This is a genomic window from Nonomuraea sp. KM88 (assembly GCF_052245635.1).
Classification (GTDB): domain Bacteria; phylum Actinomycetota; class Actinomycetes; order Streptosporangiales; family Streptosporangiaceae; genus Nonomuraea.
On the sequence record NZ_JBQQCC010000012.1, the window covers coordinates 53674 to 271663 of the forward strand.

Annotated in this window: 233 protein-coding genes, 2 tRNA genes and 1 pseudogene (2 of these 236 running past the window's edge); 123 read left to right on the plus strand and 113 right to left on the minus strand. The window is 70.5% G+C overall.

Annotated elements, in window-relative coordinates; all coding sequences use genetic code 11:
- On the plus strand, window positions 1-369 hold the end of the coding sequence (locus ACTWPV_RS31210) for a threonine synthase (RefSeq protein WP_347649217.1). The gene continues 810 nt to the left of window position 1, outside the view; the window shows 369 of its 1179 coding nt (coding positions 811-1179); the start codon falls outside the window, past its left edge; the stop codon is at window positions 367-369.
- Window positions 370-466: 97 nt separating this feature from the next.
- Here the strand turns inward: ACTWPV_RS31210 and ACTWPV_RS31215 are convergent, their stop codons facing one another.
- The 6 genes and pseudogenes from ACTWPV_RS31215 to ACTWPV_RS31240 all read right to left on the minus strand — a co-directional run bounded on the left by ACTWPV_RS31215 (window position 467) and on the right by ACTWPV_RS31240 (window position 7164).
- Window positions 467-934 carry an ABC transporter ATP-binding protein gene (locus tag ACTWPV_RS31215; RefSeq protein WP_443154717.1) on the minus strand — a complete coding sequence of 156 codons (468 nt, stop codon included), beginning with the start codon at window positions 932-934 and terminating at the stop codon, window positions 467-469.
- Window positions 915-2699 (minus strand): annotated as a pseudogene (locus ACTWPV_RS31220) (FtsX-like permease family protein); the annotation flags it as partial. The pseudogene ACTWPV_RS31220 and the gene ACTWPV_RS31215, both read right to left, overlap by 20 nt.
- A gap of 333 nt (window positions 2700-3032) precedes the next feature.
- Complete coding sequence (locus tag ACTWPV_RS31225) at window positions 3033-3398, minus strand: hypothetical protein (protein ID WP_443154531.1); 366 nt, start codon at window positions 3396-3398, stop codon at window positions 3033-3035.
- Window positions 3399-3580: 182 nt separating this feature from the next.
- Complete coding sequence (locus tag ACTWPV_RS31230; protein WP_443154532.1) at window positions 3581-4270, minus strand: hypothetical protein; 690 nt, start codon at window positions 4268-4270, stop codon at window positions 3581-3583.
- On the minus strand, window positions 4267-6777 hold the full coding sequence (locus tag ACTWPV_RS31235; protein ID WP_443154533.1) for an ATP-dependent RNA helicase: 2511 nt from the start codon (window positions 6775-6777) through the stop codon (window positions 4267-4269). The genes ACTWPV_RS31230 and ACTWPV_RS31235 overlap by 4 nt, the downstream gene beginning before the upstream one ends.
- Before the next feature lie 9 nt (window positions 6778-6786).
- Window positions 6787-7164 carry an ArsR/SmtB family transcription factor gene (locus ACTWPV_RS31240; protein WP_443154534.1) on the minus strand — a complete coding sequence of 126 codons (378 nt, stop codon included), beginning with the start codon at window positions 7162-7164 and terminating at the stop codon, window positions 6787-6789.
- A gap of 90 nt (window positions 7165-7254) precedes the next feature.
- On the opposite strand from ACTWPV_RS31240, the gene ACTWPV_RS31245 reads away from it, so the two are divergent.
- Window positions 7255-7650 carry a hypothetical protein gene (locus ACTWPV_RS31245; RefSeq protein WP_443154535.1) on the plus strand — a complete coding sequence of 132 codons (396 nt, stop codon included), beginning with the start codon at window positions 7255-7257 and terminating at the stop codon, window positions 7648-7650.
- A 48-nt stretch (window positions 7651-7698) separates the two neighbouring features.
- On the opposite strand, the gene ACTWPV_RS31250 is transcribed toward ACTWPV_RS31245, so the two are convergent.
- Window positions 7699-7959 carry a peptidase inhibitor family I36 protein gene (locus ACTWPV_RS31250; protein ID WP_443154536.1) on the minus strand — a complete coding sequence of 87 codons (261 nt, stop codon included), beginning with the start codon at window positions 7957-7959 and terminating at the stop codon, window positions 7699-7701.
- A 547-nt stretch (window positions 7960-8506) separates the two neighbouring features.
- Here ACTWPV_RS31250 and ACTWPV_RS31255 point away from each other — a divergent pair.
- Together ACTWPV_RS31255 and ACTWPV_RS31260 are read left to right on the plus strand one after the other, a co-directional pair.
- Window positions 8507-11056, plus strand: coding sequence for an ATP-binding protein (locus tag ACTWPV_RS31255; RefSeq protein WP_443154537.1), 2550 nt, complete (start codon window positions 8507-8509; stop codon window positions 11054-11056).
- Between the two features lie 72 nt (window positions 11057-11128).
- Window positions 11129-11593: a hypothetical protein gene (locus ACTWPV_RS31260; RefSeq protein ID WP_443154538.1), complete on the plus strand. Its 465-nt coding sequence runs from the start codon at window positions 11129-11131 to the stop codon at window positions 11591-11593.
- Here the strand turns inward: ACTWPV_RS31260 and ACTWPV_RS31265 are convergent.
- Both ACTWPV_RS31265 and ACTWPV_RS31270 read right to left on the minus strand, forming a co-directional pair.
- Window positions 11562-12392: an undecaprenyl-diphosphate phosphatase gene (locus tag ACTWPV_RS31265; protein WP_347649207.1), complete on the minus strand. Its 831-nt coding sequence runs from the start codon at window positions 12390-12392 to the stop codon at window positions 11562-11564. The genes ACTWPV_RS31260 and ACTWPV_RS31265 overlap by 32 nt on opposite strands.
- A 39-nt stretch (window positions 12393-12431) precedes the next feature.
- On the minus strand, window positions 12432-13313 hold the full coding sequence (locus tag ACTWPV_RS31270; protein WP_347649206.1) for a MurR/RpiR family transcriptional regulator: 882 nt from the start codon (window positions 13311-13313) through the stop codon (window positions 12432-12434).
- Between the two features lie 111 nt (window positions 13314-13424).
- Between ACTWPV_RS31270 and ACTWPV_RS31275 the strand changes: the two genes are divergently transcribed.
- From ACTWPV_RS31275 to ACTWPV_RS31315, 9 genes are all read left to right on the plus strand, one after another.
- Window positions 13425-14558 carry a C45 family autoproteolytic acyltransferase/hydolase gene (locus ACTWPV_RS31275; RefSeq protein ID WP_443154539.1) on the plus strand — a complete coding sequence of 378 codons (1134 nt, stop codon included), beginning with the start codon at window positions 13425-13427 and terminating at the stop codon, window positions 14556-14558.
- The gene (locus tag ACTWPV_RS31280; RefSeq protein ID WP_443154540.1) at window positions 14555-16162 is read left to right on the plus strand and encodes an ABC transporter substrate-binding protein; all 1608 of its coding nucleotides are present in this window, start codon (window positions 14555-14557) and stop codon (window positions 16160-16162) included. Before ACTWPV_RS31275 ends, ACTWPV_RS31280 begins: the two co-directional genes overlap by 4 nt.
- A gap of 3 nt (window positions 16163-16165) precedes the next feature.
- Complete coding sequence (locus ACTWPV_RS31285) at window positions 16166-17083, plus strand: ABC transporter permease (RefSeq protein ID WP_443154541.1); 918 nt, start codon at window positions 16166-16168, stop codon at window positions 17081-17083.
- The gene (locus tag ACTWPV_RS31290; RefSeq protein WP_347649202.1) at window positions 17080-17922 is read left to right on the plus strand and encodes an ABC transporter permease; all 843 of its coding nucleotides are present in this window, start codon (window positions 17080-17082) and stop codon (window positions 17920-17922) included. Before ACTWPV_RS31285 ends, ACTWPV_RS31290 begins: the two co-directional genes overlap by 4 nt.
- Window positions 17922-18863: an ABC transporter ATP-binding protein gene (locus tag ACTWPV_RS31295; protein WP_443154542.1), complete on the plus strand. Its 942-nt coding sequence runs from the start codon at window positions 17922-17924 to the stop codon at window positions 18861-18863. The genes ACTWPV_RS31290 and ACTWPV_RS31295 overlap by 1 nt, the downstream gene beginning before the upstream one ends.
- A 1-nt stretch (window position 18864) precedes the next feature.
- Window positions 18865-19626, plus strand: a complete 762-nt coding sequence (locus tag ACTWPV_RS31300) for an ABC transporter ATP-binding protein (protein WP_347649200.1) — start codon at window positions 18865-18867, stop codon at window positions 19624-19626.
- 60 nt (window positions 19627-19686) lie between these two features.
- On the plus strand, window positions 19687-20607 hold the full coding sequence (locus ACTWPV_RS31305) for an AraC family transcriptional regulator (RefSeq protein WP_443154543.1): 921 nt from the start codon (window positions 19687-19689) through the stop codon (window positions 20605-20607).
- Window positions 20604-21110 (plus strand): HAD domain-containing protein, encoded by a 507-nt coding sequence (locus ACTWPV_RS31310; protein ID WP_347649198.1) that lies wholly within the window; start codon window positions 20604-20606, stop codon window positions 21108-21110. Before ACTWPV_RS31305 ends, ACTWPV_RS31310 begins: the two co-directional genes overlap by 4 nt.
- A 62-nt stretch (window positions 21111-21172) precedes the next feature.
- On the plus strand, window positions 21173-21364 hold the full coding sequence (locus ACTWPV_RS31315) for a PspC domain-containing protein (RefSeq protein ID WP_106243857.1): 192 nt from the start codon (window positions 21173-21175) through the stop codon (window positions 21362-21364).
- Here ACTWPV_RS31315 and ACTWPV_RS31320 read toward each other — a convergent pair.
- The 3 genes from ACTWPV_RS31320 to ACTWPV_RS31330 all read right to left on the minus strand — a co-directional run bounded on the left by ACTWPV_RS31320 (window position 21349) and on the right by ACTWPV_RS31330 (window position 23614).
- Complete coding sequence (locus tag ACTWPV_RS31320; RefSeq protein WP_443154544.1) at window positions 21349-22224, minus strand: CPBP family intramembrane glutamic endopeptidase; 876 nt, start codon at window positions 22222-22224, stop codon at window positions 21349-21351. The genes ACTWPV_RS31315 and ACTWPV_RS31320 overlap by 16 nt on opposite strands.
- Before the next feature lie 275 nt (window positions 22225-22499).
- Entirely contained in the window at window positions 22500-23069 is a 570-nt protein-coding gene (locus ACTWPV_RS31325) for a hypothetical protein (RefSeq protein WP_443154545.1), read from the minus strand.
- A complete protein-coding gene (locus tag ACTWPV_RS31330; protein ID WP_443154546.1) occupies window positions 23066-23614 on the minus strand; it encodes an RNA polymerase sigma factor in 549 nt (182 codons plus the stop codon). The genes ACTWPV_RS31325 and ACTWPV_RS31330 overlap by 4 nt, the downstream gene beginning before the upstream one ends.
- Window positions 23615-23733: 119 nt before the next feature.
- Between ACTWPV_RS31330 and lipB the strand changes: the two genes are divergently transcribed.
- On the plus strand, window positions 23734-24369 hold the full coding sequence (lipB, locus tag ACTWPV_RS31335; protein WP_347649194.1) for a lipoyl(octanoyl) transferase LipB: 636 nt from the start codon (window positions 23734-23736) through the stop codon (window positions 24367-24369).
- Window positions 24370-24375: 6 nt separating this feature from the next.
- Here the strand turns inward: lipB and ACTWPV_RS31340 are convergent, their stop codons facing one another.
- Both ACTWPV_RS31340 and ACTWPV_RS31345 read right to left on the minus strand, forming a co-directional pair.
- On the minus strand, window positions 24376-24891 hold the full coding sequence (locus tag ACTWPV_RS31340; RefSeq protein WP_443154547.1) for a type II toxin-antitoxin system VapC family toxin: 516 nt from the start codon (window positions 24889-24891) through the stop codon (window positions 24376-24378).
- Window positions 24888-25976, minus strand: coding sequence for a GNAT family N-acetyltransferase (locus ACTWPV_RS31345; protein ID WP_443154548.1), 1089 nt, complete (start codon window positions 25974-25976; stop codon window positions 24888-24890). Before ACTWPV_RS31345 ends, ACTWPV_RS31340 begins: the two co-directional genes overlap by 4 nt.
- Window positions 25977-26006: 30 nt before the next feature.
- On the opposite strand from ACTWPV_RS31345, the gene ACTWPV_RS31350 reads away from it, so the two are divergent.
- Entirely contained in the window at window positions 26007-26471 is a 465-nt protein-coding gene (locus tag ACTWPV_RS31350; RefSeq protein ID WP_443154549.1) for a MarR family winged helix-turn-helix transcriptional regulator, read from the plus strand.
- A 78-nt stretch (window positions 26472-26549) separates the two neighbouring features.
- Here ACTWPV_RS31350 and ACTWPV_RS31355 read toward each other — a convergent pair whose 3' ends face one another.
- Complete coding sequence (locus ACTWPV_RS31355) at window positions 26550-28076, minus strand: amino acid permease (protein WP_347649190.1); 1527 nt, start codon at window positions 28074-28076, stop codon at window positions 26550-26552.
- A 156-nt stretch (window positions 28077-28232) separates the two neighbouring features.
- Window positions 28233-28775 carry a type 1 glutamine amidotransferase domain-containing protein gene (locus tag ACTWPV_RS31360; protein WP_347649189.1) on the minus strand — a complete coding sequence of 181 codons (543 nt, stop codon included), beginning with the start codon at window positions 28773-28775 and terminating at the stop codon, window positions 28233-28235.
- 246 nt (window positions 28776-29021) lie between these two features.
- On the opposite strand from ACTWPV_RS31360, the gene ACTWPV_RS31365 reads away from it, so the two are divergent.
- Genes ACTWPV_RS31365 through ACTWPV_RS31385 form a run of 5 tightly spaced genes read left to right on the plus strand, consistent with a single transcriptional unit; the run spans window position 29022 to window position 34806 of the window.
- Window positions 29022-30842: an ABC transporter substrate-binding protein gene (locus tag ACTWPV_RS31365; protein WP_347649188.1), complete on the plus strand. Its 1821-nt coding sequence runs from the start codon at window positions 29022-29024 to the stop codon at window positions 30840-30842.
- Window positions 30839-31894, plus strand: coding sequence for an ABC transporter permease (locus ACTWPV_RS31370; protein WP_347649187.1), 1056 nt, complete (start codon window positions 30839-30841; stop codon window positions 31892-31894). The genes ACTWPV_RS31365 and ACTWPV_RS31370 overlap by 4 nt, the downstream gene beginning before the upstream one ends.
- Window positions 31891-32772, plus strand: a complete 882-nt coding sequence (locus ACTWPV_RS31375) for an ABC transporter permease (protein WP_443154550.1) — start codon at window positions 31891-31893, stop codon at window positions 32770-32772. Before ACTWPV_RS31370 ends, ACTWPV_RS31375 begins: the two co-directional genes overlap by 4 nt.
- A 58-nt stretch (window positions 32773-32830) precedes the next feature.
- Complete coding sequence (locus ACTWPV_RS31380; protein WP_443154551.1) at window positions 32831-33805, plus strand: ABC transporter ATP-binding protein; 975 nt, start codon at window positions 32831-32833, stop codon at window positions 33803-33805.
- Window positions 33802-34806 (plus strand): ABC transporter ATP-binding protein, encoded by a 1005-nt coding sequence (locus tag ACTWPV_RS31385; RefSeq protein ID WP_443154552.1) that lies wholly within the window; start codon window positions 33802-33804, stop codon window positions 34804-34806. The genes ACTWPV_RS31380 and ACTWPV_RS31385 overlap by 4 nt, the downstream gene beginning before the upstream one ends.
- Before the next feature lie 34 nt (window positions 34807-34840).
- On the opposite strand, the gene ACTWPV_RS31390 is transcribed toward ACTWPV_RS31385, so the two are convergent.
- The 5 genes from ACTWPV_RS31390 to ACTWPV_RS31410 form a co-directional block, all read right to left on the minus strand.
- Window positions 34841-35488, minus strand: a complete 648-nt coding sequence (locus ACTWPV_RS31390; protein ID WP_443154553.1) for a response regulator — start codon at window positions 35486-35488, stop codon at window positions 34841-34843.
- A gap of 22 nt (window positions 35489-35510) precedes the next feature.
- Window positions 35511-36644 (minus strand): sensor histidine kinase, encoded by a 1134-nt coding sequence (locus ACTWPV_RS31395; protein ID WP_443154554.1) that lies wholly within the window; start codon window positions 36642-36644, stop codon window positions 35511-35513.
- A gap of 84 nt (window positions 36645-36728) precedes the next feature.
- Window positions 36729-37553, minus strand: a complete 825-nt coding sequence (locus ACTWPV_RS31400) for an NmrA family NAD(P)-binding protein (protein ID WP_443154555.1) — start codon at window positions 37551-37553, stop codon at window positions 36729-36731.
- A gap of 206 nt (window positions 37554-37759) precedes the next feature.
- The gene (locus ACTWPV_RS31405) at window positions 37760-38398 is read right to left on the minus strand and encodes a maleylpyruvate isomerase N-terminal domain-containing protein (RefSeq protein ID WP_443154556.1); all 639 of its coding nucleotides are present in this window, start codon (window positions 38396-38398) and stop codon (window positions 37760-37762) included.
- A gap of 73 nt (window positions 38399-38471) precedes the next feature.
- Window positions 38472-39200, minus strand: coding sequence for a nucleotidyltransferase domain-containing protein (locus tag ACTWPV_RS31410; protein ID WP_443154557.1), 729 nt, complete (start codon window positions 39198-39200; stop codon window positions 38472-38474).
- A 10-nt stretch (window positions 39201-39210) separates the two neighbouring features.
- Here ACTWPV_RS31410 and ACTWPV_RS31415 point away from each other — a divergent pair, with 10 nt between their 5' ends.
- Window positions 39211-39978 carry an SDR family oxidoreductase gene (locus ACTWPV_RS31415; RefSeq protein WP_443154558.1) on the plus strand — a complete coding sequence of 256 codons (768 nt, stop codon included), beginning with the start codon at window positions 39211-39213 and terminating at the stop codon, window positions 39976-39978.
- Window positions 39979-40105: 127 nt separating this feature from the next.
- Window positions 40106-40921 (plus strand): SDR family NAD(P)-dependent oxidoreductase, encoded by an 816-nt coding sequence (locus tag ACTWPV_RS31420; protein ID WP_443154559.1) that lies wholly within the window; start codon window positions 40106-40108, stop codon window positions 40919-40921.
- Between the two features lie 239 nt (window positions 40922-41160).
- Here ACTWPV_RS31420 and ACTWPV_RS31425 read toward each other — a convergent pair whose 3' ends face one another.
- Together ACTWPV_RS31425 and ACTWPV_RS31430 are read right to left on the minus strand one after the other, a co-directional pair.
- Complete coding sequence (locus tag ACTWPV_RS31425) at window positions 41161-42102, minus strand: ribose-phosphate diphosphokinase (RefSeq protein ID WP_347649175.1); 942 nt, start codon at window positions 42100-42102, stop codon at window positions 41161-41163.
- A 33-nt stretch (window positions 42103-42135) separates the two neighbouring features.
- Complete coding sequence (locus ACTWPV_RS31430; RefSeq protein WP_443154560.1) at window positions 42136-42774, minus strand: HAD family hydrolase; 639 nt, start codon at window positions 42772-42774, stop codon at window positions 42136-42138.
- A 126-nt stretch (window positions 42775-42900) separates the two neighbouring features.
- Between ACTWPV_RS31430 and ACTWPV_RS31435 the strand changes: the two genes are divergently transcribed.
- Window positions 42901-44700 carry an alkyl/aryl-sulfatase gene (locus ACTWPV_RS31435; RefSeq protein WP_443154561.1) on the plus strand — a complete coding sequence of 600 codons (1800 nt, stop codon included), beginning with the start codon at window positions 42901-42903 and terminating at the stop codon, window positions 44698-44700.
- Window positions 44701-44830: 130 nt separating this feature from the next.
- On the opposite strand, the gene ACTWPV_RS31440 is transcribed toward ACTWPV_RS31435, so the two are convergent.
- On the minus strand, window positions 44831-47635 hold the full coding sequence (locus ACTWPV_RS31440) for an ATP-binding protein (protein WP_443154562.1): 2805 nt from the start codon (window positions 47633-47635) through the stop codon (window positions 44831-44833).
- Between the two features lie 133 nt (window positions 47636-47768).
- Between ACTWPV_RS31440 and ACTWPV_RS31445 the strand changes: the two genes are divergently transcribed.
- From ACTWPV_RS31445 to ACTWPV_RS31455, 3 genes are all read left to right on the plus strand, one after another.
- Window positions 47769-48242 (plus strand): SAM-dependent methyltransferase, encoded by a 474-nt coding sequence (locus tag ACTWPV_RS31445; protein WP_347649171.1) that lies wholly within the window; start codon window positions 47769-47771, stop codon window positions 48240-48242.
- Between the two features lie 74 nt (window positions 48243-48316).
- A complete protein-coding gene (locus ACTWPV_RS31450; protein WP_443154718.1) occupies window positions 48317-48442 on the plus strand; it encodes a hypothetical protein in 126 nt (41 codons plus the stop codon).
- A gap of 133 nt (window positions 48443-48575) precedes the next feature.
- A complete protein-coding gene (locus tag ACTWPV_RS31455) occupies window positions 48576-49163 on the plus strand; it encodes a pyridoxamine 5'-phosphate oxidase family protein (RefSeq protein WP_443154563.1) in 588 nt (195 codons plus the stop codon).
- A gap of 3 nt (window positions 49164-49166) precedes the next feature.
- Here the strand turns inward: ACTWPV_RS31455 and ACTWPV_RS31460 are convergent, their stop codons facing one another.
- A complete protein-coding gene (locus ACTWPV_RS31460) occupies window positions 49167-50144 on the minus strand; it encodes a proline dehydrogenase family protein (protein ID WP_443154564.1) in 978 nt (325 codons plus the stop codon).
- Between the two features lie 85 nt (window positions 50145-50229).
- On the minus strand, window positions 50230-51408 hold the full coding sequence (locus ACTWPV_RS31465; protein WP_443154565.1) for a cytochrome P450: 1179 nt from the start codon (window positions 51406-51408) through the stop codon (window positions 50230-50232).
- Window positions 51409-51453: 45 nt separating this feature from the next.
- Between ACTWPV_RS31465 and ACTWPV_RS31470 the strand changes: the two genes are divergently transcribed.
- Window positions 51454-51972: a GbsR/MarR family transcriptional regulator gene (locus ACTWPV_RS31470; protein WP_443154566.1), complete on the plus strand. Its 519-nt coding sequence runs from the start codon at window positions 51454-51456 to the stop codon at window positions 51970-51972.
- Here the strand turns inward: ACTWPV_RS31470 and ACTWPV_RS31475 are convergent.
- From ACTWPV_RS31475 to ACTWPV_RS31485, 3 genes are all read right to left on the minus strand, one after another.
- Entirely contained in the window at window positions 51901-53490 is a 1590-nt protein-coding gene (locus ACTWPV_RS31475) for an ABC transporter permease (protein WP_443154567.1), read from the minus strand. The genes ACTWPV_RS31470 and ACTWPV_RS31475 overlap by 72 nt on opposite strands.
- Window positions 53487-54407 (minus strand): ABC transporter ATP-binding protein, encoded by a 921-nt coding sequence (locus tag ACTWPV_RS31480; RefSeq protein WP_443154568.1) that lies wholly within the window; start codon window positions 54405-54407, stop codon window positions 53487-53489. The genes ACTWPV_RS31475 and ACTWPV_RS31480 overlap by 4 nt, the downstream gene beginning before the upstream one ends.
- A 126-nt stretch (window positions 54408-54533) precedes the next feature.
- Window positions 54534-54980 (minus strand): SgcJ/EcaC family oxidoreductase, encoded by a 447-nt coding sequence (locus ACTWPV_RS31485; protein ID WP_347649291.1) that lies wholly within the window; start codon window positions 54978-54980, stop codon window positions 54534-54536.
- 298 nt (window positions 54981-55278) lie between these two features.
- On the opposite strand from ACTWPV_RS31485, the gene ACTWPV_RS31490 reads away from it, so the two are divergent.
- A complete protein-coding gene (locus ACTWPV_RS31490; protein ID WP_443154719.1) occupies window positions 55279-55659 on the plus strand; it encodes a hypothetical protein in 381 nt (126 codons plus the stop codon).
- 24 nt (window positions 55660-55683) lie between these two features.
- Here the strand turns inward: ACTWPV_RS31490 and ACTWPV_RS31495 are convergent, their stop codons facing one another.
- A complete protein-coding gene (locus ACTWPV_RS31495) occupies window positions 55684-56151 on the minus strand; it encodes a hypothetical protein (RefSeq protein WP_347649164.1) in 468 nt (155 codons plus the stop codon).
- Between the two features lie 73 nt (window positions 56152-56224).
- On the minus strand, window positions 56225-57673 hold the full coding sequence (locus ACTWPV_RS31500) for a purine-cytosine permease family protein (RefSeq protein ID WP_443154569.1): 1449 nt from the start codon (window positions 57671-57673) through the stop codon (window positions 56225-56227).
- Window positions 57674-57766: 93 nt separating this feature from the next.
- On the opposite strand from ACTWPV_RS31500, the gene ACTWPV_RS31505 reads away from it, so the two are divergent.
- On the plus strand, window positions 57767-59167 hold the full coding sequence (locus ACTWPV_RS31505; RefSeq protein WP_347649162.1) for an MFS transporter: 1401 nt from the start codon (window positions 57767-57769) through the stop codon (window positions 59165-59167).
- A 10-nt stretch (window positions 59168-59177) separates the two neighbouring features.
- On the opposite strand, the gene ACTWPV_RS31510 is transcribed toward ACTWPV_RS31505, so the two are convergent.
- Window positions 59178-60158 (minus strand): NAD-dependent epimerase/dehydratase family protein, encoded by a 981-nt coding sequence (locus tag ACTWPV_RS31510; protein ID WP_443154570.1) that lies wholly within the window; start codon window positions 60156-60158, stop codon window positions 59178-59180.
- Window positions 60159-60367: 209 nt separating this feature from the next.
- Here ACTWPV_RS31510 and ACTWPV_RS31515 point away from each other — a divergent pair, with 209 nt between their 5' ends.
- Complete coding sequence (locus tag ACTWPV_RS31515) at window positions 60368-61732, plus strand: sensor histidine kinase (protein WP_443154571.1); 1365 nt, start codon at window positions 60368-60370, stop codon at window positions 61730-61732.
- An 18-nt stretch (window positions 61733-61750) separates the two neighbouring features.
- Complete coding sequence (locus tag ACTWPV_RS31520) at window positions 61751-62056, plus strand: pyrophosphatase (RefSeq protein WP_443154572.1); 306 nt, start codon at window positions 61751-61753, stop codon at window positions 62054-62056.
- A 303-nt stretch (window positions 62057-62359) separates the two neighbouring features.
- Here the strand turns inward: ACTWPV_RS31520 and ACTWPV_RS31525 are convergent, their stop codons facing one another.
- Complete coding sequence (locus ACTWPV_RS31525) at window positions 62360-64147, minus strand: bifunctional metallophosphatase/5'-nucleotidase (RefSeq protein WP_443154573.1); 1788 nt, start codon at window positions 64145-64147, stop codon at window positions 62360-62362.
- Window positions 64148-64255: 108 nt separating this feature from the next.
- On the opposite strand from ACTWPV_RS31525, the gene mshD reads away from it, so the two are divergent.
- Window positions 64256-65182, plus strand: coding sequence for a mycothiol synthase (gene mshD, locus ACTWPV_RS31530; protein WP_443154574.1), 927 nt, complete (start codon window positions 64256-64258; stop codon window positions 65180-65182).
- A gap of 6 nt (window positions 65183-65188) precedes the next feature.
- On the opposite strand, the gene ACTWPV_RS31535 is transcribed toward mshD, so the two are convergent.
- From ACTWPV_RS31535 to dcd, 3 genes are all read right to left on the minus strand, one after another.
- Window positions 65189-66193 (minus strand): inorganic phosphate transporter, encoded by a 1005-nt coding sequence (locus ACTWPV_RS31535; protein WP_443154575.1) that lies wholly within the window; start codon window positions 66191-66193, stop codon window positions 65189-65191.
- A 5-nt stretch (window positions 66194-66198) separates the two neighbouring features.
- Window positions 66199-66816 carry a DUF47 domain-containing protein gene (locus tag ACTWPV_RS31540; RefSeq protein WP_106243913.1) on the minus strand — a complete coding sequence of 206 codons (618 nt, stop codon included), beginning with the start codon at window positions 66814-66816 and terminating at the stop codon, window positions 66199-66201.
- 251 nt (window positions 66817-67067) lie between these two features.
- On the minus strand, window positions 67068-67643 hold the full coding sequence (dcd, locus tag ACTWPV_RS31545) for a dCTP deaminase (RefSeq protein WP_347649155.1): 576 nt from the start codon (window positions 67641-67643) through the stop codon (window positions 67068-67070).
- Between the two features lie 99 nt (window positions 67644-67742).
- Here dcd and ACTWPV_RS31550 point away from each other — a divergent pair.
- Window positions 67743-67813 (plus strand) — tRNA-Gly (locus tag ACTWPV_RS31550).
- A gap of 123 nt (window positions 67814-67936) precedes the next feature.
- On the opposite strand, the gene ACTWPV_RS31555 is transcribed toward ACTWPV_RS31550, so the two are convergent.
- From ACTWPV_RS31555 to ACTWPV_RS31590, 8 genes are all read right to left on the minus strand, one after another.
- On the minus strand, window positions 67937-68350 hold the full coding sequence (locus tag ACTWPV_RS31555) for a DNA-binding protein (protein WP_443154576.1): 414 nt from the start codon (window positions 68348-68350) through the stop codon (window positions 67937-67939).
- Window positions 68347-68607 (minus strand): CopG family transcriptional regulator, encoded by a 261-nt coding sequence (locus ACTWPV_RS31560; protein WP_443154577.1) that lies wholly within the window; start codon window positions 68605-68607, stop codon window positions 68347-68349. The genes ACTWPV_RS31555 and ACTWPV_RS31560 overlap by 4 nt, the downstream gene beginning before the upstream one ends.
- Before the next feature lie 178 nt (window positions 68608-68785).
- Window positions 68786-69301, minus strand: coding sequence for a hypothetical protein (locus ACTWPV_RS31565; protein ID WP_443154578.1), 516 nt, complete (start codon window positions 69299-69301; stop codon window positions 68786-68788).
- A 110-nt stretch (window positions 69302-69411) separates the two neighbouring features.
- Window positions 69412-70590: a glycoside hydrolase family 99-like domain-containing protein gene (locus tag ACTWPV_RS31570; protein WP_443154579.1), complete on the minus strand. Its 1179-nt coding sequence runs from the start codon at window positions 70588-70590 to the stop codon at window positions 69412-69414.
- Complete coding sequence (locus ACTWPV_RS31575) at window positions 70587-71375, minus strand: carbohydrate ABC transporter permease (protein ID WP_443154580.1); 789 nt, start codon at window positions 71373-71375, stop codon at window positions 70587-70589. The genes ACTWPV_RS31570 and ACTWPV_RS31575 overlap by 4 nt, the downstream gene beginning before the upstream one ends.
- Window positions 71376-72224, minus strand: a complete 849-nt coding sequence (locus tag ACTWPV_RS31580; RefSeq protein ID WP_347649775.1) for a carbohydrate ABC transporter permease — start codon at window positions 72222-72224, stop codon at window positions 71376-71378.
- On the minus strand, window positions 72221-73531 hold the full coding sequence (locus tag ACTWPV_RS31585; RefSeq protein WP_443154581.1) for an ABC transporter substrate-binding protein: 1311 nt from the start codon (window positions 73529-73531) through the stop codon (window positions 72221-72223). Before ACTWPV_RS31585 ends, ACTWPV_RS31580 begins: the two co-directional genes overlap by 4 nt.
- Before the next feature lie 33 nt (window positions 73532-73564).
- The gene (locus ACTWPV_RS31590) at window positions 73565-77581 is read right to left on the minus strand and encodes a discoidin domain-containing protein (protein ID WP_443154582.1); all 4017 of its coding nucleotides are present in this window, start codon (window positions 77579-77581) and stop codon (window positions 73565-73567) included.
- 202 nt (window positions 77582-77783) lie between these two features.
- Between ACTWPV_RS31590 and ACTWPV_RS31595 the strand changes: the two genes are divergently transcribed.
- The gene (locus ACTWPV_RS31595; RefSeq protein ID WP_443154583.1) at window positions 77784-78596 is read left to right on the plus strand and encodes an AraC family transcriptional regulator; all 813 of its coding nucleotides are present in this window, start codon (window positions 77784-77786) and stop codon (window positions 78594-78596) included.
- Between the two features lie 227 nt (window positions 78597-78823).
- On the opposite strand, the gene ACTWPV_RS31600 is transcribed toward ACTWPV_RS31595, so the two are convergent.
- The gene (locus ACTWPV_RS31600) at window positions 78824-79444 is read right to left on the minus strand and encodes a hypothetical protein (protein ID WP_443154584.1); all 621 of its coding nucleotides are present in this window, start codon (window positions 79442-79444) and stop codon (window positions 78824-78826) included.
- Window position 79445: 1 nt separating this feature from the next.
- Between ACTWPV_RS31600 and ACTWPV_RS31605 the strand changes: the two genes are divergently transcribed.
- Window positions 79446-80042: a hypothetical protein gene (locus tag ACTWPV_RS31605; protein ID WP_443154585.1), complete on the plus strand. Its 597-nt coding sequence runs from the start codon at window positions 79446-79448 to the stop codon at window positions 80040-80042.
- A 226-nt stretch (window positions 80043-80268) separates the two neighbouring features.
- Here the strand turns inward: ACTWPV_RS31605 and ACTWPV_RS31610 are convergent, their stop codons facing one another.
- Both ACTWPV_RS31610 and ACTWPV_RS31615 read right to left on the minus strand, forming a co-directional pair.
- A complete protein-coding gene (locus tag ACTWPV_RS31610) occupies window positions 80269-81081 on the minus strand; it encodes a hypothetical protein (RefSeq protein WP_443154586.1) in 813 nt (270 codons plus the stop codon).
- A complete protein-coding gene (locus tag ACTWPV_RS31615) occupies window positions 81078-81578 on the minus strand; it encodes a SigE family RNA polymerase sigma factor (protein WP_443154587.1) in 501 nt (166 codons plus the stop codon). The genes ACTWPV_RS31610 and ACTWPV_RS31615 overlap by 4 nt, the downstream gene beginning before the upstream one ends.
- Window positions 81579-81922: 344 nt before the next feature.
- On the opposite strand from ACTWPV_RS31615, the gene ACTWPV_RS31620 reads away from it, so the two are divergent.
- Complete coding sequence (locus ACTWPV_RS31620; protein WP_347649767.1) at window positions 81923-82552, plus strand: DJ-1/PfpI family protein; 630 nt, start codon at window positions 81923-81925, stop codon at window positions 82550-82552.
- 98 nt (window positions 82553-82650) lie between these two features.
- Here ACTWPV_RS31620 and ACTWPV_RS31625 read toward each other — a convergent pair whose 3' ends face one another.
- From ACTWPV_RS31625 to ACTWPV_RS31640, 4 genes are all read right to left on the minus strand, one after another.
- The gene (locus ACTWPV_RS31625) at window positions 82651-83223 is read right to left on the minus strand and encodes a TIGR03086 family metal-binding protein (RefSeq protein ID WP_443154588.1); all 573 of its coding nucleotides are present in this window, start codon (window positions 83221-83223) and stop codon (window positions 82651-82653) included.
- Window positions 83210-83692 (minus strand): SRPBCC family protein, encoded by a 483-nt coding sequence (locus ACTWPV_RS31630; RefSeq protein ID WP_347649765.1) that lies wholly within the window; start codon window positions 83690-83692, stop codon window positions 83210-83212. Before ACTWPV_RS31630 ends, ACTWPV_RS31625 begins: the two co-directional genes overlap by 14 nt.
- The gene (locus tag ACTWPV_RS31635) at window positions 83625-84023 is read right to left on the minus strand and encodes an ArsR/SmtB family transcription factor (protein ID WP_443154589.1); all 399 of its coding nucleotides are present in this window, start codon (window positions 84021-84023) and stop codon (window positions 83625-83627) included. Before ACTWPV_RS31635 ends, ACTWPV_RS31630 begins: the two co-directional genes overlap by 68 nt.
- Window positions 84024-84191: 168 nt before the next feature.
- Entirely contained in the window at window positions 84192-85088 is an 897-nt protein-coding gene (locus ACTWPV_RS31640) for a hypothetical protein (RefSeq protein WP_443154590.1), read from the minus strand.
- Window positions 85089-85230: 142 nt separating this feature from the next.
- On the opposite strand from ACTWPV_RS31640, the gene ACTWPV_RS31645 reads away from it, so the two are divergent.
- Both ACTWPV_RS31645 and ACTWPV_RS31650 read left to right on the plus strand, forming a co-directional pair.
- Entirely contained in the window at window positions 85231-85743 is a 513-nt protein-coding gene (locus ACTWPV_RS31645) for a SigE family RNA polymerase sigma factor (RefSeq protein ID WP_443154591.1), read from the plus strand.
- A complete protein-coding gene (locus ACTWPV_RS31650) occupies window positions 85730-86488 on the plus strand; it encodes a hypothetical protein (RefSeq protein ID WP_443154592.1) in 759 nt (252 codons plus the stop codon). Before ACTWPV_RS31645 ends, ACTWPV_RS31650 begins: the two co-directional genes overlap by 14 nt.
- Window positions 86489-86536: 48 nt before the next feature.
- Here the strand turns inward: ACTWPV_RS31650 and ACTWPV_RS31655 are convergent, their stop codons facing one another.
- From ACTWPV_RS31655 to ACTWPV_RS31675, 5 genes are all read right to left on the minus strand, one after another.
- Window positions 86537-87253 carry a class I SAM-dependent methyltransferase gene (locus ACTWPV_RS31655; protein WP_443154593.1) on the minus strand — a complete coding sequence of 239 codons (717 nt, stop codon included), beginning with the start codon at window positions 87251-87253 and terminating at the stop codon, window positions 86537-86539.
- A 48-nt stretch (window positions 87254-87301) separates the two neighbouring features.
- Window positions 87302-88399: a hypothetical protein gene (locus ACTWPV_RS31660; RefSeq protein WP_443154594.1), complete on the minus strand. Its 1098-nt coding sequence runs from the start codon at window positions 88397-88399 to the stop codon at window positions 87302-87304.
- Between the two features lie 184 nt (window positions 88400-88583).
- Window positions 88584-89312 carry a Type 1 glutamine amidotransferase-like domain-containing protein gene (locus ACTWPV_RS31665; protein WP_443154595.1) on the minus strand — a complete coding sequence of 243 codons (729 nt, stop codon included), beginning with the start codon at window positions 89310-89312 and terminating at the stop codon, window positions 88584-88586.
- Between the two features lie 64 nt (window positions 89313-89376).
- Window positions 89377-90060 carry a DNA alkylation repair protein gene (locus ACTWPV_RS31670; protein WP_443154596.1) on the minus strand — a complete coding sequence of 228 codons (684 nt, stop codon included), beginning with the start codon at window positions 90058-90060 and terminating at the stop codon, window positions 89377-89379.
- A gap of 34 nt (window positions 90061-90094) precedes the next feature.
- On the minus strand, window positions 90095-91138 hold the full coding sequence (locus ACTWPV_RS31675) for a BtrH N-terminal domain-containing protein (RefSeq protein WP_347649755.1): 1044 nt from the start codon (window positions 91136-91138) through the stop codon (window positions 90095-90097).
- Between the two features lie 195 nt (window positions 91139-91333).
- Between ACTWPV_RS31675 and ACTWPV_RS31680 the strand changes: the two genes are divergently transcribed.
- Window positions 91334-92554, plus strand: coding sequence for a family 16 glycosylhydrolase (locus tag ACTWPV_RS31680; RefSeq protein WP_347649754.1), 1221 nt, complete (start codon window positions 91334-91336; stop codon window positions 92552-92554).
- A 50-nt stretch (window positions 92555-92604) separates the two neighbouring features.
- Here ACTWPV_RS31680 and ACTWPV_RS31685 read toward each other — a convergent pair whose 3' ends face one another.
- A complete protein-coding gene (locus tag ACTWPV_RS31685) occupies window positions 92605-93195 on the minus strand; it encodes a TetR/AcrR family transcriptional regulator (protein WP_347649753.1) in 591 nt (196 codons plus the stop codon).
- 39 nt (window positions 93196-93234) lie between these two features.
- On the opposite strand from ACTWPV_RS31685, the gene ACTWPV_RS31690 reads away from it, so the two are divergent.
- A complete protein-coding gene (locus tag ACTWPV_RS31690; RefSeq protein WP_347649752.1) occupies window positions 93235-93705 on the plus strand; it encodes a hypothetical protein in 471 nt (156 codons plus the stop codon).
- Window positions 93706-93720: 15 nt separating this feature from the next.
- On the opposite strand, the gene ACTWPV_RS31695 is transcribed toward ACTWPV_RS31690, so the two are convergent.
- Window positions 93721-94185 (minus strand): GNAT family N-acetyltransferase, encoded by a 465-nt coding sequence (locus ACTWPV_RS31695; RefSeq protein ID WP_443154597.1) that lies wholly within the window; start codon window positions 94183-94185, stop codon window positions 93721-93723.
- Between the two features lie 331 nt (window positions 94186-94516).
- Here ACTWPV_RS31695 and ACTWPV_RS31700 point away from each other — a divergent pair, with 331 nt between their 5' ends.
- On the plus strand, window positions 94517-95398 hold the full coding sequence (locus ACTWPV_RS31700; protein WP_443154598.1) for a helix-turn-helix domain-containing protein: 882 nt from the start codon (window positions 94517-94519) through the stop codon (window positions 95396-95398).
- On the opposite strand, the gene ACTWPV_RS31705 is transcribed toward ACTWPV_RS31700, so the two are convergent.
- The 4 genes from ACTWPV_RS31705 to ACTWPV_RS31720 all read right to left on the minus strand — a co-directional run bounded on the left by ACTWPV_RS31705 (window position 95364) and on the right by ACTWPV_RS31720 (window position 103362).
- Window positions 95364-96584, minus strand: a complete 1221-nt coding sequence (locus tag ACTWPV_RS31705; RefSeq protein WP_443154599.1) for an MFS transporter — start codon at window positions 96582-96584, stop codon at window positions 95364-95366. The genes ACTWPV_RS31700 and ACTWPV_RS31705 overlap by 35 nt on opposite strands.
- A gap of 357 nt (window positions 96585-96941) precedes the next feature.
- Window positions 96942-99065, minus strand: a complete 2124-nt coding sequence (locus ACTWPV_RS31710) for a carbon starvation CstA family protein (RefSeq protein ID WP_347649748.1) — start codon at window positions 99063-99065, stop codon at window positions 96942-96944.
- A gap of 26 nt (window positions 99066-99091) precedes the next feature.
- The gene (locus ACTWPV_RS31715; RefSeq protein ID WP_443154600.1) at window positions 99092-99418 is read right to left on the minus strand and encodes a hypothetical protein; all 327 of its coding nucleotides are present in this window, start codon (window positions 99416-99418) and stop codon (window positions 99092-99094) included.
- Between the two features lie 137 nt (window positions 99419-99555).
- Window positions 99556-103362, minus strand: a complete 3807-nt coding sequence (locus tag ACTWPV_RS31720) for a S8 family serine peptidase (RefSeq protein WP_443154601.1) — start codon at window positions 103360-103362, stop codon at window positions 99556-99558.
- Between the two features lie 163 nt (window positions 103363-103525).
- Between ACTWPV_RS31720 and ACTWPV_RS31725 the strand changes: the two genes are divergently transcribed.
- Window positions 103526-106447, plus strand: a complete 2922-nt coding sequence (locus ACTWPV_RS31725; RefSeq protein WP_443154602.1) for a helix-turn-helix transcriptional regulator — start codon at window positions 103526-103528, stop codon at window positions 106445-106447.
- 178 nt (window positions 106448-106625) lie between these two features.
- The gene (locus tag ACTWPV_RS31730) at window positions 106626-108635 is read left to right on the plus strand and encodes a GxGYxYP domain-containing protein (RefSeq protein ID WP_443154603.1); all 2010 of its coding nucleotides are present in this window, start codon (window positions 106626-106628) and stop codon (window positions 108633-108635) included.
- On the opposite strand, the gene ACTWPV_RS31735 is transcribed toward ACTWPV_RS31730, so the two are convergent.
- The gene (locus ACTWPV_RS31735; protein ID WP_443154604.1) at window positions 108636-109238 is read right to left on the minus strand and encodes a histidine phosphatase family protein; all 603 of its coding nucleotides are present in this window, start codon (window positions 109236-109238) and stop codon (window positions 108636-108638) included. It abuts the gene before it with no gap.
- A 55-nt stretch (window positions 109239-109293) separates the two neighbouring features.
- On the opposite strand from ACTWPV_RS31735, the gene ACTWPV_RS31740 reads away from it, so the two are divergent.
- Together ACTWPV_RS31740 and ACTWPV_RS31745 are read left to right on the plus strand one after the other, a co-directional pair.
- Entirely contained in the window at window positions 109294-110241 is a 948-nt protein-coding gene (locus ACTWPV_RS31740; protein ID WP_443154605.1) for a DNA polymerase domain-containing protein, read from the plus strand.
- Window positions 110242-110369: 128 nt separating this feature from the next.
- Window positions 110370-111854: a M28 family metallopeptidase gene (locus ACTWPV_RS31745; RefSeq protein WP_443154606.1), complete on the plus strand. Its 1485-nt coding sequence runs from the start codon at window positions 110370-110372 to the stop codon at window positions 111852-111854.
- Between the two features lie 34 nt (window positions 111855-111888).
- Here ACTWPV_RS31745 and ACTWPV_RS31750 read toward each other — a convergent pair whose 3' ends face one another.
- Window positions 111889-112497, minus strand: coding sequence for a hypothetical protein (locus tag ACTWPV_RS31750; protein WP_443154607.1), 609 nt, complete (start codon window positions 112495-112497; stop codon window positions 111889-111891).
- A gap of 190 nt (window positions 112498-112687) precedes the next feature.
- Between ACTWPV_RS31750 and ACTWPV_RS31755 the strand changes: the two genes are divergently transcribed.
- Window positions 112688-113023 carry a hypothetical protein gene (locus ACTWPV_RS31755; RefSeq protein WP_443154608.1) on the plus strand — a complete coding sequence of 112 codons (336 nt, stop codon included), beginning with the start codon at window positions 112688-112690 and terminating at the stop codon, window positions 113021-113023.
- A gap of 18 nt (window positions 113024-113041) precedes the next feature.
- Here the strand turns inward: ACTWPV_RS31755 and ACTWPV_RS31760 are convergent, their stop codons facing one another.
- Genes ACTWPV_RS31760 through ACTWPV_RS31770 form a run of 3 tightly spaced genes read right to left on the minus strand, consistent with a single transcriptional unit; the run spans window position 113042 to window position 115273 of the window.
- Window positions 113042-113641, minus strand: a complete 600-nt coding sequence (locus ACTWPV_RS31760) for a TetR/AcrR family transcriptional regulator (RefSeq protein ID WP_443154609.1) — start codon at window positions 113639-113641, stop codon at window positions 113042-113044.
- 33 nt (window positions 113642-113674) lie between these two features.
- Window positions 113675-113938 (minus strand): hypothetical protein, encoded by a 264-nt coding sequence (locus ACTWPV_RS31765; RefSeq protein WP_443154610.1) that lies wholly within the window; start codon window positions 113936-113938, stop codon window positions 113675-113677.
- Window positions 113939-113998: 60 nt separating this feature from the next.
- A complete protein-coding gene (locus ACTWPV_RS31770) occupies window positions 113999-115273 on the minus strand; it encodes an MFS transporter (RefSeq protein ID WP_443154611.1) in 1275 nt (424 codons plus the stop codon).
- A 70-nt stretch (window positions 115274-115343) separates the two neighbouring features.
- On the opposite strand from ACTWPV_RS31770, the gene ACTWPV_RS31775 reads away from it, so the two are divergent.
- Window positions 115344-116348, plus strand: a complete 1005-nt coding sequence (locus ACTWPV_RS31775; protein WP_443154612.1) for a GlxA family transcriptional regulator — start codon at window positions 115344-115346, stop codon at window positions 116346-116348.
- A gap of 21 nt (window positions 116349-116369) precedes the next feature.
- Here the strand turns inward: ACTWPV_RS31775 and ACTWPV_RS31780 are convergent, their stop codons facing one another.
- Together ACTWPV_RS31780 and ACTWPV_RS31785 are read right to left on the minus strand one after the other, a co-directional pair.
- Entirely contained in the window at window positions 116370-117401 is a 1032-nt protein-coding gene (locus ACTWPV_RS31780; protein ID WP_347649734.1) for an alpha/beta fold hydrolase, read from the minus strand.
- On the minus strand, window positions 117398-117655 hold the full coding sequence (locus ACTWPV_RS31785) for an AbrB/MazE/SpoVT family DNA-binding domain-containing protein (RefSeq protein WP_347649733.1): 258 nt from the start codon (window positions 117653-117655) through the stop codon (window positions 117398-117400). Before ACTWPV_RS31785 ends, ACTWPV_RS31780 begins: the two co-directional genes overlap by 4 nt.
- Before the next feature lie 213 nt (window positions 117656-117868).
- Here ACTWPV_RS31785 and ACTWPV_RS31790 point away from each other — a divergent pair, with 213 nt between their 5' ends.
- The 3 genes from ACTWPV_RS31790 to ACTWPV_RS31800 all read left to right on the plus strand — a co-directional run bounded on the left by ACTWPV_RS31790 (window position 117869) and on the right by ACTWPV_RS31800 (window position 119899).
- Entirely contained in the window at window positions 117869-118426 is a 558-nt protein-coding gene (locus ACTWPV_RS31790; RefSeq protein WP_443154613.1) for a hypothetical protein, read from the plus strand.
- Window positions 118427-118600: 174 nt separating this feature from the next.
- Window positions 118601-119125, plus strand: a complete 525-nt coding sequence (locus ACTWPV_RS31795) for a sigma-70 family RNA polymerase sigma factor (protein WP_443154614.1) — start codon at window positions 118601-118603, stop codon at window positions 119123-119125.
- Between the two features lie 78 nt (window positions 119126-119203).
- Window positions 119204-119899: an anti-sigma factor family protein gene (locus ACTWPV_RS31800; RefSeq protein WP_443154615.1), complete on the plus strand. Its 696-nt coding sequence runs from the start codon at window positions 119204-119206 to the stop codon at window positions 119897-119899.
- Here ACTWPV_RS31800 and ACTWPV_RS31805 read toward each other — a convergent pair.
- Entirely contained in the window at window positions 119889-120491 is a 603-nt protein-coding gene (locus ACTWPV_RS31805) for a dienelactone hydrolase family protein (RefSeq protein ID WP_443154616.1), read from the minus strand. The two genes, ACTWPV_RS31800 and ACTWPV_RS31805, sit on opposite strands and share 11 nt — an antisense overlap.
- Before the next feature lie 84 nt (window positions 120492-120575).
- On the opposite strand from ACTWPV_RS31805, the gene ACTWPV_RS31810 reads away from it, so the two are divergent.
- From ACTWPV_RS31810 to ACTWPV_RS31820, 3 genes are all read left to right on the plus strand, one after another.
- Window positions 120576-121790 (plus strand): FUSC family protein, encoded by a 1215-nt coding sequence (locus tag ACTWPV_RS31810; protein WP_443154617.1) that lies wholly within the window; start codon window positions 120576-120578, stop codon window positions 121788-121790.
- 16 nt (window positions 121791-121806) lie between these two features.
- Entirely contained in the window at window positions 121807-122340 is a 534-nt protein-coding gene (locus tag ACTWPV_RS31815) for an SET domain-containing protein (RefSeq protein WP_443154618.1), read from the plus strand.
- A gap of 115 nt (window positions 122341-122455) precedes the next feature.
- Entirely contained in the window at window positions 122456-123118 is a 663-nt protein-coding gene (locus tag ACTWPV_RS31820; RefSeq protein ID WP_443154619.1) for a hypothetical protein, read from the plus strand.
- Between the two features lie 356 nt (window positions 123119-123474).
- Here ACTWPV_RS31820 and ACTWPV_RS31825 read toward each other — a convergent pair whose 3' ends face one another.
- Window positions 123475-124167 (minus strand): response regulator transcription factor, encoded by a 693-nt coding sequence (locus ACTWPV_RS31825; protein WP_347649726.1) that lies wholly within the window; start codon window positions 124165-124167, stop codon window positions 123475-123477.
- 175 nt (window positions 124168-124342) lie between these two features.
- On the opposite strand from ACTWPV_RS31825, the gene ACTWPV_RS31830 reads away from it, so the two are divergent.
- From ACTWPV_RS31830 to ACTWPV_RS31875, 10 genes are all read left to right on the plus strand, one after another.
- Window positions 124343-124594 carry a MoaD/ThiS family protein gene (locus tag ACTWPV_RS31830; protein WP_347649725.1) on the plus strand — a complete coding sequence of 84 codons (252 nt, stop codon included), beginning with the start codon at window positions 124343-124345 and terminating at the stop codon, window positions 124592-124594.
- A 63-nt stretch (window positions 124595-124657) separates the two neighbouring features.
- Window positions 124658-125323 carry an LmeA family phospholipid-binding protein gene (locus tag ACTWPV_RS31835; RefSeq protein ID WP_347649724.1) on the plus strand — a complete coding sequence of 222 codons (666 nt, stop codon included), beginning with the start codon at window positions 124658-124660 and terminating at the stop codon, window positions 125321-125323.
- A gap of 91 nt (window positions 125324-125414) precedes the next feature.
- Window positions 125415-125927, plus strand: coding sequence for a sigma-70 family RNA polymerase sigma factor (locus ACTWPV_RS31840; RefSeq protein ID WP_347616946.1), 513 nt, complete (start codon window positions 125415-125417; stop codon window positions 125925-125927).
- Window positions 125924-126703, plus strand: coding sequence for an anti-sigma factor family protein (locus ACTWPV_RS31845; RefSeq protein WP_443154620.1), 780 nt, complete (start codon window positions 125924-125926; stop codon window positions 126701-126703). The genes ACTWPV_RS31840 and ACTWPV_RS31845 overlap by 4 nt, the downstream gene beginning before the upstream one ends.
- A gap of 211 nt (window positions 126704-126914) precedes the next feature.
- The gene (locus ACTWPV_RS31850; RefSeq protein ID WP_443154720.1) at window positions 126915-127223 is read left to right on the plus strand and encodes a thioredoxin family protein; all 309 of its coding nucleotides are present in this window, start codon (window positions 126915-126917) and stop codon (window positions 127221-127223) included.
- Window positions 127224-127314: 91 nt separating this feature from the next.
- Window positions 127315-127398: a putative leader peptide gene (locus ACTWPV_RS31855; RefSeq protein WP_350668905.1), complete on the plus strand. Its 84-nt coding sequence runs from the start codon at window positions 127315-127317 to the stop codon at window positions 127396-127398.
- 57 nt (window positions 127399-127455) lie between these two features.
- Entirely contained in the window at window positions 127456-127869 is a 414-nt protein-coding gene (locus tag ACTWPV_RS31860; RefSeq protein WP_443154621.1) for a DUF4395 domain-containing protein, read from the plus strand.
- On the plus strand, window positions 127866-128705 hold the full coding sequence (locus tag ACTWPV_RS31865; protein ID WP_347649720.1) for a sulfurtransferase: 840 nt from the start codon (window positions 127866-127868) through the stop codon (window positions 128703-128705). Before ACTWPV_RS31860 ends, ACTWPV_RS31865 begins: the two co-directional genes overlap by 4 nt.
- Window positions 128705-129010, plus strand: coding sequence for a DUF1416 domain-containing protein (locus ACTWPV_RS31870; RefSeq protein WP_132337667.1), 306 nt, complete (start codon window positions 128705-128707; stop codon window positions 129008-129010). Before ACTWPV_RS31865 ends, ACTWPV_RS31870 begins: the two co-directional genes overlap by 1 nt.
- 204 nt (window positions 129011-129214) lie before the next feature.
- Entirely contained in the window at window positions 129215-130456 is a 1242-nt protein-coding gene (locus ACTWPV_RS31875; protein ID WP_443154622.1) for a hypothetical protein, read from the plus strand.
- 27 nt (window positions 130457-130483) lie between these two features.
- On the opposite strand, the gene ACTWPV_RS31880 is transcribed toward ACTWPV_RS31875, so the two are convergent.
- Genes ACTWPV_RS31880 through ACTWPV_RS31890 form a run of 3 tightly spaced genes read right to left on the minus strand, consistent with a single transcriptional unit; the run spans window position 130484 to window position 133552 of the window.
- On the minus strand, window positions 130484-132238 hold the full coding sequence (locus ACTWPV_RS31880) for a hypothetical protein (protein WP_443154623.1): 1755 nt from the start codon (window positions 132236-132238) through the stop codon (window positions 130484-130486).
- A 7-nt stretch (window positions 132239-132245) separates the two neighbouring features.
- Complete coding sequence (locus ACTWPV_RS31885; RefSeq protein ID WP_443154624.1) at window positions 132246-132893, minus strand: hypothetical protein; 648 nt, start codon at window positions 132891-132893, stop codon at window positions 132246-132248.
- Window positions 132890-133552 (minus strand): hypothetical protein, encoded by a 663-nt coding sequence (locus tag ACTWPV_RS31890; RefSeq protein WP_443154625.1) that lies wholly within the window; start codon window positions 133550-133552, stop codon window positions 132890-132892. Before ACTWPV_RS31890 ends, ACTWPV_RS31885 begins: the two co-directional genes overlap by 4 nt.
- 170 nt (window positions 133553-133722) lie before the next feature.
- On the opposite strand from ACTWPV_RS31890, the gene ACTWPV_RS31895 reads away from it, so the two are divergent.
- The 5 genes from ACTWPV_RS31895 (at window position 133723) to ACTWPV_RS31915 (ending at window position 141644) form a co-directional block, all read left to right on the plus strand.
- Window positions 133723-135666 (plus strand): hypothetical protein, encoded by a 1944-nt coding sequence (locus ACTWPV_RS31895; RefSeq protein ID WP_347649715.1) that lies wholly within the window; start codon window positions 133723-133725, stop codon window positions 135664-135666.
- 167 nt (window positions 135667-135833) lie between these two features.
- Complete coding sequence (locus ACTWPV_RS31900) at window positions 135834-138731, plus strand: ATP-binding protein (RefSeq protein WP_443154626.1); 2898 nt, start codon at window positions 135834-135836, stop codon at window positions 138729-138731.
- 72 nt (window positions 138732-138803) lie between these two features.
- Window positions 138804-140033, plus strand: coding sequence for a MurT ligase domain-containing protein (locus ACTWPV_RS31905; RefSeq protein WP_443154627.1), 1230 nt, complete (start codon window positions 138804-138806; stop codon window positions 140031-140033).
- Window positions 140023-140736, plus strand: a complete 714-nt coding sequence (locus ACTWPV_RS31910; RefSeq protein ID WP_347649712.1) for a type 1 glutamine amidotransferase — start codon at window positions 140023-140025, stop codon at window positions 140734-140736. The genes ACTWPV_RS31905 and ACTWPV_RS31910 overlap by 11 nt, the downstream gene beginning before the upstream one ends.
- 110 nt (window positions 140737-140846) lie before the next feature.
- The gene (locus ACTWPV_RS31915) at window positions 140847-141644 is read left to right on the plus strand and encodes an ArsR/SmtB family transcription factor (RefSeq protein ID WP_443154628.1); all 798 of its coding nucleotides are present in this window, start codon (window positions 140847-140849) and stop codon (window positions 141642-141644) included.
- Here the strand turns inward: ACTWPV_RS31915 and ACTWPV_RS31920 are convergent.
- The gene (locus tag ACTWPV_RS31920) at window positions 141638-142000 is read right to left on the minus strand and encodes a DsrE family protein (RefSeq protein ID WP_347616931.1); all 363 of its coding nucleotides are present in this window, start codon (window positions 141998-142000) and stop codon (window positions 141638-141640) included. The two genes, ACTWPV_RS31915 and ACTWPV_RS31920, sit on opposite strands and share 7 nt — an antisense overlap.
- A gap of 24 nt (window positions 142001-142024) precedes the next feature.
- Between ACTWPV_RS31920 and ACTWPV_RS31925 the strand changes: the two genes are divergently transcribed.
- From ACTWPV_RS31925 to ygfZ, 4 genes are all read left to right on the plus strand, one after another.
- Window positions 142025-142513, plus strand: coding sequence for an FABP family protein (locus ACTWPV_RS31925; RefSeq protein WP_347616930.1), 489 nt, complete (start codon window positions 142025-142027; stop codon window positions 142511-142513).
- Between the two features lie 4 nt (window positions 142514-142517).
- Entirely contained in the window at window positions 142518-142814 is a 297-nt protein-coding gene (locus ACTWPV_RS31930; protein WP_347649710.1) for a DUF2470 domain-containing protein, read from the plus strand.
- Between the two features lie 343 nt (window positions 142815-143157).
- Window positions 143158-143571 carry a Fur family transcriptional regulator gene (locus tag ACTWPV_RS31935; RefSeq protein WP_347649709.1) on the plus strand — a complete coding sequence of 138 codons (414 nt, stop codon included), beginning with the start codon at window positions 143158-143160 and terminating at the stop codon, window positions 143569-143571.
- A gap of 10 nt (window positions 143572-143581) precedes the next feature.
- Complete coding sequence (gene ygfZ, locus ACTWPV_RS31940) at window positions 143582-144520, plus strand: CAF17-like 4Fe-4S cluster assembly/insertion protein YgfZ (protein WP_443154629.1); 939 nt, start codon at window positions 143582-143584, stop codon at window positions 144518-144520.
- Window positions 144521-144563: 43 nt separating this feature from the next.
- Here ygfZ and dtd read toward each other — a convergent pair whose 3' ends face one another.
- Window positions 144564-144989: a D-aminoacyl-tRNA deacylase gene (gene dtd / locus ACTWPV_RS31945; protein WP_443154630.1), complete on the minus strand. Its 426-nt coding sequence runs from the start codon at window positions 144987-144989 to the stop codon at window positions 144564-144566.
- A gap of 60 nt (window positions 144990-145049) precedes the next feature.
- Between dtd and ACTWPV_RS31950 the strand changes: the two genes are divergently transcribed.
- Window positions 145050-145964, plus strand: coding sequence for an asparaginase (locus tag ACTWPV_RS31950; RefSeq protein ID WP_347649706.1), 915 nt, complete (start codon window positions 145050-145052; stop codon window positions 145962-145964).
- A 50-nt stretch (window positions 145965-146014) separates the two neighbouring features.
- Here ACTWPV_RS31950 and ACTWPV_RS31955 read toward each other — a convergent pair whose 3' ends face one another.
- Entirely contained in the window at window positions 146015-147622 is a 1608-nt protein-coding gene (locus ACTWPV_RS31955) for a DUF2207 domain-containing protein (RefSeq protein WP_443154631.1), read from the minus strand.
- Between the two features lie 28 nt (window positions 147623-147650).
- Window positions 147651-148739: an FAD-dependent monooxygenase gene (locus tag ACTWPV_RS31960; protein ID WP_443154632.1), complete on the minus strand. Its 1089-nt coding sequence runs from the start codon at window positions 148737-148739 to the stop codon at window positions 147651-147653.
- 109 nt (window positions 148740-148848) lie between these two features.
- Between ACTWPV_RS31960 and ACTWPV_RS31965 the strand changes: the two genes are divergently transcribed.
- A complete protein-coding gene (locus ACTWPV_RS31965) occupies window positions 148849-149799 on the plus strand; it encodes a TetR/AcrR family transcriptional regulator C-terminal domain-containing protein (RefSeq protein ID WP_443154633.1) in 951 nt (316 codons plus the stop codon).
- Window positions 149800-149810: 11 nt separating this feature from the next.
- Here the strand turns inward: ACTWPV_RS31965 and ACTWPV_RS31970 are convergent, their stop codons facing one another.
- Entirely contained in the window at window positions 149811-150545 is a 735-nt protein-coding gene (locus ACTWPV_RS31970) for an alanyl-tRNA editing protein (RefSeq protein WP_443154634.1), read from the minus strand.
- Window positions 150546-150573: 28 nt separating this feature from the next.
- Here ACTWPV_RS31970 and ACTWPV_RS31975 point away from each other — a divergent pair, with 28 nt between their 5' ends.
- Entirely contained in the window at window positions 150574-151254 is a 681-nt protein-coding gene (locus ACTWPV_RS31975) for an SGNH/GDSL hydrolase family protein (RefSeq protein ID WP_347649701.1), read from the plus strand.
- On the opposite strand, the gene ACTWPV_RS31980 is transcribed toward ACTWPV_RS31975, so the two are convergent.
- The 6 genes from ACTWPV_RS31980 to ACTWPV_RS32005 form a co-directional block, all read right to left on the minus strand.
- Window positions 151255-151623, minus strand: a complete 369-nt coding sequence (locus ACTWPV_RS31980) for a DUF2516 family protein (RefSeq protein WP_443154635.1) — start codon at window positions 151621-151623, stop codon at window positions 151255-151257.
- 120 nt (window positions 151624-151743) lie between these two features.
- The gene (locus tag ACTWPV_RS31985; RefSeq protein WP_443154636.1) at window positions 151744-152193 is read right to left on the minus strand and encodes a hypothetical protein; all 450 of its coding nucleotides are present in this window, start codon (window positions 152191-152193) and stop codon (window positions 151744-151746) included.
- Window positions 152194-152196: 3 nt separating this feature from the next.
- The gene (locus ACTWPV_RS31990) at window positions 152197-152688 is read right to left on the minus strand and encodes a helix-turn-helix domain-containing protein (protein ID WP_443154637.1); all 492 of its coding nucleotides are present in this window, start codon (window positions 152686-152688) and stop codon (window positions 152197-152199) included.
- 60 nt (window positions 152689-152748) lie between these two features.
- Window positions 152749-153654 carry a M56 family metallopeptidase gene (locus ACTWPV_RS31995; RefSeq protein ID WP_443154638.1) on the minus strand — a complete coding sequence of 302 codons (906 nt, stop codon included), beginning with the start codon at window positions 153652-153654 and terminating at the stop codon, window positions 152749-152751.
- Complete coding sequence (locus tag ACTWPV_RS32000) at window positions 153651-154007, minus strand: BlaI/MecI/CopY family transcriptional regulator (protein WP_132337141.1); 357 nt, start codon at window positions 154005-154007, stop codon at window positions 153651-153653. Before ACTWPV_RS32000 ends, ACTWPV_RS31995 begins: the two co-directional genes overlap by 4 nt.
- Before the next feature lie 78 nt (window positions 154008-154085).
- A complete protein-coding gene (locus ACTWPV_RS32005) occupies window positions 154086-154418 on the minus strand; it encodes a YnfA family protein (RefSeq protein ID WP_347649696.1) in 333 nt (110 codons plus the stop codon).
- Between the two features lie 71 nt (window positions 154419-154489).
- On the opposite strand from ACTWPV_RS32005, the gene ACTWPV_RS32010 reads away from it, so the two are divergent.
- Complete coding sequence (locus ACTWPV_RS32010; protein ID WP_443154639.1) at window positions 154490-154993, plus strand: O-acetyl-ADP-ribose deacetylase; 504 nt, start codon at window positions 154490-154492, stop codon at window positions 154991-154993.
- 4 nt (window positions 154994-154997) lie between these two features.
- Here ACTWPV_RS32010 and ACTWPV_RS32015 read toward each other — a convergent pair whose 3' ends face one another.
- Both ACTWPV_RS32015 and ACTWPV_RS32020 read right to left on the minus strand, forming a co-directional pair.
- Window positions 154998-155804: a class I SAM-dependent methyltransferase gene (locus ACTWPV_RS32015; protein ID WP_443154640.1), complete on the minus strand. Its 807-nt coding sequence runs from the start codon at window positions 155802-155804 to the stop codon at window positions 154998-155000.
- A gap of 24 nt (window positions 155805-155828) precedes the next feature.
- On the minus strand, window positions 155829-156572 hold the full coding sequence (locus ACTWPV_RS32020; protein WP_443154641.1) for an SDR family NAD(P)-dependent oxidoreductase: 744 nt from the start codon (window positions 156570-156572) through the stop codon (window positions 155829-155831).
- 132 nt (window positions 156573-156704) lie between these two features.
- Between ACTWPV_RS32020 and mshA the strand changes: the two genes are divergently transcribed.
- The 3 genes from mshA to ACTWPV_RS32035 are packed head-to-tail and all read left to right on the plus strand — an operon-like array spanning window position 156705 to window position 159266.
- Complete coding sequence (gene mshA / locus ACTWPV_RS32025) at window positions 156705-157982, plus strand: D-inositol-3-phosphate glycosyltransferase (RefSeq protein ID WP_443154642.1); 1278 nt, start codon at window positions 156705-156707, stop codon at window positions 157980-157982.
- A gap of 38 nt (window positions 157983-158020) precedes the next feature.
- Window positions 158021-158512 carry a YbjN domain-containing protein gene (locus tag ACTWPV_RS32030; protein WP_132516897.1) on the plus strand — a complete coding sequence of 164 codons (492 nt, stop codon included), beginning with the start codon at window positions 158021-158023 and terminating at the stop codon, window positions 158510-158512.
- A 10-nt stretch (window positions 158513-158522) separates the two neighbouring features.
- Window positions 158523-159266, plus strand: a complete 744-nt coding sequence (locus ACTWPV_RS32035; RefSeq protein WP_347649691.1) for a phosphoglyceromutase — start codon at window positions 158523-158525, stop codon at window positions 159264-159266.
- Between the two features lie 49 nt (window positions 159267-159315).
- On the opposite strand, the gene phoU is transcribed toward ACTWPV_RS32035, so the two are convergent.
- Window positions 159316-159960, minus strand: coding sequence for a phosphate signaling complex protein PhoU (gene phoU / locus ACTWPV_RS32040; protein ID WP_347780247.1), 645 nt, complete (start codon window positions 159958-159960; stop codon window positions 159316-159318).
- 133 nt (window positions 159961-160093) lie between these two features.
- Here phoU and ACTWPV_RS32045 point away from each other — a divergent pair, with 133 nt between their 5' ends.
- Both ACTWPV_RS32045 and ACTWPV_RS32050 read left to right on the plus strand, forming a co-directional pair.
- A complete protein-coding gene (locus ACTWPV_RS32045) occupies window positions 160094-161266 on the plus strand; it encodes a sensor histidine kinase (protein WP_347649784.1) in 1173 nt (390 codons plus the stop codon).
- Window positions 161263-161955, plus strand: coding sequence for a response regulator transcription factor (locus tag ACTWPV_RS32050; RefSeq protein WP_132516891.1), 693 nt, complete (start codon window positions 161263-161265; stop codon window positions 161953-161955). The genes ACTWPV_RS32045 and ACTWPV_RS32050 overlap by 4 nt, the downstream gene beginning before the upstream one ends.
- Window positions 161956-162006: 51 nt before the next feature.
- Here the strand turns inward: ACTWPV_RS32050 and ACTWPV_RS32055 are convergent, their stop codons facing one another.
- Entirely contained in the window at window positions 162007-162585 is a 579-nt protein-coding gene (locus ACTWPV_RS32055; protein ID WP_443154643.1) for a copper chaperone PCu(A)C, read from the minus strand.
- A gap of 273 nt (window positions 162586-162858) precedes the next feature.
- Between ACTWPV_RS32055 and ACTWPV_RS32060 the strand changes: the two genes are divergently transcribed.
- The 4 genes from ACTWPV_RS32060 (at window position 162859) to ACTWPV_RS32075 (ending at window position 164661) form a co-directional block, all read left to right on the plus strand.
- Window positions 162859-163341 carry a CarD family transcriptional regulator gene (locus tag ACTWPV_RS32060; RefSeq protein WP_020544658.1) on the plus strand — a complete coding sequence of 161 codons (483 nt, stop codon included), beginning with the start codon at window positions 162859-162861 and terminating at the stop codon, window positions 163339-163341.
- Between the two features lie 17 nt (window positions 163342-163358).
- Window positions 163359-163820, plus strand: coding sequence for a 2-C-methyl-D-erythritol 2,4-cyclodiphosphate synthase (gene ispF, locus ACTWPV_RS32065; protein ID WP_443154644.1), 462 nt, complete (start codon window positions 163359-163361; stop codon window positions 163818-163820).
- 187 nt (window positions 163821-164007) lie between these two features.
- Window positions 164008-164289: a GlsB/YeaQ/YmgE family stress response membrane protein gene (locus tag ACTWPV_RS32070; RefSeq protein ID WP_443154645.1), complete on the plus strand. Its 282-nt coding sequence runs from the start codon at window positions 164008-164010 to the stop codon at window positions 164287-164289.
- 102 nt (window positions 164290-164391) lie between these two features.
- The gene (locus tag ACTWPV_RS32075) at window positions 164392-164661 is read left to right on the plus strand and encodes a GlsB/YeaQ/YmgE family stress response membrane protein (protein ID WP_347649687.1); all 270 of its coding nucleotides are present in this window, start codon (window positions 164392-164394) and stop codon (window positions 164659-164661) included.
- Between the two features lie 88 nt (window positions 164662-164749).
- On the opposite strand, the gene ACTWPV_RS32080 is transcribed toward ACTWPV_RS32075, so the two are convergent.
- A complete protein-coding gene (locus ACTWPV_RS32080) occupies window positions 164750-165904 on the minus strand; it encodes a DUF2637 domain-containing protein (protein ID WP_443154646.1) in 1155 nt (384 codons plus the stop codon).
- A 23-nt stretch (window positions 165905-165927) separates the two neighbouring features.
- Between ACTWPV_RS32080 and ACTWPV_RS32085 the strand changes: the two genes are divergently transcribed.
- The 8 genes from ACTWPV_RS32085 to ACTWPV_RS32120 all read left to right on the plus strand — a co-directional run bounded on the left by ACTWPV_RS32085 (window position 165928) and on the right by ACTWPV_RS32120 (window position 170867).
- Window positions 165928-166344 (plus strand): PPOX class F420-dependent oxidoreductase, encoded by a 417-nt coding sequence (locus ACTWPV_RS32085; RefSeq protein ID WP_443154647.1) that lies wholly within the window; start codon window positions 165928-165930, stop codon window positions 166342-166344.
- Between the two features lie 43 nt (window positions 166345-166387).
- Window positions 166388-167779: a cysteine--tRNA ligase gene (gene cysS / locus ACTWPV_RS32090; protein ID WP_347649684.1), complete on the plus strand. Its 1392-nt coding sequence runs from the start codon at window positions 166388-166390 to the stop codon at window positions 167777-167779.
- Between the two features lie 74 nt (window positions 167780-167853).
- Window positions 167854-168816: a 23S rRNA (guanosine(2251)-2'-O)-methyltransferase RlmB gene (rlmB, locus tag ACTWPV_RS32095; RefSeq protein ID WP_347649683.1), complete on the plus strand. Its 963-nt coding sequence runs from the start codon at window positions 167854-167856 to the stop codon at window positions 168814-168816.
- Window positions 168817-168836: 20 nt separating this feature from the next.
- A tRNA-Thr gene (locus tag ACTWPV_RS32100) sits at window positions 168837-168909 on the plus strand.
- 280 nt (window positions 168910-169189) lie between these two features.
- On the plus strand, window positions 169190-169765 hold the full coding sequence (locus tag ACTWPV_RS32105) for a GNAT family N-acetyltransferase (protein WP_443154648.1): 576 nt from the start codon (window positions 169190-169192) through the stop codon (window positions 169763-169765).
- 75 nt (window positions 169766-169840) lie between these two features.
- The gene (locus tag ACTWPV_RS32110; protein ID WP_443154649.1) at window positions 169841-170170 is read left to right on the plus strand and encodes an IS3 family transposase; all 330 of its coding nucleotides are present in this window, start codon (window positions 169841-169843) and stop codon (window positions 170168-170170) included.
- 12 nt (window positions 170171-170182) lie between these two features.
- Window positions 170183-170326, plus strand: coding sequence for a zinc ribbon domain-containing protein (locus tag ACTWPV_RS32115; RefSeq protein WP_443154650.1), 144 nt, complete (start codon window positions 170183-170185; stop codon window positions 170324-170326).
- A 118-nt stretch (window positions 170327-170444) separates the two neighbouring features.
- Window positions 170445-170867: a hypothetical protein gene (locus ACTWPV_RS32120; RefSeq protein ID WP_443154651.1), complete on the plus strand. Its 423-nt coding sequence runs from the start codon at window positions 170445-170447 to the stop codon at window positions 170865-170867.
- A gap of 216 nt (window positions 170868-171083) precedes the next feature.
- Here ACTWPV_RS32120 and ACTWPV_RS32125 read toward each other — a convergent pair whose 3' ends face one another.
- Window positions 171084-171779, minus strand: a complete 696-nt coding sequence (locus ACTWPV_RS32125) for a TetR/AcrR family transcriptional regulator (protein ID WP_443154652.1) — start codon at window positions 171777-171779, stop codon at window positions 171084-171086.
- A gap of 115 nt (window positions 171780-171894) precedes the next feature.
- Here ACTWPV_RS32125 and ACTWPV_RS32130 point away from each other — a divergent pair, with 115 nt between their 5' ends.
- The 3 genes from ACTWPV_RS32130 (at window position 171895) to ACTWPV_RS32140 (ending at window position 174541) form a co-directional block, all read left to right on the plus strand.
- Window positions 171895-172815, plus strand: a complete 921-nt coding sequence (locus ACTWPV_RS32130) for a zinc-binding dehydrogenase (RefSeq protein WP_443154721.1) — start codon at window positions 171895-171897, stop codon at window positions 172813-172815.
- 64 nt (window positions 172816-172879) lie between these two features.
- Window positions 172880-173458, plus strand: a complete 579-nt coding sequence (locus ACTWPV_RS32135; RefSeq protein WP_443154653.1) for a TetR/AcrR family transcriptional regulator — start codon at window positions 172880-172882, stop codon at window positions 173456-173458.
- A gap of 126 nt (window positions 173459-173584) precedes the next feature.
- Complete coding sequence (locus tag ACTWPV_RS32140) at window positions 173585-174541, plus strand: hypothetical protein (RefSeq protein WP_443154654.1); 957 nt, start codon at window positions 173585-173587, stop codon at window positions 174539-174541.
- A 99-nt stretch (window positions 174542-174640) separates the two neighbouring features.
- On the opposite strand, the gene ACTWPV_RS32145 is transcribed toward ACTWPV_RS32140, so the two are convergent.
- Window positions 174641-177343: an ATP-binding protein gene (locus ACTWPV_RS32145; protein WP_443154722.1), complete on the minus strand. Its 2703-nt coding sequence runs from the start codon at window positions 177341-177343 to the stop codon at window positions 174641-174643.
- Window positions 177344-177442: 99 nt separating this feature from the next.
- Here ACTWPV_RS32145 and ACTWPV_RS32150 point away from each other — a divergent pair, with 99 nt between their 5' ends.
- Together ACTWPV_RS32150 and ACTWPV_RS32155 are read left to right on the plus strand one after the other, a co-directional pair.
- Complete coding sequence (locus ACTWPV_RS32150; RefSeq protein WP_443154655.1) at window positions 177443-178531, plus strand: alkene reductase; 1089 nt, start codon at window positions 177443-177445, stop codon at window positions 178529-178531.
- Window positions 178528-179742: an MFS transporter gene (locus tag ACTWPV_RS32155; RefSeq protein ID WP_443154656.1), complete on the plus strand. Its 1215-nt coding sequence runs from the start codon at window positions 178528-178530 to the stop codon at window positions 179740-179742. Before ACTWPV_RS32150 ends, ACTWPV_RS32155 begins: the two co-directional genes overlap by 4 nt.
- 33 nt (window positions 179743-179775) lie before the next feature.
- Here ACTWPV_RS32155 and ACTWPV_RS32160 read toward each other — a convergent pair whose 3' ends face one another.
- From ACTWPV_RS32160 to ACTWPV_RS32170, 3 genes are all read right to left on the minus strand, one after another.
- Entirely contained in the window at window positions 179776-180207 is a 432-nt protein-coding gene (locus ACTWPV_RS32160) for a hypothetical protein (RefSeq protein ID WP_443154657.1), read from the minus strand.
- 242 nt (window positions 180208-180449) lie between these two features.
- Window positions 180450-180971, minus strand: a complete 522-nt coding sequence (locus ACTWPV_RS32165) for a histidine phosphatase family protein (protein WP_443154658.1) — start codon at window positions 180969-180971, stop codon at window positions 180450-180452.
- A 16-nt stretch (window positions 180972-180987) separates the two neighbouring features.
- A complete protein-coding gene (locus ACTWPV_RS32170) occupies window positions 180988-181416 on the minus strand; it encodes a pyridoxamine 5'-phosphate oxidase family protein (RefSeq protein ID WP_443154659.1) in 429 nt (142 codons plus the stop codon).
- A 164-nt stretch (window positions 181417-181580) separates the two neighbouring features.
- On the opposite strand from ACTWPV_RS32170, the gene ACTWPV_RS32175 reads away from it, so the two are divergent.
- Entirely contained in the window at window positions 181581-182111 is a 531-nt protein-coding gene (locus ACTWPV_RS32175; protein WP_443154660.1) for a SigE family RNA polymerase sigma factor, read from the plus strand.
- The gene (locus ACTWPV_RS32180; protein WP_443154661.1) at window positions 182108-183160 is read left to right on the plus strand and encodes an ABC transporter substrate-binding protein; all 1053 of its coding nucleotides are present in this window, start codon (window positions 182108-182110) and stop codon (window positions 183158-183160) included. The genes ACTWPV_RS32175 and ACTWPV_RS32180 overlap by 4 nt, the downstream gene beginning before the upstream one ends.
- A 19-nt stretch (window positions 183161-183179) precedes the next feature.
- Here ACTWPV_RS32180 and ACTWPV_RS32185 read toward each other — a convergent pair whose 3' ends face one another.
- Both ACTWPV_RS32185 and ACTWPV_RS32190 read right to left on the minus strand, forming a co-directional pair.
- Complete coding sequence (locus ACTWPV_RS32185) at window positions 183180-184025, minus strand: PHP domain-containing protein (RefSeq protein WP_443154662.1); 846 nt, start codon at window positions 184023-184025, stop codon at window positions 183180-183182.
- Window positions 184026-184068: 43 nt separating this feature from the next.
- Window positions 184069-184572 carry a MarR family winged helix-turn-helix transcriptional regulator gene (locus tag ACTWPV_RS32190; RefSeq protein ID WP_443154663.1) on the minus strand — a complete coding sequence of 168 codons (504 nt, stop codon included), beginning with the start codon at window positions 184570-184572 and terminating at the stop codon, window positions 184069-184071.
- A gap of 117 nt (window positions 184573-184689) precedes the next feature.
- On the opposite strand from ACTWPV_RS32190, the gene ACTWPV_RS32195 reads away from it, so the two are divergent.
- Window positions 184690-185562: an SDR family oxidoreductase gene (locus tag ACTWPV_RS32195; RefSeq protein ID WP_347650682.1), complete on the plus strand. Its 873-nt coding sequence runs from the start codon at window positions 184690-184692 to the stop codon at window positions 185560-185562.
- Window positions 185563-185602: 40 nt separating this feature from the next.
- On the opposite strand, the gene ACTWPV_RS32200 is transcribed toward ACTWPV_RS32195, so the two are convergent.
- A complete protein-coding gene (locus ACTWPV_RS32200; RefSeq protein ID WP_443154664.1) occupies window positions 185603-186589 on the minus strand; it encodes a phosphotransferase family protein in 987 nt (328 codons plus the stop codon).
- A 216-nt stretch (window positions 186590-186805) separates the two neighbouring features.
- Between ACTWPV_RS32200 and ACTWPV_RS32205 the strand changes: the two genes are divergently transcribed.
- The gene (locus ACTWPV_RS32205) at window positions 186806-188374 is read left to right on the plus strand and encodes an MDR family MFS transporter (protein ID WP_443154665.1); all 1569 of its coding nucleotides are present in this window, start codon (window positions 186806-186808) and stop codon (window positions 188372-188374) included.
- Between the two features lie 87 nt (window positions 188375-188461).
- Window positions 188462-189121, plus strand: coding sequence for a class I SAM-dependent methyltransferase (locus tag ACTWPV_RS32210; RefSeq protein WP_443154666.1), 660 nt, complete (start codon window positions 188462-188464; stop codon window positions 189119-189121).
- A gap of 57 nt (window positions 189122-189178) precedes the next feature.
- On the opposite strand, the gene ACTWPV_RS32215 is transcribed toward ACTWPV_RS32210, so the two are convergent.
- Both ACTWPV_RS32215 and ACTWPV_RS32220 read right to left on the minus strand, forming a co-directional pair.
- Window positions 189179-189727 (minus strand): hypothetical protein, encoded by a 549-nt coding sequence (locus ACTWPV_RS32215; RefSeq protein ID WP_347650678.1) that lies wholly within the window; start codon window positions 189725-189727, stop codon window positions 189179-189181.
- A 123-nt stretch (window positions 189728-189850) separates the two neighbouring features.
- Window positions 189851-190726 (minus strand): LysR family transcriptional regulator, encoded by an 876-nt coding sequence (locus tag ACTWPV_RS32220; RefSeq protein ID WP_443154667.1) that lies wholly within the window; start codon window positions 190724-190726, stop codon window positions 189851-189853.
- Window positions 190727-190836: 110 nt separating this feature from the next.
- Between ACTWPV_RS32220 and ACTWPV_RS32225 the strand changes: the two genes are divergently transcribed.
- The 10 genes from ACTWPV_RS32225 to ACTWPV_RS32270 all read left to right on the plus strand — a co-directional run bounded on the left by ACTWPV_RS32225 (window position 190837) and on the right by ACTWPV_RS32270 (window position 200246).
- Window positions 190837-192405: an amidohydrolase gene (locus tag ACTWPV_RS32225; RefSeq protein WP_443154668.1), complete on the plus strand. Its 1569-nt coding sequence runs from the start codon at window positions 190837-190839 to the stop codon at window positions 192403-192405.
- A gap of 15 nt (window positions 192406-192420) precedes the next feature.
- Entirely contained in the window at window positions 192421-193371 is a 951-nt protein-coding gene (locus ACTWPV_RS32230) for an ABC transporter substrate-binding protein (RefSeq protein WP_347650675.1), read from the plus strand.
- Window positions 193368-194282, plus strand: coding sequence for an amino acid ABC transporter permease (locus ACTWPV_RS32235; protein WP_347650674.1), 915 nt, complete (start codon window positions 193368-193370; stop codon window positions 194280-194282). The genes ACTWPV_RS32230 and ACTWPV_RS32235 overlap by 4 nt, the downstream gene beginning before the upstream one ends.
- A gap of 41 nt (window positions 194283-194323) precedes the next feature.
- Window positions 194324-195088 (plus strand): amino acid ABC transporter ATP-binding protein, encoded by a 765-nt coding sequence (locus ACTWPV_RS32240; RefSeq protein ID WP_347650703.1) that lies wholly within the window; start codon window positions 194324-194326, stop codon window positions 195086-195088.
- Between the two features lie 114 nt (window positions 195089-195202).
- Window positions 195203-196159 (plus strand): class A beta-lactamase, encoded by a 957-nt coding sequence (gene bla, locus ACTWPV_RS32245; protein WP_443154669.1) that lies wholly within the window; start codon window positions 195203-195205, stop codon window positions 196157-196159.
- 228 nt (window positions 196160-196387) lie between these two features.
- Window positions 196388-196666 (plus strand): FmdB family zinc ribbon protein, encoded by a 279-nt coding sequence (locus ACTWPV_RS32250; RefSeq protein WP_443154670.1) that lies wholly within the window; start codon window positions 196388-196390, stop codon window positions 196664-196666.
- A gap of 83 nt (window positions 196667-196749) precedes the next feature.
- Window positions 196750-197418 carry an AmiS/UreI family transporter gene (locus ACTWPV_RS32255; RefSeq protein ID WP_443154671.1) on the plus strand — a complete coding sequence of 223 codons (669 nt, stop codon included), beginning with the start codon at window positions 196750-196752 and terminating at the stop codon, window positions 197416-197418.
- A gap of 80 nt (window positions 197419-197498) precedes the next feature.
- A complete protein-coding gene (gene fmdA / locus ACTWPV_RS32260; protein WP_347650671.1) occupies window positions 197499-198746 on the plus strand; it encodes a formamidase in 1248 nt (415 codons plus the stop codon).
- Between the two features lie 284 nt (window positions 198747-199030).
- The gene (locus ACTWPV_RS32265; protein ID WP_443154672.1) at window positions 199031-199459 is read left to right on the plus strand and encodes a hypothetical protein; all 429 of its coding nucleotides are present in this window, start codon (window positions 199031-199033) and stop codon (window positions 199457-199459) included.
- Window positions 199460-199592: 133 nt separating this feature from the next.
- The gene (locus ACTWPV_RS32270; RefSeq protein WP_443154673.1) at window positions 199593-200246 is read left to right on the plus strand and encodes a GmrSD restriction endonuclease domain-containing protein; all 654 of its coding nucleotides are present in this window, start codon (window positions 199593-199595) and stop codon (window positions 200244-200246) included.
- A 412-nt stretch (window positions 200247-200658) separates the two neighbouring features.
- On the opposite strand, the gene ACTWPV_RS32275 is transcribed toward ACTWPV_RS32270, so the two are convergent.
- The 9 genes from ACTWPV_RS32275 to ACTWPV_RS32315 all read right to left on the minus strand — a co-directional run bounded on the left by ACTWPV_RS32275 (window position 200659) and on the right by ACTWPV_RS32315 (window position 207512).
- On the minus strand, window positions 200659-201105 hold the full coding sequence (locus ACTWPV_RS32275) for a helicase HerA domain-containing protein (protein WP_443154723.1): 447 nt from the start codon (window positions 201103-201105) through the stop codon (window positions 200659-200661).
- Window positions 201096-201359: a hypothetical protein gene (locus ACTWPV_RS32280; RefSeq protein WP_443154724.1), complete on the minus strand. Its 264-nt coding sequence runs from the start codon at window positions 201357-201359 to the stop codon at window positions 201096-201098. Before ACTWPV_RS32280 ends, ACTWPV_RS32275 begins: the two co-directional genes overlap by 10 nt.
- On the minus strand, window positions 201356-201853 hold the full coding sequence (locus ACTWPV_RS32285; protein WP_443154674.1) for a DUF4365 domain-containing protein: 498 nt from the start codon (window positions 201851-201853) through the stop codon (window positions 201356-201358). Before ACTWPV_RS32285 ends, ACTWPV_RS32280 begins: the two co-directional genes overlap by 4 nt.
- 176 nt (window positions 201854-202029) lie before the next feature.
- On the minus strand, window positions 202030-202701 hold the full coding sequence (locus tag ACTWPV_RS32290) for a hypothetical protein (RefSeq protein ID WP_443154675.1): 672 nt from the start codon (window positions 202699-202701) through the stop codon (window positions 202030-202032).
- 161 nt (window positions 202702-202862) lie between these two features.
- Window positions 202863-204482 (minus strand): GMC oxidoreductase, encoded by a 1620-nt coding sequence (locus ACTWPV_RS32295; protein ID WP_347650667.1) that lies wholly within the window; start codon window positions 204480-204482, stop codon window positions 202863-202865.
- Window positions 204483-204632: 150 nt separating this feature from the next.
- On the minus strand, window positions 204633-205127 hold the full coding sequence (locus ACTWPV_RS32300) for a carboxymuconolactone decarboxylase family protein (protein ID WP_443154676.1): 495 nt from the start codon (window positions 205125-205127) through the stop codon (window positions 204633-204635).
- Window positions 205124-206206 carry an NAD(P)H-dependent amine dehydrogenase family protein gene (locus ACTWPV_RS32305; protein ID WP_443154677.1) on the minus strand — a complete coding sequence of 361 codons (1083 nt, stop codon included), beginning with the start codon at window positions 206204-206206 and terminating at the stop codon, window positions 205124-205126. The genes ACTWPV_RS32300 and ACTWPV_RS32305 overlap by 4 nt, the downstream gene beginning before the upstream one ends.
- A gap of 39 nt (window positions 206207-206245) precedes the next feature.
- Window positions 206246-206968, minus strand: coding sequence for a class I SAM-dependent methyltransferase (locus ACTWPV_RS32310; RefSeq protein WP_443154678.1), 723 nt, complete (start codon window positions 206966-206968; stop codon window positions 206246-206248).
- Window positions 206969-207038: 70 nt separating this feature from the next.
- Window positions 207039-207512 carry a hypothetical protein gene (locus tag ACTWPV_RS32315; RefSeq protein WP_443154679.1) on the minus strand — a complete coding sequence of 158 codons (474 nt, stop codon included), beginning with the start codon at window positions 207510-207512 and terminating at the stop codon, window positions 207039-207041.
- A gap of 274 nt (window positions 207513-207786) precedes the next feature.
- On the opposite strand from ACTWPV_RS32315, the gene ACTWPV_RS32320 reads away from it, so the two are divergent.
- Complete coding sequence (locus ACTWPV_RS32320) at window positions 207787-207987, plus strand: hypothetical protein (protein WP_347650564.1); 201 nt, start codon at window positions 207787-207789, stop codon at window positions 207985-207987.
- Here the strand turns inward: ACTWPV_RS32320 and ACTWPV_RS32325 are convergent.
- Window positions 207984-208739, minus strand: a complete 756-nt coding sequence (locus ACTWPV_RS32325) for a class I SAM-dependent methyltransferase (RefSeq protein WP_443154680.1) — start codon at window positions 208737-208739, stop codon at window positions 207984-207986. The genes ACTWPV_RS32320 and ACTWPV_RS32325 overlap by 4 nt on opposite strands.
- A gap of 72 nt (window positions 208740-208811) precedes the next feature.
- On the opposite strand from ACTWPV_RS32325, the gene ACTWPV_RS32330 reads away from it, so the two are divergent.
- Window positions 208812-209381, plus strand: coding sequence for a CGNR zinc finger domain-containing protein (locus ACTWPV_RS32330; protein WP_443154681.1), 570 nt, complete (start codon window positions 208812-208814; stop codon window positions 209379-209381).
- A 178-nt stretch (window positions 209382-209559) separates the two neighbouring features.
- Here ACTWPV_RS32330 and ACTWPV_RS32335 read toward each other — a convergent pair whose 3' ends face one another.
- A complete protein-coding gene (locus ACTWPV_RS32335) occupies window positions 209560-209925 on the minus strand; it encodes a ClpX C4-type zinc finger protein (protein ID WP_347650561.1) in 366 nt (121 codons plus the stop codon).
- A 17-nt stretch (window positions 209926-209942) separates the two neighbouring features.
- Entirely contained in the window at window positions 209943-210302 is a 360-nt protein-coding gene (locus tag ACTWPV_RS32340) for a hypothetical protein (RefSeq protein ID WP_347650560.1), read from the minus strand.
- Between the two features lie 320 nt (window positions 210303-210622).
- Here ACTWPV_RS32340 and ACTWPV_RS32345 point away from each other — a divergent pair, with 320 nt between their 5' ends.
- The 8 genes from ACTWPV_RS32345 to ACTWPV_RS32380 all read left to right on the plus strand — a co-directional run bounded on the left by ACTWPV_RS32345 (window position 210623) and on the right by ACTWPV_RS32380 (window position 217784).
- Entirely contained in the window at window positions 210623-212431 is a 1809-nt protein-coding gene (locus tag ACTWPV_RS32345; protein WP_443154682.1) for a glycosyltransferase family 2 protein, read from the plus strand.
- A 43-nt stretch (window positions 212432-212474) separates the two neighbouring features.
- Window positions 212475-213515 (plus strand): energy-coupling factor ABC transporter permease, encoded by a 1041-nt coding sequence (locus ACTWPV_RS32350; protein ID WP_443154683.1) that lies wholly within the window; start codon window positions 212475-212477, stop codon window positions 213513-213515.
- Window positions 213516-213518: 3 nt separating this feature from the next.
- Window positions 213519-214274 carry a cobalt ECF transporter T component CbiQ gene (gene cbiQ, locus ACTWPV_RS32355; protein ID WP_443154684.1) on the plus strand — a complete coding sequence of 252 codons (756 nt, stop codon included), beginning with the start codon at window positions 213519-213521 and terminating at the stop codon, window positions 214272-214274.
- Window positions 214271-215005, plus strand: a complete 735-nt coding sequence (locus ACTWPV_RS32360) for an energy-coupling factor ABC transporter ATP-binding protein (protein ID WP_347650556.1) — start codon at window positions 214271-214273, stop codon at window positions 215003-215005. Before cbiQ ends, ACTWPV_RS32360 begins: the two co-directional genes overlap by 4 nt.
- A 104-nt stretch (window positions 215006-215109) precedes the next feature.
- Window positions 215110-215448, plus strand: coding sequence for an STAS domain-containing protein (locus ACTWPV_RS32365; protein ID WP_347616849.1), 339 nt, complete (start codon window positions 215110-215112; stop codon window positions 215446-215448).
- Between the two features lie 47 nt (window positions 215449-215495).
- Window positions 215496-216269, plus strand: a complete 774-nt coding sequence (locus ACTWPV_RS32370) for an SDR family NAD(P)-dependent oxidoreductase (RefSeq protein ID WP_347650555.1) — start codon at window positions 215496-215498, stop codon at window positions 216267-216269.
- A 19-nt stretch (window positions 216270-216288) separates the two neighbouring features.
- Window positions 216289-217053, plus strand: coding sequence for a crotonase/enoyl-CoA hydratase family protein (locus ACTWPV_RS32375; RefSeq protein ID WP_443154685.1), 765 nt, complete (start codon window positions 216289-216291; stop codon window positions 217051-217053).
- Between the two features lie 107 nt (window positions 217054-217160).
- The gene (locus ACTWPV_RS32380; protein WP_443154686.1) at window positions 217161-217784 is read left to right on the plus strand and encodes a rhomboid family intramembrane serine protease; all 624 of its coding nucleotides are present in this window, start codon (window positions 217161-217163) and stop codon (window positions 217782-217784) included.
- A gap of 52 nt (window positions 217785-217836) precedes the next feature.
- On the opposite strand, the gene serC is transcribed toward ACTWPV_RS32380, so the two are convergent.
- Window positions 217837-217990, minus strand: partial view of a phosphoserine transaminase gene (gene serC / locus ACTWPV_RS32385; protein ID WP_347650552.1) — the end only. The gene runs 956 nt beyond the window's last position; 154 of the gene's 1110 nt are visible here — the last part of the coding sequence; the start codon falls outside the window, past its right edge — the gene reads right to left on this strand; the stop codon is at window positions 217837-217839.

The following is a 217990-nucleotide window of genomic DNA, read 5'->3' on the forward strand; positions in this document are numbered from 1 at the left end:
GGCCCCCACGCCAGGGCGCTGGCCACCGGTGCGCCCGCCGCGATCGTCGAGCTCGGGCGGAGCGACGCGTACGGCATCGCCGGGCCGGTCGGCGGGCACCGCGGGGTGCTGGCCGTGCGGGACAGCGGCGGTGAGGCGGTGCTGCTGACCGACGAGGAGCTGCGCGCCGCGCAGCGCGACCTGGCCGGGCAGGGGATGTGGCAGGAGCTGTCGGGAGCGGCGGGCGTGGCCGGTCACCGGCGGCTCGGGCGTGACTTCGACGGGCCCGTGGTGTGCATCGCCACGTCGAGCGGGTTCAAGGACGTGGGGGTGGGGTCCGAGAGTTTCCCCGCCGTTCCCGACCCGACCCTGGACGACCTCATGGACTGACGGCTTGGGCTGCGGGATCGGGCCCAGGCGGTGATCGTCGCGTACGAGGCAGGGCTCGTACCCCTGGCGACCACCCACGCTGGACCCGTGCGACGCGTCAACTTCGGTGCGCGACGGCGGCGGCGACCATCTCGGTCGTCGGCGACTCCATGACGTCGACGAGCCGCCCGTCGCTGAGGACGAGAACCCGGTCGGCGCGGGAGGCCGCGGCGGGGTCGTGGGTGACCATGATGACGGTCTGCCCCAGGGCGTCGACCAGGAGACGCAGCAGGTCCAGGAGCTCCCGTCCGGACCTGGTGTCGAGGTTGCCCGTCGGCTCGTCGGCGAAGACCACCTCCGGGTTCGCCACCAGCGCGCGGCAGACCGCCACCCGTTGTTGTTGCCCGCCGGACAACTCGTGCGGTCGGCGATGGACGTGATCGGCGATACCGGTCCGGTTCACCAGCTCCTCCACCCAGCCTGGCCGCGCCTTCGTCCTGGCCAGCCGCAGCGGCAGCTCGATGTTCTCCTTCGCGGTGAGCGCGGGCAGCGGCCACGCGGATGACCAGCAGCGATCCCGCCACAGCGGCCAGGAGCGCGCCGCCGCCGAGTGCGGCCAGCCAGCCGAAGGGAATGAACGACGATGTCGCGGCCGGCCCGCCGGGCTCGCCCGCGGCGTGCACGAGGGTCATCCAGGCGGTCGTGACCAGGGCGAGGACGAGGACGGGGACGATCGCGAGCGTGCTCTCCCAGCAGGCCATCCGCATCACCTGGCTCCGCCGCATGCCGAGGTGCCGCATGCCGGCGAACTCCCGCCTGCGGTCCACGAGCGCCAGGCACAGGTTGTTGACCGCGGCCACCAGGCAGAACAGCGCGACCAGGACGGACACGGACGGCATGAGGCGATTCTTCGCGGCGTTCGCCTCGCTCTTGCGCCACATGTACTCCTGCCTGGTGAGGGACTCGACGGCCGAGCGGGCGTCCACGACCCTTTCCGGGTCGGCCCCGCGCACGTAGATCCGCTCGTGCAGCTCCGACGACAGGTGGGTGCCGGCGAGGGCTCCGGCGGGCAGGAGCATCTCGCTGATCTCGGGAGCGTCGGTGTAGACCGTCCTCACCGTGAAGGAGGAGTCCACGGCCGCTCCGGGGAAGCGGACGCGCAGCCGCGACCCGAGCCCGGCCCCGTGACGAGCGGCCAGCGAGTCGCTGATGGCGACCTCGCGCGTGCCCAGGTCGCGCGGCGGCCGACCGCGTACGGACAGGTCAAGGACCTGGGCGATGTCGCCGGTGACCATGGTCGCGAAGAGGGGCGGCGGGCTCTGGTCCGGCGGCCGGCGCTCCGCAGGCCCGGCCGCGGACACGGCCGCCGGTACCGAGCCGACGCCGACCGCAGCGGACGTGCCGTCTCGTGCCAGGACGCGGCGCCGTAGGTCTTCCGACAGCGCGCCGGCTCCGGCGACGGGCTGCAGCACGTGGTCGGCACGGATGTCCTTGACGGCCGCCGCGGCCACTTTCCAGTTGTAGAAGAGTTGCGTGCTCATGACCACGCCCACCAGCGTCACGCCGAGCGCCAGCGACGCCACCGCACCGCCGTACCTGCGGTGGTTGAAGACCACGCCGGAGACCGCGAGGTAACCGCTCACCCGTGACGCGCGGGCGACGCCGGGCCGTACCAGCCTTCCCGCGACCAGCACGCCCCACGGCGCGAGCAGCCCGACCGCGGCGACGGACAGGCCCAACGTGGCGAACTGGAGGAGCATCAGGCCGGGCCCGTCCAGCGCGAACAGGTCCCACAGAAGGGCCACGGACAGGCCGCCGGCGCCTGCCAGCAGCGTCAGTCCGGTCACCAGCCGGCCCGTGCCGAGCCGCCGGCCCTCCGCGGGAGCCTCACCCAGCGCGTCGCCAGGACGGACGCGCAGCGCATGGCGTACCGAGATCAGGCTCCCCGCCAGGGCCATGGCCAGGGTGAGCGCGAGCATCCACACCATGGGCTCCGGGCGGTAGCCGACCTCGAACGCCACGCTGAGCGCACCGGAGTCGCGGAAGCGCGCCGCGACGGCGGGAGCGACGAGCATGCCGAGCGGGACCGCCACGGCGGTGGCCACGACCGAGAGCAGCACTCCTTCGGCGATGAGCATGCGGCTGATCTGCCAGGGCCGGGCACCGATGGCCCGCAGGACGGCGATCTCCGTGCCGCGGCGCCGGATCGACACTCCGATGGCGGTGGCGATCATGCCGGTCGAGACCAGGGCCGTGATCCACACCGTGAACCACAGGGTGTTGAACCCGCCGGCGGGGGACACGAGGTTGTTCTCCTGCCCGCCGCGGTCCGCGCCGACGGCGACGGTCATGACCCGCGGGCCGTTCGCGTTGTACGGCTCGACCGCCCGCGCCACGGCCGCTCGCAGCGCCTCCGTTCCGACACCGGTCCGGGGGAGGACCCCGAGCGTGTCGGCGCCGCGCCGGCCCCCGAGCAGCTCCGCGACGCTGTCGTCGGAGAAGAACAGCGCCGACTGGAAACGCAGGGCCGGGCGGGCCGCGGCCACGCCGACCACTTCGTGGGAACGGACGGTTCCCGCCACCGTGATCTCAACCCGGTCCCCGGCTCCGACCCGTGCGGCGGCGGCCACCCGCGTGTCGACCACCACCTCGCCTGGGGCCAGGGGCGGCCGGCCGTGCCGCAGCTAGAACGGCGTCAGCCGGGCACTCGACCAGCCATGTCCCCACGGCCACGGGTTCTGGTCTCCGGGCACCCGTACCGGAGTCCCGAGAACGGACAGCCCGGCGGGGAAGCTGTGCTCGGGAACCGTCGCCGCCACCTCCGGGAGCGCCTGCACCGCTGCGACCAGTCCGGGCGAAATCGCCCCTCCGGCCGTGCCGACCACCAGCGGGACGTCCGCGTACCGCTCCACCGGGGCCTTCTGCCGGTCCGTGGTGTCGACGACGAACCACAGAGCTCCGACAGCGGTGGCCGCGACGACCAGCGTGATCAGCGTGCCGACCAGACTCCCCGGATGCCATCTCAGCGTCCGCCACGCAAGCCACGTCATCCCGCGCCACCTCGCGCTCGTCGATCCACGCGTCCAGCGTCTCGCTCTCCCTGGCGTGGTTCTTCGTCTGCGGGGAGGATCGCCGTGTCAGACCCGGGTCACTCCGGACAGGCCGGAGAGGACCGTGGTACCGCTTCGGGGGATCAGACGGTCTGACGCCGCGGTTCGGCGGGCGGCCGTGTTCACCTCCTGAGCCACACCCGGAGGGGGCCGATCGGGGTGAAGCCGTGGCTCAGGGCGGCCTCCGGGTCGCTCTCGTAGCCGACCAGGGGGCGGCCGGGGAACAGGGAGGCCGCCATCGCGACCGTGCCCGCCCACGCGGTGTCCAGGTCGCAGCCGGAGGCGAACACGTTGGAGACGCCCGCCACCGCACCGCTCGCGGTGAGCACCGAGCCGCAGACGATCTCACCGTCGATCCGGCCGCACAGGATCTCCACGTGGTCGAGGAGCGAGGCCGGGAAGAGGCCGTTTACCTCGCCGAAGGCCGTCCGCTCCCAGTCGGCGAGCGTGGCCGCGTCGCCGACGACCTCCCACCCGATTCCCGCATCCGGGCGCTGCCGGGCCGCCGGGCCGGTCCGGGCGGGAGCGGAACGCCACAACCACTGGGCTTCGAACAGCACGTCGAAGCCGGGCAGGTCGAGGGTGGCGAAACTGTCCTTGACCGAGGCGCCGGGGCCGGAGTCGATGCGGTCGAGCACGTCGGCCGCCGTCGCGGCGGGAGAGAGGGTGACGGCGTCCGGATAGAAGAGCGGGGCCCTGACGGCGTTCGTCCAGGCCCTGCCCGTGAACGTGCCGGGAGAACCGTGGACGCGGCACATCAGGTCGCACCACTCGGCGTTGTCGCGAACCGCCTCCGCCAGCCGGTCGATCACGCTCTGCTCCTCTTCGTGCGTCTGGTCGGTGGCGCGGTGAGCGGGTCCTCGGGCCACGGGTGCTTCGGGTAGCGGCCGCGGAGTTCGGCGCGTACGGACCGGTAGCCGTCCCGCCAGAACGACGCCAGGTCCGCCGTGACCGCCACCGGCCGGCCCGCCGGGGAGAGCAGGTGCACCAGGACCGGCACACCGGATATTTCCGGTGTCTCCTGCTGGCCGAACAACTCCTGCAGCTTCACCGCCAGCACCGGCTGCTCCCCCGAGTAGTCCACGCGGATGCGGGAACCGCTCGGGACCTCGACGCGTTCGGGAGCGGCTGCCTCCAGCCGCTCGCTCCACGGGATCAGGCGCCGCAGCGCCGAGGCCACGTCGATGCGTTCGAGGTCGGCGCGGCAGCGGGACCTGGACAGCTCGGGTTCGAGCCACTGATCTGACAGGTCGAAGAGCGCGTCCATCGAGGGCCAGGGCAGGCCGATCGCGCGGTGGCAGAAGGCCAGGCGGTCTCTGAGATCCCTGGCCTGCTTCGTCCAGGTCAGTACGTCTTCCGTGCGCAGGCCGTACAGGATGGCCTCGCGGACGTCGGCGTCCTTGAGCGGCGTGGAGGAGAGCTCGATGGCTCCCAGGCGCTCCACCCGGCGGGCGGACACGTCACCGCGGCGCTCGCCCGGCGGGACCCGCCAGGCCACCTCGTCCTCCGTGGTGACGGGATGGACCAGCCTGGCGGTGGCCTCGTCGATGACGACCGCCTGCCTGATGCGGGCCGAGGCCGACCCGGCCGGGCGGTCGGCCACGGCGATGGCCAGCCAGGGGGCGTTGGCCAGCTTCGAACCCTCGGCGAGCTGGGCCCGCGTGCCTGACGCCATGAGATACCCGCCGCCCCGCCTGCGCGCCACCCGCTCGGGAAACGCCAGCGCCACGGCCACCCCCGCCAGCGCGTCATCCGCCCCCGAGGCTCGCGCGTGCGCGGACGGCCCCGCGGGTCGTGCGTGATCGGCCGGTCCTGCGGTTGGTGCGTGTTCGGCCGGTCCTGTGGTTCCGTCGCGGGCAGACGGCCCCGCGGGTTCGTCGTGGGTGGGCGGGCCGGACGTGGCGGCGGTGCGCCGGAGGCGGGCGGACTCCTGGCGCCAGCGGGCCGCGTACTGGGTGCCGCCGCGCCGGGCCGTACGCCAGAGCTCCACCAGGTCGTCGCCCGCGTCGCGCGGCGGCTGCTCCGACATCAGGGCCACCACCTCGGCCGCGCGCGGCCCGAGGTCGAGCAGGGCGCGGGCCAGGCGCGGGTGCACGCCGGCGAGCGCCATCCGCCGCCCCCGGCCGGTCACCCGCCGCCCTTCCACGGCACCGAGAGCCTCCAGGACCCGGGTGGCGGCGGACATCGCGGCGGCCGGCGGCGGGTCGAGGAGCGCCAGGCCGGAGGCGTCCGGCGTGCCCCAGCAGGCCGCCTGCAGCGCGAACCCGGTCAGGTCGGCCAGCACGATCTCCGGCCGCGGGTGGTCGGCGAGGCGCTCGTGGTCGGCGGCCGGCCAGCAGCGGTAGACCGCGCCGGGCGCCTCCCGGCCCGCTCGCCCGGCCCGCTGGTCGGCCGACGCCTTCGAGACCCTGACCGTGGTGAGCGAGCCGAGGCCGCGGGCGTGGTCGGTGCGCGGCTCGCGGGCCAGCCCCGAGTCGACCACCACCCGCACGCCGGGGACGGTCAGGCTCGACTCGGCGACCGACGTGGCCAGCACCACCCTGCGGGCCGTGCCGGGCGACAGCACGGCGTCCTGGACGCGGGCCGGAGCCTGGCCGTGCACCTGCATGACCTCCACCCCGGCACCCGCGAGCAGCCCCGCGACCTTCGCGATCTCGCCCACGCCGGGCAGGAAGCACAGCACGTCGCCGTCCCGCTCCGCGAGCGCCACGCGCACCGTCGCGGCGACGTGGGAGAGCAGGGCGGGATCGACGCGCAGGCCGTGCGGCGGGGTGATCGGGCGCGGCGGCGGCGCCCACACGGTCTCGACCGGGTGCGTGGCGCCGGTGGCCGCGACGACGGGCCCGCCGAGCAGCAGCGACCACGGGCCCGCGTCAGCGGTGGCGGACGTGGCCAGCAGCCGCAGGTCGGGCCGGAGCGTGTCGCGTACGTCGAGGAGGAACGCCAGCGCGGTGTCGGCGTCGAGGTGGCGCTCGTGGCACTCGTCGAGCATGACCGCGTCGACCCCGGCCAGCTCCTGGTCCCGCTGGAGGCGCTGGAGGAGCACGCCGGTGGTGACGACCTCGACCCTGGGGTCGGCGCCGGTGTGGCGCTCGCCGCGGATCGTGTAGCTCACGCCCATGCGCCGGGCCGCCGCGCGCACGGCCAGGCGCCGCGGCTCGGCCACCAGCACCCGCATCCCGGTCTCGGCCAGGGCCAGCGGGACGACCGTCGTCTTGCCGGTGCCGGGCGGGGCGGTGAGCACGGTGGCGCCGTGCCGGTCGAGCGTGCCGAGCAGCTCGGGCAGGACGTGGCGGATGGGCAGGTCGGGGCCGGTCATGCGGTCGGGTCAGCGCCGGCCGCGCTCGCCGGACGCGGTGAGGGCCGGGTCGTCACCGGACGCTGCGGGGGCCGGCGCGTCGCGGGACGCGGTGAGGATCGAGTCGAGCAGGCCGGGGAAGCGGGCGTCGAGGTCGTCGCGGCGCACGCTGATGTATTTCAGCCGGCCTTCCTGCTCGGTGCAGACGACGCCGGCCTCCCTGAGGGTGCGGTGGTGGTGTGAGGCCGTCGACTTGTGCACGCCGAGGTGGTCGCCGGCCTCTCCGCAGGTCATCCTGCCGGCCGTGGCCAGCCGGGCGACGATCTTCAGCCGGATGGGGTCGGACAGCGCCCGCAGGACCTCGGTGAGCTCGATGTCCTCCGTCGCCGGGTGCGGGAGCAGGCGCATGGATCCCATCCTATCTCCGTCGCATTGTTTGACGACCGTAAAACAATGCGACAGTTGGATGTGCGTCCAACTGTACAGACGGAGGCTCCCTTGAGCACACGGCTCTACCCGCTGGCCGCCGGAAATTTCGCGATCGGTACGGGCATGTTCGTCACCGCCGGCCTCTTGCCGCCCATCTCGGCGGACCTCGGCATCTCCACGGCGGCGGCCGGCCAGCTCATGACCGTGGCCGGCACCGTGTTCCTGGCCCTCGTGCCCGTCGCGAACCTGGCGTTGCCCGTCGCGCTGGTGTGGGCGTTCCTGTGGAGCGCGCTCGGCTGGCTGCTCGCGCCCGCTCAGCAGTTCAGGACCGTCGCCGCGGTGCCGGACAACGTCTCAGTCGGGCTGGGCCTGCTGTCTTCGGCTCAGTATCTCGGGTTGTTCGATGGCTGGGCTGGCCGGCGGCGCGGCACGATCGCCGCCAAGGAGAGCTCGCCCGTCAGGTAGCGCTGGACGCCTGGTACGAAGCTCTGCGCGGTGCGGTTGCGATGCCGGTCATCCCCCCACCGACTTGAAGCCGCCCACCTGATCGATCGCGGATCCGCTGGGCAGGTAGCGGTTGGCCCCGGTGCAGTCGGTGTTCTGCCAGAGACGCTGCAAAGCACCGGTGCGGTTGTAGGCCGACTGGTAGGGGACGGCGGTCCACCTGCAACTCCCCGGTGCGGTCTCCGGTGCGACCATCTTAAGGCCGGTGAAGTTCGCCCCCTGCCACAGGCAGATACGGCCGACAGGACAGTCGAGGGCCTGTGCTTCCACGGGGGACACCGGCCTCGGTGCCGGATCGGCGTATGCCGCCTGCGAAGCTCCCACGGATGTCAGCGTGGCGACGATGGAGATCGTGGCCAGAGTCCTCATCGTGAGTTTCGGCGTTCTCAATGATCTGCTCCTTCTAGGTGAGTTGTTCGGCGGATTGACCCGCTGAAGCAGATCCTGCGTTGTTTCACCCTGGGCGCCCCAGGGCGATCGCCGGACATCCTCCGGACAGATTTCCGCTTACGCCCTGATGGCTCTCCGCCTCGCCCGCGAATCCATACCCGAGCCGGCGAAACACCTGACCACAGAGGGGTCCGTTCCCGCATGGGAGGGTGGGCGGCGTGGCTCGTGCCCGGGCCGGTTCGTCCGGTTGCTGAACCGGATCGGCGCGGGCGGCGCGGGCGGGAGGCGGGCAGTACTCGCGCACGGCGTCGCCCGGCCCGTACGGTGTCCGTGATGGAGTGAACTTTCCGCCGTGCCGCCAAGCGTACGGTTGTCATATTTTGTTCTTCCGAGGACGCAGGTGTGGCCGACCGCAGGAGAGGTGCGCATGCCGCCGGCACCACGTGAGGATGGCGAAGAAGCGGCCGCCCTGCTGCGGGCCTGGCGCGAGCGGGCGTTGCTGACTCAGGAGCAGCTGGCGGAGCTGGCCGGGCTCAACGAGCGCACCGTGCGCCGGCTGGAGGCGGGCGAGCTGCGACGCCCGCGCAGCACGTCGATGCGGCTGATCGCCGAGGCATTGGAGCTGTCCGAGCAGGAGAGGGCGGCCCTCATCCGGGCCACGACGGGGGCGCCGGGCAAGCCCGGCCTCGGCCGGGTGCGACCGCAGCAGTTGCCGGCCGACGTGGCGATGTTCATCGGCAGGACACGGGAGCTGGCCGTGCTCGACGACGTGGACGGCGCGGCCACCGTCGTGATCACGGCCATCGACGGCATGGCCGGGGTCGGCAAGACCGCCCTCGCGGTCCGTGCCGCTCACCAGCTCGCCCCCCGCTTTCCCGACGGCGATCTCTTCATCGACCTGCACGGCCACACCCGTGACGTGGCTCCGGCAGATCCGGCCGACACGCTGGCGCGCATGCTCGGCGCGCTGGGGGTTCCGGGGGAGTCGGTGCCGCGCGATCTCGACGACCGGGCGGCGCTCTTCCGCACGGTGCTGGCCGGCAGGAAGATGCTGATCGTGCTGGACAACGCCGCCGACGAGGCGCAGGTGTGGCCGCTGCTGCCGGGCGCGGGCGAGTCCCTGGTCCTGGTGACGAGCCGGCGGCGGCTGGTCGGCCTCGACGGCGCGCGTACGGTGTCGGTGGACGTGCTGCCGCTCCCCGACGCGGTCGCCCTGTTCGTCCGGACGGCCGGGGCCGATCGGGTGGCGGGCGTGCCGGGCGAGGCGCTGGCCGAGGTGGTGCGGCGGTGCGGGCTGCTGCCGCTGGCCATCCGGCTGGCCGCCGCCCGGCTGAAGGCCCATCCGTCCTGGCAGGTCGATCACTTGCTCGCCCGCCTCGAGGAGCAGCGGCGCCGGCTGAGCGAGCTGCATGCCGGGCAGCGCAGCGTCACGGCCGCGCTGGAGCTGTCCTACCGGGAGTTGCCCGGCGACGTGCGCTGGGCGTACCGGTTGCTGGGCCTCGACGCCGGCACGGACATCACGGCCGACGCGGCCGCGGCCCTGCTGGACACGCCGGTCACGCGTGTCGGGCGGCTCCTCGACCAGTTGCAGGAGGTGCATCTCCTGCAGGAGCCGGTGCCCGGCCGCTACCGGTTCCACGACCTGGTCCGCGCGCACGCCGCGGCCACGGCCGAGGCGGAGGAGCCGGCGGACGACCGGCGCGAGGCGCTGACCCGGCTGCTCGACCACTATTGCCGGGCCGCCACGGCGGCGATGGACCACCTCTACCCCTACCACGCCGACCTGCGGCCAAGCCTCCCGACCGCCGCCGCCTCGGACACCGCACCAGCACCCGGCACCGTGTCGATGCCCGACGCGGGCGCGTGGCTGGACGCGGAGCTGGCCAACCTGCTCGCGCTCGCTCAGCAGGCCGCCAGGCATGGGCTGCACCGGCATGTCCGGCACCTGTCGGACACCCTGCACCGGGGGCTGCGCACGCGCGCCCGGTTCGCCGACGCCGAGCACCTCCACACGGGCGCTCTGGAGGCCTGCCGCGCCGCCGGAGACCGCGTGGGCGAGATGGAGGCGCTCATCGGGCTGGGCGACATCGGCCGCCTGCGGACCCGTTACGACCAGGCCACTGAGGACATCACGCGTGCCCTCGACATCGCGCGGGCCGTGGGGCATCGGGTGGGCGAACTGCGCGCGCTGAACGGGCTCGGCATGCTCTGCGCCAGCCGGGGACACTACGAACCCGCCATCGGCTACTGCGCGCGGGCTCTGGAGATCGCCGGCGCGATCGGCCACCGCAGCGGTGAGCTGGACGCGCTGATCGGCTCCGGCAACGTCCACCGGCTGATGGGGCAGCACGAGCAGGGCGCCGCCAACCTGGCCGGAGCCCTCGGCATCGCCCGCTCGATCGGCAATCGTACGAGCGAGTCGGCGGCGTTGATCGGGCTCGGCCACATCAACCTCGTCCGCGGCGCGTACGGATCGGCCACCGACTACCTCACCCAGGCCCTGACGCTGACCCGCCGCACCGGCCACCGGCTGAGCGAGATCAACTGTCTTACCGGCCTGGGCCACCTCTATCGCGTCCGCGGCCGGTACGAGCAGGCCCGCGACTGCTACCAGCAGGCCCTCGACCTCGCACGCGAGTTCGGCAACCGCAACTGGCAGTTCGAGGCCGTGCACGCCATGGGCCGGCTGGAGCACGACGGCGGCCAGGCGGACCGGGCGCTCGATCACCACCGCCGGGCGCTCGACCTGGCGACGGAGCTGGGCCAGCCGAGCGACCAGGCACGCGCGCACGACGGCATCGCCCGCGCCCACGGCACGCTGGGCCGGCCCGACCTGGCCCGCCGTCACTGGTCGGCCGCGCTGGCCATCCTCACCTCGCTCGGCACCGACCGGACGGAGGAGAGCGGCGTCGACGTCGGGTCCATCCGCGCCCGCCTGGACGGGATGGCGGCCGGGGGCGAGATCGCGGACGGGTGAAGCGGCGCTGCTGTTCGCGCCGCCCGCCTTCCGGGGCGCCGCCGCTCGGGGACGTCGGCCAGAATGGTTGCCGTGCCCGACGACAACGACCCCCGTGACGAGTCCGTGCCCGCCGGCGCCCCGGAGTCCGAAGGCGCCCCCTTACCGCCCGAGACCGACCCGCGTGACGAGCCCGCGCCCTTCGGGGCCGTCGTCCTGCTGACGGCCGGCTCCGCGGTGGCGGTCATGGTGATCTCCGCGTTCATGTCGGACCCGCCGGGGATGAGGTTCCTCCTCGGCGGCCCGATCGCCCTCGTGGTCTTCGAGGTGGTCGCCAACGAGGTCTGGTGGCGGCGCTGGTGGGGCGCGATCCCGGGCGCGATCGGCGGCCTGGCCTGCTATTTCGAGGGCCGCGCCGCGCTGTCCGACCTCGTCGGCGACGCCTGGAGCCACCCCGTCGCGTACGTCGCCGCCTGGACGTTGTTCGCCGCCGTCTTCGCCCTGTGCAGCCGCTATCCCCGCACCCTCAGCCGTTGGCCGGGATCCACCCCAACGTGACCGCCAGGATGACGAAGAACCCGAGGATGATCCGGTAGATCACGAACGGGGTGAAGCGGTGGGTGCTGATGTATCTCAGGAACCAGGCCACGGCCAGGTAGCCGACGGCGAACGAGATGACCGTGGCCAGGATGGTGGGCCCCCACGCGGGGGAGGGGCCTTCGCCGATCTCGCGGAGTTCGTACACGCCTGAGGCCAGGACGGCGGGGATCGCCAGCAGGAACGAGTATTTCGCGGCGTCCTCGCGGCGGTAGTCGAGGAGCAGGCCGGCGGTGACCGTGCCGCCCGAGCGGGACACGCCGGGGATCAGGGCGAGTGCCTGGGCGCACCCGTAGACGAGGGCGTGGGGCAGGCTCAGGTGCTTTTCCAGCGTGAGCTTGTTGCGGGCGGTGCGGTCGGCGAGCCACAGGATGCAGGCGAAGACGATCAGCGTGGTGCCTACCAGCCGCAGGTCGCGGAAGACGGTCTCGATCTGGTCTTTCAGCAGCACGCCGAGGATGCCGATGGGCAGCGACCCGGCGATGATGTACCACCCCATGCGGGCCGCCCAGTGGCCGCGCAGCTCCTTGACGAACAGGGAGCGGGTCCAGGTGGAGATGATGTCCCAGATCTCCTTGCGGAAGTAGATGAGCACGGCCGTCTCCGTGCCGAGCTGGATGACCGCGGTGAACGCCGCGCCCGGATCCTGCCAGCCGGCGAAAGCGGAGACCACACGGATGTGGGCGCTGGAGGAGATCGGCAGGAACTCCGTGAGCCCCTGGATCAGCCCCAGCACCACCGCTTCTAGCCAGCCGATCACGACGAAACCTTCCGAGAAAGCGGGACTGACGAGGTGAGGTTAGCGGAAACGGGGGCCGAGAAGTTGCTGGCGTAGCGCGCTCAGCTGGTGGGAGTGCTCGACCGAGCGGGTCTGGTCGAGGGAGTCGAGCGCCAGCAGCAGCGCGTCGGCCACGATGATGCCGGTCAGGGGCTCGCCGGTGATGCCCGTGGGCGTGTGCGGCGCCGCGAGTGCCGCGTCCACGCGGTCGGCGAACTCGCCGCCGAGCTCGTCGGAGATCAGCACGATGCCCGCCCCCACCGCGTGGGCCCGGTCGATGAGCACCGTGATCTCCTTCAGCCGGCGGCCCGGCTGGAAGATGACCAGCACGTCGCCGTGGCCCAAAGCGAGCAGGTCGTCGGCCAGCGCGAAGCCGGTCGCCGCGGTGGCGCGGGCGCGGTGGCCGCGGCGGCCCAGCTTGAGCGCCAGGTGGCGGGCGGCGGGGTCGGAGGCCCCGGTGCCGAAGACGAGCACGCCCGGCGCGTTGACCAGCAGCTCGACCGCCTTCCTGAACGGCTCCTCGTCGAACAGGCGCCGGCAGTGGTCGATGCGTTCGCGGGCCTCGTCGAAGACCCGCTCCCAGATGCCCGACAGGTCCTGCCCGACGTGGCTGATGCGCTGCTTGAGGCGTATGTCGGGGGCCACCGCCGAGGTGAACTCGGCCGCCAGCGCGCGCTTCAGCCCGGGCAGCCCGCCGAAGCCGAGCCGCTGCATCGTGCGCACGACGGTGGCGTTGCTGGTGCCGGTCGCGGCGCCGAGCTCCTGGGCGCTGGCGAACAGGATCTGCTCGGGCGAGGCGGACACGAGGAACTGGCACACCGCCCGCTCGGCCGGTGACAGCTCGTCCCACAACTGCCTGACCTTGGCTCTGAGCTGCTCGACCGGACCGTGTGTATTTTCCATTACGGCTATTGACTCCTCTGTAGCGATCATTACCCTGTCTTGGAAACGACCGCTACAGACTCGCCGCTTCCTGAAATGAACGTTACAGGCCGGTCGGTCCAAGGAGCACCATTGAGCCTCACATCCCTGCCTCTCGTCGAGATCTCCGGCGCTCCGCGCGAGCGGGGACGCCAGTACGGCGAGCAGGCCCGTGATCGCGTCCGGCGTGCGATGGCCTACTACGCCGAGGCGTTCGGGCACTCCAGCGGCCTGACCTGGGATCAGGTCGTGCAGCGCGCGGCCCGCTGGGTGGAGCCGAGCAGGGCGTTCGCGCCCGACCTGGTCGAGGAGATGGAGGGCATCGCCGAGGGCGCGGGAGTCGGCTTCCTCGACGTCCTGGCGCTCAACGCGCGCGGCGAGATCATCTACGACACCACGTTCAGCTCCATGGAGCCCGACGGGTGCACGTCGTTCGCGCTGATGGGCGAGGCCGCCGGCGACGGCCACGTCTACGCGGGCCAGAACTGGGACTGGCGTGACGGGGTGTCCGGCACGCTGATGGTGCTCAGGGTGGTCCAGCCGGGCAAGCCGACGGTGATCATGCATGTGGAGGCGGGGCAGGTCGGGCGGCAGGGGGCCAACTCGGCGGGCATCGCGCTCAACGCCAACGGGCTCGGCGGGCGCTTCGACGACTCGGTGGGCGTGCCGCAGACGCTCATCAGGCGCAGGGTGCTCGACAGCGACAACCTCAACGCCGCGCTGGAGGCGCTGACCAAACCGCGGGCCCACATCGCGAGCAACGCGCTCGTCACCCACCGCGAGGGCTTCGCGATCGACCTGGAGACCACCCCGGGAGCGGTCGGCTGGATGTACCCGACCGACGGGCTGCTCGTCCACGGCAACCACTACCAGGCGTTCGTGCCGCCGCAACTGGCCGCCTCCTACCGGCCCGGCTCGGCCGACTCGCTGTTCCGGGTGCCGAGAGCCGAAGGCGGGCTGCGGGCCGTGGCCGAGGCGTCCGGCACCGACGAGGCGCGCAAGCGCATCAGGCTCGCCATGTCCGACCACCTCGGCTACCCCGAGTCCCTCTGCACCCACCCCGACCCTGCCCAGCCCGCCGTCAAGCGGTGGGCGACCCTGCTGTCGAGCTGTGTCGACCTCACCACCGGCGACTACCTGATCGCGGCGGGCACGCCCTGCGACCACGAGTACGAGCGCGTGCCCTGGAACCTCTACGACGGACCGCATGGAGAAGTGACCCCGTGAAGAAGACGCTCGCCCTCCTAGGGCTCATCGGTCTCACCGCGGCCTGCGGCGGCCCCGCCGCGACCACCAAGCCGGCCGACCCGGCCAAGCTCACCCTGGTCGACCGCACGGCCAAGGCGGCGGGCCCACTCGACTCCGCCGTCTGGCTGATCGACGAGGAGCCGGGCACCCTCGACCTCGACACCGACGGCGGCACCAGCAACCGCACGATCATGGCCAACGTCTGCGAGCGCCTCATGCAGACCCAGCCCGACATGACGGTCGAGCCCTGGCTGGCGGAGAAGGCCGAGCGGCCCGACCCCAGGACCATGGTGCTCACACTGCGCCAGGACGCCACGTTCCACGACGGCTCGCCGGTCACCGCCGACGACGTCGTGTGGAGCCTCGAACGGCACGCCGGCGAGGGCATGGACGAGTCCGACGAGTTCGAGGACGTCGAATCCGTCACCAAGACCGGCGACCACGAGGTCACGATCGCGTTCAAGAAGCCCAACTCGCTGTTCGACCAGGCCATCGCGGGCGGCGCCGGGATCGTGCTGAACAAGGAGGCCGTCGAGAAGCAGGGCAAGGAGTTCGGCACGCCGGGCCACGACGACGCCTGTAGCGGGCCGTACGAGGTGGCGGAGTGGAAGTCGGGCAGCCACCTCACGATCACCCGCCACGACGCGTACTGGAACAAGGACGTCAAGCCGCTCACCAGGAGCGTCACCTTCAAGTGGGCCGAGGACACGGCGCTGGTCAACAGCCTGGTCACCGGCGAGGCGCAGGGGGCCTACCTGTCCGACACGGGGCCCGCGGTCGCGTTGCAGGACAACCAGGCGGTCAGCGTCGCCTACGGGGCCACCACGCGCGTGTACGTGCTGCTGCCCACCGACCGCGGCGTGATGAAGGACCCGAAGATCCGCCGGGCGCTGTCGCTGGCCGTCGACCGCGCGGGCATCGCGAAGTCGGGCTTCGCCGGGCTGGCCAGGCCGTGGAAGGTGCCGGTCGGGGCCGGCGCCTGGTCGTACGAGAAGGAGGCGTTCCAGGCGGCCTACGACCAGCTCCAGGGCGCCCCCGACACGCCAGACCTCGATGCGGCCAGGAAGCTCGTGCAGGAGGCCGGCGCGCCTAAGGAGCCGATCATCGTGGCCACCAACGGCGAGCAGTCCCGCACGGTCATCGCCAACGCGGTGGTCGACGCGGCCAAGAAGATCGGGCTCACCGCCCAGATCAAGACCGTGCCCGCGTCCGAGTTCGGCAGCTTCTACACCGACAAGTCGCTGCGCGCCCAGGTCGACCTGGTGCCCGACGACTGGTACATCACCAAGTCCGACCCGATCGGCTTCTACGACAACGGGCTGACCGGCTCGGCGAACAACTGGGTCAAGTTCAGCTCCCCCGAGTACGACGAGCTCGTCGCCAGGGCGCTGGAGACCACCGACGACGCGGCCCGCGCCAAGGACGTCATCGAGCTGCAGCGCCGCTTCACCGCCGACATGGTGTGGATCTCGCTGGTCGAGGTGCCCAACGCGGTCGTGCTCGGCGGCAAGGTCACCGGACCGCCCGCCTCGCAGGTCCACATGAGCTATCCGTGGGCGGCCGACCTCGGGGCCAAGGGCTGAGCCGTGGCGGTCCGCAAGCTGGCCGGGCTGGTCGCCACGCTGCTCGCCACCTCGTTCGTGATCTTCGGGGCGTCGTACGCGGCGCCCGGCGACCCGGTCACGTTCCTGGCGGGCGGCAAGGAGAACCTCACCCCCGAATACCTGGCCGCCATCCGCGCCCAGTACCACCTGGACGACCCGTTCCTGGTGCAGTACGCGCGGTGGCTGGGCGACGCCGTGACCGGCGACCTCGGGCGCTCGATGCAGTACAACGACCAGGTCTTCGACCTGATGCTGGCCCGGCTGCCGAGCACGCTCGGGCTGGTGGCGTACGCGTCGGTGCTGTTCGTGGTGTTCGGCGTCGCCCTCGGGGTGCTGGCGGCGGTCCGCGGTGGCCGCACCGACTCCGCCGTCGTCGCCGGCACCACGCTGGCCACCTCGGTGCCGTCGTTCGTCACCGCCGCCGTGCTGATCTCGCTGTTCGGCGTGCAGCTCGGCTGGTTCCCCGTCATGGGCGGCGGGTCGCTGTGGCACCTGACGCTGCCCGCCGTGACGCTCGCGCTGGGCGCCCTCGCGATCATCAGCCGGGTGACCAGGCAGGCCATGGTCGAGCAGCGCGAGCTCGACCACGTGACCGTGGCCCGCGCGTCGGGGCTGGCCGAACGGCTGATCGTCACCAGGCACGTCCTGCGCGGCGCGCTCGGCCCGATCGTGACCATGTGCGGGCTGGTCACCGCCGGCATGCTGGCGGGCACCGTGGTCGTCGAGACCGCGTTCAGCCTCAACGGGATCGGCTCGCTGCTGGTCAAGGCGATCAACACGCACGACTTCCCCGTGACCCAGGCGGTGATGCTGTTCATGGTGGCCGCGTACATCGTGGTGACCACGCTCGTCGAGCTGCTGCAGCCGCTCATCGACCCCAGGGTGAGGAGGCGGGCGTGACCACCGTCGTCTCCGCGCTCTCGCCCGGGCCCGCGCGGCCCCTCGGCTACTGGCTGGCCGGCGGTTTCCTCGGGCTGGTCGTTGCGGCGGCACTGCTGGCGCCGGTGGTGGCGCCGTACGAGCCCGACGCGGTCGACTTCGCCGCCACGCTCGCGCCCATGTCGCCCGGGCATCCGCTGGGCGCCGACCAGTCGGGCCGCGACCTGCTCACCCGGGTCCTGTACGGCGCCCGCACCTCGCTCGTCGGCCCGCTGCTGCTCCTCGCCATCGCCTCCGTCCTCGGCGTCGCGCTCGGCACGCTGGCCGCCTGGCACCGCGGCTGGGTCGACACCGTCGTGGCCCGGCTGACCGACGTCATGTACGCCTTCCCCGGCCTGCTGTTCGTCGTGCTGATCGTGGCCGTCTTCGGCAACGGGATGACCACGGCCGTCGTCGCGCTCGGCCTGGCCTACACGCCGACGATCGCCCGCTACACGAGGAGCGTCGCGCTGGGCGAGTGCGCCAAGCCGTACATAGACGCCTACCGGGTGCAGGGCATGGGCGGCTTCACCATCTGCGTGCGGCACCTGGTGCCCAACATGGCGCGCTCGATCGTCGGCTACCTGGTCGTGCTGTTCGGGGAGGGGCTGATGAGCCTGGCCACGCTGAGCTTCCTCGGGTTCGGGGCGCAACCGCCGTCCTCCGACTGGGGGCTGATGGTCAAGGAGGGGCAGCCGGCGATCGTGCAGGGGGCGTTCCTGCCGGTGCTGGTGCCGGGCGCGGCCATCGCGCTCGTGGTCGTGTCGTTCAACGTGATCGGCGTGCGCCTGGCCGACCGCATGGGCGTGAGGGGGACGTGATGGTGTTGTCCGTCGAAGGGCTGACGATCGGGGCGGGCGGGCGGCGGCCGATCCTCGGCGACGTCTCGCTCACCGTCGGCCGGGGCGAGATCGTCGGCCTGGTCGGCGAGTCCGGCTCCGGCAAGTCCACCCTCGCCCGCTCGGTGCTGCGCCTGCTGCCCCAGCACGCGACGGTGTCGGGGCGGGTGCTGGTCGCGGGCGACGACGTGCTCACGATGGACCCGGGTACGCTGCGCGACCTGCGCGCCACGCAGGTGTCGATGATCTACCAGGACCCGCGCTCGTCGCTCAACCCGGTCCGCAGGATCGGCGACTTCCTCACCGAGCGCATGGTGCACACGCTGGGCCGACCCAAGGCCGAGGCCCGCGCGCGGGCGCTGGAGCTGCTGGCCGCGGTCGGCCTGCGCGAGCCGGAACGGCACCTGCGGCAGTACCCGCACGAACTGTCGGGCGGCATGTTGCAGCGCGTGGTCATCGCCGCCGCGCTGGCCGCCGACCCGGCGCTGCTCCTCGCCGACGAGGCGACCAGCGCGCTCGACGTCACCACCCAGGCCGAGACGCTCGCGCTGCTGCGCCGGGTGCAGGCCGAACGCGAGCTCGGCATGTTGTTCATCACCCACGACCTGCACCTGGCCGCCGCCTTCTGCGACCGGGTGCACGTGTTGTACGCGGGCACGGTCGTCGAGTCGCGGCCGGCCAAGGAACTGTTCGAGGACCCGCGCCACCCGTACACCGCGGGGCTGCTGGCCTGCACGCCCGAGCTCGACGACCCCCGCCCGATCCGCCCGATCCCCGGCAGGCCGCCCTCGCTGGACGACGTGTTCACCGGCTGCCCCTTCGCGGCCCGGTGCACGCACGCCACCGGCGCCTGCGAGGAGTGGCGGCCGGAGCCCGTGACCGTGCCAGGCGGCTGGGCCGCCTGCCGCCTGGTGGAGGCCTGACATGCTCGCCGTACACGCCCTGTGCAAGTCGTACGACGGCGCGGTGGCCGCCGCCGACGTCTCCTTCGAGCTGGCCGCGGGCGGCTCGCTCGGCCTGGTGGGGGAGTCGGGGTCGGGCAAGACCACGATCGCCCGCATGCTCGTCGGTCTGGTCGCCCCCGACTCGGGCACGATCACCGTGGACGGCAGGGCCCGCACCCTCAAGGAGCGCGGCAGGGCCGCCAGGCTGCGCAGGGCCCGCGAGATCCAGATGGTGTTCCAGGACCCGTACGTCTCGCTCGACCCCCGGCTCACCGCGGCCGAGTGCCTGCGCACGGCGCTCGGGCTGCACGGCAGGGACCGCGCACGCGCCGGCGAGCTGCTCGACCAGGTCGGGCTCGGCGCCCGCGAGGCCGGGGCGCGGCCCCACCAGCTCAGCGGCGGCCAGCGCCAGCGCCTGGCCATCGCCAGAGCCCTGGCGGTCGAGCCGTCGGTGCTGGTGCTGGACGAGGCGGTGGCCGCGCTGGACGTGTCGATCCAGGCCCAGATCCTCGAACTCCTCGCCCAGGTGCGCCGCGACTCGGGCGTCGCCCTGCTGTTCGTCAGCCACGACCTGGCCGTGGTGCGCCACCTCTGCGACGACACGCTCGTCCTGCACAGGGGAGTGGTGGTCGAGCAGGGGCCGGTCGCGCGGGTGCTGGCCGAGCCCGAGCACCCCTACACCAGGCTGCTGCTCGACTCGGTGCCCCGGCCCGGATGGGACCCGGCCAGGGTCGTCCGCTGACGATATCCGTACGGCTGCCCGTGGTTGAGATGCGCAATCCGCTATGCGATCGTCTGACCCATGGACCAGCTCGCGGCGCTTCTCGACGGCCCGTGTGCCCGCGGCGCCTTCCTGCTCCGCTCGGTCCTCGCCCCGCCCTGGTCGCTGCGCATCCAGGACGAGGCCCCGCTGTCGGTGATCGCCCAGGTGTCGGGCGAGTCGTGGATCGTGCTCGACGCGGGCGCACCCGCACGCCTGCGGCCGGGTGAGGTCGCGGTCGTCCGGGGGCCGGAGCCGTACACCGTGGCCGACTGCCCCGGCACCGAGCCGCAGGTCGTCATCCACCCCGGCCAGCACTGCGCGACGCCCGACGGGCGGCCGCTCGCCGGGACGATGGACCTGGGCGTGCGCACGTGGGGCAACGACCCCGACGGCGGCACCGTCATGCTGACCGGCACCTACAACCTGGAGGGCGCGGTCAGCAGGAGGCTGCTCGAAGCGCTGCCCCGGCTGATCGTGCAGCCCGGCGGCCCGATCATCGCGCTGCTCACCGACGAGATCGTCAAGGACGAGCCCGGTCAGGAGGCTGTGCTCGACCGGCTGCTCGACGTGCTGCTCATCGCGGTGTTGCGGGCCTGGTTCGCCACCCACGAGGCGCCCGGCTGGTTCCGTGCCATGGGTGACCCGGTGGTGGGCCGGGTCATGCGGATGATGCACAACGACCCCGCCCACCCCTGGACGGTGGCCGGGCTGGCCGCCGAGGTGGGTGTGTCCAGGGCGTCGCTGGCCAGGCGCTTCACCGAGCTGGTCGGCGAGCCGCCGATGGCCTTCCTCACCGGCTGGCGGCTGGCCCTGGCCGCCGACCTGCTGCGCGAGCCCGACACCACGATCGGTTCGGTCGCCAGGAAGGTCGGCTACGGCAGCCCGTTCGCGCTGAGCGCGGCGTTCAAGCGGGTCCACGGCGTCAGCCCGCAGGAACATCGGGCGGGAGCCCCGCTGTGAAGCCGCTGCTGCTGCTCGACGTCGACGGCGTGCTCAACCCCATGGGCCGGCCGACGCCCGACTACCGGCGCTACCGGTGCACGATCGGGGGCGAGGTCTACACCGTGCACCTCAACCCCAGGCACGGTCGCAGGCTGCTCGACCTGGCCATCGCCACCGGGTCCGAGCTGGTCTGGGCGACCACGTGGGAGCAGCACGCCAACGACTGGATCGCGCCCAGGATCGGCCTGCCCTCGCTCCCCGTCATCCCGCTGACCACCGACCCCCCGAGCGAGCACGGCGAGATGTTCAAGACCCCGCACGTGGCCGCCTACGCCGGGCGGCGGCCGTTCGTGTGGTTCGACGACCAGGTGTGGGCAGAGGACGAGGACTATCTCAGGGTGCGTCAGGGGCTGACCGACTTCCTGCTCATCCACGTGGACCCGATGCGGGGCCTGACCAGCCGACATCTGGGCATGGCCCGTGAGTGGCTGACCCTTACAGGGTTTTCTCAGGGTTCCTGACGGGAGTCCGTCGGGCTCCTCGTCCGTTGTACGGGTAGGTCGTAACCACACGGAGGCATAGCATGTACCGCTCAAGAGAGCACAGGATTCTGGCCGGCGTCTGCGGCGGTCTCGCCGACAAGATGGGCCTTCCTCCCACCCTCGTCCGGATCCTCTGGCTGCTGCTCTCGCTCATCCCGGGGCCGCTCTGGGTGGTCTACGTGGCGATGTGGATCCTCGTCCCCGAGGAGCCGAAGGGCTACCGGGCGGCGTAACCCTCGGGGCGCCGGTCGTCGGTTCCGGGGGCGCCGATCTCGCGCCGGTGGCGTTCGTGACCGAGGCGTCCCCGAGTGGCCGCGATGACGACCAGGGCCAGGGCGATCTGCAAGGGCGCGCGGACCTGGCCCAGAGCGCCGAGTACATCCGCGCCGGCGAAGAAGCCCTGCACCACGAAACCCACGCAGTTGGCGGTCGCGTGGTGCAGCATCGCTATGAGCAGGCTGCCGCGCGTGTTGTTGAACAGCCACGTGAAGGTCACCGCTCCTGCGGTGACGCCGGCCGTGAACCACGCGAACACGACGAGCATGCCCGGCAGGTCCGGCGGGCTGCCGTTGTAGCCGGGAACCAGCAGGAAGACCGGCAGGTGCCAGATGGCGTGCAACGCCCCGAGCAGCAGCGATCCGGGCAGGGGTCCGAGGCGCTCCTGAAGGCCCGGCAGAGCGAAGCCGCGCCACCCCGGTTCCTCGCCGAGAGGGCCGCCGAGCACGAGGATGTGCGCGAAGGCGCCCAGGTACGTCAGGCCGAACCCCAGGGTGGGAGCTCGCAGGACGTCGAGCGTGCCGGCATGGGCCAGAACGGCGGCCACGACGAGCAGGGGCCAGCCCACGAGGACCGCGACGTACCACAGCGGGGAGACCCGCCACAGGACGAACCGCCTCAGGAGGCGGAGCACGCCCGCCCTGCCCTGCGTGACCGCCGTCATGACGAAGGCGGACAGGCACGGCCCGATCAGCGGTCCCAGGGTTCCGCCGACTCCCATCATGGGGAGCCGCAGAACGCCGAACGCCAGGCCCATCCAGCACCAGGACAGGGTGAAGGTCATGAGGAAATAGCCGGTGAGGGGATGATCCCTCATGAGCCGGGCCACTCGGTGCCAGGCTCCTCGTCCGCTGTGACGGACTTCAGCGTCTTCAGCGCTGGGCGGGTGTTCCATCTGGCTGCTCCTTCCGTCCGGCTCCCTTCCGAGGGGCCGGTGTCGAGGAGGCAGTCTTCTGAGGTCGCGCTAACAGCGGCGTAACAGCCGGGCGTTCACGGCGTGGTGGCCCGGCTCCGATTCCGGAGCCGGGCCACGGCTGCGCCGGGCCGGAACCCGCGGCCCTCCCTTTTGACGCAGTTCCCTTGACGAGCCCGTTACGGCGTGACGTTCCAGTCGACGAGGGTGCAGGGCTTGACCGGACCGGCGATCACCTGAGCCTTGAAGCGCGCGGTGATGTTCGGCTCACCGGAGCCCTCCTTGTTCTCGGAGAACTCCATCACGAGGGTCTGGCCCTTGGCGACGTACCGGGGGTCGATGTCGACGCCTCCGGTCCGGACGCGGGCGGCCTTGTAACTCACGGACTTGCGGAACTCCTCGATGCCGCCCGGTTCCCCGCTGACGACCGCTCCGCGCCCCGGCTCGCACTGCTTGCCGATCGGCACATAGCTGACGTCGGCCTGGACGCCGGCCTCGTGGAGGTCGGCCTCCAGCTTGTCGGCGTCCCTGAACTCGTTGATCTCGACGCTGATCGTGCCGTCGGTGTTCGTGCTCACGGCGTACGCGGGTGTCCCGGTGCCGGTCAGCAGGGGTACGGCGATGGCGGCCGCGGCGGCCATTCCGGCCACTGCCAGTACGGACTGCGTGCGGGTGAGGCGACGACGCCGGTCGGCGCGGGCGGCGATCTCGGTCTTCAGATCCATCAGCAACTGCTCCTCGAAGTTCATCGTGCTCCATCCATGACGAAGGACAGGTTGCGTAGCGTCCGGCGGGCGCGATGCAGGCGTACCTTGGCGGCGCCCTGACGGATGCCGAGGGCGTGCGCCGCCTCCGTGACCGTGAGCTGGTCGATGGCGACCAGCTCCAGCATGGCTCGCTCGCCCTCCGGCAGTTCCTCCATGGCCGCGAAGGCCTTCCTGGCGTCCCGCTCCGCGTCTATGCGCTCTTCGAGCCTGGCGACGTCGTCGGCGGCCAGTTGCCGGCGGCCGTTCATCCGGTCCGTCAACTGGTGCTGCCGGTAGACCCGCCGTCGCTCGGCTGAGATCGTGTTGCGGGCCACGCCGTACAACCAGGCGATCTCCGTGCCCAGGTCGGCCCGGTAGGTGTGGGCCGAGTCGAGCACCGCGACGAACACCTCGGCCACCAGGTCCGCGACCGTGTGCGGGTCGTCGACGCGGCGGGCGAGGAAGCGGGTGACGGCATCGACATGTCGCCGGTAGAAGGCCTCGAAAGCCGCAGGGTCCGTGGCGATCTTCGGCTGTTTGCGACGCACCGGCCATGCTCCCTTCGTCGATTGACACCCCTGCTTGGTGAGAAGTGGCCGAAGGGTTACAAGAGTGGTCGTTCGGGGCGCGTGCTGTGTGGCTTCGGCGGCGGCTTATCCTCGAAGTCATGAGGGCTAGGCCGCTGACGCTCATCGAGGATGAGCTCGTCGACTACGACAAAGCTATGGAGCGCATGACCGACCTGGTCGGGCAGCGCCAGCGGGACGAACGACCGGACACACTCTGGCTGCTGAGCCACCCCTCCGTCTACACGGTCGGCCGCCGCACCCCGCTCGACCACCTGCCCGACCCGGCGCGCGGCATCCCCGTGGTCGAGACCGGGCGCGGCGGGCAGCTCACCTACCACGGGCCCGGGCAGCTGGTCGGCTACCTGATCGTCAAGCTCGACGACGACCAGGGCATCGTCGACTACGTCCGCGAGGTGGAGCTGCGGATGGTGGAGGCGCTGGGCAAGCTGGGCCTGCCGGCCGAGCGCCGCGACACTCCGCCCGGCTCCGAGCTGCTCACCGGCGTCTGGACGGCCGGGACCGGCCGCAAGGTCGTCTCCATCGGGATGCGGCAGAGCCGGGGCGTCACGAGCCACGGGTTCGCGCTCAACGTCGACGGCGACCTCACGCCGTGGGACTGGGCGGTCGCCTGCGGGATGCCCGACGTCGACATGACCTCGCTCAGGCGCGAGCTGGGCGCGGCTTCGATGGCGGACGTCCGCGCGGCCGTGGCCGCCGCTTTCGAGGCCTCCTGAACGGGGTCAGGCGCGCGGAAACACCTGCACGTCGGCGTTGAGCCCGCTTCCGACCAGCTTGCCGTCACAGGTGAGGAGGGGAGCCTCGAGTGCCTCGGCCAGCGCGAGATAAGAGGCGTCGTACGCGGTGTAGTTGTGCCGCAGTTCCCAAACCCGATCCGAGATGCCCCTGGTTTCGTAACGCGAGATGCTGAGGGCGAGATAGTCGGCCCGTGCCTGCTCTGCCGCGATCGTGGTCAACTTGCCGCCCAGTGCCAGTCCCCGGAGAGCCGAAAGCACCTCCACATCGAGCAGGTGTGGAGCGTGGACGCTTGCCTGAAGGGCGTCAAGCAGCTCCGCGCTCGCCTCGCGACCGGTCAGTGCCTCGACCGCCGACAGCACCCACCACAGCGCGATGCCGATCAGCGCCACGCCCACCGCGATCGGCGCGTAGTTGACCGACGTCCAGGTGAAGCCCGGGTTGCCGGGCACGCCCTCCGGCGAGAACGGCATGACAAAGTTGCCGGGCGGCGGTTCCGTCACCTCGTTCCGGCCGGCTCGCGGACGGCGCCGTCCGCGGTGGCGGGCTTGGCGAGGAAGGCCGTGGCGCCGTCGGAGGACTCCGTGCGGTATCCCTGAGCATGGTAGAGGTTGAGGTTGCGCCGGCTCCGGGCGCCGGTGGCCAGCACGATGCGGCGGCAGGAGGCGTCGGCCGCGGCTTCGGCCTCGCGGAGCAGCCAGCGCCCCACACCCTGGCCGCGCAGATCGGGGACGACGCCGAGGCGGCTCACGTGCCAGTCGTCGTCCACGCGGCGCGTGCGCACCATGCCCAGGAGGCGGCTGTCCCGCCACAGGCCCGTGGCCTGCCAGGTGGCCAGCCACGCGCGGACCTGGTCCAGCGACTCCCCCAGGGCGGGGATGGCCAGGGTGTCGTTGGCCAGCGCCTCCTCCAGCCAGCAGCAACGCTGGAGCACCAGGACCTCCGGGGCGTCGTCCGGGGTCAGCGCTCTCACGTACGACCCCGGCACCGGCCCAGGATCTGAGCGGGTCCGCTCGCGCATCGGGCGCAGCGCGTGGGCGAGGCGGGCGAGCTCGTCCAGGACGCCGATGGCGGCCCGGTCGCGGCCGGCGTCCGGGCGCACCCGTCCGTCGTCGAGGGCGTCGGCGATGCGCAGGGCGACCGTGGCGCCCAGCGGTACCAGCCGCAGCGTGGTCACCACCTGCTTGGCGTGCTGGACCGACCGGGTGCCCGCCGAGGTGTTGCCGTAACTGACGAACCCCATCGGTTTCCACGCCCACTCCCGGCCCAGGTAGTCGAGGGCGTTCTTGAAGGCCGCCGGCATGCCGTAGTTGTACTCGGGGCTGACCGCGATGAAGCCGTCCGCCGCGTCCACCATCGCGCTCCACCTCTTGGTGTGCTCGTGCCGGTAGAGGCCGGACGCCGGCTCTTCCTCCTCGTCCAGGAACGGCAGGGCGAGGTCGCCGAGGGCCACCGGCAGCAGCTCCACGCCCAGCTCCGTCGCCCGTGGCGTGATGGCGTCGATCAGCCACTGGCCGACCGCCGGGCCGAGGGCGCCGGGACGAGTGCTGCACATGAGGACGAGGACCCGCAGAGGTTTCGTTGACATGGAAATGAACCTAGCTGGTAACTTGTTTACATGTCAAAGAAAAGCTCGGGAGAGACCGTGCGCTGGCTCGACGCGGACGAGGAACGCGCCTGGCGCGCCCTGCGCCGCATGATGATCGCGATCCAGTCGCGCACCATGCACGACCTGGCCGCGATCGGCCTGTCAGAGCCCGACTACGAGGTGCTCAGCACGCTTTCCGAGCGCCCGGGCCGCACCAGCACGCTGCACGAGCAGGCCGCCAAAATGGGCTGGTCGCGCAGCCGCCTGTCGCGGCACGCCACCCGCATGGAGACCCGCGGTCTCGTACGGCGCGAGCCCGACCCGGACGACGGCCGGGGCTGTTATCTGGTCCTCACCGAGCACGGCATGGAAACGCTCGAGGAGGCCGCCCCGGCCCACCTGGAATCGGTCCGCCGCCACGTCATCGACCGGCTCTCGCCCGCGGACCTGTCCGCGCTGGAAGGCATCGCCCGCAAGCTGGAGGAACCCGCGTGAGCAGCGCCGGAGAGAGCGGGCCGCGCCGCTGCGCCGAGCCGTGGGTGCGGCCCGCGCGAGCCGTACCCACGGTGAGCGTCAGGGGACGGGGACCTCGTCGATCGTGCGGCGGGGGCCCGTGAACCAGTGGCGGGCCGACAGCACCCACCACAGCGCGATGCCGATCAGCACCACGCCCACCGCGATCGGCGCGTAGTTGACCGACGTCCACGTGAAGTCCGGGTTGCCGGGAACGCCCTCCGGAGAGAACGGCATGACGAAGTAGATCGAGACGATCACGATCTCGACGCAGGCGATCCAGCACAGCGCCTTGTACTTCCTGCCGAGCGTCCACGGGCCGGGGGTGAAGGCGTCGCCCATGCGCAGGCGGAGCCAGATCGGGATGAGGAACGCCAGGTAGAGCCCGATGACGGCGATCGACACGACCGCGTAGAACGCGACCGGCGTGGTCAGGCCGGGAGGGGCGTAGAGGGCGGGCAGGGTGATCAGCGCGGCGGTGACGCAGCCGCCGAGGATGGCGTTGACCGGGGTGCGGTTGCGGTCGACCCGTGACCACAGCCGCCAGCCGGGGATCGCGCCGTCACGAGCGAACGCGTACGTCATCCGCGACATCGACGTCACGCAGCTCATCCCGCAGAAGAACTGGCCGACCGTGGAGATCGCGAAGATCGCGGTGGCCAGCGGTGACGACAGCGCCGTCTCGAAGATGGCGCCGACGAAGCCGCCCTGCTCGTTGAGCGCGTCCACGTTCGTCGCGGCGAACAGGAACGACAGCAGCAGGATCCATCCGCCGATGGCCGAGTAGAAGATCGACTGCCACAGCCCGCGAGCGGCGCTCTTGGCCGCGCCCTGCGTCTCCTCCGACACGTGCGCGCAGGCGTCGAAGCCGGTGATCGTGTACTGGGTGAGCAGGAAGCCGAGCGGCAGCACGTACAGCCAGAAGGGCAGCCCTTCTGAGCCGGTGCCGAAGGAGCTGTCGTTGGTGCCGCCGAAGACGAAGCCGAGCGACTGGTGGTCGTCCGGCGCGAAGATCAGGATGGCGACGATGATCGCGGCGCCCGCCACGTGCCACCAGACGGAGACGTTCTGCAGCAGCGAGATGAGCCGGTGGCTGTAGATGTTGATGAGGGCGTGCAGCGCGAGGACGATCACGAACAGCAGGAACGCCTGCGGGAGCGTGCCCTCCCATGCTCCGCCGGTCAGCCGGTTGATGGTGATGTTGAGGAACGTCGCGCAGCCGTAGTCGACGGACGCGGTGACGGCGATGAGGCCGATCAGGTTGAGCCACCCGGTGAACCAGCCGTGGATCGGCTTGCCCAGCTTGGCGGCCCACCAGTAGATGCCGCCCGCCGTCGGGTACGCCGACACCAGCTCCGACATGCAGAAGCCGATGATCAGGATGAACACGGAGATCAGCGGCCAGCCCCAGGAGATGGCGATGGGGCCGCCGTTGTTCCAGGCCTGTCCGAAGGTGGTGAAACAGCCGGCGAGGATGGAGATGATCGAGAAGGAGATGGCGAAGTTCGAGAATCCGCTCCAGGTGCGGGCAAGCTCCTGCTTGTAGCCGAGTTCGGCGAGTCGCCTGGAATCCTCTTCAGTGGTCACTGAGGTCTCCCTGGGGGGCATGGAGGACGCTCCATTTGGTCTACATCTAGACCATTTCTCTCCAGGGGACAAGGCGTTGACGCCGGTTCGACGACGCTTCGACGACGCGGGAGGGCGCCAGGTGCGGCGCCCTCCCTCTCCGTCGGTTCCGCGCTCCTATCCGAACGCGTCGGTCGCGGCCTGGCAGAAGGCCTTCAGATCGTCCGGCTTGCGGCTGGTGACCAGCATGTTGGGCCCGGCGGTGCACACCGCGACCTCCTGGTCCACCCAGGTGGCGCCGGCGTTGCGCAGGTCCGTCTGCAGGCTCGGCCAGGACGTCAGCGTGCGGCCGCGTACGACGTCCGCCTCGACCAGAGTCCACGGCGCGTGGCAGATCGACGCCACCGGCTTGCCCGCGTCGAAGAACGAGCGCGCGAACTGCACGGCCCGCGGCACCGTACGCAGGAAGTCGGGGTTCGCCACGCCGCCGGGGAGCACGAGCCCGTCGAAGGATCCCACGTCGGCGTTGTCCACCGTGTCGTCCACGGCGAACGTGTCGGCCTTGTCCAGGTGGTTGAACGCCTGGATCTGGCCGGGCGCGGTGGAGATCAGCCTGGGCGTGCCGCCCGCCTGCTTGACCGCCTTCCACGGCTCGGTGAGCTCGACCTGCTCGACCCCCTCAGGAGCGACGAGGAACGCGATGGTCTTGCCCTGCATCATGCGATCTCCCCCTTGGTTTCGGCTGTTTCCCGCCCCCTATCCGGTGGGTTCGGGAGTATGCGGTCGCGTGCCAGGAAGGGCCGCCGTAGGGTGGGAGGCCAGGTCACGGGTGTGCAAAGCCGGTTGAAAATTTACACCGCTGAAAGAAACGAAGATGAAACAATTTTCCGCCACGCGTTGACACACGGTCTCCGTATGGTGTGCCTTTCTCTACACAGGAACCCCCCGCCTGAAGGTGAGGCACGTATGAGGAAATGGGTCGCACGCCTGGCTGCGCTGGGCGTCGCGCTATTAGTAGCAGGCCAGGGCACGACAACGGCCCTTGCCCAGGAACCGACGGCGGGGAAGAAGATCGTTCGCGTCGGCGCCACGCAGTCCATGGACTCCATGAACCCGTTCCTGGCGGTCCGCCTGGTCTCCACATCGATCCACCGCTGGATGTACGGCTTCCTCACGGTCCCCGACTCCAAGACGCTCCAGCCCAGCGCCGACCTGGCCGAGTCGTGGGAGGCCTCGGAGGACGGGCTCACGTGGACGTTCAAGATCCGTGAGGCCAAGTGGTCCGACGGCAAGCCGATCACGGCCGAGGACGCCGCCTGGACGTTCAACAAGATCATGACGGACGAGGCGGCCAAGACCGCCAACGGCCCGGCCGTGGAGAACTTCGAGAGCGTCACGGCCAACGGCCAGGAGCTGACGATCAAGCTCAAGTCGCCGCAGGCGTCCATGCTGGAGAACCCCGTCCCGATCGTGCCCAAGCACGTCTGGGAGTCGGTCACCGACATGGCCAACCACGACGCCGAGACGTACCCCACGGTGAGCAGCGGCCCGTACTTCGCGACCGAGCACAAGAAGGACCAGTACGTCAAGCTGCAGGCCAACCCCAACTACTGGCGGGGCAAGGCCAAGGTCGACGAGCTGCAGGTCATCTTCTACGACAACCCGCAGGCCGCGATCGCCGCGCTGCAGAAGGGCGAGATCGACCTGATCGGCCGGCTGGACCCGCCGGAGTTCAAGGCCATCCAGAACGACCCCAACATCGAGGCGTGGAACACCGACGGCCGGCGGGCCAGCTACCTGCAGATCAACCACGGCGCCACCACCACCGACGACAAGCCCCTCGGCGACGGCCACCCCGCGCTGAAGGACGTCAAGGTGCGCCAGGCGCTGCACTACGCCATCGACAAGCAGAAGCTGGTCGACGAGGTGTGGGACGGCCTGGCCAAGCCCGCCGACGGCTCGATCGTGCCGCCGATGTACAAGGACTTCTTCTGGGAGGCCACCGGCGACACCAAGGTCACCTACGACCCGGCCAAGGCCAACCAGATCCTCGACGACGCCGGCTACAAGAAGGGCTCCGACGGCGTCCGCACGATGCCCGACGGTGACCGCAAGCTGGAGTTCCGCTTCAGCATCCACACCGACACCCCGCTCGAGGACAAGCTCGCCGAATACCTGACCGGCTTCTTCAAGGAGATCGGCATCACGCTGACCACCAAGAAGCTCGAATCCAGCAAGTTCACGGAGGAGACGGGCTACACCGGCCTGTTCGACATCGCGATCAGCGGCTGGTCGGTCAACCCCGACCCCGAGGAGGTCCTGGCCACGCACCTGTGCTCGCGCCGGCCCACCAAGGACGGCGAGGGCGGAGGCACCGAGTCGTTCTACTGTGACGAGACCTTCGAGAAGCTCTACAAGGAGCAGCTGACGGAGCTCGACCGGCCCAAGCGGGCCGAGATCATCAAGCAGATGCAGGAGCGCCTCTACACCGACGCCCCGGTCATCGCCATCTACTACACGAACGACCTCGAGGGCTACCGCAAGGACCGGATCACCAGCATCACCCCCATCCCCGAGGACAAGGGCCTGCTCTACGGCGGCAGCGGCTACTGGCCGTTCTACACCGTCGACGTCAAGGCCACGGGGGCGGGCGCCGCCGCCGGCGACGGCGGCGGCGGATCGAACACCGGCATCATCGCCGGTGTCGTCGGCGCCGTGGTGGTCATCGGAGTGGGCGGCTTCCTCCTGAGCCGGCGGCGCAAGAGCGTCGCAGACGAGCGCGAATGACCGCTCCGCTCGAAGCGGCAGAGCCCGCCGCCGCGCAGGCGGCGGGCCCTGGTGACGAGCGCCCCACCCGCGGCGGCACGCTGCGCTACGCGCTGTCGAAGGCCGGTGGGGCGCTGTTCAGCATCGCCATGGTGATCGTCGGCACGTTCTTCCTGTTCCGGATGTTGCCCGGAGACCCCGTACGCAGCCTGGCGCAGGGCCGCAACATGACCCCGGCGCAGCTCGACCTCGAACGCAGCCGCCTCGGCCTGGACAAGCCGCTGATCGAGCAGTTCTTCAAGTTCGTCGGCGACACCCTCCGCCTCGACCTCGGCATGTCGTACGAGTACAAGCGGCCCGTCCTCGACCTGATCGGCGAGCGGCTCGGCCCGACCCTGCTGCTCGCGGGAACGGGCCTGGTCATCGCGGTCAGCCTCGGCATCTGGCAGGGCACGCGGGCCGGCTGGCGCAGCGGCAGCACGTTCGACCGCTTCTCCACCGGCACGTCCCTGTTGCTGTGGTCGGTGCCGACGTTCTGGCTCGGGCTGCTGCTCATGATGGTCTTCGGGGTGGGCATCGGGCCGATCCCCGGCATCTTCCCGTTCCGCGGCATCGAGAGCGTGGACGCGCCCGACGGGTTCGCCTACGTGCTCGACGTGGCCTCCCACATGGTGCTCCCGTGCCTGACGCTGGTCGCCGTGGTCTACGCCCAGTACCTCCTGGTCATGCGCTCGTCGCTGCTGGAGGAGGTCGGCCAGGACTACGTGACCGTGGCCAGGGCCAAGGGGTTGCGCGACGACGACGTACGCCGCCGCCACGCCGTGCCCAACGCCCTGCTGCCCACGGTGACGCTCGTGTTCATGCGTGTCGGGTTCGTGGTCGGCGGCGCGGTCACCGTCGAGACGATCTACACCTGGCCGGGGCTCGGCCAGCTGTTCTACGAAGCGATCAGCGTGCCCGACTTCACGCTCATGCAGGGCACGTTCCTGCTGATCACGGTGGCGGTCATCGTCATGAACACGCTGGCCGACGTGGTCTACCACATGCTCGACCCGAGAGTGAGGTCGGCATGACCAGTGTCGCGACGACCCGCAGGCGGCAGGCGCTGAGCCGCTTCCTGGCCGATTTCCGCAGCCACCGGGCCGGCGTCGCCGGCGTGGTCGTGCTCGTCGTCGCCGTGGTGCTCGCGCTGATCGCGCCGCTGTTCATCGACGAGAGCGTGACCAGCGTCGTCGACGCCCCCGGCGACGACTTCGACGCGCCCACCCTGGCGTTCCCGTTCGGCACCGACGAGTCCGGCCGCTCCATCCTGCTGATGGTCTGGTGGGGCTCGCGCACGTCGCTGCTCATCGGCTTCCTCGCCGCCCTGCTGAGCATCGTCATCGGCATGGTCGTCGGCATCGCCGCCGGCCACTTCCGCGGCTGGCTCGGCGCCGTGCTCATGCGCGTCACCGACTGGTTCCTCGTCCTGCCCTCGCTGGTCACCGCCCTGGTGCTGGCGGCCATCCTGGGCGGCAGCACGTTCACGATCATCATGGCCATCGGCATCACCACCTGGCCGTCGACCGCCCGGCTGATCAGGGCGCAGACGCTGGCCGTGGAGTCCAGGCCGTACATCGAGCGTTCCAAGGCGCTCGGAGCCGGCCACTGGCACATCACGACCCGCCACGTGCTGCCCAACGTGGCGCCGCTGCTGCTGGCCAGCACCACGCTGGAGGTGGCCAGCGCCATCGTGACCGAGTCGACGCTGGCCTTCCTAGGCGCCAGCGCCAACAAGACCTCGTGGGGGACCATGCTGCGCGGCTCGTACGACTTCGGCGCGGCCAACGAGGGCGCCTGGTGGTACATCCTCATCCCCGGTCTGGCCATCCTCGCCGTCGTCATGGCGTTCACCCTGGTCGGCCGGGCCCTGGAGGCCGTGCTCAACCCCCGGCTGAGGAGGGCTTCGTGAGAGAGCGGAGCGAACGAACCATGGACACGGCAGTCCGGCGGCCGACGGGGGAGGCCGCATGAGTCTCCTCGAACTCGACGACGTCTCGGTGACCTACCGCATCGCCTCCGGCGAGGTGCCGGCCGTACGCGGGGTGTCGCTGACGCTCGACTCTGGAGCGGCGCTCGGAGTCGCCGGCGAGTCGGGGTCCGGCAAGTCGACGCTGGCGATGGCGCTGCTGCGGCTGCTGCCGCGGGACGCCCGCGTCGGTGGCCGGATCCTGCTCGACGGCGAGGACGTGCTCACCATGAAGTGGGGCCGCATGCGGGCCGTACGCTGGGCCGAGGCCTCGATCGTGTTCCAGGGCGCGCAACACGGGCTCAACCCGGTGCGCAGGATCGGCGACCAGGTCGCCGAGCCGCTGCTGGTCCACGGCCAGGCCAGGCCCGAGGCGGCCCGCAAGCGCGTGGCCGAGCTGCTCGACCAGGTCGGCCTGCCCACCTGGCGGGCCCGCAGCTACCCGCACGAGCTGTCGGGCGGGCAGCGGCAGCGCGTGATGATCGCGATGGCCCTGGCCTGCTCGCCCCGCCTGATCATCGCCGACGAGCCGACCACCGCGCTCGACGTCATGGTGCAGGCCCAGGTGCTGACCCTGATCAAGGACCTGGTCGCCGAGCACGGCATCTCGCTCATCATGATCTCGCACGACCTGTCCGTCCTCGCCGACGTGTGCGACCGGCTCGCGGTCATGTACGCGGGCCGCATCGTCGAGCAGGGCCCGTCGGGCGAGGTGTTCCACGACGCCAAGCACCCCTACAGCAAGGCGCTGGCGGCGGCGTTCCCGACGGTGGGCGACCCGGCCGCGCGGCTGGCGCCGAAGGGCCTCGGCGGCGACCCGCCGGACCCGATGCAGCTCCCGACCGGCTGCTCGTTCCATCCACGCTGCCCGGTCGCGCTCGACGAGTGCGCAACCCTCGACGTGGAGCTGTGGCCGGCCGGCGAGCGCCGCACGGCCGCCTGCGTCCACGTCAGGGCGAAGGAGGAGGCGTCATGACGGAGACGCAGGCCACGAAGGAGAAGGTCTTGACCGCGGGGCCGAGCCTGCTGGAGGCCCGCGACCTGCACGTGGAGTTCGTCGCGCGCGGCCGCCGCGCCCGCGCGGTCGACGGCGTCAACCTGTCGATCGGCGAGGGCGAGATCGTGGCCCTCGTCGGCGAGTCCGGCTGCGGCAAGACCACGCTGGCCCGCACCCTGCTCGGCCTCGAACGGCCCACCTCGGGCGAGGTCCGCTACGGCGGCACGGCGCTCGACTACGGCTCCAAGGCGCTCAAGGCCTACCGCAGGCAGGTGCAGCTCGTCCTGCAGGACCCGACGGGCTCGCTCAACCCCCGGCACACCGTCTACGAGGCGGTGGCTGAAGGGCCGCGCATCCACGGCCTGGCCGACGAGGAGAGCGTCGTCGCCTCCGCGCTGTCCAGGGCCGGGCTGCGGCCGCCCGAGCGGTTCTTCCTGCGCTACCCGCACGAGCTCTCCGGCGGCCAGCGGCAGCGCGTGGTGATCGCCGGGGCCCTCGCGCTCAACCCGCAGGTGCTGGTCGCCGACGAGCCGGTCGCCTCGCTGGACGCCTCCGTACGCGGCGAGATCCTCGCCCTGATGCTCAAACTCAGGGAGGACCTCGGCCTGTCGGCGCTGGTCGTCACCCACGACCTGGGGCTGGCCTGGAACATCGCCGACCGGGTCGCGGTCATGTACCTCGGCAGGATCGTCGAGTCGGGACCCGTCGAACAGGTGCTGACCGCGCCGCGCCACCCGTACACGCAGGCCCTGATGTCGGTGCTGCCGGAGTCGCCGGAGCGGGTGGTGCTGACCGGCGAGCCGCCCGACCCGACCAGGATCCCCGGCGGCTGCCGCTTCCACGTCCGCTGCCAGGTGCTCGCCTCCGGCAAGGCGGCCGAGGCGGGGGTCGACGGCAGGTGCCGCTCGGAGCTCCTCGACATCCTGCCGGCCGTGCCCGGGGCCCAGGCCGCCTGCCACTACGCGAACGTCGCCGGCTAGCCACGGCCGGGCGCGCGTGGACCGGCACGCGGCTCTAGCCGAGGTCGGCGTCGTGGACCAGGATGGCGGCCTGGACCCGGTTGGCCAGGCCCAGCTTGGCCAGCAGCCGGCTCACGTGCGCCTTCACCGTGGCCTCCGTCAGGCGCAGCTCGCGGCCGATCTCGGCGTTGGACAGGCCGCGGGCCACGGCCCTGACCACGTCCTCCTCCCGCCCGGTGAGCCCGGCGAGCTGCCTGCGCGCGGCCTCGGCACGTGAAGGGGCACGATCCACGTACGACGCCAGCAGGCGCTTGGTCACCGACGGGGACAGCATGGCCTGGCCGCCCGCGACCGTACGCACGGCGGCTGCCAGCTCCCTCGGCGGGGTGTCCTTGAGCAGGAACCCGACCGCGCCCAGGCGGAGCGCCTCGTGCACGTACTCGTCCAGGTCGAACGTCGTCAGCATGACCAGCTTGGGCGGGTCGGGCACGGCCAGCAGCCGGGCGGCGGCGGTCAGGCCGTCCATGCCGGGCATGCGCACGTCCATCAGCACCACCTCGGGCCGCAGCCGCCGCGCCGCCGCCACGGCCTCGGCGCCGTCCCGCGCCTCGCCGACGATCGCGATGTCGCCGGCGGCCTCCAGGATCAGCCGCAATCCCGACCGTACGAGCTCCTCGTCGTCCACGATGAGCACCCGGATCACCGGAACCTCCATGTGCCGCGGGTCATGCCGGGATCCTGGCGCTCACCAGGAAGCCGCCGCCGTCCTGGGCGTTGGCGCGCAGGGTGCCGCCGAGCAGCTCGACACGTTCCCGCAGCCCGATCAGGCCCCAGCCCGCGCCGGGCAGCTCCTCGTGCGGCGAGCGCGGCGCCTCGTTGCTCACCTCCACCTCCAGCGCGTCGGTCCTGAAGCGGATGCGCACGTCCGCGCCGGCGTTCCCCGCGTGTTTGTGCACGTTGGTGAGCGCCTCCTGGACCACGCGGTACGCCGTCCGCTCCACGCTCGCCTCCACCGGCCGCGTCTCGCCCTCGTCGTGCCTGGTCACCGCGATGCCCAGGGCACGGCTCTGGTCGAGCAGCCGGTCGAGGTCGTCCAGCGTGGGCGGCGGCCGCCGCGCGCCGCCGGTGTCCTCGCCCAGCAGCTCGTGCGGAGGCGAGCGCAGAACGCCGAGCACGTCGCGCAGGTTGGCCAGCGCCTCCCGCCCGATCCCCGCGATCATGGCGGCCGACCGGGCGGTGTCGTCGTCGGCCGCCCGCATCTCCATCGCCCCCGCGTGCAGGACGATGAGCGAGACCCGGTGCGCGACCACGTCGTGCATCTCCCTGGCGATCCTGGCCCGCTCCTGCGCCCTGGCCTGCTCGGCGCGCATGACCTGCTCGCGTTCCAGCCGCTCGGCCCGCTCCCTGGCCGCTTCCAGGACCTCGCGGCGGGCGCGTACCCAGAGGCCGAGCGCCAGCGGCAGCCCGATCACGGCCAGCGCCGTGGCCACCGCGTTGGCCGGGCTCGCGGTGGCGAGCTGGTGAGGGCCGTCCTGCCACTCGCCGACCAGCGCGGAGATCCCGCACACCGCCAGGCAGCCGCCGAGGTAGGCGGCTGTCCCGCGGCTCCTGCTCAGCGTGAGACCCGCGTAGTAGGACGCGACCATCAGCGGCGGCCACATCACCAGCCAGGCGTACCCGACGGCCCCCACGACGGCCAGCGGCCACCAGGACCGCCTGACCTGCCAGGCGGCCACGCCCGCGGCGGCGGCGATCGCGGCCAGCACCGGGAAAGGCAGGTTCGACGGCACCCCCACCTGCCCGTGCACCACGAGCAGTGAGGCCGCGAACACACCACAACCGAGCAGGACGAACCGCATGTCCACAGCGTAGGAGGTGTTAGGCGGGATGAATGACGACGAAAGTAGTAAGTTCCGCCTGCACCCGCGCGGGGAGGGTGTGGATCACTCGCGGAAGGCGTCGGCGTTCTCCGAGGCCCACTGAGCGAAGCCACGCGCCTCCCGGCCGGTGATCTCGCGCACGGTCGGCACCACCGTGTAGCCGATCTCGGGGGTGTTGCCGAGCGCGTCGATCAGGAACGCGATGGTCTGCTCGCCCATGCCGTCCGCGGCCCACTTCGCCCTGGCCTCGTCGGCCGTCAGCTCCACGAACGTGACGTCCTTGCCGATCGCGGACCCCAGGATCGCCGCCTTCTCCTTGGCCGTGATCGCCTCAGGGCCCGTCAGCGTGTACGCCTTACCGCCGTGTCCCCCTTCGGCCAGCACCTTCGCGGCCACGGCGGCGATGTCGCGCTCGTGCACCAGCGCGCTCAGCCGTTCGCCGAACGGCTCCTTGACGACGCCTTCCGTCCTGACCGAGCGGGCCCACCACTGCAGCGTGTTGGACATGAACTCGACCGGGTTGAGCAGCGTCCACTCCAGGTCGCTCGCGGCGAGTGCCTGCTCCAGGGTGCCGTCCTCGCGTCCGCCGAGCACCGTGGCCCGCCGTACGCCCGCCTTGGCGGCCAGGGCGACGAGCTCGGCGCCGTCGGGCAGGGCGGCGTAGTCGTCGCCCGCGAAGTTGATGAAGTGCACGCCGGTGACGCCGTCGAAGACGCCGCCCAGGGAGCGGGGATCGGCGAGGTCTCCGGCGACGACCTCGACCCCTTCGGGGAGTGCGGCCTTGGCGGGGTTCCTGGTGAGGGCCCGAACCTGCCGGCCGGCTTCGAGGAGCTCCTCGACGACGTGACGGCCGACGGTCCCGGTGGCCCCGGTGACGAGCATGGTCATGCGAACCCCTTCTACGGAACGGAACGTTCTGCTCTTATATTAACAGAACGGAATGATTTATTCCAATGCGCTGTCGTCGGGGGCGCCGACGAAGTCGAGCTCCGTGACGACGCTGAAGGAGGTGAAGGTCTCGGGCTCCGTCAAGGCCACGTCCCCGGCACGCTGTTTGCCGGTGTGCCGGGGCCACAGGCTCGTGCCGACCTTGGTCAGAAGGCGCTTATCGCCGCCGGTGCGCGCTCGGCCCGGCTCAGGGTGCGGATGACCGCGGTGGCTCCGTGGCGGTGCACGGCCAGGCGGGCCAGCAGGTCCACGACGGGCTCGATGACGGCCGGCGGCAGTTCGGGCGTGTCCACGCCGACGCTGGCCGCAAGGTCGTCGGAGTGCACGACCAGCTCCACCAGCCGGGTGAGCAGGAAGTCGTCCAGCCGCAGGTACCAGCCGGCCCAGGGCAGCAGCACCACCCGGTCGGCCGGCTCGGCGGGCAGCGCGGCGCTCAGGTGGTCGAGCAGCGCCTGAGCCTTGTCCGCCAGCGCCGCGGCCCCGCAGGCCGCGGCCGCCTCGCCGCCGCGCCTGATGCCCACGTTGCTCTCGTGGTCGAGGCCGGCCTGCACCCACGGAGAGCGCGAAAAGTGCTCGATGAGGTCGACGGGTTCCTGGACCTCGCCGTCCGCGGGAAGCACGTCACCTACCCTGACGAGCTGGTGAGCCAGGTGCCCGGCCAGTCCCGCGACGCCGAACTCCGTGAGCGCGCTCGGCTTGTCCCACGACGCGCCCACGGCGGGGTGGCGCAGGAGCGACACCGCCGACGTCGCGGCCACCAGATAGGACTGCCTGATCTCCCCCATTTGCCGCCCTTTCCCCAAATCAGGTGGTACGCGCCAACACTATCCGTTCACCACGCGGCGGATATGGCGATCCTCAGGCCAGGGCCTTCCTGATCGCCGACCTGACGAACGCCCGCGCCAGCCGTGCCCTCCTGAACCGGCTCAGGACCGGAGGCGGGGCGCCGTACCTGCGGGCGCGGATGTCGGCCACCACGGTGTCCGGCGCTCCCAGCCCGGCCGCCACCTCCAGAGCCTCCCGCTTGCTGATCAGGCGACCCTCCCGCAGGGTCACCGTGGCCCTGGCGACCGTCAGCACGCCCAGGTCCACCCAGACCTCCTGCAGCCAGCGCCGCCGCGCCCGGGTCTTGGCCAGCCAGAAGTCACGCAGGTCCGACCGGATGAACGCCTCCAGCTCCGCGTCCGACACCGGCGGCAGCACCTCGCCGGGCGGCGGGCCGTACAGCCGCAGGGGCGCCGTGTGCAGCTCGCGCCGCGTGACGGCGGTGACGGGACGGCGGAAGATGCGCTCGTGCGCCCACGTCACATGCTCGGCAGCGAGATCGTCCAGCTCCTGCCGGGGCATGTACGAGCAGTGCAGCAGGCCGGCGAGCGGCTGGTCGAGCGAGCGGTGCACGGCCTTGATGTCGCGCCACCGCTGCATCGTCACGGGCGAGTCGAGCACCGCGACCAGGTCGAGGTCGCTGCGGCCAGGACGGTAGTCGCCGGCCCCGAGCGAGCCGTGCGCCCAGAGCGCGACCAAGGGGACGGCAGGTCCGATCCGGTCGAGAAAATCCTTCAGCAGGCGTTCGGTCGCTGCGTGCATGATGGCCACTATGATCCATTCACGGCGGGCAGGAAAGGTCGCGCTGATCACAGGTGTGGGCCGCACCGTCGGCATCGGGGCGGGGATCGCCCGGCGGCTGGCGGCGTCGGGCTGGGACATCGCCTTCTCCCACTGGTCCCCCTACGACGAGCGCATGGCCTGGGGCGTCGAGCTGGGCGCGACCGGCACGATCACCGCGGCCCTCGCGGACATCGGCGCGGCCTCGGTGGCGATCGAGGCGGATCTCTCCGACGTGACCACCCCAGCCAAGATCTTCGACGAGGCGGAGCAGGGGCTGGGCAACGTCACCGCGCTGGTCATGTGTCACTGCGAGTCGGTCGCCTCGGGCCTGCTCGACACCACCGTGGAGAGCTTCGACCGGCACTTCGCGGTGAACGCGCGGGCCACCTGGCTGCTGATCCGCGAATACGGCCTGCGTTTCCGCGGCACCCACGGAACCGGCCGGATCGTCGCCCTCACCAGCGACCACACCGTCGGCAACCTGCCCTACGGCGCGAGCAAGGGCGCCCTCGACCGCATCACGCTGGCGGCCGCGCACGAGCTGGCCCACCTCGGCGTCAGCGCCAACGTGGTCAACCCCGGGCCGGTGGACACCGGGTGGATGCCGGACGAGGTCCGCGAGCAGTGCGTACGCCAGACGCCGCTCGACCGGCTCGGCACGCCACAGGACACCGCGCACCTCGTCGACTTCCTCTGCTCGGAGCAGGGCCAGTGGATCAACGGCCAGCTGCTCATGAGCAACGGCGGCTTCGGCTGAGGGGGTCAACGGCCGGTTCGCTGATGAGCATCGTCCCAGGCCGGCGGTGTCCCGGCGGGGGCGCAGCCGGTGCGCACCGCCGGAAAAAGCTTGGCGCCCGTCCGGCCGCCGCGGGCATGATGGCGACATGATCGATCCACGCCTCGCCGGGAAGGTCGCGCTGATCACCGGCGCCAACCAGGGTATAGGCGCCGCCACCGCGGTAGCGCTGGCCGCCGAGGGCGTCGCCGTCTTCCTCACCTACAAACGGCTCGCCCCCCTGAACGATCCGGCCACTCCACCCGCGTACGACCAGGCCCGCGGCTCCGACGCCGGCGAGGTGCTGCGGCGCATCCGGGAGGCGGGCGGCACCGCGGAGGCCGCCGAGGCCGACCTGGCCGACCCGCGGACCCCGAAGGTCCTGTTCGACCAGGTGGAGAAGGCATTCGGCCCGGTGGAGATCCTGGTCAACAACGCCAGCGGCTGGCTGAGCGACACCTTCTCTCCGGCGGGCCGTGACGCCATCGGGCGTCCGCTGCGGCCGGTGGACGCCGAGACGCACGAGCGGCAGTTCGCGGTCGACGTGCGCGCACCCGCGCTGCTCATCTCGGAGTTCGCCCGGCGCCACGTCGAGCGCGGCGCGACCTGGGGCCGCATCGTCGGCCTCACCTCAGGCGGCCCCGACGGCTTCCCGACCGAGGTCTCCTACGGCGCGGCCAAGGCGGCCCAGGAGAACTACACGATGTCGGCCGCGCACGAGCTGGGCGCGTACGGCATCACCGCCAACATGGTCTATCCGCCCGTGACCGACACCGGCTGGGTCAACGCGGAGGTGGAGAAGCTGGTCGCGCAGAGCGGCGTGCTGCGCGAGGTGGCCCAGCCCGAAGACGTCGCCGAGGTCATCACTTTCCTGGCCTCCCACCAGGGCAGGAAGGTCACCGCTCAGACCATCAGGATGTTCTGAGCGGTGACCCCCGGCCGGCTGGGGGCGCACCGGCCTTCGCCTACATCGAACGTGAAGCGCCGATGCCTACCGTCAGGCACATGCACAGCGACCAGAGTCTCCTGCAGCGCAGAGTCGAGCAGGCGGTGTGGGGAGTGCCGTGATTCCCATCCTCGCCCTGCTCGTCGCCACGATCAGAGCCCGCGTCTTCCGCGGGGCGGGAGCCCCCGCGGTCGACCGCCCGGTGCTCAGGTGAGCTCTCACGGGCCGGTGTCGAAGAGCGCGCTCACCGACTCGCCGTCGTGGATGCGGCGCATGGCCTCGGCCAGGGCGGGCGCGATCGACAGGACGGTGAGCTTGTCGCAGGGCTTGGGCGGCGGCACGGTGTTGGTGCAGACGATCTCCTCGACCTCCGGCAGCGCACCCAGCCGTTCCAGCGCTCCGGCCGAGAACAGCCCGTGCGTGCAGGCCACGCGGACCGATCTGACGCCCCGCTCGCGCAGCCGGTCGAGGAGCTCGATGACGGTGGAGCCCTTGGCGATCTCGTCGTCCAGGATGATCACGTCCTTGCCGGCCACCTCGCCGATCACGGAGCTGATCACCACGCGGTCGTCGCTGAAGCGCTGTTTGGCGCCCATGGCGACGTCGGCGCCGAGCAGGCGGGCGAAGGCGGCGGCCTCCTTGGCGTTGCCGAGGTCGGGGGAGACGACGACCGTGTTGGACAGGTCGTACCGGCGGAAGTGGGCGGCCAGCTCGCGCAGGGCGTGCAGGTGGTCGACGGGGACGCTGAAGAAGCCGTGCACCTGCGGCGAGTGCAGCGTCATCGCCAGCACCCGGCTGGCCCCGGCGGACACCATCAGGTCGGCGACCAGCCGGCCGCCGATGGAGATGCGGGGGGCGTCCTTCTTGTCGCTGCGCGCGTAGGCGTAGTGGGGCATGACGACGGTGGTCCGGGCGGCGGAGGCGCCGCGGGCGGCGTCGAGCATCAGCAGCAGCTCGACGAGGTTCTCCTGCGTCGGCGGGACGAGCGGCTGGATGAGGAAGACGTCACGCTCGCGGCAGTTGGCCTGCAACTGCACTTCGAGCACGTCGTTGGCGAACCGGTGAACCTGGACGGGGTGCAGGGGAGTGCCCAGGTGGGCACAGATCTCCTCCGCGAGCTCGGGGTGGGCGCTGCCGCTGAAAACCGTGATGTCTCGCACGATTCCGTGAGCTTAGCAACCCCGCCCCGGCGTTCATGAGAGCAACTCGGGGGTGAGCGCGTCGAGGTTGGGCAGGACGCGCCAGGCCAGGGCGAGCGCGTCGGGCGCCGGCGGGTAGCGCGGGTGGGGTACGGCGATCACGTGCATGCCGGCGGCGTGGGCGGAGCGCAGCCCGTTGCTGGAGTCCTCGACCGCCACGCAGCCGCGGGGGTCGACGCCCAGCCGCCGGGCCGCCTCCAGGTAGCCGTCGGGGGCGGGCTTGCCGCGCGCGACCTCCTCGGTGGACACGGTGGCGGCGAAACACTCCTTCAGGCCGGCCGCGTCCAGCACCACGTCGATCAGCGTGCGCGGGGACGAGCTGGCCAGCCCCAGCGTGTTGCGCTCGGCCAGGCGCCGCACCGCCTTCACCGCCCCCGGCAGCAGCGGCACCCCGTCGCGGTAGCGGGCGGCCATCTGGTCGACGACGCCGCGGGCGATCTCGGCGGGCGGCCTGCGCACTCCGAGCTCGTGCAGGTAGGCGACCCACTCGGCGGTGCTCATGCCCATGAGCCTGGCCTGCGTGTCCGGCTGCCAGGCGCCGCCGTGCTCGGCCACGAACGCCCGGCGCACCTCCTCCCACACGGGCTCGGAGTCCACCAGCACGCCATCGAGGTCGAACACGCAAGCTCTCACGACCGCGAGAATACGCGAATGGCGACCTGCGAGGCTCTGCTGTCATATGTCCTTATTGCCCGAGATTCATGCTATTAGGGAAGTCTGTTGAGCTATGGGGAGTGATTCCCGGGCATGCCACACGGCATGGCAGACCTTCCACTTCACGACCAGGGCGACTTCGCGGACGCCGACCGCGGCTTCATCGCGAAGCTCAGCCCGGCGGTGGTCAGAACGGCGGACGGCCGGGTCGTCTGGGACGGCGACTCCTACGACTTCCTCCAGGAGGACTGCCCGGAGACGGCCCATCCCGGCCTCTGGAGGCAGAGCCGGCTCTGCGCCAGGCAGGGACTGTACGAGGTCACCAGCGGCGTCTACCAGGTGCGCGGCCTCGACCTGTCGAACATGACGCTGGTCGAGGGCGATCGGGGCGTCGTCGTGATCGATCCGCTGATCTCCACAGAGTGCGCCGCCGCGGCGCTGAAGTTGTACCGCGCCCACCGCGGCGACCGCCCGGTCACCGGCGTCATCTACACCCACACGCACGTCGACCACTTCGGCGGCGTGCGCGGCGTGACCGACGGCGGCGTGCCGATCCTGGCCCCCGCCGGGTTCCTGGAGCACGCCGCGTCCGAACGGGTCTACGCGGGCCACGCGATGACCCGCCGCGCCGTCTACCTGTACGGCCGGGCGCTGCCCCGCTCACCCGAGGGGCAGATCGGCTGCGGCCTCGGCATGACCGCCTCGACGGGCACCGTGTCGCTCATCCCGCCCACGCTGGACCTCACGCGTACCGGCCAGGAGGAGACGGTCGACGGCATCCGCATGATCTTCCACCTCACGCCGGGCGCCCAGGCTCCCGCGGAGATGAACCTGCTCCTGCCCGACCACCGCGCCCTCTGCCTGGCCGAGAACGCCACCCACAACCAGCACAACCTGCTGTCCCTGCGCGGCGCCGCGGTGCGCGACGCCCGCGCGTGGGCGCGCTACCTGACCGAGGCGGTCTCCCTGTTCGCCGACCGGGCCGACGTCGCCTTCGCCTCGCACCACTGGCCCACCTGGGGCGGCGAGGCCATCGTGCGCTTCCTGGAGCAGCAGCGCGACATGTACGCCTACCTGCACGACCAGACGCTGCGCCTGATCAACAAGGGCCTGACGGGCCCCGAGATCGCCGAGGCCATGACCATGCCGCCCCAGCTGGAGCAGGCCTGGCACACCCACGGCTATCACGGCTCGGTCTCCCACAACGTCAGGGCCGTCTACCAGCGCTACCTGGGCTGGTTCGACGGGAACCCGGCCCACCTGTGGGAGCATCCGCCCAGGGAGAGCGCCATCCGCTACGTCGAGTGCCTGGGGGGCGCCGCCGGCGTGGTGGAGTTCGCCCGGCGCTACATCGGCGAGAACGACCTGCGCTTCGCCGCCCAGCTGCTCAACCACGCGGTCTTCGCCGACGAGGGCAACAAGGAGGCTCGGGATCTGCTCGCCGAGGTCTACACGAGGCTGGGCCACGGGGCCGAGAACGCCACCTGGCGGAACTTCTACCTCATGGGCGCCCTGGAGCTGGGCGACGGCATCGTGCCCGCCACCATGGACGTCACCTCTCCTGATCTGCTCGCCGCGCTGAGCGTCGAGCAGATCTTCGACTCCATCGCCATCCGCGTCGACGGGCCGCGCGCCTGGCACGAGCGGCTGGCCATCGACTGGCACCTGACCGACCTGGGGGAGCGGCACCGTACGACGTTGAGCAACGGCGTGCTCGTCCAGCAGCGCGACCCGCGCGCCGCCGCCGCCGACCTGACCCTGCGGCTGACGAAGGAGCAGCTCGTGGGGTTGCTGGCGGGCAAGGGCGTCGAGGGGGTCGAACGCGAGGGCAACACGGCGGCGCTGCAGCGGCTGGTCGCCGTACTGGACCGGCCGGTGCCGGACTTCGCCATCGTGACGGCCTGACCGGGACTCCTCGCGAGCTAGACCCGGCCCACCCGCGCCCCACGACCGCGTAGGGCATCTCACCGGGTTCACTGCGGACGCCTCCCATGAGGTGCGCACTCCTCTGGCCGGGTTTCGGCGTTTCCCCTTGCTACGCGTCGTGCCGAATCCGGTCACCGGTAGGACCGAAGTCGATACCCGCCAGTTCGGCCCGCGACGAGACGCCCAGCTTGGGATAGGCCTTGTAAAGGTGGAAGCCCACGGTTCTGGGGCTGAGGAAGAGCTGGGCGCCGATCTGCCGGTTCGTGGCCCCGGTGGCGGCGAGCCGCACCACCTGCAGTTCTTGAGGGGTCAGGGTGTCGAGCGGCGCGGTGTCGGCGCGGGGGTTCGGCGCGATGGTGGGGACGCCGGTCGCGGCCAGTTCCATGCGGGCTCGCTCGGCCCAGGGCGCGGCTCCCATCGTGGTGAAGTCAGTCAAGGCGGCGCTGAGTTGCGCGCCGGCGTCGGCGCGGCGCCGTGCCCGCCGCAGCCATTCGCCGTACATGAGCTGAGTCCTGGCTCGTTCGAAAGGACGTCCGCCCCGGGCGTGCAGGGCGAGCGCCGAGCCGAAGTGCGCCTCGGCTTCGTCGCGAGGGGCGAGCAGGGCGTGGCAACGGTGGGCGACGGCCGCCGCCCACGGCCGGCCGCTGGCCGCTGCCCAGGCGTCGAACCGGGCGAATGCCGAGGTCGCCCGGTGGGGCTCGTTCAGGCGGGCACACGCCTCGACGTGGTCGGCGATGGCGAAGGTGACGATCACAGTGTGGCCGAGCGGCCCGTCAAGCACCCGTGCCATCCGCTCGGCCACCGCGTCGTAGCGCGTTCGTACGAGGTCGAGCAGGGTGAGCGCGCATCCGCCCCACCCGGAGCCGTTGCGCTCCTGGGCGGTGCCCTCAGCCTGGCGGGCGAGGCGGAGGCATTCCTCGTCCTCGCCTCGGATGGCGGCCAGGCGCGCCAGGATGCCGTGAAGGTGCACCAGCCGTCCCGCCTGTCCGGTGTCGTGCGCGATCCGCCAGGCTTCGGCACCGGATTCGGCGGCCTCGGCGTGCCTGCCGCACAGGATCTGCGCCTGTGTGAGGAGTTGCAGCGCGTGTGGCAGGGCTCCGATGAGCCCTTGATGGCGGCAGGCTTCCACCCGGGCGGCGGCCAGTTCCCTGGCCGCGTCGTCGTCACCGGTCATCAGGGCGCTGAAGACGGCGTACGCCCCGGCGGCAGGGTCGGTGGCGATGCCCCAGGCCGTCGAGGTGTCCGGGTCGGTCTCGGTGGCGTCGGCCGCGGGAATGGCGAAACGCAGAAGCGGCAGGCCCGCCGCCGGGTCACCGGCGGACACCCGCTCCATGCCGCGTACGGCCGCGACCACGGGGGTCAGACGGGCCTCGACGCCGGAGCCGAGAGACTCCAGGAGATCGGCGGCCTGCCCGAGTGCGGTGTGGTCCCCGGCGAACCAGGCCTCGCCGGCGGCCGTGGCGAGCAGCGACGCGGCTTCGGCGGGCGCGGCCTGCACGACGCCCGCGCCGGCGACGGTGATCAGCATGTGGGCGGCCTGTGCCGGGTCGCCCTGCTCGGTCTCGACCGCGGCCCGTACGGTGGTCAGCCGGGCCAGCAGCACGGGGTCCGTGGTCAGGCGTCGGCCCCTGTCGGCAGCGGCACGGGCACGGGGGAGCTGACCGGCGCCGAGTGCTGCCTGTGCGGCCGCCGCCAGCCAGCGGGCGCGCCTGTCCCGGTCGACGGTGAGTTGCGCCGCCCGCTCGTAGGCGGTGGCGGCCGACGTGTTGCCGCCGAGCCCGCGGGCACGCTCGCCGGCGGCCGCGAGGATGGTCGAGATTTCCTCGTCGGGCTCGAGGGCGGCGGCTGAGAGATGCCAAGCCCTGCGGTCGGCGTGCTCGTCGTCGACGAGGAGGTCGGCCAGCACGCGGTGGGCGGCCACGCGGCGGGCGAGAGGCGCCTCGTGGTAGGCGGCGGACTTGATCAGCGGATGCCGGAAGCGCAGCCGGCCGTCGGAGACCTCCACCAGGGCGGCCTGCTCGCAAGGTTCCAGGTCTTCCGGCGTGGCACCGAGTGCCTGTGCCCCCTTCAGGACGAGCGGCAGACTCCCCGATCCGTCGGCGGCGGCGACGAGGAGCAGCAACCGGGCGCGTTCGGGCAGGCGCCGGATCGCGGCGCGCAGTGACTGCTGCAACCGCCCGGCGAGGGAAGGCCCCGGCGGCTGCAGGGGAAGCGGCGGAAGGCGTCCGGCCCGTTGCTCGGGGGTCAGGCTCCCGGCGAACTGCAGGAGCGCCAGCGGGTTGCCCTCGGCCTCCTCGATGACGCGATCGCGCGCCTCGGGCGTGAGATCGTCCGCGCGCTCGGCCAGCAGCCGCGCGCAGTCATCCTTGGCAAGAGCAGTGAGCCGCAACTCGTGGACGCCGGGCAAGGTCGGATCCGTGTCGTCACGGCCGGCGAAGATCATGGAGATGCGTTCGGCCGCCAGCCTGCGCGCGGCGAACAACAACGCGTCCACCGACGCGCGGTCCAGCCACTGCACGTCGTCGACGAGACACAGCAGCGGACGCTGCTCGGAAAGGTCGGCCAGCAAGGTCAGCACCGCGAGCCCGACGAGGAAACGGTCCGGAGTGTCCCTCTCATCCTCTCCGAACGCGCCGCGCAGCGCCGCCCGTTGTGCGGCGGGAAGCTGGTCCACGAGGTGACGAGCCGGTCGCAGCAGCAAGTGCAGGGCGGCGAAGGGCAGCTCGGACTCGGCCTCGACGCCGGTCGCCCGCAGCACCAGCACGTTGTCGGGTGCCGTGCTCGCGAGGTGCGCCAGCAGGGCCGACTTGCCGATCCCGGCCTCGCCGTACACGGCGACGGCGTTGCCCTGCCCGGCGCGGGACTCGGCGATCAGGCCTCCGAGGAGGGCAATCTCCGCGTTCCGCCCGATCACGGTATCCGACCTTACCTAACCGGCCGGCGGCCCCCGCGGGCCGGTCGGGTAGACACCGGTCACCGTGACTGATCCAGCCGTGGCCGCCGGGCCGTACGGTCGGGTGCGACTGCCCCGATGACTGGAGGAAACCTTGAACGACGCGACGGCCATCGTCGTGGAGCCGGTGGGAACGGTCGTCGGCGGGCGCGCAGAGGCGTTCGACGATGACTGGAACACCGAGCAGGCGCTGATCCGCCTCGACGGGACGAGTTTCGGGCCGGACTCCCTCGCAGGACTGGAGACGTTCTCACACCTGGAGGTGGTGTACCAGTTCCATCTCGTGCCTCCCTCCTCCGTGCACACCGCCGCCCGCCGCCCTCGCGGAAACCCCGACTGGCCGGAGGTCGGCATCTTCGCCCAGCGGGGCAAGAACCGCCCGAACCGGCTGGGCGTCTCCCGTTGCCGGCTGCTCGCCGTGGACGGCCTCGACATCCACGTACGCGGTCTGGACGCCATCGACGGCACGCCGGTGCTGGACATCAAGCCCTACATGACCGAGTTCGGCCCGCAGGGCGAGATCGTTCAGCCGCAGTGGTCGATCGAGCTGATGCGGGCCTATTACTAAGGAGGCAAAGGTATGCACGGTGATTGTCGTAGGAGCGGGGCCCACCGGGCTCCTGCTCGCCGGGGACCTCGCTCATCCGCCCGGACGGCTACGTCGGCTGGGCCGGTGCGGAAGCCGCCGAACTGCGCGAGGCCCTGCCCCGGCTGGCAGGCACTCCGAGCCTCCACCGTTTCGAGGCCATCGAACGGAACGCCTTGTGACAGCGGCGGGGCAAGGCTCGGGTCGCGCTGACCGGCGCGCTCGGCACGGGTACGAGGACTACATAATCCGGAGCTCTTGGGAGGATGCGTCATGGTCGCTGAGGGGATAGAGGAGATCACATCAGAGGAGGAGATGGACGAACTTCTCGGGACGCCGTCGAAGCGCGTTGCGACGAAGGTGCGCTCTCGCCTGCACGAGCACGACAAGCAGTGGCTCGCGGTTTCCCCCTTCTGCCTGGTGTCCACCTCTGCCGCCGACGGCTCCTGCGACGCATCGCCCAAAGGCGACCCGGCGGGGTTCACTCTGGTCCTCGACGACACGACCATCGTGATCCCGGAACGTCCCGGTAACCGGCGCGCCGACGGTTTCCGCAACGTGCTGAGCAATCCCCAGGTAGGCCTGCTCTACGTGATCCCCGGCCGCGGTGACACGTTGCGCATCAACGGCCGCGCCCGGATCCTGCGCGAGGCCCCGTTCTTCGACCGGATGATCGTCAAGGGCTACCGTCCTCGGCTCGCCCTCCTCGTTGAGATCGAGGAGGTCTTCTACCACTGCTCCAAATCCTTCCTTCGCTCCTCCCTCTGGAAGCCCGAGACGTGGACTCCCGACGCGGCCCCCTCCAGGGCCCGTATCGCCAAATCCCTGGAACGTCCCGACGAGGAGCTGGAAGACCTGGAGGTCTACTACGGCCCGCAGTACGGCCGGCGCTTGTACGGCTAACCGTCACTCCACTCCTGTCATCGGATCGGATGCGGGATGACCGCCGTGCCGGGTGGCGTCCACCAGAGCCTGGAACAGGCGGAGCGGGTCCTCGGCGACGCGGTTGCAGACGTACAGCCACCACTGGGTGCCGAACACGATGTACTCCCTGACCGGATGCCCGCGATCCCGCATCGTCGGCAGCTGATCGACGCCGAGTCCGAGCAGCATCTCGACCTCGTAAGCGCCGGAGTCCCGCCGCATATGCGGCTGCAGCTCATCGAGAAGGTCCAGGTCGTGGGTGGCGATCGAGCAGAGGTGGCCGCTGTCCAGCAGGAGGGTCGCGTACGCGAGGAAGGCCGCCCGCAGCTCGTGGCTGCCACGGGGGTGGGCGATGGACTCGCTTTCAAGGAAGGAGCCCTTCGCCAGACGGATGCGGCCGGGCAGCCGCAGCAGGCGGGTCAGGTCATCGGCCGTCCGGTGCAGACGGGCCTGGATGGTGACACCGACGTGGTCGAAACGCTCGCAGAGACGTTCGTGGGTCCACAGGATGAGATCCGTACGAGCGGAGCCCTCCGCCGAAATCATCATCTCCTGGCCCGCGGCGGCCGTGGCCTCGGCTAGCCGGGTGGCGTTGGCGAGCCCCAGCTCCCGGTCCACCACCGAGCCGATATGGGAGAGATCGAGGGACACCGAGCAATTCGTCCCGCGGGCTGCGGCCTGCCGTGACAGGTCGAGGAATATCTCGGTTTCGGCCGTGGCCAGGCCGGCGTCCCGGCAGCTCTCCCCCATGTAGTCAAGGGTGGCGGACCTGCCCTCCGCGTTCACCAGGGCGGCCCGGGCGAGCGCCTCGGCAACGGTCTGGCCACCGACGTAGCGTTCGGCCACCCGCCAGGCCAGCTTGCGTAGTGCGGGATCTGTGGCGACGTGGTCCTTGAGGACCTCGTCAAGGGCCAGTGCTCGCATCGCCTCGGCAGCCTGCTCCATTACGGTCATCATCATCCTTTCACCCGAGAGCCGGAACTCTATCGCCAATGAAGATTTTTTTAGAAGGTACTATCTCTCCGGTGAAGGCGGTAGTGGCTTCCTAGAAGGCGACCGGCAGGCGGTGCACACCGTAGATCGCCATGTCCGTACGGATCGGGATCTCCTCGTCGGGAGCGGCCAGCCGGAGGTCGGGGAACCTGCGGAACAGGGCCGGGTAGGCGACTCTCATCTCGATCCTTGCCAGCTGCTGGCCAAGGCACTGATGGACGCCGTGGCCGAAGCCGAGGTGCCCGGCGGCGTCCCTGGCCAGGTCGAACGTGTCCGGATCCGGGAATTTCGCGCGGTCGCGATTGACCGCGGGGATCGAGACGACCAAGGTCTGACCTGCGCGGATCAGCGTGCCGTCCAGCCAGACGTCTTCCAGAGCGGCGCGCTGCGCGCCGAACTGGATGATGGACAGATACCGCAACAGCTCCTCGACCGCGTTGTCGATCAGCGTCGGGGCGGCGCGCAGGGCAGCCAACTGCTCCGGATGGCGCAGCAGCGTCCAGGAGCCGAGCGCGAGCATGTTCGCCGTCGTCTCGTGCCCCGCCACCAGCAGCAGCATCCCGATCGCCCGCAGCTCCTCGTCGGTCAGTTCGCCGCCCGCGATGAGGCCGCTGAGGAGGTCGTCGCCCGGCTCCGCGCGCTTGGCGGCGACGAGCCGTACGAAGAACTCGTGCAGCTTGGTGAGCGCGGCGATGACATCGTGCTTGTCCGCGTCGAGCTTCAGCACGGTGGCGGTGGTGCGTTGGAACTCCTCCCTTTCCCGGTACGGCACGCCGAGCAGCTCGCAGATGACCATGGACGGGATCGGTAGTGCGAAGTCCTGGACCAGGTCGGCGGGGGAGCCGGCCCGTGCCATCGTGTCCAGATGCTCTTCGGTGATCTGCTGGACCCGGGGGATCAGCCGGTTGATCCGCCGCACGGTGAACTGGCCGGTCAGCAGCCGCCGGTAGCGGGTGTGCTCCGGAGGATCCATCCGGATGAACCAGCCGGGTACGGCGGGTGCGAACGACTCCTGACCGAGCGGATGGGGATACGGCATATGACGCAGTTCCTGCCGGGCGCTGAAGCGCGCGTCACTCAGCACAGCCCGAGCCGTCGCCATGCGGGTCACCACCCAGCCGACGTGGCCGTCGGGGAAGGCCAGCGGGTGCAGTGGGCCGTCGGCGGCCAGCCGCCTGAGCGCGGCGGGCGGGTCGAAGGGATGGTCTCGGACGGTCGGCAGCAGATCCATTCGGCGCTCCTTCATGCATTTCGTGAACTGTGTAAAATCACTCGGATGACACTCGACGACCAGGAGTTCCTGGAGCGGTTCGCGATGATCATGTCCGAGTCTGGCTATCCCCGGATGGCGGCCAGGGTCTTCGCCGCGCTGCTCGTCTCCGACGACGGCCGGCTCACCGCCGCCGAGCTGGCCGACCGGCTCCAGGTGGGGCCGTCGGCGATCTCCGGCGCGGTGAAATACCTGATGAACGTCGGAATGGTCGCCCGCGAGCGTGATCCGGGCGAGCGGCGTGACCGTTACCGGGTCGATCAGGTGGCGTGGTTCACGGCGGCTCTGGCTAGCGACCACGTCTACCGCCGTTTCGAGGAGGGCGCCCTGGAGGGCCTTGCGGTGTTCGGCCGGGACACGCCGGTAGGGGCGCGACTGGAGGAGACCCGGCGGTTCTTCGCCTTCCTTCGCAGGGAGGTGCCCATGCTGATGCACAAGTGGCTGGAGCAGGAGTCAGGCGATGTCGCGCCGGTGCAGGCCCGCCAGCCCGACGGCGCCCAGGGCAGCGGCGACCGCGCTCAATAGCACCAGGGGTGCCACTGTCACCTGCCCGAGCACGACCCAGGGCACGTGCACGAACGGGATGACGACCAGCACAGACTCGTCGACCTGCCCCAGCATGCCGAATACGTCGAGCAGGATGAACACCGCCCAGATCCCCCACGCGGCCATCGACAGGCGCGGCAGCAGGCCGGCCAGGAGGACCGCGATCCCGGTCATCGCCCACACAGCGGGCAGATAGGCCAGCGCGGCTCCCAGCACCAGGGGCAGCTTGCCCAGGTCGCCGCTGCTCGCGCCGTATGCGAGCCCGGCGCCCGCGCCGAGCGCGATGAGCGCCGCGGCTTGCCCGGTCACCGCCATGACCAGATGGCCGAGCGCCCACCGGACGCGGCTCGTCGGGGTCGCCAGCAGCAGGTCGGCGCGTCCCTCCGTCTCCTCCGTCCGCAGCCGCAGCGCGGACAGGATGCCGTAGGCGGCGATGATCCAGGCGAGCATGGACAGCAGGTAGTTGACGAAGAAGTCGACCGGCTCGGCATCGCCGGCGCCCACCCTGGCGATCATCTCCATGATCTGCGGAGCCTTGATCTGCTCCTCGATCTCGCCAGAGACGGCGCCGCCCAGGGCAAGGCCGCCCACCGCGAAACCGGCGGTCCAGCCCAGGAACTGGCCGCGGTGCAGCCGCCAGGCCAGGGCGAGGGCGCTGCGCAGGCCGGGCGCCGCCGCGGACGGCCCGAGCCGCGCGGGCAACGACCCGGCGGCCAGGTCACGGCGGGCCGACAGGCGGTAGGCGATGCCTGCCAGCAGCACGACCAGGGCCAGCAGCAGCAGGAGAACCCACCAGCGTTCGTCGGCGAACGCTCGTGTCCGAGCCGTCCAGCCCAGTGGTGACATCCACGACAACCAGGCCGCACCGCCTACGTCGCCGACCGCGCGGATCAGGAAGAAGGCGATGAACACGGCGACGCCCATCCCCCTGGCCGCCACCGCGCTCTGCGTCACTTGCGCGGTGACGGCGCCGACCGCGGCGAACGTCCAGCCGGCGGCGGCCAGTGACAGGGCCAGAGCGCACGACCCGGAGGCGGGCAGCCCTGCGCCAATGAGAGCCCCTGCCATGAGGACGGCGATCACCAGGTTGGCGGCGAGCACCACGGCCAGCACCGCGGTCAGCGGCGCGTGCCTGCCCACCGCCCCCGCGCCGACGAGCTCACGGCGGCCCGATTCCTCCTCGACCCTGCTGTGCCGGATCACCAGAAGCATGCTGACCAGCCCGAGCAGCATGGCGCCCGCACTGGACACGGTGTACGCGGTCAGCCCGCCCACGCTCGCCTCGAACACGGGGCCGCGGGTGGCCACCTGCGAGAGGTTGGCCGTCGCCGCGTCGGCCGCGCCGTGCAGATCCTCAGCGGTCGGATAAAGGGCGGCCGTGCTGGAGGCGATGCTCGCCGGGTAGACCGCGGCCAGCAGGCCCCAGACGGGTAGGAGCAGTCGGTCGCGGCGGACGATGAGCCGGGCGAGCGCGCCGGTCCCGGTCAAGACGCTCATCGGGCAGCCACCCTCCGGGGCTGCGCGCCGCTGCTCGCCGTCTTGTAGTGCCGTATGAACAGGTCCTCCAGCGTCGGCGGCGCCGCCGTGACGCCGCGCAGCCCCAGCGCGGCCAACCGGTCGAACAGCGCGTTGAGATGGCGGGGCTCGACCTGGCAGGTGATCTTCAGGCCGTCGATCCGCAGATCGTGTACGCCGGGCAGACCGGCCAGGTCGGCCGGCGAACTCGCCACCTCCGCGACCACGGACGTACGGCTCAGGTGGCGCAACTCCGCCAGCGTGCCCGACTCCACGATGCGCCCCGCCCTGATGATGCTCACCCGGTCGCAGAGCGCCTCCACCTCCGACAGGATGTGGCTGGACAGCAGCACGGTACGGCCGCGCGCCTTCTCCTCCGCCACGCTGTCCCTGAAGACCGCCTCCATCAGCGGGTCCAGGCCGGAGGTCGGCTCGTCGAGGATGAGCAGTTCCACGTCGGAGGCGAGCGCCGCGACCAGCGCCACCTTCTGCCGGTTGCCCTTGGAGTAGGTCCGGCCCTTCTTACGCAGGTCCAGCTCGAACCGGTCGACGAGGCTCGCCTTGCGCCGCTCGTCCACTCCTCCGCGCAGCCGGCTCAGCAGATCGATCACCTCGCCGCCGGTGAGGCTGGGCCACAGGGTGACGTCGCCCGGCACGTAGGCCAGCCGGCGGTGCAGCTCGGTGGCGTCGGCCCAGGGATCGCCGCCAAGCAGGCGAGCCTCGCCCGCGTCGGCGCGCATCAGGCCGAGCAGGATCCGGATGCAGGTGGATTTGCCTGCTCCGTTGGGGCCCAGGAAGCCATGGACCTCGCCGCTTCGGACGTCCAGTTCGAGACCGTCCAGCGCACGTGTCCGGCCGAACGTTTTGACGAGGCCGGACACGGAAATCGCGTCTGTCATGGCTCGAAGCTACACTATCTTCACAAATTTTGTGAAACATGTGAAAGATTGCAAATCCCAAGATCAAGACCACACGGGCTGCGCACATGCTTCGAAGTCAGGTTGCCAGGGCCCGCCGAGAGCCACTCACTCCGGCTGCGGGACCAGGGTGTTGTGCCGGGCCACCGCCCACCAACGGCCGTTCTCTTTGACAAGCACGTAGAGGGCGACCATGACATGCTCGCGGTCGATGAGCTCACCCTTGTCGTTTGCTGCGCGAGCTCCCTTGTGGGCAATGGCGACATCCGGACGAAGGAACACGACGTCGAGCACGTCGTATCGCACGTACTCATCCTTCAGGAACCCGGCGAGTCCGGCCCGGCTCGCCTCGAGCACCACGTCGCGACCGTGAGCCAGCATGCCGACGGCGTTGCCCATGATGGCATTGCTTGCCAGATCTGACACCATGAGCTCGGCGTCGTTGGTGTTGTAGGCAGTTTCGACATTCTTGATGATCTGCGCGATGGCCTCGCGGTCGGCGCTGTGATCGACGCTGGAGTCCTCGATAACCGGTGCTTGGACGTTTGTGTGCATGCGGAACACTTAAGCACCTCAACCAAACTTGGGGTCAACGCCAGCAGTATGTGTTGATAATCACGTCGTTTGGCCTGCCAGTAGTCGTCGACCTGGCGCTCCAAGCCGACAAACCCCGTTGACGTAGCAGCAGGGCGGCCATGCTTCTCGCAAGGCGGCGGCCCGCCTCGGCTTTCTGGAGGCACAGCGTGCAACAGGGAGGGGCGCAGCCGCGGCGTTCGGCCTTCCGCCTTCCCGTCAGGACGCTGATCGCCGTTCTCGCATGGCCTGGCCGATCGAGGCCACCACGGTCGCCGACATCTGCGCGGCGGCCGAGATCTCCCCCGCGACGTTCTTCACCTACTTCCCCGCCAAAGAAGACCGGGTCTTCGCTGACCAGCCGGATCAGGTGGAGACGGTCAACGAGCTACTGGCCGGGCGGCGGCCCGGCGAATCCATGCGCGAGGTGCGCACGCGCGTCTCGACATCCAGGCCCAGTGGGCAGAGGCCCTCGCGGTGGCCTTTCCCGACGAGCTCGACGACACTGAGGCGCACGCGATCACCGGCTCACGGGCGCGGTGATCGCTGCCGCCATGGCCAACCTCCGCCGCGGCGACGCCGCGCTGCCTATGCCGGAGGTCGTCACCCGCGCCGCCACCACCGCCATGGACGCGATCCTCTGACACGCGAGCCCTGCTGATTTTGCTGGTGAATAGCAGCCGTGCTAGGTGCGCGCCGCCTCCGCGTGCAGCGCCTCGCAGGCCAGCCCGAGCAACGTCACCAGCACCGCCGCGAACACCGGTCCCAGCGTCAGCGGCGCCGTCAGCTCGCCCGCGTGCCAGGCCGCCGCCGCGACCGCCGCCGACGTCAGCACCGTCACCCCGAACATGGCCGCCCACAGCGGCAACATCCGCAGGTAGGCGAAGAGCAGCCCGAACACCGGCCACACGAACGGGGACGCCGCCACGGCCAGCGCGGCCCAGCCGCCCGTCACCAGGCCCAGCCAGACGAGCGCCGGGATGGGCCGGCGTTCGATCACCGGGCCGGTGGAGTGGACGAGGCCGAGCAGCACACCTCCGGCGGCCACGGCCACGAGGCCGTCGCGCAGCACGGTGACGATGGCGATGAGCAGCAGCCCGCACGCCGTGACGTGCGTCGCCCACTGCAGCAGCCGCAACGGAAGGTTGCCCATGTCCACTCAGCGTAACGCCGGGTGCGCGCCGGGTCAGCGCGTCCCGCGGCCGCCACGCCGGGTGAACGCCAGGTCAGCGTGTTCCGCGGTCGCCACGCCGGGTGAACGCCGTCAGCAGGTAGTACAACGCGCCGGCCACCACGAGGGCGACCACCACGCCGATGTTCGCCGCCCCGAACGTGCCGGTCCGCAGTGCGTCGCTCATCAGGAAGCCGACGAGCGCGGCGATGTTCTCGTCGGCCGAGGTGATGAGGCCGAGCCCGACGATCGACGCCACGACCAGCGACGCCAGGCCCGGCCAGTGCAGCGCCGGCGCCCCTGGGCGCAGCAGCCGCTCCCGGTCGGCCCGGTCGGCGGGTTGGTGCCGCCCGCCGTACGAGCGGCCGCCCTCTCGCAGCCGCCACATGTCCACCAGGAAGACCGCGGCCCAGGCCGCCATCACCACGCCGATGATCGCCAGGAACGCCTGGAAGGTGGCGAGGAAGCTGGTGGAGACGAACAGCAGGTAGTAACCGCCCAGCACCATGAGCAGCCCGTCGATCAGCACCGCGTAGTGCCGCCTGATCGGTACGCCGAGCGCCAGCATCGACAACCCCGACGAGTAGATGTCCATGATCGCCCCGGCCAGGAAGCCGCCGATGGCGGTCAGCAGGTACGCCAGCAGGAACCAGGTCGGCAGCGCCCCGGCCAGCGCCGCCACCGGGTCGCCGCCGGCGGCCTCGGCCAGCGTCGGGTCGCCGCCCGCCAGCAGCACGCCGAACACGAGCAGCACCATGGGCGGCAGCGCGCCGCCGAGCATCGTCCACAGGGCCACCGAGCGCGGGCGGGATCGCGACGGCAGGTAGCGGGAGTAGTCGGCGCCGCAGTTGACCCAGCCGAGGCCGAGCAGGGTCATGGCGAAGATGATCCCGCCGACCCAGCCGCCGGGGCCGGCCGTGGTCTCCAGCGACACGCCGAGTCGCGGAGCCATGAGGATCATGTAGACGACGGTCAGCACGACGAACGCGTACGTCAGGTAGCGCTGCACCACCATGATCATCGCGTGGCCGTACACGCCGACCGCGATCACCACCACGGCCGCGACGGTGAAGCACGCGGCGGTGGCCGTCGTGGGAGCGAGGCCGGGCGCGAGCCGGCCCAGGATGGCCGCGCCGCTCTGCGCGGCCAGCGTGACGAGCACGATCTCCCAGCCCACGTTCGACAGGTACGACAACGCCGCGGGCAGCTTGTTGCCCTGGTAGCCGAACGGCGCCCGGCCCAGGGTCATGGTCGGCACGCCCGACCTGGCGCCGGCGATCGCGACCAGGCCGACCAGCAGGAACGACAGCGCGTACCCGATGGCTCCGGTGATGATCGCGGGCACCACGCCGAGGCCCAGGCCGACGATGTAGACACCGAACGCGACGCCGAACAGCGACAGGTTCGATCCCGCCCACGGCCAGAAGAGATCTCTCGGCCGCCCGTGCCGCTCGGACTCGGGTACCGCGTTGATGCCGTTCTGCTCCACGGCCATCGTGTCCATGATCGGACGTTACTCGCCTTATGCGAAGAAACGAACCCTTACCTCTGGTATGGGGGCACGTTTCCGCCGCTGATCTGCGGTGAGACTCCCGTGATGAGGCCATTGGGGGGTGACACGCGCAAGCAGGCGCTGGCCATCTGCCTGGTCGCGGCGTTCATGAGCGGGCTGGACGTGAGCATCGTCAACGTCGCCGTCCCGTCGATCCGCGAAGCGCTGGACGCCTCGGAGGACGGGCTGCAGTGGACGGTGTCGGGGTACGCGCTCGCGTTCGGGCTGCTGCTGGTCCCCGCCGGGCGGCTGGGGGACGCCAGGAGCCGGCGCACGATCTTCATGACGGGCGTGGCGCTCTTCACCGCCTCCAGCGCGGCGTGCGGGCTCGCCGCGGACATGAACGTGCTGATCGCGGCCAGGTTCGTGCAAGGGCTGGCGGCCGGCACGCTCAACCCGCAGGTGTCGGGGCTGATCCAGCAGATGTTCCGCGGGGCCGAGCGGGGGCGCGCGTTCGGGGCGCTCGGCGCCACCATCGGCGTGTCCACGGCCGCGGGGCCGCTGATCGGCGGCCTGCTCGTCGGCCTGGCCGGAGCCGACCAAGGGTGGCGGTGGGTGTTCCTGGTGAACGTGCCGATCGGGATCGCGCTGCTGCCGCTGGCCTGGCGGGCGCTGCCGGCCCGGCCGGGGACCGGGCGGCGCGAGAGCATGGACCCGGTCGGCGTGCTGCTGCTCGGCATGGGCGTGGTGGGGCTGCTGCTGCCGTTCATCCAGCGGCACCAGTGGGAGGGCAACACGAAATGGCTGCTCATCCCGGTCGCGCTGGTGGTGCTGGCCGCCTTCGTGCTCTGGGAGCGGCGCTACCCGCGCGAGCCGCTGGTGAACCTGGCGCTGTTCGGCAAACGTTCGTACAGCCTGGGGACGGCCATCGCGCTGTTCTACTTCGCCGGCTTCACGGGGATCTTCTTCATCTTCACCCTCTACCTGCAGGTCGGGCTGCACTACAGCGCGCTGATGGCCGGGCTGGCGATCACGCCCTTCGCGCTCGGCTCGGCGTCGGCCTCGGTGGTCGGCGGGCGGCTCGTGTCGCGCGCCGGCCGGCGCGTGGTGGCGGTGGGCCTGACGATGGTGATCGCCGGGCTCTGCGCGACGATGCTGGCGACCGTGCTGGTGCCCGGGCGAGCGGTGGGCCTGGCGACGGTGCTGCCGCTGTTGCTGGCGGGCATGGGCAGCGGTCTGGTGATCTCGCCCAACCAGGCGATCACGCTGTCGGAGGTGCCGCCAGAAGGCGGGGGGAGCGCGGCGGGCGTGCTGCAGACGGGGCAGCGGCTGGGGTCGGCGATCGGGATCGCCGTGGCGGGCTCCACGTTCTTCGGCGCGCTGGGCCAGGGCTGGGCGACCGCCTTCCGCCATGGCCTGATGGCGGTGCTGATGTCGGTCGTGATCGCCCTGGTGGCCGCCGCGTACGACCTCGTCCGCACCCGCGGGGAAGCCCGCCGCCCGTGACCTCGGCGGCTCATCCGGCCAGGACGCGCGCCTCCGTCTCGGGGTCGAGGCCGACGGCGGGGCGGTCGGGCCGCATGGGCGCCACGCCGCCGATGCTCCGCAGCCAGGCCCACGTGTCGGCGACCGTCTCCTCGACCGGGCGCACCCGCAGCCCCGCCGCCACCGCCCTGGACACGTCGGCCCCGTGCATGAAGTCGTGGAGCTCGCCCGTCAGCCAGATCGGCAGGTCGGTCCACGGCTCGATGCCCGCTCCGAGGACGCGCGCCTCCGGCGTCCAGCGCAGCTCGGCGTCGGACTCGGTCACCGTCACGCACGTTTCGAGCAGTTCCCGCATCGTCGTGAACCCCGGCGGGCTCACCACGTTGTACGCCCCGCCCAGCCCCTGCTCGGCCGCGCGCAGGCACCACACGGCGAGGTCGCGGGCGTCGATGTACTGGACCCCGAGGTCGCGGGGCTCCGGAGCGAGCACCGGCCCCCCGCGCGCGATCCTGGTGAGCCACCACGGCAACCGCCCGATGTTCTCGTGGGGGCCCAGGATGAGCCCTGCCCTGGCCAGCAGCGCCCGGTCGCCGAAGGCGGCGACGGCGGCCAGCTCCGCCCCGGCCTTGTTCTTCGCGTAGTCGCCGTCTCCGTCGTCGGCCGACCCCGTCACGACCGGCGCGTTCTCGTCGGCGCCGAACGGCGCGGGGAAGGTGTGGACGGACCTGCTGGACACGTAGACGTAGTGGCCCGCCCGGCCGGCCAGGAGGGAGGCGGAGTCTCTCACCGCTGACGGCGCCCACGACCACGTGTCGATCACGGTGTCCCACTCGCCGTGCGCCAGCGCCGCGAGGCCGTCAGGAGCCGACCGGTCGCCGCGCAGCGCGGTCACGCCCGGCACGGGGTCATGGGTGCCCCGGTTGAACGTCGTGACCTCCCACCCCAGGGCCCGCGCCTCCTCGACGACGGCCCGCCCGACGAACTCCGTGCCGCCCAGTACGAGAAGTCTCATGGAGCTCACCCTGGCCGCCGGAGTCCGCGGGCGACAGGGGGTCATGCTCTCGGCGGAATCGCCGTGAGCGTATCCGCTGCACCGTGCGTAATCGGATCACTGTTCGCCCGATGTGTGGGCAGGGTATAGCAGCAGATCAGGGTCCTTAATGGTGTGATTGCCTCATAAGGGCAAATGTCACCTATAGTGACATAGGAGTTCATGCGCTAGTGATACGTCTTTTTCCCCGCTCGATCCGGGCGCGCCTGACCGCGATAGCGACCGCGATAGCGGCGCTGGTCCTCTTCGCCACGTCCACCTTCATGCTCGTCACCGTCCCCGACAGCCTGCGCGACGTCGTCCGGGACAGGGTCGAGGTGTCCGTACGCAGGATCGCGAGCGACGCCAGAGCCGGAGATCTGTCCACGGCCATCGAGGCCCCGGCGCGCGTGCACTTCCTGGAGGTGGTCACCCCGCGAGGCGACGTGCTCGCCGCCACCACCGGCCGCCACGTCGACCGGAAGCTCAGGGAGTTCCGGCCCTCCGAGCTCGACAAGCTCTACATCTCGGAGACGTGGGCGCGGCAGGAGCAGAACGGCGACGAGACCCACTTCCTGGTGATGTGCATGACGGTGTCGACCCCGGACGGCCCTGTCACCGTGTACGGCGCGTCGTCGCTGGCCGACGTCGACCGCGCCATCACCTGGTTCGAGGCCCAGACCTTCGTCGTCACCCCGCTGATCCTGGCGAGCGTCGCGGGCATCACGTGGCTCGTGGTCGGGTTCGCGCTGCGCCCGGTCGAGCGCATCCGCGCCAAGCTGGCCGAGATCACCGGCCACGACCTCAGCAGGCGCGTCCCCGTGCCCGACACCGGAGACGAGATCACCGACCTGGCCACCACCACGAACGACACCCTCGACCGCCTCGAACGCTCCGCCGAGACCCAGCGGCGCTTCGTCGCCGACGCCTCGCACGAGCTGCGCAGCCCCATCGCGGGCCTGCGCACCCAGCTCGAGGTGGCCAACGCGATCCCGGACGAGACCGACTGGCCCGCCACGGGAGCGGTGGCGCTGACGGCCGTCGAACGGCTCACCGGCATCATCGACGAGCTCCTGATGCTGGCCAGGCTCGACGCGGGCACGGTCGCGCCCCGCCGCGTGGTGGACGTGTGCCACCTGTGCGTCGATCAGGTACGCCGCCGCAGGGACTCCAGGGTGGTCATCGTCCCCGACCTCTGCGCGTCGGCCCCCGTGTACGGCTCGCCCGTGCAGATCGACCGGCTCCTGACGAACCTGCTGGACAACGCCACCCGGCACGCCGACACCAGGATCGACCTGGAGGTGGCGGTGACGGACGGCCAGGTGGTGGTGACGGTGACCGACGACGGCGAGGGCATCGCCCCCGAGGACAGGGAACGGGTCTTCGAGCGGTTCACCAGGCTGGACAGCGCCAAGGCGAAGGACCAGAGCGGAAGCGGCCTCGGCCTGCCCCTGTCCAGGGAGATCGCCCTGTCCCACGGCGGCACGCTCACCATCGCCGACCATTCGCCCGGCGCCCGCTTCGTGCTCGTCCTCCCCCTCTACAAGGGCTCCTAGCGCTCTACACTCGCGGCCATGGATCTACGCCGGCTCTCCGACGAGGTCGAGTCCGTCTCCCAGCGTTATGCGGACAAGCTGGGCATCGAACGGGACGACGTCTGGTTCCTGCTCAAGCTGCAGGAGGAGGTCGGCGAGCTGACCCAGGCGTTCCTGATGCGCTCCGGCCGGGCCAGGACCAAGGGGCGCACGGAGGACGAACTCGACGCGGGCTACCGGGCCGAGCTGGCCGACGTGCTCTGCCACGTGGTGCTGCTGGCCCGCCACCACGGGGTGGACCTGCAGGTGGAGATCGACCGGAAGTGGCTCGTGCACAACCGCTGACAGACACGAGTCCGGCCCGCCGGCCGAAGCCTTCGCCGTCCTGTCTGACCTCGGCGGCTCCGTGCCCCTGGTGTTGTGGCAGACCGGGCCGGGCCGCGCGAGGAGTGTCGCCGGGGAAGAGGTCGGGCCGCGGCGGGCCGGCGGGGCGCCGTCGCGGTGGCCGGCCACGTGCGGGTCAGATCGCGTCTCCCTGGAGGCCCCCGGCTGTGTGCGGCGGGTGGGTGACGTCGGCGCTGCCGTAAAGGGTGGGGTTGTGGACGGAGGCCCGCCCCCCGAGGGCCTCGAACGGACAGGAGAGAACGGTCAGCCGGCCACGGTGATGCGGCCGGTCGCGGGCGGCGCGATCGGGTTGTCCTTGCCGAGGTGGTCGACGAAGGCGTCGATGTCCAGCGGCCCGCTCCACAGGTCGGTGCCGTCCCTGAAGGCGAGGAACGCGTCGCCGCCTCCCACCAGGAAGTTGTTGGCCGCCACCCGGATGGTCTGCGCGTCGGTCACCGGGGTCCCGTCGATCTTCATCTCGGAGACCTTCGAGCCCCAGGGCGCGCTGTTGTCGTAGGTGTAGGTGAAGTTCGCCGAGGGCTGCAGGATCTTGGTGAACGCCTGGTTGTTGGGCCCGCCGGTGAACTGCTGCTCCAAAACCGTCTTGAGCTGGGCGCCGGTCAGCGTGACGACCTGCATGAGGTTGTTGAACGGCTGCACGGTGAAGGCCTCACCATACGTGACGACGCCGTCGCCTTCGCCGGCCGGTGACGACGCGTGCGACAGCGAGGCCCGCACCCCACCCGGGTTCATCAGCGCGATCTGCGCGTTGCCGCCGGTCCTGGTGGCGGCGAGCTGGGCGTCGGCGATGAGGTTGCCGAGGGGTGACTCGCCGGAAGGGCCGGCCGTGTTCGTGATGTCGGCGGTGATCGTGCCGACGGCCTTGTTGGCGACGGGGGCGACGCGGTCCTTCCACGTCTCCACGAACGCCGAAATTTCAGGATCTGCGGTGACTGTCCGGGTCACCACGTGGTTGTCCGCCACGATCGAGGCGCGGTCGATGTCCCGCGTCCTGGCGTTCACCTTGAGGTCCACCTGCGTGATGACCCGCCCGAACGAGCCGCCCTGCGAGAAGAGCCGGTCCTTGCCCGCCGGGTCCTTCACGGTGCACACGTACGCCTGGTGCGAGTGGCCGCTGAGCACCACGTCGATCTCCGGGTCCACCTGCGTCGCGATGCGGTTGCCCGCCCCCGGGACCGCGCTGCACGCGTCCGGCGACTGGCCCTGGGCCACCTGGTCGCCCTCGTGCACGAGCACGACCTGGGCCTTGACGCCCACGAGCTTGAGCAGCTTGGAGGCCACGTTCGCGGCCTTGACCTCGTCCGCGAACGTGAGGTTCTTGATCCCCTCGCTGGACACGATGCCCGGCGTCGTCTGCGTGACCAGGCCGATGAAGCCGATCGGCACGCCGTTCATCCACTTGACGCTCACCGGCGGCAGCGCGGGCACGCCCCAGCCGGACAGCGCCTGCCTGACCTTCGCCGCGTTCGCGCCGCCGAGCGCCACCAGCGCGTCGGTCTTCTCGTGGCGGTTCTTGAACAGGACGTTCGCACCCACGTAGTCGAACTTCGCGCCCTTCCACTCGCCCGCGGGCGAGCAGCCGTCCACCGGGTGGCAGCCACCCTTCATGATCCGCCGCAGCTCGGCGTAGCCCTCGTCGAACTCGTGGTTGCCGACCGCGGCGACCTTGAGCCCCAGCTTGCCCAGGAACTCGACGGACGGCTCGTCGTGGTAGGCGGCCGAGATCAGCGGTGTCGCCCCGATGAGGTCGCCCTGGGCCACCGCGATCGTGTTCTTGTCGGCCAGGGCCTTCATGTGGGTCGCGACGTAGGCCGCGCCGCCGGCGTCGACCGTGTTGCCGTGCTCGTCGACCATGCGGCCGGAGGAGCCGGTCGGCGGATCGAGGTTGCCGTGGAAGTCGTTGAGGGCGAGCAGCCGTACGGGGACCGTACGCGATGGTCTGCTCGCGTCCGCCGGAAGGGCGGCGAGCGTGACCGCTCCCGAGGCGACGGCTGCGGCCAGCGCCAGCCGGAGGAAGGAACGAGACGTCATGGCCCAAAACGTTACGACCGTTGTCCGTGCAGCCGATGTCGCAAAGGTAACGATTTGCCGGGTCGTCCCATGGCGTTATTTGCCAGTCATAGGCCTAGAGTGCGTTCTGTGAATGTGCACGTGGAAGTTCAGCAGGTGCTCGATGACCAGGAGATCGCTGACGTGCTCGGCCTGGTCCAGGCGGCGACGGAGACCGACGGCGTGCGGCCGCTCAACGAACACGTGATGCTCCACCTGCGTTACGGCGGCGACCCGCAGGCCCGCTCTCTCCTGCTCATGGAGGACGGCGCCCTGGCGGGCTACGCCCACGTCGACCCCACCGACGAGGTCGAGGGCCCCAGCGTGGAACTCGTCGTCCACCCCGCCCACCGCCGGCGCGGGAACGGCGCGCGGCTGCTGACGTCCGTGATGGAGCTGACAGGAGGCCGGCCGCGCCTGTGGGCCCACGGAGGGCATCCGGGGGCGGGGGCGCTGGCGGCCGCGTTCGGCTTCGAGCGGGTGCGCTCGCTCTGGCAGATGCGCCGCTCCCTGTTCGCCCCGCTGGATCCCCTCGCCCTGCCACCGGGCCTCACCCTGCGCACGTTCGTGCCCGGCCGGGACGAGGAGGCGTGGCTCAAGGTCAACGCCGCGGCCTTCGCCCACCACCCCGAGCAGGGCGCGTGGACGATGGACGATCTGCTGCGGCGCGAGCAGGAGCCCTGGTTCGACCCCGAGGGTTTCTTCCTGGCCTTCCACGGCGACCGGCTGGCCGGCTTCCACTGGACGAAGGTGCACGGCTCGTCCGAGCACGGCCACGAGCCCCTGGGCGAGGTGTACGTCGTCGGCGTCGACCCCGCGCAGCAGGGCACCGGCCTTGGCAAGGCCCTCACCCTGGCCGGCCTGCACCACCTCCGCGCGCGCGGCCTCGCCCAGGCGATGTTGTACGTGGACGAGGCCAACACGGCGGCGATCAGGTTGTACGAGTCCCTCGGCTTCAACCGTTGGGACGTGGACGTGATGTACGCGGCTCCCGAGGCCGGCGCGCCGGGTTCCTAGAGGCGCCTACTCCACGATCGCGTGAAGGACGAAGTAGGAGACGGACGCCACGAGGGCCGCCGCCGGAATGGTGAGGATCCACGCCGTCACGATGTTGCCCGCGACCCCCCACCGCACGGCGCTGAGCCGCTTGGTGGCACCCACTCCCATGATCGCTGACGTGATCGTGTGCGTGGTGGAGATGGGCGCCCCGAACCCGATGGCGGCCCCGTAGAGTACGGTCGCCGCCGCCGACTCCGCGGCGAAGCCCTGGGGCGGGTCGAGCGCGATGATGCGCCGGCCCAGCGTACGCATGATGCGCCAGCCGCCGGCGTACGTGCCCAGCGAGATCGCCCCCGCGGCGGCCAGGATGACCCACTGGGGGATCGGGTCGTCCTGCTCGGCGAAACCGCCGACCGTCAGGGCCAGGAAGATCACACCCATCGTCTTCTGCGCGTCCTGCAGCCCGTGCCCGAGCGCCATGGCGGCGGCCGAGACGGTCTGCGCGTAGCGGAAGCCGCGGTTGGTCTTGCCCGGCTGGCTGTTGCGGAAGATCCAATAAATTGCGATCATGATCGCGGCGGCGAGGCTGAAGCCGACCAGGGGCGAGAAGATCATCGGAATGACGACCTTCTCCAGGACGCCGTCCCAGTGCACCACGCTGGCCGAGGCCAGCGCCGAGCCCACCAGGCCGCCGATGAGCGCGTGACTGGAGGAAGAGGGCAGGCCGAAATACCAGGTGATCAGGTTCCAGACGATCGCGCCGATGAGCGCCGAGGCCACGATGACCAGACCGTGCGAACCGTCAGGCGCGTCGATGATGCCTTTGCCGACCGTCTGCGCGACCTGGGTGCCCAGGTGGGCGCCGATGAAGTTCATGGCCGCCGCCATGAACAGCGCGGCCCTGGGGGTGAGGGCCCGGGTCGAGACGGAGGTCGCGATGGCGTTCGCCGCGTCGTGGAACCCGTTGGTGTAGTCGAAGGCCAGTGCGATGACGACCACGGCGATGACGAGGCCGAGCGTGAGGTCCACCGAGCTTAGCTTTCCTTGACCGCGATCGACTCGACGGTGTTGGCCACGTGCTCGAAGGCGTCGGCGGCCTCTTCGAGAGCGTCGACGACCTCCTTCATCTTCATGACCGTGAGGGCGTCGTACTCGCCGCTGAACAACTTGGCCAGCAACCTCCGGTAGACCTGGTCACCCTGGTTCTCCAGGCGATTGACCTCGATCCAGTACTCGTTGAGGTTCTTCATCGAACGCAGCCGCGGCATGGCCTCCGCGGTCAGCTCCGCGGCCCGCTCCAGCACCTCGACCTGCCTGACGACGTCTTTGGGCAGGTGGTCGATCTGATACAGCACGATGAGGTCAGAGGCCGCCTCCATGGCGTCCATCACGTCATCGAGGTTGGAGGCGAGCCGGTAGATGTCCTCGCGGTCGAAGGGGGTGATGAAGCTCTCGTTGAGCCGGTTCATGATCGCGTGAGTGCGTTCATCGCCGGCGTGCTCGCAGGCACGCATCTTCTCGGCCAGGGCCTCCCTGTCCGATCCGTCGCTGATGATTTCTACCAGTAGCCGGGATGCGGTGACCAGATTGTTCGCCGAGTCGGCGAACAGGTCGTAGTAGCTGTCCTCACGTGGCGTGAGACGCAGGCGCACGTCGTTCTCCAGATGTGCGGGGATGGTCCGTGGAAGAGGGTACGGGTCGCCAGGCGAAATACGAACTTCATGTCCCCTTCGCCTAATGGCTACCCGGAGCAGGTTGTATGACACCGGAAACCCCGGTAGTTTGGGCGCTTTTTGCAGCTCCAGCTGACCTTAAACGGCCCGTCCGGATCACCTCGACCCGGGGTGCCCCCATCACGTGTACCGACATGTTCCCCGACTGTTCATCTGATGTTCACCTTTGATTAGATCTTGGTCCGATGGAAGTTGCGGAACGATCGTGACGGCGTCGGCCCCCGCTGCCCCTGATAGCGCGACCCGTACTTGTCGGACCCGTACGGATGCTCGGCAGGAGAGCTGAGCCTGAACACGCACAACTGCCCGATCTTCATCCCCGGCCACAACTTGATCGGCAATGTCGCCACGTTCGACAGCTCCAACGTCACGTGCCCGCTGAACCCCGGATCGATGAACCCCGCCGTCGAATGCGTCAGCAACCCCAGCCGGCCGAGCGAGCTCTTGCCCTCCAGCCGCGACGCCAGATCATCGGGCAGCGTGATCATCTCGTACGTGGACGCCAGCACGAACTCCCCAGGATGCAAGATGAACGGCTCGTCCCCGGCCGGCTCCACCATCCGCGTAAGATCCGGCTGCTCCACGGACGGGTCGATGTGAGGGTAACGATGGTTCTCGAACACCCGGAAGAACCGGTCAAGCCGCACATCGATGCTGGACGGCTGGATCATGTCCTGGTCGAAAGGATCGAGGACGAGCCGGCCGGCGTCGATCTCGGCGAGGATGTCACGGTCGGATAGCAGCACGCAGAGCAACCTACCGTCCGAGGTGAAAGTCTGGGGGGCGGGGATTGCTGATCCGGGGCAAGTTTCCGCTACAGTGGGGGACGCGACTTCGGGTCGCACGCGGGTGTAGTTCAATGGCAGAACATCAGCTTCCCAAGCTGACAGCGCGGGTTCGATTCCCGTCACCCGCTCTTGTGATGAAGCCCAGGTGGACCGATGGATTCGGTGCCTGGGCTCTGGTGTTTCCCAGGGCTGTTGATCTCCGCATGCCATCTGCGTCATGCACGCCGGAACCAGAAGGGCAGGGGCACGACTCAAACCTTGATGACAGTGACGTGTGCGCCGCACAGCGCGGCGAGGTCCTCGGGGTCGGAGGTGAGGATGGTGACGGGGCCTGGGGCGGCGAGGGCAGTGGCGCTGAGCACGGCGTCGATGGCGTACTTGTGCCCGTGCAGACCGGCGTTGGACAGGAGTGCGGCGGCGTGGCGGGCGATCGGTTCGGTGACCGGTTCGATGACGAGGCGGGACAGCGTCCATTCCAGGGCCGGCCGGTTGACGCGGGGGTGGACCGCCTCGACGAGGGTGGCGGTAGAGGTGATGACACGGAGGTCGTCGGCACGGGCAAGGGCGAGCCATGTGGTGACCGTACGGTCTCGGAGGACGGCCTTGGCCAGTCCCTCGCTGTCGAGGACGAGGGTGCCGCCGGGCACAGCGGGAGAACGGGTCACGCAGCCGACCCACCGTTGGCCCGTCCCTGCCGGGCTCGATGGAGTTGGTCGCGCAGCGCCTGAACCTCGTCGTCAGTGATGGGACCGTGCTCGGCCTCGGCGACCTGGATGAGTTCGCTGAGGTTGTCGCGCTCGATCTGGCGGGCGACGGCGGCGGCAACGTAGGCGGACAAGCCGGAAGGGCCACTCCGAGATCGGGCGGCCTCGGCGATGTCACGCGGCATGGTGATCGAATACTTACTAGTAGGCTCGCTCATGCTCTATATCCTACCTCTAATCCTCCTACGTCTAGGAGATGCGTTGTAAGCCCAGGTGAGTGTTTCGCCAGCTCAGATGCTGTGATTTGAAGGACTGCCCAAGCTGACGGCGCAAATCCGATTTCCGTCAGCCGTTCCCAACGCCAGTGGCGACAAGTCTGGCCAGTGGGTCAGGGCACTATGCGCCGAGCTTGTGGCGCGCGTACCGCTGATCAGGGCCTGTGAACTCCATGCCGTTCTCATCGAGAGCGTTGTAGATCGTCACTCGGCCGTCCGGGAGGAGAAATCCGACAGCCACCATCCCTTGCGCCATGTCCGCACCCATCCACGTCAGAAGCTCCACGGCCTGCAGCCTCTGTCCCTGCAATCTCGCCAGCTCGTCAGGCACGCCCTCTCGCCATGCCAGTCGGAATCCTGCTCCCGCCCAATCCAGCGGCTGAGCCGGATCGACCGTGTTCCACGAGATCGAGATCTCATCGAACTTCTGGTGGACGATCTCGACCTGCTCGCCCTCGAAGTCCAGCATGACCAGGCCATCGGAGAACCAGACATCCTCGTCGAGGTCCCACACCAGCAGCGCTCGGGTCAGCCTCCGCCCTTGCAGAACGGCGAGTCTCTCACCATGAGCGGTGGCGACCACCGAACGCCCTCTCAACCATGCGGGCCTGTATCCACTGATCCCGAACTCGAACATATGGCGATCATGGCAGGACGGTGCCCGCCGCCTTCCGTAAGGGCGACGCCAACAGTTGCGGTGATGGGTCCCAGCGCGTTCGCCCCGTGCCGGCTGGTGCTGTTCGCCCCTCAAGGAGATCCGCGGTTCGCCCGCGGCCCGAACACGCGCAGGACGGCTTCGAGCCGAGCGAACCCGTCGACCTCGTCGGGGAGGAGGTAGGACCCCTCGGTCCACTCGTTCCACGCGTTGATCGTCAGTTCGCGGTAGTCGTACCCGGACGCTGAGATGAAGCTCTTCGCCAGGCGGAGGCCGTGTTCGAAGTCGGCCGGGGTGGCCTGCCAGACCGGTGTGTACGGCAGGTCGTCACGGGAGAATTCGGCCTCGGCCGCGACCCGGGCGGAGGCGTCCCAGCCCGCGGTGGCGTTCGGGTGGAACGGGACACCCAACCGTTTCCTGTAGCCGTCGTACTCCAGGAACGCGGTGGCGGCGACCTCACGCCAGGTGTCGGCGAAAGGGAAGGGGTGCTGGGCCGAATCCGCGTGGTGGATCCAGACGTAGGAGCTCGCCGACCTGAATCCCAGCTCCCGAATCAGCTTCTCGGGCGCGGCGATCGGAATCTCCGCGGGAAGCACCGCGAACCCCCAGACCACGGCGTCGAAATGCACGCCCGGATGGCCGGACTCGCGCGCGAGTCCGTCGAACCAGTTCAGTGCGTCAGCGGCCTCCCTGACGCCGCCCAAGCCGCGGATCAGCGCACCCACCTCGTAGATCGAGAAGCGTGGCCGTCCGTGGACGCGGGTGTACTGCGGCCGCCAGAAATAGCAGTCGACCACATGTCGTGCCATCCGCTCGAAGGCGGCACGGCCGATCGCACCCCGCTTCAGCGTGCGGGGCATCGTGGTGAGGTCCCGCCGCGGAAAGATGTCGAGCAGGTCGTGGTTCGCCCACATCAGCGAGAACTCGACCCGCTCCGGGTTCGGCGCCCCGAGGAATCCTTCATCGAGCGCTCGCTGGAGGTAGGGGCCGTCGTCGTACCAGTAATAGTCGAAGATGAACCCGTCGATCCCGAACCGGTCGGCGAGTTCGATGGAGGACTGGGCGACCGCGGGGTCGGCTTCGTCCTGGTAGCCGAGCAGCGGCACTTTCGGCTGGAGGTGCTCAGGAAAACGGGGGACAGCGGCGCGCACCAGGTGCCACTCGTCCCAGCCCTCGCCGAACCAGGCGGCATTGCGCGCGTCGGCGTGGTAGTCGGGAAAGTAGTACGCAAAGATCTTGGGGCGGTCGGCCTGCCGTGCCAGATCGGTCATTTGACGGCCCCGCCGGTCAGACCTCTGCGGAAGGTCCGCTGCAGCGCCAGGTAGACGGCCACGATGGGCAGGCTGATCAGGACATTGGCCGCGAAGACCTTGGGGGTGTCGACGAGTCGCTGGCTCTGGAAATAGGTGGGCACCTGGGTCACAACCTTGAGATCAACGTCCTGGAGGAAGAGCAGCGGCAGCAGATACTCGTTCCATGCCGCGAGAAAGCTGAAAATTGCTATCACCGAGAGCACCGGGCGGCAGATCGGCACCACGATGCTCACCAGGGTCCTGAACGAGCCGCTGCCGTCGAGTTTCGCGGCCTCGAAGATCTCGACCGGTATCGCGCGGATGTAATTCCCGCCGACGAGCACTCCGAAGGGGATCGACAACGCCGTCAACGGGATGATCACTGCCCAGTAGGTGTCGAACAGCCCGAAGGTCTGGACAAGAGAGAACACCGGCACAGCCAGCGCGATCGCCGGCATGGACAGGCCGGCGAGGATGAGCACGGTGATCAGCGAAGCGCCCCTGGGCCGGAGCACGGCTGTCGCGTAGGCGGCGGCCATGGCCATGATCAGGACGAGCGCCACGGTCACGACGGCGATCACGAAGCTGTTCGATAGGAACCGGAGGAACGGCGTGGTGCCCACGATGACCACGAAGTTGCGCCAGCCCTCCCCGCCGAAGGACAGCCGGACGATCAGGGCGAGCGGGGCGGCAAGGATCACGACACAGATCGCCAGCACGATCTGGCTCACGACCCGCCCCAGGATCGATTGCTGGGCGAACACTCAGCTCACCGCCCGCTGGGCGAGCCGGACTTGAAGGACCGCGAACAGCAGCGCGACCAGGACCAGCACCATCGACAGCGCCGCGCCGTAGCCGGCGTGGAACTGGTTGATCACCTGCTTGTAGATGTACGTGCTGAGGAACTCCGTCTCGACACCAGGACCGCCGCCGGTGGTCAGGAACACGATGTCGAAGGTCTTGAGCGCGCTGATCACCCCGAGCACGACGAGCACGAGGTGGGAACCGGAGACGAGCGGCGCGACGACGCGCCGAAGCAACTGTGCCGTACCGGCGCCGTCGAGCCGGGCGGCCTCGATGACGGAAGGGTCGATCTGCGAGATCGCCGCGTCGTAGATGACGAAGCTGTACCCCGTGTACTGCCAGATGTTGATCGCGATGATGGTCATCAGCGCCGTCCGGGGGTCGGCCAGCCAGGCGTGATCCAAGGCCAGCAACTGGTTCACCTCCCCGTCCGGGGAGAGCAGCAGCCGGAAGGAGGTCGCCACGATCGCCGGGGAGATCACCACCGGAACGAAGATCAGGGTTCGCAGGATGCCGCCGCCCGACGTCCGCGTGCGTACGAGGACGGCCAGGAGAAACCCGAGGACCATCTGGATCCCGACGGTCGCGACGGCGAACAGCAGGGTGTTGCGCGCCGCCGTCCAGAAGACGGGATCGGTGGCAAGCGCGAGGTAGTTGCCGGCGCCGACCCCGGTGTGCCGTGGTGACACCCCGTTCCAGTCCCACGTCGAGTACATGGCGTTCGCCGCGATTCCGTAGTGCACGACTCCGGAGACGAGCACGAGGGCGGGTAGCGCGTAGAGGTAGGGGCCCCAGTTCCTTGCCGTCATCGGGTGAGGGAGGACGACACGCCCTGCACCGCGGCGAGGGCTTCGGCGGGTTCGGCCGTTCCCGCCGCCACCTCCGACAACGCTCGGGCGAGCGCGGTTTCGAGGTCGGGGTAGGGGATCTGCCGGTACCCGATCAGGCTGGTGAGCGTCTTCTGCTGGCGTTCGATGTCGTCCACCTGGCTGGAGTCGACGACATCCGCGGTCGACACCGGCACGCTCAGCAGCGCCGGGAAGTTTCCGACTGCCGCCTGGATGGTCTGGCCCTCGGTGTCCGAGAGGAAGGACACCAGCTTCCACGCGGCGTCCCTGTCCGCGCTCTGGCTGCTGATGGCCCAGCCGTTGTCCGGGCCGCCGAAGGCCCCGGTGGGCGCCAGCCCGGTGGCGGCGCCGGGGAACGGCGCGGACAGGAAGACGCTCTTGATCGGTGCCGACACGGTCTGCTGGGAGACCTTGAGCCCGGTCCTGGTCATGGTGCCTGGGGTGTTCCACGTGCCGAGCGCGATGAACGCGGCTTTTCCTTCGAGGAAGGGTGAGAACGCGTCGGGGTACTCCGCTTTCGCCGTCGCGCCCGAGGAGATGACGCCGTCGGTGAACAGCGACCGCCACGCCTGCATGGCCTGGAGGAACTCGGGGCCGGTCCAGTCGGCCTTGCCGGCGATGGCGTCGTACACGATGCCGGGCTTGACGCTGTTGATCAGCGAGAGGTAGACGTCCAGGTTCGCCCAGGCGTCCTTGGCTCCGTGCGCGAGGCAGTCGTACCCGGCTGCCTTGATGGTCTTGCAGGCGGCCTTCCACTCGGCCAGGTCCTTGGGGACCTTCGTCCCGGTCTTCTCCAACAGGCCGGAGTTGAAGTAGATCAGCCCGGCGGCGCTCATGTAGGCGGGAAGCGCTGCCTGCCTGCCGTTCGCGGCCAGCTGGTCGACACCGAGCTCGTTGAACCTGTCGCGCCAGCCGGCTCCCCACTGCTTCTCGGCGAGCGGCCCGAGGTCCTCGACGAGGTCGCCGTAGTTGGCCACGGTGGCACCGGGTGCGAGTTGCAGGACGTCCGGTCCCTTGCCCGACGTGAGTGCTGAGCGCAGGTTGTTCAGGTAGTCGGCGTTGGAGTAGGCGGTGAACTCGACCTTGATCCCGGGGTTCGCCTTCTCGAACGCCGCGATCGTCCTCTCGTGCTCGCCGGCGTTCCATGCCCACCATTTGACGGTGGTGTCACCGGGCGGCGAGCCGGAGCCGCCGCAGGCCGCCGCGGCCAGTGCCACGGCCAGGGCCGTCACGGCGAGCCTGAAGCTGCTGGGTGTTGTCCTTGGCATGATGTGCTCCTCTTGGGCGCGGACGCCTGCGGTCTAGCCGGCCAGCAGTTCGACGCTGTCGACGTGGAAGCTTCCGCCGCTGTCGCCCTCTTCGGGGTCGAGCCGGATCTGTCGCAGGACGCCGTTCCAGCCGCTGACCTTGCTCATGTCGAGCCGGTACGTCACCGGCCCGGTGGCGCCGGTATCGAGGGGGATCCTGACGCTGTTGGCCTCGCTGAAGCCGGGGTCGGCCTCGGTCGTGAAGTAGAGGGTTCCGTGCGCCGCGGTCGTGTCGACGGCCATCCGGATCGCCACGGTCTTGAGGCCGGTGAGGTCCACCCACAACCCGTGCGGCGAGAAGAACTGGGGGTCAGGCCCGGTGATCGTGCCGCCGACCCCGCCGTCGCGCCAGGCGAATCCGTCGATGTGGCCGGGCTCGCCCCATCCTTCCGCGCTCTCGTCGAACGTCCACGAGCGCTGAGGGTTGAGCGTGGTGAGGACGAAAGGTTCGACCCGTACCGCGTCCAGGTACACGTTCTCGCCCTTCGCCGCACCGACCAGTTCCACGCTCAGGCGGTCCAGGAGGCCCTGCCAGCCGGGCACACCGTCCATGGTGACCTGGTAGGTCTTGAAGGCGTCGTCGTGCGCGGTCAGTTCGAACTCGGCCGAGCCTCGTGACGCGTCCTCGGGTTCCGCCCCCGTGGTGAAGCGGATCACGCCACGGCGCGCCGACGAGTCGTTGCGTACCCGCAAGGTCACGGTGTCGGCGTTGGTGAGGTCGGAACGCAGACCGGCGGGCGAGGTCGCTGCGCCGCCATCGGCAGGCAGGCGGATCGAACCGTCCCGCTGCCAGGTCATGCCTGCGGCGGTCCATCCTTCCGCGTCCTCGACGAAGTGCGCGGAGTACACCGCGTGGTCCGGCGCGAGGCGTACGTGTCCGAGGTCCAGCCGGCCCTTCCCCGCCGAGATCCCGACCCCGACCTGGCGCACCGTTCCCGACCAGCCCGGCGCGTCCGTCATGTCGATGACGTGACTTCTGGCTGCTGTTCCCGGGGCCAGGCGGAAGGTGCGGCGCCCGGTCACGGTGCGATGGTCGGGGGTCACCGCGGTGTAGTCGATGTACGCCTCGCGCGCGTCGGTGCGGTTGCTCATCTCGACCAGGACGGACCGGAACCTGTCCGCATCGACGTGGAGATCGCCGGGGGAGCGCAACACCGACTCCGTGGCGCCGAGGTCGCCGCCGATCGTGCCCTGCTCCGACCACTCGACCTCGCCGCTCAGCCCTGCGCCTGACCAGCCGTCGGTGCCGTTCGCGAACTCCCACGAGGTGCCGGATGGCTTCGGCGGAGATTCGCGATGCGCTGAGACCTCGAGTTCGGCGATCTCAGGAGGTCCGCCGGTCGTTCCCTTGACCAGCAACCGGAGGGCGTCGGCGCGGATCGTGCCGAGGTCGATGGCGCCGGCGGCCGGCTTCCCGCCACGGTGGACGACGCGCCATCCGTCTCCGTCGGGCACGCGCACCTCGAACGACGTCACGGTCGCCCCGGCCGCTCTGGGCACCACTTCCACCCGGTCGAACCTGACCGTCCTGCCGAAGGAGAGGGTGACGGAGTCGCCCGACTCCTTGGTGCCCCGCCAGTACGTCCCCACGCGGCCGTCGTTCACCTGGCCGGCGTTGGTGGCGAACCACCTCGCCGGGGAGAAGGAGGACGCGGTGGCGTAGGCGGTCGCGGACGGGGTCGCCGGGTCGGGTCCGCCGCCACGGCCGGCGGCGCCGACGCCGTACTCGAAGGCGTCGTGGTAGTAGGTCCCGCTCTGGGCCCGGAACACGACCATGATCTCGTGATAGCCGTCCGGCAGGCCACGTACCTCGAAGACGGTCTGCCTGGACCGCGGCTGCGAACTGTACAGGTTCACCATCCCTTGCGACAGTCCGTTGACGAACACCTCGGCTTCGGTGCCCTGCGGACCTGTCGGGGCGACCCAGCGGACGGCGTTGCCGGTGAAGCCGGCTCTGATGAACGTCCGGTAGAAGCCGCTCGCCCCTCCTCCTGGGTTGAACAGGGAGCTGTAGGAGCCGCCGGAGGCGGCCCGGTCCGGCACGACCACCCAGTCACTGGCGTGTGGCGTCACGGAGGTCTCGTAGTCCGTCGTCCGGTCGTCGTTCTCGATCCGGTACCACCCGGAAGGCCTGGCCGGCGCCTTGTCCACCGCCGGCGGCCCGTCGACCGGCTGCGCGCTCGGATGGTCGCCGGTGTCGTACAGGTAGCCGAACCGGCCGTCAGGCGCGGCGTCACCGGAGACGTACGCGTCGGCAGGGTCGTCGCTCTGCTGGTTGTCCCACCACTTGAAAGCGAGCCGCAGCGGATCCGCGCCGGCGGTGAGGTCCGCCCGCGGCACCGCGAGCATCAGTTCGCTGCCGCCGGCCGTGAACGAGATCGAGCGGACAGCCGTCCACCCGCCGCCGGTGAACCGTTCGAGCCGGGCGCCGCCGGCTTCGCTCCACCGCACCCGCAGGTCGTAACCGGACCAGCCGTTGGCCTTGCCGGAGTCGACGTCCAGGTACAGCGTCATCCAGTTCCCGCCGGAGATCGGCGTCAGGTGTTCGCCGGTCCTGGCGTAGAAGTACACGTTCGCGGTGTCCCTGGCGACCTTGGCGGAGACGATGTCGTTGCGGCCCGTACGGTTGACGTAGGTCCGCGCGTCGGTGCCCGGATGGTCGCGTGGGGCGGTGTCGCCCCGGTGGTCGGCGTACTCGGGGGAGACCCCGCGCCACTGGCCGAATCCGCGCCGCAGGTGGATGGTCCGCTCGGCGCCGGTGTCCGCCGGCGGATCGACGCCCTTGTAGCGGCGGATGTTGTCGACCAGCTGCAGATAGTAGTTGTCGCCGTAGCCGCCGGCCATCGGCGCCAGGTCGCGGCTCCACCGGGTGTTGACCACGTCGTAGAAGACGAGAGGACTCTTCGGGTCGGCCGCCCAGTTTCCGGCGATCCATTCGTTCCACTCCAGGACGAGGATCGTCTCGGGATCTTGCGCGATCGCGTGGTCCCACTGTTCCTGGAAGTTGTGGCCGTGGAGCTCCGCTCCGGGCGACTCGTCCTCCGCGCCGTCATGGAAGTTACGGCTGAGCGACGGCCTGTCGTCGAGCTCGTACCACGCGGTGTAGCTGAAGATCGACGAACTGCCGGAGTTCTGTGCCGGGGACACGGCCATCTGCTCAAGGTTTCCGTCGGCGTCACGGTTGCCACGCTGCGGGCGGTCGAAACTGATCCAGTCCCAGCCGTCGGCGGGCTGCTGCGGCTCGTTGGGCCACTGAGCGTAGCGGAAGGTGAAGAAGCCCTGGACGGTCCGGGACGGGTCGCTGCCCATGATCAACGGCCTGCCGTCCCAGCGGAACCACGTGCTGGGATACCGGTGCGGCGCGTCGTCGGCGTAGAACGTCCGGTAGATTTCGTCCATGTTGCGGGTGGAATCGGTGTGCGTCATGAAGACCACCTGCGGTGCCCGCACGCCCTGGGCCTGCAGTTCGACGATCGTCCGCATCAGCAGGATCGCCTGCGGCTTGTAGATCTCCCAGTTGGAGGTGTCGAGCACCAGGTAGTCGACCTGGGCGGCGGCGAGGAGTTGGAGGTCGCGGCGCACCACCCAGGCGTCGTCGCTGCGGAAGTAGCCCCACAGCGGCTCGCCCCAGTACGCGAAATGGTTGGGGTCGGGGAAGGCTCCGCTGTCCGGCCTCTTCCAGGCGAGCGGGTCCTTGGCCAGCGTGGCGTTGTTGTCGAAGACGTTCTTGTAGTCACGCATGTCGTTCGAGCCGTGCCACAGCACGTAGAAGACGCCGACCGAGCGGTCGCGGCGCGGAGCGGGAGCGGTGGTGTGATCGCTCAGCCGGCGGCCGAGCGCGTCGGTGGCCACCAGGGGGCCGCCCGCCGCCATCAGGTCGGTGGTCGTGGCCGGGCTCTCTCGCGCCTCTTCCAAGGTGACCGTCGTGGCATTCGCACCAGCACCTGGTACGGCGAGCGCGACCACGGCCGCGACGCGCGCCAGGTTTCTCCGTAAGCCGAGCGTCTTCACCGCGACCTCCCTGTTCGGGCCCGACCAAAGGGTGGTTTTCGGCCCCAACTTGCACGTAACGCGCATGCTATTGACATCGTGGTGCGTGGGCTAGCAGGATCCCGTCCTGAAATAGCACGATCTGACCAGTGGAGTCGCGATCAACCGATACCGTCGAGGCCAGGCCCTGCCGGAGTCGGGGCCGGCGGTCGCCGCGGAACTCATGGACGGCCTCCCCGGGGTCGGCCCGCACAGCCACGAGTTCATCGAGATCGTGGTCGTCGAGAGCGGCCAGGCACGCCACGAGACCCAGCTGGCCAGCCGTACGGTGGGCCGCGGATACTGCGCGGTGCTCAGGCCGGGCCATTGGCACAGCTGGCGTGACTGCCGCGCACTCCGGGTGTGGAACATCTACCTCGGCACCGAGTCGCTCCACTCGGCCCTGCGGTGGCTGCGGGACTCGCCGGAATGCAGCAGCCTGATCAGGCCGCCCGCACCGGGTCGCGTCGTCGAACGGCAACTCGATGACCCCACGCTGGTAGACGTCACCAGGTGGTTGCGCGAGGTGCCACCTCGCGACGCGCCCGGCGGCATCACGTACGCGTCCAGGCGGGTCGGCCTGCTGACGGCCGTACTCGGCGCCCTCTCCACGGCGTCAGGGCCTGACGGGCCCGCCCTCCATCAGCAGCAGCCCGCGCAACTGCCCGCGGCGATCACCGACACGCTGCGGCTGCTGGAATGTGACGTGGCCAGACAGTGGACCCTCGGCGACCTCGTCGAGGCGTCTCACCTGTCGGCGTCCCACCTGTCCAGACTGTTCCTCCAGGCCACCGGCATGTCACCGATCGCGTACCTCGCCCGGCTCCGCGCCGAGCACGTCGCCGCCGATCTCATCAACAGCGACGACCCGATCAGCGAGATCGGCCGCCGGTACGGCTGGCCGGACCCCAACTACCTCAGCCGCCGATTCCGCCAGGTCTTCGGCATATCCCCCCGGGACTTCCGCCGGCGCTACGGCGGTGCCGTCCTCTCATAGGGGTGGGACAGGTGCGGGAGAAGCGGTAGATCCGGTTCTCCTTCATCCGGTCAGCGAGGATCCGACAAAGGGGCCTGGCCGTGTATCGAAGTTTGTCGTGGAGTCGTTGTCGGCCCGGCGCAGCCGAGCGTTCCCTCTCCTTCGGCAACCCGACCCCCACGTGTTCGACTCGTTGGCCGGTTATCGGCTGAGCCAGGGCAGCGCGGGGCGCCGCTCGGGGCCGCACATCATGCAAAAGCCGCCAGGATATCCATCGTGCCGTCCTCCGAGTCACTGATCCTCAGGTAGACCGTGTGACCGTCCCGCTCGGTAGTTACGCCGTCGAGCCCGTCGACGCAAAGGGCGCACCCATCGTGTGGTCCGTCGATTCGATCCCACCCCTTGGCGAGAAACTTTTCGAATATCTGCTCGCCAGTCATCGTACGGCGTGCTCTGAAGACAAGGAACCCGCCACTTCCGGACTCGCAGTCGTCATCCTCCATGACGGTCTCAGCAACAGCTTTCGGGAGAAGACCTGGAACGATTCGCTTCAGTTCGTTGATGTCCTGCTTCGCCCGCGCTTGGCACAACGCGCCGCAGCCGGTCATTGCGCCAGCTAAGAAGATGCCCACTGCCAAGGCTGCACAGGTTCTCGCCAGGCCATTCATAGTCTTTGGCTCCGAACACTCGCGGGGCGGTGACAGCAGGAAAAGGAAATCGCCTTCTCGGAGGCGATCGCCTGCACGCTTGTTGAAGGTATCGAAGGGGATGGTACGGGCGACAGCGCCAGTTTGCCGCGACGCGAAGCACCGTCCTGCCACACCGGCAGAGCGGGCGCCCATCCTGGCATCTTCTGTGACAATCAGCACCGTGATCGATCATTACCGCAACCTCTTCGACTGGCACCAGTGGTTAGAGCAGGCGCTCTGCTGGACTGTTGTGCAACCCCTGGACGAAGAGACCACAGTGGACGACCTCCTGCGGCGGCTGAACGGAGGCCGCGAGCCCCGACAACGCACCATGGAACATCCCACGGAGGTGGCCTGTACGGAGGACCAGCCGGTGCTCTTCGCCTTCGAGGGCGAAGGAACCTACGGCTTCCTGGAGTTCAGCTACGGCTACGCCACACCCGATCACATCCTCGTCGAACTCAGCAAGACGTCACGGGTATGGATGACGACCTGGCACACCTTCGGGGGATATACGATCCTCAACGCAGCCGAGGGCGAGATCAGGGCACGAATGGGCTACTTCATCTTCGCCGAGCACCGCATCCAGCAGGGCGACCCCGACATCCTGGCCGATTTTCTGCCCATGCTCGACAGCCTCCACCCGGAGGACTATCGCGGCAAGCTCAGTGCGGCATTCGCCTTCATCGAGGCAGCCACCGGCATGCGCCTTAAAAGCGAATGGCTGGATGTGGAAGAGGCGCCCGTCATCATCCTCGACAACTGGAACGAGGAGTGAACTCCGCCGACAGGACATGGCGCCGGTCACCTCACATCCATGCCTTGGGCGAGGGCGTTCCGGCTCCGGGATGATCACTGCGTCCGCCGTCTGGGCCGTAGGCGGCGGAGGCGGAAACCCGATCATCCCGCTCACCGTAGATGGAGATCGATCGTCCTCCGCCGGAGTCCCGGGCGCTGGTCGATCCAGGCGCCGAATATTCTGCGAGAGCCTGGCCTTCGCGCGCTCAGGACCGGTCGACGTCTCCCGAGGGCCCGGAAGCGTCAGGGGTCGCCGGGGTCGCGGCGGCCGGGTGGTCGTAGAGGCCGACCGCCCACTCGCCGGGCCGCTCGCCGACCTCCGCAGAGAGGCGTTCGAGCACGTCCGGGTGGGAGAGGGCGATCGAGGCCGCCCGCTCGTCGCACGTTGGCGACTTCGTGAACTGCCGGCAGCGGCCGAGCTCCTCGGTGACCTTGACGACGGGGGCGTCGGCGGGGAAGACCCACACCTGTATCGTCTGCGGGCCCTTGAGCCAGCCGGAGGGGGCGGAGAGCCGGTCGTGGTGACCGCCCACTCCGTCTCCGCATCGCCAGGAGGTGCCGCCCGCTTCACCGCCCTTGAGCGAGATCGAGACGACGACCCATGCCTGGGGATCGGCGCAGACCACCTTGTAGCCGGTGGAGAGACTTGTCGGTGTGAACGTCACGGTCCGGCCGACGCCCGTCGTACCGAAGCGCTGGGAGTGGATGAGGGAAAGGGTGAACCTCTCGGCTCCCAGCACAACGGGGAAGCTCTCGGGCAGTTCCGGGGGCGGCTCGATCCGCGCCGAGCTGGGCGGCTGGGCCACCACGGCCCGGTCCGGCCGGACGGGCCCCGTCAGCAGGACAGCGGCGGTCGCGATGACCGCGAGCGCCGCCCCGACGCTCAGCGCGCGCCGGGTCCGGCGCGCCCGGCGGCCTCGGCGGATGATGGCGTCGAGGTTGGGGACCGGTTCCCTCCCGGTCGTGTCGTGGGCGTGCCTGTCCAGGAGCGTGCGCAGGTTGCTCTCCGTGTGCCTCATCGGTGGAGCTCCTCCAGGTTCATGGTGCGGATGTCCGGATCGACCCGGAGACGGGTCAGGGCCCTGCTGAGCTGGCTCTTGACCGCGCCCAGCGAGCAGCCGACTATGTCGGCGACCTGGGTGAGCGTCCGCCCTTCGAAGTAGTGCAGGATGATCACCGCCCGCTGGCGTGGTGACAGGGTGCCGATGGCGTTCCACAGCGCCGCCTGGTCGTCCACGGCGGCGGCGTGGTCATGCGGGTCGGCCGTCTCGGGCAGGGTTTCGACCGGCAGCTCGCCGCGCCACAGCCGGCGCCACCAGGTGGCGTGGGTGTTCACGATGATGCGATAGACGTACGGATCGGGGTTGCCTTCGATCCGCCGCCAGGCCACCCAGGCCTTGGCCAGCGCTGTCTGCACCAGGTTCTCGGCCGTGCCCCAGTCCCGGGCAAGGAGGTACGCCATCCGGCACAGCCGTAGATGGCGGTGCGCCACGTACTCGGCGAACCCGTCGTCCATCAGTCATCTCCGTCTCGTTGTCTCCGGCGATGACTACTACCTGGCGGGCACGTTCGGATGACAGGCGTTCATGGTGTGGCGCGGCAGCTCCACGCGCGGTGAGCACTCCACGCACCACCAAGGCGTTCGTCACCGTGCCGAGCATGCCGATGTTGCCAGCTTCGGCCGGCCTGTACCCCAGCCCGCAGCCATCCTGCCGCGGAAGGAGTTGCCGACGCCGATGGCGACCGCGACCTCAACACCCAAGTCGCTGACCGCAATCACCGGGAAAGGACCGCTTTTCCTGGGAACGACAGGGAATACGGCACCGACGTAGCATTGTCGAGCTGACCGGAGGAGTCATCGTGCGTATCGCCATTCCGCTGTTTGATCGGTTCACGGCCCTTGACGCAGTCGGCCCGTACGAGGTGCTCAAGTTTCTCCCTGACGCCGAGATCGTGTTCGTCGCCGAGAAACCGGGGCCGGTGCGAGATGTGCCCAAGTGGCTGGCCATCAGCGCCGACGCGGCGTTCGCCGATGTCGACTCCTGCGATGTGCTGCTCGTTCCAGGGGGACCAGGCGCTCGAGGCCTCCTCCAGGACGACGATCTCCTCGGCTGGATCCGTCGAATGCACGAAGGGAGTGTCTGGACCACCTCCGTCTGTACAGGCTCACTGCTGCTGGCCGCGGCGGGGCTGCTCGATGGTCTCTCCGCGACGACGCACTGGGCGGCAGTCGACGTCCTGGAGTCCTACGGAGCTGCCTACACCCCCGAGAGAGTCGTGTTCCAGGAGAAGATCGTGACCGCTGCGGGGGTCTCGTCGGGCATCGATATGGCCCTCACCCTGGCGGCGCGGATCGCTGACCAGACCACGGCCGAGTCGATCCAGCTCGCCATCGAGTACGACCCTCAGCCACCTTTCGACGCGGGCTCCCCTGCCAAGGCGCCCCAGGCCGCCAAGGATCTTCTCGCCAGGGGGATCGGAAGCCGCTGACCTGCGCTCGCCGCTGGACGCCGGTGGCTTCGGCGTCCGGGCAGGTTGAGAGCGTCCGGGCAGGTTGCGGGTGTCCGGTCAGGTGGAGGGTGTCCGGATCACTGTCCCTGCCAGAACGGGTCCCGGCCGATGAAGCCCACCAGCCTGGTCTGTACGTCCGAGCCGGCGGGCACCTCGACCCGGGCGCCGTACTGGCCGGAGGAGCGGAGAACCTCCTCCATCTGCTCCATCCCGTCGAGGAGCTGAGCGCAGAAGCCGGGGTCCAGCCGGTCGTCCTGGCCGGTTGCCCTGGACAGGTCCCAGGTGTGCATGAACACGTCAGCGGTGTAGAACTGGTCGATCGCGGTCGCCAGGGGCAGGGTGCCGATGTGCGGGTTGGTGAATTTGCGGTGCTCGGTCTCCGGATCGTCCAGCACCGCCTGCACAGCGTCGCTGTGCACGTGCCACGCGGCGACCGGGTCCTCGTCCACCGAGGGTCCGCGGCGCAGTTCGATGCCGGCGCCGGAGGCCAGGAACCCGGGGAACCACTCGGTCAGGTGCCGGACGATGTCGCGGGCGGTCCAGCCGGCGACCGGGGATGGCACGTCCCACGACGTGGTGGCGCGGACCCGGTCGGTGAACAGCCCGGCGATCTGCCGGTGTCGCTCGGCAGGGTGGTCAGACAGAGCCATCGATGATCATCCTCTCCAGCTTGGCGTAGCCTTCGCTGACACCGACCTCCATACCGCTGCGCAGCCACGCGTCGCGGCCCTCGAAGCTGTCGACCAGCGACTGCGACCGCAGCCGCGTCCGGCCGTCGCCCAGGTCCTCGAACCGCAACGTCTCCAGGGCGACTCCGTCGGGGTCGCCCTCGAAGGTGAAGGTCTGCACGATGCGGTCCGGCCGTACCTCGTGGAAGCAGCCGCGGAACCCGTATTCCGTGCCGTTGTGCTCCGAGACGTAGCGCCAGCTGCCGCCGGTGTGCGCGTCCCAGTGCTCGATCCGGGTGGCCGTGTCGTCGGGGCCGACCCACCGGACGAACAGCGCGGGATCGGTGTGGGCGCGGAACAACTGCTCGGGCGTTGCCGCGAAGTCACGAGTCGTCCGGATGATCGGCACCCCCGGGTCGGCTTCGATGGCCGTCTCCTTGGTCGTGCTCATGTGGTTGGTCTCCGTTCATTTCCGCGAGGACGGCGTCGAGGCGGCGGTAGCGCTGCTCGACGCGGCGGCGGTGGCGCTCGATCCAGGTGTCCATCAGGTCGAAGGCCTGGGCCTCCAAGCGCACCGGCCTGGGTTGGGGCCCGTGCGGCCGGCTGACGAGCCCGGCGTCCTCCAGCACCCGCAGGTGTTTGTAGACGGCCTGCAGCGTCATCTGGTACGGCTCGGCGAGCTGGCTCACGGTCGCGTCGCACTCCGAGAGCCGGGCCACCATGTCACGCCTCGTGGGATCCGCGAGGGCGGCGAAGACGCGCGACAGCGTGTCCGTGGTCATCGGCTCCTCTACTTTCAACTCAGTGGTTGAAACTGTAGGCCGATGGCGCCCAGCCGTCAACCTCCAGGTTGAAAGCGCTGTTCGTGCCTGCCTTGCCGCGCCTCCTACAAGCGGCCCTACCCGGCTTCGGAGACGAGCTCCTGCTGAACGCGGGTGCCCGCCCGGGTGCTAGGGCAGGGCTGGGACGGCGGGTTGGGAGTTGGTCCAGCCGACCTTGACCAGCGTCTCGTTGTGCGTCTTGCCCGCGATCGTCTTGCCGTTGTGCGTGACCGTCTGGTCCCGTGACAGCAGCACCATCGTGCCGGTGTCGACGATCAGCCTGATCTCGGCCGAGCTCGTACCGCTCTTTCCCTTGCTCGTCCGGTCGATCACGACTGCGGCGCCGGATCTGCCCAGGGTGTCCTTCGCGTTGCCGCCGGCGCGGACGCCCGGCATCGTCAGCAGCGCCTGGTAAGCGGCGGAGCGGACCTCTTTCGGGGCGGGTATGGAGTGCAGGATCTCCGGCAGGGAGCTCGTGACCCAGCCGTCGATGGCGCCGTCCGGCACGCGGCTGACCTTGCCCGCCCTCTTGAGCCAGTCCTTCAGGATGTCCGGGTCGGCGGGCAGGCGCTGCACCTCGTCGTACGTCAGCCGCTGCCCCGCGAGCCGGAACGAGTTCTCATTCCGTACGGGGGTCACGCTGCCCTTGGCCGGTTCGGTGGACAGCTTCACGGTCTTGCCGTCGATCGACTCGCTCCACCTGGACGGGGAGCCGTCACGCCGCCACGCCTTCTTGTCCGCCGCGCTCCTCGGTAGCGTTCCGAGCTCGCGGAACCCGATCCACATCCTGCCGTCGGGCGCGTTCCAGTATTCCGTGACCCGCCGCTGGACCAGAGAATAGGGGTCCGACCTGGAGCCGAACCGCCAGGCGTGGGTGGTGGTCATGAGCGCCCGAGAGTGCCAGTAGGCGCCCTCGGGCGGAGCCGCCGCGGCCGCCGCCGGCGCGCCCATGAGAGCGGTGGCGCCCACGGCCAGGCCGATGCCCAGGGAACTCAGCCGCCGGATCGGTGCGGTCGCGAACTTCATAGGGTTCCTCCGTGGATTCGATGTGACGATCTGCAATACGCCTGGGACCGCCCCAATGGTTGCCCGTGGACCTTTCCTCGCCGACGGGCAACGCTTGGACCGGCCGAGGCGTATTAGGAGGCGTGAAATCGGACAGACAGTCGTGAGCGGCGTGGAGCACGACTTCGGCGCTTTCGTGGCCGCGCGCGCCACGAGCCTGCTGCGGGTCGCCTACCTCGCCTGCGGTGACGAGACAGAGGCCGAAGACCTGCTGCAGACAGCGCTGGAGCGTACGTACAGGAGCTGGGACCGGGTGCTCCACGACAGCCCCGAGCCCTACGTGCGCCGCGTCATCATCAACGCCGCCATCAGCCGCGCCCGCCGCCGAGCCATCCTCAACATCATCCCGATGCACAGCCCGCCGGAGAGAGCGGCCCGCGCGACCGACGTCGACCTGCGCCATGTGCTGATGGAGGCGCTGCGCGCCCTGCCGCCCCGGCAGCGCGCGGTGGTCGTCCTGCGGTACTGGGAGGACCTCAGCGAGACGCAGACCGCCGAGGTGCTCGGATGCTCGGTCGGCACCGTCAAGAGCCAGGCGTCGAAGGCCATGGCCAAGCTCCGCGCGGCGCTTGGCCGGGAACCAGTGGAAGGAGTGATCAGGAATGCCCATGCTTGAGGAGGAGATCCGCCAGATCATGGCGGACGAGACCGCGAGGCTGCAGGCCACGCCCGACCTGGCGGAGCGGGTCATGCGCTCCTCCCGCGGCAAGCGGAAGAGGACCAGGGCCGCAGCACTGGCCGCGTCGGTCGCCGTCATCGCCGCCGCGCCCATCGGGTACGTGACCGTCGGCTCGGTGGCCACCACCGGGCGGCCGGAGCCCGCGATCTCCGCGGTGCCGGAGCCCACGACCTCCGCGACGCTGGAGCCGCCCGCCATCGACGACACCCCGCCGGCTCCCTCCCCGACGCCGGACTTCGGAGACCTGGGCGACGGGAAGGAGTTCGGGCATGTCAAGGTGGGCTATCTGCCCGAGCGGCTGAAATGGTCGAACTGGTCGCTGGACTTCGGCGACCGGTACACGACCTCGTACAACTTCGACGGCGACAAGAACGGCTTCTACTGCGTGCAGATCTACATGTACGAGGAAGCGGCCGTCCAGGAGGTCGACGACCGGATCATGCAGTACCGCGACGAGGACGACGGTGAGGAGATCACCGTCGGCGACCGCACCGGCTACCTGGTCATCCAGGAGGTGGGTGAGGACGGCATGAAGGGCACCCCCACGCTCTTCCTCAGGATGGGCGACCGGCAGCGCGCCGAGATCATGTTCAGTCCCGTGTACGCCGAGGAGTTCTCCGGCGCCGAGGCCGTCAGCGCCGAGCTCAAGAAGATCGCGGAGGGGCTCACCTCGACCCTCTGACCTCCGCCGGGGCGGGAACACGTGATCAGGAGGTGGTGCCGCGATCGATCAGAACTGCTGGAGCCCGAGCCGCCAGGCGAGGAGCCCGTCAGGCGCGTCCGCCCGGACGAACCCCGCGCCGGCCAGTTCTGCCTCGATCACGTCCCGTACGGGCCGGTAGGCGTAGCCGGAGATCTCCTCCTCGCTGATGACCTTGTCGTTCTCCGTGACCCGGTAGACGTAGCGGGCCTCGCACCTCTCCCCGTCCGACTCGGTGATCTCCGACAGGACGGTGTAGGTGTGCCGGCCCACCTGACACGACTCCAGTTCCTCGAGCGGGCTGGGCGCGGGCGGGCCGCCGTCGCGCCAGGTGAAGACCAGGAGGCCGCCGGGTTCCAACTGGGTCGCCAGCACCGGCCAGAGCCGCCTGCGGTACTCCGGATCCAGGGCGTACAGCACGTTGATCATCACCATGGCCTCGACCGGCTCGTCCAGGTCCACGCTCAGCGCGTCACAGGGCAGCACGGTCACGCGCTTGAGCAGCTCCGGACGGGCGTTCAGCCGGGACAGCAACATTCCGCGCATCCCGGCCGAGGGCTCCAGCGCGAAGATCTCGGCCGGTGTCCAGTCGGCTATCGAGGTGGTGATCAGGCCGCTGCCCGCACCGATCTCCAGGATGCTCCGCCGGACCCCCGTGAGAAGCGAGGGGAGCTTCTCACGGATGCCCGGCACATGCCCGTTCTCGTGGAACAGGTCATAGAAGGGGAGGGAGACGAAGTCGGTCATGGCAGGCAACGCTACGCGAAAGACCGGTCATGGCTCAGCGCGAAGCCGTTACGGAAGGCCCATGCCCACGCGGATCCGCTGGACCGCCGCCCGGCAGCTGCCAGCGGAGATGCTCAGTTCGCGCCGCGCCGCCGCGAGCTCCAGGTAAGGTCCTGCCGCGGGCTGGGCCGGATCCTGTCCGGCCATGAGGTCGAAGCAGTTGTCCTTGAACGCGTCGCTGACGGTCATGCCGAGGAAGGCCAGCGTCGACAGTTCGGTCACGAGGGTCCTGAGGGGCAGGTCGTCCGGGTTGAGCACGGGCGGTTGCTCCGATGCGAGCACTGCCAGCTCCTTCAGCGAGGAACGCAGGTCGCCGAGCGGAGCGTCCGGTTCGAGGGGACGGCTCAGCTGGTGCAGCCGGTCGAGGAGGGCGCCGCACTCGGGGGTGGCCGGCAGGCGGCCGATCTGCGCGCGAGTGCCGGTGAGCGCCTCGTGGAGTTCTTCCCTGACGAGCCGGTCGGTCAGGTCGGGAAGGCGCAGGGCGTACTCGAACTCCATGTTTATCTCCACGAGCCGTCTGGCCACGCGGATGAGCTCGCGGGGCAGCCCGCCGGACAGCACGAGCCCGAGCCAGACGAAGGGCTCGGTGAAGCCGGGTACGCGGCGCTGCAGGAGGAGCCGGCACAGCTCGAAGGACATCGGCTCCAGGGAGATCTTCTCGTCGAAGGCGTTCTCGAGGTGGGAGCGCCCGGTGATGGTCTGGCGGGCGAACGACGCGCCGAGTTCGTCGGCGACGGCGACGAGGAAATAGCAGTGCACCGATCCGAAGATGGCCTTGATCTCGCTGAGGAAGCGGGTGGCCTCCTCCACCGATCCGATCCGGTCCACCTCGTCGATGCAGATGAGCACCTTGCGCCCGCGCGCGTGCTCGACCTCGGTGACGTCCTCCAGGAACCGGCGCAGGTGGCCGGCCAGCTCCGGCATGCCCCAGGGCATCGACTTCAGCGCGATGCTGCGCTGGAATCCGGTCTGCAGGGCCGGCAGGCTGCCGCTGGCCTGCGTGGTCGCCGTCTGCTCCGCCTGCAGCCGCTGGTAGTGGCGCCTGGCCTCCATGACCAGCTTCGGCTCCGAGGTCCAGGACAGCTTCCGCCAGTGCCGTTTGGGCACGGCCGCGACGATCAGGAAGATCAGGCTCCCCGGGCGGAGCGGTCTGGGCCCGTCTCGGCACCGCCGCGCTCAAGCCGCTCGCGACGGTGGACGCGGAGGCGTTGTGCGCTCAGATCGGCCTTTCCTCGCTGAAGCGGCCGAAGATTCCCGTTCCGCTCATCGATTGAACGGGTGCCGCCGGCGCTCAGGGAACCCAGCAGCGGGCGGGAAGGGCCTTCTCCCTGGTCCCGCCCGCGCCGTCAGGCTCGACGAACCATGCGTTCCGGTCGGGGAGCACGCTCACGACCTCGTGCAGCCCGGTGCCCACGTAGTGGAGGGCGACGCCGTCCTCGGTGGCGTACCCGGCCGGCAGCGTCCCGCTCGCCACGGACTCGCGGAACCGCGCCCGCCGGGGCTGGTCACCCAAGTCGTCATGGACACCGTTGCTGAACGGGAGGAAGTTCAGGCCGTCATCGAGGGCGTCGAGGTCGTCGCCGAAGGAGTCGGTTATACCGCCCGCGTGCCAGCACAGGCTGCCCGCGCTCTGGCCGGCCAGCACGACACCCTTCTCCCAGCACTCTCGCAAGATCTCATCGAGGCGGTGCGCACGCCAGACCGCCAGCAGATTCACCACGCTGCCCCCCGACACGAAGATCACATCCTGGGCCAGGAGATGCGCCCGCACGTCGGTCACGTTCGGCTGCGTGAACAACTGGAGGGAGGACAGCTCCGCGTCACCGAACGACGCGGCCCGCGCGCTCCAGCCGTCGATGAACTCCCGCGAGTCACCCACCGCCGTCGCGAGGAGGCACATCCGCGGTCGGCGCGCACCGGCCAGCTGCCTCGCCTGCCATATCTGCACGCCGACGTGCCGGAACCCCTCGGGAGGGGACAGCACCCCGGAACAGGCCAGGATCTGCGGCTCTCTGATCATGAGAACGTATTATGCGCCGGGACGGGGCGCGCGGGCGATGGTCCGGGGCACCCGGAGGCCGCGCTCAGCCGCGGCCGGATCCCTGCCCGGCCCGGCGCGTCATCTCGTTGATCCAGATGGGCGCGAACGGAGACGTGCAGCCCGGGGAGGTCGGGTAGTCCTTGAGCACCTCCAGGCGCTCGCCGATGCCGATGGCGCGGGCTCGGAGGCCGGCGTGCTCGATCCCGATCTGGGCCAGGCAGGTGTTCATCGCCCACTGCAGGCGGTCCGGGGCGTCCTTCATCTCCGCCTCGATGGCGTCGAGCAGTCCTGGGAGGTCGAGGCCTTCGGGCTGCTTCGCCACCCGATCGGCGGTCAGCGCCCAGCCCGCGCTCGCGACCGCCGGATCCGGGTCGGCGAACCAGGCCAGGCGCAGCTCCTCGGCGTGCGGGCTCTTCTTCACCACGTAGTTGACGAGCCAGTCGTGCACCTTGGGCGTGCGCGCCTGCCGCATCATGACGTCCAGCTCCCCACGCTCGAACGCCTTCGGGCGGCAGATCAGGAGCGCCAGCAGTCGCGCCGCGGTGTCACCCGTCTCCCAGAGCCGGCGCGCCAGCTCCTGCTGCGTCTTCAGCCGCTTCGCGAGCGCGCGCAGCCTGCTGAGGTTGACGCCGTGGTCGTCACCGTGTCTCTCGTTGACCGCGCGTGCCTTGGGGTCCTCCAGCCCGGCCAGTTCGGCCAGCACCTCGGCCACCGTCGTCTCGGCCACCTCAGCCTCCTGTCCCTCACGTGCGCGATCGAGCCTACGACGGAAGCCGGCTTCCTGTCGTGCGCGCCCGTGCTCGTACGGCCTCCCCGCCGGGCCGCAACCGGCGCAGCGCCTGCATGGCGTCCTTCTCGATGCGTGACAGATCGTGCAGGAGGGCGCCGGCTTGCTGGAGGTGCCCGGCGTCGCCGCTCTCCCCGGCCTTCGCGACGAGGGCGGACACGTCGGTCCACAGGCCGGCGGCCTCGGCGTACAGCCGGTGCCCCGCGCGGAGGTCGTCGTCGTCGATCAGCCGGGTGCACTCGTCGAGGAAGTCGCGGTAGAGGGCCCGGAACAGGGCGCCGCCGGTGCCGCCCCTCTCCATGAGCAGGGCGGCCTGCGACAGATCCTGCCGAGGATCGCCGGCCCGCCCCAGCCAGCCGGGCACCTTCCGGCCGGCCTTCTCGATGCCGCGGTGGCCCAGGTTCGCGATGGGGGCGGCGAGGAAGGCGTCGGCGCAGTCTCTGATGGCGGGGATGATCTGCTCCTGCCAGGCGAGCGGGTGAGCCGGCAGGGTGATGGTGAAGGACCGGTTCCTGGCGGTCATCGGGCCGCGTTCGGCGCGCGCCCTGGCGAGGCCGGCCCGGCTGGTGCGCACCGCTCCTCCCTGCTGGTCGGTGTCCACCAGGTGGGCGTCGTGCTCGTCGTAGCCGTACATGGCGACGATGTGACCGCCGAAATGCACCTTGGACTGGAAATAGTGCAGATGGTACGAGTCGAGCTGGAGGCCCACGGGCCGGCCGGCGTCGATGGGGGCGGCCACGTTCTCCCACGCCTTGCGCGGCGAGGCGGTCTCCTTGACCAGCAACGTCAGCCCCAGCCTGGCGGCCAGGTTCCTGGTGAGGTCGAAAGGCCTGACGCGGCCCGCGAGAAAGGGGAAGGCCATGCTCTTGCTGTCCCAGTAGAGGAACGACAGGCCCGAGCCCAACCCGAACAGCATGGGCTCGGACAGGTCGAGCCCCTCATGCCGCAACAGCACCCCCAGCGCGGTCGTCTCGCAGTGGTGCATGCCGCGGGCCTCGACGCCCTTCACAATGGCCATGTGTCGCTCTCCTCATGCGGGCGCGGCGTACGGCCGCACCCTCCCGCCGGGATCCAGCATGAGGCCTCCCACGGGGGGAGAGTCCAGCCGGGGCGGCACGCGGCAATAATAAGTAAAGCTTCTTGTTGACAAAGGAGAGGTGCTGATATTACATCCTGTTGATCGGGGGGCGAAGACCACTCAGCGGAGGTCTCCATGCGCAAACCCCGGCTCCTCCTCGCGGCCACGGCCCTGCTCGCCGCCCTGACCGGCGGCCTGGTCACCGGCGCCCACCCGGCCGAGGCCGACATCGGCCCGGTCACCTGGTCCGACGAGTTCAACGCCGCCGCCGGGACGTCCGTCGACGGCTCCAAGTGGAAGTTCGACATCGGCGGCGGGGGCTGGGGCAACAACGAGCTGCAGTACTACACCGACTCGACCCGCAACGTCTCTCACGACGGGCAGGGCCACCTGGCCATCACCGCCCGCCGGGAGAACCCGTCCAATTTGCAGTGCCACTACGGCACCTGCCAGTACACCTCCGGCCGGATCCTGACCGCCGAGAAGTTCACCCAGACGTACGGCCGCTTCGAGGCCAGCATCAAGATTCCCCGGGGCCAGGGCATCTGGCCGGCGTTCTGGATGCTCGGCGGGCGCAACTGGCCGGGCGACGGCGAGATCGACATCATGGAGAACATCGGCAGCGTCCCGAACACCGTGCACGGCACCGTCCACGGCCCCGGCTACTCCGGCGGCAGCGGGATCGGCGGCAGCCGCACGATCGGCGGGCCGCTCGGCGACGCCTTCCACCGGTACGCGGTCGAGTGGTCACCCAACCTCATCGTCTGGTATCTGGACGGTTCGGAATACTTCCGCATCACCCCTGCCGACCTCCGCGGCAACCGGTGGGTGTTCGACCACCCGTTCTTCATGATCATGAACGTGGCGGTCGGCGGCAACTGGCCAGGCCCGCCCAACGCCGGCACCACGTTCCCGCAGACGATGCTGATCGACTACGTTCGCGTCTCCGCGTGGACCGACGGCGGGTCGGGATCCGGCGCCGCGCTCAGGTCCAGCCTGAACGGCCGCTGCATCGACATCCCCCGCGCCGAGCCCGTGGACGCCGCCCCGCTGCAGATGTACGACTGCAACGGCACGGTCGCCCAGCAGTGGTCCGTCAACGGTGACGGCACGGTCCGCGCGATGGGCAAGTGCATGGACGCCGCGGCGGCCGGCACCGCCAACGGCACGCCGATCCAGCTCTACACGTGCAACGGCACCGGAGCCCAGCGCTTCACGCTCAGCCCGGCTGGCGACCTCGTCAACATCGCGGCCAACCGGTGCGTGGACGTCGTGGACCGCAACACCGCCAACGGCGCGCGGCTGCAGCTGTGGGACTGCACCGGGGCGTCGAACCAGAAGTGGACCCGCTCCTGAGCGATGTTCCCGCAGGACAGGGCTCTCCGTCCTTCTGGGCGGAGAGCAGGTCAAGTCTTGAGTGAGTCGATGTGCGTCGAGAGGACGTCGGTCGCCCAGCTCGTGTCCGCCGTGGGCGGCTCGTAGACCAGGTGGCCGGCGAGTCCGTCGATGACCGCGTGCAGTCGTAGGGCTTCCAGCCGCAGGTCACGCCCCGGCGCCAGGTCGACGCCGTTGTCGAGCTGGGCGATCATCCAGCGGCAGGTCTCGCGGAGGGCCTCGTGCGCCTCCGCGCGGGGGCCTCTGAGGCTCTCTTCGGCGGTGGCGGCGCTGAACAGCGCCATGTTGACCTCCATTTCCGCGCGCCGCTCGTCGTCGAGCGGCAGCAGCTCGCGCGCCACGGCCTCGACGGCCTGCCTGATGGTGGGTTGTGGCGGGATCGCGGTGATCCGGGCGCGGACGCGATTGACCACGAGCTGCATGGCGAAGACCAGCAGTTCGCTCTGCGTCCTGAAGACGTGACGCAGCGATCCGGCGGAGAGTCCCGCCTCGGCGGCGACCATGCGCACGGAGACGTGGCCTACGCCGTGCCGCATGATTACTCGCCAGGCTGCTTCGGCGAGCTCTTCGCGGCGCTGTTCATGATCGATCAGCCTGGGCATACGATCCATGTTAGCGCAGTCGTGCTACCATCTCGACTTATGGTAGTACGGCTGTACCAAGAAAAGAGTGTTCCCACCGCTCTCCGCCTCCTCGTCCCCTACATGCTCGTCCTGGTCGTCCTCTATATCGCCCTACCGGTGCAGATGGCCGTCGACCGCGACTTCACCAGCGCGTCGATCATGCGCAACAACCCCACTCTCGACCCCGCCGATCTCGACTTCGCCGTCAACGCGGCCATTGTCTACGCGATCGTCCTGCATGCCCTGGACGCCGTCCTCGTCGTCTGGTTCGTCCTCAAGGCGCTCAAGGGGCGTCACTGGGCCCGCATCGCCCTCACCGTCTACCTGGTCATCGCCACCCTCGCCAGCTACATCTCCGCCGCCGCCGGTTCGGAGTACTGGTGGGCCGTCATCTCCGGCAACGTCATCCATCTCGCCATGATCGCCGCCCTCTGGCTGCCGGCCTCCGCCCGCGCGTTCTTCGCCGCGCATCGCCGGCACTCCGGATGAGCACGGTGACCGCCGCTACAGGTCCAGCGCCCCCACCGTCTCGCCGTCGCTCTCCTCGCCCGTGGGATGGAAGCCGAGCTTGCGGTAGAAGTTCTCGGGGCCGTCGTCACCGGGGTGCCAGGTGACGTACATCCGCGTGCAGCCGCGGCGCCTGAGGTGGCCGGCCACGGCTTCGACGGCGAAGCGGCCGACCCCGCGCGCCTGCGCGTCGGCCGCCACGTTGAGCCGCCACAGGCCCGACCGGAAGTCGACCCCCTTGCCGTTCCAGTCGATGTCGAGGAAGGCCATGAGGAATCCCACGGGACGATCTCCGTCGAGGATCAGCCGGGGCCAGGCGACCTGCTGGTGGACGTACGCCTCCGCCAGCGACTTCGCCACGGGCGCGACGAGCCGTTCCTGGTCGGGACGGACCCGCACGGCGAGGGCCGCATCGATGTTGGCGGGGGTGACCGGCACCAGCCGGAGGGAGTCTGCGGTCATGGGAGAAACCATAGGTCAGAGTCGCTCGACCGGCCGCTGCGGACGCGGAGGCTCTTCCCCGCTACGCGCCGGCCGCGATGAGCACGGCGAGGCCGTCTTCGAGACGGGGCTCCGTGACCGGCTGCGCCTCCTGATGCGCTCCTCGTGAAGGTCCGGGGCGCTCCAGGGCGAAACGCTGAGGAAACGCGCGCCGCCCTACACATGACTCGGGGCGTGGCGGAGGCGTTCGCAGCCCGGTAGGGCGTGCCTCCTGAGCGGACCCGCGAGGGATCACGGTGGGAGCCGTCGAGGTGTCGGGTCGTGCCGTGAACGCTGCGTGCGGAGGACACGAGTGCGCGGGAGCGAAACGGCGTTCATCGGCGGGCATGTCGTCGATCTCGGCGTGGCCGTGCTCGAGGTGAGGAGATACCGTCCGGTACGCCTACGGCGTGAGGCCGGCTGGAGGAGGGCGGAGGGCGAGGACGCGATCCAGCTCGTCCTGCCCGTGCGCGGCACGGTGAGCGCGACGTGGGCCGGGCGTCAGGACACCGTGACCGCCGGCGGTCTCTACGCGCACGACCTCGCCCGGCTCGACGAGATGGTTCTGCGGCCCGACGGGCACGGCGGCCTCGAGGTGGCCGTGGTCATCATCCCGAAGCCGGTGCTGCCGCTTCGGGCACCGGCCGTGGACGCGGTGCTCGGGCATGGCGTCCCCGCTGACAGCGGGGTGTACGAGCTGTTGAAGAAGTTCATCCAGGCCCTGTCCGACGAGAAGCTGTCGCTCAGCCCGGCCGACGGGCAGCGGCTGGGGATGGTGCTGGTGGACCTTGTGTCCGTGTGCTTCTCCAGCCTGCTCGAATGCGGAGCCGGCGGGCGGGAGAGCTACCGGCGGCAGGACCTCGTCCGGCGGATACGCGCCCACATCCAGCGCCACCTGGGCGACCACCAGCTGTCACCGAGCTCCATTGCGGAGGCCTACCACATCTCGGTGAGCTACCTGCACCGGTTGTTCCAGGAGCAGGGCGACACGGTCTGCGGCTGGATCCGCGACCAGCGGCTGAGGTGTACCCGTCGCGACCTCGCCGACGCGGCCCTCGCCGACGTGCCGATCCGCCAGATCGCCGCCAGGTGGGGCTTCGGCGCGCCGGCGGACTTCAGCCGTACGTTCCGGAAGGTCTATGGCGAGTCGCCGCGGGAGTTCAGGTCCCGGACGGCCCGGACGGCACTGCACTAGCTACTGCGGACGTGTAGGCGGCGCCGCAGCACACCGCGGCGGCGAGAGCGCCGATCCCGCACAGTCCCACCGTGGCCGAGGCGGTGACGCCGAGTTCGGTGACCCATCCCGCCAGGAGGAATCCGCCGCCCTGGCCGGCGGCGATGCCGGCGATCGCGACTCCCATGGCGCGTCCGCGGTAGGCCGGCGCGGCCCGCTGGACGAACATCGCGTTGAGCGGCGTGCTGAACGAGCATCCAATGCCGCAGCAGAACAGCAGGGCGAGCACCACGGGTGCGGGCGGGTGCGCGAGCATGGGGAGCAGGGCGAGCCCGGAGAGCACGGCGAGCGGCACCGTGACGCGGTCGCGAACGGGCGGGCGCGTCCACCGGGTGAGGACGGTCGCCCCGGTCGCGTAGCCGAGGGCGATGGTGGCCATGAGCACCCCGGCGAGTGGCGGGCCGCCGCCCAGTTCGCGGGCGAGGGGATAGGCGATCGCCTCGGTGCCGAAGGCGAAGGCCGGCACCAGCCAGACCAGGAGAAGGCACTGCCGCAGCCAGGGGTCGGCGAACACGTGGCGCACCCCTGCCGCCGCGTCCTTGAGGGGTGACCAGCGGGCGCCCTCGCTCTCGGGCACGGGCCGGGGCCTGATGCCCCGCCAGATGAGCGCCGCGGAGAGCGCGAATGTCGCGGCGTTCACGAGCAGCGCGCCCGCGGGCGTGACGAGCAGGACGACGGCGCCTCCGATCGCGAACCCGGCCACCTGGCTGATCTGGTAGGTGAGGTTGGTCAGGCCGTTGCCGGCGATGTAGGCCTCGCCGCTGAGCACGTCCGGCATCAACGCGGCGCGAGCGCTCATGAACGGCGGGGTGAACAGGTGCGCGAGATAGAGCAGGGCGATCGCGGCGCCGATCGGCATGCCCGGCAGCGCCAGCGCCGCGACCAGTATCGCCCTGGCCAGGTCGCAGGCGATGAGCAGGCCGCGGCGCGGAAACCTGTCGGCGAGCGAACCCAGCACGGGGCCGAGCGCGGACGGCAGGAACGCCGCGGAGAACGCGACCGCGGTGGCTGCCGGCGAGCCGGTCCTGTCGAACACCAGTATGGCCACGGCGACGGACGAGAGCTGGTCGCCCACGTAGGAGAGCGCATAGGCCGGGTAGAGGTAGCGAAACTCGCGCACCGTGAAAAGGCCGGCGAAGGTGGCCATCACCCGGTCCGCGCGCTCGCGGCCGCGACGGTCCCGAGGACCGCCGGCTTTCTCGTTGTCGGCATTGCTTCACCATGCCGGGCGGCCGTCGCCGGGGGGAACGGCATGGAGTGCACAGTTCGTACGCCAGGCGTGCACACCGCCCGCGACGGTTGCGTGCGTGGTGGACAGCACCCGGGGACGGGACCCCGAGTGCTGCCGTCTCACCTGTTCCTAGCTCCAGCCGTTCGTGCGCATGACATCTCTCCCCTCGTCGTGAAGCGCTCGGTTCAAGCGTTCAGGAGATTCGCGCCGTTGTCGTTGGCCGGGAGTCGCCAGGTTGTTGGCGAGGCATGAACGGGCGGAGCAGCGGCCCGGTCAGCCGTCGGGTGACGATTTCGCCATCATCGCGCGTTCCTCCCGGGTGGCGATGAGACCGGCCGGTGCGAGGATCTTGGACTCCTCGTACGGCGCCTCAGCGGTCGGCAGCGTCTCCCCGCTCCTGATCACCCGGATCCACACCCGTAGCGCGTCCAGGATCACGACGACGATGAGGATCGCGAACAGCGCGGCCAGGATGCCGTCGACGGTGGAGTTGAGCACGATCTGCTCCATCTCGCCCCGCGTCTTGGCGGGTGCGAGCAACTGCCCCTGGTCCAGAGCGGTCTGGTAGCGGTCGCGCTGGGAGAAGAAGCCGAGCGTCGGATCGGGCGAGAACACCTTCTGCCAGCTGGCCGTGAGCGTGACGGCGGCGTCCCAGGCCAGCGGGATCGCCGTCACCCAGGCCCACTTCAGCCGCCCGCTCTTGATCAGCAGGGTGGTGGCCACGGTGAGCGCCACGGCGGCGAGCAACTGGTTGGCGATGCCGAACAGCGGGAAGAGTTGGTTGATCCCGCCGAGCGGGTCGTTGACGCCCTGGTAGAGGAAGTAGCCCCAGGCGGCAACGACGACGGCGCTGGTGACGATGAGTCCTGGCCACCAGCTGACCCGGGAGATCGGCTTCCACACGTTGCCGATGGTGTCCTGGAGCATGAACCGTCCCACCCGGGTGCCGGCGTCCACGGTGGTGAGGATGAACAGCGCCTCGAACATGATCGCGAAGTGGTACCAGAACGCCTGCCAGCCGGCGCCGCCGAGGAAGCCCGAGAAGATCTGCGAGATGCCGACGGCGAGGGTGGGCGCGCCGCCCGTCCGGGCGATCAGCGTCTCCTCCTGTACGGCGTCCGCCGCCGCCGACAGTTGCTCGGGCGTGATGACGAAGCCGAGGTTCGTCACGGCCTGGGCGGCGCTCTCGACGGTGGCCCCGACGACACCGGCGGGGGAGTTCATGGCGAAGTAGAGGCCGGGGGTCAGCACGCAGGCGGCCGTGATGGCCATGACGGCCACGAACGACTCCATGAGCATGGAGCCGTAGCCGATCATCCGGACCTGCGTCTCCTTCTGGATCATCTTGGGTGTCGTGCCGGACGAGATCAGCGCGTGGAATCCCGACAGGGCCCCGCAGGCGATGATGATGAACACGAACGGGAACAACGACCCGGCGAAGACCGGTCCTTCGCCGTTGAACGCGAAGTCGGTGAAGGCGGGGGTCTTCAGCGTCGGCATCGTGACGGCGATGCCGATCGCGATGAGCGCGATGGTCCCGATCTTCATGAACGTCGACAGGTAGTCGCGCGGCGCGAGCAACATCCAGACGGGCAGCACGGCGGCGACGAACCCGTACGCGATGAGCCAGAGGGACAGGGCCGAAGGGCTCAGCGTGAAGAACGGCGCCCAGCTCGAGTCCTGCACCCAGCCGCCGGCGACGATCGCCAGCAGCAGCAGCACGACGCCGATCACGGTGGTCTCGACGACCTTGCCCGGCCGGATCACCCGCAGGTAGAACCCCATGAACAGGGCGATCGGGATGGTCATCGCGATGGAGAAGACACCCCACGGCGACTGCGCCAGGGCGTTGACCACGACCAGCGCCAGCACCGCCAGCAGGATGATCATGATGGCGAAGACGGCGACGAGCGCGGCGGCCCCGCCGACCGGCCCGATCTCGTCGCGGGCCATCTGCCCGAGGCTGCGCCCGTTGCGCCGCATGGAGAAGAAGAGGATCACCATGTCCTGTACGGCCCCGGCGAAGATGACGCCGGCGACGATCCAGATGGTGCCGGGCAGGAAACCCATCTGCGCGGCCAGTACGGGCCCGACCAGCGGCCCGGCGCCGGCGATGGCGGCGAAGTGGTGGCCGAAGAGGATGCGCCGGTCGGTCGGGTGGTAGTCGATGCCGTTGTCGAGACGCTCGGCCGGGGTGGCGCGCCGGTCGTCGGCGCCCAGCACCCTGCGCACGATGAAGCGGGCGTAGAAGCGGTAGGCGATGGCGTACGAGCCGAGCGCGGCGGCCAGCAGCCAGACCGCGTTGACGTTCTCGCCTCTGGACAGGGCCAGCACGGCCCATCCCGCGGCACCGACGAGGGCGACCGCCGTCCAGATGATGATGGAACGCAGTTTCACCCGTTACCTCCCATCCAAGGAGCCATCTAGCGAGCCATAAAGGGGCGCCCCAGGCAGCAGCGCAGTCCGGCGTCCGGCGGCAGATCGGAGGTGAACCGCCGCCAGCGCCACAGCGGACGGCAGTCGATCGTGACGGGGAGGCCGGTGAGATGCACCCAGGCGGTCGGATGCGCGTACACCAGGTCGGTTCCGAGCGGGCGTGCGCGCCGGGGCAGTCGCGGGCGGCGTAGCGGCCGGACGGAGAACTCGCCCGCGTCTGCGCAGCAGAGCCCGGTCACGTGCCAGTCGAAGAACAGCACTTCTTCGTCGCCCAGCGCTTCACGTGCGGCAGGAGTCAACGTGATTCGGGACATCTGGCGCTCCTGATAACAGGTAGCTCAGAATTTATGTCGGCTTTACCCGCTTTGCCGGACCTTGAAACGCTTATGGCAAGTCAGTGGAGGAGCAGCGCCCCCTGACCCGGCGGGTCAGGGGGCGCACCGTCAACGGGTCATGATTTCTTCCACGGCTCGAAATAGGCCACCGTGGTGAAATCGACCTCCGTTCCTGAGAGCAGGTCCCCGGACGTCGTGCTCGATCCGGTCACGAAGATCCGCACCCCGGAGTCGCCGGTCGCGTCCACGGCGAGCGCATGCGCCTTGTCCGCAGCGCCGGCCGGGCCGCCGTACTCGCCGGTCCAGACGGGCTCACCGGTCGCGGCGTCGTAGGCGATCGTCACGTAGTCGAACTTCTGAAGGAACTCGTCGGGCCTGGCCACCTCGTTCCAGCCCTGCCCCGTGATGACGATCTTGCTGCCGTCCGGTGTCACGGCGACGTCCCAGGAGAGGTCCTGCTCGTTCGCCCTGCCGTTGTGGCGCTGCACCCACACCCGCTCGCCCGTCCTGGGACGGTAGGCGATCGTGGTGAAGTCGTCCCTCGTCCCCTCACCCTCGGTGTTGCCGGTGACATACAGCGTGCCGTCAGGCCCCGAAGTGATGTCGCGCGGGGTGTCGCCGCCGTGCGCGGGTCCGTCGTAACGGTCCGACCAGAGCTCCTTTCCCGTGGCGGTGTCGTACGCGATCGTGGTCATGTCGGTCTTCGTCTCCCCGGCACTGGTTCCGATGACGAAGAACGACGCGCCGTCCGCGGCGACGGACATGCCGCCAGGAATGTCCCAGCCGTTCGCCGGGCCGTCGTGCCGGGCTGTCCAGAGCTGCTCGCCGGTGGCGGCGTCGTAGGCCACGGTTCCCCAGTCGGACCATCCTGTGCCGGGCGCGCCCTGGCTCTGGCCGGTGACCAGGAGCTTGGAGCCGTCAGGAGTCGTCTTGACCACCCGCGCGGAGTCGGTGCCGTCGCCGGGCCCGTTGTACTGCGCGACCCACTTCTGCTCGCCGCTGCCCGCGTCGTACGCGACCGTGACGTAGTCGTCCTTGCCGCCCACGCCCAGCGAGGTCATGCCGGTGACGTAGACGTGCGTCCCGTCGGGGCCGACCGTCAGGGCGTCGGCGCGGTCGGAGGCGTTCGCCGTGCCGTTGTGCCGCGCGACCCAGAGCTCCTCGCCCGTGGCCGTGTCGTACGCGATCGTGACGGCGTCGTTGCCGGTGTCCTGGCCGGCGCTGATGCCGGTGACGAAGAGCCGGGCGCCGTCGGGGCTCACCTCGATCCCCGCCGGCTCGTCGAAGGTGCCGGCCGGTCCCGCGTACGCCGTGCTCCACAGCTCGGCGCCGGTGGCGGCGTCGTGGGCGACGGTCGAGATGCGCGCGCTGCGCACGCCGGGCTGCGAGCCGTAGCTCGCGCCGGACACGTAGACCCTCTCGCCCTCGGGGTCGAGGGCGATGTGCCCGGCGGTGTCCTCCCCGCCCGCGACCCCGTGGGCGGCCGCCCACGCCTCGGCCACCGGCCGTACGACGACGGGCACGCGTACGGTGTGCCGGCGGTTCTTCCAGGTGAGCTGCCCGCCCACGTAGGCGTTCATGGGGGCGGTGGTCCTCTTGAGGGTCACCGTGAACGACTTGGTCTGCCCCGGCCGCAGGGTGAGCCGGCGCGGTTCGACCGTGACGTCGACACCTTCGAGCCCGGTCGTGGAGGCGGTGTAGGTGGCGGTGCGGCGGTCGACGTTGGTGACCTCGCGGGTCACCGTACGCGTGCCGGGCAGCCGGCCGACCGCGATGGACGGGACGTTCAGGTCGCCGGCCTCGAACGAGTGGCCCTTCCTGGCCAGGTGCTCGCAGGTCCGCTCCTCGACCCCGCTGGTCGAGCCGCACAGGAAGGCCAGCCAGTCCCTGATGTCGCTGTCGTAGACCAGTCCGGGGTCGGCGGCGCTGTTCGGCACGACGTGGCCGGCGCCCTGGCCGAAGATCACCGACGGGTCGTGGCCGGGCCCGTCGAGCACGTCGGAGCCGCTGGTCATCAGCGCCGACTTGACGGCCATCGGCGACCAGCGCGGGTGCAGGTCCTTCAGCAGCGCGGCGAGCCCGGCGACGTGCGGCGCCGACATCGACGTGCCGCTCGCGACGTTGAACGCGGACCCGTTGGCGCCCGGCGGCGCGTACGCGGCCAGGATGTCCTGCCCGGGTGCGGTCAGGTCGGGCTTGAGCAGGTCGCCGCCCGCGGCGGTCAGCGGCCCTCGGGAGGAGAACGCGGCCACGTAAGGGGCGAGCGCGTCATCGACGATCTCCGCCTGCTCGATCGTGGCCGTCGCGCCGTCCGCGGCGGCGTGGTCCTTGACCGCCTGCCTGTCCTTCTGCGCGACGTGCAGAGTCGGCACGGCGTGCAGGTCGGCGTTGAGCGAGTTGTCGTCGGTGTTGGCCAGGATCATGCCGACCCCGCCCGCCTCGGCGACGGCGACGCTCTTGTTGGCGCGCGGCGTCTCCCCGCGGTCACAGACGACGATCTTGCCCTTGACCTTGGCCGGGTCGAGCACGGCCTGGCCGCCGTTGTCCCTGGCGGCGTGGCACTGCGCCAGCCGGGTCGCGTCCGCGCCCGGCAGCCCCGCGGCGGTGGAGTCGACGAGAGGCGCGGGCCCCGCCTTGACCGCCGCCAGCGAGGCGCCGCTCAGCGTGGTGCCGTCGCCGAGCGTGGCCGAACCCCGCGTGCCGCGGTCGTGCGTGCCCGCCGCGACCGTGGTCACCCAGGGGGACGGGTGCGCGACGGTGCTCGCGGCCGGGCCGCTGTTGCCGGCCGAGGCCGCCACGAACACGCCCGCCTCGGCCGCCGACAGGAACGCCACCTCAGCCGGGTCGAGCAGGTCCGAGCTCGTGCCGGAGACCGAGTAGTTGATGACGTCCACGCCGTCCGCCACCGCCTGGTCGATGGCGGCGACCAGGTCGGAGTAGAAGCCGTTGGCCGTGGAGGCGTCCTCCGTCGACCAGAGCGCCTTGTAGGCGGCGACCCTGGCGCGCGGCGCGATGCCGCTGATCGAGCCGAACACCGCGGCCGGCCCCGTCACCTCGACGCCGTGGTTGCCCGCCGCGGTCGAGGCGGTGTGCGTGCCGTGGCCGTTGTAGTCGCGCGGCGACAGGTATTCCCACGGCATCGCCTGCTTGACGCCCTCGTCGCCGCCCCAGCCGGCGTTGAAGTGCCGCGCCGCGACGAGCTTGCCGTTGCACAGGGGGGCGGTCCACGACTCGTCAGGGCTGCTCCGCGGGCATGTGCCGTGGAAGCCGGGCACCTTGCCGTACGGCTTCCCGCCAGGCCCTGGGTCGGCGAAGCTCTGGCTGTCGGCCCAGATGCCGCTGTCGATCACGCCGATGACCAGGCCGTCGCCCGCGCCCTTGCCCCGCCGGCCGCCCGTGGGGCCGCCGAGCTCGTCCCACAGCCCACCGCGCTTGTCGAGGCCGAGGAACGACGGCGTCGACGACGTCGCCACCGGCACCTTCCTGTCCTCGGTCACGGCCACGACGTCGGGCAGCGCGCGTAACCCGGCGGCCTGCGCCTCGGTCAGCCGGGCCGCGAAGCCGCCGTAGGAGTAGACGTAGTCGTAGACCTTCGGGCCGCCGCCCACCTTCTTCAACGCGGCGTCGTGCCTGCCGCGCAGGTGGTCGGCGTACCTCGTCACGTCGCTGGAGCCGGGGTCGATCTTCTCGCCCTGCTCGGGCTTGGTCTCGGCCAGCCCCGCGACGTCCCCTTCGTACGTCGCCACGGGGTCGGGGGTCATCTGCACGATGTAGGTCTTCTGCTCTGCCGAGCCGGCCGCCGCGGCGGCCTGGCCCGGCGCGGTCACTCCGGCCAGTGCCAGCCCTGTGAGCGCCATGGCCGCCGCCAGCCGGCGTCCGAACGTGGTGAATCCAGGAGATCCAGGAGATGTGGACAGGTCCATCGTCGCCCCTCAGTGCGTCGCCGCCGATCCGGCGGACGGTCGAGACGCTAGTGACGGGCGAGGAGGGGGACATCCGTAGCGCATACGGATTTTTGACCATCACTGGATCCGGTAGCCTGTTGAAGCTGATATATCGCCATCGGGGCAGGTGGGAGGGTGAGGCATGCCCTCCGGCCAGGCCCGCGTCGCCCCCTCAGGCTCCCTGTCCGACGTCCTCGTCGGGCGCCGGGCCGAGCTCGCCCTGCTCCGTACGGTCATCGCCGCCCCGCCGTCCCTCGCCCTGGTCGAGGGCGAGGCGGGGATCGGCAAGAGCCGGCTCGTCGGAGAGCTGCTCGCCGCGCCGGAAGCGCCCGGAGCGCCGGCACAGGGATCGCCCCGGAAATCGGCCCGGAAATCGGCCCGGGTTCGCACGCTGGTGGGACAGTGCGAGCAGCTCCAGGAGCCGCTGCCGCTGTCGCCGCTGCTCGACGCCTTCCGCCTGGCCGGCGACGAGCTCGCCGCGTCCCGCCCGGCCAACCCGGTGATCGGGGCGCTGGCGCCGCTCCTGCCCGAGATCGCCCAGCACCTGCCGCCGCCGCTGCCCGCCCTGCCCGACCAGCGGGCGGAGCGGCACCGGGTGTTCCGCGCCGCCGTCGCGCTGCTCGATCACCTCAGCCCGCTGGTGCTCGTCCTGGAGGACGTGCACTGGGCCGACAGCGGCACGCACGACTTCCTCGCCTTCCTGGCGGCCCACCAGCCGCGCGAGCTGTCGGTGATCCTCACGATCCGCACCGAGACGGGCCCGCTGCCCATCCGCGAGGCCCTGGCCAGAGCGCCGTCAGGGCCGGCGCGGGCGATCGGCCTCACGCCGCTGAGCCCGCCCGAGGTGGAGGAGCTGGCGGGCGGCATCCTGAAGACCGATCTGCCGCGTACGTTCGCCACGGCGCTCCACGAGACGACCGGCGGCATCCCGTTCGTCGTGGAGGAGGTGCTCCGCACGCTGCTGGAGCGGCTGCCCGCGAGCGAGATCCCCGGACGCCCGGACGTGCTGGCCGGCCTCGCGGTCCCGACCGTGCTGCGCGACGTGGTGGTGCGCCGCCTGACCTCGCTCGACGAGCCGGCGCGGGGGATCCTGGGAGCCGCCGCCGTCATCGGCGTGACGCCCGACGACCGGGTGCTCGCGGAGGTCACCGGCCGCGACGCGGAGGAGGTCGCCAAGGCCCTGGCGACGGCGCAGGCGGCCGGGCTGCTGCACGAGGAGGACGGCCGCTGCCGGTTCAGGCACGCGCTGGCCCGGCAGATCGTGTACGAGTCGGTGCCCGTCTCCGGCCGGCGCTGGTTGCATCTCAGGACCGCGCAGGCCCTGGAACGAGGGCCGGGCCCGAGGCCCGTGGCCCGGCTCGCCCATCACTACCGGCTCGCGGGGCGCACGGCGGACTTCGTCGGCAACGCCGAGGCCGCCGCCGACACGGCGCTCGCCCACGGCAACGACGCCACGGCGGCGAGGTTCCTGCTGCAGGCGCTGGAGACCGGCGAGCTGTCCAGCGGCGTGCGCGTGCGGCTGGCCGTCAAGCTGGGCCGGGCCGCGGTCGACGGGCTGGCGCACGCGGAGGCCGTACCCATTCTCGAACGCCTGCTGGCGACCGAGCCGCTCCCCGCCCACCTGCGCGGAGAGTTACGCTTCGCGCTCGGCCGCCTGCTGCGCCAGCAGGGTGAGGCGCGGGCGGGATACCTGCAGATCGAGGGCGCGGTGGAGGACCTCGGCGACCGGCCCGCCCTTCTGGGACGGGCGCTCGCCGTGCTCGCCGCGCCCGAGACCGTCCCCGACCGGCACGTTGACGAGCACGCCGCCCGCTGCGACCAGGCGGAGCGGGCGGCCCGCCGCAGCGGCGACCGCGACGTGGACATCGCCGTACGCATCGCGCGGGCCTCGCTCCTGCTCGAACAGGGCGACCCGGACAGCTGGCGGCTGATCGACGACCTGCTGCGCGACGACCGGCTCCGCGCCGTGCCCAGGGAGCACGCCCGCGCCTGCCTCAACTGGGCGCAGGGCGCGCTGCACATCGGGCGGCTCGACCGCGCCGAGGCTCTGCTCGCCGAGGGCCGCCGGGTGGCCGACCAGGCCGAGTACCTGCGCGTGGCGGAGGTCGTCGAGCTGGTCGCCGCCGCCGTGGACCGGGCCGCGGGGCGCTGGGACGGGCTTGAGCCCCGCGCCCGCCGGCTGGCGGGCCCGTCGGCCACGTTCGCGGCGGCGTTCCTGGACTCGCGGCTGCTGCACGGCACGCTGCTGGCGGCCATGGGGCCGGTCGAGAACGCCGGGGCGTGCCTGGGCGAGGTGATCGCCGTCGCCGAGAGGGTGGGCGCGGTCTGGCCGCTCATCCCGGCGCGGATGGCGCTGTCGCGGCTCCTGCTCACTTTGGACGATCCTGCGGCCGCCGCCGAGCAGGCCACCGCCGGGCTCGCTTTGGTCCGCTCCAAAGGCAACTGGGTGTGGGGCGCCGAGACCGTGCTGTGCCTGGTGGATGCCATGGACGCGCTCGGCGAGGCCGGCGAGGCGGCCGGGCTGGTGGCGGAGCTGGCCGCCGGCATCGAGGGCGCCGGCGCGCCGGCCGCGCAGGCCGCGCTGCTGACGGCGCGGGCCGTCATGGCCTGCTCGCGGGGCGACGAACCCGAGGCCGACCGGCTGCTGGACGCGGCGCGTACCACGCTGGGGGAGGCCGGGCTGCGCTACGACGAGGCGCAGGCCGCCGAGCGGCTGGGCCGCCTGCGCGGCGCCGCGGGCGGCGACTGCCTGGAGAGCGCGCTGCGCCTGTACGGGTCGATGGGCGCGGACCGGGACATCGCGCGGGTGTGCCGCGCCATGCGGCAGAACGGCGTGCCCATCCCCTACCCGTGGCGGGGCGGGCGGCCCTCGCACGGGCGCGCGCTGTCGGCGCGGGAACGCGAGGTGGCGCTGCTCGCCGCCGCGGGCAAGACGAACCAGGAGATCGCCACGGAGCTGTTCCTGTCGCGGCGGACCGTGGAGAGCCACATCTCCAGCGTGCTGCGCAAGCTGAACCTGCCGTCGCGGAAGGAGCTGCGCGGGCTCGCCCTGCCGGCGGGGTGAGCTTGCGCGGGAGCGGTCGAGTTCGTGCGGGAGCCCACGGTGCGCCCGTGGTTCCGGGGGCTGCTGGGGGAATTGCGCGGTTTACGCCATGGACATCCTTACGTCAGGTTGTTACGTTCTCTGGCAGATGACAACGATGTCATTCCTGGTCCCCCCCTCGCAGGAGCAGAGATCGCGCATGGTGTCACGACGTAACTTCTTGCTGGCCAACACCGCGGTCCTCGCGGCCGGCGGGCTCGGAGTCAGCCTCTCCACCCCCGCCGCCGCCACGACCGCAGCCACCCGGCCCCTCCTCCCCAACTTCGGTCGCCCCACCCGGCTCGACCACGCCGACGTGAGTGCCCTCCACGGGAATGACCAGCTGCTCCTGACCACCCTCCAAGGAGTGGTCAACCGCCGCAGCCCTCGCCTCTACTTCAACTACAACAAGGAGAACTTCGACGTCCCCTGGCTGGACAGCACGGGCGCCCGCGTCACCCGCCACGACAACGCCCTCGACCTGGTCGCCCGCTACGGCCGCGAGGCCCGCGGCGCCATCCTGCACGACCCCGACGTCCCCGACTCGGTGAACGTCGCCACCACCCTCGCCGGCCTGGAGGGCGCCGTGGCCGCCACGGCCGAGCAGGCCGCCGAGCACGGCTTCAGGACCATCACCGACCTGCGCGGGAAGTTCGACCCCGACGACATCCTGGACACCTACCGCTGGCAGCTCGACAACCTCTTCCCGCGCTGCACCCACGCCCTGCTCAGCGGCCTGCCGCCGACCAGGACCGTGAGCGTCGACAACGTCCAGTGGCGCGAGGTCGCCCGCGAGACCGAGCGCATCCGCGACACCTCCAACCGCGAGGTGCGCACCTTCGACTTAAGCCAGGAACTGTCCGGCGAGGACGGCGTCTACCTGCGCTTCCAGGACTCGTTCGGCGACGACGGCTGGGGCGCCTCGGTCGGCGCGGTCACCGTCAAGGCCGACGGCAAGGAGATCGCCTCCTTCACCTGCGGCACGGACGCCGAGACGCCGTACCTCTTCGACGGCCTCAACTCCGCGATCGGCGACAAGTCCAACCGCTTCTCCGACGGCGGCGGCTACTTCGTCTACCGCTTCACCGCGCCCGAAGGCGCCCAGCAGCTCACGGTCGACGTGGACCTGTGGAACCAGTACCTGGTGACCGCCACCACCACCGCGCCGACCAGGGTCGAGCCCTTCCCCTATTTCCGCGACTACACGGTCGCCATGCGCGCCATGGTCTTCTGGCTGCCGCCCAGCGGCCAGACCGGCGAGCTGCTCGACGAGATCCTCGGCAAGGTCAAGCCGACCACGCCGTACGCCGGATGGTTCTCCAACGACGTGGCGGGCGAGTGGGGCGGCGTCGACCGGGCCTCGCAACACGCCGTCGAGGTCATCCCCGCCGACTACTACATGAACGCCACCGTCCACGCCGGCGTGCGCGCCAAGGTCTCGGACCGGGTGCCGCCGAGGCCGGGGGCCACCCTGCGCAACCGCGTCTACGTCACGCTCACCGTCGGCGAGGGCGACAACATCCAGTACTGCCAGCGCCGGATGCGGCAGATCTGGGACGACGACAAGCGCGGCGAAGTGCCCACGAACTGGACCGTCAGCCCTCTGCTGGCCGAGATCGGCCCCGCGATCCTCGCCTACTTCCAGCGCACGGCCACGCCCAACGACCTGCTCATCGCCGGGCCGTCGGGCGCCGGCTACACCTATCCCGGGTCGTGGCCGAAGGAGGCGCTGGACGCGTACACGGAGCTCTCAGGACGATTCATGCGCAGGACCGGCATGGACCTCGTCTACGCCTACAACCACCGCAACGAGGAGGACGACGGCTGGGTGGCCTTCGACGAGCGCATCGTGCGGTCGTACAGGAAGAACACCGGGCTGCGCGGCATCATCCAGTCGTGGGAGACCGGCGACCTGCAGATCAACCCCGCGGGCCTGCCCGTGATCGGCAACTTCATGCCGCAGGGCAGGGCCCAGGAATACCGCGACACGCTGGTGAAGCACATCGAGGGGTGGGACGGGAGCAAGCCGCTGTTCATCGCCGGCGCCGTCAACGCCTGGAACTGGTCGCCGAGCGACATCGCCGAGCTCGGCACGCTGCTCGACGACCCCTTTGAGATCGTCCGCGGCGACGTGTTCTTCAAGCTGCTGGGCGATCACCTCGGACGATGATCACAGGCGGAGCTCGGGTGGGAAGCCGGTCCACCTGAGCTCCGCCGGCAGGTGGGCCATGTCGTTGAAGAAGAGCACGGACGGCGGTCGGCCGGGCGTGTAACGGATGACGGTCAGGGCGGCGTTGCAGTGGTTGACGCCCAGCCAGCGCCAGTCCGGGGCGTCCATGGCGGCGCGTACGAGCCAGCCGATCAGGAAGTTGTGCGTGACCACCAGCTCGTGCCGGGGCTGCGCGGCCGGTCCCGTGAACAGCTCCATGGCCTCGCGGGCGAGCGCCGGGCCGTCGCGGCGCTCGTCCTCGGGGAACTGGCCGACGAATCCCAGGAGGCGGTCGGCGTACTCCTCCGGCAGGTCCTCCCTGACCGGGACGTACGGGAGATAGTCGCCGGCGGCCCGCGACTCGCGCAGCGGGACGCCGGGGAGCCGCTCGCCGACGAGCCGGGCGGTCTCGGCCGCCCGGGGGAGCGGGCCGTGGTGCACGGCGGCGAGCGGCACGTCGCCGAGCCGGTCGCCGAGCAGCGCGGCCTGGCGGCGGCCGGCGTCCGTCAGCTCTCCTTCGGGTGTGGCCTCGCCGTGGCGGGTGAGATACAGGTAGCGGGTCATCGGCGGGGTTCACTCCCATGTCGGTTGTGCGGGGGTCTGTGGCATCGTAGGGCGGGTGGCCGCCGACGAGACCCGTGACGGGGTCGCCCTGACCAATCTCGACCAGCCGCTGTTCGACGGCGCCGGCGCCACCAAGCGCGACCTGGTCGACTACCTCGACGCCGTCGCCGGCCGCATCATCCCCGTCCTGCGCGACCGGGCGCTCTCCGTGATGCGCGTCCGCCCGGGGCAGCAGCCGTTCATGCAGAAGAACCTGCCGAAATACGCCCCCGAGTGGATCAGGTCCGTCTCCTTCTGGGCCGAGGCGTCCCGCAGGCAGGTGACGTACGCGCTCTGCGACGACAGGAGAACGCTCCTGTGGTTCGCCAACCAGCGGGCCGTGGAATATCACCCGGCGCTGTTCGTCGGCAACCGGCCCACGCATCTCATCCTCGACCTCGACCCGCCCGAGCACGAGGACTCCTTCTCACTGGCCGTACGCGGCGCGCTCCTCGTCCGCCAGGCCCTCCGCGACGCCGGGCTGTCGGGGGCGGTGAAGACGAGCGGGGCGAAGGGCGTGCACGTGTTCGTGCCCGTGGCCGAGGGCACGGCGGTGGACGACCTCGCGGCGGCAACCCGCGCGCTGGCCGCCCGTGCCGAGCGGCTCGATCCGGCGCTGGCGACCACGGCGTTCATCCGGGAGGACCGCGAGGGCAAGGTCTTCCTCGACTCCACCCGCGCGGGCGGCGCGACGGTCGCCGCCGCCTACAGCCCGCGCATCCGTCCCGGCGTGCCCGTCTCCTTCCCGGTGGCGTGGGACGAGCTCGACCGCGTGGCGCCCGCCGACTTCACCGTGCACACGGCGGCCGCGCGGCTCGAGGAGGCCGACCCGTGGGCCGAGCTCATGCCCGAGCCGCAACCGCTGCCCGCCGACCTGGTCGAGGAGGGGCACACCATCCCGGTAGCCCGCGTCCAGGCCATGCACGAGGGCAAACGCCGTGCCCGCGCCCGTCGCGCAGAGTGAACGCGTTGCTCGAACATGTCATGATTTTGCCGCTGGAGAAGGCCTTGTCTGCCTCGTAGCTGGGGATTTACGTTCCGATCGCGGCTCGGGGGAATGTCGCATTCCCATCCACGACAGGGGAATCGCTCATGCGCAGAATCGTCACCGCACTGATCGCCGCACTCGCCCTGCCCCTGACCGCGGCGGCGCCGGCCCACGCTGCCAAGCCCGCCGACGCGTACGCCGATCTGCTGGTCAAGAAGGTCAAGGGCGCGAACGTCGAAGAGCACCTCCGCGCCTTCCAGAAGATCGCCACCGCGCACGGCGGCAACCGCGCCGCGGGCACGACCGGCTACGACGCCTCCCGCGACTACGTGGCCGACAAGCTGCGCAGAGCCGGCTACAAGGTGACGCTCGATCCCGTCCAATTCGTCGAGAGCTGGACCGAGAACAGCCCGCCCGCCCTCACCGAGACCGCGCCCGAACGGCGGGCGTACGTTCCAAAGCAGGACTTCTTCGCCTTCGAGCCCTCCCCGGCCGGCGACGTGACCGCGCAGGTCCAGGGCGTGGACCTGACGCTGCCCCCGGCCGCCACACCGTCCTCCACCAGCGGGTGCGAGGCCTCCGACTTCGACGGGTTCGTGGCCGGCCGGATCGCGCTCGTCCAGCGCGGCACCTGCGCCTTCTCCCAGAAGGTGCGCAACGCCGGCGCGGCCGGGGCGGCCGCGATCATCGTGTTCAACGAGGGCCAGAAGGGACGCACGGAGGCCGAGCAGCTCGACATCGGCGAATGGCGGGCCGGCATCCCCATGGTGTACGCGGACTACGCGGTGGGCGAGCGGCTGGCCGGCACGGAGGACGCCACCGTCCGGCTCACCGTCGACTCCACCGTCGCGATCGGCACCGACCACAACGTGATCGCCGAAACCCGCACCGGCGACCCGGGCAACGTCGTCATGCTCGGAGCCCACCTCGACAGCGTGCCCGCGGGTCCCGGCATCAACGACAACGGCTCCGGCAGCGCCGCCATCCTGGAGGTGGCCGAGGAGATGGCCCGCTTCCCGGTCAAGAACCGGGTGCGCTTCGCCTTCTGGGCCGCGGAGGAGCTCGGCCTGCTCGGCTCCGACCAGTACGTCGCGTCGCTGCCGCGGACGGAACGCGACCGCATCCGCCTCTACCTGAACTTCGACATGGTCGCCTCGCCCAACTTCGCCTACAAGCTCTACGACGGCGACGACTCCGACGACACCGGCGCCTCGGCGGGCCCGCCCGGCTCGGCCCAGATCGAGGAGCAGTTCGAGACCTTCTTCGGCTCCCGAGACCTGCCCACCGTCGGCACCGACTTCGACGGCCGCTCCGACTACGGCCCGTTCATCGCGGTCGGCATCCCGGCGGGCGGCATCTTCACCGGCGCGGAAGGCTCCAAGACGGCCGAGGAGGCGAAGCTGTTCGGCGGCACCGCGGGCAGCGCGTACGACGCCTGCTACCACCAGGCGTGCGACACGATCCGCAACGTCAACGGCACGGCGCTCGACGTGAACGCCGACGCCATCGCCGACTCGGCCGCCCGGTTCGCCTTCGACCTGAGCTCGATCCCGCGCCGCGCGACCCCCGCACATGGAGGTGGAGGCTGACGCCTCCCACGAGGAGCGCGGAGGCTGACGCCCTTCATGAGGGCACGGTGAGCCGGGGACGCAGCGCCGCCAGCGCCGCCTCCGGGTCGTCGGCGAAGAACCGGATCGAGGTGACCTCGGCCCGGCGCCCGAGCGGGCGGACGACGGTGACCGGCCCGGCCAGCTCGACCGTCAGGTTGGTCTGCGAGGCGACGGCCACGCCGAGCCGCCCGTCCGCGACGGAGACCATGCTCTCCTCGTTGAGGTTGCGGCCGGTCCGTACCGAGACGATCCGGTCGAGGGGCACCCGCACGTCGAAGTAGGCGGCGTACCTGATGCGCAGTTCCTCGTCGGTGATGACGTGCGGCCGGGTGGCGCAGGCGGCGGCCAGCATGACCCCGAACAGCAGCCCGTAGAGGTCGGCGACCAGCACCGCGTACCGCAACCAGCCGGGCACGCCGAGCGCGACCAGCAGCAGGTCCACCACCACCGTCTCGATCGCCATCGCGAACAACATGAGCGCCAGCATGAACGTCTGCTCCTTGGCGTACGTGACGGCGCTCGCCCCGGGCGGCACGCCGTGACGCCGGCGCGCGATCCACAGCCCGACGGAGGCCAGGCCCTTCACCTCGAACCCCAGGACGCGCAGCGCGGCTCTGACCATCGTGCTCCTCTCTTCGGCTGGACGCCTCCCATGAGAAACGTTGACGTCGCGTCAAGGTCAACCCCGGAACAGAGGGCACATGCCGGCTCGGGCCACCGGCGAGCGGTTCGTTAAGTCTTCATGTGGGGACTTGAAAGTCTTCACAAGGAGACATACGGTTGGGGGAGAGATCCGATCCAGGAGAGGTGTCATGTACGCGATCGTCCGGCACTACCGCGCGCATCCCGACACGATCAGGAAGATGGTCGAGCACGTGGACGCCCAATTCGCGGACCGCGTTCCGAAGCAGGTCGGCTCGGTCCTCTACACCGCCGTCGGCACCGGCGAGGGGACGGTGATGACCATCACGGTCTTCCGTGACGCCGAGGCGGCCGCGGCTTCCGAGGCCGCGGTGACCGAGCTTCAGCGCGACCTGAAGGAGGGCTTCGGCGTGGAAGAGGTCGCGGTGCAGCGCGGGGAGGTGCTGATCAACCGGGGCGATGTTGCCATGGCGCGGCCCATCGGATTCGGCGGTGCGGCGGCGTGAGCGCGCGCCGCGGGCTCATCAGGTTGAGGGCTTGGGCGCCCGTCCGGTGAGATAGCGCTGCAACGTCGGCGCGACCCAATCGGCGAGCTCGTCGGGATCGGCGGTGACCAGTGCCTCGGCCCGTACGGCGTACCGGGTGATCGCCAGCCCGACGAGCTGGCTGGCCGTGAGCGTCGCGCGCAGGTCGGGGTGGTCCATGCCCAGGGCCCGGATGAGCTTGACGAGCAGGTCGGCGGCCAGGAAGTCCCTGACCTGGGAGGCGGCGTGCTCGTTGGTGGCGGCCGAGCGGATGACGCCGAGCAGCGGGCCGGGGGAGTCGACGTCCCCCAGCAGGTCGAAGACGTAGCCGAGCAGCCGGCGCCCCAGACTGGAGCGCGGACCGTCCAGCAGCATGACGACCGTGCGGTCCGGCTGGAACACCTCCGCGACGACCGCGCTGAACAGCTGGTCCTTGTTGCCGAAGAACCTGCGTACGAGTGCGGGGTCGACGCCGGCGTCCGTGGCGACCTGCCGTAGGCTCGTGCCGTCGTAGCCGTGCTCGCTGAACGATGCGGCGGCGGCGGCCACGATCTCCTGCCGGGTGGTCGATGTCCCGGGGCGGCGTCCCGTCCTGCCCACGAGCTCCTCCTCGACGTTCGCGACACGAAGTCCTTATATGAGGACTTTATCGCGGCTTCGCCGCCGCCGCAGCGGCTTTCCGCCGGCATCATTCAGGGTGTTACCGATTTCCCTGACCTCCTCGCGGCTGGCGCCCAGTGCGTCTGGCCCGATCTCGGCGAGCCGAACCGCTGATTCCTCGTATCGATCCCACTTGGCGGGAAGGGGCGGGCCGGCGTTGATTCGAGCCGCGATCACCTGCTCACACAATTCGGTCATGCGCCTGTCGTACAGCCATTCAGTGAAACGGCTGAGCATCGTCCCTCCATAGTCGCCGTTCGAGGACGCCCAACCTAACGCGGTCGGAGGAGGCATGACTCAACCCCGGTCGGATCTCCCGGCCCGTACGGCCAGTGCGGTCAGCGCGGCGATGAGGCAGGCCGCGCACAACACGGCCCAGACGGCGTCGTACGTGCCGGCCAGGTCGCGGGCGGTGGCCCCGAGGAAGGCCGAGGCACCCGCGCCCAGCTGGTGAGCGGAGTTGGCCCAGCCGAAGACGATGGGGCCGTCGTCTCCGTAGCGGCGCTGGGCGAGCGCGATGACCGGCGGGACGGTCGCGACGTCGACGAGGCCGTAGACGACCACGACGGCGACGAGGGAGGGCTGGACCGTCGACGAGAGCACCATCGGCAGGGCCGCCAGGGTGAGCGCGCGGACCGTGAAACACCAGGCCAGCAGGTGGCGGGGGTCGAAGCGGTCGGTGAACCAGCCGGAGGCGGCGGCGCCCAGCGCGGAGAAGACGCCGATCAGGGAGAGCATCGACGCGGCGGCGGTCGCGTGCATGCCGTGGTCGTGGGCCGCGGGCACCCAGTTGCTCCACATGATGCCGTTGGTGCTGGCGCCGCAGATGACGAACATGCCGGCCAGCAGCCAGAAGGTGCCGGTGCGGGCGGCGTCGAGGAGGACCGTGACGGTGCGGCGCGCGGCGCCCCGGGCGGGAGCCGGCTTGGCGACGACGTGCTCGCCGCCGTACGGCGGCGCGCCGACGTCGGCGGGGTGGTCGCGCAGGAGCAGGGCCACCAGCGCCGACACGGCCAGGGCGACGAGGGCCAGCGTCACGACCGGGGGCCGCCAGCCGAACCGGTCGACCGACCAGGCGAGCAGCGGCAGGAAGAGCAGCTGCCCCAGATGGCTGGACGCGCTCAGGGCGCCGGTGACCAGCCCGCGACGCCGTACGAACCAGCGGCCGGTGATCATCGCGGCGAAGGTCATGGTCAGGCACCCGCTGCCCAGGCCGATCAGGACACCCCAGTACGCGACCAGGTGCCAGGGCGCGGCCATCACGCTGGTGAGCAGGGCGCCGGCGGCGACGAGCAGCATGGCGCCCGCCGCCACGCGGCGGATGCCGGCGCGCTCCATCAGGGCGGCGGCGAAGGGCGCGGTGAGGCCGAAGAAGATCATGTTGACGGAGGCGGCCAGGGCGATCTGGCCGCGGTCCCAGGCGTACTCGTGGTGCAGGGGAGAGATCAGGAGCCCGGGGACGGTCGTGAAGGCGCCGGCCGCCACGATGGCCGCGCCCGCGGCGGCGGCGACGACCCACGCGCGGCCCGTGCCGGGGCGTGTGGCGAGCGAGGTCTGCACGTGCTGAACCATGGCTCCAGCCTTTCGGCGTGGTGAGCCCCCGGCGAGTGGCTACATAGCCGACATGCGCAACAATATGGCCATGGGTTCTGCTTTCTCCCATCCGGTACGCCATCGCGTCGCCGTCCTCGCCCGCGAGATGACCCTGCCGATCGAGCTGGGCATCGTCCACCAGGTGTTCGGGCAGGCCCGCGTGGGGGCGTCGGCGGACGGCGAGCCGCTGTACGAGGTCGCCACCTGCGCCCTTCGGCCCGGCGCGGTGCGTACGGACGGGGACTTCACCGTCAACGTCGCGCACGGCCCCGAGACGCTCGCGGAGGCCGACACCGTGATCGTCCTGTCCTCCTACGACGACTACGAGCAGCAGGAGCCCGCGCTCTCCCCGCCGCTGGCCGGCGCGTTCGCCCGCATCCGCCCCGGCACCCGGGTGGCCTCGATCTGCACGGGCGCCTTCGTCCTGGCCTCAGCCGGGCTGCTCGACGGGCGCGCCGCCACGACGCACTGGCGCTACGCCGACCGGTTCGCCCGGCTGTTCCCGCAGGTGCAGCTGGACGCGAACGTCCTGTACGCCGACGGTGGCGACGTCCTGACGTCGGCGGGGTGCGCGGCGGGGATCGACCTGTGCCTGCACATGATCCGGCACGACTTCGGCATGGCCGTCGCCAACGACGTCGCCCGCCGCACCGTCGTGCCACCGCACCGGGAGGGCGGGCAGGCGCAGTACGTCCGCCACCCCGTGCCTGAGCCGTCGTCTCCCTCGACCGCGGCCGCGCGCGCCTGGGCCCTGCGACGGCTCGGCGAGGCCGTCACCCTGGGCCAGATGGCGGCCCAGGAGGTTATGAGCGTGCGCACCTTCACCCGGCGCTTCCGCGACGAGGTCGGCACCACGCCGATGGCCTGGCTCACCCAGCAGCGCGTCGAACGCGCCAGGGAGCTCCTGGAGGAGTCGGACCTGCCCGTCGACCAGGTGGCAGAGCAGGCAGGGCTCGGTACGGCCGCCAATCTCCGCAAGCACTTCCACGCCGCCGTGGGGACCTCGCCCAGCACCTACCGGGCCGCCTTCCGCGAGCTGGACGCGGCGGGGTGATCCGGCCCGGCCGCCCAACTGTCAAGGGGCGGGCGATCCGCGCAGGGCGCCCCCGAACTCGGTCACGGCGGTGACGAACTCCTGGGGCTTGTCGTCGTGGATGACGTGCCTGGCGTCGATCCGGCGGTAGACGGTCTGAGGAGCGAGCTCGCGCACCCGGGCGGCGTCGTCGTCGTCCATGGCGCCGACGAGGCCGTGCTCGCCGAACCGGTTCCAGTTGGCGTGCAGCAGCAGGACGGGCGCGGTCGTCGCCCGCAGCGCGGCCGCGTGCGAGAAGTCGCCGTAGAAGCGGCCGTCGACGAACGCCCTGGCGAAGTCGGGGTCGAACATCGACGCCGACCGGATCAGGTGGTCGAGCGACGCCGGCAGCCAGCGCACGCCCAGCGAGGCCGGGCTGCCCGGGTGCTTGCGCCGGTGCCGGGTGACCAGGCGGTCGAGCAGGTCGACGAAGCGGTCGGGCATCCGGATGGTCTTGCTCTCCCCGACGGGGATCTCCTGGCGGTAGACGTCGGCCACGCGCTGCCGGTCGAGGTCGCCGAGCACCTCCACGGTGTGCTTGAGGCTGCCGTAGACCCAGCGGTCGCGGTCGCGGAAGCGCGGCATCTCGGCCGAGAAGATCGGCGGGTCCTCCAGGACCACCGCCGCGACGTGGTCGGGAACGTTGGCGGCGCACCACAGGGCGAGCACGCCGCCCGAGGAGTTGCCGCTGACGATCGCGGGCCGCCCGATCACCTGCCGCAGGAAGCGGGCGATGTCCTGGCCCGCGGAGTCCCACGAGTAGTCGCCGGGTGTCCACGAGGAGCTTCCGTGCCCCCGGACGTCGATCGCGTACACCGTGAACTGCCGCGCGAGCTCCGGCATGACCTTGCGGTAGCTGCTCCACAGGCTCATCTGGCCGGGGATCAGGAGGAGGGGCGGGCCGGCCGCGGGGCCCCGCACGTAGTTGATCAGCACGCCGTCGAGTTCGGCGAGCTCCTGGTGGAAGCCCGCCTCGGCGAGCGCGGGCGGCAGCGGGTCGCGCCGGCCCTCGTAGGGGTTGCGGTAGCCGGTCATCGGCCTGGCTCCTCGGGGTCGGCGGGCGGGTCGTCCTGCACGGAGAGGACTCCTGTCGCGAAGCGCCGGAAGCGCTCGTTGTCGACCAGCGCGATGCCCTGCTCGGTGTCCACCAGCACGAGGAGGGTGTCGCCCGGCTGGATGCCGAGCAGGTCGCGCGCGTCCTTGGGGATGACGATCTGGCCCTTCTCGCCGATCTTCACGGTCCCCACGATGTAGCGGCCGTCCGGCCCCTCGATCATCTTCCCGGCCATCGCACTCCGCTCTCGTCTCCGGTGAGTCGAGTTCCACTCTACCTACTTTTCCTACTTTTCTCCCAATCGGGGTGTCATAACGGTTCCGTCCATTCGCGTGATCCGGTTGAACCCGCGCGGGCCGACCGGCGTACTCCCTGGCGGAACGGAGCTCGGCGGTGTCCGTGAACGGGACGCCGGCGGACCCGGGCCCCGGCTGCCAGGAGGGCGACGATGGACTTTCTGGGATGGAGCGACGGGCTGGCCCTGTTGCCGCGCGACTACCTGGGAGAGGGCGAACCGCTCGTCGCCGTCGTCAGGGCGGCGGGGCCGTACAGGGGAGAGGCGCTGCACCTGCTCGCGCTGGGCACCGCGGCCACCATGGCCAGGCTGCACCTGGGCGGGATCGCGGGGCTGCGGCTCAACCCGGGCAACGTCATGATCGGGCCGGAGGGGCGGGCGTTCTTCGCGCCGGGGCCGCGCAGCAGCGAGTTCCCCTCCGCCGACGTCAGGGACTGGGCCGACGTGATCGTCTTCGCCGCGACCGGGCGGCCGGTCCGCGACGGCGAGCGTCCCTATCTCGGGCCGGTGCCCGAACTGCGGGTGGTGATCGACGAGTGCCGCCGCCCGAACGCGCTGTCCCGCCCGGCGGCGATCGACGTCGTACGCGCCCTGCTCGGTGACCCGTGGGAGGACCGCCGCGCCACGGTGCGCGAACTGCTGCTGGAGGCCGAGCGCTGGTCCGGGAGCGGCGGAGCCCGTCAACGGCGAACGGGCATTGCCAGACCATGATCGAAATCGCGGGTTCGGGGAGTTGACGCGATTTACCGGTGAAATATAGCTGGGCGGCGAATAGGGCAAACTACCTGCCCTGGGGCTGGCCGGTGGCTAGAGTAATAATTCTCAATACCAGCGTACCTAGCGCGATATTTCGTGATAGCCGCAGCGCAAGGAGTCCGCCCCCTTGTGAATCACCGCGTAACGGACGAAGCCATGGTCCGAGCCCTCTACCGCGAGTACGGCGCCCCCTTGATGGCCTTCGCCATCCGGCTGACGGGCGGCGACCGGCGCTGGGCCGAGGACGTCGTGCAGGAGACCCTGGTACGCGCCTGGCGGAACCTCCACGACCTGCGTACCGACACCGCCTCGCTGATGCCGTGGCTGGCGACGGTGGCCCGCCGCGTGGTCATCGACGACCACCGCCGCTCCGGCACGCGTCCCCTCGACACCGTCGACGACATCCAGGACCGAGCCCAGCCCGTGGCCGCGGAGGACGAGCGCCTGTTACGGGAGATCGTGGTGACCGAGGCGATGCTCTCGCTCTCCCCGGCCCACCGCCAGGTGCTCACGGAGACGTTCCTGCTGGACCGCACCGTCCAGGAGGCGGCGGAGACGATCGGCGTGCCGGTGGGCACGGTGAAGTCCCGCGTGTACTACGCCATGCGCGCGCTGCGCGTGGCGCTCGAGGAAAGGGGGGTGACGCTGCCGTGAAAAGGGTGCGTCACGAGGTGAAGGGGGTGACGCTTCCGTGGGAAGGACGCGTCACGGCGTAAGGGGGGTGACGCCGCTATGACGGAGGTGCGTCACGAGGACGTGGCCGCGTACGCGCTCGGACTGCTCGGCGAGGAGGAGAAAGCCGCTTTCGAGCACCATCTGGCCGGTTGCGGGAGCTGTGCCGCGGAGGTGGAATCCTTCACGGCGGTGGGGGAGCTGATCAAGGGCGTGCACCCGGACGACCTGCTGCCCAGCCCGCCGGACCCGCAGGTCGAGTCGATCCTGGTGCGCAAGGCGATCGCGGAGCGCCGTCGCCGCCGGTTCCACCGCACGTTCATGACCGCCGCCGCGTGTCTCGTGGTGGCCGCGGGCGTCTTCCTGGCCGGCAGCTCCTTCATGGGCGGCCCGAACCCCGACAGCGTCCACAGCCCGGCCCGCGCGCTGCTCATGACCGGGGACACCTATTCCGCCACCGACTCCGCGACGGGCGTGTCCAGCGTCATCGGGCTGGAGGACAAGGGCTGGGGAACCCACGTCGCGCTGGAGCTCAAGGGCGTCAAGGGCCCGCTGCAGTGCCGGCTCATGGCCGTGGGCGACGACGGCCGCTCCGAGGTCGTGGCGAGCTGGGGCGTCCCCGCGGCGGGGTACGGCGTGCCGGGCTCACCTGACCCGATGTTGCTGCACGGCGGCACCAGCCTCCCCCAGGACGAGCTGAACCACTTCACGATCCAGACCTCGGACGGCAAGACCCTGGGCACGATCACCGTCTGAGCGCGGAGAAGTGGCCGGTGAACCAGTCGCTCGCCTGGTCGGCCACGATCTCGAGGGCGCCGGGCTCCTCGAACAGGTGGGTGGCGCCCGGCACGACGGACAACCGGCTCTCGGCGTTCAGCCGCCGCTGGGCCTCCTCGTTCAGCTTCAGCACGACCGGGTCCCTGCCGCCGACGATGAGCAGGGTGGGGGCGCGTACCGCGGCCAGCTTCTCCGCGGCCAGGTCGGGCCGGCCGCCGCGTGAGACGATCGCGGCGACCAGGTTGCCGGGCTCGGCCGCCGCCGCCAGCGCCGCCGCCGCGCCGGTGCTGGCGCCGAAGTAGCCGATCGGCATGCCCGCCGTCGCGGGCTGCTCGCGCACCCATGCGGTACGTTCCAGCAGCCGCCCGGTCAGGAGCCCGATGTCGAAGACGTTCGCCCTGACCGTCTCCTCCTCAGGGGTGAGCAGGTCGAACAGCAGCGTGCCCAGCCCCGCCTCGTTGAGCGCGCCGGCCACGTAACGGTTGCGCGGGCTGAGGCGGCCGCTGCCGCTGCCGTGCACGAACAGAACCACTCCCCGAGCGCCGCCGGGGACGACCAGATCGCCGGGCACGTGCCACACCTCCTTCACGGCCTGCCGGCCCGCTACCCTGTTCGCCCAGCTCTATCCGCTGCCCGGCTGGGCAGGGCATTGAGCATGGAGACCGAATCGGGGCGCCGGCACGAGCGGTACGGCGCCCCGCTCCAGCGCATCGTCTCGGGTGGGAAGGCGGCGCTCGGGCGGGCCCGCGGTCTGGGTCTGGGGCGCTGGCTGCGCATGGAACGCGAGTCGTTCGTCCAGACGCTCAAGGTGACGGGGGCCTGCGTCCTGGCCTGGTGGCTGGCGGCCCACGTGCTGAAGGTGGGCCTGCCCGTGCTGGCGCCCATCGGCGTGCTGCTGACGGTGTCGGCGACCGCGTACAGCACGGTGGTGAGAGGCCTGCAGCAGGTCGGCGCGGTGATCGTGGGCGTGTCGGCGGCCACGGGGGTGATCTGGCTGCTCGGTGCCAACGAGCTGACGCTGGCGGTGCTGATCTCGTCCGGCCTCGTGCTGGCCCGGCTGCTGAACCTGCCGGCCCAGAACGTGCAGATCCCGATCACGGCGCTGCTGGTGCTGGCGCTGGGCAGCACGTACGGCTTCGCCCGCCTCGCGGACGTGCTGATCGGGGCATTCATCGGCGTGGCGGCGAACCTGCTGGTCCTTCCGCCGCGCTACGTGGAGCGGGCGGCGAAGGAGCTGTGCGGGCTCTCCGGCGAGCTGGCCGACCTGGCCGCGGACATGTCGCGGGGGCTGGGCGGCGAGTGGGATCGCGACATGGCGGACGAGTGGCTGGAGCGGGCCAGGACGCTCTCGCAACGGCTGGAGGAGGCGAAGGAGGCCGCGGACCAGGCGGCGGAGTCGGTGCGCCTGACGTTGCGGCGCAGCCGGTACGACACCCGCCTGCGCCAGGTCGCCGAGGCCGCCACCTGCCTGGACCACGCCTGTAACCAGCTCAGGGGAATCGCCAGAGGGCTGGTGGACCTGATCGCGGGCGCGCGCGGCCTGCCCGGTGCGCGCGGTGCGGACCTGCCCGATCCGCTCGCCCAGGAGCTGGAGTCGCTGTCGCGCGTTTTCGGCGCCTTCGGGATGTTGCAGATCAGCCGGGGCAGCGGCAAGGGGTCCTGCCGGAGGGACGTGAAGGAGCTGCGTGCCGCGCTGGGCGAGGGAAGGCGGCGGCAGGAGGTGCTGGCCGAGGAGTTCGAGCGGACCAGGCACCGGGAGCTGAGGACGTTGCAGGGGGCGCTGCTCGACGACTGCGCCAGGATCCGCTACGAGTTCGACCCGGACAACGGCCCGCACAGGGCGGCCTTCCCCGATGTCGCCTACGAATGAGTGCCATGCTGGAGAGGTGATCGATCCTCCCGAGCCCGACTGCTGGACGCACGTCGCCCTTGAGGTGCGGCCCTCCCACATCGCCGGCGACGGGCTGTTCACCACGGCCGCCCTCCCCGCCGGCACCGAGGTGGCCCGCCTCGGCGGCCGGCTCGTGACCTGGGAGCGGTTGCGGGAGCTCTTCGCCGACCCCGCGGTCCCGTACGTCGACACCATCACCGTGACAGGCGACCTGCACCTGGTCCTGCCGTTCGGGCGGCCGGTCGGCAAGAGCAACCACAGCTGCGACCCCAACCTGTGGTGGACCGGCCCCTACAGCCTGGCCGCGCGCCGCGACCTGCTGCCGGGCGAGGAGCTGACCAGCGACTACGCCACCAGCAGCAGCGCGCCCGAGTTCGCCATGGACTGCCGGTGCGGGGCCGGCCTGTGCCGGGGCCGGGTAAGCGGCGAGGACTGGCGGCGGGCCGAGCTCCAGGAGCGGTACGGCGAGCACTGGGTGCCGGCCCTGCTCGATCTCATCGGGCTCGATCTCATCGGGCGCGCCGGCTGAGGTCCGGGGCCCGGCCGTCGCCCGTCCGCGCCGGAGGACACGGCCGGGGCAGCGACCGCGCGGTAAGGTCCTGGTCGTTCTCGCTCAGCCCCAGGCGTCCCGGCATACTGCTCGAATGTCCGATTTCACGGAGTTTCAGGCGAGAGGGCGCGCGGCCCTGCTGGCCGGCCGGGCCACCCACGACGTCCCCATGGTGGAGGGCGCGAGACGCTGGGGCGCCGCGGCCGTGCTCCGTCCCCAGCGGGAGATCGCCGACCGCCTGACGGAGCTGTCCGGGACCATCGAGGCCCCTGGCCACTGGGTGCACGGCGGCCCGGCCCTGCACGTCACGCTCAGGTCTCTGGAGCCGTACCGCGCCCGCATCCCCGAGGCCGACCCGCTCCGCCGCGCCTACGCCGCCGCGCTGGCCGAGGCCGCCGACGGCCTGCCGGGGGCCAGGGTGCGCCTGAGAGGCGTGAGCCCGCACCCCGGCGGCGTGCTGGTCTGCGGGCACCCGGAGGACGACACGCTGGTGACGTTGTGGAAGCGCTTCGCCCACGCGCTGGAGTCGCGGGGCGTGCGCGACCTGGAGCACGGCCGGGTCCGCGACCGCTGGTACGTCAGCCTCGTGCACTTCGCCGGCCCGCTCGCCGATCCCCGCGGGCTCGTCGAGTGGTGCGACGCCCACGCCGACGTCGCGCTCGGCACGGCGGAGCTGGACACGGCGGAGATCGTCCAGTTCGTCCACACGGGTACGGGCATCCGCGTCGAAGCCCTGGAACACGCCCGGCTGGGATGAGACGGCGGGACACCCCCGGCGCCCCGCCGCTCCGCCAGGCCCCGCGGCTCGGAGCAGCACCAGGGCCGTGACGAACTGCAGCAGGTGCCAGGCCACGTACGCCGCCAGCGAGCAGAACGCCCACTCCTGACCAGCCAGCCGCGCCGCGCAGGTCGTGGACGGCCTCACGGTCGCCGGCGGGGACGTATTCGCGGGCGTAACCGTGCTCGATCGAGAAGACACAGGTGGCAGGCCGTAACGGCGAGCAGATGATGTCGCCACGCCGGTAGACGCGCGGCCTGGCGCCCTCGTCGACCAGTGATCTAGTGGACGCCAGCGGTGAGCCCGCTGTCAATCGTGCGGATCGGACGGGCGGATCAGACGGGCGCGGTGTCGGCCCGGTCGGGGACGAAGCGGTAGCCGACGTTGCGGACCGTGCCGATGAGCGATTCGTACTCGGTGCCGAGCTTGGCGCGCAGCCGCCGCACGTGCACGTCGACCGTCCTGGTGCCGCCGAAGTAGTCGTAGCCCCAGACCTCCTGCAGCAGCTGCGCGCGGGTGAAGACCCTGCCCGGGTGCTGCGCGAGGTATTTGAGCAGCTCGAACTCCTTGAACGTCAGGTCGAGCACCCGGCCGCGCAGCCTGGCGGTGTAGGTGGCCTCGTCGATGGCCAGGTCGCCGCTGCGGATCTCGTCGGGCGCGTCTTCCGTGGCCGCCTGTGAGATGCGGCCGGTGGCCATGCGCAGGCGGGCCTCCACCTCGGCCGGTCCGGCGCTGTCGAGCAGCACGTCGTCGACGCCCCACTCGGCGCTCATGGCGGCCAGCCCGCCCTCGGTCACGATCACCAGGAGCGGGCAGTCGATGCCGGTCGTGCGGATCAGCCGGCACAGGCTCTTGGCCTGCACGAGCTCCTTGCGCGCGTCGACCAGGACGGCGTCGGCGGGCGGGGCGTCGATCAGCGCGGACGCCTCGGCGGGCGCGACCCTGACCGAGTGGAGGAGCAACCCCAGCGCCGGAAGCACCTCGGCCGACGGCTCGAGGGCGTTGGTCAGCAGGAGCAAGTTGCTCATCAGGGCCTCCTCAAACGCGCAAGGACCCGGGGGCTACGTCGCCCGAGTCCTGTAGGCGAGGATATCTCACGGGTAAGTGGTGTCCATTGCGCGTCCTCGGGATGAACAGGGCGTCGCGTGATACGTGCGTGTTAAGGGCGACGCACAATAGGATTAAAGGGATTGTGAGGTGCCCATGGCCAGGGGAAAAGTACGTTATTGGGCCGCCGCCAAGGAGGCGGCCGGCGTTGCGGAAGAATCCTTCGACGCGGTCACTCTTGACGAACTCATGACGCAAATCACACAAAATCGTGCCGATCTGGCACGGGTTGTCCGGCGGTCCTCGTTCCTCGTGGACGGCCTGCCCGTCGGCAGACGACCCCACCACGAGGTGGTCCTCGGCGACGGCGCGACCGTGGAGGTGCTGCCGCCCTTCGCGGGCGGGTGATCGCCGTCTTCTGCGGGGAAGGAGTCGGTAGGCTCTTGACCCCCGCTTGAGACTGGGAGCCCCATGCGGAAGCTGATCGTTTCTCTGATCGTGCTGATCATCCTCCTTGTCGCCGTCGACAGGGTCGCCGTGGCAGGAGTGCAGCGCGACCTCGCCAACAGGATCGCGGCGGCCACCGACCTGTCCGGCACGCCGACGGTGACCATCGAGGGCATCCCCTTTCTCACCCAGGCCCTGTCCGGGCACTATCCGGAAGTCCGCTTCGACCTCGGCACGCTGACCTACGCCGGCGTGCCGGTGCAGAACCTGCGGGGCGCCGCCTACGACGTGACGGCCCCGCTGGCCGACGTCCTGCAGAACCGACCCGACATCAGGGCCCGGCGCGTGACCGTCAGCGGCACGCTGACCAGGGCCACGATCGACAAGTTCGCCCCGCGCGGCGTCAAGATCAGCGGGAACGGGCAGCGGCTCGTCGCATCGGGCGAGGTGATGGTCGGGGCGAGGAAGGTGACGTTCGAGGCGGAGATGACGGTCGAGGTGGCCGACGGCGGCCTCAGGCTCCAGGCGGAGAAGATCGAGGGCGTGCCCGACCAGGCCGCGCGGTTCATCTCGTACACGATCCCGTTCAAGGGAAAGCTGCCCTTCGACGTCAAGGTGACCGGGGTGAAGAACGTGGCCGACGGGCTGGAGTTCGCGGCCGAAGCGTCTGACGTGCCGATTCGTGGATAAGGATGAACCGCGGCGCCCTCCCGTACGTGATGAGGGACGTGAGAGAGCGCAGCGAGCGAGCCGGGGCGGAGCTCACAGGGGGAGGGACCCTGTGAGCGCGGCCGGCACGGCCGACGAGGAACTCGTGAGGACCCTCTTCGACGAGCACGCGGGGCCGCTCTACGGCTATGTCCTGCGGCTGACCGGTGATTCGGGGCGTGCGGAGGACGTCGTGCAGGAGACCCTGCTGCGGGCCTGGCGGCATCCCGAGGCGCTCTCCGACCGGCCGATCAGGGCGTGGCTGTTCACCGTGGCCCGCAATCTCGTCTTCGACCAGCACCGCGCCAGGAAGGCCAGGCCGCAGGAGACCAGCGACGAGGCCCTGGCGGTCATACCGGCCGACGACGAGCTGGAGCGGGCCGTCGAGTCGTGGTCCGTGGCCGAGGCGCTGGCCGCGCTGCGGCCGGAGCACCGCGAGGTGCTCCTGGAGGTCTACTACCGGGGGCGGTCCGTGAGGGAGGCGTCCGCGACGCTCGGCGTCCCGCCGGGCACCGTCAAGTCGCGCACCTACTACGCGCTGCGCGCCCTGAAACTGGCGCTCGAGGAGCGGGGGCTGGCGCCATGATGACGTGCGAAGAGATCCGGCTGGCCATGGGGGCGCACGCCCTCGGAGCGCTGGACCCTGACGAGGCACTGGAGATCGACGACCACCTGGCGACCTGCGAGGCGTGCGGCGCCGAGCTGGTCGAGTTCGAGGGCGTGGCGTCGTTCCTCGGCAAGGTGTCGGAACGCGACGTGGAGCTGGTGTCCAGCCCCCCTCGCCAGGTGCTCCACCGGCTGCTGAACGACCGCGCCAGGCGCAACAGGCGTGGCCGCGCGCTGATGGCGGTCGCCGCGTCCGCCGCGGTGCTGGTGGTGGGCGGCACGGTCTGGACGACGGTCAACACCACGAGCCATGAAGATTCGGCCGCCGCGCCCGCGGTCGCCCAATCGTCGCGGTCCACGCAGGAGAAGGCCGAGCCGAGAGCGGAGCTCTACAGCGACTCCAAGCCGAGCCCGAGCAGGGCGCCCGTCCCGAAGTCGTCGGACAGGGCGGTCGCGGGCCGCCCGTTCCCCGGCGAGAACAGCGCCAAGGGCTACCGCGCCACCGTGACGGCCTTCCCCGGCGACGGCGGCACCGAGCTGAGCGTGAGCGTCGACGGCGTGCCGGCCGGCACGACCGCCCGGCTCGTCGTCGTGGCCCGCGACGGGCGGCGCGACCCGGCCGGGAGCTGGGACGTCCGCTACCAGGACAAGGCCGCCTTCAAGAGCACGACGTCGCTGCCCATGGGCGACATCGCGCGGTTCGAGCTCGTCGACGAGAACGGCAAGGCGCTCGTACGGATCCCGGTGCGGAAGTAATCGCGGCCTTTCGCGGTTGCACCGAGGGATGTCTGGTCTGTGGGTGGCGGTGGCGACGCTGGCGCTCGGTGCGGTGATCGGCGTGGTCCACCTGCGCCGCGGCGGAAGGATGCGTGACGTGGGCGGGGAGCGGCTGCCCGAGAGCTTGCCCGGGGAGTCGCCCGAGGACCCGTCCGGGAGTCAGCGGCTGACTGAGCGGCTGACGGAGCGGTTGACCGGGGCCGACCTGGGCGAAGGGCTGGGCGAGCGGGCGACGCTGGTGCAGTTCTCCACCGCGTTCTGCCAGCCGTGCCGGGCCACCCGGCGGATCCTGGCCGACGTGAGCGCGCTCGTGCCGGGGGTGAGCCACGTCGAGATCGACGCCGAGTCGCGGCTCGACCTCGTACGCCGGCTCGGCATCATGCGCACGCCCACCGTCCTCGTGCTCGACGCCGCGGGCGCCGTCGTCAGGAGGGCCTCGGGCCAGCCCCGCAAGGCCGACGTCCTGGCCGCGGTGGCCGATGCCCTGCCGCCCGGGTGACGGCGTCGTGGCCGGTCCGCGTACCAGACGGATAGTCTCAATAACCGGACGAGAAGTGACAGATGACGAGACGCCGAGTAGGGTCATGGGCATGAACCCATCGACAGAGCTGCTGACGAAGCGGCGTGCGGTTGACTTCTGCCGCGTCGCCACCGCGCTCTGTCGCGCTGCCTGAGGACGATCTCGCGGATATCCGATCCGCTCCAGTCGACCCCTTCAGGAGCATCCCACGATGCGTGCCGACCCTAGAGCGCTGCGTTTCGGCGCGGCCATCACCACGCTGGTCCTGTTCTCCGTCCTGGTGACGGAGAGCGCCTGGCTCCTCGCCGCCCAGACGGCGGTCTTCGCGCTCGGAGTCGTCGGCCGCTCGCCCTATGTGATGCTTTTCAAGGCGTTCGTCAAGAGCGCGCCCAAGGAGACGGAAGACGCCCGCCCGCCGCGTTTCGCGCAGCTGGCCGGGCTGGTCTTCGCGGTCGCGGGCCTGGTCGGGTTCCTCACCGGGATCGTGCCGCTGGCCCTGGCGGCCACGGCCGCGGCTCTCCTCGCCGCATTCCTCAACGCAGCCTTCGGATTCTGCCTCGGCTGCGAGATGTACCTGCTCATTCGTCGTCTAACGCCCGCTGCCAACATGGAGGTATCCCAATGAGCCGCTCCGCCGCCCTGGTGGACGCCGACTGGGTCGAGGCCAACCTCGACACCCCCGGAGTCGTTCTCGTCGAGGTCGACGAGGACGTCAGCGCCTACGACAAGGGCCACATCCGTGGCGCCGTGAAGGTCGACTGGCAGCAGGACCTGCAGGACCCGGTGCGTCGCGACTTCGTGGACAAGACCGGTTTCGAGGCCCTGCTCTCCGACCGCGGCATCTCCAACGACGACACCGTCGTTCTCTACGGCGGCAACAACAACTGGTTCGCCGCCTACGCCTACTGGTACTTCAAGCTCTACGGCCACGACAACGTCAAGCTGCTCGACGGCGGCCGCAAGAAGTGGGAACTCGACTCCCGCGAGCTGGTGCGCGACGTGCCCCAGCGGCCCAAGACCCAGTACGTCGCCAGCGAGCAGGACACCGCGATCCGCGCCTTCCGCGACGACGTGGTCTCCGCCATCGGCAAGCTCAACCTGGTCGACGTGCGCTCGCCCGACGAGTTCACCGGCAAGCTGCTCGCCCCCGCGCACCTCCCGCAGGAGCAGGCCCAGCGCGGCGGCCACGTGCCCACGGCCCGCAACATCCCGTGGTCCAAGGCCGCCAACGACGACGGCACGTTCAAGTCCGACGACGACCTGCGCACGCTCTACTCCGAGGCCGGAGTCGACTTCGGCAAGGACACCATCGCCTACTGCCGCATCGGCGAGCGTTCCGCGCACACGTGGTTCGTCCTGCACGAGATCCTGGGGCAGGACAACGTGAAGAACTACGACGGTTCATGGACCGAGTACGGCTCGCTCGTGGGCGTGCCGATCGAGCTGGGGGAGGCCCGCTGATGACGAGCGCTGCACAGGGCTGCGGAGCGCCGGAGCAGACGATCGCGCTGCCGGCCGGGATCGATCTGTCCAACCAGGCCGTGATCCAGGGTGTGGTGACCGGCGCCGGCACGGCCTACGCCCGCCTGCTCGACGGGTCCGGCGAGTTCACCGGCGAGGTCGTGGTCTCCGACGACGGCGTCTTCCGGTTCTTCGCCGCTCCCGGCGACTGGACCGTACGCATCATCGCGGGCGGCGGCGTCACCCGCGACGTCCAGGTCGAGGCCAAGCTGGGCGAGGTCGCCCAGCTCGCCGTGGCTGTCTGAGCCCGTTTTCCCGTGAGGCCCGCGTCTTCATGACGCGGGCCTTCGCGCGTGTGCTCCCCGGGGGTCACCACCCTGGAACTGCTCGTGCACGCAATCAGGGAGTTGCGGCTGCGGCAGAAGGGACAGACCGATACGATTCGACAGATGTCCGGTTCGACAGGTGTGATGGATCCGCCCCGACCTGGGCCTACGCCGGCTCAGCGGATGCCGTCGCCGTACTCGCTGCCCCTGCACACGCTACGGCTCGTGGGCAGATGCGCCATGCCGCTGGTCTTCTGGTTCGCGGCCGGCGAGCTGGTGCGCTTCGTGCTGATGTACGGCGCCACCGAGGTGGCCTACGGCGACTTCCGGCAACTCCGGCTGGTGGCCGTCATGACCCTGCTCACGCTGGTCGTCATGTCCGCGGTGACGGTCATCGCCGGCATGCTCTACTGCCTGCGCAACGCGTTGTGGGAGATGCGCGCCAGGGCCGACGAGGGCGTGGCCGACGAGCGCTTCTTCCGTACGCTGGACCGGGTCGCCCCCGCCTTCGCCGTGATCTACCTGGCGTGGGGATTCCACACCGAGGACGCCAGGGACATCTACCAGATGGACCTGTTCCACAACTTCAATGAAATGACGGACGCATCCTGGTTCGGGGAGGATTCGCAGGTCGGCCGCGGCCTCGTCGACCTCGACTGGCGCGTGTCGCTCGGCGCGATGGTCGTCATGTTCGGGCTGAAGACGCTCTTCGCGAAGCTCGTGGAGCAGGGCAAGACCGGGTTCTACGGCTTCGCCGCGGCCTTCTCCGAGTTCGCGTTCATGTTCTACGGGCTGAACGCCACCGTCGCCATCGCCGACGCGCGCTCCGAATGGATGGAGCACCGCACAGTCGTCGCCGGGTCCAAGGAGGTCTGGTCCGAGGCGCAGAAGAACGTGCCGCTGTGGGACGGCATCACGAGCACGTTCAGCGAGTTCTGGCCGCTGTTCCTGGACGCGATCGCGGTCCCGCTGGCCTGGCTGACCGTGGCCATGCTCGTCTACGGCGCCTTCTCCGACGAGACCCGAACCCTGTTCAAGGGCACCCGCCTGGAGCGCGGCGTGGACCGCATCGAGTCCAGCCACGACCTCACGAAGAAGTCGTTCGACCAGGTCACCGCCGGCTTCAGGGACCGCTGGGTGCCGCTGGCCAACTCCCTGCGGATGGTCTTCAACGGCGGCGCGCCGCTCTTCGGCATGTTGTGCCTGTGCTACGTGGCCATCTCGGTGGCCGCCCAGTACGGCGACCGGGGGCTGCGGGCCCTCATCGGCTCGCGCGCGGAATGGACGTGGGCCTTCGCCGGGCCGCCCGTCGGCTTCCTGCGCGAGATGATCACAACCGTGCTCACCATGGCGCTCCTGGCGGCCACGTTCGACATCGCGGCCACCAGAGCCCGCGCCAGGGGCGAGCGGCTCAGCGACGCCTGACCCTCGGGCCCTTCTGGGCGAGCGACTTCAGCGACGCCGGAACCGCAGCACCGTGTCGTCCTTCTCCGCCTTCTCCATGGCCTCCCTGTCGAACAGGTCGTCCACCGGCGTGTCGGAACGGTAGCCGCTCGGCCTGAACGAGATCTCGACCTCGTTCGCCACCGGGGTCGGCACGATGGCCACACCGTCGATCTTGTACGTCCTGCCCACGACCAGCCGGTCCGTCGGCCGCTCGCCGTCCTGCAGCTCCACGGTCCACGTACGGTCCGCGCGGTCCGTCAGCCTGATGTCGTAGGGCAGGGCCGTCATGGTGGCGCTCGACTCGTTGACGACCTTCTTGGTGATGCCTACCTTCAGCCAGGTGACCTCGGGGCCGTGCTTGCTGCCCGCGGGCGCCTTCATGGGCGCCACCGAGGCCGTCCACTCGATGTCGTGGACGGTGCCCGCCTGGCCGGCGGCCACGACGACCTCCTTGGTCTCCTGCGCGGAGACCTTCTCGTAGAACAGGTAGCCGTCGACCGTCTGCGCGCCCATGGAGAGCAGCGACACGGCCACGGCCCCGGCGGCGATCAGGACCTTGCGCTTGCGCGACCCCCGCGCCGAACGCCTCCCGCCGCCCGCTCGCGTCCTGCCCCGAGCGCCGTCCTGCGCCCTCTCACGCGCCTCGCTCCGGGGGCCACCCGGCGAACCGCTCTGGGGCCCGCTCTGGGGCTCGTCGGGATGGGGCGTGCGGTGCTGGGCGAGCGCGGCCGATGCCGCGCCGGCCGCGGGGTCCGCGTGCTCGGGCAACCCGCCTGGCCTGGCAGCATGAGACGCGGCGACCGTTGCCGCCCCGGCGCCCGCGGCGGCCTGCGCCGCCCCAGAGGCGCCCTGAGGCGGCGATCCGGCCGGAGAGCCGCCGTACGGCGAGGGCTGGTCGTACGAGGGCTGGTCGTACGGTGAGGGCTGGTCATACGAGGGCTGGTCGTACGGTGAGGGCTGGTCGTACGGGGACGGCGGCTGGTCGGCGGTGGACGGAACGGCCGGCAGCGGCTGCGTGAGGCCCTCCTGCGGCTCGCGGGAGGCGGGGGGCCAGACCTGCTGGTCCGGATGCCGATGCCGGGCCCGGCTCTGGGGCATGCCAGGAGCACTCGCCATCCCATGCCGTGGGGACGCCGCCCGTCCGTGCACCCCCCGCGCGGCCCTCCGCCCCGGACGCATGCCCTGCTCGGGGCGCATGTCCTGTTCGGACATGCCACCGCCCTGCCCAGCGCGCCCGCCCGCGCCGAACAACGAACCCTGGCCGGGCGGTTCCTGTCCGAAAGGCGGGCTCTGGCCGGGCGGTTCCTGCCCGTAGGGGGAGCCGGGGCTGGGTGGTGGCTCCTGTCCCGGGGGTGGTGTGCCGTAGCCGGACGGCGGCGCCTCGCGGCTGCGACGCCCGCCGCGAGGGGCAGGCCTCTCGCGGCGGGGCGGCACCTCGCCCGCCGACGGCAGCCGCGGCACGGCCGCGGTCTCCCCGTCGGGGGTTCCCTGCCCGCTGGGCACCGGGGCGGTCTCAGGAGGCGGACCCGACGGCACCCTGGGCACCGGGGCCGTCTCCTCGGGGCTGCGGCGTGCGCCCTCGCCCGAAGTGAGGTCGGGATACATGCCCTCTTCGAGCGGGATCACCTGCCCGGGAGGGAAGCGGCCCGAGTGGGTGCCGAGCCCCGCGGGGGTCGTCTGGCTGGGCGGAGGCGGCGGGTCCTCTTCGCGGCGCCGGTCGTTCCTCGGGGCGAACCAGTTGCGCTCGTCGTTCGTACTCATCCTGCGCTCACTTCTTGGCCGTCGAGAAGACGTCCTGGGGCGAGGCGGCGAGCTTGCGCGCGGCCGCCTCGTCCAGGCCGAGGTCCACCTCGACCTCGGGCTGGTACGACTCCACGATGAAGGTCGGGGGCATCGCGAACACGACCCGCGCTCCGGGCAGCGCCGACGCCGGCACCTCGAAGAAGTAGCGGCCGCTGACCCAGATGTCCGGCTGCACCCACACGTTCGAGAGGGTCTGCGAGCTGTCCACCCGGTCGGTGGCGCTGAACTTCTTGCCGTCCTCGGTCATCAGCACGGGCTGTCCCAGCTTGTACGGCTTGAGGCTGGATTTGGCCGAGGCGTTGACGACGAGGAAGAGGTGGTCGGTGCCGATGGTCTCGTTGCTGTCGCTCTGGATCGACTTGGCGGTCACGTACGAGTCGACCCGCACCGTGAACCGCTTGGCGTCCACGTCCTCGCCCTTGTCGCCCACGTAGGTCAGCGGCAGGTTCAGCTCGCCCTCGTCGAGGTAGGCGGTCTGCAGCATGATGGCGGCCCCGGCCAGCGCGAGCCCGACGAGGGCGCTGAGCAGCCGCGAGGTGCCGGCGGGCCGGCGTCCGGCTCGCCGGCCGCGGCGGGCGGGCGGCACGGATGATCTTTGCTGCGTGTCGGTCACGCTGCGTCACCTTCCTTGACCGACAGGGTCACCCGGGCTTTGATCTCGGGAAGCCACTTGTCGCCTACATCGGTGGCGACCATCTTCCAGCGCGGGGTGACGTTGTTGAAGTCGGGTTCCCACTCGAAGGCGGCCACGTCGAGGGTGATCTTCTGCGGCGGCTGTTCGGTGTCCTTGAGCCGGTAGCGAAGCACGACCTCGCTGGTGATCCCGGGGTGGAGCTGGCGGGTCTCGTCTCCCTTGCTCCTGGCGAAGACGTAGGGGCCGGCGTCCTGGGGGAAGACGGGGTCGATCTTGACGAGCGAGCCGGCGAAGGACGCGAGGGTGAAGGCGGACTCGATCTTCTGGGGTGGAACACCGACCGGGGCGGTCTCGTCGCCGTTGTTCTTGACGTCGAAGACCACGTCCACGAACCGCTTGTCCTCTTCGAACCGGTTCCGGGCGCGCTCCACCGTCACGCGGGACCCGACGACCTTGGTGACGAACTGGCCTTGGTCGATCACCGCGCCGGGGCCCAGCGCCTCCGGCTCTTCCGGGGCCTCGCGCAGACCGCCGAGCAGGGCGGTGATGCCGACGGCCGTGAAGGCCGTCAGCGCGAGTGCGGGCACCATTACGGGGCGTCTGGGCCTGTCACTGCTGCCGCCGGAGGGTTCCGTCATGAATAAGGATGGTAATAGGTCTCGCTTGTCTCATCTGCCGCAATGCTCCCATCGGAGTGGTCGAATTGCCGAGAAACCCTGCCCCTGCGGGGGTTGTAACTCATACGCTGGCACGGAACGGAAAGGGATGACCCCAACTCCAAATGACATATCGGCGGCCGGAGGGTCACGTGGCGGACGTGCATCCCGAGCATGCCCAGCTCCAGGCGGACCGCATCTACCTGGGCTGGCAGTACATCCTGCTGCATCCCGACCCGGGCCCGCCCCCGAAGCGTCCGTCCCCCGTCGAGGATCAGCCCACCGCCGGAGAGGACGACCCCGCCCGGCTCGAACTCCTGCGCCGCGAGCGCCGCCAGGAGGACATGCTCAACCTGCCCGTACGCCGCTTCCGCAGGTCCATGCTGGTGGTGGTCGCGCTGATCCTGGCCGCCGCGGTGGCGGGCTACCTCGCGTGGTCGTTCGCGCTGCTCGGCCTGGTCGCCGCCGGCGGAGTGGCGGGCATCTGCACGTTCGCGCTGCTGCAGGGCGACAGGGCGGTGAAACACCGGGTGCTCGAGCAGCAGGCCGAGGACGAGCGCCAGCGCCGCGAACGCGACAGGGAGCTGTTCCGCGCGCAGGAGGAGCACGCCCAGCGCTACCGCGAGTGGCAGGAGCAGAAGGACCGCCACGACAAGCAGCTCACTTGGTACGCCGTCGCCGTGCCCGACGAGCTCGACCGCATCGACGTGGCGGGCGGCACGTTACCCGGGTGGTCGGCGCTGGTCACCCTGCTCGGGGCTACCCGCCTCTACAGCGGCGGCCACCTGACCGTGCTCGACCTGTCCGAGGGCGCGATCGCCAAGGACCTGATCGAGCTGGCCCGCAAGGGCGGCGACGACCCGCTGGTCTGGGTGCTCCCCGTCGACCTGGCCAAGCTCGACCTGGGCGCCACGCTCAAGCCCGAGGCGTTCGCCGACGTGCTGGCGCACGTGGTGAGCGTGAGCGAGGAGCACCGCAGCACGCGCGACCTCAGCTTCGACAACGCGATCCTGGAGCGGGTGCTCGAGGTGCTCGGGGAGAACGCCACGATCAGCCAGGTCACGGCCGCGCTGCGGGCGCTGGCGCAGGTGGGCGACCCGCGCGACGACCTGAGGTTCGGGCTGATCACCGCGACGCAGCTGGAGCGCATCGGCACGCTGTTCGGCCGCGGGGTGAGCGACCGCGTGGTGATCGAGCGGGCCTGGGCGCTGGAGTCGCAGTTGCGCAAGCTGGAGTCGCTCGGCACGGAGGCCGTACGCCTGCCGCCCGCCAGGCTCCGCGTGGTGAGCATGGACCGCCAGGCGGGCATGTTCGGCAACCGGGTGCTCGGCACGTACGTGGCCACCGCGCTCACCCACATCCTGCGCCAGTCGCCCGCCTCCGACCGGCCCTGGTACCACACGATCATCGTGGCGGGCGCGGACAAGCTGAGGGGCGACGTGCTCGACCGGCTGATGGACGCCTGCGAGACCTCGCGTACGGGGCTCGTGCTGACGTACAGGTCGCTCACGCCGGCCGTACGCGAGCGGCTGGGCCGCGGGCACGCCGCGGTGGCGTTCATGCGGCTCGGCAACGCCGAGGACGCCCGGGTCGCCAGCGAGCACGTCGGCACCGAGCACCGGCTGGAGCTGGCACAGCTCACCGAGACGATCAGCGACTCGCTGCCGGGGCTCAACGGCGGCTACATCTCCACGGTCGCGCAGGTGGAGGACGCCAGGGACGACCGCGACGAGAGCCACGACCTCGCCGGCGACATCACGGAGTCGACCGAGTGGGGCAGGACCGCCGACAAGATCTCGGAGAAGGAGCGGGTGCTGCAGCGCTCGCGCGAGTTCCTGGTCGAGCCGCACCAGCTCCAGCAGCTGCCCACGACGTCCGTGATCGTCACGGACGCGACCGCCCAGGGCAGGCGCGTCCGCCTCGCCGACGCCAACCCGGCCATCCTGGCCTTTCCCAAGACCACGCTCGGCGAGCTGGAGCACGTACGCGACGCCGTGCTCGCGCTCGACCCCAGCGCCCAGGACGGCGACGGAGAGCCCCCTCCGAACCTCGGACCACCACCGCCACGCCTGGACTGGCGCAAGGGCAGGCAATGACATGGTCAATGTCAAGGCGACGAGCTGACGGTTGACGGAATTTAACAAAGAACCGTCTGTGGGGGAATGAAATGCAGCCGAGCGTCTCGCTGAGCGGACCCTGGTACCGAATCCAGTCGATCGCAGCACCCTCGCGAAGCTCGTCGGCGGAATGGGATTTCGTCACCGTGCTTCCCGCGGTGCTGTCGGCGGCGCAGCGCGACCGGCCGTTCGTCATCGGGTGGCTGTCCAGAGGGTCCGGAGCACCGCTGGAACTCATCACGAACGCGGGGCCGCTCTCGCCGCCGCGTCAGCCGCGCAGGTCCACCGACGCGCCCGGCCGGCCGAGCGGGCCACAACCGCTGCTGTTCCCTGGCGGGGCGCGCGGCGTGCAGCTCGACGAGGAGTACCTCGCCGATCTGGCGGACCTGGTGTGGACGCCGTGCCCGGGGCGGCAGGCGCCCCCGCTGGGCGGCAGGGGGCGGGAGCTCTCCGAGCTCGACCCCGACGAGCTGAAACGGCCGACGTTGTTCGAGTCGACGCTGGTGACGCTGATGTCGCGGCCCTTCGCGTGGCTGGTGGTGGCCGAGCCGACCGACCTGCTCGACGCCGAGGTGGCGCACCTGCGTACCCAGCTCAACGTGCTCAGGCAGTACGGCGACGCCTCCGAGCGCTCCCGCTTCGACGCCGAGCGCGCCGAGCGCCGCATGCAGGAACTGGACGCCTTCCGCGAGGCGGGGCTCTGGAACGTGCGCGTGCTGGCCGGCGGCGCCACCGCGGACGAGCTGCGGCAGATCGCGCCCGTGCTCGTCGGGTCCGTCGAGATGAGCCACCACCCGTACCGGCTGCGCAGCTCGCACGGCGCCGTCCACGCGCTGTCGGAGGCCCTCGCCATCACCATGCAGGACCCGGCCGACGGGGCCGCGGCCCCGTTCGCCGCGACCGCGGGGGCGCTGGCCGCGCTGGCCGGGCTGCCCCGGCGGGAGGTGCCGGGGGTGCGCGTGCTCGACTCGGGCTTCTTCGACGTGACGTCCGAGGCCGACGCGGGTGAGCTGGAGCTGGGCGAGATCCTCGACGGTCAGGACAGGGGCGTCGGCACGTTCCAGGTGCCGCTGGCCACGCTCAACCGGCACGCGTTCATCACGGGCGCGACCGGCTCCGGCAAGTCGCAGACCGTCAGGCACCTGCTGGAGCAGCTCAGCAGGGCCCGCATCCCCTGGCTGGCCATCGAGCCGGCCAAGTCCGAGTACGCCGCCATGGCCGGCCGGATCGACGACCCCCTCACAGTGATCAACCCGTCGGCGCCCGACGGCGTGCCGTTCAGCATCAACCCGCTCGAACCCGAGCCCGGCTACCCCGTCCAGGCCCACATCGACATGGTCAGGGCGCTGTTCATGGCGGCGTTCGACGCCGAGGAGCCGTTCCCGCAGATCATGTCGCTGGCCCTGCAGCGCGTCTACGAGGCCACCGGCTGGGACGTCGTCACGGGCGGCGCCGTCCCCGGCGCGAACGTCCCGCCCAGCGTCCCCACCCTCGAACAACTCCAGCAGCACGCCATGGACGTCATCAAGGAGATCGGCTACGGCCGCGAGGTCCAGGCCGACGTCGAGGGCTTCATCTCGCTGCGGCTGCGCTCGCTGCGCGTCGGCTCGGCCGGCCGCTTCTTCGAGGGCGGCCACCCCGCCGACATCGGCGGCCTGCTGGAGCGCGACGTCGTGCTGGCCATCGAGGACGTCGCCAACGACGAGGACAAGGCGTTCCTCATGGGCACGCTGATCATCAGGATCGTCGAGCACCTGCGCATGCGGGCCAGGCGGGAGAAGTCGCCCGAGCTGCGGCACGTCATCGTGATCGAGGAGGCGCACCGGCTGCTGCGCGACCGCGGCCACGGCCGGGCCTCCACCCACGCCGTCGAGCTGCTGGCCGGCCTGCTCGCCGAGATCAGGGCGTACGGCGAGGGCATCGTGGTCGCCGAGCAGATCCCGACCAAGCTCATCTCCGACGTCGTCAAGAACACCGCGCTGAAGGTCGTGCACCGGCTGCCCGCCGAGGACGACAGGAAGCTCGTCGGCGCCGCCATGAACCTCAGCGACGAGCAGTCCCGTCACGTGGTCTCCCTGCAGCCCGGTTCGGCCGCCGTCTTCGCGGACGGCATGGACCGGCCGCTGCGGGTGCGCGTGCCGCTGGGGGAGTCCAGGGAGAAGGTCCTGCCGGGACCGCCGCCGCCCATCCGCGGCCGCAGGTCGGCGGCCTGCGGCAAGCAGTGCCGCACCGGGCAGGCGTGCACGCTGGTCGAGCTGCGGGAGGCCGACGTGCTCGCCGACGCGCCCGAGTGGGCCTGGTTGCGCATCTGGTGCGAGACGGTCGTCCTCGCGTTCGTCAGCAACCGGCCGCTGCCCGGCGTGCCGCGCGCGCTGTCGGCCGTCTGGGCCGACCTGCCGGCGCGGCGCAGGGAGTGCCTGCTGGCCACCCTGGTCGAGCGCTCGGTGCAGCGGCGCGCCTGGTCGCTGCGGAGCTGGTTCGACCCGGCGCTGCTGACGGAGAAGGCCGCGGAGACGGCCACGCGGCTGCTGTCCGCGCTCGACAACGGCGGCGAACGGCCGGGGGCGTCGTGGGTCATCCCGCAGGTGCGCTGGCTGCACGAGGTCGACCGGCTCTTCCCGTACGGCCGCCCGGCTCCCGACCTGCGCACCCCGGCGCCGCCCATGGAGTACGCCCTCTTCCGCCAGCCGAACGGCAACGGCGTCGGCGACCTCGCGCCGACCGAGCTGCTCGGCCACCGGGCCAAGGCGCTGCGCCACCACCCGCTGTCGATGGAGGTGGACCGCAACCGGGAGCTGGCCTGGCGGGTGATCCTCGGGGACGACGAGAACGAGTCCGTGCAGCGGGACGTCATGACGGTCGCCATCGGCATCGAGTCGTCGGCCCGGCTCCGGCACGTCGCGCAGACGATGGGGGCCGGATGGCTGGAAGGGGTGCTGTCGTGGCCGCGCCGCTTCGTGTTGCCGTTCGACCACGGCGGCGTCCCGGAGATCGCCTTCGCCGAACCGCCGGCCGCGTCACCCGCTCCGGTCCCGACCCCCTGAGGTGTGCTGCCGGGCCGCGTTTTCCGCCGCGTGGGCGGGCGAAGGGGCCAACCACGACTAGGATCCATGCACATGACCCAGCTTCCTCTGCGGGCGCAGCTCGCCAGTGCCCTGGGCCGCAGTGCCGCCACGCTGTCCAGGATGACGGGGCGCGGTGACGGCTCGGTGATCGGCGGCCGGGTCGGGCTGCTGCTCGAGCCCGACCTGCTGCGCAAGCTGGCCCGCGACCGCAAGCTGGCGCTGATCAGCGCGACCAACGGCAAGACGACCACGACCAGGCTGGTCACCTCGGCGCTTCTGGAGTTCGGAGAGGTGGCCACCAACGCGTTCGGCGCCAACATGCCGGCCGGCCACGTCTCGGCGCTCTCCCAGCACAAGGGCGCCCCCTACGGCGTGCTCGAAGTCGACGAGAAATACCTGCCCGAGGTGCTCGACACCACCGGGGCGGGCGTCGTCTGCCTGATGAACCTCAGCCGCGACCAGATGGACCGCGCCGCCGAGATCTGGCTGCTCGCGCAGAAGTGGCGCAGGGCGCTGTCGGGCAAGCCCACCCACGTCATCGCCAACTGCGACGACCCGCTCGTCACCTGGGGCGCCTCCACGGCCGCCAAGGTCACGTGGGTCGCCGGGGGCCAGCGGTGGAAGGAAGATTCCTGGTGCTGCCCCGAGTGCGGCGGCCCGCTCGACCGCAAGGACGCCGACTGGGCGTGCCGTGAGTGCACGTTCCACCGGCCGGAGCCGCAGTGGGCGGTCGACGACGACATGGCAGTCGGCCCTGACGGCGAGCGGTGGTTGCTCGACATCCAGCTGCCCGGCGCGGCCAACCGCTCCAACGCCGTGATGGCGCTGGCGGTGGCCGACGCGTTCGGGGTGCCGGTGGAGCGGGCGCTGCCCCGGCTGCGCGAGGTCACCTCGGTCGCGGGCCGCTACACCACGGTCGAGCGTGACGGCCGTTACGCGCGGCTGCTGCTGTCGAAGAACCCGGCGGGCTGGCTGGAGGCGTTCGACGTCGCCGACCCGCAGCTGCCGATCATCCTGTCGGTCAACGCCCAAGGTCCCGACGGCCGCGACACCTCGTGGTTGTGGGACGTCGACTACCGCATCCTGCGCGGCCGGCCCGTGTTCGTCACCGGCCAGCGCCGCCTCGACCTGGCGCTCCGGCTCGACGTGGCCGACGTGCCGTTCACGCTGTGCGACACGTTCACCGAGGCGCTGGCCATGCAGCCGCCCGGCCGGGTCGACGTGATCGCCAACTACACCGCCTTCCAGCAGATCCGATCGGAGTTCGGTCGTGCCGTCTGACAGCGCCCTGCGTATCGTCTGGATCTACCCTGACCTGCTGAGCACCTACGGCGACCAGGGCAACGTGCTCGTCCTGGAGCGGCGGGCGCAGCTGCGGGGCATCGAGACGGAGACGGTCCACGTACGCTCGGCCGATCCGGTCCCGGAGACCGGTGACCTCTACCTCATCGGCGGCGGCGAGGACCGCCCCCAGATCCTGGCCGCCGAGCGCCTGCGCAGGGACGGCGGCCTGCACCGCGCCATCGCCGGCGGCGCGGTCCTGCTGGCGGTCTGCGCCGGCTACCAGATCATGGGCAGCACGTTCGGCGGCGAGGAAGGCCAGCCGGTGGACGGCATCGGGCTGCTCGACCTCTCCAGCTCCCGCGGGCCCGCGCGGGCGGTGGGCGAGCTGGTGGCGGAGGTCGACGCCGCGCTCAACCTGCCCACGCTGACCGGCTTCGAGAACCACATGGGCGTCACCCACCTCGGTCCGGGGGTCAAGCCCCTGTCCAAGACGCTGGTGGGCACCGGCAACGGTGACGGCTTCGAAGGCTGCTACACCGGGCACGTGGTCGGCACCTACCTCCACGGGCCCGCCCTGGCCCGCAACCCGGCGCTGGCCGACCTGCTGCTGTCGTGGTGCGTGGGCGATCTGGCGCCGCTCGACGACTCCCGCTACGAAGCCCTCCGCCAGGAACGCCTCGCGGCCGTCCTGCCGGGCTGACCTCCGTCCTGAGGGCGCTGCGCCGCGTGCTCGGCCATTGACATGCAGCCCGTTGGCTGCCTATCGTAAAAAGGCAGCCAACGGGCTGCACGAATGTGGGGCGGCGGAACATGGACGAGGTGTTCAAGGCGCTGGCCGACCCCGGGCGGCGCAGGTTGCTGGACAGTCTCAACGCGCGCAGCGGGCAGACCCTGCGCGAGCTGTGCGCCGAACTCGACATGGCCAGGCAGTCGGTCAGCAAGCATCTGGCCGTGCTGGAGGCGGCCAACCTGGTGACCACGGTGTGGCGCGGCCGGGAGAAGCTGCACTACCTCAACGCCGTGCCGATCAACGCGCTCGCCGACCGCTGGATCAACAGGTACGACCGCCACCGGGCCGGCGCCCTGACCGACCTCAAGACGGCATTGGAGGACACCCCCGTGACGAGCCACGACTTCGTCTACACGACATACATCAGGACCACGCCAGAACGCCTCTGGCAGGCGTTGACCGAGCCCGCCTTCACCAAGCGCTACTGGGGCGTCGAGCTCGAATCGGACTGGACGGCCGGATCGACCGTGACCTGGAAACAGCTCGGCGTCACGATGGAGGACCCCGGACAGGTCGTGCTGGAGGCCGACCCGCCGCGCCGGCTGGCCTACACCTGGCACACCTTCACGCCGGAGTTCGCGGAAAGTGTCGGCCTGAGCGGCGAGAGCCGCGCCGCGATGGCCGCGGAGCCCAGGTCAACGGTGACCTTCGAGGTCGAGCAGGCCGGCGAGATGGTAAAGCTGACCGTCGTGCACGGCGGCTTCCCGCCGGACAGCGTCGTGCGCGACGCCGTCAGCGAAGGCTGGCCCGAGCTGGTCTCCAGCCTCAAGACCCTGCTGGAGACCGGCGAGCCGCTCCCCGCGGGCAGCGGTCAGTAGACGAGGGCCTGGGCGCCCTCGGCGACCGCCTCCTCGACGAACGCCGGAGCCCCGGCGATGCGCACCCCGTCGATGAGGTCGTCGACGGTGATCTCCCTGCGGGCGGCGCACTGCGTGCAGAGCGTCACCCGGCCGCCGGCCAGCACGGCGTCGAGCAGGTCGCTGAGGGACGCGGCGTGTGGCAGGCTGAACTCCTTGGCCCGCCCCGGCAGCGCGAACCACGACGCCTCGCCGGTCAGCCAGAGGGAAACGGGGACCCCGCTCGCGAGCGCGGCGGCCGCCACCGTGAACGCCTGGTTGCAGCGCTCGGGCGCGTCGGCTCCCGCGGTCACCTTGATCACCAGAGATCGTGCCATGCCCGTCACCCTAAACTACCGAGCATGGAAGAACCTGAGGTGCACCCCGACCTGGAGCCGATCGCGTTCCTGCTGGGGCGGTGGGAAGGCGCCGGCGTGGGCGGCTATCCGACGATCGAGAGCTTCAACTTCGGGCAGGAGATCGAGTTCGGGCACAACGGCAAGCCGTTCCTGACGTACGTGAGCCGCACGTGGCTGCTCGACGACGCGGGCAACCGGGTCAGGCCGCTGGCCACGGAGTCGGGCTACTGGCGGCCGCAGCCCGACAGGCAGGTCGAGGTGGTGCTGTCGCACCCCACCGGCATCGTCGAGATCTACCTCGGCGAGGTCGTCTTCAACAAGATCGAGCTGTACACCGACGTGGTCGCGCGCACCTCCTCGGCGAAGGAGTACACCGCGGGTCACCGGCTCTACGGGCTCGTCAACGGCAACCTCATGTGGGCTTACGAGATGGCCGCCGTCGGACACCCGCTCACGGACCACATGTCCGCCGAGCTGAAGAAGGTAGCTTGAGGCGATGAGCACGCCATTCACTCCCGCCGCCGTTCAGGCGATCAAGAGTCACATGAACGACGACCACCCCGACGACGCGCTGATCATCGTACGCGGGCTCGCGGGCCGGCCGGAGGCGACCACCGCCGTGACGAGCGACGTCGACGCCGAGGGCATCGAGTTCACGGTGGACGGCGGCGAGCGGGTGCGGGTGCCGTGGGGCGAGACGCTGACCGAGCGCTCCCAGGTGCGGATGGCCGTCGTCCGCCTCTATCGCGACGCGTGCGACAAGCTGGGCATCCCGGCCCGGGGGTCGCACTGACCCGGGCGAACCGGGTCCGGACATGAAGAAGGGCCCCGGGCGACGCTCCGCCTGCCGAGCAGGCGGGCCGGATGGACCATGGTCGGGATGACACATCCCGCCCTCCGGCTGCCAGGGGCCCCGGTGGTTGTCTCGTATTCGCGAACGCCACGAGACAACAAGTCCGCAGCGCTAGCGGACAACCACCTCGCTAGCCCAACTATGAATCACCATTGTTTGGACCACCTCCTTTCCGCGTACCAACGAAGCTATGTGCTCCGGCTCGGCAGGGGCAAGCGAATATCGTCCGGCCCCGTCCGGCCGTCCGCCCGCAGCCAGCGGCCACGCGCCTTACACTCGGGACATGACGGAGACGCAGTGGCACGAGCAACTCCGCGCCAAGGGCTACCGGGTGACTCCCCAGCGCCAGCTCGTCCTCGAGGCGATCAAGGAGCTGATGCACGCCACACCGGAGGAGATCTGCGGCAAGGTCCGTGAAACGGCCCGCGGCGTCAACATCTCGACGGTCTACCGCACGCTGGAGCTGCTCGAAGAGCTCGGCCTGGTCACCCACACCCATCTCGGCCACGGTGCGCCGACCTACCACCTGGCCGCCGAGGCCGACCACGTGCACCTGGTGTGCCGGGGCTGCGACGAGGTGATCGAGGTGCGTCCCGAGATGGCCGACGGGCTGGTCAAGGGGCTGGACGAGGAGCTGGGGTTCGTCGCCGACGTGCACCACCTGACCGTCTTCGGGCGCTGCCGCAACTGCCGATAGCCTGGAGGGCATGCGTAGCCCTCTGCTCGACCTTCCCGGCGCCGTCCCCGCCGACGAGCCGGACTCCGACGTAGCCGCCCACTACGGCGACCTGTTCGCCGAGCAGCGCGCGCTGGCCAAGGGCGAGGCGGTCGTCGACCGCAGCAACCGCGAGGTGATCCGCGTCTCGGGCGCCGACCGGCTGAAATGGCTCAACGACCTGACCTCGCAGAAGCTCGACGCGCTGACCCCCGGCGAATGGACCCAGACGCTCGACCTCGACCTGCAGGGCCGCGTCCAGCACCACCTGACGCTGGTCGACGACGGCGAGAGCGTGCTCGCCCACGTCGAGCCGGGCACCGCCCAGAGTCTGATCGACTATCTCGACCGGATGCGCTTCATGCTGCGCGTCGAGGTGTCGCGGGTCGACGACCTGGCTGTGCTGTCCACGGCCGGCGAGGACTTCCTGGTGCCGCGGGCCGAGCTGCCCGAGCACCTGGGCAGGCCGGTGGCCGGATTGTGGGCCTATGAGGCGCTCAGGATCGAGGCGGGCCGGCCGCGGCTGGGGTTCGAGACCGACCACAAGACCATCCCCCACGAGGTGGGCTGGATCGGCGCGGCCGTCCACCTGACCAAGGGCTGCTACCGCGGCCAGGAGACCGTGGCACGCGTGCACAACCTGGGGCATCCGCCGCGCCGCCTGGTCTTCCTCCACCTCGACGGCAGCGTCGACACGTTGCCCCCGCACGGCGCCCCGGTGATCTTCGAGAGCCAGGAGATCGGCGTCGTCGGCACGGCGGCGCGCCACCACGAGCTCGGCCCGATCGCGCTGGCCGTGGTCAAACGCACCGTGCCGGTGGACGCGCCGCTGCTGGCCGGCGGGGTGGCCGCCACGCAGGAGATCATCGTGCCGCCTGACGCGGGCCGCAACGTCACCATCGACCCGTCGCTGCGCCGCCGGATCCGCTGAACCCCGGACGTCGGCGGGTCCGCCGCTCGGGAGGCTGAGGCTCTCAGACCTCCAGCACGAGCGTGATCGGGCCGTCGTTGACGAGCGACACCTTCATGTCGGCGCCGAAGATCCCCGTCTCCACGTGGGCGCCCAGCGCGCGCAGCTCGGTGACGACGGCCTCCACCAGCGGCTCGGCGACCGGTCCTGGGGCCGCGGTCTGCCAGGTGGGCCGCCGGCCCTTGCGCGCGTCGCCGTACAGCGTGAACTGGCTGATCACCAGGAGCGGCGCCGACACGTCGGAGCACGACTTCTCGCCGTGCAGGATGCGCAGGCCCCACAGCTTGGCGGCGAGCCTGGCCGCCTCGGCGCGCGTGTCGGTGTGGGTGACGCCCACCAGGACGAGCAGGCCCGGCTCGGCGACCGCCCCCACCGTCCGCCCGTCGACCTCCACCGATGCCGAACTCACTCGTTGTACGACTGCTCGCATGGACATCCATTCTGGACCAGGAAGAACCATCCGTAGACTCGTCCCGAAAGGGGTCGCGACATGTCGGTGGTTGTGGAAGTCGTCCGGTCGGGGTTCGTGGAGTCCGCGCACCAGGCGCGCATGCTGACCGTGGACGCCGAAGGGCGCCTGATCGAGACGCGCGGCGCGGTGCACGTCCCGGCCTCGCCGCGCTCGTCGTTGAAGCCGCTGCAGGCGCTCGGCATGCTCCGCGCGGGCCTGGAGCTGGAGGGCGAGCTGCTCGCGCTGGCCTGCGCCTCCCACTCGGGCGAGCCGTTCCACGTCGACGGCGTCATGAAGATCCTCGCCGGGGCGGGGCTTGAGGAGACGGCCCTGCGCTGCCCCGAGGACCATCCGTTCGACAGGACGGTGACCGAGCGGAGCCGCGTCCACATGAACTGCTCGGGCAAGCACGCCGCCATGCTGGCCACCTGCGTGGCGAACGGCTGGCCGACGGAGACCTACCTGGAACCCAGGCACCCGCTGCAGCGTGCGATCCGCGAGACGGTGGAGGAGCTGACCGGGGAGCGGATCGCGGCCACCGGCGTGGACGGGTGCGGGGCGCCGCTGCACTACGTCTCGATGCTCGGGGTGACCAAGGCGTTCCGTGCGTACGCGCTGTCGTCTCCCGACTCGTACGAACGCAGGATCTTCGATGCGATGCGCGCCCACCCCGAGTGGACCTCCGGCACCGGCCGCCCCGAGGCCACGCTCATGCGGGCGCTGCCCGGGCTCATGGTGAAGGCGGGGGCGGAGGCGTTCGACGCGTTCGTGTTCGAGGACGGGCGGGCGGGCACCGTCAAGGTCGAGGACGGTTCGCAGCGCGCCCGCGTGGCCGTCACCGTGGCGGCGCTGCGCTCGCTCGGCCTCGACGCGCCCGACCTGGCCGAGCTGGGCGCTCCCGCGGTGCTCGGCGGCGGCCGCCCGGTCGGCGAGTTGCGGGTCCGCCTGCGCTGAGGCAGGTGGCGATCCGGCACGCCGCCAGAGCGTGCGCGGTCCGGTACGCGTCAGAGCGTGCGGAACTGGCGGCTGGCGGAGATGGCGCCGGAGGTCGTCGTGGTGAACGTGCGCATCGAGCCGGCGAACTTGGACAGGTCCCACTCGGCGGGGCCGTGATACCAGTAGAGGTTGTCCGACTGGTGGCCGTTGCCGGTGACCGAGGCCACCACGCGCGACCAGTGTTCCACCCCGTCGAAGATCACGGCGTAGGGGAGGTAGCGGGAGAACAGCTCCACCCTGTGCTGTTCGGGCACGTCGCCCAGCTCACCGGAGAAGAGATATTCGCGAAAGCCCATGGTGTGCGCCAGGGCCGCCGAGCCCTTGGCGGTCTTGGCCGGCATGTACTGCCCGCCGACGGCCAGCGCGCCGCCCGCGATGATCAGTGCCAGGCCGAGCAGCCCGTACGTCGTGAACCAGGCCAGCGCCACCGTGGACAGCAGGCCGGCGCCGATGAGCACCAGGCCGATGGTCGTCCACCTGGTGCGCTCGGTGTCGGGGCGGCGGGCGAACCAGCCCTGCTCGACCACGTCCGCGTAGAGCGCGTCGCGCACCTCGCCCAGGTGGCTGGTGAACGAGCCGGACAGCTGGGACAGCAGCACCGCGTCACGGCCGTCGAAGATGGCGTCGTAGAGCGCCCGCTCGTACGGCAGGAGCGCGTTGACGGGCGCGCTGGGCAGCCTGACGAGCATCCAGTCGGGCGCGTCGTACGTCTGGCGGGGCTGCTCGTCGATGCGCAGGTAGCCGCGGACCGCCAGGTCCACGATCGTGGCCGTCACGTCGACCACGTCGGCCTGCTCGTCGACGAGCGTGCCGATCTGGCCGGGACGCACGCCGTCCGGCGGCGCGAAATGCCCGTTCTGCACGGGATTGACGGAGTCCTTCTCGTGGTCGGCGACCCTGGCGTCCCTGCCCCGGGTCCAGTACAGCAGGCCGAACCCGCCGAGCAGCAGGACCAGCAGGGCGGCCAGGGCGCCGCCCGTGACGAGGTCGAGGGTGAACGCGGCGGCCAGCGAGAACCGCTTCTCCAGGATGGGGGTCCCGGTGCTGGAGCCCTTCGGGTATCCGACGACCACGGTGAGGGCGTCGCCCGGCGCGATGTTCTCCTGCTCGAAGTCCGCCTGGGTGGCCGTGTGGTCCATGGACGCCGAGGTGCAGCCGATCGCCGAGGTCAGCTCGCCTGCGAAGCAGGACAGGTTCTGCACCTGGCCGGGGCCGCTCACCTTGACCGTCGCCTTGGCGACCTGCTGGTTCCAGCCGTTCACCGCGAACCAGCGCAGCTCCTCGACGTTGCCGGACGGCGTCACCGCGCCCTTGACGTCGTACTCGACCGTCCCGCCCGTCACGGTGAGCACGCCGTCGGCGTACGTGCCGCCTTTGACGTTGGAGATCTGGTAGAGCCGGTCGTTGCCGTCGTCGTACCGGGTCCTGGTGATGAACGTGCGCTTGAGCCCCCCCGACGCCCCCGCGATCTTCTCGACCACGTGCAGGGTGCCGTCCTTGCCGAGGGTCATCGTCACCTCGTCCGTGATCCCGGCCTCCGCCGCCATGGCGGGGGCTGCGGTCAACGTCAGAGTGGTGGCCGCGAGGGCTGCCATCGTGAGCCTGATACCCGTCATGGCGGCAAATCGTATCGGTTCGGACCTGTTAGTCCAGCGTGATGCTGGTAGCCGCCCGCTGAACGCTCTCCGGCGCGGCGCCCTGGCCGGGGTTCTCCGTGGCGAGTTCCTGATTCCGGGCGACGAACGGGCGCATGCGCTCCTCGTACCGGTCGCAGGCCGTCTCAGGGTTGCTGGCGAGCTCCTGAGCCAGCACGTACGCCCCCACGACGGCCAGGCTCGTGCCCTGCCCCGACATCGGCGAGGGGCAGTAGCCGGCGTCGCCCACGAGCGCGACCCGCCCCGCCGACCAGCGCTCCATCTTCACCTGGGCCATCGCGTCGAAATAGAAGTCGTCGGCCTTCCACATGGCCTCCAGCAGCCGGGGCCCCTCCCAACGCATGGCCGAGCAGCGCTCCTGGACGAGCTGCTTCTGCCGCTCGGTGTCCCGGTGGTCGTAGGCGATCGGGCCGGCGGAGAAGCCCAGGCCGACCCGCATGACGGCGGGGTCGTGGTCGTTGAAGAGCGCGGCTCCCATGCCGTCCTCGTTGTGCCAGGTCTGCCAGTGGTCGAGGCCGAGGAAGTTGTCGGCGGTGAAGAAGGAGATGTACGTGCCGAGGTGGTGGACGAACCCCGACTCCTCGCCGAAGACCAGGCGCCTGACGTTGGAGTGCAGGCCGTCCGCACCGAACACGTGGTCGTAGCGCTCTTGCTCGCCGCTCTCGAACGTCACGTCCACGCCCCGGGCGTCCTGGGCGAGGGCGGCGATCGAGTCGCCGTAACGGTAGCCGGCGTCGGTGGCGCCGAGGAGGACCTCGTTCAGGTCGTCGCGCGTGATCTCGACGTCCGGGCTGTCGAAGCTGCCGCCGCTGAGCGTGCCCTCGGTGCTGCGCATGATCTCGTTGCCGTCGCCGTCGACCATGGACATGCCGCGCATGGTCGTCCTGCGGGCTCTGACCTGGTCGAGGAGGCCCATTCTCGCGATCACCGTGATGGCCGCGCCCCTGATGTCGACCGCCTGTCCGCCCTTGCGGGGGGCGGGCGCCCGCTCGACGACCGTCACGTCGCAGCCGTACCGCCGCAGCCAGTGGGCGAGGACGGGCCCGCCGATGCTCGCGCCGGAAACCAGAACCTTCATGCCGGTGCTCCCTTGTGCTGTTGACGACGTACACGATGTGAATGTACGCAGTACATACAGCTGTTCACAAGGCTATGCTGGGAAGATCTGTACTAGGACAGGAGATCCGATGACCACTCCTCCCCACGCGCGCATCGCGGCCGACATCAAGCAGCGCGTGGCCGACGGCAAGCTGCGTCCGGGAGAGCGGGTGCCGTCCACCAGGCAGCTCGCCAGGGACTGGGAGGTGGCGCTGGCGACCGCTTCGAAGGCGCTCGCCCTGCTGGCCAGGGAAGGGGTGGTGGTCGCGGAGCCGCGCGTCGGCACGGTCGTGGCGGAGCCGCGCGGGCGTGCGAGGGCGGAGCCGCGCGATGGGCGGCCCTCCGGACGTTCAGGACGGGCGGAGCGGCCCGCGCCGCCAGGACATGACGTGACCCGCGAGCGCATCGTGCGCGCGGCCATCGAGATCGCCGACGCCGAAGGGCTGTCCGAGCTCACCATGCGCGCCGTCGCGGGCCGTCTTGGCATGGCCACGATGTCGCTCTACCGGCACGTGGGCGGCAAGGACGACCTGCTCACACTCATGATCGACGCGGCGGTCGGGGAGTTCCCGCTGCCCGAGGAGGCCCCGGACGGCTGGCGGGCCCGCCTGGAGACGTCCGCGCGCCTGCAGTGGGCGGCCTTCCGCAAACACCCGTGGATGGCCAGGACCTCCCCCCTCACCCGGCCGCTGCCCTCGCCCGCCCTGCTCAGCCACACCGAATGGGCACTGGCGGAGCTGGGCGACAGCCTCGACGCCACGAGCAGGATGTACGTGATCGTCCTGATGCACAGCTACGTCCAGGGCATCGCGGCCAATCTCGACATGGAACTGCAGGCACGGGCCGACACCGGGATGACCGACGCCGAATGGATGAGCGGGCAGGAGGCCCGCGTGCTGGCGATCGCCGAGTCCGGCCGCTATCCCGCTTTTCTCGGCACGCTGGCCGAGATGGGCGGCGACTTCGACCTGAAGCTCGACCGGCTCTTCGAGTTCGGGCTGGCCCGGCTGCTCGACGGCCTCGCCGTGGAGATCGGCTGAGTGGAGATCGGCTAGCTGGAGATCTGGATGCGCAGGCGGCGGAAGCCGCGGCCCTTGCTCTCGATCTTGGCGACCTTGATGTGACCGATCTGCTTGGTGGAGGCCACGTGGGTGCCGCCGTCGGCCTGGGTGTCGAGGCCGACGATGTCGACGACCCGCACGTCCTGCACGGTCTCGGGCACCAGGTTGGTGGCCGTGCGGATGATGTCGGGGATGGCGAACGCCTCGGCGCGGGGCAGCACGCGCACGTCGATGCGCCGGTCGGCGACGATCTCGGCGTTGCAGGCGTCCTCGACGGCCTCCTTGAACCCCGGAGGCACCTCGGGCAGGTTGAAGTCCATCCGGGCGGTCAGCTCGTCCATGTTGCCGCCGGTGACGAGGCAGCCGTAGTCACGGAACACCACCCCGCACAACACGTGCAGCCCCGAGTGAGTGCGCATGAGGGCAGAGCGGCGCTCGTCGGCCACCGCCGCCTTGACCACCGTGCCGGCCGGCGGCACGGGGTCGCCCTCCGCCGGGATCAGGTGGAGGTCGTCGCCCTTGCGCACCCCGACGATGCGGGTCTCCACCCCTTGCCAGAGCAGAACGCCGTGATCCGCCGGCTGGCCGCCGCCACCCGGATAGAATGCCGACCTGCTCAGCACGATCCCCTCAGGCGACGACTCCAGCACCACGGCTTCGAAGTCGCGAAGATCCTGGTCTGACAGTTCGAGTCGTTGCGTCCGCCCGTGGAGGTCGTGGGTCATATCGGCAGCCTAGCCCTCAGAGGTGGTCATGCGCGGCCTGACGCATCGTTCCCGAGCAGTACGGGTCGTCGCGCTGGCGGGCCTCGGCACGGCGTTCCTGAGCGGGTGCAACGCCGGCGCGGAGGCCACCCCGCCGCTCGTGCCCGCCACGCCCGTCGTGCGGCCGGCCACGCCGGTCGTGATGTTCGTGGGTGACAGCTTCACCGTGGGGTCGGGTCCGGTGCCGCGATGGAAGACGTACGCGGCGGAGACCGCGCGCCTGCTGGGCTGGCAGCCGGTCATCGCGGGCGCGGGCGGCACAGGTTATCTCAGCAAGGGGCGGGTGGGGCGCTCGTTCCAGCGTTCGTTCGAGGTGGAGCTGTCGTGGCGGCCGGCCCCTGACGTGCTGGTCATCTCGGGCGGCCACAACGACCGGCGCTGGGGGCCGGCGCGCGTGGGGCGGGCCGCCGAGCGGCTGCTCGACGCCGTGCGCGGGCACTGGCCGGACACCAGGATCGTCATGGTCGGCCCCATCTGGCTGGACGTCCCGCCCGCGAAGGCGTACGCCGTGCGCGACGCCCTGGCGGAGGTGGCCAGGCGCGAGGATGTGGCCTTCCTCGACCCGATGGCCGCGCGCTGGCCGCCGGAGGCGGTGCTGCCCGACGGTGTGCATCCCACGGCCGCCGGGCACGAGCGCATCGCCGCCTGGCTGGCGGCCCAGCTGGCCTGACTACCAGGGGCCGTAGGGGCCGTTGCCGCCGCGCCCGCCGCCCATGCCCTTGACGGCCGGCTTCACGTCGACGATGTAGACGGTGGCCGCGATCACGGCCGCGATCGAGAAGATGCCGATGCCGATGCCGATGAACTGGGCGTCGCCGACGATCATGAACGCGTTGAAGTAGCTCCACGCGCCTCCTGCGGAGAACAGCGTCGCCAGCACGAGGATCAGCAGCCAGAGGTTCTTCTTCAGTTTGCCCGCAGAGACGAACGCGTTCGTCGGGACGCGCAGCGCGTGCACGAGCGCGTAGACCGACATGCCGAAGATGACGGCGGCGAGCACCAGGAAGAGGAGGTTGAACACACCGTTGATCAGATTCATATTCGTTGGCTCCGCCTATACGCCGCGAGGAAATCGGCTTCAGCCTAATAGGCGCCCCCGGCGCGCGGGCACCCAGAAAGAGGAAAGGCCCGCCTCTCCATGGGCGGGCCTTTCGCTAGGTCAGGACTTGGCCTTGGTGGTGCGGGTCTTCCTGGCCGGCCGGACGGGCTCGGCGACGGCCGGCTCGGCGGCCTCCGACACCTCTTCGAGCTCGAGTGCGGCCTCGCCGGACGCCTTGCTGACGGCCTTGCGGCCACGCGTGGCGAAGTCGTCGTAGACCTCGGTGGCCTTGTGCGTCAGCTGGTCGGCGTAGCCGCGGGCCTTCTCGGGCAGCTCTCTGGCCAGGCCCTCGGCCCTGTCGGCGACCTCGCGGGCCCTGACAGGAAGCTCCTGGGTGAACGCGCGGGCCTTGACCGGGAGGTCCTGGGTGAACTCGGAGCGGCGCGACTGCAGCTTCTGCAGCTGCTCGGGCAGCTCGCGCAGCTTCTCGACGGCGTAGTCGCCGACACCCGCGACAGCGTAGAACGGCTTGGACTCGGTCAGCTTCTTGACCTCGGTGGCGAGCGTCATGGGTTAACCTTCCTTGGTTTCCTGGGTGACGTTGCCGTTGCCGGAGGCCGCCGCGTAGGGCTCAAGAGCGGCGAGAAACTCCTCGGGCAGCGGATCGTCGTCCGTTTCGGCGTCGCGCCGGGGGTGAGCATTCTGGGAGGTCTGCTCGTCCCCGGCGGGCGCCTCCTTGCGGAACGACTCGTAGATATCGATCAGCACTTGGCGTTGCCGTTCGGTGAGAAGCGGGTCGGCCCTGATCGCGGTGATCACATCGCTCGGCGGCTCGCGGTCCTCGATGAGGCCCGCCTGCACGTAGAGCGCCTGCGAGGAGATGCGCAGACCCTTGGCGATCTGGTTGAGAATCTCCGCGCTCGGCTTGCGCAACCCGCGCTCGATCTGGCTGAGATAGGGGTTGGAGACCCCCGCGGCCTCAGCCAGCTGGCGAAGCGAGATCTTCGCCTGCTGCCGCTGCTCGCGGATGTACTCGCCGATCGAGCCGACCTTGGGTAGTGCCATGCCTGCATTCTGCCTCGCGCTGCTTGCAATTGCAAACGCGGTGATTAACTCCAGCAAGCACTAGAGCTGGATGACCCACAGGAACGGCGTGGCGGTGAGCAAGCTCACAGAGAGCGCGATGAACCCGTAGCGGGCCGGCGCGGCCAGCTCGGGACCCGGCTTGATCAGGCGGTCGACCCTCGCCATGACGTGCTGGGCGTGCACGCCGAGCATGCCCTGGGGCGTCGGCATGGCTTCCGCCGTGCCGAACCGCAGCAGCGCCGTCGCCAGCCTGCGCGGCGAGCAGTAGCGGCGGGCCCGGTCGTCGGCGGCCATCTCGATGAGCAGCTCCACCTGCGACTGCGCGTCGGCCACCACCTTCGACCAGGGCAGCGCCCTGCGCAGCGCGGCGAACGGCAGCAGCACCAGGTCGTGCCGCTCGCGTACGTGCGCCGACTCGTGGGCCAGCACGGCCGCCAGCTCGCCCTCCGACAGCAGCTTGAGCGCGCCCTCGCTGACCACGACCTGCGAACGCAGCCCCGGCACGCAGTAGGCGGCGGCGCTCGGATGGTCGAGCACCCGCACGCCGGGCACACCCGGGTCGTCGCGGGAGATCAGCGCCAGCAGCATGCGATGGCGCCGGCGGGCCCGCAGCGCCTGCACGCCCGCCGTGATGAGCACCACCACCAGCACGGTCAGCGCGGTGAGGCCCGCGATCAGGGCGAGCACGTGCAGCGCGTCCCACGCCTGCGGCGGCGTCTCGCCCCGCCCGAACGCGATCAGCCCCTGCAGCACTCCCGTGCCGTAGGGCTGGACGGCGTAGGCGAGCATGGCGCCGGTCGTCGCCAGCCCCCACGCCACGCCGAGCGACTGCCAGACGATGACGGCCAGCCGTGGAGCCCGTGAGGTCCAGCGGGCCGTGGTGAAACGCCAGGAGCCGACCGCGCACGCCATGGCGAGCGCCGCCAGCACCGCTGCCGTGATCACTCTTCCTCCAGCTCCGTGAGGACTCTGCGCAGGATCTCCGCCTCCGTGCCCGACACAGCCTGGGCGAAACGGGTCAGGGCGGCCGATCGGTCACCCGTCATGTCCAATGCCTCCAGCATAAGCTCAGCGATGTACGCGTCGCGGCTTTCCGCCGGCTGATATCTCCACGCGCGGCCGTCACGGGTGCGCTCGAGGAAGCCCTTGCGGGTGAGCCGGTCGAGCACCGTCATCACCGTCGTGGGGGCGAGATCGCGGTCGGCGATGAGCCTGCCGACCTCGCGGGCGGTCAGCGCACTGCTCTGCGCCCAGAGGATGTCCATGATGCTGCGCTCAAGCTCGCCAAGACCCTTCACGCCCTTCAGACTAGCTCTACAACCTGTCGAGCTGGCATTCGGGGCCGCGCGATCCTCCTGCCTCCTGGCGACGGTACGTCAGCCGCGGGGGGCGTACATGATGACCGCCACGCCCAGCAGGCAGATCAGCACGCCGGCGACGTCCCAGCGGTCGGGCCTGAACCCGTCGACCACCATGCCCCAGCCCAGCGAGCCCGCCACGAACACCCCGCCGTAGGCGGCGAGGACCCTCCCGAAGTCCGCGTTCGGCTGCAGCGTGGCCACGAAGCCGTACAGGCCGAGCGCGACGATCCCGGCGCCGATCCAGACGGCGCCGCGCTGCTCGCGCACCCCCTGCCAGATCAGCCACGCGCCGCCGATCTCGGCGAGCGCGGCCAGCACGAACAGCAGCACGGACTTGACGAGGGTCATGCCCCACGAGGTTAGCCCTTCCGGCGGCCGCGGTTGGCGGCGGCCGCCCATCGCATGGCACCCTCGGAAGGGTGGAGATCACGCTGGTCCTCGGCGACATCACCGAGCAGGAGACCGACGCGGTGGTGAACGCCGCCAACTCCTCCCTCATGGGCGGCGGGGGCGTCGACGGCGCCATCCACCGGCGCGGCGGGCCGGAGATCCTGGACGAGTGCAGGCGGCTGCGCGCCTCCCGCTACGGCAAGGGCCTGCCGACCGGGCAGGCGGTCGCCACGACCGCGGGGCGGCTGCCCGCCCGGTGGGTGATCCACACGGTCGGGCCGGTCCACTCCCGGTCGCAGGACCGGTCCGGGCTGCTGGCCTCCTGCCACCGCGAGTCGCTGCGCGTGGCCGACTCGCTCGGGGCGCGCTCCGTGGCCTTCCCGGCGATCTCCACCGGCATCTACGGCTGGCCCGTCGACGACGCGGCGCGGATCGCCATGGAAGCCGTGCGGGAGGCCGAGACGTCCGTGGCGGATGTCCGGTTCGTGCTGTTCGACGACAGGGCCTACGCCGCGTTCGCGTCCCTGCTCTGAACCTCTAGCGGGGATCGACCGCCGACCACGGCAACGTCAGCTCGCCGAGCCGCCACCGTGCGGGCCCGCCGAGCGGCGGCCGCAGGGGCACCGGCCATGACCCGGCCAGGACGCGCACGGCGGCCAGCCACCGCTGCCGCCTCCCATGAGCCCCGTACGCGGCGCTCACCGCCCACGCGTGGTCGAAGTCCCGCAGGAACGCGTGGATCCGCTCACCCGGCACGTTGCGGTGGATGAGGGTCTTGGGCAGCCGGTCGGCCAGGTCGGACGGCTGCTCGAAGGCGTCGAACCGGGCGGAGAAGGTGATCGTCCCCGGCCCCTCCCTGGACACCCCGGCCCAGACCGCGCGCCGCCCGTTCTCCGACGACGTGCCCTCGACCAGGACGCCGCCCGGACCCAGCCCGTCGCGGAGCACGTCCCAGTAGCGCCAGGCCTCGGCCTCTTCGTACTGTCTGAGCACGTTGAACGCCCGCACCAGCGTCGGCGGGCGCGACACGGGCAGCTCGAAGCCGCCCAGCCGGAACGTCAGCCCCTCCCGCTCGTACGGCTTCGCCACCGCCACCCGCGCCGGGTCGATCTCGATGCCCACCACCTCGACCCGCGGCGCCACCTGTCGTAACCGCCTGAACAGCTCCAGCGTCGTGGTGTGGGAGGCGCCGTAACCGAGGTCGACCACCAGCGGCCGGCTCGCGGCCCGCAGCAGCCCGCCGTGCACGGCCGCGACCCAGCGGTCGGAGCGCCGCAGCCGGTTGTGCCCGGTCGTCCCCCTCGTGATCGCCCCTACCGGCCTGCGGGCGGGGGACCTGCCCATCAGCCGGCCGCCGCGCGGACGGCCTCAGCCACCGACGCGGTGGATCCTGTGCTGCGCCGCCTGGGCGCGGGGGCGGATGACCATGCGGTCGACGTTCACGTGGGCGGGGCGCGTCACGGTCCAGGCGATCGCGTCGGCCACGTCGTCGGAGGTCAGCGGGTCGGGCACGCCTTCGTACACGCGGGCCGCGGCCGCCTCGTCGCCGCGGAACCTGGTGACCGCGAACCCCTCGCTGCGCACCATGCCCGGCGCGATCTCGACGATCCGCACCGGCTGCCCGACCAGTTCGAGGCGGAGCGTCTCGACCATCGACGTCTGCGCGTGCTTGGCCGCGCAGTAGCCGCCCCCGCCCTCGTACGACACCAGGCCCGCCGTCGAGGTGAGCATGACCAGCACGCCGTCCCCCGACTCGATCAGCCGGGGCAGCAGCGCCTGGGTCATGCGCAGGGAACCGAGCACGTTCGTGTCGTACATCCGCTGCCAGTCGTCCAGCCGGGCCCCGGACACCGGTTCGAGGCCGAGCGCGCCGCCGGCGTTGTTGACCAGCACGTCGCAGCGGTCGAGCGCGCCCGCCAGCGCGTCGACCGACTCCTGGGAGGTCACGTCGAGCGTCACCGGCGTGATCGAGGGGACCTCGGCGGCCAGCTTGTCCAGGCGGTCGCGGCGCCTCGCGCCCGCCACCACTTCGTAGCCCTCGCCGGCGAGCCGGCGCGCGGTCGCCTCCCCGATCCCGCTGCTGGCGCCCGTCACCACGGCTGTTCTGCGCATGCCCCTCATCCTGCCAGTCCCGCTGCTCCGCGTCGGCGGCCAGGTCTGCCGGAGTTGTACCCCGACTGTGACTAAGTGTCGGGAATGTCGCAAAAATCTGGTGGGTTGTCATTTGTTCGGAGGTGGTGTCGAGTGAGGCGACGACGGGTCCACCGGGTCGCGACCATCAGCATGCACACGTCGCCGCTGGACCAGCCCGGCACGGGCGACGCCGGCGGGATGAACGTGTACATCGTCGAATCCGCCAAACGGCTGGCCCAGGCCGGTGTGGAGGTGGAGATCTTCACCCGCGCCACCGCCCGCGACCTGCCGCCCGTGGCCGAGCTCGCCCCCGGCGTCCTCGTCCGGCACCTCACCGCGGGCCCGTACGAGGAGATGGACAGGAGCGACCTGCCCGGCCAGCTCTGCGCGTTCCTGTCGGAGGTCCTGCGCACCGAGGCCATGTACGACCCCGGCCGCTACGACGTCATCCACTCCCACTACTGGCTGTCCGGCCAGGTCGGCTGGCTGGCCAAGGAACGCTGGGGCGTGCCCCTCGTGCACACCATGCACACCATGGCCAAGGTCAAGAACCTGCTGCTCGCCCAGGGCGACAAGCCGGAACCCCGGGCCAGGGTGGTGGGCGAGGAACAGGTCGTGGAGATCGCCGACCGCCTGGTGGCCAACACCGCCGACGAGGCGCGCGAGCTCATGGACCTGTACGGCGCCGCCGAGCAGCGCGTCGCCGTCGTGAACCCCGGCGTCAACCTCGCCGTCTTCCGCCCCGCCTCGCAGGGCGCCGCCCGCCGCCGGCTGGGGCTGCCGCAGGACGCGCACGTGCTGCTGTTCGTCGGCAGGATCCAGCCGCTCAAGGCGCCCGACGTCCTGCTGCGCGCGGCCTCCAGGATGCTCATCGACGACCCGTCGCTGCGTGACCGGCTGGTGGTCGCCTGCGTGGGCGGCCCGTCCGGCAACGGCCTGGCCCGTCCGTCGGTCCTCGCCGAGCTGGCGGCCGAGCTGGGCATCGCCGACGTCGTACGCCTGGTGCCGCCGGTCGCGCAGGAGGAGCTGGCCGACTGGTACCGGGCCGCGTCCGTGACGGTGGTGCCCTCCTACAGCGAGTCGTTCGGCCTCGTCGCCCTGGAGTCCCAGGCCTGCGGCACCCCCGTGGCCGCCGCCGCCGTGGGAGGGCTGCGTACCGCCGTGCGCCACGACGTCTCCGGCGTGCTCGTGAACGGCCATGACCCGGCCGTCTGGGCGGGAGCGCTGCGCCGCTTCGTCACCGCGCCGCGCCGCCGCGACGAGCTCTCGCGGGGCGCCCGCGCCCACGCCGCCGCCTTCGGCTGGCAGGCCACCGCCGCACGGCTCATGGAGGTGTACGCGGCCGCCGTGGCGAATCTGCACAAGACGCCCGTGGCCGTGAACCTCTAGCACCCGTACATTGTTCTGGCCCGCCTATGCTGGGCTGCATGCGCGATGTCGTCGAAGCCGCGCTCAAGGCCGCGGACGTCACCTACGACGAGCCGCGACCAGGGGCGTTCCTGGTCAGACTGCCCGGGCAGCACAAGCTCGCCACCATGACCTGGCTGATCGTCGGGGAGACGGTCCTGCACGTCGAGGCGTTCTTCTGCCGCAGGCCCGACGAGAACCACGCCGAGTTCTACCGCTGGCTGCTCGGCAAGAACGGCACGATGTACGGCGTGCACTTCTCCCTCGACCCCGTCGGCGACGTCCACCTCGTCGGCCGCGTCCCCCTGGCCGCCGTCGACGAGGACGAGATCGACCGGCTGCTGGGCTGCGTGCTGACCTACGCGGACGACTGGTTCGACCGGGCGCTCGAGCTGGGCTTCGCCTCGTCGATCCGGCGCGAGTGGGAGTGGCGGGCCAAGCGCGGCGAGTCGCTGGCCAACCTGCAGGCCTTCGCCCGCTTCGCCGACCCGGCCAGGTCGGAGCGCCCCTAGGATTGGGCGTATGGCGACTTTGGTGCTGCTACGGCACGGCGAGAGCGACTGGAACGCGAAGGGCCTGTTCACCGGCTGGGTGGACGTGAGCCTGTCGGCCAAGGGCGAAGACGAGGCACGCCGGGGCGGCAAGCTCCTCCAGGAAGCCGGGCTCCGCCCGGACGTCGTCCACACCAGCCTGCTGACCAGGGCCATCCAGACGGCCCAGCTGGCGCTGGGGGCGGCCGACCTGCTCTGGCTCCCGGTCAAGCGCAGCTGGCGGCTGAACGAACGCCACTACGGCGCCCTGCAGGGCAAGAACAAGGCGCAGACCAGGGAGGAGTTCGGCGAGGAGCAGTTCATGCTCTGGCGCCGCTCCTACGACACCCCCCCGCCGCCGATCGCCGACGACGACGAGTTCTCCCAGGCCGGCGACCCGCGCTACGCCCTGCTCCCCTCGGAGCTCATGCCCCGCACCGAGTGCCTGAAGGACGTCGTCGAGCGCATGCTCCCCTACTGGTACGACGAGATCGTCCCCGACCTCGCCGCCGGCCGCACGGTCCTGGTGGCGGCCCACGGCAACTCCCTGCGGGCCCTGGTCAAGCATCTCGACGGCGTCAGCGACGAGGAGATCGCCGGCCTCAACATCCCGACGGGCATCCCGCTGGTCTACGACCTCGACGCCGACTACAACCCGGCGGTGCGGGGCGGCCGCTACCTCGACCCCGAGGCGGCCAAGGCGGCCATCGAAGCCGTCGCCAACCAGGGCCGCTGACCTCTCCCGGCCGAGGGCGGCGGCGCTCCTGCGACGCCGCCCGGGGCGGCTAACCCGGGCGCGACCCCGTAACGAGATAGACGACATCCCCGGCCACGCGGACGGCGTGGTCCGCGTAGCGCTCGTAATAGCGCCCGATCAGCGTGATGTCGATCGCCGGCTCGACCCCGTGCGGCCAGTCCTTGGCCAGGATGTTCCTGAACAACCGCCGGTGCAGCCGGTCCATCGCGTCGTCGTCCTGCTCCAGCTCCAGCGCCGACTCCACGTCCCTGGACGCCACGCAGCTGCCGGCCTTGGTGACGAGGTTCTCCGCGATCTGCCCCATCTCCACGATCGTCGAGCGGGTCTCCGCGGGGATCGCCGAGTCGGGGTGGCGCAGGCGGGCGACCTTGGCGACGTGGACGGCGAGGTCGCCCATCCGCTCCAGGTCGGTGCCCATGCGCAGCGCCGTGATGACCATCCGCAGGTCCACCGCGACCGGCTGCTGCCTGGCCATCAGCTCGAAGATCGACGCCTCGATGTCGGCGAACGTCGCGTTCACTTCCTCGTCGCGGGAGATCACGCTCTCGGCGAGTGCGAGGTCGGCGTCGAGCAGCGCCGTGGTGGCGCGGGAGATGGCCGAGCGGACGAGCCTGGTCATCTCGACCAGCTTGTCGGTCAGCGAATCAAGTTCTTCGTGGTACGCGTCGCGCATGCCGTCACCGTACGGGGCCGACGATGAACGAACTCCAACGCTCAGATGAACTTTCCAGGAAAGGCATGTTCATCCCCTGATGAGGGGGTCTGTCCTGCAGAAAAGGCGACCTACCATCGGAGACATGAGTGAGATGGCCATGAGCTTCGCGGCCCTGGCCGGGTTCGTCGTGGGCGCCCTGGCGGTCCTGTTCTACCGCAACCAGATCGAGGCCCCGAGCCGCACGGCCGCGAACGACGGCGTGGAGACGGGTGCGGCGCTGCCGCAGGGGGTGGCCTCCGTGCTCGCCGTCCTGCCGTCCTCCGCCGTGGTGCTCGACGCGCACGACCGCGTGCTGCGCGCCAGCTCGGCGGCGCGGGCGTTCGGGCTGGTCAAGGGCGAGCGGCTGATGGCCGCCGAGCTGCTCGCGCTGGCCAGGCAGGTCCGCCGCGACGGCGAGATCCGCGAGAGCGAGATCGACGTCGCGGGGCACAAGTTCGGCCAGGAGACCACGAGCTTCGCCGTCCGCGTGGCGCCGCTCGGCTCCCACGGCCAGGTGCTGGTGCTGGCCGAGGACCAGACGGAGCGGCGCAGGGTCGAGGCCGTGCGCCGCGACTTCGTCGCCAACGTCAGCCACGAGCTGAAGACCCCGGTGGGAGCGCTGAGCCTGCTCGCCGAGACCATCCAGGACGCGGCCGAAGACCCCGAGGCGGTCACCCGCTTCGCCGGCCGCATGCAGCTGGAGGCCGCCCGGCTCAACTACCTCGTCCAGGACCTGATCACGCTCAGCCGGATCCAGGGCGCCGAACCCATCCCCACCCCCGGCCAGGTCTCGATCGACGAGGCCGTCAACGACGCCGTCGACCACTGCAACACCAGGGCCGCGGCCAAGGACATCGCGCTCGTCACCGGCGGCACCTCGGGCCTGCGCATCTGGGGCGACGACGACCTGCTCGTCACCGCGCTGCGCAACCTGATCGACAACGCCGTCGGCTACAGTCCCGAGCACACGAGGGTCGTCGTCAGCGTGCGGCCCGCGGGCGACTCCGTCGAGATCAGCGTGAGCGACCAGGGCATCGGCATCCCGGAGGAGGCCCTGGAGCGCATCTTCGAGCGGTTCTTCCGCGTCGACGCGGCCAGATCGCGCGCGACCGGCGGCACCGGCCTCGGCCTCGCCATCGTCAAACACGTCGCCGCCGCGCACGCGGGCGAGGTGACCGTCTGGAGCAAGGAAGGGTCCGGCTCCACCTTCACGCTCCGCCTGCCCGCCTTCGGCGGCACGGCGGTGGCAGTACCACCCTCGATTCCCCTGGAGGCCGCCAAATGACTCGAGTGCTCGTCGTGGAGGACGAGGAGTCCTTCTCCGACGCCCTGTCCTACATGCTTCGCAAGGAGGGCTTCGAGGTGTCGGTCGCGGCGACCGGGCCCGAGGCGCTCGACACCTTCGACCGCAACGGCGCCGACCTGGTGCTGCTCGACCTGATGCTGCCCGGCCTGCCCGGCACGGAGGTGTGCCGCTCGCTCCGCCAGCGTTCCAAGGTGCCGGTGATCATGCTGACCGCCAAGGACAGCGAGATCGACAAGGTCGTCGGCCTCGAACTGGGCGCCGACGACTACGTCACCAAGCCGTTCTCCTCCCGCGAGCTCGTGGCCCGCATCCGCGCGGTCCTGCGCCGCCAGGGAGACGTCATCGAGGAGCTGGAGACGGCCGTGCTGGCCGTCGGACCCGTACGCATGGACGTCGACCGCCACGTCGTCGCCGTGCGCGGTGAGCAGGTGCAGCTGCCGCTGAAGGAGTTCGAGCTGCTGGAGGTGCTGCTGCGCAACGCGGGGCGCGTCCTGACCAGGGGCCAGCTCATCGACCGGGTCTGGGGCGCCGACTACGTGGGCGACACCAAGACCCTCGACGTCCACGTCAAGCGCCTGCGCGCCAAGATCGAATCCGACCCGTCCAACCCGCGCTGCATCCTGACCGTGCGCGGCCTTGGCTACAAGTTCGACGCCGTCGAAAGCTGAAAACCCCTGTTCCGGTACGTCTCGCGTACCGGAACAGGGGTTTTCGCGTGTCTAGTGCCCCTCCTCCGCGGTCGCGGAGGGCGTCGGGGTGGGCGTGGGCGCGGGGGTGGCGTTGGGAGCCGGCGGGTAGTCCTGGAACTCGCGGCTGCGCGTGACCACAGGCACGTTCATGGACACGACGCCGGCCTTGGCGAACTGGAGGTCCAGCTTGATGCTCTCGCCGCCTCTGAGGCTCTTGGGGATCGATTCGAGCATGATCTGCGGGGTGGGCTTGCCGGTGTTGACGAGTTGGCCGACGGGAAGCTGGATCGGGGCCGTGACCTTGACCTCGCCCATGCCCCCTGCGGAGACCTTCTCCAGGGTGTCAGGTGCGTCCGACTTGTTGAGGATGTTGAGGTAGAGGGGGGCGGAGCCGCGCCAGGCGAGCTGCGCCCCGGGGTCGGGGCCGAGGATGAACGCCTGCGGGATGTGAATGCCGCGCGTGCCGTATGCACCCTTTTCGATCAACACTTGCGCCTCGTTGGGGGCGTACGGCTGGTTGGTGGTGGCGTCGAATCCTGCCCCGCAGCCCGCGAGCACGGGGGCTGCCAAGAACGCGGCGGCTACGACAATCCAGCGACTGCTGGTCACGGGCGGGTTCTCCTTGGTCTTGCGCATGCGTGTGTGAGGCTCACCCGCATGTCTCGCGCATGCGCATGAGCCGCGCCCACCTTATCGACCTGAATGCATGGTCATATCCGCACCCCCGCAGGTCATTCGCTATGTCCGCAAATGAGATTCATACAGTTGAGCACTTGTCAAGCCCCAATATGCGGCTTTGACCTGCAGTTATGAGGATTTCACTGTTCCGGGAGGCTGTGGATGCGTGGTACCCTGGAGTACAGCGGAAGGGGTACTTGTCACATGACTTTCCAGGTCGGCGACACTGTCGTCTACCCCCACCATGGGGCTGCTCGGATCGAAGCAATCACGACGCGATCCATCAAGGGTGAGGAAAAGACCTACCTGGTGCTCAAGGTCGACAAGGGCGACCTTACCGTCCAGGTGCCAGCAGAAAACGCAGAACTCGTCGGCGTGCGCGATGTTGTCGGCCAGGAAGGCCTTGAGCGAGTTTTCGACGTCCTTCGGATGCCGCACACCGAAGAGCCGACCAACTGGTCTCGTCGCTACAAGGCCAATCTCGAGAAGCTCGCCTCCGGCGATGTGAACAAGGTCGCCGAGGTGGTTCGGGACCTGTGGCGGAGAGACCGCGAGCGCGGGCTGTCCGCGGGCGAGAAGCGCATGCTCGCCAAGGCGCGTCAGATCCTGGTCAGCGAGTTGGCCCTGGCCGAGAAGACCAATGAGGACAAGGCTGAGGCCCTTCTCGACGAGGTTCTCAACTCCTGATTACGAATCTTCCACGGGTGGGCGTCGGAGTCGACGTCCACCCGTTCGCTTCCGGGCGCGAGCTCGCCCTCGCCGGCCTGCACTGGCCGGGCGAGACCGGGCTCGACGGCCACTCCGACGGTGACGCCGCCGCACACGCGGCCTGCGACGCGCTGCTGTCCGCCGCCGGTCTCGGCGATCTGGGCAGGCTGTTCGGCACGTCCGACCCGCGATGGGCCGGAGCGTCGGGCGCCGCGCTGCTCGAGGAGACCGCGCGGCAGGTGCGCGCCGCCGGCTACGAGATCGGCAACGTCGCCATCCAGGTGATCGGCAACCGGCCGAAGCTCGCGCCGCGCCGCGCCGAGGCCGAGAAGGCGCTCGGCGCCGCGGTCGGCGCGCCGGTGAGCGTGAGCGCCACCACCACTGACGGGCTTGGGCTGACCGGCCGCGGCGAGGGCATCGCCGCGTTCGCCACCGCGCTGGTGGTCAACCTTTCCTGAACGCCGGGCGTCTTACGCAGGGACGCGTGAGGGTGTCCCGGCGGGTCGTCGCCAAGCCCGCCGAAGTCCGAAGGCGGCGGTTCGTCACTGGCGCGGTACGGACCGCCGCCTTCCTTTTTTGGGTAGTTTGCCTGTTCAACGGGTAGGTCTGTCCGGAGACATGTGAACGTCTCGGGGGGAGCTACACATGATCGGCGCGATAGTTTCGGCAGTAGTCATCGGCGCCATAATCGGGGCGCTCGGCAGGCTGCTGGTACCCGGCAAGCAGAAGATGTCCATCGGCCTGACTCTCATCGTCGGCATCGTGGCCGCCCTGATCGGCACGCTGATCGCGCAGGCGTTCGGCTGGGCCGACACGAAGGGCATCGACTGGATCGAGCACATCCTCCAGCTCGTGCTGGCGGTCGCGGGCGTGCTCCTCGTGACGCGCATGGGGATCGGGCGCTCCGGCCGTACCGGAAGAACCTAGGCCTGACCTGCTCGTTCGTCATATCTGCGCATAATCGCGGTAGATCGGGTAGCGAGCACCCCGTGGGAGTGAACCGATCACCCTCACGGGGAGGTTTGTGTCATGACAATCCAGTCCATCCTCGGCGCCATCCTGATCGGTGCCGTGATTGGCGCAATCGGCCGCCTGCTGCTTCCCGGCAGGCAGGCCATCGGCTGGATCCTCACCATCGTCGTCGGCATCGTGGCGGCTCTCCTGGGCACGCTGCTCGCGCAGGTGCTCGGCGTGGAGACGACATCTGGCATCGACTGGATCGAACTGGTGATGCAGGTCGTGCTCGCGGTCGTCGGCGTCGGCCTCGTCGCGGGGCTGCGCCGCGGCTCGAAGGTCTAGGCTCGCGGCACTGCGCCGCGGCTCGAAGATTCCAGGCGGATTCGGGTAGGCCCGCCCGGGAAGGCTCCCGGGCGGGCCTTTCCTGGTGTCAGTCCTCCGGCGGGCGCGGGGTGCTGCGCAGCCGCTCCGAGGGCGCCGGGGTCTCGTCGTGGACCACGGGGTGCGGGGCGGTGTCCTCGTCCTCCCGCCCGGCCTCGTGGCGGTCGGCGGCCTCGGGACCATGGGCGGGGTCGGGCCCGTCGTCGGCGACGACGGGATGCGGCTGCGTGTCGGCGTCCTTGTCGTCGTCGGAGCGCGGGTGGACGAGGACGTCCCCCGGCTTGACCCGATCGCCCCACCGCACGGGCCGAGTCGGCGGCTCAGGCTCCCGCACGGGCCCTTGTTCCGGCTCCCGCCGGGGCTCCGGCTCCGGGCTGGGCTCCGACTGCCGGCTGGGCTCCGACTGCCGGCTGGGCTCCGACTGCCGACTGGGCTCTGGATCCGGCTGGCCGTCCGGCTCGGACTGTGGTTGCGGCTGCGGATCTAAGTCCACGGGGCGGAGCTCGGGCGCTCTTCTCTCTTCCTCCTCCTGCACGGGCCACTCGGACACCTGCGCCGAGACCGGCGAAGGGGCGGGCTCATCATGCGAAGCCGTCCTCGGGGCGGGCTCGGCGCGCGTCTCGAGGGCCGGCGCGGGCTCGGAGAGAGACGGCCTCTCGGGGGCGGCCGCGGGACCCGCGACCGGCGACGGCGCGGTCGTCTCCGTGTCCGGCCCCGGCCGGCCGAACGGCACGATGTCCTGCTCCGCGGCAGGCTCGGTGTCGGCGCCGCCCGCTGATTCGCGGCGGGCGTGCACGTGCTTGATCAGCAGCAGCCAGAGCCACAGGGCCAGCGCCAGCATGACCCAGGGCGCGAGGGCCACGCCGATGGCCGTCTGCCGCACGTCGAACCCGAACCGCACCGCCGTCGCCACGTTCACCGCCGCGGCCGCCACGATGAGCAGGACCAGCACGAACGCCGCCTGCACGCGTACGAGCAGCTTGGCGGAGCGCAGCAGCAGCACGCTGATCAGCGCGACCGCCAGGAGCGCGTCGAAGGCCGCGGGATAGAGGTAGGCGAGGTCGGTGGCGGCCTCGCCGGTGACGGCCAGCGCGCGCAGGTCGTCGAAGGAGAGCGCGCACGCGGCACCCGTGAGGGCGGCGACGGCGAGTCCGGCAAGGGCGATGCCCAGGCGGCGGAGCGCAGAAGGGGGAGTCACGTCCATGGCGGTTGTGAGCCTACAGAAGAATGGAGGGCCAGACCGATCTAGGAGGACACATGGCCGTGCTGTCAGAAGATGCCCGCAAGCTCCTGGAAGCGCCGAATTTCGCCACTATCACCTCTGTCAATCCGGACGGCGGCCCTCATTCGAGCGTGGTCTGGATCCGTACGGACGGCGACGACGTGATCTTCTCGACCGTGAAGGGGCGCGTGAAGCCGCGCAACTTCGAGCGCGACCCGAGGGCGAGCCTGCTGGTCATCGATCCGGACGATCCCTACCGCTACGTCGAGGTGCGCGGGCGGGTGTCCATGACGTCCGACCCGGAGGGCTCGCTCATCGAGGAGCTGTCGCAGAAGTACCGGGGGCAGCCCTGGGAGGACAAACCGGGCACCGAGCGACTCATCGTGAGGATCTCTCCGGACAAGGTCACGTTGCGCGGCTGATTTAACGGTCAGGAGGCGGCTCTGAGGCGTTAGCCTTTCATTTGTGAGCCTGCACATCTACGACACCAGCACACGCGCCATCCGCGAATTCGTTCCGGTCGAAGCCGGTCGGGCGTCGATTTACCTGTGTGGGGCTACCGTGCAGGCTCCTCCGCATATCGGGCATATCCGCTCGGGCGTGAACTTCGACGTGCTCCGCCGCTGGCTTGCCCGTTCCGGATATGACGTGACGTTCTGCCGCAACGTCACCGACATCGACGACAAGATCATCAGAGTGTCGGCCGAGGAGGGCGTGCCCTGGTTCGTCGTGGCCGAGCGCAACCAGCGCGCCTTCACCTGGGCGTACGACACCCTGGGCTGCCTCCCGCCGACCGTCGAGCCCCGCGCCACCGGGCACGTCCCCGAGATGATCACGCTCATGCAGCGGCTGATCGAGCGCGGCCACGCCTACGCCTCCGAGGGCGACGTCTACTTCGACGTGCAGTCCTATGCCGACCGCTACGGCTCCCTCTCCAACCAGAAGGTGGAGAACATGCGGCCCGCGGCCGACACCGACGACGAGTCCTGCAAGCGCGATCCCCGCGACTTCGCCCTGTGGAAGGGCGAGAAGCCCGGCGAGCCGACCTGGCCGACCCCCTGGGGGCCGGGCCGGCCCGGCTGGCACCTTGAGTGCTCGGCCATGGCGACGAAATACCTCGGGCCGGCGTTCGACATCCACGGGGGCGGGATCGACCTGATCTTCCCGCACCACGAGAACGAGATCGCCCAGTCGCAGGCGGCGGGTGACGGGTTCGCCCGCTACTGGATGCACAACGGCATGCTCAAGATCGGCGCGGAGAAGATGAGCAAGTCGCTCGGCAACTCCCTGCTGATCCCCGAGATGGTGCAGAAGGTGCGGCCCGTGGAGCTGCGCTACTACCTGGCGGCCCCGCACTACCGATCCTCGATCGACTACTCCGAGGAGGCGCTGCAGGAGGCCGCCGCGGCCTACCAGCGCATCGAGGGCTTCGTCACGCGCGCCGCCGAGGTCATCCACGACGTCGACGCCCACGCGCCGCTGCCGCAGGCGTTCGCCGACGCGCTCGACGACGACCTGGGCACCCCGCAGGCGCTCGCGGTCGTGCACGAGGTGGTGCGCGAGGGCAACGTGGCGCTGTCGCGGGGCGACAAGGAAGCCGTGGCCCGGCTGCTCGCCGAGACCCAGAACATGCTCGACGTGCTCGGCCTCGACCCGCGCTCGCCGCAGTGGCGAGACACCGGGTCCGACCTGTCGCCGGTGGTCGACGCGCTCGTGGCGGTCGCGCTGGAGCAGCGCCGTGCGGCGCGGGAGCGTAAGGACTACGCGGCCGCCGACGCGATCAGAGACCAGCTGAGCGCCGCCGGCATCACGGTGGAGGACACCCCGCACGGGCCGCGCTGGGAGCTGAGCCGCTAGAGGGGGCGGGCGCCCTGGTTGCCCGCCTCTTCACGGTGAACGAGTTGCCCCGCGCCCCGAGTACCCTTGATGCCATGGCAGCAGGCGGCAGGGGCTCGGGCAGGCCCGCGAAGAAGAAGGGCCCGTCCAAAGGCACCGGAGGGCAGGGCCGCCGGTCGCTCGAGGGCAGGGGCGCGACCCCACCCGCGGAGATGCGGCACTGGTACAAAGACAAGGCCCGTGCCGAGCGCGTCGCCCGCGAAGAGCGCGGCGGCAGTCGCCGCGCCGCTCCCACCAGGTCCAGGCGTTCGGAAGACGCCCCCGAATACATCGGCGGGCGCAATCCGGTGCTCGAAGCCCTGCAGGCCGACGTGCCCGCCAACGCCCTCTACGTGGCCCAGCGCATCGACAACGACGACCGCGTACGCGACTCCATCAAGATCGCGGCAGAGCGCGGCATCGCACTGCTCGAAGTCACCCGCGACAAGCTCGACCGCCTGACGGAAGGCGCCGTCCACCAGGGCATCGCGCTCCAGATCCCCGCCTACGACTACGCGCACCCGTCAGAGCTGGTGGACCTCGCCCACGACGCCGGCGACCCCCCACTGATCGTCGCCCTCGACTCGGTCACCGACCCGCGCAACCTCGGCGCCATCGCCCGCTCCGCCACCGCCTTCGGCGCCCACGGCCTGCTCATCCCCTCACGCCGTTCGGCCGGCGTCACGGGAGGCGCCTGGAAGACGTCCGCGGGAACACTCGCCACCCTGCGCGTCGCCCGTGCCGCCAACCTGACGGCCGCCCTGCGCGACTACCGCGACGCGGGCCTGTTCGTGGTCGGCCTCGACGGGGCCGGCGAGACCGACATCGGCGAGGCCCAACTGCTGACCGAGCCGCTCGTGGTGGTCGTGGGCTCCGAGGGCAAGGGGCTCTCACGGCTGGTGCGCGAGCAGTGCGACGTGGTGACCCGCATCCCGATGCACGCATCCGCCGAGTCACTCAACGCGGGGGTGGCGGCTGGCGTGGCACTGTACGAAGTCGCTCGTCACAGGCGTCGCTAGCGTCTACACTGATAGGCCGCGCCGACGTAGCTCAATCGGCAGAGCATCTGTCTTGTAAACAGAAGGTCAGGGGTTCGATTCCCCTCGTCGGCTCTGCACCAGGAAGTCCCTGAATTGGCGTTATGCCGTCAGGGGCTTTCTGCTTGTCAGGACAACGTGAGATCTTGCTAACATCCTCGCACCGCCGGGTCAATCGGCCCGTATCTGGTTGGCGTCCTCGTGCGGGCATGATTGCGACGAACAGATCGTGAACACGACAAGAGCCAACGTGAGTCCGATAGACGATCGGCAAGGCGAACGCAGTTGATCAGCTCTACGTCCGTCTCTTGCAGTCGCTTTCTGACCTTGGCCAGCACCGGGCTAAATTGGTCGGATGGGGACCTATGAGGATCTACCGGCGGAGCTGGTGACCGAGCGGCTGCGGTTGCGGCGGTGGGTGCCGTCGGATGCCGAGGAGTACCGCGGGTTATGGCTTGAGCGGGATGCACGAGTGCCGCCGGCGCGGCGGATCGATGCCGAGGGATGCCCGACGGTCGAGGACATCCGCGACTGGCTCCGCAACAATCCGTTGGCGGCGGATCCGGGGCTCGGGTTGCTGCCGATCGAGCTGCGAGACACCGGTGAGTTCATTGGCTACTGCGGATTGACTGTCGGTCAGGGATCTATCGACGAACCTGAGATCGCGTACGAGCTGGCACAACGAGCTCACGGTCATGGTTACGCGACAGAAGCCGCCCGTGCGGTCATGGAAGCCGCGGCTCGAACAGGACGTCGCCGACTCTGGGCGACCGTGTGGGAGTGGAACGTACCCTCGTTCCGCGTCCTCGAGAAGCTCGGGTTCCACCGAAGCGACCGCATCACCGAGGACGCCGAACGCGGCAACACGATCTGGATGACGCGCGTACTCCGCTCCTCGCGCCGATTGACCGAGGGCCGTCCCGGTGACTGAAGCGGCGGGCGACCAGCCAGAATCGCCGCACGCGCCCTTCCTTGCGCCACAACATCCTCCTCGACGATCGAGGCGTTGCGACGACCAGTTGAATCCGCCCAATACGCCTCAATCGCCTTCGGCCGGCGCTGCGAGCAGGCAGGCGTCCGCCCGTCGACGGGCCGTACTGGGACCTGCTTCGACAATGCCATCACCGAGAGCTTCTTCGCCTCGCTGGAGTGCGAGCTGATCGATCGGCGCACCTTCCACACCAGGTCAGAGGCCCAGCGTGCGCTGTTCAGCTACATCGAGGGCTTCTATAACCCGCGCCGCCGCCATTCTGCCAACGGCCAGCTCAGCCCTGCCGAATACGAACGTCGCCACAGGCACAAGAACGCCCAAGACCTCGACTATGCTGCCGCGTAGTCGCAAGCCCTGATGTGTCTACCGAACCGGGGCAACTCCACCCAAGCCGAATTCGCCTGTACGGCGTGCGGGCATGCCGCGCACGCTGACGTGAATGCGGCGGTCAACATCTTGAGGGCAGGGCTTGCCCTTCGCCAGGCTGCGGAAGCGGCTTAGCGAGAAGCCACTCCCTTCAGGGAACGGAGGAGTCACGAACGAGTACTATCGGGCCGCGGATCGGGGTGCCGCGTTAGCGGATCCGGAGCGGCCGCGGGTCATCGACAAGCCCGGCGTCGTGCCCGCGTTCGACGCCGTAGATGCAGGAAAGATTGACCCGGAGAACGAGTTCTGCCAATTGGTTGCCCTCGTTCTCGGCGAGCCGTACTCGGTTGATCTCCTCGGCCTCACCTATCTGCATCCGCCGCCCGAAGGAGCACCACAGAGCCTGGAGGAGGCGGAGGCTCTCCCGGAAGGGTCGCCTTACCTTGAAGGACCCGGCATCGCGGAGTTCGCGGTGCGTGTTCGTGACGCTTTGGCCGACGTCGAGAACGACCGTCTACAGGTGCTGGCGGCTCGCTGGTCGGAGATCGAAGACTTCGAGTTCTACAGTGATACGGGTCCGCATGACTTGTTGCCCCTGATTGAGGAGTTCGTGGGGCTTGCGCGACGGGCGAAGGAGCATGATCAGCAGCTCTACTGCTGGATGGGCGGCTGGTAGGGCAGCGCCTGTCATGACCAACCCTTCTGCGGCTGCTCAGTGATCGATGCCGGCTGGTCGTGAACCAGCTCAAAGGCGTGACCGGGCGCCAGAGTTAGGATCGCGCGGTGAACATGACACCTGATCTTTCTGGTGTGCCTCGCCGGCGTGCTCTCATCAGTGAGGGCGGGAGGAGGGTGCCGTTTCGGCGCTGCTTCTGGATGGTCTCTGTGGTTGTCAGCCCGTACGCGTGCCGCACGAACCACCGGTGTCCGTCCGCGGCCTGAGCGGGTGGCTTCGTCGGAGGGCGTGGGCTATCTCGTCGACGAGGGCGGGCTTTCGGGGCAGGGCGCCGTTTGCCGCGTTCTCCCGGAAGGCATCCAGTGCGAGGGCGGCGAAGCGGCGGGCGGCGACCGTCCGGGTGGCGGGGCGGGTCGATGACAGCCCGCGGCCGGCCAGCAGGATGAGCACGAGATCGTCGGTGGCGAAGTCGTGCCGCAGTCGCCCGGCTCGCTTGGCCCGGGAGGCGAGGGTTCGGAGCCGGCGGAGAAGTGCTGTGCGGTGTTCCGCGAACGCGGATGCCTGAGGGTTGGCCGACATGAAGGCGTCGACGAACCCCCTGTTCTGCACGTTGAGCACGCTCAGGCCTTCGACGACGGACGAGAAGCCGCGCCAGGGGTCTGGGTCGGCGCAACCGTCCTCGACGATCTGGCGGCATGCACGCAGTTCGTCCGCGAACGCGTCGTCGATGAGGGCCTGCTTGGTCGGGAACCGTCGGTAGAGGGTTGCGGGACCCACTTCGGCGCAGCGCGCTATCTCTCGCATCGGGACCTCCAGGCCGCGCTCGGAGAACAGAGTGCGGGCGGTGTCCAGGATCCTGTCGCGGTTCTCCTGCGCATCCGCGCGAAGGTTGTGAGTCACTTCTTCCGTCATCGTTCTCACTTCCGCTAAGTGGACGCATGCGTCCACTACGGTCCGGATCGTAGCTGAACACAGGGAGACGTTGATGCGTGCGGTAGTGATTGAGCGGTTCGGTGACCCGTCCGGGATGGCGGTACGTGAGGTCGCTGATCCGGTCCCAGCCGTCGGCGAGGTCCTGGTCCGGTCTGAGGCGATCGGGGTCGGCGGGGTCGATGCCGTGATCCGGCGCGGAACCCTCGGCGGCTATGGGTTCGCCGAAGGACTGATTCCGGGCAGCGAGGTGGCCGGGGTGGTCACCGCGGTCGGGGACGGCATCGATCCGTCATGGCTCGGGCGGCGCGTGTGGGCGTTCACGGGGACGAGCGGAGGCTACGCCGAACTGGCCACGGCTCACATCGACGCTGTCACCGCCCTCCCCGACGGGCTCTCGCCGGTCGACGCCGTAACGCTCGGCAGCGCGGGCCCCGTCGCGCACTTCGCGCTTGCGCACGCACGTTTCACCGCCGGTGAGTCGGTGCTCGTACGCGGTGCGGGGGGCAGCATCGGCATCGCGACGGTGGAACTCGCCGCCCGCGGTGGTGCGAGCGGCGTCGCGGTCACCACGTCCTCTCCAGAACGCGGGGAACGGCTCCGGGAACTGGGCGCGACGCTTGCGCTCGACCGTGCGGGGCACGGTGGCGACGACGGACCAGGCGCATACGACGTGATCATCGACATCGTCGGCGGGAACGACCTGCCGGCGTTCATCGACCGGCTCGCGCCGAACGGCCGCATGGTCCTCGTGGGCGTCGTCGCGGGCATGCCGCCGGCGGACTTCGGGACGCACCTCATGCGGTCCTTCCAGCAGTCACGCTCGTTCGCGACGTTCAGCCTGGATGCCGTTCCTGTCGCCGTGCGCAACGCCGTTCGTTCCGAGCAATTCGACGCCGCCGTGGAGAGGCGCCTGCACCCTGTCGTACACGAGGTGCTGAAGCTCGATCAGGCTGCCGAGGCGCATCGTCAGATGGACGACGGAACCGTCTTCGGTCGGATCGTCCTCACCCCGTGACCGTGCCGATGGCGACGATTGAGATTCTGTTGGCAGAATGTCTAGCGTTGCTAGAGTCATGTCCATGTCCGTCATCAGAGAGCGTCGAGAACGCGAGCGCGCCCGACGCCATCAGCTGATCATCACGGCAGCCCGCGAACTCGCCGAGGCCGAAGGCTGGGAGGCGGTGACCACGAGAAGGCTCGCTGAGCGTGTCGAGTACAGCCAGCCCGTGCTCTACAGCCACTTCAGCGGCAAGGACGCCATCGTGCGCGCCGTCGCGATCGACGGCTTCGGCGAGCTCGCCGCCCACCTGCGCCGTGCCCGGTCGGCCGGCCCCGAGCCGCGGCAGGCCCTGCACGCCGTCTGCCGCGCCTACCTGGAGTTCGCCACCGAGCGACCCGCCCTCTACCAGGCCATGTTCGTCATGCCGACCGACATGAAGTTCGCGCACGCCGAGACGCCGCCCCCACTGCGCGCCGCCTTCGACGAACTCGTCAGCTGCTTCCGCCCGGACAACGCGCGACGCGAGCTGTTCGCCGAAGTCATCTGGAGCGCGTTGCACGGCATGGCCGCCCTGGCGGACAGCGGCCGTATCCCCTCGGACGGTCAGGAGGAGCGCCTCGACTTCCTGGTCACCCAGCTCGCCGACACCCCGGACTGACCGGCCCGCGCCATGAAGGGCCACCGGAAGGCCGAGGGCCGGCGCCGGGTCCACCCGCCGGCGAGGGTCGCCGGGTCGCGAGGCTCGTGATCTCGGCACGCGAGTCTCCTGTGGCACAGTTTCACTGTGGCGCTCGACGAACTACCGGACTGGCTGCCGGCATGGTGTCTGGCTCATCTCGGAGATCGGCCCGCCGACGTGCTCTTCCGCCAACGGTCCATGTCGACGGTGTTCGGTCTCCGGCTGGCCGGCGGTGACGACGTCGTGGTCAAGCTCCGGCTGGCCGGCGGTGACGACGTCGTGGTCAAGGCCCGTGGAGACGACGGCCGGGCGGTGTCATGCGTGACAGCGCAGGCCCGGCTGGCCGAGAACGGGTTCCCTTGCGCCCGCCCGCTCACGCCGGTCGTCGGCGTCGGTTCCCTGGCCGTGCACGCGGAGGAGTTCCGCCCCGGGGGAGAGGTGCTGCGCGGGGACGCCCCGGACGTCGCCGTGCGCTGCGCGGAGGTCTTCGCCCGGCTGATGACCGCACTGCCGGGCCTCGCCGTCACGCCGCCGCTGCCGAATCCGCGCTGGGTGCGGTGGGACCATGCGGACCCGGGGCTGTGGCCGTCGATCGAGTCGCTCGACGAGAAGGACCAGAGTCTCGTACCCGCCTACGTCATGGAGGTCGCCGACAGGGCCCGGCGGCGCATGCTGGCCGCTGACCTGCCCTGCGTGCTGGGCCACGCCGACTTCGAGGCGCACAACCTCCGGTGGCACGGCCAGGAGGTGTGGACGGTGCACGACTGGGACAGCCTGGCCTGGCAACCGGAAGCCGCCCTGGTGGGAGCCGCGAGTGCCGTGTTCGCCAAGACGGGACCGGCCACCCTGCCGCCGATCGAGAGCACCGAGGCGTTCCTGGCCGCGTATCAGGACATGCGGGCCCGCCTGTTCACCGCCGAAGAGCAGCAGGTCGCGTGGGCGGCCGGCCTCTGGCCGGCGGCCCACGACGTCCGATGGGAAGCACTCCACGGCTACACCGCGGTGTCGGGCAGAGCGCTCTGGACACAAGCAGCCGAACGCCTCCGCCGGGCGAACGCCTGACGGCCGAGCCCGAACCACGTGAACCGTGGCCCGCGGCCTCGCGGGTGGGGGGCAGGATGCCGAGCTTGCCGGCGAGTTCGGCCGGGGTCAGCTCGGCCGTCAGGAGAGGTCGATGCGGCTCAGCTCGCGGCGGGAGCGGATGCCGAGCTTGCGGAAGGCGCGGTAGAGATGGTGCTCGACCGTGCGCGGGCTGAGGAACAGCTGTGCGGCGATCTCCCTGCTGGTGGCGCCGTCGGCTGCCAGACGGACGACCTGGAGCTCTTGCGAGGTGAGCCGCTCCACGGGGTCGGCGGCCGTGGGCTCTGCCCGCGTCAGGGTCTCCCCGGTCGCGTGCAGTTCGGCCCGCGCCCGTTCGGCCCACGGCGTGGCGTGCAGCCGCTCGAAGACGGTCAGCGCCGAGCGCAGCGGCGTCCGGGCGTCGCTGCGCCGCTTGGCCCGTCTCAGCCACTCGCCGTAGAGCAGCCGGGTGCGTGCCTGTTCGAACGGCCGGCCCGCTTCCTCGTGTGCCTCGAGCGCGCGCAGGTAGTGGGCCTCGTCGTCGGTGACCATGGCCCGGCAGCGGGCGCTCACCGCCTGTGCCCACCGCTGTCCTCCGGCGAGCGCCCATGCTTCGAGGCGGCGCAGGGGCTCGGCCGCCCGTTCGGGCTCGCCGAGCCGGACGGCCGCCTCCACCTGGTCGGCGCCGGCACTGACCAGGCCGGAGGCGTGCCGTAGCGGGCCGCGGGCGGCCGCCTCCAGCCGGTCGAGCGCCGCGGCATAGCGGCCCAGTCCGAGGTCGAGCAGGCTCAGTGCGGTGGTGCCCGCCATGCCGCCGGTGTTGGGCTCGTCCCCGGCCAGCTGGAGGCAGCGCTCCTCGTCGCCGTCGATGGCGGCGACCCGCGCCAGCACGGAGTTGAGCCTCGGCACGCGGTGCTCCAGCCCGATGTCACGGACCAGCTGGACGGCTTCGGCGACGGACGCCTCGGCCTCGCGGTGCCGGCCCTCCTGCACCTGCACGCCGGCGAGGTCCTGGAGCACCTGCGGCAGCGCGCCGACGAGGCCGTGCCGGCGGCAGCGGGCCACCTCGGCCTGTGCCAGCTCCGCGGCGGCCGCGTCCGCGCCGATGATCATCGCGCAGAACGCGCCCCAGGCCATCGTCAGGACCTCGTCATCGGGCCGCCACCGGTGCGCGCCCGAAGGGAGGTCCTGCGCCGCTCGCCACGCGTCCGGCGCCGCCTGGCGGGCGCCGGCCACGAACTCCGCGAGCAGCGGCAACCCTTGCGCGTAGTCCTCTCGCACGAGAGCCGCCATCCCGGACACCATCGGGTCGTGCCGCCCCAGCGCGCACAGCCGCTCGGCCGCGGCGAGGATGGCCTGCCGGTCGCCGCAGAACCACCCGTAACCGGCGCCGGCGCGCAACATCAGCGCGGCCTGCTCCGGGCCGGCGTCCGACGAACGTTCGACCAGCACCCGGGCCGCCAGCCGCCGTTCGCCCAGCTCGAACTCCACCGCCGCCCGTACCGGTGCCAGCACCGCCGGTGACGTCGGGCCGGCGACCAGCCACTCGGCCTGCCCGACCAGGTCCGCGGCCTGGTGGGCGTGTCCCGCTGACAGCGCCAGCCAAGCCGCCTCGCCCAGCCGCGCCGCCCGCGTCCGCGGCTCCGGGGTGAGCTGCGCGGCCTGCTCGTACAGGCCGGCCGCGGCGGCGTACGCGGTGCGGCCGCGGGCGCGCTCCGCCGCGCGAGTGATCTCTTCGGCGACCTTCTCGTCCGGGCACGTCGTGGCGGCGGCGAGATGCCGGGCCCGGCAGTCGTCGTCGGTGGTCGCGCGCGCCAACGCCTCGTGCACGAGGATCCGCTGCGCCAGCGGCGCCCCCTGGTATGCGGCGGTGCTGATCAGGGGATGCCGGAACGTCGCGACCGCGGCGGTGACGTCGACCAGCCCGGCCTGCTCGGCCTCCGCCAGGTCGTCCAGACCGACGCCCAACATCTCGGCCGCGCCCAGCAGGGTGGGCAGGTGCCCGCGCGCCTCGGCGGCGGCCGTCAGCATCATCAGGCGGGTCTTTTCCGGGAGCACGGCGATCCGTGACCGGTACGCCGCCAGCACCCGGTCAGGGACGGGCATCGGCCCGGCCGCCGAATGGTAGGGCCGCTGCGCCACGGAGAACTCCATCAACGCCAGCGGGTTGCCCGCCGACTCGTCGATCACCTGCTCCCGGACGGCCGGTGTGAGCCCACGGTCCGCCAGCAACAATGCCGCGTCCGCCGGCGACAGGCGCGAGAGTCGCGTCTCGGGCAGCCCTGTCGCGGTGAAGCCCTCCTCCCGCGCGGCGAACAGGATCGCCACCCCGTCGGCGCCGAGGCGGCGGGCGGCGAAGCGCAGCGCGTCTGCGCTCGCCTGGTCGAGCCACTGCGCGTCGTCCACCAGGCAGAGCAGCGGGCTCTCCTCGGCCACTTCCGCGAGGAGGGTCAGCACGGCCAGCCCGGACAGGAACCGGTCCGGTGCCCCCTGCCGTCCGTCGTCCAGCGCGAGAACCGCGCGCAGCGCGTCGGCCTGAGGGCCGGGCAACGCGCCGATCCGGTCCTGCATGGGCCACAGGAACTGCACCAGGCCGCCGAAGGCCAGGTCGGCCTCGGCCTCGATGCCGGTGACCCGCAACGTCCGCAGGCCCGCTCGCCGCGCGTAGCCGGCGGCCCAGTCGAGGAGCGCGGATTTGCCGATCCCGGGCTCTCCGCGCAGCACGTGGCCACCGCTGCGTCCGGCGCGCGCGGCATCGACGAGGGCCTGGATGGAGGCCTGCTCGACTGCCCTGCCGTACAGCACCAACGCCCCCGATCCTTACGTACGTACGCCGACCACCCGTACGTAATCACGGTAACCTTACCGATTCGGCCCGTAAGCGCTCGTTCCTACCGTCGAGGCATGAACGAACTGCTGCAACCTGTGACCGTAGGCCGGCTGGACCTGTCCAACCGCCTTCTCATGGCCCCGATGACCCGCAGCCGCGCCTTCCGCGACGGCCTGGTGGACAAGCTGACCGCGGAATACTACGGCCAGCGCGCCGGCGCCGGGCTGATCATCACCGAGGGCACGCAGCCCTGCGTGCTCGGACAGGGGTACATCGACACGCCGGGCCTGCACACGCCGGAGCAGGCCGAGGCCTGGCGGCGGGTCACCGACGAGGTGCACCGGCGTGGTGGGCGGATCTTCGTGCAGCTCATGCACGCGGGGCGGATCGGGCACCCCTACCTGTACCCGGGAGGCGAGCTGCCGCTGGCGCCGTCGCCGATCCCCTCCGGTGAGCGGCTCCACACTCCCGACGGGCCGCTCGACCTGCCCACCCCGCGAGAGATGACCATGGAGGACATCGCCCGCGCCATCGAGGAGTTCGTGGCCTCGGCCAGGTACGCGATGGCCGCCGGGTTCGACGGTGTCGAGCTGCATGGGGCGAGCGGATACCTCATCCACCAGTTCCTGTCGGACAACACCAACTGGCGTACCGACGCCTACGGCGGAGCGGCGGAGGGGCGCATCAGGTTCGCCGAGGAGGTCGTACGCGCGGTGAGCGACGCCATCGGCCCGGCCCGCACCGGGATCCGCGTCTCGCCCGGCATCACCTACAACGGCATGGACGAGAGCGACCCCGACGTGCTCTACACCGAGCTGGCCCGCGCTCTGGCTCCCTACGGCCTGGCCTACCTGCACGTCTCGGAGAACGACACGCGCGACATCACCAAGCTGCTGCGCGCCGAGTGGCCGGGGACGCTCGTGCTCAACCCCCATCCCGGAGACGGGGACGGAGCCGCGACCGTCGAGGACGGCACGGAGGCGCTGCGCTCCGGGCTCGCCGACGCGATCTCGTTCGGCAGGCTCTGGCTGGCCAACCCCGACCTGCACGTACGTGTCGCCGCCGGCGGACCGTACAACGAGGCCGACCCCGCCACCTTCTACGGCGGCGACCACCGCGGCTACACGGACTACCCGACGCTCACCCCGGCGGTCGCACCATGAGCGCGCACCCGGCGACCGGCGGCCTCCGCCCCACCGCCTCGCAGCCGGCCCGCGGGATTCCCGGGGCGTGGCTGGCGACGATGGCCGGCCCGTTGTCCTTCGGCATCGCCGGGCCCAGCCTGATCCTGGCCGACACGGCGTACGACCTGGGTGTCACGATCGGCGCGGTGACCTGGATCGTCACCGCGTTCGGCTGGGCGATCGCGGTGGGGACCCCGCTGATGGCCGGCCTGCAGCGCCGCCGGGGCGCTCGTACGGCGCTGCTCGCGGGCGCCGCGCTCGTGCTGCTGGGCGCGGCGCTGGTGGTGGTCGCCCCGGCGCTGCCGTTCCTCGTGGCCGGTAGCGCGCTGCAGGGCCTGGGGACCGCCGGCCTCACCACCATCGCGATGAGCATCGCCGGCTCACCGCGCACGATGGGGCTGGTCACGGCGTCGCTGGCGACGGTGGGGGCGGCCTCCCCGCTCGCCGGTGACGTGGTCGCGGGCACGCTGGGCTGGAGGGCTACGCTGGCGCTGCCCGCGCTCAGCGTGCTCGCCGTGCCGTTCGTGTTGCGCCGGCGGCCGCTCACGCCGCTGTCCGGCACGACGTTCGACCTGGCCGGGGCCGCGCTGCTGACCGCGCTGGTCACGGCGCTGGTGTTCGTGCCGCACACGTGGTTGCCCGCGGGCGGCGCGGCGGTGGCCGCCGGGGTGCTGCTCGCGCTGCGCCTGCGCGCCCGGCCGGACGGGTTCGTGCCGGTCGAGGTCGTGCGCGCTCCGACGTTCCTGGTCGCGTCCGGGCTGGCGTTCCTGCTGGCGGTCGTCAACTTCGGGATGATGTACGCGCTGCCGCCGCTGCTCGTCGAGAACGCGGGCTGGAGCAGCGGGCAGGTGGGGTTGGCCATCACCTGGCCGCTGCTGTTCGGCGGCCTCGCGTCCTACCTGGTGATCATGCTCACCGCCCGCCGCGGGCTGCTGGTTCCTGTCGTGCTGTACGCCGTGCTGAGCGCGACGGGCGTGGTGCTGGCCGCCGTGAGCGGCGCCTGGGCTCTGCTCCTCGCCGCCCAGGCGCTGGCGTCACTCGCGGCGGCCTCCGGGCAGGGGGCGTTCGCGACCCGTGCCGCTCTGGCCGTGCCCGACAGGGAGCAGTCCGCGGCCATGGGCCTGTTCAACCTGCTCTACCTGCTCGGCGCCGCCTTCGGCCCGGCCATCGCCACGCTGCTGGTCGGCTGACTCCCCGAACGGGAGGGCACGCGCGGTCGCGGATCAGCCGCAGTTGCCCCAGTAGCTGCGCCCGCCGCGCGCCACCTTGCTGCCGACGCGAATCTCGCCCGAATACATCACACACTTGCCCGCAGCCGGTCGGATGACCGCGGCGTCGGAGTCGGACCAGCCGGACACGGACTTGCCGCCCGCTCCCTTGACGTAAAGGGTGGCCTTGACGAGCTTGTTCCTGTTGGTGCTATTGATGAGGGCCAGACAGTTTTTGCCGGTCGATTTGCTGTACATCAGGTAGAGGCGGCCGTATACGGTGCTGCCGGACTTGATGGTGCGCGTGCCGTCGCTCACTCGGACGTAGCCCGGCCCGCACACCCGCTCCGGGGTGGTGCCGGCCGCGGCTTGCGACGGGGTGGCGACGGTCATGCCGCCGATGGTGCAGAGCCCTGCGAGCAGCAGCGTCGTCGCAGTTCTGGGCATCCGTGTACTCCTTACATGGTCAACGATGTGTCGCCCGTGACACTTGCGGCGAAGTGCCGGTGCCTTCGGCCGACCGTGCTGCGACTGCCGTCGGCAACCGGCACGCCGATGGCGCTGAAGGGCGAGATCAACACTGTCGTAAGGCTGCCGGGGCACTCAAGGCCGGGTATCCCACCGATTCGGCCACGCCCGCTTGGCGCTGGTTCCCCGGCTCCCCGCGGGTGTGGCGCCGGCGGTGTCGTTCAGAGGGCGAAGGCTCGCTGGACGGTGCCCGAGTCGAGGCGGACGAGAAGCGCGTCAGGGAAGCGGAGGTCCGCCCAGAAGCCGCCGGGTCCCTCCAGGCCGAGCCGCGCCGTCATCCAGACGGTCATCGCCATGCCGTGCGTCGCCACCACGAGCGGGCGCCCGCCGGCACGCGCGAGGTGCTCGGCGAGCCCGGCGTCGAAGCGCCCGGCGACCTCGGCCCGCGGCTCCCAGTCCACGTGATCCGAGCCTTCGACGTACGCGCGGCGCAACTCGCGATAGTCGCCTTGCCACGGCTCCACGCGGGTGACCTCGTTGAAGCGCCGATCACGCGTGACGGCGTCGTCGCCGCCCAGGGTCTGCCACGCCTTCGGCTCGTCACTGGAGACGAGGCAGGCGTCTTCGGGCAGGCGGGCGACCAGCCGGCGGGCCGCTTGCCGTCCTTCGGTGCTGAGCGTCCATTCGTGTGAGGGGAGGGCCGGGCCGTACGCGGGCATGGCATGGCGCACCAGGAGCAACATATGGCGAAATTTACGGTTAGTTCGGGTAGCGGTGCACGGTCTCCGGACGGATGACGATGCGGATGAGGTCGCCGGCCAGCATCGTGGCGAGATCGTCGGCCCGGGTCTGGTCGTCGAGGTCCCAGTAGCGGGCGGCAAGGCGGGAGCACAGGTCGTGCGCCCCGTCGGCCTCCACCGTGGCGTGACCGGCGACGGACACCCAGCGCTCGCGCTCGCCCACCGGGGCCGCGACGACGATCGAGGCGCGGGGGTCGCGGCGCAGGCGGCGTACCTTCAGGGAATCCGGCTCGGTGAAGAGCTGGATCGTCCCCTCCGCGGTGGCCTCGAACCACACGGGCCGGGGTTGAGGCGGCTGCGTTCCTCCGGCCACGGAAAGGAACCCGTGCAGGGGGCGTCTGAGAAACTCGAGATCTTTGGCGGTCAGCCGGCTGGCGGCGGTGCTCATGGCGGCCCTTTCCCCGGGTTCACCCCTCTGCCCGCGCTCCATCAGGTCGAACCTCGCGGCGGGCGTCGCCACGCCTCCTGGCACACCCGCGGCTGGATCGTCTCCGACTGCCAACCTTCTGGCACGCCCACAGCGTCTGGAGGTTACTGACATGAGGAGAGACGTTGGATCGCAATGCCAGTTTCCAGGCATTCGCCGATGCGCATCAGCACCGGTTGATGCGCCTGGCATATCTGCTGACCGGCGATGCCCACCTCGCCGAGGATCTTTTACAGAGCGTGCTGGTCCGGATGTATGGCAGGTGGCCGAGATTACGCCACGTCGACAGGCCGGAGGCGTATGCCCGCAGGACCATGGTGAACCAGCACATCTCGTGGCGGCGTCGTCGCGCGACGGGGGAGGTGTCCATCGCGAACCCGCCCGAGCGAGCCCACGACCCGGAGGACTCCACCGTGCTGCGGGTCGTCCTGCGCCAGGCGCTCATGCGGCTGACACCCAAGCAGCGCGTGGTGCTCGTCCTGCGCTTCTACGAGGACCGCACAGAGCGTGACGTGGCCGGCCTGCTGGGCTGCTCGGTCGGCACCGTGAAGAGCCAGACCTACCACGCCCTGGCCCGCCTGCGCGCCCTGGCGCCCGAGCTGGCGCCGCAACTCCCCACCCTGGACGAGGCTCACATCAAGGAGGTCCGCCGATGACGTGGCTAGGCGACCAGCTCAGCCGCATCGCGGACGACATGCCCCAGCGGGATCTGGCGGGTCGGGCGATCGAGGCATACCACCGCAGGCGGCGCAACGTCATCGCCATGGCGGCGGCCGCCGTGGTCGTGGTCGTCGTGCTGGGCGGCACGGTCGCGATCAAACTCAGGCCGGAGGCCGCCCGCCCGGCGGCGCCGCCCGAGCGGGCCGTCATCGACGTCGGCGTGGCGGACACCGTTGAGGCGGCGCCCCTCCACGTGGCCATGGACAAGGGGTATTTCGCCGCGGAAGGGTTGCGGGTGCGGCCTGTCCCTTCCCATGCCATCGCCGCCGTGTCCGCGACGGAGACCGGCGAGTTCGATCTCGCCCAGACCGACTATGTCGGGTCGTTCCTGGCCCGGCAGCACGACAAGAAGGTCCGCATCGTCGGCGGCCTGTACCGTGCCCGTCCCGGGAGCATGGCACTCGTGGTCAAGGCCGGATCCCGGATCCGGAGCGTGGCCGACCTCAAGGGCAGGAAGGTCGCGGTCCCGCACCTTCGGGGACTCTCGTCGCTTTCCGTCGCGGCCTTGCTGAAGCGGAGCGGGCTGACGACCGAGGACGTCATCCTGGTCGAGAGCCCCTACCACAATGGCGTCAAGGGTCTGGACGCCGGCATCGCGGCGACCCTCCTGGCCGAGCCTTACCTCACCACGAGCGTGCGGGAGAAGGCCGTGCGGGTGCTGCGACCGGCGCTGACCGGGGAGTTCGAAGGGCTGCCCACCGCCGGTTGGATGGCCGGCGACGACTGGATCCAGGACAATCCGCGTACCCTCGCGGCCTTCCAGCGTGCGCTCGCCAGGGCGCACCGCCTGATCGCGGCCGACCCCGCGCAGGCCGTGCAGGCGCTTGCCTCCTCCACGAAGTTCAGCGCACGCGACCTCGACGGCCTCGCACTCGGGTCATATTCCGCCGAGCTCGACGTGAAAGGGCTGCAGCGGCTGGCCGATCTGGCGCGGAAGTACTCGGTGCTGGAGAAGGGGCTCGACGTGCGAGACGTCATCAGGTAGGCGACCCTCTCCATGGCGGTCAGTCCACGCGCGCCCAGAAGTCGTACGGGTCCCGCCCGGGGCGGAACCCGTGAGCCCGCGCCATGTCCGCCGCGTCCCGGAACCCGCGGGCGACGGCGGCGGGGTCGTGGGCGTCGCTGCCGAACGTGACCGCTTCCCCGCCCTCTTCGTGCCACCACCTGACGATGGCCGGGTGCAGCGGTATGCGGGTGTTGATCTCGAGTGCCCTGCCCGACCGGGCGGTCATCCGCAGCGCGTGCCGGAACTCCTCTTCGAACTTCGGCAGCTCGAAGGGCCCGGCCTCCCGCGACGGCCAGTAACGCAGGGGGTAGTCGATGTGGGCCAGCACGGAGAACGCGTCGCTCCGCGTGACGAGGTCGACGATCCCGGCCAGATAGTGCCGGACGACGTCGGCGGCGGGCCGGTGCGCGTACTGGCCTGGTGGTTCGGCGAAGCCGTCGCCGTCCGGGAGGCAGTGCAGGGAGCCGAGCACCCGGTCGAACCGTCCGGCTCCGAGCACCTTCGTGGCGGCGGCGGCGTGCCAGTGGGGTTCGCCCAGTTCCAGACCGCTCAGGATGCGAAGGGCCGGGAAGCGTTCCCGGCACCGCTCGATCGCCTCCAGGTATCCGGGTGCGTCGAACGCCGGAGGAGCCAGCAGCCCCTGCGGCGTGGCCACGGTCGCGAGGTGGTCGTCCGGGGCGAGGGCGTCGAGAGCGACCGTCCAGACCGTGTGGTCGACGTGCTCGGTGAAGGCGATCGCCGGCAGCCCGAGCTCCACCGCCCGTGCGCAGGAGCGCTCCATCGACCCTGACGGGGCGTCCCACGACCATTCGCTGTGCACGTGGCTGTCCGCGGGCGACATCATGAACCCACCGCTCCTTGATCCCTCACGTCCGGTGCGCACGGATTCAGCCGGGCGTTGATCTGGAGCCGTCCCGTTGGTCCGGCTCGGCCGTGGCCTCCTCGGTGATCGCCTTCAGCGCTCGCCGCAGCTGCGCGTAGGCGGGCTCGCCGATCGTGCCGGCGTGCCGGCGCTCGATGTCGGCGATGATCTCATCCGCGTGGCGTTGCTGGTCGAGGCCGCGTTCGGTCGGCACGACGAGTTTCGCGCGGCGGTCGGCCGGATCCGGCCTGCGCTCCACGTAGCCGAGCGCCTCGAGCTCGTCGACCAGCCGGCCGACGATCTGCTTGTGCCGGCCCGAGAGCCGCGCCAGCTCCGTCGCGCGCACGCCGCCCGCGTCGAGGTAGGCCAGGATCGCCCCGTGGCGCGGGCTCACCTCGCTGTGCCCCCTCTCGGCGAGCCGCGCGAAGACCTCCCGTTGCAACGAGAACAGCAACCGCGCGGCGAGGATCCCCAGGTCGGGATCCTGCGTGATCATCCGGCTGCGTTCGCCTTCGGGAGCGTGCGTCACGCCCCGTATAGTACCACTCTGTGCTAGTCGCATCTTGTGATAGTCACATTTCGGGACTATTGTCCATTCGAGACCCTGACCCGCTCGGGCAGGGAACCCTTCACGAAAGGACGGACGATGAGCCGCACAGTCCTCATCACCGGGGCGACCGGCAGCGTGTCGAGCGCCCTGCTCGATGCCCTCGACGGCTCCGCCCTCGCCCTCCGGGCGCTGGTCAGGGACCGGGCCAGGGCCGGCGCGCTGGAACGACGGGGCGTCGAGGTCGTCGCCGGGGATCTGGGCGACCCGAGCACCCTTCCGCCCGCCTTCAAGGGGGTGAACGACCTGTGGCTGCTGACCGCGATGGACCCCCGAGCGCCTGAGCACAGCATGAACGCGCTCTGGGCCGCCCGCCAGGCAGGCGTGGAGCGAGTCGTGCGCCTGTCGGCGATCGGCGCCGCCTACGACGCCCCGACGCGCAACGGACGCCTGCACGCCCTCTCCGACCATGAGCTGCAGGCGTCCGGCCTGTTCTGGACGATCCTGCGCCCGCACGCCTTCATGCAGAACCTGCTCTGGCAGGCCGGCCGCATCGCCCACGACGGGATCTTCTCGCTCAACATGGGGCAGGGCCGGCTCGGCATGATCGACATGCGCGACGTCGCCGACGTCGCGGCCCACATTCTGCGCGCGGAGCCGGAGCACCACCACGGCAGGATCTACACACCGTCCGGGCCTGAGACGCTGACCTACACCGAGGCGGCCGAACAGCTCGGGCAGGTGCTCGGCAGGACGATCCAGTACGTCGCCGCCGGTGCGGAAGACGCCCGCACGGGCATGGTCGCCGGCGGCATCCCCGACTGGCTCGCCGGGATGCTCGTCGAGTACGGGCAGGCGCTGGGCTCCGGCTTCGGCGACTACACGACGACCGATGTCGAGGACGTCGTCGGCCGCCCGCCCCGCCGCTTCGCCGACTTCGCCCGCGACCACGCGGCGGCGTTCACCGCGTAGCGCGCCCAGGTGATCGCGGTGGCGCGCGGGGCGGTCCGCTTCACGTGAGCTCCGCCAGCACGGCCGCCACGGCGTCGTACGAGTCCCCGACCCCGCCGGGGTCGCCGAGACGGTGGCGCTCCAGCCGGACGGCCCCGAGGTGGCGAATCTCATAGATCAGCGACCGCACCACCGCCGAGGGGCTTTCGTCCCGCTCCCCGTACGCCTCCCAGAACGCCACCCGCTCATCCTGTCTGGACGCGGCCATCCGGATCGGCCAGTCGGCGGCCGGGTCACCCCACAGCGTGCGGTCCAGGTCGAACACTCCTGAGATGACCGGCTCGGGAGCACCTTCGGCGATCATGATGTTGATGGTCCACAGATCGCCGCTGAGCAGGCGCGGCTCGGTGATCTCGTCCAGCACGGCGTGGTGCTCGGCGGCCAGCGCCGCGGCCTTGCGCAGGTCGGCGGCGTCCAGCCCCAGCCCGTCCAGGTCGGCCGCGATGTCCCGCAACGATCCGGTCACCGCCTGGCTCCACGTGTCGTACGCCGGCCCCGCCACGGGGCCGAATCGCGTGCCTCGCACCTCGTGCACCGTCCTGGCGATCTCCCCGATCTGACGGAAGAAGCCCGTCCGCGCCCGGCGCGGATACGTGCGCAGCCCCTCGGCGGCAGGAACGCCGTCGAGCAGGGTCTGCACCAGGTAGTCCCTGCCGACGAGCTCGTGCGACCAGTCGGCCGCGACGACGCGTGGCATCAACGGGGCGATCCTGGCGAGGTGCGGCACGGTGGCGTACTCGTTGCGCATGAGCTCCCGCTCGGAGACGAACTGGCGCTCCGGCCCGGGCGCGAAGCGCACGATCACCGGACGGCTCCGGCCTTCGACGGTGACGCGATAGGTGGTGTTGTACATCCCCAGGCCCATCTCGACCGCGGATGACACGGCGGCGCCCGGGCCGAAGATCCGGCGGCAGACCGCCTGGATCTGGTCGGCGGTCACCGGCTCCTGGAACGCCCCCGCGGGCCGTTCGATCGGCTGGAAGTCCACCCCGCCATCTTGTACGAAGGCCCGCCGAGCGTGTGCGGCGCCGATGCCCGCGCGGGGTGCCCGCCGCGGTGGTGGCGTAGCCCTGTTAGGGGTGTTCGTGCAGGTCATGGGGTGGGGCGCCCTGCGGCCTGGAGGTCGTCGTCCGGTGCCGCGGAAATTCGGGTGACATTTTGTGGCGCTTGTCGGAATGTTGGGCGCGGTCGATGAGTTTTGTCGGTGGCGCAGGTCAATCTGTACATGACCACCACTTCTTGTGAGACCCGAGGCTGGGACGCCAGCCGCGACGACGTCACTCCCGACAACCCCGATCGAGGTATCGTGCCCGGCTCCCTGCTCGACTCACCTGCCACTTCCGCGACCGGCGTCAAGGGCCGCACCCCGCCCGTGATCCGGCTGCTGGTGCTGGCCACGTTCGTGGTCATCCTCAACGAGACGATCATGATCAACGCGATCCCGCAGTTGATGAGCGCGTTGCACATCACCGAGCAGACCGCGCAGTGGCTCTCGACCGCTTTCATGCTGACCATGGCCGCGGTGATCCCGATCACCGGCTGGTTCCTGCAGCGGGTGTCCACCCGCAGCGCCTATACCGTCGCGATGGGTCTGTTCCTGGCCGGCACGGCGCTGGCCGCAGTCGCGCCGTCGTTCGAGGTGCTGCTGGCCGCCCGCATCATCCAGGCGTCCGGCACGGCCGTGATGATGCCGCTGCTGATGACCACATTGATGCAGGTGGTGCCCGAGGAGGATCGGGGCCGCGTGATGGGCAACGTCAGCCTGGCCATGTCGGTGGCGCCCGCGATGGGTCCGACGGTCTCCGGGGTGATCCTCCAGTTCGGGTCGTGGCGGCTGCTGTTCGCCGTGGTGCTCCCCATCGCCGCCGTGGTGACGTGGAGCGGGCTGAAGCAGCTCAAGAACGTCGGAGAGCCCCGGTTCAGCACCGTCGACTGGCTGAGCGTGGTGACCGCCGCCGCGGGCTTCGGCGGGCTGGTCTACGGGCTCAGCCGGTTCGAGGGCGGTGACGTGCGCGTCGCCGCCGCGATCGTGGTCGCGGGCCTGGTGTCCATCGCCGTGTTCGTCGTCCGCCAGCTGGCGTTGCAGAAGCGTGGCGCGCCGCTGCTGGATCTGCGCACCTTCCGTCACCGCACCTACACGGTCGCGCTGATCATGATGTCGGTGGCATTCATGGCGATGCTCGGCTCGATGATCCTGCTGCCGCTCTACCTCCAGAACGTCCGCCAGCTCAGCGCCCTGGAGACCGGGCTCCTCGTCATGCCCGGCGGTCTGGCGATGGGGCTGCTCGGTCCGACCGTCGGCCGCCTGTTCGACCGGTTCGGCGGCCGGGTTCTGGTCATCCCCGGCGCGATCGGGATCATGTTCGCGCTCGTCGGCTTCACCCAGGTCACGATGACCATGCCGGTCTGGCAGCTCCTCGGCCTGCACGCGCTGTTGATGGTGAGCCTGGCCGTGACCTTCACCCCGGTGTTCACCCTCGGCCTCGGAGCGGTTCCGCCGTCGCTCTACTCCCACGCCAGCTCGATCCTGAGCACGCTGCAGCAGGTCGCCGCCGCCATGGGGACCGCGCTGGTGATCACCGTGATGAGCGCGCGTGCCGAGGCCCTGCGCTCCGAGGGTGTCACGGAGGTGCTCGCCAACCTCGGCGGCATGCGGCTGGCCTTCATCATCGGCGCGGTGCTGTCCGTGGTCGTGGTGGTCACCGCCCTGCTCCTCCCGGCCCGCGCCGACAACGCCGGCGAGATCGAGGAGCCCAGCCGATCGGAGGCCTGAGCCGGGTCATCGGTCCGGGCAACGGCTCAACGGGGTTTCGGCGCGGCCCGTGTCGCCGCCGGCGGGACGCTTTGTGATGGTTGATCCATGGGATCGACTGATGGTGGAAATCTGCAAGAGCTGCTCGACGAACAGGCCGTCTACTACGGTGCGGTGGCCCCGGAGTACGAACGCCACGCTCTTCCCTTCCCCGGAGCCTCCGAGCTGCCGGCGGCGCTTGACGCGTTCGGGCCGGTGGGCAGCGTGCTCGAACTCGCCTGCGGCCCCGGCACATGGACCGCCCAGCTGCTCCGGCACGCCACAGACGTCACCGCCGTCGACGCGTCCCGGGAAATGCTCGCCATCGCCTCGACGCGGGTGGGCGGGGACGATCGGGTGCGGTTCGTGGCGGCCGACCTGTTCCGCTGGCGTCCGGAGCGCCGTTACGACGTCGTCTTCTTCGGGTTCTGGCTGTCGCACGTTCCGCCGGAACGCTTCGTGTCCTTCTGGTCGCTGGTGGCCGACTGCCTGAAGCCGGACGGGCGGGTGTTCTTCGTCGACGACAGTTACCGGACCGCCGACGAGCTGATCGAGGGCGAGCAGTCCGTGACCATCCGGCGCCGGCTCATGGACGGGACCGCCTACCGGATCGTCAAGGTCCCGCACCGCCCGGCGGACCTCGAACGGCAACTCGAGCGGATCGGGTGGCGCATCACGGTCCACCCGACCTCTGGGCCGCTGTTCTGGGGAGCGGGAGGGCGGGCCTGACTCCGGGGGATCTCGCGGGGTGACGCGCGGGGCGTTCGTCGGCGGGTACGCGGCACGTCAGCGTTCGACCTGCGCGAGAAAGATCCGCCACGTCGACTTGGTGATGTCGGCGGCCTCGGCGCAGATCTCCTGTGCCTCGGCACGCAGCGGCGGCGGTGGTTGCGGCGCGTCGCTGAGCCCGTAGCAGGGGATCGGGTCGCGCATCCGCGTGAGCATCTGCTGCATGTCCCTGGCGGTGAGGAGCACCGCGCCGTAGAGCAGGTCGGCATATTCCGGGTTCTGCTTGCGCAGCCGGCGCGCGGTGCCGGTGGCGACCTTGACCGCCGCCGCGAGCGCTTTGCCGCAGGTCTTGCTGCTCAGGGGGGTGCGCCGGGTACACCTGTCTAGTTTGTCCGCGCCCGGGTGCGCGTCCATCGCGGCCCGGAAAGCGTTCTGGACGTCCCGCGTCACCTTCGGCGTCCCCGCTGATCCGGAAGGGGACGGGCCGGCGGTGGTGGTCGCGGGGGCGGGGGAGGCGGTCGCCGGGGTGGCCGGTGGCGGGCCGTCCGCGCAGGAGGTGACCAGCATCCCGACGACCACGGCGGGCGCGAGGCGTACCCATCTCATCCGCGCAAGATAACATCCGCATGATCGCGCGGCTACGGTCTGTCAGCAGCGCCGTCCGGCGGACGGCTCGCGATCGAGGACCCCGGGCGGCCGGCGAGCGAGCGGCGCCCCGGCGGGGGGTGGTCAGACGGCCAGCGCGTCCAGGAGTGACTGCAGGCGGGCGCTCTCGCGGTCGGGGCGGACGAGGGTGAAGATGCTGCGGCTGGTGTTCAACCATGGCACGTCGGCGACCACGATGTCCCGGCCATGATCGCGCAGCGCGAGGTCGGGGACGAGCGCCGCGCCCAGCCCCGACTCGGCCATGGCCAGTGTGATCTTGAAGTCGTCGGAGTGGCAGGCCACCCTCGGGTGCAGCCGCCAGCGCGCGAACACGCCGTCGAAGAAGGACGCGTCGCTGCTCGCCGGATGGTGCACGATCCACGGCAGGTCGACGAACTGCTCCACCCGGTACGGCGCCAGGTCGGGCCAGCCGCGCGGCAGGACGACCTTGTAGCGGTCCTCGGCGACCCACCGCCGGCCCAGCGATGACGGCCACGACAGGCCGGAGTTGCCCACCTGGTAGACGATGGCGGCGTCCAGTTCGCCGCCCGCGCCCAGGCGCGGGATGAGTTGTGAGGGTTCGGCCACGGTGAGCCGGATCGCGGCCCGGTCGGCGGGCTCCATGTCGCGCAGGACGCCGGTCAGCACGTCGGCGAAGCTCGGGAAGATTCCCAGGCGGATCTGCCGCTCGCTGTTCCTGTGCACCTCCTGGACGGTGGAGATCATGCGCTCGATGTCGATGAGCACGACCTCCGCGTGCCTGGCCAGCACCTCGGCTGCGCTGGTGGGCAGCACGCTGTGGGCGAAGCGCTCGAACAGCGTCACGCCCATCTCCCGCTCCAGGGCGGCCATCTGCTGGGAGACGGCGGAGGGGGTGTACCCGAGCCGGTTGGCGGCGGCCGCGAACGATCCCCGCTGCACGACCTCACGGAGAGTGCGCAGGTGCTCCGGCTTCAGCATCAGCAACCCTTACCCTCAGAAGCGCTAAATGTCGTGTTTGTAGCACTTCCACCTGCATTTAGCTACTCCTACAGTGAGGCCCATCACATTTCCGAGCCGCTGAGAGTCCCGTGAGCATCCGCGTGTACCGCAACGCCGCCATCCACACCGGAGCCGGCGAGAACCCGTTGGCCCAGGCCATGGCCGTGAAGGGCCAGATGTTGCTGGCCGTCGGCAGCGAGGCGGACGTTCGCGGGGCCGCAGGGCCGGACGCGGAGCTGATCGACCTGGAGGGCGCCGCCGTCCTGCCCGGCCTCTACGACGCCCACATCCACACCGCCCAGTACGCCCTGAGCCTCGACGCGGTCGACCTGCGCGACGTGCGCTCCCTGGACGAGGCCCTGGCCAGGGTGGCCGCGCACGCCGCCCGCCTGCGACCGGGCGCCTGGTTGTTCGGCGGCCGCTGGAACAGCAACACCTGGGACCCGCCCGCCCAGCCGGACAGGTACGCCCTGGACTCGGTCTGCCCCGGACTGCCGGTCGCGCTGCCCAGCGTCGACGGCCACACGGTCTGGGCCAACACCGCGGCCCTGCGCCTGGTCGGCATCGACGCCGGCACCCCCGACCCGGTGGGTGGCGAGATCGTCAGGGACGCCGACGGGGAGCCGACCGGCATCCTGCGCGAGTCGGCGTCGTACCCGCTGCGCCACCTCATGGTCTCCGCCGACCTGACCGACCGGCTCCGCGCCGCCCAGGAGGAGCTGCTCGGGCTCGGCCTGACCAGCGTGCACGACATCGACGGCGAGGACTGCCTGGCGGCCTACCTGGAGCTGCGCGAGACGGGCCGGCTGAAGCTGCGCGTGCACAAGGCGATCCCGGCGACCCACCTGGAGGCCGCCATCGAGGAGGGGCGCCGCACCGGGCAGGGCGACGACTGGATCCGCACCGGGCCCGTGAAGATCTTCAGCGACGGCGCGCTCGGCTCGCACACCTGTCACATGAGCGAACCCTTCGCCGGCGACCAGGGCAACGCCGGCATCGCGGTCACGCCGTACGACGACCTCGTCAAGTTGTTCGGCAGGGCTACGGGCGCCGGCATCGCGGTGGCCACGCACGCGATCGGCGACCGGGCCAACCGCCTCGTCATCGACGCCTACGAGGCCATCGGCCGCACGCCCGGCCTGCGGCACCGCATCGAGCACGCCCAGCACCTGCGGCCCGGCGACCTGGCGAGGATGGCCCGGCTGGGCATCGCCGCCTCCATGCAGCCCGTGCACTGCACCAGCGACATCGACCTGGTCGACTCCCTGCTGGCCGGTCACGGGGTGGCGTCCTACGCCTGGCGCGGGATGCTGAACGTGGGCGTCGCCCTGGCCTTCGGCTCCGACGCCCCCGTGGAGCACCCCAACCCGTTCGCCGCGCTCCACGCCGCCGCCACCCGTACCCGCCCCGATGGCACGCCTCCTGGCGGCTGGCAGCCCGAGCAGCGGCTGAGCATGGCCGAGGCCATCACCGCGCACACCCTGGGCGCGGCCTACGCGGCGGGCGAGGAAGAGCGCAAGGGCACCCTCGCGCCCGGCAAGCTCGCCGACTTCATCGCGGTGGACACCGACCCCTACCGGGAGTCACCGGACGCGGTGCTGCGCACCAAGGTCATGACCACCGTCGTCGGCGGCGAAGTCCGCTGGCAGCGAAGCTGAAGGAGAACCCCCCCAGTGAACACCCGGATCCGTACGTTGCTCGCTGCCGGTGCGCTGCTCGCCGCCGCCACGGCCTGCGGCGCCGAGCCCCTCGACTCGGGCCCGCAGGCCGAGCAGTCGGCCGCGCCCGTCGTGCTCGACCAGGCCCCCGCCGAGGACAAGGCGGCCGACGTGATCAACGCGATCAACCCGGACCAGGCGCTCGCCGCCAAGGTGCCCGCCCGGCTGAAGACCGACGGGCTGAAGGTCGTCTCCTCCCTCGGCTACCCGCCGATGGAGCTGTACGCCTCCGACGGCAAGACCGCGATCGGGCTCGACCCCTCGCTGACCCGGGCCATCGCGAGGAAGCTCGGCGTCAAGGTGACCATCACCGACGAGGAGTTCAACTCGCAGATCCCCGGCGTGCTCACCGGCCGCTACGACTTCGTCATCTCCTCGATGACCGACAACGCCGAACGCCAGGGCAAGCTCTCGTTCGTCGACTACGTGCGGGCGGGCGCGGGACTCCTGGTGAAGAAGGGCAACCCGGCGGGCATCTCGGGGCCTGACGACCTGTGCGGCAAGACGGTCTCCGTCGTCGACAACGGCTCGTCGCTCGCGCTGGCCGAACAGTACGACGCCGACTGCGAGAAGGCCGGCAAGGGCGGCCTGACCATCCTGAAGTTCCCCGGTGACCAGGAGGCCCTGCTCCAGGTCGGCGGCGGTCGGGCGCAGGCCAGCATCACCGACTACGTGGTGACGACCTACAAGGCCGCCGACCCCAAGCTCGGGGTGGAGGGGATCGCGCTCGAAGGCACGGAGAGCCTGTGGGGCATCGGCATGAAGCCGGACGACAAGGAGCTGATCGACTCCGTCAAGGGCGCGCTCAACTCCCTCATCCAGAGCGGCGAGTACGGCAAGGTGCTCAAGGCGTGGAACCTGGAGAAGCTGGCCGTCGAGTCCGCCACGGTCAACGGCGGTAAGTGACCGTGCGGACCGAGCCGATCCTCGACGAGACGGGGACCCCCGTCCCCGTCGCGCGGACCCTGCACTGGGGCCGCTGGGTGGGCGCCGCCGCCGCGCTGGCGGTCGCGGGCTGGCTGGCCTACCTGGTCGTCGTCAACCCTCGCCTCGACTGGAGCAAGGTCGCCGAATACCTGCTCGACGACCGCATCCTGGCCGGGGTCTGGGTCACCATCGAGATCTCGGTGGTGGCCACGGCTCTCGGGCTGGTGCTTGGCGTGCTGATCGCGATCATGCGGCTGTCGTACAACCCGGTGCTGAGCGGGCTGGCCGGCGGGTACATCTGGTTCTTCCGCGGCACGCCCGTCCTGGTGCAGCTCATCTTCTGGTACAACCTGGCCTACCTGTTCCCCGAGCTGGTGCTCAAGATCCCGTTCACCATGATCGGCCTCAAGTGGGACACCAACGAGGTGATGACCGGCTTCACCTCCGCCATGCTGGGCCTGGGGCTGAACCTGGCGGCCTATTTCGCCGAGACCGTGCGCGCCGGCATCCAGGCCGTCGACAAGGGGCAGACGGAGGCGGCGTACGCGCTGGGCATGACCCCCGGCAAGCGGATGCGGGTCATCGTGCTCCCGCAGGCGCTGCGCATCATCATCCCGCCGACGGGCAACGAGTTCATCTCCATGCTGAAGACCACGTCGCTGGTGTACGTGGTCGCCGGGCACGACCTGATGACCAACGCCAGCCAGATCTACAAGGCCAACAACCTGATCATGGAGCTGCTGATCGTGGCGAGCCTGTGGTACATGCTGATGACCGCCGTGGCGACCTTCCTGCAGGGGAGGCTGGAGCGCCGGTTCGGTTCCGACGCCGTACGTCTCGTGCGCGGCGGCGGCCTGGCGGCCAGGGTCCTGCCGAAGGCGACGGCGTGACCGCGCCGGGGACGCAGGTCGTGCAGGCCGCCGGCGTCCGGATGAGCTACGGCGACGTGCAGGTGCTCAACGGCGTGGACTTCACCGTGTCCGCGGGCGAGGTGAGCTGTGTCATCGGCCCGTCGGGCTCGGGCAAGTCCACGTTCCTGCGCTGCGTCAACGGTCTCGAGCCGGTGCTGGGCGGGAGTCTGCGGGTGCTCGGGGAGGAGGTGGGCCACACCCTGCGCGACGGCAGGTACCACCCCTGGACGCCCAAGGAGTTCGCTGCCTTCCGGCGGAACATCGGCATGGTGTTCCAGCGCTTCAACCTGTTCGCCCACCAGAGCGCGCTGGAGAACGTGGCCTGCGGGCCCGTCCACGTGCTGGGCAGCCCGGCGGACAGGGCACGAGGGCTGGCGATGGAGCACCTGGAGCGGGTGGGACTGGCCGACCACGCGCACAAGCGACCCCACCAGCTCTCGGGCGGCCAGCAGCAGAGGGTGGCCATCGCCAGGGCGCTGGCGATGAATCCGGCGCTGATGTTGTTCGACGAGCCGACGTCCGCTCTGGACCCGGAACTGGTGGACGAGGTTCTGGAGGTCATGAAAGGGCTGGCCGCCGACGGGATGACGATGGTCGTGGTGACCCACGAGATCGCCTTCGCCAGGGAGGTCGGCGACTGGCTGACCTTCTTCGACGGGGGCGTGGCCGTCGAGCGGGGCCGGCCCGGCGAACTCCTGGCCGCTCCGGGCCAGGAGCGCACCAGGGCGTTCCTGTCCAGCGTGCTCGGCCCCAAGGAGGGACCTGCGGTAGAGGGTCCGGCCTGACCTGGCCGCATATCGAAGCCGATATCGCCCGTTGATCGGTATCGCTATTAGACATGGCGTGATCGCATCTGCTTGGCTCCTTCTCGCTGACAGCCGACAAGCGGAGGATTCGACATGCGACTCGTACGCGCCCGCGGGATCGTGGCCGCCCTGCCCGCCTCCGCCCTGGCGGCCTCCCTTGTGGTCGCCGGCGGAAGCCCGGCTTCGGCCGCGCCGGTGACCGTGCCGGCGACCGGGGCGGCGCCGTCGGCGGCGGTTCCCGGCGCGGCTCTGGCCAGGAAGGAGCTGCGCGAGCTGGAGGCGGCGTTCAAGGGCAGGATCGGCGCGTACGCGCTCGACACGGCCACGGGCAGGACCGTGACGTACCGGGCGGGCGAGCGCTTCCCGATGTTGTCCACCTTCAAGGCTCCCCTCTGCGCGGCCGTGCTGCAGAAGGCCCGCACCTCCGACCCCGGCCTGATGAACCGGCTCATCAGGTGGACGGCCGCCGACATGAAGCCCAACTCGCCGGTCACGGAGAAGCACGTCAAGGACGGCCTGACCGTCTCCCGACTGTGCGAGGCGGCCGTCACCATGAGTGACGGCACCGCGTCCAACCTGCTGCTCAAGCAGATCGGCGGGCCGAAGGGGCTGACGAGGTACTTCCGTTCGCTGAAGGACTTGACCTCGCGCATGGACCGCTGGCACCCCGAGCTCAACGACTGGACCCCCAAGGAGAAGCGCGACACCACGACGCCCGCGGCCATCGGCCGCGACCTGCGCGCGCTCACGGTGGGGCGGGCGTTGCACGCCAAGGACCGCGAGCAGCTCCTCGCCTGGCTGCTCGCGAACAAGACCGGCGGCGAGCGCATCCGCGCCGGCCTGCCCAAGACCTGGACGGTCGCGGACAAGACAGGCACCAACTCCGACGGGTTCGGCGGCGGGAACGACATCGCCGTCATCTGGCCCAAGAAGGGCGCCGCTCCCCTCATCATGTCGATCTACACCAACCGCACCATGGGTCTCGCCACGGACAACAAGACCATCGCGAAGACCGCCACCGTCCTCGCCCGCGCGCTCGGCAAGCTCTAGCCGCAGGGCGTGCGTCTGGATATCGTCATGACCGTCCTAATAGGCGGCCATTTTTCTGCACAGAGATAAATGGCGTGCCGTGCGCGAACAAGGCCTTTTTTGTCCGTGCAGGGCCGGGGCGTGGACCTTGACACGGCTAATCTTCTAGATGTTTTCTGGAGATATCGGCATAACGCCGCATTCGGTGTCGTGCCGTGAAAACAATCCCGATCTTTTACGGGGATGTCCATGGCAACGTACGCGTACCGCTGTCTGGATTGCGGGCAATTCGAGGTGCGCCTGCCGATAGGGACCGCCGAGGCGGTCCGCGAGTGTCCGGTGTGCCGCGCTCCGGCCCGCCGATTCTTCACCGTCCCGAACCTCACCCGGCTTTCCCCGGCGGCGTCCGCCGCCCTGACCCGAGAGGAGCAGAGCAGGGAAGTGCCCGAGGTGGTCACGCGCGTGCCTCCGGTACGACGGTGGCAACCGCCACAGCACCCGGCACTGTCGCGCCTTCCTCGGCCTTGAAACAGCCAGCAAACGTTGCGTTCGCCGGCGGCGTGGCGTCCGGCGAGCGCGACCACCCGTACTGACACGAGGAGGTGTCGGTGATGGGAGCCGTCGGACTGCTCTACGTGGGGGCGGTACTTTTCCTCAACGGTCTGATGCTCCTGGGAAAGGTCGAACCGAGAGCGGCCGGCGTGTTCAACCTGTTCGTCGGAGCACTGCAGGTGATCACGCCCACCGTGCTGGTCATCCTCAATCCCACCGACGTGCCCGTGGTGCTCGGCGCGTCGGGCATCTACCTGTTCGGATTCACCTATCTCTATGTCGGCATCAACCTGCTCGGCGGCTTCGACAGCACAGGAGTCGGCTATTTCTCGCTCTTCGTGGCCGTCATGGCGCTCGGCTATTCCTTCGCCAACTTCCGGATTCTCGGCGATCCCGCCTTCGGCGTCATCTGGCTCTACTGGTCGTTCCTGTGGGCGCTGTTCTTCGTGCTGCTCGGGCTGAAACGTACGCGGATCACCAGGTACACCGGCTGGGTCACGGCGATCCAGGGCTGGGTCACGGCGGCGATCCCCGCCTACATGACCCTGGCCGGCTACTGGCGCGACACCAGGCTCTTCGCGATCATCCTCGCCGTGTTCGGCGTGGTGGTGTTCGCCGTCCTGTGGCCGCTGACGCGGCACGGGGAGCCGGCCGCCGCGGCGCCCGAGGAGGCGGGGGAGCCGTCGAGACCGGACGGCGAGCGCCGGCACCGCCCGCGATGGACCTGACGGAGCCCGCCGAGGCGGAAGAGAGGTGAGGCCCACGCCCAGCCAGGAAGGAGCCATCCGCGAGAAGAAGGGCATGCATCATGCCGAAGGTAATCTACAAGATCGACCAGTCGAAGCCGATGCGCGACCAGGAGGTCCCGGGGCACAACCGCTGGCACCCGGACATTCCGGTGGCGGAGATGGTACGTCCCGGAGACGAGTTCCGGATGGAATGCCGGGAATGGACCGACGCCCAGATCGGCAACAACGACTCCGCGAACGACGTACGCGATGTCGACCTGAGCTTGGCGCACATGCTGAGCGGGCCCATCGGGGTGGAGGGCGCCGAGCCCGGAGACCTGCTCGTCGTCGACATCCTCGACCTCGGCCCGGTTCCCCAGCAGGTAGGGGAGGCGCCAGGACAGGGATGGGGGTACACCGGCGTCTTCGCCAAGGCGAACGGCGGCGGATTCCTGACCGACTACTTCCCTGACGCCTACAAGGCGATCTGGGATTTCCACGGCCAGGTCGCGACCTCCCGCCACCTGCCGGGGGTTCGCTTCACCGGCATCACCCACCCGGGACTCTTCGGTACGGCGCCATCGGCCGACCTGCTGAGCAGCTGGAACCGCCGGGAGCAGACGCTCATCGACACCGACCCGCAGCGCGTTCCGCCGCTCGGCCTGCCACCGCTGACCGACAACGTGGTCGCCGGCACGGCGACCGGCGACGCGGCCCAGCGGATCGCCGCCGAAGGAGCGCGTACCGTGCCCGCCAGGGAGAACGGCGGCAACCACGACATCAAGAACTTCACCCGCGGAGCCCGGGTCTTCTACCCGGTCCACGTGCGTGACGCCAAGCTGTCGGGAGGTGACCTGCACTTCAGCCAGGGCGACGGGGAGATCACCTTCTGCGGCGCGATCGAGATGGGAGGTTACATCGACTTCCACGTCGACCTCATCAAGGGCGGCATGGAGAAGTACGGGGTCACCACCAATCCGCTCTTCATGCCGGGAAACGTGGAGCCGAGATATTCGGAGTTCCTGTCGTTCATCGGCATCTCGGTGGACCACGACACCGACACCAACTACTACCTCGACGCGACGGTGGCCTACCGCAGGGCCTGCCTCAACGCCGTCGAGTATCTCAAGAGGTGGGGTTACAGCGGCGAGCAGGCCTACCTGCTCCTCGGCGCGGCACCGATCGAGGGGCGGGTCAGCGGGATCGTCGACATCCCGAACGCGTGCTGCTCGCTCTACCTGCCCACCGCGATCTTCGACTTCGACGTACGCCCGAACGCGAAAGGACCCGCGAGCCAGGATCGCGGACAGTGCGCCGTGACGAGCTGACCGCCATGACGTGCGGGGGTGGCCTCCGGGATATCGCCCGGAGGCCATTCCCTTAATGATGCGGCAAACACTGAACAAAATTTTCTCCGCATGGTGGCGGCCCGCCACCGCATGCGTTACGCGGCCGGATCGGCCGACGTGGACGGCCTTTCTCTCTCCCCCGGACCATGGCGAAGAAGGTCAACCCGGTCGCTCCGCCACGGAAAGCCCGGTAAAAGGCGCGTTATCCTTCGGCGTATCCCCCTGAACAGTTGTGAGCGCTCTGCGCTGTGAAAGGTTGATCCATGCAAGACGACGCCGTGTGGGTCCGAGGCGTTACCGGCATCCAGTTGCACCACACCACCGACCTTCAGGACGCCGCACGATTCCTGAGCAACGCGGCGATGGCGCTGCGGGCCGCGCACGTGCGTACCGGGGACGACCAGTACTCCGCCATCGCCGCCCAGCTCACCACCATGGTGGAAGAGACGCGGACGCTGGAGGGCGAGGCGCGCGCACGCATGCAGGGGTTGCACGCGTCCGACCCCGAGCGGTTCGTACGCTGCCGTGAAGGGCACGAGCCGTGGCCCGACGAGATCCAGGCGGGCTTCGTGCCGCGGCACACCTGCAGGGACCAGTGCCTGTACCACGACCACGACGTTCTCGACGCCATCATGCAGTGCACCTGCGGCCAGCCTCCGTGCCGCGCCTGCGCCATCGCCGGCGCTCCGTAGCAGCGGCGGCGGTCCGCCGACGCGCGAGCGGGCCCGGACGGGTTGAACGTGACGGGGAGGGAGGCTTGCCTCACCCCCGGGTTTCATGCATATCGCTGCCGCCACCGGGGGGCGTGCTGGTAGGGGTGTAGGCATGATCTTTTTGACGCGGACGGTCAGCGTCGTCGTGCTGGCTCTGCTGGCCATCCCGCTCACCGCTGTCTTCGCGGCTCCGCACGCGGCGGCGGATGCTCGCAAACGATCCCAGGCCGAGGCCGGCGCGCTCGCCCGCAAGATGCTGGCCCAGCTGAAGGTGTCCAGGCCGTTATCGATCCGCGGCTACAGCCACCGCCGCTTCCAGCCGCGATGGGAGAAGCACAAGGGCAGGTGCAGCACGCGCGAGGCGGTTCTGGCCCGTGACGGCCGGCGCGTGCGCAAGAACGCGGCCTGCCATCCGGTCAAGGGCGTCTGGTACAGCCCGTACGACGGAAAGAAGTTGAAGAGCGAGCGGCTGGTCGACGTCGACCATGCCGTGCCGCTGGCGTACGCGTGGCGTTCGGGGGCGAGCAGGTGGAGCCCGGCGCGCAGGCGCGCGTTCGCCAACGACCTCAAGCGGCCCGAACTCATCACGGTCAGCCACTCCGCCAACATCGCCAAGGGCGCCAAGGGCCCCCAGAGCTGGCGCCCGTCGCGCCGCGCCCACTGGTGCCGCTATGCCGTTTCCTGGATCACCGTGAAGCGCCACTACCGGCTTTTCGTGACGCGGAACGAGAAGGTGGCCCTGCTCAACATGCTCCGTAAGTGTTAAAGATGCGGGTGATGTGACACGAGGTGCGGATTGTGGCGAGGGTGCAGTTTGCCAACGGGTGTAGGCCGCACACCGACATCGCCACAATCCGCGGCTCTCGTGGGAATGGATTACCACCAGTCCCAGTCGTCGCCCCAGGGGCCGCCCCAGCCGCCCCACCAGCGCCTACGACGGCAACGACGGCGACGCCACCAACGGCGCCTACGGCCGCAGCCTCCTCCGTGCTGGAAGTCGAACGTCATTGTTCCTCCCCCGTTGATCGCATTCCTCAATTCGGACGCTAGCACCCATATCGCCATATTCCAGGACATATCCGGCAATTTCAGGGATGCTTGACGCTGAATTCACTACGTAAAGGCCGCCGATCTCGCGTGGCCTGGGGGAGCCGCAGGAAAACCTGACCCGCCCTCTCTCAGGCGGAAGCGCGCCGCATGATCTCCTGTTCGGTGAGCGGGTCGGCAGGATGGTGGCTCAGGCACTGCGGGGTGCGGACCAGCGCCCCGACGGCCAGGCCGAGCGCGGAGTCCAGCTCGTCCCGGTCGTCGAGCACGGCCCCGAAGTCGGGGAGCGGCCGGAAGGTCAGCGGGCGCCCGCGTGAGCGCCCAGGAGTCCAGACCACGACCTCGGTCTCGGCGAAGTAGCGGGCCGCCTTGTCCGCGTCACCGGGACCCCACCCGGGCGGCGCCTCGGGCCAGGGATCGCCCAGCCGGGCGAGGTCGTTGTTGGAGTCGAGCACGATCGAGGACACCCCGTGCAACGCGCACTCCTCCACGAGCCGCCGCAGGAACACGGTCTTGCCCGATCCGGAGCCCGCGAAGACGGCGGTGTGGCGGGCCAGCGCGGCCAGCTTCAGCTCCAGGTCCGCGCCCGTGTCGAACCGCCTGCCGACCGCGACGACGGCCCCGCGCCCGTCGGGACGGGCCGGGGACGCCGGGGGCGGATCGGCGGGGCTCGTCGTGCTCGGTCGCCGAGGTCGTCGGTGCCGGGCACCAGGATCTCGTGATCGCCCTCGTGCACCCAGACGGCGGCGCCCCGCCACTCGCCAGGCTGGCGGGACCAGCCGGTCATGGCGAGATAGCTGCTGATGTCGGCGACCGACAGGGGCCTGGTCACGCGGGCGCGCCGACGAGGTCGCGCAGGGCCCGCACGGTGAGCACGTTACCCAGCGGCACCCGTACGGGCGCGTGCCGTTGGGCGCTCGGGGATTCGATGGCCTGTTCGCCCTCGAACCCCCGGTAATAGCAGAGCCGGCTGAGCGTCAGGCCTTCGGTCTCCACCCGGGCGTAACGGTCGCTCTCGCGCGGGACCACGACGACGAACAGGTAGCGCGGAACGAGGAACGGACCCGCGACGAATTTGTTGTACTGCACCTCGTTCAGCCCGTGAAAGTACAGGTCGGGCCCCTTGTGCGCGGGCGCTGACCACGACTTGACCTGCACTTCGATCGCGGGCGACGCGATGTGCCCGGCCCTGCCCGGATAACGGAAGCCGAGGTCGATCCCGTCGTGGTCGAGGTCGTCCTTGTAGACGAGGAGCCCGGCGGCGGAGGCGAGGGCTCGCACGTAGTCCTCGGCGAACTTGCCCTGATGATTCCGCTGGTCAAGCATGCAGGCTCCCTCGCCAACGCCCCACCCAATGCCGCGCGGGTCAAAGAGTATCTACCGAGCCGTTCGCGAGAGCGGGTTTTCGCCTTCAGCGCTGCGCGATAACTCCCTCTTTATGACTGATTTCCGACCATTACGAAGAATGGCAGAAGCTGGTACGGCATAACACTTGTGTTACGTCAGTGGCTAATCTTGGGAAGGTACGGGCCGAAATGCTCGGCGACGATTTCCGCGACCCCGTCGGCGTCGCGCGAGCCGTCGACCTGGAGCACGCGGATGCCGAGCCGGCGGGCGCCGCGGACGGCGTCGTCCGCGACCAGTTGGTCCCGGGCGAGGCGGTTGGCCTGCGCGCGGGCCGGGTCGCTGACGGCTTGGCTGAGCGCGCCGGCCCGGGGCAGCGTACGCACCTGGTGCCGGCGGAAGCCGGGCGCGGGCACCATGACGATCATGCGGCGTGGGGAGTCGAGGAGCGGCGCGACCAGTTCGGGGCGCAGCCCCCAGCCTTCGGCGATGACGGGGTGCCCGGAGACGAGCCCGCGCAGGTCGTCGAGCGCCCAGGCGAACCGGTCGGGAAATCCGGCCAAGGTCGCCTTCGCCATGTCCTCCGGAGTGGGGTCGACCCACAGGGCGTCGGGGTCGGGTGCGGTGACGGGCTCGCCGAGTGCGACGCGGCGGGCGATGCGGCGATCATTGTGGCCGCGGGCGTCATGGTAGTCGTAGTGGTAGGCGGTGACGCCGTATCGAGCGGCCAGGATCCGGGCCACGGTCGACTTGCCGGCCCACTGGCCACCCCCGATCCACAACGCGCGACGCAACGTGCCGAAGGGGTCCCACACTTCTTGCTCGGCCACCTGGCATCCTCCCGAGTCCCTCGAACCGTGCCGGTCCAAAGTCTCCCCCGTCTCGGCGCCGCGCGGGTCCGGGGTGCGACCGTGGGCCCGGAACGAGCCGTTCACCGAGGGCGGCCGCGCATACGTGTTGGCCGCCCGCCCGCGGACGTGACGGCCTCCGGTCACAGGTCGGCGGCGATGATCCGCTCGATGTTGCGCTCGGCGAGCGCGGTGATGGTGACGAACGGGTTGACGGTCGTGTTGCCAGGGATCAGGGCCCCGTCGATGACGTACAGGCCAGGATGCCCGTGCAGGCGGCCGTAGTTGTCCGTGGCCCTGTTCAGGACCGCGCCCCCGAGCGGGTGGTACGTGAGGTGGTCGCCCCAGATCTTGTACACGCCGAACAGGTCGGTACGGTAGATGGTCCCCTCCTTGGCGTTGATCCTGTCGAAGATCGTTTTGGCCATGTCGATGGAGGGCTGCTTCCACGCGGTCTGCCAGTCGAGCTCCACCCTGCCCGCCGCCGCGTTCCAGGTGAACTGCGCGCGGTGCGGGTTGTTGGTGATCGACAGGTAGAACGACGCCCACGTCTCGATGCCGGTGGGCAGCGGCGCGACCTCCGCGAACGCGCCCCCGGCCGACCAGTTGTCGATGCCGCAGCAGGGGATGGCCGACTGGAGGCTGCCGGTCGGGTCCCAGAGGTGGTTGGCCCGGCCGCACATGACGTTGCCGTTGTCGCCCCAGCCCTTGCCGATCTCGCCGTTCAGGCCGGGCAAGACGCCGGTGGCCTTCAGCCGTACCAGGAGTTTGCTGGTGCCGACGCTGCCGGCGGCGAAGAACACCCTGTCGGCGGTCACCGTCTTGGTCGCGGTGACGCCGCCGGCGGTGTCGAGCTGCTCGATGACGGCGGTGTACGCGCCGCCGGACCCCGGGGCCACCGAGGTGACCCGGTGCAGCGGGGAGATCGACACCCTGCCGGTGGCCGTGGCCTGGGCGAGATAGGTCCGCTGCAGCGACTTCTTGCCGTGGTTGTTGCCGTAGAGGATCTCGCCGGCCAGCGCGGACCTGGGCACGGTGCCGGCCGCCTCCTGCTCCATGTACTCCCAGTCGTACACGTCGGGCACGAACACGAACGGGAACGACGAGCGCTGGGCGTGCTTGCGGCCCACGCGCGAATACTGGTAGCAGTCGGCCGACTCGAACCAGCCGGGGTCGATGGTGGCGACCCCGAGCCCGGCGTTGGCCCGCGGATAGTAGGTGGCGTACATCTCGTCGGGGTTCACCGAGGGGAGCACGGCGGCGAAGTTCGCACGTTTGGGCACGACCGCCATGCCGCCGTTGACGAGCGAGCCCCCGCCGACGCCGCGGCCCTGGTAGACCGTGATGCCGCCGAACTCCTCGGCATCCAGAATGCCTGTGTAGCGGGGAATGTCCCGGTCGATGGGGAAGCCGAGGAAGTTGCTGAGCGGCGCCTTGGTCCTGGTACGCAGCCAGTACGAGCGGTAGTCGGGCTCCCGCGTGTTGCAGAAGATCTTGCCGTCGGTGCCCGGGGTGTCCCAGGCCATGCCCATCTCGACCATGTGCACGTCGACGCCCGCCTGGGCGAGGCGGAGCGCGGCCACCGACCCGCCGTAGCCGGTGCCGATCACCAGGACGGCGACGTGGGCGCCGTCGGCGATCGGGGCGGACGCGGCGGCCGGCCGCGCGTGGACGCCCAGGGCGGCCAGCCCCAGGGCGGAGCCGGTCCCGGCGATGAATCCGCGGCGGGAGACGCTGGCACGGGCAGGCGGATGTTCGTTCATCGGATACCTCCGAGGAGACCCCGCCTTCAGGCTGGGGAGGAATCGGACTCCTGCGAAGCAGGACAGGGGTAGCCGATTCGCCGCCAGGCGAACCGGCTGCGGTGCGCGTGAAAAGAGCGGTGCCCGTGGAACGAGGGCGGGCTGTGCGGATTATCGGCCGGGGGTGCGGCCGCTGGGCAGGGCGCACACGGTGTCGAGCCCGAGGACGTGGTTGAGGCGGCCGAACGCCAGCCAGGAGCCCAGGCACATGGTCAGCTCCACGATCTCCAGCTGGCTGTAGTGCGCGGTCATCCGCGTCCAGAACGCGTCGTCGAGGCCGTGGTGGTCGAGGGCGTAACGTTCGGCGTACTCGGCGGCCAGGCGGGTGCGCTCGTCGAAGGCGGCGGTGGTGCGCCACTCGCTGACCGCGTCGGCGAACGACTCCTCGACCTTCTCCCCGTCCCGTTCCGTCCGCCAGTCGAGGCAGAAGGCGCATCCGTTGAGCTGCGCGATCCGCAACCGCGCGGCCTCGAACTCGCGCAGTCCCAGGGTCGTGTGGGCGTAGACCGCCAGCGAGAACTTCGTGGCGGCCATCCCGATGCCGGGCACCATCTCGCCCCACACGTACTCGATGGCGTCCTTGCCCTCCGGAATGTCGATCTTCAAGGCCGTCTCCTTCCCAGCTTGCCGGCGGGGGCGGGCCGCAGCGGCACGTCGAGCGCGTCGTAGAGCCCGGGTTCCGCGGCCACGAGCCAGTCGATGGCGCCCACCAGCCGGCCTGCCGCGGTGGCGTTGCCGCCGGCGGAGCGGTTGCCGTCCTCGTCGGCGGCCTCGACCGTGACCTCGATGCGAGGCCGGCCCTCGATGATCACGCGGTGCGCCCCGACGCCGTCGGGCGCGACCGGCCAGTCCGGCGCGCAGGAGGGGTGGATGCGGGTGACGTGCTCGACGACGATGCGGGGCAGGCCGTCGACCACGCCCTGCACCTCGAAACGGACCGCTCCCTGGGTGCCCGCCTCGAAGTCGCCCATGGACCTGGTGGTCACCGTGCTGTCGAGGGGGCGGCGGTCCAGGGTCTCGCGGATCTCGTCGAGCTCGACGCCGAGTGCCCTGGCCATGAGCCGTACCTGTCCGCCCCACACCATGGACGGCACGGTGGGCGCGATCATCGGCGGCTCGTAGTCCAGGGGATGGCCCATGCCGACCAGGTGGCGGACGGCGTCGGGCTGGTCGTAGGTGGAGTAGTCGAAGATCTCCTGGCAGCGGATCGTGTCGACGGTGGTGGCGAGCCCGCTGAGGAGCAGTGGCAGCACGTCGTTGCCCCAGCCGGGGTCGACGCCGGAGACGAACAGCGAGCCTCCTCCGCCGGCGATGGCGGCCAGCACGGGCTCGCGCAGCTCCGGCGGGGCGTTGCGCTGGTCGTAGAGGGCGTACAGGGACGGGGTGACGACCACGGCGCCGGCCCGTACGGCCTTGACGATGTCGGCCAGGGCGTCGTCGGGCCGGAGGTCGCCGGAGGCCGCGTACACCACGGCCCTGGGGCGGGCCGCCAGCACGGCGTCGACGTCGCCGGTCGCCGTGACGCCCAGATCGTGGCCGAGTCCGGCGAGGTCGCCCGCGTCGCGGCCGATCTTGGCGGGGTCGTGGACGAGCACGGCCGCGAGCTTGAGCGTCGGGTGGGCCTCGACGGCCCGGATGGCGGCGCGGCCGATGTTGCCGGTGCCCCAGACGATCGTGGACGTCATGGGCGGAGCGTAGCAAGCGCTTGGTTAAGTGTATAGGGCTCACTTCGCCACGCGGCAGAGGTACTCCGCGTGGGTGGGGCTGACGGAGTCGTGGCTGACGATCGCGAAGCCGGCCCGCTCCAGCAGGCCCTCCATGATCCAGGTGTACGTGGAGAACTCCTCGCGTACGTGTGCCTCGAAGTCCGCCCTGGTGAACCCCTCGCCCTCGGCGCGCCCCGCACTCTCGATCCAGTGGCGCAGATGCGTGTCGGCGGCGTCTGGCGGGAAGCTGAAGATGACGTCCCGCAGGTAGAAGGTGCCGCCGGGCCGGAGCATCGCGGCCGCGTTGCGCAGGGCCTGCTGCTTCCAGAAGTCCGGCAGCTGGTGGAGCGCCGATCCGGTGGTGACCACGTCGGCGGGGGCGTCGTGCGGGTGCGCGTAGTCGAGGAAGCCCGCCTGGTGCCAGTGGGGCTCGACCTCGCACCGCTCGGCACGCGCCTGGGCGTACTTCAGCATCTCCTCGGAGACGTCGACGCCGTGCGCCTCCGCCCCGCGCCGGGCCGCCTGCACGACGAGCGAGCCGGTCCCGCACGCCAGATCGACCAGGCGGGTGCCCTCCGTGACGCCCAGCCGGTCGAGCAGGGCGTCGTCGGCGGCGGAGTCGGTGCCCTGGTTCCTGTCGTAGGCGGCGACGGCGGCCGGGCTGCCGAGATCGACGCCGACGGGTGCGTACTCGGGGAACCACCAGGCGGGGCGAGGGCGGCGAGTGTCATTTCGTGGCATGTCTCTTATGTAGACCGCGGGATGATCCGATGGCAACGGTGCTGACCGGTCAGGGCTTACCGGTCAGGGCTCACAGGTCGGGGCTCGGGGGCGGGGTCGTGTGGCGGGCGGGAAGCCGCCACCATTGTTCGCCGACGACGGGATGAACGGTATTCTTCAGGTCTTTTCTCCCGATTCGTGTGGCGACGGCTATCTTGTCTTCCGCGTCGTACACGGTGCGGATGGTGGAGATCGACATTCCCGCCGCCTCGGCGAGCGCCCGCAGGCGGTACGGTTCCGGCCGTACGAATTCGCGCGCATATGCCGTGATAAGTCGTATTTGTCGTTGTATCTCGCGCCTCTGTGCGGCGAGTTCCCCGAGCCGCGCCAGCACGGGATCCTCCGCCGGCGATGCTCCTGCCGCCATCATGAGCTCCCCGACCAGGGTGTTCCTCGCCTCGCTCGCGCTCCTCGCGCGTGCCGCGTAGTCGGCGGGCTTCTCGTCGTCGTCCTTGACCGGCTCGGGGATCAGCACCTTCGCGAGTTCCTCGGTGATTTCCTTCATGCGTGGCATCCTGTGGCAGGCCGTGCGGAAAATGCAAAAGTGTGCGGAACCTGCGGTGTCGCTTGAGTGCCTTGACGTGCTACGTCCCCACATCCGCGGAGAAGAATTCTCTACCTGCGGGCCGCGCGTATGCCAGTTTGAGGAGAAAAAGCGCCATTACTCAGGCGAATCTTGTGCCACTCTCGTGAACGAAAACGAGCGGCCCCTCTGATGTCCCAGAAAGGCCGCTCATCGCGGTGACGCTCCACATATGTCATGAAAGGAAACCGCTGTCGTGAGATTAACCAGACGGAGTCCTCAACGGGAAGAGCCCGCTCCGGCCCGCGAGCCGGAGCGCATCCCGCAGCGCTGGGTGCTGATCCTGATCACCGCCTTGCTGGGCGGGCTGACCGTCGGCGGCCTGTCCGGGTGGGCCGGGGCGGGAGTCGCCACGGCCCTCGGCCTCGTCGGGCTGCTCCACCGGATCATGAACTAGCCGCGTACGCCGCACAGCAGCCGGTTGTTGCCACGCTGCCAGAGCGTGCCGATCTCCGCGAAGCCCGCCTCTTCGAGGGCCTTGACGTGATCCGACAGGAGGCGGGACTCGGAGCCGCGGTGGTCGGCCCCGGCGGTGGTGCGGGCCGCGTTGAGCTCGGCGAGGGCGGGGTCGGCCTCGATCGCGTCCCACCAGGCCTGCCAGCCCTCCGGCCGGTTCTCGCCGAAGGTCCGTTCGGTCTCGCGCTCGTGCACGGCGTGCTCCAGGCGGGACAGCGCCGGCGTGGCGTCCTCGGTGTCCATGTGGTCGCCGTTGAGCAGCAGCCCGCCGGGACGCAGCACGGTCGCCAGCTCCGCGTAGACGTTCTTCAGCTCGGGGCTGGAGATCCAGTGCAGCGCCGTCGTGCTGACCGCGGCGTCGGCGGGCCCGTCAAGCTCGAGCGACTCCGTCCAGCCGGCTCTGCGCAAGTCCGCGGACACGAACCGCAACCCCGGGTACGCGGCCCGCCCCAGCCCGATCAGCAGCGGATCGGCGTCGACGCAGACGACCTGGGCCTCGGGCAGCCGCTCCAGCAGCCGCGCCGACAACGAGCCGGGACCGCAGCCGAGGTCGATGACCAACGGGTCGGGCCGCCCGAGGGCCTCCACAACGTCGATCAGCACCGTGAACCGCTCCTCCCGGTCGGGAAGGTAGCCCTCCTGCTGGCGGTCCCAGCGTGCCATCCACTCCATCGCGGCATCGTGGGTGAGCATGAACGTCTCCTTGTGACCGTCGTCTAGAATTTCAACGGTCACACGTTAACTCGCGAAGGTGTAACCGGTCAATTGGATTACAACAGTCACACGGATGGGGTGGTCCGGGTCACGGTGGCGCTCGTCAACGCCCTGACCTCCGGCGAGCGACGAGGCCGTCCCTGCCCCGCTCCAGCCGACCCCGAGGCCGCCGCGGTCGAGGCCCTCCGTACGGTCTATCCGGCGTACCGCGAGGTCACCGCCGGCGAGGGCGCCGCGCTGGCCGAGGTCGCGGTCCGCCTGCGCGAGGTCTTCGCCGCCGTCGCAGCGGACGACGTCGACACCGCGGCCGCGCGGGTCAACGCCCTGCTGGGGGAGACCGGCGCCCGGCCGGTGCTGGACAGGCACGACGGGGAGCCGTGGCACCTGCACTTCCACGGCCACCGTGACACCCTGGCGGACAGCTGGGCGGCGAGCTGCGCCACGGGACTGGCGATCGTGCTGGGCAGCGAGTTCGCCGACCGCCTCGGCGTCTGCACCGCGCCCCACTGCGACCGCGTCTATGTGGACGTGTCGCGCAACGGCACCCGCAGGTTCTGCTCCACGGCCTGCCAGAACCGCGTCAAGACGGCGGCCTTCAGGGCCAGGGGCAGATCCGGCTGAGGGGCGGCCCCCTGCTCCAGCTCCCCGGGGCGGCCGGGGAGCTGGAGCCCGTTCATCCGGAGGCCGGCCGTTCCGCCTCTTCGCGCGGCGCCGGATCGTACGCCGCGGGACCGTCGAGGACGCGCATGGCGGGCCTTCTCAATGATGGGACGCTCGGCCCGCCGCGATGGTTCACCTGTTATGTCTCACTCCTGAAACGTTCCCACGCCGACTGCCGGGTCATGCCGAGCGACGTGCCGATGCGCTCCCAGCTGACGTCCCTGGTGCGCAGGTGCGCCACCCAGTCGCGCAGGTTGTCGTCGACCTGTGCCTGCACGGCGGCGATCTTGGGGAGATGGTCGAGGATCTGGTCGTCGGTCATGGACTCCCACAGGGGCAGTCGCGGCTCGGGTGACGGCTCGCGGCGGTCCTGCTCGAGGATGTCGTTGCACAGGCCGATGCACTCGTCGCAGATGTGCACGCCAGGGCCGGCGATGACCTTGAGCACGTCCGTGCTCTTCTTGTGGCAGAACGAGCAGCGGATCTTCTCTTTCCAGTCAGGCATGGCCTGACAGTAGTCCGTCAGGTGACGCCTGACAAGCCTGACCGGCGATCCAGTTCTACCTGCGCCCGGATGATGGCCTGCCGCTCCTCGGTGATCTTGGTGCAGATCGCCACGTACGCGTCCAGCACCTTGGCGTACGACCGGCGCGCCTGGGCGAGCTGCTCGCGAAGGGCGCGAACGCGGTCGGCGTGGCCGTGCCGCTCCGCCTCGGCGAGCAGCGTGCGGGCCTCGTCCACGATTTCCGCCGCCCGCATCCTCGTGCGGCGGAGCAGGGCCGAGCATTCGTGCAGCTCTCCCAGCCGAGCCGAGGAGACGATGGTCTCTGCGGCGTGCACGGCCGAATCGTGGCTCGTGCGCCTGCGGAGATCTGATGCCATGTCACGCCACCTCCCGGTCAAGGATGCCTAACTGTAGACGCGCAACCGAGCCGAGAGGATCACTGGCGCCGCCGGGGGGGGGGTGCCTCAATGCTCCCCGCGGAGAGGTTTCTTCCTCCCGGAGGGAAAACCTCGTCCCTGAACACGATTCGGCGCGGGACGATTGAGGCATTCGGCGGCCTTTACCGGCACCAATTGGAGAAATGCCGCGAACCTCCGGTGTAAGCAAAAGACGGGGTTCAAGACTCCGATCGCCCCCGCGCGCATGGCCGTTCGTCACATACTGAAACCGAATGGCGGCGCAACGTGAGGTAGTGGTGATGTCGGATACGGAGAACGGCGGCGACCCGGTCGACGTCAGCGTCGTCATCCCGGTGCACAACTGCCGGGCCTACCTCGACCGGTGCCTCACCTCGGCGCTCGTCCAGCGGGTGAAGAAGGAGCTGATCGTCGTCGACGACGGCTCCACCGACGGCAGCGGCGAGCTCCTCGACCTCTACGCCGCCTACCACCCGTCCAAGGTCAAGGTGGTCCACATCGAGGGCAGCGGTGGGGCGGGCCGGCCGCGCAACGTCGGGCTCGAGCACGCCACCGGCCGGTACGTCTTCTTCTGCGACGCCGACGACCACCTCGGCCCCGAGGCGCTGGAACGCATGGTCGCCATGGCCGACAGGAACGACTCCGACATCGTGCTCGGCAAGATCGTGGGGCACGGCCGGAGGGCGCCCGTGTCGATGTTCCAGCAGAGCGCCGACCGGGTGGAGCTCGGCGACAGCTGCGTCTACAACAGCCTGTGCTGTTTCAAGCTCTTCAGAAGGGACCTGCTCGATCGCCACCGGATCAGGTTCGGGGAGGGCATGCGCGTCGGCGAGGACATCCTCTTCACCGTCCACGCCTACTGCCACGCCGAGGTGATCTCCGTGGTGGCCGACTACGAGTGCTACCACCTGATGGCCAGGCTCGACGGCACCAGCATCATGCAGCAGGCGGGCAGCAGGGATCCGCTCGCCTGGCTGGCCATGATCAGGGAGCCGATGCGGATCATGACCGAGCACGTCGAGCCGGGCCCGCTCCGCGACCACCTGCTCCGCAGGCACTTCAGGCTCGACGTGTTCACCCAGCTCGGAGCCGTGTTCCTGGAAAGTGACGGCGTGCGCCGCAAGGACATCGCGCGCGAGGTGGCGGCGCTCTGCGACGAGTGGTACACGCCGGGCGTGCACGAGCGGCTCAACAGCATCGACCGGCAGCGGGCGACCGCGCTCGACGACATCGACCGCCTCGTGCGCCTGGCCCGCATCGAGGGCGCCACCGTGCGGCGGCGGCTGACCGGGGTGTGCTGGGACGGCGACCATCTGGTGGTGACGGGCTCCGCCGGGCTGCACGGCATCGCCAGGGACCACGGTCTGGCCGTGGTGCTGCGCTCGCGGCACGACCCGGCCGCCGAGGTGGTCATCCCCGCCGAGCGCAAGGGCGGCGAGTTCACCGTGCGGGTGGACGTGTCCGCGCTCGCCTCCGGAATCTGGGACCTGCGGGTGGCGGTCGAGATCGAGGGCGCGCTGCGGTTCGGCCGGTTGGGCGCGGACCGCGAGACCGGCGTCAACCGGCCGATGCCCCGGATGATCGGCGGCGTCGTGGTCCTGCCCTACTTCACCAGGGACAACGGCAACCTCAGCATCGACGTCGGCGGCCACGTGGCCGCCGTGCCGGGCGGTGCGAGGCTCATCAGGACGCGGTGGGGTCTCGGGCAGCGGCTGCTGATCGACGGCGAGCTCAGCGTCGTCGACACCGCGCCCGCGGCCGCGGCGATCCGGCGGATCGTCTGGCGGGAGCGGCGCAGCGGGCGCGAGCGGGCCGAGCCGGTGACGGCGCTGCCCGGGGGCGGGTTCGCGGCCGGGCTGGCGGTGGGCCGGCTCCCTCCGGGCACCTGGGACGCGTACGTGGAGCTCGACCTGGGCGGGCCGGCCGCGCGGTTCAAGATCGAGGCGGGCGCGGGCACGGTCGTGGGACCGCGCAGGTGGTGGTGGGCGGCGCTGCTCAGGAGCGTGCGGCCGTACGCGACGCGGGGGCGGCTGAGCGCGGTGGTGCGGCGGCTGACGGCCCGGGCGGTCATCAGAAGAATCATTCGCTAATTGCCACCTATGTGCAGGTGCAATGCCATGTCCTAAAGTGGGGATGTTGGTCCCATCCCGTCCCGTTCCGGGAGGCAGAGCCGTGCACGTACCTGATGGCTTCTTCAACGCAGTGACTTCGATCTCGGCCGGAGTCGTGGCGGCCGCGGGGGTCGCGGTCTGCCTGCGGGGGGCACGGCGCGAGCTCGACGACAGGACCGCGCCCATGGCCGGGCTCGTCGCCGCGTTCGTCTTCGCCGTCCAGATGCTCAACTTCCCCGTCGCCGCGGGCACCAGCGGCCACCTGCTGGGCGGTGCGCTGGCGGCGATCCTCGTCGGGCCCTATACGGGCGTGTTGTGCATGGCCGTGGTCCTGCTCGTGCAGGGCGTGTTCTTCGCCGACGGAGGGCTGACGGCGCTCGGCGTCAACATCACGCTCATGGGCATCGTCACCGTGCTGGCCGGCTGGGGCGTCTTCAAGCTTGTCACGGGGCTGGCCAGGGGCCAGGTGGTGGTGGCCGCGTTCCTGGCCGCGCTGGTCTCCGTGCCGGTCTCCGCGCTGGCGTTCACGCTGCTGTTCTGGATCGGCGGGACCGCGCCGATCGACGTGGGCACGGTGGCCGCCGCGATGGGCGGCGTGCACCTGCTGATCGGCATCGGCGAGGGCCTGATCACCGCCGCGACCGTCGGCGCCGTGCTCGCCGTGCGGCCCGACCTCGTGTACGGCGCCGGCCGCCTGGCCAAGCCGCTGGTCCTGCGCGGAGCCGACGGCGGCACCACCGTGGGCGAGCCCGAGCCGGCCCCCGCGGCCCCTGGCGCGCTCAGGCCGTTCCTGCTGGGCGGCGCCGGCGTGACGCTCGTGCTGGCCGGGCTCGTGTCGTTCTTCGCCTCCTCCTCGCCCGACGGGCTGGAGGCGGTCGCCGAGGACAAGGGCTTCATCGACCAGGCGGCCGACCACCTGTTCGGCTCGTGGGCGCTGGCCGACTACGGTGAGGTGGGCGGCATCCCCGTCGGCGTCGCCGGCATCATCGGCGTCGGCCTGGTGCTGGTGCTCACCGGGGCGGTGGCCCACGCCGCGCGGAGCCGTAACCAGATCAGGGCGTGACACATGAGGGCCGGGCATCATCACCAGCTCTATCGGCCAGGTGGCTCGGTGGTGCACCGGCTGCCGCCGCAGTGCAAGCTGCTGGCGGTCCTCGCCTTCGCCCTCGTCGTGGTGGCCACGCCGCGCGAGCGGTTCTGGGCCTTCGCCGTCTACGCGGCGCTGCTCGGCGGTGTCGCGCTGGCCGCGCGGGTGCCGGTGGCGCACCTGGCGCGGCGGATGGTGATCGAGGTGCCCTTCGTGCTGTTCGCCCTCCTCATTCCGGTCATCGGGCTGGGCGAGCGGATCACCGTGCTGGGGCTCTCGCTGAGCGTGCCCGGGCTCTGGGCGGCCTGGAACATCCTGGCCAAGGCGACGCTCGGCGTGGCCGCCTCGGTCCTGCTGGCGACCACCACCGAGCCGCGGGAGGTGCTGATCGGGGCGCAGCGGCTCAGGTTGCCGAGCCTGCTGGTGCAGATCGCCATGTTCATGCTGAGATACCTCGACGTGATCATGGATGAGATGCGGCGGATGCGGGTGGCGCGGGAGTCTCGCGGGTTCGAGGCGCGTAATTTCCGGCAGATCCCGGTGGTCGCCCGATCTGCCGGGGCGCTGTTCATCCGGTCGTACGAACGGGGGGAGCGAGTGCATCTCGCGATGCTCAGCCGGGGATACTCGGGGCGGATGCCGATGATTCGTGATATTTCGGCATCTGTAGGCCAGTGGGGTACGGCGCTCGCCCTGCCCGCCGCGGCCCTCGCAGTGTTGGGACTGTCCTTGTGAACTCTCTGGAAGTCAGGCAGCTCGCCTATGCCTACCCCGACGGCACGCAGGCGTTGTTCGGCGTCGACCTGTCGATCGCCCGCGGCGAGCGGGTGGCCCTGCTCGGCCCGAACGGCGCCGGCAAGACCACGCTCGTCATGCACCTCAACGGCATTCTCACCGCCGGTCACGGCAGCGTCACCGTGGCGGGCACCCCCGTGCGCAAGGACACCCTCGCCGAGGTCAGGCAGCGCGTCGGCCTGGTCTTCCAGGACCCGGACGACCAGCTCTTCATGCCCACGGTCAGGGACGACGTGGCCTTCGGCCCGGCGAACGCGGGCCTGCGGGGCGAGGACCTCGACCGCGTGGTCGAGGACGCGCTCGCGCGGGTCGGCATGCTGGACGCCGCCGACCGGCCGCCGCACCACCTGTCGTTCGGGCAACGACGCAGGGTGGCGGTCGCGACGGTGCTCGCCATGGAGCCGGAGATCCTCGTGCTCGACGAGCCCTCGTCCAACCTCGACCCGGCCGCCCGCAGGGAGCTGGCGGAGATCCTGCGCTCCCTGGACGTGACGGTGCTCATGGTCACGCACGACCTGCCGTACGCGCTGGAGTTGTGCGAGCGCGCGCTCATTCTCTCCGACGGGGTGATCGCCGCCGACGGCCCCACGCGTGCGCTGCTCTCCGACGCCGAGCTGCTGGCCAGGCACCGCCTGGAGCTCCCGTACGGCTTCGCCGTCCCTGTCATGTGAGCTGGTTTGACGGGCGAAGCCCGCCTGCATCCGGCTCTTCGTAGTTTGTGCATGCCCGGTCTCCGGGGATGTCGAAGTACAGTGGCTCATCGAGGAGGGGCCAAATGAAGCTGCGGCTTGCACGACACGCCCTTGGTGACGCCGTGGTGGTGGCCGTTGAGGGTGAGCTCGACTTGTTCACCGCGCCGTTTCTGCGCGATGAGGTGCGTGACGCCATCAAACAGGACGGCGCCAGGCTCGTGCTCGACCTGCAGCAGCTGTCGTTCATGGATTCGAGCGGTCTGTCGGTGCTGATCGAGGCATGGCGGCTGGCGACGGGGGAGGGTGGTGGCGTGTCCCTCGCGGCGCCGCAGGCGCCGGTGGCGCGCATCCTCCGCACGACCGGCCTCGACCGGCGGATCAAGGTGTACGCCGACGTCGACACGGCTGTGGGAGCTATTTAGCGGCCCCGAGTAGAACTTCATTCGGTCGGCGCGTTAGGGTCCGGGATATGGACGTGAACGGATCTGCAGCAATCATCTCCGGCGGCGCCAGCGGCCTCGGCGAGGCCACCGCCCGCGAGCTGGCCCGGGCCGGCGCGACCGTGGTCGTCGCCGACCTCAACGAGGAGCGCGGCAAGGCCGTCGCCGACGAGATCGGCGGCGTCTTCGCCAGGACAGACGTGTCGGACGACGCCCAGGTGCAGGCGGCCGTGGACGCCGCCGTGGCGACCGGCAAGCCGCTGCGCGTCATCGTCAACAGCGCCGGCATCGGCTGGGCGGAGCGCACGGTCAACCGCGAAGGCAACCCGCACAACCCGGCCTCCTACCGCAAGGTCATCGAGGTCAACCTGATCGGCACGTTCAACCTCATGCGCATCGGCGCCGCCGCCGTCGCCAAGACCGAGCCGGCCGACGCCGACGGGCAGCGCGGCGTGGTGATCAACACGGCCTCCGTGGCGGCGCTTGAGGGACAGACCGGGCAGCTGGCGTACTCCGCCTCCAAGGGCGGCATCGTGGGCATGACGGTGCCCGCCGCGCGCGACCTGGCGGCGATCGGCGTACGCGTCAACACGATCTGCCCCGGCATCATCGACACGCCCATCTACGGCTTCAACGACAACGCCGAGGCGTTCAAGGCCAAGCTGGTGGCGCCGGTGGTGTTCCCCAAGCGCATGGGCCAGGCCGGCGAGTTCGCGCACCTCGTGCGGTCGCTGATCGAGAACGACTACATGAACGCCGAGGTCATCCGCTTCGACGGCGGCATCCGCTTCCAGCCCAAGTAACCCCGTCGGAAGGGTTGTCATGTCTGACGAAGTGCTCGTCGAGGAGTCCGGGAACGTCGCGATCCTCACGATCAACCGGCCGAAGGCGCGCAACGCCGTCAACGGGGCGGTGGCGCGGGGGGTCGCGGCGGCCCTGGACGAGCTGGACGCCCGTCCTGAAATTTCGGCGTACGTGCTGACCGGTGCCGGTGGCACCTTCTGCGCCGGGATGGACCTGAAGGGGTTCCTGTCCGGTGACTTCCCCGTGGTTGAGGGGCGCGGGTTCGGCGGACTGACCGAGTCGCCGCCGAAGAAGCCGCTGGTGGCCGCGGTCGAGGGCTACGCGCTCGCGGGCGGGTTCGAGATGGCGCTGGCGTGCGACGTCATCGTGGCGTCGTCGGCGGCCACGTTCGGGCTGCCCGAGCCCAAGCGCGGGCTGGTAGCCGGCGCGGGCGGCATCATGCGCCTGCCCCGCAGGATCCCCTACCACGTGGCCATGGAGATCGCCCTGACCGGCGACCACTACCCGGCATCCCGCCTGTACGAGCTCGGCCTGGTCAACCGCGTCACCGAGCCCGGCGCGGCGCTGGAGGGCGCGCTCGAGCTCGCCGGCAAGATCGCCGGCAACGCCCCGCTGGCACTCGCCGCGACCAAGCAGGTGATCATCGAGTCGCAGGACTGGTCGCGCGAGGAGATGTTCAAGAAGCAGGGCGCGATCATCAACCCGGTGTTCGGCTCGAAGGACGCCATGGAGGGCGCCGCCGCCTTCGCGGAGAAGCGCGCGCCCCGGTGGAAGGGCGAATAGCCGCGCCTCTCCCGCTCCCCCCGGGGGGCGGGAGGGGCCTCTTTAACGCGCGCGTAGCTCTTCCTGGTTACGGTAAAGGAAGAGGGCAACGACTCCGGGAGAGGCGCATGAGCGACTATTCGGGTTCACGGTTCGATTCGGCCAGACGCGGCGCCGGCGCTCTCCTGTCCGGGGCGCTGAGCATGCTGATCACCATGGTCGCCCTGCTCGCCGCGATGTGGATCCTCGAGGGCGTCGACGTCGTCCTCAACGGCTCGCTCGACCAGTACGGCATCGTCGGCTGGGACCCTGACGGCCTGGTCGGCATCCTGCTCGCGCCGTTCCTGCACGGCGGCTTCGGCCACCTCATGGCCAACTCGCTGCCCCTGCTGATCCTTGGCTTCCTGGCCGGGCTGCGCGACGTTCGCAAGTTCCTCTGGGCCAGCCTGCTGATCATCCTGATCGGCGGCCTGGGCACCTGGGTGACCAGCCCCGGCGTGGTCACGATCGGGGCCAGCGGCCTGGTGTTCGGCTATTTCGGATTCATCCTGGCCCGCGGCGTGTTCGACCGCAGGCTGCTCGACCTCGCCATCGCGATCGGCGTGGGCGTCGCCTACTGGGGCATCCTGGCCGGCCTGCTGCCCAACCAGCCGGGCATCTCCTGGCAGGGCCACCTGTTCGGGCTGATCGGCGGCGTGGTGGCCGCCTGGGTGCTGCGCCGCAAGCGCGAGATCGCCGCGAGCCCTTACTGACGCGACCGCCCTCCTGCCGGACGAGCAGGCAGGAGGGCGGGAGCGGCGCCGGCTAGAGGCGCTCGACGACGTGGTCGACGCAGACCGTCAGCGCCTCGATGTCGGCCGGGTCGATGGCCGGGAACATCGCGATGCGCAGCTGGTTGCGGCCGAGCTTGCGGTAGGGCTCGGTGTCGACGATGCCGTTGGCGCGCAGCACCTTGGCC

What these genes read in the sequence shown, in the direction of transcription:
- ACTWPV_RS32155 (WP_443154656.1), top strand. Translation starts at nt 178,528, where the DNA reads ATGAGCGCGCACCCGGCGACCGGCGGCCTCCGCCCCACCGCCTCGCAG.
- ACTWPV_RS31950 (WP_347649706.1), top strand. Translation starts at nt 145,050, where the DNA reads ATGTCGGTGGTTGTGGAAGTCGTCCGGTCGGGGTTCGTGGAGTCCGCG.
- ACTWPV_RS31325 (WP_443154545.1), bottom strand. Translation starts at nt 23,069, where the DNA reads ATGAACTTCGAGGAGCAGTTGCTGATGGATCTGAAGACCGAGATCGCC.
- ACTWPV_RS32020 (WP_443154641.1), bottom strand. Translation starts at nt 156,572, where the DNA reads ATGCGCAGAACAGCCGTGGTGACGGGCGCCAGCAGCGGGATCGGGGAG.
- ACTWPV_RS32050 (WP_132516891.1), top strand. Translation starts at nt 161,263, where the DNA reads ATGACTCGAGTGCTCGTCGTGGAGGACGAGGAGTCCTTCTCCGACGCC.
- ACTWPV_RS31955 (WP_443154631.1), bottom strand. Translation starts at nt 147,622, where the DNA reads ATGACGGGTATCAGGCTCACGATGGCAGCCCTCGCGGCCACCACTCTG.
- ACTWPV_RS32240 (WP_347650703.1), top strand. Translation starts at nt 194,324, where the DNA reads ATGAGCTACGGCGACGTGCAGGTGCTCAACGGCGTGGACTTCACCGTG.
- ACTWPV_RS32305 (WP_443154677.1), bottom strand. Translation starts at nt 206,206, where the DNA reads ATGACGTCCACGATCGTCTGGGGCACCGGCAACATCGGCCGCGCCGCC.
- ACTWPV_RS32335 (WP_347650561.1), bottom strand. Translation starts at nt 209,925, where the DNA reads ATGCCTGACTGGAAAGAGAAGATCCGCTGCTCGTTCTGCCACAAGAAG.
- ACTWPV_RS31750 (WP_443154607.1), bottom strand. Translation starts at nt 112,497, where the DNA reads ATGGTCAGAGCCGCGCTGCGCGTCCTGGGGTTCGAGGTGAAGGGCCTG.
- ACTWPV_RS31780 (WP_347649734.1), bottom strand. Translation starts at nt 117,401, where the DNA reads ATGACCGGCTACCGCAACCCCTACGAGGGCCGGCGCGACCCGCTGCCG.
- ACTWPV_RS31920 (WP_347616931.1), bottom strand. Translation starts at nt 142,000, where the DNA reads ATGGCACGATCTCTGGTGATCAAGGTGACCGCGGGAGCCGACGCGCCC.
- ACTWPV_RS32015 (WP_443154640.1), bottom strand. Translation starts at nt 155,804, where the DNA reads ATGGGCAGGTCCCCCGCCCGCAGGCCGGTAGGGGCGATCACGAGGGGG.
- ACTWPV_RS31635 (WP_443154589.1), bottom strand. Translation starts at nt 84,023, where the DNA reads ATGACCACGGACACGCTGTCGCGCGTCTTCGCCGCCCTCGCGGATCCC.
- ACTWPV_RS31435 (WP_443154561.1), top strand. Translation starts at nt 42,901, where the DNA reads ATGGCAGACCTTCCACTTCACGACCAGGGCGACTTCGCGGACGCCGAC.
- ACTWPV_RS31460 (WP_443154564.1), bottom strand. Translation starts at nt 50,144, where the DNA reads ATGATGATGACCGTAATGGAGCAGGCTGCCGAGGCGATGCGAGCACTG.
- ACTWPV_RS31680 (WP_347649754.1), top strand. Translation starts at nt 91,334, where the DNA reads ATGCGCAAACCCCGGCTCCTCCTCGCGGCCACGGCCCTGCTCGCCGCC.
- ACTWPV_RS32250 (WP_443154670.1), top strand. Translation starts at nt 196,388, where the DNA reads ATGGCAACGTACGCGTACCGCTGTCTGGATTGCGGGCAATTCGAGGTG.
- ACTWPV_RS31695 (WP_443154597.1), bottom strand. Translation starts at nt 94,185, where the DNA reads ATGACCGCAGACTCCCTCCGGCTGGTGCCGGTCACCCCCGCCAACATC.
- ACTWPV_RS31525 (WP_443154573.1), bottom strand. Translation starts at nt 64,147, where the DNA reads ATGACGTCTCGTTCCTTCCTCCGGCTGGCGCTGGCCGCAGCCGTCGCC.
- ACTWPV_RS32030 (WP_132516897.1), top strand. Translation starts at nt 158,021, where the DNA reads ATGCGCGATGTCGTCGAAGCCGCGCTCAAGGCCGCGGACGTCACCTAC.
- ACTWPV_RS32080 (WP_443154646.1), bottom strand. Translation starts at nt 165,904, where the DNA reads ATGGACGTGACTCCCCCTTCTGCGCTCCGCCGCCTGGGCATCGCCCTT.
- ACTWPV_RS31985 (WP_443154636.1), bottom strand. Translation starts at nt 152,193, where the DNA reads ATGACGCTCGCCACCGAGGTCAAGAAGCTGACCGAGTCCAAGCCGTTC.
- ACTWPV_RS31615 (WP_443154587.1), bottom strand. Translation starts at nt 81,578, where the DNA reads ATGGACGACGGGTTCGCCGAGTACGTGGCGCACCGCCATCTACGGCTG.
- ACTWPV_RS31975 (WP_347649701.1), top strand. Translation starts at nt 150,574, where the DNA reads ATGCGCGGCCTGACGCATCGTTCCCGAGCAGTACGGGTCGTCGCGCTG.
- ACTWPV_RS31395 (WP_443154554.1), bottom strand. Translation starts at nt 36,644, where the DNA reads ATGCGGTTCGTCCTGCTCGGTTGTGGTGTGTTCGCGGCCTCACTGCTC.
- ACTWPV_RS31320 (WP_443154544.1), bottom strand. Translation starts at nt 22,224, where the DNA reads ATGAGGGATCATCCCCTCACCGGCTATTTCCTCATGACCTTCACCCTG.
- ACTWPV_RS31370 (WP_347649187.1), top strand. Translation starts at nt 30,839, where the DNA reads ATGACCGCTCCGCTCGAAGCGGCAGAGCCCGCCGCCGCGCAGGCGGCG.
- ACTWPV_RS31825 (WP_347649726.1), bottom strand. Translation starts at nt 124,167, where the DNA reads ATGAGCAACTTGCTCCTGCTGACCAACGCCCTCGAGCCGTCGGCCGAG.
- ACTWPV_RS31305 (WP_443154543.1), top strand. Translation starts at nt 19,687, where the DNA reads ATGGACCAGCTCGCGGCGCTTCTCGACGGCCCGTGTGCCCGCGGCGCC.
- ACTWPV_RS31565 (WP_443154578.1), bottom strand. Translation starts at nt 69,301, where the DNA reads ATGTTCGAGTTCGGGATCAGTGGATACAGGCCCGCATGGTTGAGAGGG.
- ACTWPV_RS31475 (WP_443154567.1), bottom strand. Translation starts at nt 53,490, where the DNA reads ATGAGCGTCTTGACCGGGACCGGCGCGCTCGCCCGGCTCATCGTCCGC.
- ACTWPV_RS31960 (WP_443154632.1), bottom strand. Translation starts at nt 148,739, where the DNA reads ATGAAGGTTCTGGTTTCCGGCGCGAGCATCGGCGGGCCCGTCCTCGCC.
- ACTWPV_RS32325 (WP_443154680.1), bottom strand. Translation starts at nt 208,739, where the DNA reads ATGCTCACCCACGATGCCGCGATGGAGTGGATGGCACGCTGGGACCGC.
- ACTWPV_RS32160 (WP_443154657.1), bottom strand. Translation starts at nt 180,207, where the DNA reads ATGCCCAGAACTGCGACGACGCTGCTGCTCGCAGGGCTCTGCACCATC.
- ACTWPV_RS31270 (WP_347649206.1), bottom strand. Translation starts at nt 13,313, where the DNA reads ATGGAAAATACACACGGTCCGGTCGAGCAGCTCAGAGCCAAGGTCAGG.
- ACTWPV_RS31800 (WP_443154615.1), top strand. Translation starts at nt 119,204, where the DNA reads ATGACGGAGGTGCGTCACGAGGACGTGGCCGCGTACGCGCTCGGACTG.
- ACTWPV_RS32165 (WP_443154658.1), bottom strand. Translation starts at nt 180,971, where the DNA reads ATGTTGCTCCTGGTGCGCCATGCCATGCCCGCGTACGGCCCGGCCCTC.
- ACTWPV_RS32215 (WP_347650678.1), bottom strand. Translation starts at nt 189,727, where the DNA reads ATGAGATGGGTACGCCTCGCGCCCGCCGTGGTCGTCGGGATGCTGGTC.
- ACTWPV_RS31970 (WP_443154634.1), bottom strand. Translation starts at nt 150,545, where the DNA reads ATGACCCACGACCTCCACGGGCGGACGCAACGACTCGAACTGTCAGAC.
- ACTWPV_RS31705 (WP_443154599.1), bottom strand. Translation starts at nt 96,584, where the DNA reads ATGGCCACCTTCGCCGGCCTTTTCACGGTGCGCGAGTTTCGCTACCTC.
- ACTWPV_RS31745 (WP_443154606.1), top strand. Translation starts at nt 110,370, where the DNA reads ATGCGCAGAATCGTCACCGCACTGATCGCCGCACTCGCCCTGCCCCTG.
- ACTWPV_RS32295 (WP_347650667.1), bottom strand. Translation starts at nt 204,482, where the DNA reads ATGAACGAACATCCGCCTGCCCGTGCCAGCGTCTCCCGCCGCGGATTC.
- ACTWPV_RS31665 (WP_443154595.1), bottom strand. Translation starts at nt 89,312, where the DNA reads ATGATCAGAGAGCCGCAGATCCTGGCCTGTTCCGGGGTGCTGTCCCCT.
- ACTWPV_RS32270 (WP_443154673.1), top strand. Translation starts at nt 199,593, where the DNA reads ATGATCTTTTTGACGCGGACGGTCAGCGTCGTCGTGCTGGCTCTGCTG.
- ACTWPV_RS31580 (WP_347649775.1), bottom strand. Translation starts at nt 72,224, where the DNA reads ATGACGGCAAGGAACTGGGGCCCCTACCTCTACGCGCTACCCGCCCTC.
- ACTWPV_RS31610 (WP_443154586.1), bottom strand. Translation starts at nt 81,081, where the DNA reads ATGAGGCACACGGAGAGCAACCTGCGCACGCTCCTGGACAGGCACGCC.
- ACTWPV_RS31595 (WP_443154583.1), top strand. Translation starts at nt 77,784, where the DNA reads ATGGACGGCCTCCCCGGGGTCGGCCCGCACAGCCACGAGTTCATCGAG.
- dtd (WP_443154630.1), bottom strand. Translation starts at nt 144,989, where the DNA reads ATGCGAGCAGTCGTACAACGAGTGAGTTCGGCATCGGTGGAGGTCGAC.
- ACTWPV_RS31965 (WP_443154633.1), top strand. Translation starts at nt 148,849, where the DNA reads ATGACCACTCCTCCCCACGCGCGCATCGCGGCCGACATCAAGCAGCGC.
- ACTWPV_RS31485 (WP_347649291.1), bottom strand. Translation starts at nt 54,980, where the DNA reads ATGCACACAAACGTCCAAGCACCGGTTATCGAGGACTCCAGCGTCGAT.
- ACTWPV_RS32035 (WP_347649691.1), top strand. Translation starts at nt 158,523, where the DNA reads ATGGCGACTTTGGTGCTGCTACGGCACGGCGAGAGCGACTGGAACGCG.
- ACTWPV_RS32350 (WP_443154683.1), top strand. Translation starts at nt 212,475, where the DNA reads ATGTTGGTCCCATCCCGTCCCGTTCCGGGAGGCAGAGCCGTGCACGTA.
- ACTWPV_RS32070 (WP_443154645.1), top strand. Translation starts at nt 164,008, where the DNA reads ATGATCGGCGCGATAGTTTCGGCAGTAGTCATCGGCGCCATAATCGGG.
- ACTWPV_RS31225 (WP_443154531.1), bottom strand. Translation starts at nt 3,398, where the DNA reads ATGACGTGGCTTGCGTGGCGGACGCTGAGATGGCATCCGGGGAGTCTG.
- ACTWPV_RS31775 (WP_443154612.1), top strand. Translation starts at nt 115,344, where the DNA reads ATGGGTTCTGCTTTCTCCCATCCGGTACGCCATCGCGTCGCCGTCCTC.
- ACTWPV_RS32255 (WP_443154671.1), top strand. Translation starts at nt 196,750, where the DNA reads ATGGGAGCCGTCGGACTGCTCTACGTGGGGGCGGTACTTTTCCTCAAC.
- ACTWPV_RS32285 (WP_443154674.1), bottom strand. Translation starts at nt 201,853, where the DNA reads ATGCTTGACCAGCGGAATCATCAGGGCAAGTTCGCCGAGGACTACGTG.
- ACTWPV_RS31865 (WP_347649720.1), top strand. Translation starts at nt 127,866, where the DNA reads ATGAGCCGCTCCGCCGCCCTGGTGGACGCCGACTGGGTCGAGGCCAAC.
- ACTWPV_RS31830 (WP_347649725.1), top strand. Translation starts at nt 124,343, where the DNA reads ATGGCCAGGGGAAAAGTACGTTATTGGGCCGCCGCCAAGGAGGCGGCC.
- ACTWPV_RS31345 (WP_443154548.1), bottom strand. Translation starts at nt 25,976, where the DNA reads ATGTCAACGAAACCTCTGCGGGTCCTCGTCCTCATGTGCAGCACTCGT.
- ACTWPV_RS31495 (WP_347649164.1), bottom strand. Translation starts at nt 56,151, where the DNA reads ATGGGCAACCTTCCGTTGCGGCTGCTGCAGTGGGCGACGCACGTCACG.
- ACTWPV_RS31875 (WP_443154622.1), top strand. Translation starts at nt 129,215, where the DNA reads ATGCCGTCGCCGTACTCGCTGCCCCTGCACACGCTACGGCTCGTGGGC.
- ACTWPV_RS32185 (WP_443154662.1), bottom strand. Translation starts at nt 184,025, where the DNA reads ATGATGTCGCCCGCGGACAGCCACGTGCACAGCGAATGGTCGTGGGAC.
- ACTWPV_RS31810 (WP_443154617.1), top strand. Translation starts at nt 120,576, where the DNA reads ATGGAGACCGAATCGGGGCGCCGGCACGAGCGGTACGGCGCCCCGCTC.
- ACTWPV_RS31755 (WP_443154608.1), top strand. Translation starts at nt 112,688, where the DNA reads ATGTACGCGATCGTCCGGCACTACCGCGCGCATCCCGACACGATCAGG.
- ACTWPV_RS31415 (WP_443154558.1), top strand. Translation starts at nt 39,211, where the DNA reads ATGATCCATTCACGGCGGGCAGGAAAGGTCGCGCTGATCACAGGTGTG.
- ACTWPV_RS31720 (WP_443154601.1), bottom strand. Translation starts at nt 103,362, where the DNA reads ATGGACCTGTCCACATCTCCTGGATCTCCTGGATTCACCACGTTCGGA.
- ACTWPV_RS32125 (WP_443154652.1), bottom strand. Translation starts at nt 171,779, where the DNA reads ATGACGGAAGAAGTGACTCACAACCTTCGCGCGGATGCGCAGGAGAAC.
- ACTWPV_RS31790 (WP_443154613.1), top strand. Translation starts at nt 117,869, where the DNA reads ATGGACTTTCTGGGATGGAGCGACGGGCTGGCCCTGTTGCCGCGCGAC.
- ACTWPV_RS32075 (WP_347649687.1), top strand. Translation starts at nt 164,392, where the DNA reads ATGACAATCCAGTCCATCCTCGGCGCCATCCTGATCGGTGCCGTGATT.
- bla (WP_443154669.1), top strand. Translation starts at nt 195,203, where the DNA reads ATGCGACTCGTACGCGCCCGCGGGATCGTGGCCGCCCTGCCCGCCTCC.
- ACTWPV_RS32005 (WP_347649696.1), bottom strand. Translation starts at nt 154,418, where the DNA reads ATGACCCTCGTCAAGTCCGTGCTGCTGTTCGTGCTGGCCGCGCTCGCC.
- ACTWPV_RS32380 (WP_443154686.1), top strand. Translation starts at nt 217,161, where the DNA reads ATGAGCGACTATTCGGGTTCACGGTTCGATTCGGCCAGACGCGGCGCC.
- ACTWPV_RS31765 (WP_443154610.1), bottom strand. Translation starts at nt 113,938, where the DNA reads ATGCTCAGCCGTTTCACTGAATGGCTGTACGACAGGCGCATGACCGAA.
- ACTWPV_RS31690 (WP_347649752.1), top strand. Translation starts at nt 93,235, where the DNA reads ATGGTAGTACGGCTGTACCAAGAAAAGAGTGTTCCCACCGCTCTCCGC.
- phoU (WP_347780247.1), bottom strand. Translation starts at nt 159,960, where the DNA reads ATGCGCGACGCGTACCACGAAGAACTTGATTCGCTGACCGACAAGCTG.
- ACTWPV_RS31365 (WP_347649188.1), top strand. Translation starts at nt 29,022, where the DNA reads ATGAGGAAATGGGTCGCACGCCTGGCTGCGCTGGGCGTCGCGCTATTA.
- ACTWPV_RS32170 (WP_443154659.1), bottom strand. Translation starts at nt 181,416, where the DNA reads ATGAGCACCGCCGCCAGCCGGCTGACCGCCAAAGATCTCGAGTTTCTC.
- ACTWPV_RS32105 (WP_443154648.1), top strand. Translation starts at nt 169,190, where the DNA reads ATGGGGACCTATGAGGATCTACCGGCGGAGCTGGTGACCGAGCGGCTG.
- ACTWPV_RS31640 (WP_443154590.1), bottom strand. Translation starts at nt 85,088, where the DNA reads ATGAAGTTCGCGACCGCACCGATCCGGCGGCTGAGTTCCCTGGGCATC.
- ACTWPV_RS32340 (WP_347650560.1), bottom strand. Translation starts at nt 210,302, where the DNA reads ATGGCATCAGATCTCCGCAGGCGCACGAGCCACGATTCGGCCGTGCAC.
- ACTWPV_RS31655 (WP_443154593.1), bottom strand. Translation starts at nt 87,253, where the DNA reads ATGACCGACTTCGTCTCCCTCCCCTTCTATGACCTGTTCCACGAGAAC.
- ACTWPV_RS32115 (WP_443154650.1), top strand. Translation starts at nt 170,183, where the DNA reads ATGTGTCTACCGAACCGGGGCAACTCCACCCAAGCCGAATTCGCCTGT.
- ACTWPV_RS31925 (WP_347616930.1), top strand. Translation starts at nt 142,025, where the DNA reads ATGGAAGAACCTGAGGTGCACCCCGACCTGGAGCCGATCGCGTTCCTG.
- ACTWPV_RS31235 (WP_443154533.1), bottom strand. Translation starts at nt 6,777, where the DNA reads ATGACCGGCCCCGACCTGCCCATCCGCCACGTCCTGCCCGAGCTGCTC.
- ACTWPV_RS31350 (WP_443154549.1), top strand. Translation starts at nt 26,007, where the DNA reads ATGTCAAAGAAAAGCTCGGGAGAGACCGTGCGCTGGCTCGACGCGGAC.
- ACTWPV_RS31890 (WP_443154625.1), bottom strand. Translation starts at nt 133,552, where the DNA reads ATGACGGAACCCTCCGGCGGCAGCAGTGACAGGCCCAGACGCCCCGTA.
- lipB (WP_347649194.1), top strand. Translation starts at nt 23,734, where the DNA reads ATGAGGGCTAGGCCGCTGACGCTCATCGAGGATGAGCTCGTCGACTAC.
- ACTWPV_RS31930 (WP_347649710.1), top strand. Translation starts at nt 142,518, where the DNA reads ATGAGCACGCCATTCACTCCCGCCGCCGTTCAGGCGATCAAGAGTCAC.
- ACTWPV_RS31385 (WP_443154552.1), top strand. Translation starts at nt 33,802, where the DNA reads ATGACGGAGACGCAGGCCACGAAGGAGAAGGTCTTGACCGCGGGGCCG.
- ACTWPV_RS31500 (WP_443154569.1), bottom strand. Translation starts at nt 57,673, where the DNA reads ATGGACACGATGGCCGTGGAGCAGAACGGCATCAACGCGGTACCCGAG.
- ACTWPV_RS31455 (WP_443154563.1), top strand. Translation starts at nt 48,576, where the DNA reads ATGGACGAACTTCTCGGGACGCCGTCGAAGCGCGTTGCGACGAAGGTG.
- ACTWPV_RS32130 (WP_443154721.1), top strand. Translation starts at nt 171,895, where the DNA reads ATGGCGGTACGTGAGGTCGCTGATCCGGTCCCAGCCGTCGGCGAGGTC.
- ACTWPV_RS31880 (WP_443154623.1), bottom strand. Translation starts at nt 132,238, where the DNA reads ATGAGTACGAACGACGAGCGCAACTGGTTCGCCCCGAGGAACGACCGG.
- ACTWPV_RS31360 (WP_347649189.1), bottom strand. Translation starts at nt 28,775, where the DNA reads ATGATGCAGGGCAAGACCATCGCGTTCCTCGTCGCTCCTGAGGGGGTC.
- ACTWPV_RS31905 (WP_443154627.1), top strand. Translation starts at nt 138,804, where the DNA reads ATGACCCAGCTTCCTCTGCGGGCGCAGCTCGCCAGTGCCCTGGGCCGC.
- ygfZ (WP_443154629.1), top strand. Translation starts at nt 143,582, where the DNA reads ATGCGTAGCCCTCTGCTCGACCTTCCCGGCGCCGTCCCCGCCGACGAG.
- ACTWPV_RS31630 (WP_347649765.1), bottom strand. Translation starts at nt 83,692, where the DNA reads ATGAGCACGACCAAGGAGACGGCCATCGAAGCCGACCCGGGGGTGCCG.
- ACTWPV_RS31770 (WP_443154611.1), bottom strand. Translation starts at nt 115,273, where the DNA reads ATGGTTCAGCACGTGCAGACCTCGCTCGCCACACGCCCCGGCACGGGC.
- ACTWPV_RS31685 (WP_347649753.1), bottom strand. Translation starts at nt 93,195, where the DNA reads ATGCCCAGGCTGATCGATCATGAACAGCGCCGCGAAGAGCTCGCCGAA.
- ACTWPV_RS31405 (WP_443154556.1), bottom strand. Translation starts at nt 38,398, where the DNA reads ATGGGGGAGATCAGGCAGTCCTATCTGGTGGCCGCGACGTCGGCGGTG.
- ACTWPV_RS31855 (WP_350668905.1), top strand. Translation starts at nt 127,315, where the DNA reads ATGAACCCATCGACAGAGCTGCTGACGAAGCGGCGTGCGGTTGACTTC.
- ACTWPV_RS31860 (WP_443154621.1), top strand. Translation starts at nt 127,456, where the DNA reads ATGCGTGCCGACCCTAGAGCGCTGCGTTTCGGCGCGGCCATCACCACG.
- ACTWPV_RS32150 (WP_443154655.1), top strand. Translation starts at nt 177,443, where the DNA reads ATGAACGAACTGCTGCAACCTGTGACCGTAGGCCGGCTGGACCTGTCC.
- ACTWPV_RS32365 (WP_347616849.1), top strand. Translation starts at nt 215,110, where the DNA reads ATGAAGCTGCGGCTTGCACGACACGCCCTTGGTGACGCCGTGGTGGTG.
- ACTWPV_RS32210 (WP_443154666.1), top strand. Translation starts at nt 188,462, where the DNA reads ATGGGATCGACTGATGGTGGAAATCTGCAAGAGCTGCTCGACGAACAG.
- ACTWPV_RS31915 (WP_443154628.1), top strand. Translation starts at nt 140,847, where the DNA reads ATGGACGAGGTGTTCAAGGCGCTGGCCGACCCCGGGCGGCGCAGGTTG.
- ACTWPV_RS32060 (WP_020544658.1), top strand. Translation starts at nt 162,859, where the DNA reads ATGACTTTCCAGGTCGGCGACACTGTCGTCTACCCCCACCATGGGGCT.
- ACTWPV_RS31725 (WP_443154602.1), top strand. Translation starts at nt 103,526, where the DNA reads ATGCCCTCCGGCCAGGCCCGCGTCGCCCCCTCAGGCTCCCTGTCCGAC.
- ACTWPV_RS32265 (WP_443154672.1), top strand. Translation starts at nt 199,031, where the DNA reads ATGCAAGACGACGCCGTGTGGGTCCGAGGCGTTACCGGCATCCAGTTG.
- ACTWPV_RS31255 (WP_443154537.1), top strand. Translation starts at nt 8,507, where the DNA reads ATGCCGCCGGCACCACGTGAGGATGGCGAAGAAGCGGCCGCCCTGCTG.
- ACTWPV_RS31585 (WP_443154581.1), bottom strand. Translation starts at nt 73,531, where the DNA reads ATGCCAAGGACAACACCCAGCAGCTTCAGGCTCGCCGTGACGGCCCTG.
- ACTWPV_RS31300 (WP_347649200.1), top strand. Translation starts at nt 18,865, where the DNA reads ATGCTCGCCGTACACGCCCTGTGCAAGTCGTACGACGGCGCGGTGGCC.
- ACTWPV_RS31785 (WP_347649733.1), bottom strand. Translation starts at nt 117,655, where the DNA reads ATGGCCGGGAAGATGATCGAGGGGCCGGACGGCCGCTACATCGTGGGG.
- ACTWPV_RS31990 (WP_443154637.1), bottom strand. Translation starts at nt 152,688, where the DNA reads ATGGCACTACCCAAGGTCGGCTCGATCGGCGAGTACATCCGCGAGCAG.
- ACTWPV_RS32375 (WP_443154685.1), top strand. Translation starts at nt 216,289, where the DNA reads ATGTCTGACGAAGTGCTCGTCGAGGAGTCCGGGAACGTCGCGATCCTC.
- ACTWPV_RS31675 (WP_347649755.1), bottom strand. Translation starts at nt 91,138, where the DNA reads ATGGCCATTGTGAAGGGCGTCGAGGCCCGCGGCATGCACCACTGCGAG.
- ACTWPV_RS31980 (WP_443154635.1), bottom strand. Translation starts at nt 151,623, where the DNA reads ATGAATCTGATCAACGGTGTGTTCAACCTCCTCTTCCTGGTGCTCGCC.
- ACTWPV_RS31240 (WP_443154534.1), bottom strand. Translation starts at nt 7,164, where the DNA reads ATGCGCCTGCTCCCGCACCCGGCGACGGAGGACATCGAGCTCACCGAG.
- ACTWPV_RS32085 (WP_443154647.1), top strand. Translation starts at nt 165,928, where the DNA reads ATGGAGGGCCAGACCGATCTAGGAGGACACATGGCCGTGCTGTCAGAA.
- ACTWPV_RS31375 (WP_443154550.1), top strand. Translation starts at nt 31,891, where the DNA reads ATGACCAGTGTCGCGACGACCCGCAGGCGGCAGGCGCTGAGCCGCTTC.
- ACTWPV_RS31735 (WP_443154604.1), bottom strand. Translation starts at nt 109,238, where the DNA reads ATGACCCGCTACCTGTATCTCACCCGCCACGGCGAGGCCACACCCGAA.
- ACTWPV_RS32345 (WP_443154682.1), top strand. Translation starts at nt 210,623, where the DNA reads ATGTCGGATACGGAGAACGGCGGCGACCCGGTCGACGTCAGCGTCGTC.
- cbiQ (WP_443154684.1), top strand. Translation starts at nt 213,519, where the DNA reads ATGAGGGCCGGGCATCATCACCAGCTCTATCGGCCAGGTGGCTCGGTG.
- ACTWPV_RS31835 (WP_347649724.1), top strand. Translation starts at nt 124,658, where the DNA reads ATGCGGAAGCTGATCGTTTCTCTGATCGTGCTGATCATCCTCCTTGTC.
- ACTWPV_RS31510 (WP_443154570.1), bottom strand. Translation starts at nt 60,158, where the DNA reads ATGAGACTTCTCGTACTGGGCGGCACGGAGTTCGTCGGGCGGGCCGTC.
- ACTWPV_RS31650 (WP_443154592.1), top strand. Translation starts at nt 85,730, where the DNA reads ATGCCCATGCTTGAGGAGGAGATCCGCCAGATCATGGCGGACGAGACC.
- ACTWPV_RS31570 (WP_443154579.1), bottom strand. Translation starts at nt 70,590, where the DNA reads ATGACCGATCTGGCACGGCAGGCCGACCGCCCCAAGATCTTTGCGTAC.
- ACTWPV_RS32135 (WP_443154653.1), top strand. Translation starts at nt 172,880, where the DNA reads ATGTCCGTCATCAGAGAGCGTCGAGAACGCGAGCGCGCCCGACGCCAT.
- ACTWPV_RS31820 (WP_443154619.1), top strand. Translation starts at nt 122,456, where the DNA reads ATGTCCGATTTCACGGAGTTTCAGGCGAGAGGGCGCGCGGCCCTGCTG.
- ACTWPV_RS31420 (WP_443154559.1), top strand. Translation starts at nt 40,106, where the DNA reads ATGATCGATCCACGCCTCGCCGGGAAGGTCGCGCTGATCACCGGCGCC.
- ACTWPV_RS31845 (WP_443154620.1), top strand. Translation starts at nt 125,924, where the DNA reads ATGATGACGTGCGAAGAGATCCGGCTGGCCATGGGGGCGCACGCCCTC.
- fmdA (WP_347650671.1), top strand. Translation starts at nt 197,499, where the DNA reads ATGCCGAAGGTAATCTACAAGATCGACCAGTCGAAGCCGATGCGCGAC.
- ACTWPV_RS32220 (WP_443154667.1), bottom strand. Translation starts at nt 190,726, where the DNA reads ATGCTGAAGCCGGAGCACCTGCGCACTCTCCGTGAGGTCGTGCAGCGG.
- ACTWPV_RS32315 (WP_443154679.1), bottom strand. Translation starts at nt 207,512, where the DNA reads ATGAAGGAAATCACCGAGGAACTCGCGAAGGTGCTGATCCCCGAGCCG.
- ACTWPV_RS31295 (WP_443154542.1), top strand. Translation starts at nt 17,922, where the DNA reads ATGGTGTTGTCCGTCGAAGGGCTGACGATCGGGGCGGGCGGGCGGCGG.
- ACTWPV_RS31400 (WP_443154555.1), bottom strand. Translation starts at nt 37,553, where the DNA reads ATGACCATGCTCGTCACCGGGGCCACCGGGACCGTCGGCCGTCACGTC.
- ACTWPV_RS32310 (WP_443154678.1), bottom strand. Translation starts at nt 206,968, where the DNA reads ATGCCACGAAATGACACTCGCCGCCCTCGCCCCGCCTGGTGGTTCCCC.
- ACTWPV_RS32370 (WP_347650555.1), top strand. Translation starts at nt 215,496, where the DNA reads ATGGACGTGAACGGATCTGCAGCAATCATCTCCGGCGGCGCCAGCGGC.
- ACTWPV_RS31380 (WP_443154551.1), top strand. Translation starts at nt 32,831, where the DNA reads ATGAGTCTCCTCGAACTCGACGACGTCTCGGTGACCTACCGCATCGCC.
- ACTWPV_RS31465 (WP_443154565.1), bottom strand. Translation starts at nt 51,408, where the DNA reads ATGGATCTGCTGCCGACCGTCCGAGACCATCCCTTCGACCCGCCCGCC.
- ACTWPV_RS31410 (WP_443154557.1), bottom strand. Translation starts at nt 39,200, where the DNA reads ATGCACGCAGCGACCGAACGCCTGCTGAAGGATTTTCTCGACCGGATC.
- ACTWPV_RS31470 (WP_443154566.1), top strand. Translation starts at nt 51,454, where the DNA reads ATGACACTCGACGACCAGGAGTTCCTGGAGCGGTTCGCGATGATCATG.
- ACTWPV_RS31715 (WP_443154600.1), bottom strand. Translation starts at nt 99,418, where the DNA reads ATGTCCCGAATCACGTTGACTCCTGCCGCACGTGAAGCGCTGGGCGAC.
- ACTWPV_RS31480 (WP_443154568.1), bottom strand. Translation starts at nt 54,407, where the DNA reads ATGACAGACGCGATTTCCGTGTCCGGCCTCGTCAAAACGTTCGGCCGG.
- ACTWPV_RS31315 (WP_106243857.1), top strand. Translation starts at nt 21,173, where the DNA reads ATGTACCGCTCAAGAGAGCACAGGATTCTGGCCGGCGTCTGCGGCGGT.
- ACTWPV_RS31870 (WP_132337667.1), top strand. Translation starts at nt 128,705, where the DNA reads ATGACGAGCGCTGCACAGGGCTGCGGAGCGCCGGAGCAGACGATCGCG.
- ACTWPV_RS32195 (WP_347650682.1), top strand. Translation starts at nt 184,690, where the DNA reads ATGAGCCGCACAGTCCTCATCACCGGGGCGACCGGCAGCGTGTCGAGC.
- ACTWPV_RS31625 (WP_443154588.1), bottom strand. Translation starts at nt 83,223, where the DNA reads ATGGCTCTGTCTGACCACCCTGCCGAGCGACACCGGCAGATCGCCGGG.
- ACTWPV_RS32045 (WP_347649784.1), top strand. Translation starts at nt 160,094, where the DNA reads ATGGCCATGAGCTTCGCGGCCCTGGCCGGGTTCGTCGTGGGCGCCCTG.
- ACTWPV_RS31520 (WP_443154572.1), top strand. Translation starts at nt 61,751, where the DNA reads ATGGATCTACGCCGGCTCTCCGACGAGGTCGAGTCCGTCTCCCAGCGT.
- rlmB (WP_347649683.1), top strand. Translation starts at nt 167,854, where the DNA reads ATGGCAGCAGGCGGCAGGGGCTCGGGCAGGCCCGCGAAGAAGAAGGGC.
- ACTWPV_RS31505 (WP_347649162.1), top strand. Translation starts at nt 57,767, where the DNA reads ATGAGGCCATTGGGGGGTGACACGCGCAAGCAGGCGCTGGCCATCTGC.
- ACTWPV_RS31730 (WP_443154603.1), top strand. Translation starts at nt 106,626, where the DNA reads ATGGTGTCACGACGTAACTTCTTGCTGGCCAACACCGCGGTCCTCGCG.
- ACTWPV_RS31560 (WP_443154577.1), bottom strand. Translation starts at nt 68,607, where the DNA reads ATGAGCGAGCCTACTAGTAAGTATTCGATCACCATGCCGCGTGACATC.
- ACTWPV_RS32180 (WP_443154661.1), top strand. Translation starts at nt 182,108, where the DNA reads ATGACGTGGCTAGGCGACCAGCTCAGCCGCATCGCGGACGACATGCCC.
- ACTWPV_RS31935 (WP_347649709.1), top strand. Translation starts at nt 143,158, where the DNA reads ATGACGGAGACGCAGTGGCACGAGCAACTCCGCGCCAAGGGCTACCGG.